Genomic DNA, 197,004 nt, shown 5'->3' with positions numbered 1-197,004 from the left:
CAGCAGGACGGGGAGCTGGCCCTGAAGTACTACCGGAAGTCAGCCGATCTGGGGAGTCCGGAGGGGCAATACAAGGTGGGGGAAATGCTGGCCCCGATAGATGTGGCGCCGGACATTGCCGTGCAGATGTGGCGTTGCGCAGCTGAACAGGGGCATGGGGAGGCTGGGCTTATGCTGGGGGTGTATCTGAAGGATAGTGTTCGGCTTGGCGATCATTCGGCGAATGCGAGTCATGATGCCGCTCTGCAAGCCCTGCAGCTAGGAGCCAAAGCAGGCCATTTTAGTGCGGCAGGTTGGCTGAAAAAGGGTTTTGACGGCCCCCCTGCATCGGATGAAATGTTTTACCTGGGGCAGGCCAAAGATCCGGAGCGGGTGCGTCGTTATGCGGCCATCGACGGTTTCCTGTTCCGCTACGATTACCTCGGCCCGAAGGTTCCGGAGATAGACGAGATTGTTCCGTTGCCGCCGGCACGGCTGCCGAAATGGGATGGGAGCTTCCAGTGGCTGAAGGCCCATGAAGCGAATGTTCCGCCGCCCCTGCCGAGTGAGGCGCGGATGGAGGCAATGGCGAGGGCCAAGGGGCTGGACCCGGAAACTGGGCGCCCGCTCCAGCAGGGGGCGGCCGCTGGGGATGGTGCCCGGCCTCAGGGCCCTGCACTGCCCCTGGGCAGCAAGGCCCTGTCCCTGCAACGCTGCCTACAGGTAGGGGGCAAGGTTTGCAAGGAGCCGGCCTCGGGCTGGAAGCAAGTCACCGCTCCGGCAACGGAAACACCCAGGGGCCGCCGGCGGACTGGTTGGCGGCTTCCAGGGCCTGGCGGCCGGCGGGGCTCAGCAGGTAGTCGGCCAGTTGCCGGGCGCGTTGCCGTTGTTCCGGGCTGGCCGGATGGCGGGGGCCGGGTTGCACCAGGACGTAGACCCGGCGCATGGCCGGGTCGCCCTGGAACAGGAGGGCTAGGCCAGCCCGGGGCATCTTGCCGAAGGCCACGGGGATGTGGCCGGCGATCACGTAGGCGCCCTGGGCAGCGGCACTTTCCAGTACCTGTTGCTGGGTGGCGCCGGTATCGGGCAGTTGCTGGCGGATGCCGGGCCGCAGGCCCCGGGCCCGGAACAGGGCGTGCATGACCGCCAGGCTGCCCGGGTCCCGGAAGCCGATCATGGGGGCGTCGGCCTCAATGATGCGGGCCAGGGCGGTGGCGGCGTCGGGAGCCTCGGCAACCCGGGCCGGGTCCTCCGGCGGCCCCAGGAGCACATGCTCATTCATGGCCCAGGCCTGCAGGGGCGCTGCCAGGCCGGCGGCCTGCAGGTGATAGGTTTCGTCGCTGCCGTGCATCAGCAGGAGCTCCGCCTCGCCCTGGCGAAAGGCCGGGACGATGCCCTCCTTGGGGGCGGCGGCGACGGTCTCGATCTCCAGCCCCGTGGCTGCCGCTGCCCGGCGGGACAGTTCGGGCCAGACGCCGCAGAGCACCAGCCCTCCCACCACGGCCACCCGGACCCGGGGCGGGGCTTCGGCCCGGGCTTCAGGAGCCGCCAGGGTCCAGCTCCAGAGCAGCAGGGCGGCCAGGGCCGGCCAGCGGACCGGCTGACGGCTTTGCCGGCGCACGTCCCCTTTGCCGGTCGGAGTCGCTCCGGGGGACTGAGCGATGCAAGGACAGCGCATGCCGTGCCTCAGGCCGTCAGGGGGGAGCGGAAGCGGGCACAGGCTGCGTCGTAGTTCAGGCGCAGGGGCTGGGCCTTGGTGGTGCGGCGGTTGATCATGCGTACCGAGAAAGCCTCCATCCAGGTCCAGTATTCCTGCCGCAGGCCCTGGGGGAAATCGGTGTCGCACATGGCCTGCAGCAGCTTCTCCAGCCATACCTCCCGGGCCTGTTCGTCGATGCTGAAAGGGAAGTGGCGGGTGCGCATGCAGGTATGGCCGTGGGCCAGGCTGAAATCCTCGGGGCCGCCGCAGGTTTCGACCACGTAGTCGGCGATGCGCTCCACCAGGGCGACGAACTGGGCCGGGTCAGGGGCGAACAGGTGACCGATGCTGCTGGCCCGGAGCAGGGCGTGGTGATGCCGTACCAGCCGGCGCAGCCCTTCGGCGCCCAGACCAGCCAGGATGGCGGGGCCGGGAAAGCGCACTTCCGGCATTTCCAGCTCGTGGCCGGCCGGGACCACCCGCCCCAGAGGCGGGCGCCCCTGCTGACCGCAGCCGCAGCTGGCGTGGGAAGGGGCCTGGACTTCAGGCTGGGAGGCGTGGGTGTGGTTCTGGCACATGGAAAGACTCCTTGGTGGGGGGCGAAAGGGAGGATGGGCCGGCCGGCTGCCAGCAGCTCATGGCCCGCTGCAGCAGTCCGGGGGGAATATCGTAGAGGGCCTGCAGATTGGCCGGGTTGAGCACCTGCTCCGGGGGGCCGGCGGCGCGGATGCGGCCGTTTTCCAGGAGCAGGACCCGGGTGGAGGCGAGCAGGGCGTGTTCCGGGTGGTGGGTGCTCATCAGCACCCCGTAACCGGCGGCGGCCAGCTGTCCCAGGCGTTCCAGCAGGCGCAGCTGGTGGCCGTAGTCCAGCCCGGTGGCCGGTTCATCCATGATCAGCAGGCGGGCGCCCTGGGCCAGGGCCCGGGCGATCAGGGCCAGCTGGCGTTCGCCGCCGGAGATTTCGGTGTAGGGACGCTCGGCCAGGTGCGGGATGCCCACCTGCTCCAGGGCCGTCGCCGCGATCTCCCGGTCTTCCCGGGAAGGGGAGCGGAACAGGCTGCCGGCGGGCAGGCGTCCCAACAGCACCACCTCCGTCACCGTGTAGGGAAAAGGGGTGCTGTGGATCTGGGGCACATAGGCCAGCTGCCGGGCCAGCTGGCGGCGGGGCCACTGCTCCAGGGGCTTGCCGTCCAGCAGCAGTTCGCCCCGGGCGGGCTGCAGCAGGCCCAGCAGGAGGCGCAGCAGGGTGCTCTTGCCGGCGCCGTTGCTGCCCAGGAGCGACACCACCTGGCCCGGCTTCAGGCTCAGGGAAATGCCGTCCAGGACCAGGCGCTGGCGATAGGCAAAGGCCAGGTGCCGGGCTTCGAGCTTCATACCCAGCCTTTCCGGGCCCGGTGCAGCACCAGCAGGAAGGCCGGGATGCCCAGCAGTTCGGTGACGATGCCGATGGGGATTTCCGTCTCGGCCAGGTTGCGGGCCAGGCCGTCGGCCAGCAGCAGGAAGATGGCGCCCAGCAGGGCGCTGGCAGGCAGCAGCAGACGGTTGCCGGGGCCGGTGATGAGCCGGGCGATGTGGGGCACCAGCAGGCCGACCCAGCCGATCACCCCGGCCAGGGAAACGGTCAGGGCCGAGATCAGGGTGGCCAGGGCAATGACTCCATAGCGTACGCTCCGGATCGGCAGGCCCAGGGTGGCCGCCTCGTCGTCGCCCATGGACAGGGCATCCAGGGCTCGGCCCAGGCTGGCCAGCAGGAGGATGCCCAGCCCCATGGGGATAGCGACCCGGGCCAGGTCGGGCAGGTCGGCGGTGGCCAGGCTCCCCATCAGCCAGTAGACGATGGCGGGCAGCTGGTTGTAGGGATCGGCCACGTACTTGACCAGGGACAGCAGGGCGGTGAACAGGGCGCCGCTGATGATGCCCCCCAGCACCAGCATCACCAGGGAGCCGCCGAACAGGCCGGCGATGCCGACGCCGATGGCCACGGCCAGGAAGCCGGTGGCGAAGGCGGCCACCTGCATGATCCACCAGCTGTCCGAGAACACCAGGCCCAGGGCGGCCCCGGCGGCGGCGCCCGGGAGCACCCCGAGCAGGCCGGGCGATACCAGAGGATTGCGGAACACGGCCTGGTAGGCGGCACCGGAAATGGACAGGGCGGCGCCCACCAGGACGGCGGTGAGCACCCGGGGCAGGCGGATGTCCACGATCAGGTTATGCAGCAGGGCCTGGCGTTGGGCCTCCAGCTCCCCCAGCCCCAGCTGGTGCAGCAGGAAGTCCAGCACCTCTCCCGGAGGCAGGGGATAGCGCCCCAGGGACAGGGAGGCCAGCATGGTGCCCAGCAGGGTCAGGAGCAGCAGGGGCAGCAGGGAGAGGCGGCGGCTCATGGCGGTGCAGCGACCGGGCTTACTGGAACAGGGCCTGGTACTGGGCCTCGCTCAGCTCCGTATCCAGCACCAGGCGGTAGAAGCGGCGGGTCTCGGCGGGCAGGTCGAAGGCAAAGCGTTGCGGGTGGAACAGGCTGGCCAGCCACTGGGCGCCCAGGGCCCGCATCATGGAAGGGGGACGGTCCATCCAGTTGTGGGGCCAGCGGGGCACCAGGTGGATGCGCCCCTCGCGCACGGCCTTCACCCCCTGCCAGCGGGGGTCCTGGCGCACGCTGGCGGCAAAGCCCCGCTCGTGGGTGATGATGATGTCGGGGGCGAAGGCCAGCACCTGTTCCAGGCTCACCTTCTCCATGCCCGTATGGTCCTTGGGGCTGCAGCGATGGACGTTATAGCCCCCGGCCAGCTCAATGGCTTCCGTGTGGAAGGAGAGGTGGCAATCGGTAGCCAGACCGTCGGGTCCTTCAGCGTAATAGACCCGGGGCCGCTGGGGTTCCGGCACCTCCTGGCGCAGCTTGTCCAGGCGCTGCAGGGCTTGCTCCACGTAGGCGGCCAGGGCTTCGCCTCTTGCCTCACGATCCAGCAGGCGCCCCGTGTAGCGCAGGGCGGCGGGCCAGTCGTGCAGGGTATCCAGCTTGATGAAGACCACCGGCAGGCCCATCTTGGCAAAGGCGGATTCAACCTTGCCGGCATCGATCTGGGGACTCTGCCAGGCCAGGGCGAAGTCCGGCTTCAGGGCCATGACCGCCTCGGCGTTCATGTGCTGGCCCATGCCGAACACGCCGCCCACCACCGGCAGCTGGCGCAGCCGGGGCGGGAAGTAGCCGGCCGCGGCCGGCGGGACGGGAAAGCTCAGGCCCACCATCAGCTCCGGCGCCAGGGCGTGCAGCAGCACGTTCAGGGGCGGGGCCGAGCCGAATATCCGCTGGCTTTGCGCGGGGAGCTGCACCCGGCGGCCGTTCATGTCGGTGATTTCCCTGGCTTCCAGGGGGGCAATGAGGGCCAGGATCAGGCCCAGGCAGAGCAGCAGTTTATGCATCGTCGATTCCTCAGAAGGTGAAGGCCAGTTTGGCGGCCAGGGTGCGGGGTGCGCCCGGGTAGTAGATGGAGCCATTGGCGGTGGTGTTCACTTCGCTGGTGCTGATCTGGCCGATGTACTTCCGGTCGAAGGCGTTGAGCAGGGCCAGGGAGGCGTCCCAGGTGCCCCAGGCGGTCTTCTGGCCATAGCCCAGATTCAGGTCCACGGTGACGTAGCTAGGGACCTTTTCCCGGTAATCCACGGTGCTCCAGCGGCTGCCCACGTACTGGAGCACCGGGGCGAGGGTGACCCCATGGGTTTTCCAGGCAGCCCCCAGGCTGGCCATGGTCCGGGGCACGTCGGGGAGCTGGTTGCCCTGCACCCCCAGGGCCTTGCCGCCGTTGCCGCGCACGTCCTCGGTGAACCAGGCGCGGGTGTAGGAGAAGCTGCCGAACACCCGCAGGGTTTCCGAGGGCGTCCAGGCGGCGGCCAGCAGCAGGCCCTTGCCGGCGGTGCGGCCCACGTTCTGGGACCAGACGCTCTTGCTGTCCTCGCTATAGACGTTGACCGTCTTGTTTCTGGAGCGGCTGTAGTAGAGGGTCGGGTCCAGGGTGAAGTCGCCGAGGCGCAGGCGGGTGCCCAGGTCCAGGCTGGTGCTCAGCTCGGGGCGGATGTCGTCCCAGTAGTCCTGGCTGGTCTTGTAGCTGCCTGCCGGAGCCTGGTTGAAGACCCCCAGGGAGGGGGCGCCGATGTTGCGGCCCAGGTTGGCAAACACGGACAGGGCCGGGGTGAATTCGTAGGCGGCGCCCAGCTGGGGCAGCCAGTGGCCGAAGCTGCGCGCACTGACGCTGCGGCTGTCATTGCGGCTGGCCTGCTCCAGGGCCTGGTCGGCGGAAACATCCCAGCTCGTGCCGGCGGTGGCGGTGCCCACGTTGTAGGCGTCGATGCCGGGCAGCTTTTCCCGGGCGTAACGCAGGCCGCCCTGGAGGGTCAGCCGGTCGAAACGGCGCTGGCCGGTCAGGTAGTAGTGTTCGAACTCATGCCGTTCGGTGACATCGGAGAGCATGGCCCACTGGGCAAACTGCAGGCCATTGCCGGTGATCTTGTACTGCTTGCGGTTGGTGGGGGGGCCGGGGGGCTCGGTGGAGGTCCAGGAGTAACCCAGCTTGATGCGGGTGTCGGCCAGCACCGTTTGCAGTTCGGTGCTGGCCCCGTAGGTTTCATGGTCGGTGATCCATTTCAGGACCTGGTTGGGCTGGCTGCCGGCAAACAGGTAGTAGCCTTCCTCCTGGGCCCAGAAGGGCTTCAACACCAGGCGGGTGGTCGGGGAAAAGTCATAGCTCAGCTCCGCCACCAGGGCCTGGTTGCGGAAGTCCTGGCGGTTGTAGCCGTAGTAGTCGTTGCTGCTCCGGTCACGGCTGTAGTCCTCGTCCCGGTACTGGTCCAGGTTGCGCGCCTGCTCGTAATTGAGGGTCTTGTAGTTGTGCTGGGCCTGGTCGTTGCGGGCGTAGATCATCTTCAGCTTGAAGGCGCCCAGGGCCTGGTTCAGGCCCACTTCCAGGTTGTCCCGGCCCTCCGGGGCGTCCCCGTAGCCCCGCCATTTGTCCGCCTGGGTCCTGGAGGCGGAGACGAACAGGGCGGTGCCGCTGCTCAGGGTGCCCGTGTCGATGCGGGCGAAATAGCGCTGGAAGCCGTCGCTGCCCACGCCCATGGAGATTTCCCGGCGGGCCTCGTCCCGGGCCCAGCGCAGCTGGGTGTTGAGGGCGCCGTAGCTGCTGAACAGGCCGCCGGAATCGGCACCGATGGCTCCCTGTTCCAGGGTCACGGCGGCCACGTTCTCCTTGTCGAACAGGAACAGGTAGCCGGGGCCCGGGCCGGGGCCGCCCAGGGCCAGGCCTTCCACGGTGCCGGAGACCCCGTGGCTGCTCACTTCACCCCGGACGCGGATGCCTTTCTGGCCCCCCTGGGTGTTGTTGAGCCCGTAGGCGTCCACGGTGGTGACCTTGACGCCGGGCAGCTCCGCCACGGCGGTGATGGGGTTGCTGCCGCCGGGGCTGTCGAACAGGGCCATGCCCTCCGGGCCGACCTGGAACAGGGTGCGCGGCACGCTCCGGTCCGGGCCCGGCCATTCGTCGGGGAGGGGCTGGGCTTCGACGTGTACCGTGTCCAGGGTGGTCTCCTGGGCGTGGAGGGGGGCGGCGAACAGGCCGGAGATGAGCAGGGCCAGGAGGGTGGAGGGGCTGGGGGCCGGAGCTAGGTCTTTCATGTAGGGCTTTCCGCGTGACGGGTTACAGGCTTGTTAGATAGTTATGTATATAACGGTGGTCGTATCCACGCCTGGGGGAATGGCAAGTTGTGTGCCAGGATATGGAGCCTTGCAGGCTCGGGGGCTGGGAAGGGATTTGTAGATCGTTATGTTTGTTTGTGCACAACGGTTGTCGGAAAGCTGCCAGGGCCGGGGGGCGGGAAAGGGGTCATGAACTGTGGGTAGAATGTCCGGGCTGCATGCAAAGGAGCTGATCCCATGGATCTCTGGATATTGATTGTTCTGATTCTTGCCAGCGGCGTGCTTTCCATGGCCGAAATGGCCGTGGGAGCCAGCCGCAACGGCCACCTGGGGGTGCTGGCCGAAGAAGGGCACGAGGGCGCGCGCACGGTGTTGCAGTTCCGGGAAAGCCCGAGCCGCCTGCTCGCCACCACCCAGCTGGGCATCACGGCCCTGGCCATGCTTTCGGGTATTTTCGGCGAGGCCCTGTGGGTGCCCCGGCTGGAGGCCTGGATCACCATCCACCTGCCGGCCCTGGGAAGTTTCGCCTACGCCCTGGCCCTGGCCCTGGTGGTGACGGTGGTGACCTTCTTCAGCCTGGTGTTCGGCGAGGTGGTGCCGAAGCGCCTGGCCCTGGCCCGGCCCGAGGCCGTGGCGGTGGCCATGTCTGGTCTCATGGGCTGGATGCTGCGGCTGGCGGGTCCCCTGATCTGGGTGGTGTCACGGACTTCCGACGCTGTGCTGCAGTTCTTTCCCGCCAAGGGCTCGGCGGAGGCTTCCGCCGCCGACGAGATCCGTATCCTGATCGAATCGGGGCGCAAGGACGGGGGGTTGGATGAAACCGAGGGGGAAATCCTGGGCAATGTGTTCCGCCTGGATAACCGCAAGGTGGGGGCGATCATGACCCCGGCGGCCAACATCGCCTACCTGGACCTGACCCTGCCCAAGGAGGCCAACATGGCGGTGCTGCAGGAACGGGGCGTGTCCCGCTTCCTGATGTGCAAGGGCGGGGTGGTCAATCCCCTGGGCTTCGTCGAGAGCCGGGATCTGCTGCGCCTGGTGCTGTCCGGCAGGGGGCTGGATTTCGGCGCCCTGTCACCGGTGACGCCCCATTACGTGCCTAACAGCCTGTCCCTGATCGGCTTGCTGGAGTTCTTCAAGGCCAACCGCACCCAGATTGCCCTGGTGGTCAATGAGTTCGGTGCCACCGAGGGTCTGGTGACCCTTTCGGACCTGATGGGCACGGTGGTGGGGGATGTGCTTTCCGGTGCCGTGGAATCTCCCCTGGCCCTGCCCCGGGAGGACGGCAGCTGGCTCCTGGACGGGCTGCTGCCCATCGACGAGCTGAAGGAGCTCCTGGGGTTGCCGGAGCTGCCCGAGGAGGAGCTGGGCAACTATCACACCCTGGGGGGCTTCGTGGTTTCCCAGCTGGGCAAGGTGCCCAAGAAGACCGAAGCCTTCGTCTGGGGCGGCTGGCGCTTCGAGGTGATGGACATGGAGAAGAACCGGGTGGACGAGGTGCTGGCCAAGCGGGTCGAAGCCTGAGGTTCAGGCTTCCCGGGGGGCTCCCAGCAGGCGGCAGAGTTCCGGGTGTGTGGCCGGCTTGGGCTGGCTGCAGTGGTAGCCCTGCCAGCGGGCACAGCCCAGTCTGGCCAGGAAGGCCCGGTCCGCCTCTTCTTCCACCCCCTCGGCCACCACGTGCAGGGAGAGGCTGGCCGCCATGCGGATGGCCGCTTCCACCAGGGCGCCGTTGCGCGGGTCCCCGTGACAGCCGCGCACGAAAGACTGGTCCAGTTTCAGCACCGAGATCGGCATCCGGCGCAGGTAGCCCAGGGAGGCATAGCCGGTGCCGAAATCGTCGATGGCAAAGCGTATGCCCTGCCGGTGCAGGGTCTCCAGCTGGCCCAGGACCTGGGGGTCCTCGCCCAGCAGCACGCTTTCGGTGATCTCCAGCTCCAGGCTTTGGGGCGGCAGGCCGTAGCGGGCCAGGCTGGCGCTGATGCGCTGATGCAGCTGAGGGTCCTGGAACTGGCGGGTGGAGACATTCACCGCCATGAACAGGTCCAGTCCCTGGCTGTGCCAGGTGGCCAGCTGCTGCAGGGCCATTTCCAGGACCCGGTGGCCCAGGGGGTGGATCAGGTCGCAGCTTTCTGCCAGTGGAATGAAGCGGTCCGGGGGCACCTGGCCCAGCTCGGGGTCATGCCAGCGGCACAGGGCTTCCAGGCCGAGGATGCGGCCGCTGGCGGTGTCCACGATGGGTTGGTAATGGAGGCTCAGGTCCGGGCTTGCATCCGTCAGGGCCTGGCGCAGGCGGCTTTCCAGGTGCAGGGCGGCTTCCAGCTGGCGCTGGGTGTCCGGGGAAAAATGCAGGATGCTGCCCGGGGCCAGTTTGCCGGCTTCGTGCAGGGCCTGTTCGGCGTGACGCAGCAGTTCCTGCCAGTGGCGGCCGTGTTCGGGAGCGCAGGCGATGCCGCCGTTCAGTTCCAGGCGCACGCTGTGCTCCTGCAGGACCAGGGGGGCCTGGAGCAGGGCCTGGGCCCGGCGGGCCAGGGCCTCGGCCCGCTGATCCGGCTGGGGCAGCAGGGCGAACTGGTGCCCGGTCATGGGAATCAGGGCCCGGCCCAGGTCCGGGTCGCCGCGCAGGCGCAGATACAGGTGTTCCCCCAGGCTGTCGGCGGTGTGCGGTGGCAGGCTGTCCTGGAGGCGTTCGAAGCGGTGCACTTCCAGGATCAGGAGCTCGGTGCGGGCCTGGCGGGCCAGGCGCCGTTCCAGCTCCTGGCCCAGTTGCGCCCGGGGCTGGTGGGGGTGCCAGGTGCCCGACTGGTCCAGCAGGATGGGCGGGCGCTCCCCAGGCTGGTGGGTGATGCCCAGGAGCAGGGCCCGGGCCATGGCCTGGGACAGGGAGATTGCCTTGAGCTTGCGGCGGGCCTGTTCCAGGTGCTGCAGCACCTGCTGTTCCGACAGGTGCAGCCGGGTGGCGATGGCCTCGGGATGCAGCCCGCCGCTCAGCCAGCACAGGCAGTCCCGCTCCAGGGGCGCCAGTTCCGGCAGCTCCCGGGGGTAGCTGCCCAGTTCCGGGTGGCGGGCCTGGAGCAGGCGGCCGTAGGCCTCGTGCACATAGCTGGTCAGGACCTGGATCGCCGGGACCTGGCTGCGGATCTGCGGGGCGCCCCGGTCCGCATCCAGATCCAGGGCGAAGCCGAACAGGCCGATCTGCCCGGCCAGGGCATTGTGCACCGACAGGGCCACCCCCGCCGAGATGCCGGCGGCCCGGGCATCCGCATACATGTCCCGCACGCCGGGGTCGGCGAACAGGGCATTGCTCCAGACCAGGGGCCGGGTGCTCTGCATGGCGTGCCGAACCACCGGGTCTATGGCCAGGTAGTTCTCCCGGGCGTAGAGGTCCAGGTAGTGCCGGGGGTAGGTGCCGAGCAGCAGGTCTACGCCCGGGTGGTCTTCCCGGGGCAGCAGTCGCAGGGCGTAGATGAAGTGTTCGAAGCCCAGGGACTGGGCAATGCGCTCGGTCCGCTCCAGCAGCTCCGCGTGGCTGCTCGCGTGGAGCAGGGCTTCCAGGGGTTCCAGGTTCATGATCGCTGTGGTCGCCTCCCCGACGGCCTGCAAGGTCCGCCCGCAACCATCCGGTTTGTTGTGCCGGAAGCATAACCCGGCACCCCCGTTCCCGGGGCGGGTTCAGCGGGCCAGTTGCTGCAGCAGGCAGTGCAGCCTGGCCTGGTCATCGTCGTTCAGGAGCGGCTCCGGATCGTCCGGGACGAAATGGAGCTTGAAGGCCGCCACGGCGGCTTCGGGACGGGCCGGGTCATAGCCCAGGGCGGTCAGGCCCAGGGCCGGGTCAAAACCTTCCGGGGCCGGCGCGAAGGGCGGTTCGCACCACAGGCCGAAGCCGGCGGCGGCCAGCTGGCGCCAGGGGAACAGGGCGCTGGGGTCCACCTTGCGGCCGGGGGCCACATCCGCGTGGCCCAGGAAGTTGGCCTGGGGAATCCGGTGCCGGGTCTGGATGTCCGCCAGCAGCACCAGCAGGGCGTCGATCTGCTCCCGGGGGAAGGGCTCCTCGCCGTTGTTGTCCAGTTCGATACCGATGGAGGCGGAATTCATGTCCGTCTGGCCGCCCCACCAGGAAAGTCCCGCGTGCCAGGCCCGTTGCCCTTCGTCCACCAGCTGCAGTACCCGGCCGTCCCGGCCGATCAGGTAATGGCTGCTCACCGCCCGTTCCGGGCTGGTGAGGGTGTGCAGGGCCCGCTCCAGGCTGTTGTTGCTGGTGTGGTGCAGGATCACGTAGTTGGCCCGGCGGGGCTCGAAATTGGGCGATGGGACCCACTCGGCACCAGCCAGTCCCTGGCGCGGGGCCACCGGAGCGCAGGCGCCCAGGAGCAGGCTCAGGAGCAGCAGGGGAGTGAGGGACAGGCGTGGCATCAGTAGGCGAAGCGCAGGGACAGCCAGTGCCGTTCGCTCACTACCCGGTCGGCGGGGTCGCTGCCGGAGGACTTGAACTCCCCGTGGTTCCAGAAGGCGTTCTGCACCGTGTAGGCCAGCTCTCCCCGGGTCGCTCCCAGGCGGAAGGGATAGGCGAGCCGCAGGTCCAGGCGCTGGTAGGGTTGCACCACGGTGTTGCGGCTCCACTTCATGGCGCCCACCCAGTACTGGGTGGCGGAGAACTCCAGGCCGTAGGGCAGCTTCTGCATCCACATCAGGGTGGTGGAGCGGGTCGGGGCGGACATGCGGGTGTGCATGTCGGTGTTGTAGAGGGTGCTGGGATTGCCGCCCGACGCATACCAGACGGCGGTGGTCTCCAGGTCATCCCGGAAACGGTTGTGAATCTTGTGAAAGGCCTGGTTGAGCAGCAGCCGGGTGCCTTCCAGGGGTTGCCAGCGCCACTGATATTCCAGCCCCTCCATGTCCACATGCTGGGCATTGACGGCGTATTCGGCGTTGCTGGGCTGCTGGCAGCTGGTGTCGGTATTGGGCGCCTGGCACAGGCCGGGGTTGTTGCGCGGCAGGATCAGGATGCGGTTGGGGATGGTCTCCCGGTACAGGCGCACGTCCAGGCTCATCCGGTAGTCCTTCCATTCTCCCAGGTAGCCCAGTTCCACGCTGGTGATCTGCTCGGGCTCCACGTCCCGGTCGGCGTAGAAGCGGCGCACGTAGATCAGGTCTTCCGGGATGGGAGTGCCATCCGCCGTGGAAAAGGGGGATTTCCAGCGGTCGCCGCGCAGATCCACCAGATTGGGGGAGCGGTAGGCCCGGGACCAGCCCAGGCGCAGGGTGTTTTCCGGATTCAGGTGGACATTCAGGTTGAGCCGGGGGGCGAAGGTGTTTTTCGAGAGGCTGTCCTTCTCGCCTGTGGCCCCCAGGTTCAGGGTGAACCGTTCCGAGGGGCGCCACTCCAGGTTGGCGAAGGCCCGGTAGATGTCCCGCCGGATGGTCGGGTCCCCGTGGAAATAGGTGGCCGAACGCATGCTCTGGTGCAGGGCGCCCAGGCCCCAGACCAGGCGGGTGCCGTCCAGGGGCGAGAAGGTGTGCTGCAGCTCCAGTTCGTCCTGGGTACTCTTGTCGCCCACCAGATCCACCTGGTAGAGCAGGTCTTTATTGTCGTAGTAGCGGGTGTTGGTGCAGCGCTCCACGTGGTTGCCGGAGCCCCGGTCTTCGGTATGGGCGTAGCGGAGCTGGAGCTCTCCGTCGTCCTCCAGGTGGCGCCGCCACAGGGCCTGCAGGTAGGAGCTGGCCTGCCAGACATTGAAGAAGGGATCGCAGGGCTCCTGCTCGGAGAGGACTTCCCGCTGGTTGGTGCCGGGAATCAGCTCCCCTTTGCGGTAACGGCCCGCCAGGTAGTTGCCTTCCACGTGGCCGGCGAACAGCTCCAGTTCATCGTTGCTGCCCAGGCGCAGGTTGGCCCGGGCATCGAACAGGCGTGACTTGAAGTAGTCGCGCCAGTCATAGCGGTCCCTCAGACCATCGTCGTCCTGCTGCTGGTAGGTGAAACGGAAATGGCCGGCCTCCCCCAGCTTGCCGCCGCTGCGCAGGGCGTAGTCGCGCACCCCCTGGTTGCCGTGGTTTACCGCAACGGAAAAGCCCTGGGCCAGGGAAGGGTCCACGGTGACGATGTTGATGACGCCCAGGAAGGCATTGGAGCCGTAGGCGGCGGAGTTGGAGCCCCGTACCACCTCGATGCGCTCGATGTCGTCGATGGCCACGGGAATCACCGACCAGTTCACCCCGCCCCGGAACAGGGGGGAATACTGGGAACGGCCATCCACCAGCACCTGGACCCGGGGCGAGAAATCCTCGTCACTGATGCCGTGGTAGGTGACCCGGGGCGGTGCGTCGGTATTGAAGACGTAGGTCTGGAAACCGGGGACCAGACGGAAGATGTCGTTCAGGTTGCGCATGCCCGAGGCGCGGATCATTTCCCGGTCGATGACGGTGACGGAGCCCGGCGCGTCGGCCAGGGGCTGGGGCAGGCGGGAAACGCTCTGCACCACGGGGAGCTCTTCGAAAAACAACTCCTCGTCGGCCTGGGCAGGCAGGATCTGGCTGGCCAGCAGGGTCGCTAGAAGCAGGTGCTGCGAACGACGCTGGGCGTGGCTTGATGGCATGGGCAGGCGTTTGGGGTGAACAACGGTGAGGGGATTGTAGCAAAGTGTTACGGCTATTACTTTGGTCTGAGTGGGCTCTTGCTTTCTGCTCCGGGAACACGTAGCCCCCGGCGCTGCGGGAACCGCAGGGCCGGGGGCTATGTGAGAGGAAGCGTGGCGTTGAGGAAGTCGTCCTGTTGAACGGGGCGTTCCGTTCAGGCCTTGCTTTCCAGCAACTCCTTCAGCCAGGCCAGCATCAGGTCGATTTCTGCCTCGGAAACGTTCAGGGCGGGCATGAAGCGCAGCAGGTGGGGACGGGGGGCGTTCAGCAGCAGGCCCTCGGGGCTGCGGCTGCGGGCGGCCTCCACCAGGGCCGGGCCCCGGTCATCGGCGAGGATCAGGGCCCGCAGCAGACCCTGGCCCCGTTCCCCCACCTGGCCGGTATCCCGGGCCAGGGCCTGGAGGCCCCGGGCCAGGTATTCGCCCCTGGCCTGTACCTGTTCCAGGAAGCCCGGGGCCGTCAGAGTGTCCAGCACGGCCACGCCCACTGCCGTCATCAGGGGGTTGCCGTTGTAGGTCCCGCCCTGGTCGCCAGCCTCGAAACAGCACACCGCCTCCCGGGCCAGCAGGGCCGAAAGGGGCACACCGCCGCCTATGCCCTTGCCCAGGGTCATGATGTCGGGGCGGATGCCGGCCTGCTCATGGGCGAACAGGGTGCCGGTGCGGCCCATGCCGGTCTGGACCTCGTCCAGAATCAGCAGCAGGCCCCGGTCTTCGGTGATCTGGCGCAGTAGTTGCAGGAATTCCCGCTCCGCCGGCAGGACCCCGCCTTCCCCCTGGATGGGTTCGAGCATGATGGCCACGGTGCGTTCGTTGATCAGGGCTGCCACCGAATCCAGATCGTTCAGCCTGGCCTTGGGAAAACCCGGGACCTGGGGGGCGAACAGCTTGTCCCAGCCCGGCTTGCCGGAGGCCGACATGGTGGCCAGGCTGCGGCCGTGGAAGCCGTTTTCGAAGGTGATGATTTCATGGGCGCCGTTCCGGTACTTGCGTCCCCATTTGCGCGCCAGCTTGATGGCTCCTTCGTTGGCCTCCGCCCCGGTATTGGCGAAGAACACCCGCTCCAGGCCGGCATGGCGGCTCAGGTTCGCCGCCAGCTGCAGGGACGGAGCGTTGTAGAAGGCCGGGCTGGGGTTGAGCAGCTGGCCTGCCTGCCGGGTCAGGGCCTCGACAATGGCCGGGTGGCCGTGGCCCAGGCAGTTGACGGCCCAGCCCTGGACGAAGTCCAGGTAGCGCTTGCCCTGGTGATCGGTGAGCCAGGAGCCGGCCCCCTGGGTGAACAGGAGGTCGGGCCGGGGGGTGATCCACATCAGGGCGTCGGCATGGGCGAGGGGCTGGTTCATGGAAGGGTTCTCCTTTTTTCCGGGGGTAAGAAAACAGAAAGGCCACGGGATCGCCGTGGCCTTGGAGGGGGGAAGTCCTGAGGAACCGGGGTTAGGACTGCACCTGGGGGACGCGCGACGACATTGGCGGAAAGCCACGGCGGCGTCGGGAGAAGGCGGTGCAGGCAAGGTTCATGGAGAAGGAGTTTGCCACAGGAAATAAGTTGCCGGCATGAATTTTCTGCGACAGGGCGGGAGAGTCCGGGCTCAGGGATTCCCGGGCAGCACGATACCCTGTTCCCGCAGCCAGTCCCGGTCCAGCTCCCAGCGCACGGCCTTGATGCCGGGCTGTTTCAGGATGATGCCCCTGGCCTCGTCCTGGACCTTGCCCAGCTGTTGCTGGGCGGCCACGAAGGCCGGGTCATTGTTGTCCCGGGTATTGAGTTCCGGGAATGCGGCCTGCAGGAACTTCGCCGCCGGCATCTCGAAACTGCGCGGCGTGCCCATCACCGCCGTGCCGTCGGGCTCCACCCGGAACACCTTGAAGGGATAGGGATACTGCTGCAGCTGCGGGCTGCCCTGGCTGTGGATCACGGCGGTGAGCTCCCGGGACTGGGCGTCGGGGGCGCGGATGTACCAGTCCAGCCAGACCAGAAAGATCAGGGCCAGCAGGGCCCAGTAACGTTTTTTCATCTGCTGTGCTCCAGAGTTGCGGGCCGCCTGTGCCGGCGGCTCCAGTCAGGGCCGGACGCTGTTGTCCGGCGGTACGCCATGGTACTCCGGCTGCCGTCCCTGGGGGTCAGTAGAGCAGGGCGTGGCCCAAGGTGCGGGCCCCGATGCCGACACAGGCGCCCAGGGCTGCCACCTTCCACACCCGGGCCACCCGGGGACCGGCGGAAATCAGCACCGCCACCCCGGGCACGTCGAAGGGATGGATCAGGAAGCCGGCGCTGGCATTGAGCAGGGCTGCGCTGGCCTGGCCGTTGCGCAGCATTTCATCCATCACCCCCATCATGGCCGTGCCGCCCGCCAGGTACTTGGTCAGGGTGGGCAGGATCAGGGCCGGGTCGATGCCGAGCAGGACGAGCAGGGGCGTCAGGCCCCGGGTGAGCAGGTCGATGGCGCCGAACTGGCGCAGGGCGGTGACCACCACCAGGGAGAGCACCAGCATGGGAATGGCTCCCACGGCGATCTTGAAGGCTTCAGCCCCCGCATGGTTGATCACGTCCAGCACCCCCTTGGGGTCCTTGGCCACCCGGTGCTGCAGGGTCTCGTCCATGGGCGCCTCGGTGGCCGACAGATGGCGGCCGAGCAGGTAATAGGTGGCCGCGGCGGCCGCCAGTCCCCCCAGCAGGGAAAAGAGCAGGGTGGGGCCCAGGTGCAGGCCCATGGTGACCATGGGAAAGGAGGTGTTGGCCTGGGTCATGGCGAACACCATGGCCAAGGTGGCAGCCAGATGCCGGTCGGAGGCACCCCGCTGTTCCATCATGGTGAGGGTGGCCAGGGGCGCGGCAAAGCTGACGAAGTTGATCTGCAGCGCCGCGAACACCCCCAGGCCCGTCAGTCCGAACGGGCGCAGCAGGGGGGCGAGCCAGGCCACCAGCCGGTCCACCACACCCCGGGCCTCGAGAATGCGCATCAGGGCCAGCATCACCACCATCACCGGCAGGAGCACGAACAGGGAAAGCTCCACCGCCGAGCGGCCGGCCTTGAGGATGATGTCGACGAGGATTTCCATGGGAGACGCGGCAGAAGGGCGGGCCGGCATCTTCCGGCAAAGCCGGGGCCTTGTCGATAGCGGCAGGGCTTGCCGCCCACCGGCAAAGCCGGCCGCGTTCCGGTCCTACTTGAAGGGCAGGGGCTGGGCCGCGTTGAAGGCCTGCAGTTGCGCGTAAATCTCGTCAGCCGGCGTTCCCCTTGCCTTTTCCCGCTCATAGAGGGCCACCCGGCGGTCCCGGACTTCTTCCAGCTGCCGGGCCAGGGGCGCCGGGTCCGGCGTGGCGCTTTCCCTTTCGACGGGCAGCGGCATCAGGGCGGGCAGGGGACTGGGGCCATAGGCCAGACTGCGGGCCCGGAGGGCGTCGGCATCCAGGGGGGCGGTAGTTCCCGTCGTCGGGCTGGCTGCCGCCAGGGTTGCCAGCTGGCGCCCGGCAGCGCTGATTCGGACCCGGGCCGAATCCTGGGCTGCCTCCGGCTCCTTGACCTGGGGCCGCACCGCGCCCATGGCCATCAGGGCCGTATAGGCCGAAGCGGAGGCATGGGGGGAGAGATGCAGGTCTACAGTGCTGGACACGGCCCGGACGAGGAAAAAAGGACCTCGCCATTACGCAAGGGGCATGCCAGGTGGGGTTCAACCAGACAGCCTTATTTGAATTCCCCGGAGACATGGGGCGCCAGAGGAAAACCAGTCCCAGTGTTGCCAAACGGCTTGGCCTGTTGGGGGGCAATCCCAGTGGATGAAGCCTCTTGTTTTCTCCGGGCGTGGTGTCGGAAATCCAGGCAAAAAAACGCCCCGGTTTCCCGGGGCGTTGTCTCTCTCCGCTTTTATCCTGGAACGGCTTATTCCATCGCCTCGTACAGGGGCAGGGTCAGGAATTCCGGGTATTCGGGGGTCAGGCTCATCTTGTCGAAGATGACCGCAGCCTGGTCGTAGGTGGCGGTGTCTTCGCCCTGGGCGCTGACGGTGGCCTTCACCTTGGCCAGTTCCTCGGCGATCATGGGGCGCACCATTTCCACGGTGACCTTGCGGCCGTCGTCGAGGATGCCCTTGGGAGAGACCACCCACTGCCACACCTGGGAGCGGGAGATTTCGGCGGTGGCCGCATCTTCCATCAGGTTGTGGATGGGCACGCAGCCGTTGCCGGCCAGCCAGGAGCCGAGGTAGTGGATGCCGACGTTGATGTTGTTCCGGAGGCCGGCTTCGGTGATGGGCTGGGAGGGCTGGAAGTCCAGCCACTGGGCCGGGCCGAAGTTGCCTTCCACCTGCTTGCCCCACTGGTTGGGCTTGTCACCCAGCACGGCCTTGAATTCTTCCATGGCGATATCCACCAGGCCCGGGTGGGCCACCCAGCCGCCGTCGTAGCCGTCGTTGGCGTCCCGGCGCTTGTCGTGGCGGATGCCGGCCAGGGCCTTTTCATTGGCCACCGGGTCGCTCTTGATGGGGATCAGGGCGCTCATGCCGCCCATGGCCGGGGCGCCGCGCTTGTGGCAGGCCTGCACCAGGGCCAGGGCGTAGGAGCGCATGAAGGGCACTTCCATGGTGATGGCGCCCCGGTTGGCCAGGCAGAAGTCGGCGTTCTTCTTGAACTTCTTGATGCAGGAGAAGATGTAGTCCCAGCGCCCGGCGTTCAGGCCGGCGGAGTGGTCCCGCAGTTCGTAGAGGATTTCTTCCATCTCGAAGGTGGCGAGGATGGTTTCCACCAGCACCGTGGCCTTGATGGTGCCCTTGGGCAGGCCCACGTATTCCTGGGCCATCAGGAAGATTTCGTTCCACAGGCGGGCTTCCAGATGGCTTTCCATCTTGGGCAGGTAATAGAAGGGGCCGGCACCGCGGGCGATCTGTTCCTTGGCGTTGTGGAAGAACACCAGGGCGAAGTCGAAGATGCCGCCGGAGACCCGCTGGCCGTCCACCAGCACGTGCTTTTCATCCAGGTGCCAGCCACGGGGGCGGATCTGCAGGGTGGCGATCTTGTCGTTGAGCTTGTATTCCTTGCCGTTTTCGTTCTTGAACGACAGTTCCCGGCGGATGGCCTTGTAGAGGTTCACCTGGCCCTGGATCTGGTTTTCCCACTTCGGGCTGTTGGAATCCTCGAAGTCGGTCATGTAGGAATCAGCGCCGGAGTTGAAGGCGTTGATGATCATCTTGGCTTCCACGGGGCCGGTGATTTCCACGCGGCGGCATTCCAGGGCCTTGGGCAGGGGGGCGACCTTCCAGTCTCCTGCGCGGATGTGGGCAGTTTCCGGCAGGAAGTCGGGCATTTCGCCGGCGTCGATGCGGGCCTGGCGGGCGATGCGGGCCTTGAGGAGTTCCTGGCGGCGGCCTTCGAAGGCCCGGTGCAGCTTGGCCACCAGTTCCAGGGCGGCGGGGGCGAAGATGAATTCCCACTCGGGCTGGATGGGGGCGGTGATCTGCATGCCTTGGGGCAGGTTGAGACTCATGGCATTCCTTTCTGATTAACTGGATTTATTGGGGTACTTGGGACGAATGCAGTCTATTGCACTGGGCGGGCAAAATAAATACGCTATTTTGGCAATTTATCTTTTACTTTAAGTACAAAATCGCCCATGGATCACCTCAAACAGATCGAAGCTTTCGTGGCCGTCGCGACCCGGGGCAGCCTTTCCGCCGCGGCCCGCATCGAGGGGGTGACCCCGGCCATCATCGGCCGCCGGCTGGATGCCCTGGAGTCCCGTCTGGGGGTGAAGCTGCTGGTGCGCAGCACCCGGCGCCTTTCCATCACCTTCGAGGGGGAGGCCTTTCTGGAGGACTGTCAGCGCATCCTGACCGACCTGGCCAACGCGGAGGCCAGCGTCTCCGCCGGGGGGGTGAAGGCCAGCGGCCATCTGAAAATTTCCGCCCCGGCCGGTTTCGGGCGCCAGCACGTGGCGCCCCTGGTCATGAACTTTCTCGAGCAGAACCCGGAGGTGACGGCCAATATCAACCTCTCGGACCGGCTCGTAGACCTGCTCAACGAGGGCATAGATTGCGCCGTGCGCATCGGCGAGATGCCCGATTCCAGCCTGGTCAGCGTGCGGCTCGGGGAGATGCAGCGCATGGTGGTGGCGAGCCCGGATTATCTGGCCCGCCACGGCCGGCCCGTCAGCCTGGAGGACCTGGCCCGGCACAACTGCCTGTCCCTGGGCCAGCAGCGGGGCTGGGTGTTCCGGGACCCGGAGGACCCGGCCAAAACCCTGATGCTCAAGGTCACAGGCAATCTGGAGTGCAACGACGGGGCCGTGCTGCACGAGTGGGCCCTGGCGGGGCGGGGCCTGTCCTGGCGTTCCCTCTGGGAGGTGGGGGAGGATTTGAGCCAGGGCCGCCTGGAGAGTGTGCTGGATCACCTGGCCGCGCCCCCCGTGGGGATTTTTGCCGTGTTTCCGGAGCGCCGCCACCTGCCCCTGCGGGTGCGGCTGTTCATCGACCTGCTCAAGAGCACCTATTCCAGTCCCGGCTATTGGGGCTGGAAACAGCCTCTGGCCGCGGGGGACAAGGGCATGCCTTTCCAGTCATAATCCTGGCTCTGCCCGACTGGAAAGCGCCCCATGAGTGGTCCCGCCACCGCCGCCTACTCCCTGGAATCCCTGGCCATCGTCCTGGTGGCCGAAGCCCTGCGCGAAGCCCATGCCATGGGGCTGGAATACGAAGCCGTCCTGGCCGAAACCCGGGCCCGGGAACAGCAGCGTCTGTCCCTGCGCCAGCAGGCCCGCGCCGCCGAGGGGGAGCGGCTGGCCGCCCTGCAGGGCCGGGTGGAAACCCTGGAGCGGCGGCTGGGGCGCCTGGCCGGTCTGCTGGAGCAGCGTCCCGAGCTGCCTCTGGCGCCTCGGGGAGCGGAACTTTCCGCCTGGGCCGCCCATGTGCGCGCCCTGGAGGCACTGCTGCAGGAACTGGAAACCCGGGTGGCGGCCCAGGCCGGCCAGGCAGTGCGCCAGGCCCTGGAGGCCGTGGCCGCAACCCCCGACCTGGACAACATCCTCGCCCTCTACTTGGCCCGGCGCCAGGCCCTGCGCGGCGAAGCCGACCAGGCGGCCTGGCGGGCCACCGTGGAACGGGTCCTGGCGCGCCTGGAACTGCCGGCCGGGATGCCAGTCCCGGCGGAGCTGGAAGTCCTGGCCCGGGAGGTGATCCTGGCCGAGACCCCGGCCCGGGCCGAACTGCTGGCCAACGAACTGCGCCTGCAGGTGCACCTGCAGCGCCAGGCCCAGGCCGAAGCCAGGGCGGAGGCGGAGCAGGCGGCAGCCTGGCTGGAGCAGCTGCCCGAGGCCGCCCTGCCGGAAAGCCTGCGGGCCCTGCTGGCCGAAGTGGCAGCGGGCCTGGGGCGCCTGGACCCGGAAACCCGGCAGCAGTTGCAGATCCTGTCCGGCGCCTGCGTGGCGGAGCAGGCCCGGCGCGAGGCCGAGGCCGCCGCCATCGTCCTGGAGCATTCCCTGCAGGACCTGGGGTACCAGGTGGAGGCGGTGAGCGAAACCCTGTTCGTGGAGGGCGGCATGCTGCACTTCCAGCGCCCGGGCTGGGAAGGCTACTATGTTCGCCTGCGCGCCAACGTCAAGGAAAAGACCTTCAATTTCAATGTGGTGCGGGCTCGCCAGGAAAGCGCTGCCGAAGAAGAGGGCGCTGTCCGGAAGCGTCTCGACTTCATGGCGGAGGAGCGCTGGTGCGCCGAATTCCCCCGCCTGCTGGACACCCTGGCGGCCCGGGGCTTGAAGCTGGACGTGACCCGCCGCCTGGAGGCGGGGGAGCTGCCCGTCCAGGCCGTGGCCCCGGAAAGCCTGCCCCGCTTTGAGGAAGGGGAGCGGGCCCGCCCCCGGACTGCCCCCAGAACCATGGACCTGCCCGGTAAATCATGAGCACTGATTCCACAACCGCCCTCACGCCCCGCTGGATCCGCGACCTGGAGCGGCTGCTGCCGATCCGCTCCCAGTTCATCGTGGCCGGCAACATCCGCGACCATTTCCTCGCTCCCTTGAGCAATGGCAGCCTGACCCCGGTGCCCCTGGTGCGCTGTCTGTGGTCGGCCCTGCAGCGCCAGGACTGCCGCTTCCTGCTGATCTACGACCCGGTGGGCGGGCTGCGCCCCTATCCCAACGAGCCGGAGGCGGTGGAGTTGGCCACCCGGCTCTTCGACCTGAAGCTCCAGGACGGGGCCATGCCCATGAGCCTGGATAGCCTCTCCGGCCTGATGCAGCGCCTGACCCGGATGCGCGAGGCCCGCTGCGCCCTGCTGGTGGATTTCGCCTCCCGGCTGGTGCGCCACCCGGACCAGCTCGATGCCAACGAGCACCGCTTCTTCCTTGCTGCGGAGCGATTGGCGGTGCAGGCGGTCCCGGTCATGGCCAAGGAGCCTGGGCCTCTGGCCGACAACAAGCCCCGCTTCAATCCGGTCCTGTGGCTCCTGAACCGGCCCCAGGATCTACCCTCCTGGTTCGCCCTGGACAATGCCCGGGTGGAGAGCCTGAACGTGGGCCTGCCGGATTTCGAAACCCGGGAGGCGGCGGCCCGGAGCTACTTCACCCTGTTCCACAAGATGGACGAGGCCGGCCCCGACGAGCGGGAAAAATTCGCTCGGGACTTTGCCTCCGCCACCGAGGGCCTGCCTCTGGTGGCCCTTTCCGACACGGCCCAGCTGGCCGACCGCCAGGGCATCGCCTACCGGGACGTGGATGATGCGGTGCAGTGCTACAAGGTGGGGGCCCTGGAAAATCCCTGGAAGAAGCCCTACCTGCGCCAGCGTATCGCCGGAGCGGCGGAGTTCATCGAGACCCGGGTCAAGGGCCAGGAACAGGCGGTCACCAAGAGCGTGGACATCCTCATGCGCTCGGTGATGGGCCTCACCGGCGCCCAGGCCCGGAGCGGCGGCAACCGGCCCCGGGGGGTGTTGTTCTTCGCCGGCCCCACCGGGGTGGGCAAGACCGAACTGGCCAAGACCCTGACCCAGCTGGTGTTCGGCGACGAGCGGGCCTACATCCGCTTCGACATGAGCGAATTCGCCGAGGAGCACACGGGGGCGCGGCTGCTGGGGGCGCCCCCGGGCTACGTGGGCTTCGAGGCCGGCGGCGAGCTCACCAACGCGGTGCGCGACAAGCCCTTCTCGGTGGTGCTCTTCGACGAGGTGGAAAAGGCCCACCCGCGCATCCTCGACAAATTCCTGCAGATACTCGAAGACGGGCGCCTCACGGATGGCCGGGGCGATACCGCCTATTTCTCCGAAACCATCCTGGTCTTCACCTCCAACCTGGGCATTTACGTGGAGGACGAGCAGGGCCGGCGCATCCAGAACGTGCAGCCGGGGGACAGCTATGAAACCGTGGAAAGCCGGGTCAAGGGCGCCATCGCCGACTACTTCAAGTACCGCCTGTCCCGGCCGGAAATCCTCAACCGTATCGGCGACAACATCGTGGTGTTCAACTTCATCACCCCACCCGTGGCCGAGCGCATCTTCGCCGGCATGTTGAACAACGTGGTGAACCGGGTGCGGGAGGAGCACAAGCTGGAGCTGGAACTGGAACCCGCCGTGCGCCAGGACCTGATGGCCCGCTGCATCCACGATCTTTCCAACGGCGGCCGGGGCATCGGCAATCAGCTGGAATCCGTGTTCATCAATCCCCTGGCCCGGGCCCTGTTCGCCCAGGATTTGGAGGGGCGGCAACAGATTCGGGTGGTGGAGCTCCGGGAGAGCGAGGAGAAGATCGTCACCCTGCGGCTGGAGTGAGGATTGGCCCGGCATCCCCGCACTCCCCTGCTGCTGCGCCTCAACAAGGCCCATTACCCGGTCACGGTGCTGGGGCACGGGCGGCGTATCGGCATCTGGTTCCAGGGCTGCAGCATCGGCTGCAAAGGCTGCGTTTCCCAGGACACCTGGGACCCGGCCGGGGGCGGCAGCCTGAGCGTGCCGGAGCTGCTGGCCTGGTGCCGGGATAAGGCGAAAGGGGGCGTGGACGGCGTCACCTTGAGCGGCGGCGAGCCCTTCGATCAGCCCCTGGCCCTGGGGGCGCTCCTGGATGGCCTGGGGCGCTGGCGCCAGCAGGCGGGGCTGGAACTGGATCTGCTCTGCTACAGCGGTTATCCCCTGAAGACCCTGGAAGCCCGCCACGGGGCCCTGCTGAAGAAGCTCGATGCCCTGATCCCCGAGCCCTATGCCGAAGCTCTGCCTGAAGGCGGGCTCTGGCGCGGTTCCGCCAACCAGACCCTGGTGCCCCTGTCGCCCCTGGGCGAGGCCCGCTACGGCCACCGGCGCGAAGCAAGCGTCCAGGGCAAGACCCTGCAGGTGAGCGTTGAAGGCGGGCGCATCTGGATGATCGGCATCCCGGCCCGGGGCGACATGGCCGCCCTGGAAACCCTGTGCGCCGAGCGGGGCCTGGGCCTGAATCAGGTATCCTGGCGGCGATGAACCGCTACATCCGCATCTGCCCCGTCTGCGACACCGAAAACCCCCCTGACCGGGTTCATTGCAGCGTCTGCGCCACCCTGCTGGCCGGGGTGGATTTTTCGCTGCCGCGGCAGACGCCTGAAGCGGGAGAGGCGGCCGCTCCCCTGGAGCCTGGGGCTGTCGTATCGGCGGACGCAAAGCCGGCCCCCGCCCCTGCGCGCGATGCAGCTGCCGCCGAAGCCGCCGCCGAAGCCGCTCATGCAGGCGCTGCAGCCGCCCCCGATGCCACCGGCCTGCGCTGGCCGGAACTGTCGCTGTCTGAATCCCCGGGGTTGGCCGTGCCTGCGGCAGTGCCACCTGCCCCGGTGGTGCCGTCTCCGGCGGCCGGTCCGCTGCTCTGCCCCGACCCGGACTGCGGCCAGCCCAACCCGCCGGGTACGGTCCGCTGTCTGTACTGCAACACCCCCTTGCCGCAGTTGCCGGCCCCTGTCCTGGTCGAGCCGCTTGCTGCCGGGGCGGCTTCCCCGCCCGGCTTCGAACTGGCGCCCGCAGCCCTGGAACCGGTGCCCGGCCCCAGTCTGGCGCCCCCTGTTTCCCGTCCCGTCCTGCGCACCAACCTGCCCGGGGAGCTGGCGGCCCGCTACCGGGTGGTGGATGAACTCCAGGCGGCGGGCAGCGAGGCGGACCTGCTCATCGTCGAACCCCTGGCCGGAGGCGAGGCCCTGGTGGCCAAGCTCTACCGGCGCGGCATCCAGCCCGACAGCGCCCTCCTGGCCCGGGTCTCTGCCGCCGGTCCCCACGTGGTGAACTTCCTCGGGTACGGGGTGGCCGACGGGGTGGCCTGGGAACTCATGGAGTATTGCCGGGCCGGCAACCTGCGGGATGTGATCCGGCGCGGCCTCCTGAGCCGGGACACCCTGCAGCGCCTGGTGCGGGAGCTGGCGGCGGGGCTCATGGAAATCCACGCCCAGCGCATCCTGCACCGGGATCTGAAGCCGGAAAACGTGCTGGTGCGGTGCCGGGAGCCCCTCTCCCTGGCCCTTACGGATTTCGGCATTGCCTCCCTTTCCGAGGGCACCCGCCACTTCACCGACGGGGCCCGCACCGTCAAGTACGCGGCTCCCGAGGCCCTGACCGGCATCATCGACGCCAAGGCGGACTGGTGGTCCGTGGGCATGATCCTGCTGGAGGCCGCTTCCGGCCGCCATCCCTTCGACGGCCTGTCGGAGCAGGTGATCAACCATCACCTGGCCACCCGGCCCGTGGACATCACCGGCGTTGCCGATGAAGACCTGGCCCGGCTCTGCCGCGGCCTGCTGCTGCGGGACCCCTCCCGGCGCTGGGGCGGGGCCGAGGTGGAGCGCTGGCTGGCGGGGGATCCCGGCCTTACGGCGCCGGTGGAATCCGGCGCTGCCGGCGTGCGGCCTTACCACGTGGGCGAGCACGAGGCCAGGAGCGGCGAGGAACTGGCCCTGGCCCTGGCGGCCCACTGGCCCGAAGGGGTGCAGGACCTGAAGCGGGGTCTGCTGAGGGACTGGCTCAAGGAAGAGCTGCACGACTTCAACCTGACCCGGCGTCTGGCAGACATCATGGAGGCCCGGGGCGAGAGCGATGACCGGCGCCTGCTGCGCTTCCTGCTGGCGGCGGCGCCCCAGCTGCCCCCGGTCTGGCAGGGGCGGCCCGCCCATCGGGAGGCCCTGCTGGCCGCTGCCCGTGAGACTCAGGCCGGGGGGGAGGCGGCTGGTGCCGCAAAACGCTGGCTGGACAGCCTGTTCGAGGACGGCGTCCTGGCCCTGTTCGCCCGCCAGGGGGAGGATGGCCTGGAGCCCCTGGACAGTGCCTGGCGTCAGGGGCTGGAACAGGTGCGCCGGGCCTGGGATGTGGCCAGGGAGGCCTACCGGAGCTGGAGCAACCGGCCCCGGGCGGTGGCAGGTAATGACAAGGCCCGGGTGGTGAATTTCGATGCCGTGGTCTACGGCCGGGAAGACGGCTTCCAGTTTCCGCCTCGCCTGGACTGGCACGGGCCCCTGCTGCTGGCCCTGGGGCAGGCCGATTATCTGGCGGCTCTGGAGCAGGAAGTGGCCCGGGCTGTCCCGGAGCTGGAGGAGGATTGCCCCTGGTTCGCCCGCCTGGCCGGGGAGCTGGCGCAGCTGGAAGGGGAGGGCCGGGTGGCCCGGGGGCTGGTGGCCTATCGTCTGCTGGCCACGGCTCGGCAGGCAGCCGAGGCCGAGCGTCAGCAGCGGCTGGCCAGTCTGGGGGCCCGGGAGGCGGTGATCCGGGATCTGCGCCAGGACCTGGTGCGTATCCTGATGCCCCTGACCCTGACGGGGAACCTGCCCGATGCGGCCGGGCGCCGGGAGATGCGTCTGGCCCTGGAACAGTTTCAGACCATGGCGGCGCGTCTGTCGGGGATGGATTACCCGGAAGAAAGCTTTGAGACCCTATTGCGTCAGACCTTGGCCCTGCAGCGGCTGAGCTTCAATCTCGGGCAGGCCCTCGATGAGATGGATCAGGTGGATGCCACCCACGAAATTCTGCTGCAGCAGAACCGCCTGGGGCTGTTGGGGGGCATCCTGATGGTGATGTTCGTGATCTCGGCCACCCGGGGCCTGGGCTGGCTGCCCTTCGTGGCCCTGGCCGGGCTGGCCGGATTTGCCGCCTGGCGTTTGCAGCTGAGACGCAATGCTCGCCGGGCCCTGGCTTTGCAACTGCAACTGTTTCAGCGCCAGTGCCAGCATGTGATGCGTCAGGGGCCAGCGGAACCGGAGGCGCCACGCCGTACCCGGCTGGCGGGGGAGCGTGCCCAGGGGCGTGAGTCCGGGGCGTGAGTCCGGTGGAAAGAGGGATGCCGCTGGACAGGCGCCGGGGCTGACCTGTCGGCAGCGGGAAGGGGCGGGGCTGGGGTTAGCGCCCGGATCCTGGGGCAGGGCACAACTCCCGCCCCCTGGGTGCGGCGGCAACCGTCAACAAAAAACCGGCCCCTGGTGGGGGCCGGCTGCATGCTGCCCGGGGTGGGCGGCCCAGAGGCTGGCTCTGCTTAGTGGAACTGTTCTTCTTCGGTGGAACCGGTCAGGGCGGTGACGGAGGACTTGCCGCCTTGGATCACGGTGGTCACTTCGTCGAAGTAACCGGTGCCCACTTCCTGCTGGTGCGAGACGAAGGTGTAGCCACGGTCGCGGGCAGCGAATTCGGGCTCCTGGACCTTTTCCACGTAGGCGGACATGCCGCGCTTGGCGTAGTCCTGGGCCAGATCGAACATGTTGTACCACATGGAGTGGATGCCGGCCAGGGTGATGAACTGGTACTTGTAGCCCATGGCGCCCAGTTCCTTCTGGAACTTGGCGATGGTGGCGTCGTCCAGGTTCTTCTTCCAGTTGAAGGAAGGAGAGCAGTTGTAGGCCAGCATCTTGCCGGGGTGGACCTTATGCACGGCTTCGGCGAACTTGCGGGCAAACTCCAGGTCGGGGGTGCCGGTTTCGCACCACACCAGGTCGGCGTAGTGGGCGTAGGCAATGGCGCGGGAGATGGCTTGGTCCAGACCCTTCTTGGTCTTGTAGAAGCCTTCGGGAGTGCGCTCGCCGGTCAGGAAGGGCTTGTCGTTCTCGTCGTAGTCGGAAGTCAGCAGGTCAGCGGCTTCGGCGTCGGTACGGGCGATCACCAGGGTGGGCACGCCATAGACGTCGGCAGCCATACGGGCGGCGATCAGCTTCTGCACGGCTTCGGTGGTGGGCACCAGCACCTTGCCGCCCATGTGGCCGCACTTCTTCACGGAAGCCAGTTGGTCTTCCCAATGCACGCCGGCAGCGCCGGAGCGGATCATGGCCTTCATCAGTTCGTAGGCATTGAGCACGCCGCCGAAACCGGCTTCAGCGTCGGCCACGATGGGCAGGTGGTAGTCGATGTAGCCGGCGTCGCCCGGGTTCATGCCCTTGGACCACTGGATTTCATCGGCGCGGTTGAAGGCGTTGTTGATGCGCTCCACGACCTTGGGCACGGAATCCACGGGGTACAGGGACTGGTCCGGGTACATGGCGGCGTATTCGTTGTTGTCGGCAGCAACTTGCCAGCCGGACAGGTAGATGGCCTTGATGCCGGCCTTGGCTTGCTGCACGGCTTGGCCGCCGGTGAGGGCGCCCAGGCAGTTCACGTAGGGTTCGTTGTTGACCAGGTTCCACAGCTTTTCGGCACCGCGACGGGCCAGGGTGTGTTCAACCTGGAAAGAACCGCGCAGACGCACCACGTCGGCAGCGGAGTAGCCGCGCTTGATGCCCTTCCAGCGGGGGTTTTCGGCCCAATCTTTTTCCAGTTGTTGAATTTGCTGTTCGCGAGAAGACATGAGAGTTCCTTTTCGTCGTGGTTGATCCGTGGAGGGTGGTGATGCTGCTGTTCCTTGCCACCCTTTTGCTGTGTTCGGTGCGGTTTGCCGTACCGATGTGGAGCGAAGTATAGATATCGTTTTGCGGGGCAGCAATAGTTTTACGGGTTTTGGTGCTGTTTTTTTTATATATAAAAAACAATGCACTACAGATCATTTTTCGTAATACAAAACGCATTTTGCGACTATGAAAGCTCTGTTTTTGTGCGCTGCACACAAGTCTTCTATAAGACAACTGATATTAAACACAAATTTTGTTTGTGCGGTGCAGCATAGGGGCTTGGTCAAGCCGGACTCTGCCTGCAATGGATCAAAGGGAGGGTGGGGTGGTGGGGAAGCTGAGGGTGAAGGTGCTGCCCTGCCCGGGGGCAGACTGGAGCTGGATACTGCCGCCCAGGTGCTGTACGGCCTTGCGCACGATGGCCAGGCCAATGCCGGTGCCCGGGTAGGTTTCGTCCGGATGCAGGCGCTGGAATACGGCGAACACCTTGTCCTGGTGTTCGGGGGCGATGCCTATGCCCTGATCGCTGATTTGCAGCTGCCAGCCCTCAGGCGTGATCCAGGCACGGATGTCCAGTACCGGGGGCTGTTCGGGCGCATGGTAAGTCAGGGCGTTGTCGATCAGGTTGGCGAGAATCTGTTCCAGCAGGGTGGCGTCGCTTTCCACGTCCGGCAGATGGGTCGAGTGAATCTGGGCCTGGCTCTCCTGAATCCGGGCCTGGCGGGTGGACAGGATGTGCTGGAGCAGGCTGTCCAGCTGTACCGGCACGATCTTCACGCCCCTGCGCCCCAGCCTGGAGTAGCGCAGCAGGTCGTCGATCAGGTGGTTCATGTGTTCGCTGGCCTGGGCGATCCGGCTGACGTAGTGCTGCCCTTCTTCATCCAGGCGCTCCCCGTGGTCCAGCTGCAGCAGCCGGGAATATCCGGACAGGGCGCGCAGGGGGGCGCGCAGATCGTGGGATACCGAGTAGGAGAAGGCCTCCAGGTCCTGGTTGGCGGCCAGCAGTTCGGCGGTGCGTTGTTCCACCCGCAACTCCAGTTCCTCGTTCAGGCGGGCCAGACGGGCTTCGGCAACCTGCCGGGCGGCCTCGGTATCGAGGCGGTCCAGGGCATAGGAAATGTCCCCTCCCACTTCCTCCAGCAGGTGTAGTTCGGCACTGTCGAACACCCCGGGCTGGGGCGCATACAGCACCAGGACGCCGACGACCTGGCCCCGCTGGCTCAGGGGAACTCCCACGGCCGCCCGGAAACCGCTGCTCAGGGCCCGGTCGCGCCAGGTGGAGGGCGGGTTGTTGTGGATGTCGTCCACCACGGCCAGGCGGCCGCTGTGATAGGCGGTGGCGGCAGGGGAGGGGCCTTCGGGACGTTCGCCCTGACGCAGGAAGTCGGTTTGTCCGGCCTGCATCACCGGGGTGAGCTCCTGGTTGTCCCCATCCACGAAACCGATCCAGGCCAGGCTGAATCCCCCTTTTTCCAGGGCGATCAGGCAGACCTCGCGCAGTAGCTCCCGGCGGGATTTGGCGCTGACGATGCACTGATTGACGGCGCTCAGAAGGGAATAGAGCCGATTCAGTTCGGCGATGTGCTGGGCATCTTCCCTCTCTTTCTGCTGCCGTGCCGCCAGATTGGCCGCCATCTGGTTGAAACCCCGTTCCAGCTCGGCCAGTTCGGTGATGCCCTGGGCTTCCTGGATTCTGGCATCCAGTTCCCCCTGGCCCACCCGCCGGGCCATGTGCCCCAGCTTCCGGGTCCAGGCCAGGATGTTCCGGTCCGTGACCCAGAAACCCAGGGCGCCCGCGCCCAGGGCGACCAGCAGGAAAATCAGGAGTTGCAGCCGGAAGGTCCGTTCCACGGGGTCCAGAACCTCAGCCTTGGGCGCGCTGATGTAGAACCAGATGCCGCCCCGGGTGGAGTCCAGGGGGGCCAGCAGGGTGAGGCGTTCGGTCTGGTCGGGGCCTGTGATGTGCCGCAGCTGTTCCGGGGCCCCTCCCTGTATCAGTTGCTGCCAGTGTGCCTGGGTGCTGACCCGGGATATCCCGCTGCTGCTGCCGGGGTTGCTGACGATCAGGTTGGCCTCCTCGTCCAGAATCCCCGCCTCCCAGCCGGGAGGCAGGTTCAGGCCGCTGAGCAGCCGTTCGAACCAGGCGAGGCTGACGTTGGCGAACACCGCACCCCGCAGTTCGCCCCGGGGGGTCAGGATAGGCAGGCCGAACACCACCCCGGTCTTGCCGGAAATCTTGCCCACCACCTTGCTGCCCTGGGTGAAGCGCCGGTTGCCCATGGCCTCCACGAACCAGGTGCGTTCGCTGACATCCACGGGTGCTTCACCCATGGGGCGGCCGCTGCAGACGATGCGGCCCGAGGGCAGGGCAGCGCCAAAGTTGTTGAACAGGGGCTGGGTGCCGAGCAATCGCCGGGCCAGACCATCGCAATCCGGGGAGTCCAGGCGTTCCAGATCGTTGGCATTGGCCATGATCTGCAGGATCTGGTGGGTGTAGCCCACCACCTGCTGCTCTTCGGCATTCACCGTGTGGGCCATGCGCCGGATCTGGCCTTCAGCCTGCTCCAGGGCCTGTTTCCTGGCTTCCAGATTCACCTGCAGGGACAGGATGAACAGGGGCAGGATGGCCAGGGCCAGGATGGCCGCCATTCTTGCCCGCAGGGAAGCCAGGAGTCTCATCTTCTCAGCTCAGCAGATTCCGGGCCGAGACCAGGATGCCGTCCTCGTCCGCATAGAGCCACTCGCCCGGATTGAAGGTGACACCGCCGAAGGTCACCGCCAGTTCCTTTTCCCCGACGCCCCGCTTGATGCTTTTCTGGGGGTGGGTGTTCAGGGCCCGTACGCCGATGTCGGTCTGGTTGATGTCGGCGGAATCCCGGATGCAGCCATACACGACAATACCGGCCCAGCTGTTTTTCTGGGCCAGGATGGCGAGCTGGTCACCCACCAGGGCGCAACGCAGGCTGCCTCCCCCGTCCACCACCAGCACCCGGCCCTGGCCAGCCTCGCCCAGCACCTCGCGTACCAGGGAGTTGTCCTCGAACAGCTTCAAGGTGGCAATCTGGCCGGTGAAGGCCTTGCGGCCGCCATAGCTCTGGAACATGGGGGTCACCACGCGCAGGCTCTGGCCGAGTTCGCTCTCGAAGGTGTCGCACAGGTCGGGGGTCTTGAAGCTCATGGAAAGTCTCCTTTCGGGTTTGATGCAAAAAAAAGCCATGCGTTCAGCATGGCTTGGATTATAGGCGGGCCGAAGGGCTCAGACGGCGATTTCCTCTTCTTCCTCGAAATCCAGGCGCACCTGGCCGTCCTGGTCCAGGTCCACCGTCACCTTGCCGCCTCCTGCCAGGCGCCCGAACAGCAATTCGTCCGCCAGGGCGGCGCGGATGGTGTCCTGGATCAGGCGGGCCATGGGACGGGCACCCATCAGCGGGTCGAAGCCCTTGGCGGCCAGCATTTCCTTCAGGGCCGGGGTGAAGTGGGCTTCCACCTTCTTCTCGTGCAACTGCTCTTCCAGCTGCATCAGGAACTTGTCCACCACCCGCAGGATGATTTCGTGGTCCAGGGCCTTGAAGGAGACGATGGCATCCAGGCGGTTGCGGAACTCGGGGGTGAACAGCCGTTTGATCTCCACCATCTCGTCGCCCAGCTGCCGGGCCGAGGTGAAGCCCATGCTGCTCTTCTGTAGTTCGGCAGCGCCCGCATTGGTGGTCATGATGATGATCACGTTGCGGAAATCAGCCTTGCGGCCGTTGTTGTCCGTCAGGGTGCCGTGGTCCATCACCTGCAGCAGGATGTTGAAGATGTCCGGGTGGGCCTTCTCGATTTCATCGAGCAACAGGACGCAGTAGGGCTTCTTGGTGATGGCTTCGGTGAGCAGGCCGCCCTGCTCGAAGCCTACGTAGCCCGGGGGGGCGCCAATCAGCCGGGAGACGGCGTGGCGTTCCATGTACTCGCTCATGTCGAAGCGCACCAGCTCGATGCCCAGGCTGTAGGCCAGCTGCTTGGCCACCTCGGTCTTGCCCACTCCGGTGGGGCCCGAAAACAGGTAGGCACCGATGGGTTTGCCCGGACTGCCCAGGCCGGAGCGGGCCATCTTGATGGCCTTGGCCAGCACTTCGATGGAGGGGTCCTGGCCGAACACCACGGCCTTCAGGTCCCGCTCCAGATTCTTCAAGGCGCCCTTGTCGTCGGCGCTCACGTGCTGGGACGGAATGCGGGCAATCTTGGCCACGATTTCCTCGATGTCCTGCTTGCCGATCAGTTTCTTCTGCCGGGACTTGGGCAGGATGCGCTGGGCGGCGCCGGCCTCGTCGATGACGTCGATGGCCTTGTCCGGCAGGTGCCGGTCGGTGATGTAACGGGCCGAGAGCTCCACCGCAGAGGACAGGGCAGCCGCCGAGTACTTGATGCCGTGGTGGGCTTCGAAACGGGTTTTCAGGCCCTTGAGGATTTCCAGGGCTTCGGCCTGGGAGGGCTCGTTTACGTCAATTTTCTGGAAGCGCCGGGAGAGGGCGTGATCCTTCTCGAAGATGCCCCGGTACTCGTTGTAGGTGGTGGCACCGATGCATTTCAGCTGGCCGCTGGAGAGGGCCGGCTTCAACAGGTTGGAGGCGTCCAGGGTGCCGCCGGAGGCCGCGCCGGCCCCGATCAGGGTATGAATTTCGTCAATGAAGAGGATGGCATCCGGGTTTTCCTTCAGCTGCTTCAGTACGCTCTTCAGGCGCTGCTCGAAGTCGCCCCGGTACTTGGTGCCGGCCAGCAGGGCGCCCATGTCCAGGGCGTATACCGTGGCCTTGGCGAGGATTTCCGGCACCTCGTTTTCCACCACCCGGCGGGCCAGGCCCTCGGCGATGGCGGTCTTGCCCACCCCGGCTTCACCTACCAGCAGGGGGTTGTTCTTCCGGCGCCGGCACAGGGTCTGGATCACCCGTTCCAGCTCCGGGTCACGGCCGATCAGGGGGTCGATCTTGCCTTGCAGCGCCAGGTTGTTGAGATTGATGGTGAAGTTTTCCAAGGGGCCGGCCTGGGCCTGCTCCTGTTCACCCTCATGTTCCCCTTCGGTGGTCGCCTTGGGCTGAGGCACCTTGCTGATGCCGTGGGAGATGAAATTCACCACGTCCAGGCGGGTGATGCCCTGTTTCTGCAGGTAATAGACCGCGTGGGAGTCCTTCTCGCCGAAGATGGCCACCAGCACGTTGGCCCCGTTCACTTCCTTCTTGCCGGAGGACTGGACATGCAGGATGGCCCGCTGGATGACGCGCTGGAACCCCAGGGTGGGCTGGGTGTCGATTTCGTTGTCGCCGGGAACCGTGGGGGTGTGCTCGGCAATGAACTGGGTCACGTCCTTGCGCAGCTGCTCCACATTGGCGCCACAGGCCCGCAGGGCCTCGGCAGCAGTGGGGTTGTCCAGCAGGGCCAGGAGCAGGTGCTCCACGGTGATGAACTCGTGACGCTTCTGCCGGGCTTCGACAAAGGCAATGTGCAGACTGACTTCCAATTCCTGGGCGATCATCAATTTTCCTCCATGACGCAGGCAAGGGGGTGCTGGTGTTGCTGGGCGAAGGCGCTGACCTGATCCACCTTGGTGGCGGCAATGTCGCGCGGATACACCCCGCACAATCCGCGTCCCTCGTTGTGGACTTTGAGCATGATTTGCGTGGCGCGTTCTGGGTCCATGGAAAAAAAACGCTGCAGCACCAGAATGACGAAGTCCATGGGGGTGTAATCGTCGTTCAGGAGCAGCACCTTGTAGAGCCGCGGAGGCTCCAGGCGGGTACGTTCCGCATCCAGTACGGCATGGTTCTGTTGCTGGGTAGGCATGCGACCGATTCTATACACTCCCGACCAGAGTGCAACAGGCCTGGAGCCCCCTGGCTGCGGCCTTCATGGACTTTTTCAGGGGGCTAATAAAAAATGTTGACGCCCGGATGCGGCTCGCGTAAAACTGTACGATGTTTGGATTCAAGACGTATCGCTACGCCACTGGCACCGGTCGCTGGAGTCAAAACAAGCAGTCGGGTTGACCCCGTTTTTATGTTTTTTTGTAGGAAGTAGCAATTATGGCAACTGGTACCGTCAAGTGGTTCAACGATTCCAAGGGTTTTGGTTTCATCACTCCCGATGATGGCAGCGAAGATCTGTTCGCCCACTTCTCCGCCATCACCATGAATGGTTTCAAGACGCTGAAGGAAGGCGAAAAGGTCTCCTTCGACGTGGTCCAGGGTCCCAAGGGCAAGCAGGCTGCCAACATCCAGCGCGCCTGATTCCCGGTTCCCGAGATCAAAAAACCCGCCTTTGGCGGGTTTTTTTACGACCTGGTTCTTTTGGCGGCGTCCGCCTCAGGTTTCGGAGGGGGCCGTCCAGTGCCCTGATTTGCCTCCCCGCTTTTCCAGCAGGCGGATGGATTCGATCACCATGCCCCGGTCCGCAGCCTTGCACATGTCGTAGATGGTGAGCAGGGCGGCGCTGGCGGCGGTGAGGGCTTCCATCTCCACACCGGTGCGGCCATGGCATTCCGCCGTGGTTTCACAGAGCACCCGGCTGCCGGCTGCGTCGAGGCGGAATTCCACGGCCACCCGGGTCAGGGCGATGGGGTGGCACAGGGGAATCAGGTCGGCGGTACGCTTGGCCCCCTGGATGCCGGCGATCCGGGCGATGCCCAGCACGTCGCCCTTGGCGGCGGAGCCCTGCTGGATCAGGGCGAAGGTGGCGGGGGCCATGCGGATGCTGCCGGCAGCCCTGGCCACCCGCGGGGTTTCTGCTTTTTCGCCCACATCGACCATATGGGCCTGGCCGGTGGCATCGAAATGGGTGAGGGGCGAAACTGGGGCGGGAGTGCTGGAGGACACGAACTTACTTTCCGTTACCGATTTGGGAGGAAGGCCCGGGACCGGGCTGGGCTATCATAGCACCCATGGGAAAAGCCAAGCGAATCGCGATCCTGGTCCTGGCCGCCTGTATGGCCGGATCTTCCTGGGCCCAGTCCGACCTGCCGGAGCTGGGCGATGCGGCGGGGGCGGGGCTCACCCTGCAGACCGAGAAGAAGATCGGTCAGGAGATCATGAACGAAATCCGCATGCGGGAGCCCAGCTATCTGGACGACCCGGAAGTGGAAGCCTACCTGAACCAGCTGGGCAATCGCCTGGTGGCGGCCAGTCCCGATCCTGCCCAGGGGTTCTACTTCTTCCCCCTGCAGGACCCCATGATCAACGCCTTTGCCATGTTCGGCGGCTACATCGGCGTCAATTCCGGCCTGATCCTGGCCGTTCAGAATGAATCCGAGCTGGCCGGGGTGATGGCCCACGAAATCGCCCACGTGACCCAGCGCCATCTGGCCCGCATCATCGAAAAGCAGAAGCAGATATCCACCGCCAGCCTGCTGGCCATGGCGGCAGCCCTGCTTGCGGCCCGCTCCAATGCGGACATGGCGGGAGCGGCTGTGGCCTCCGCCTCGGCTGGAGCGGCCCAGGCGCAGCTGGGGTTCTCCCGGGATTTCGAGCGGGAAGCGGACCGGATCGGCTTCCAGACCCTGGAAAAAGCCGGGTTCGACGTGCGCGGCATGGCAGCCTTTTTCGCCCGTCTGCAACGGGCCACCCGGGCTTACGAAAACAATGCCCCGGTCTATCTGCGTACCCACCCCCTCAACGTGGAGCGCATCTCCGACATGCAGAACCGGGAACTCGATGTTCCCTACCGGCAGGTGCCGGACAGCCAGGATTTCCACCTGGTACGGGCCCGCCTGCAAGCCCTGCGCGGCACCCCGGCCGAGGCCGTGGCCCATTTCCGTACCCTGTTGCAGGAGCAGAAAACCCTGCACGTGGCCGCCAGCCAGTACGGACTGGCCGTGGCCCTGGTGCGCCAGAAGGACTGGAAGGAGGCCGAGCAGGTGCTGGCGGGTTTGCGCGGCGGCCGTGGCGGCTCCCCGATGATTGAGCGCCTGTACGCGGAGGCCCGGGTGAACCGGGGGGATGTGGCCGGCGGTCTGACCGTGTTCAAGGAGGCCCTGGCGCGCTTCCCCAATGCCAGCGGCCTGGTGTACAGCCATGCGGAAGCCCTGCTGCAGCACGGGCGTCTGGAGGAGGCCCAGCGTTTCCTGGATGGCCAGGTGCAGAAAAATACCCAGGATGCCCGTCTGTACCAGTTCCAGGCCAAGGCCTATGCCGCTCGGGGCCGGGCCGGACAGCAGCACAAGGCCCTGGCCGAAGCCTACCTGTTGCAGGGGCAGTTGCCGGCGGCCATCGAGCAGCTGGAACTGGCCCAGAAGGCCAAGGATGGGGATTTTTACGAGCGTTCCGCCATCGATGCCCGGCTGCGTCAGCTGAAGCGGCGCCAGCAAGAAGAAATGAAGCCCAAATAAGGCGTAAAATGCCTCCCTTTCGTATTTGCTGAAGCCAATGACATCATGGATTTCGACCGCGAACTTGACGTGAAGGGCCTCAATTGCCCCCTGCCCATCCTGCGCACCAAGAAGGCCCTGGCGGAAATGACCAGTGGTCAGGTGCTCAAGGTTCTGGCGACCGATCCCGGTTCCGCCAAGGATTTCCAGGCCTTTGCCCGCCAGACCGGCAACGAGCTCCTCGCCCACGAGGAGAAGGACAAGGTCTTTGAATACCTGATCAAGCGCAAGTAAGCCGCTTGGGCTCCGGCGGGCACCGCCGGAGCCGTCCATTTGCATCCCCCCTTGCCTGCCTCCTTCGCCCTGTTTGAGGACCGCTTTGCCGTGCCCGGGCAGCCGGCGGCCTGGCTGTTCCAGGAACCTGCCGCCCGTTGGCCGGTGAGCGATGGGCAGACCCTGCAGCAGGCCCTGGCGGCCGTCGCCGCCCAGGGCCTGTGGTCCGTCTGGTGTCTGGATTACGAACTGGGGCCGGTGCTGGAACCTGCTGCAGCGGCAGGGGCAAAGCCGGCCGGTACCCGGGCCTGGGTGCAGACTTACCGGAATTGCCAGGTGCTGTCCCCCCCGGAGCTGGAGGCCTGGCTGGCCGCCCGGGGGGCGATGGCGCCAGCCGGGGTGGGGGCGCTGCGGGCCGGGCTGGAGGAGTCCGCTTACCGGGCCGCCCTGGGGCGGATCCAGGATTACATCCGGGCCGGCGACTGTTACCAGATCAATTTCACCTTTCCCCTGGAATTCCAGGCCTACGGCACCCCCCTGGACCTTTACCGGCGCCTGCGGACCCGCCAGCCAGTGCGTTACGGTGGTTTGGTGCAGGCGCCGGAAGGCAGCATCATTTCCCTCTCTCCGGAACTGTTCCTGCATCGCCAGGGGGAGCATCTGCTGACCCGGCCCATGAAAGGTACGGCGCCCCGTTCCCCGGATGCCGGCGCGGACCGGCTGGCGGCCCAGGCCCTGGCGGCATCCGCCAAGAACCGGGCGGAGAACCTGATGATCGTGGACCTGCTGCGCAATGACCTGGGGCGGCTGGCCCGGCCCGGCAGTGTGGCCGTGACCTCCCTGTTTGCCGTGGAAAGCTACCCCACCGTGCATCAGATGGTTTCCCAGGTGGAGGCGGAGGTGGACGGCGGGGACGACTTCGCCCTGCTGCAGGCCCTGTTTCCCTGTGGTTCCATCACCGGGGCTCCCAAGGTCCGGGCCATGCAGATCATCCGGGAGCTGGAACAGGGTCCCCGGGGCATTTACACCGGAGCCCTGGGCTGGCGCTCGCCGGCTGGGGAGCTGCGTCTCAACGTGGCCATCCGCAGTCTGGAGATCGATGCCCGGGGCCGGGGCCGCATGGGGGTGGGCAGCGGCATTGTGGCGGATTCCGAAGCCGGGGCCGAATGGCAGGAGTGCCTACTCAAGGGGCGTTTCCTCACGGACCTGGATCCGGGGCTGGAACTGATAGAAACCCTGCGCCTGGAAGTACTCTCGGGTCAGCCTCGTTATCCCCGGCTGGCCGGGCATCTGCAACGTATGGCCCGCTCGGCGGCCTGGCTGGGCTTTCCCTGGAGCGAGGCGGCGATGCGGGCGGCCTTGGACCTGGGCGATCTGGCCGACGGCCTGTGCCGGGTGCGCCTGAGCCTAAACAAGGCCGGGGCCTTCAGCGTCCGCTGTCAGCCTTTGGGGCCCGAGCCCGGGGGCGAGCGCCTGCTCCTCCTGGCAGAGCCCCGCATCGATGCCGACGACCCCTTGCGGCGCCACAAGACCACGGCGCGCAGCCTGTATGACCAGGCCCTGGCCCGGGTGGCGGAGCGCCCGGAGGTGTTCGACGTGCTGTTCCTGAACGAGCAGGGCCGGGTGGCCGAAGGGGCGCGCAGCAACGTCTTTGCCCGCATCGATGGCGAGTGGCTGACGCCGCCCCTGGAGTCGGGCGCCTTGCCCGGGGTATTCCGGGCGGAAATGCTGGCGGCGGGCCTGGCTCGGGAGGCAGAGCTCCGCCTGGCCGACCTGCGCCGGGCGGAGGAAATCCGCTGCGGCAATGCCTTGCGGGGCTGGGGCCAGGTGGCCTTGGTGGAAGCTGCGCCTTGAGAAGTTAGCGCCTGGAAGTAGTGGCAAAAGAAACGGGCCGCGCTCCCCATCGGGAGGCGGCCCGTTTGGTCGGGGCGGGAAAATCAGCCCAGCTTGGCGAGCTGGGGCTTGAGCTTGCCCAGGGTGGCCAGGGCGGCTTCCATGCGTTCCTTTTCCTGGGCCACCACGGCAGCGGGAGCCCGGGCCACGAAGCTTTCGTTGTCCAGCTTGCCCTTGGCCATGGCCACCTGTTTTTCCAGCTTCTCGATTTCCTTGGCCAGGCGTTCCTTTTCGGCGGCCACGTCGATCTCCACCACCAGCATCAGCCGGGTTTCGCCCACCACGGCTACGGGGGCCAGGGCGTCGGCGGGAATCTCGTCCACGAAGCTGATCTCGGAGAGCTTGGCCAGGGCCTGCAGGATGGGGGCGAATTCCTTCAGCTCCCCCGTGTCGCCAGCCACGATCATGGGCGTGCGCATGGAATCGGAAACTTTCATTTCGCCCCGCAGGTTGCGGCAGGCGGAAACGTAGGTCTTGAGGCGCTCCATCTTGGCTTCAGAGTCCTCGTCCACCTTCTTCAGGTCGGCAGCCGGGTAGGGCGCCAGCATGATGGAGTCGCCGGTTTTACGGCCGGCGATCGGGGCCACGGTCTGCCAGAGTTCTTCGGTGATGAAGGGGATCACCGGGTGAGCCAGGCGTAGCAGGGCTTCCAGGGTGCGCACCAGGGTGCGGCGGGCGCCCCGGGCGGCGGCTTCGTTGGCGCCGGCCATTTCCACCTTGGCCACTTCCAGGTACCAGTCGCAGAACTCGTCCCAGATGAAGTGGTAGAGGGCCTGGGACAGCAGGTCGAAGCGGTATTCGGTGAAGTGCTGGGCCACCTCGGCTTCCAGCTTCTGTAGGCGGCTGACGATCCAGCGGTCGGCGAAGCTGAACTTGAGGGGGGCGGCACCCGGGGTGGCGGGACAGGAGCCGTCGGCGGCCTGGGCGTGTTCCAGGGCCAGGTCGTGGCCTTCCACGTTCATCAGCACGAAGCGGGTGGCGTTCCACAGCTTGTTGCAGAAGTTGCGGTAGCCCTCGCAGCGATTCAGGTCGAACTTGATGTCGCGGCCCGGGGAGGCGAGTGAGGCGAAGGTGAAGCGCAGGGCGTCGGTGCCGAAGGAGGGGATGCCCTCGGGGAATTCCTTGCGGGTCTTCTTCTCGATCTGGGCCGCCTGCTTGGGATTCATCAGGCCGGTGGTGCGCTTTTGCACCAGCGCTTCGATGTCGATGCCGTCGATCAGGTCTATGGGGTCCAGCACGTTGCCCTTGGACTTGGACATTTTCTGGCCTTCGCCGTCCCGGATCAGGCCGTGCACATAGACGTGCTTGAAGGGAATCTTGCCGGTGATGTGCTTGGTCATCATGACCATGCGCGCCACCCAGAAGAAGATGATGTCGAAGCCCGTGACCAGCACGGAGGAGGGCAGGTACAGGTCCAGGGCCGGGTTGGACTTGGCCGGGTATTCCGGGGTCCAGTCCAGGGTGGAGAAGGGCCACAGGGCGGAGGAGTACCAGGTGTCGAGCACGTCCGCATCCCGGGTCAACTGACCGGCGTAACCGGCGGCATCGGCCTGGGACCGGGCTTCTTCCTCGTTGTGGGCAACGAAGACTTCGCCGTTCACGCCGTACCAGGCGGGAATCTGGTGGCCCCACCACAGCTGGCGGGAGATGCACCAGTCCTGGATGTTGTTGAGCCACTGGTTGTAGGTGTTCACCCAGTTTTCCGGGTAGAACTTGATCTCGCCGGATTGCACCACGTCCAGGGCCTTCTCGGTGATGGACTTGCCGTCCTCGCCGGGCTTGCTCATGGCGACGAACCACTGGTCGGTGAGCATGGGCTCGATGACCACGCCGGTACGGTCGCCGCGGGGCACCTTGAGCTTGTGCTTGTCGGTCTTTTCCAGGATGCCCAGGGCCTCCAGGTCGGCCACCACGGCTTTGCGCGCATCGAACCGGTCCAGGCCCCGGTACTTCTCGGGGGCGTGCTCGTTGATCTTGGCATCCAGGGTCAGGATGCTGATGATCGGCAGGTTGTGGCGCTGGCCCACAGCGTAGTCGTTGAAGTCGTGGGCCGGGGTGACTTTCACCACGCCGGTGCCGAATTCCATGTCCACATAGGCGTCGGCGATGACCGGGATTTCCCGGTCGGTCAGGGGCAGCTTCACCATCTTGCCGATGAGGTGCTTGTAGCGCTCATCTTCCGGGTGGACCATGACGGCGGTGTCGCCCAGCATGGTCTCGGGCCGGGTGGTGGCCACGGTCAGGGTGGTGCTGCCGTCCGCCAGGGGGTAGCGGATGTGCCACATGAAACCGTCTTCCTCCTCCTGCACCACTTCCAGGTCGGAGACGGCGGTGTGCAGCTTCGGGTCCCAGTTCACCAGGCGCTTGCCGCGGTAGATGAGACCTTCCTTGTAGAGGCGGACGAAGGATTCGGTGACGATCTTGTTGAGGCCGGCATCCATGGTGAAGCGTTCCCGCTTCCAGTCCGGGCTGGTGCCCATGCGGCGCATCTGGCGGGTGATGGTGCCGCCGGAGTATTCCTTCCACTCCCACACCTTTTCCAGGAACTTCTCCCGGCCCAGGTCGTGGCGGGAAATGCCCTGGGCGTCCAGCTGGCGCTCCACCACGATCTGGGTGGCGATGCCGGCGTGGTCGGTGCCCGGCTGCCACAGGGTGTTGTGGCCCTTCATCCGGTAGTAGCGGGTGAGGGCGTCCATGATGGTCTGGTTGAAACCGTGGCCCATGTGCAGGGTGCCGGTGACGTTGGGCGGCGGCAGCAGGATGCAGAAGGATTCGTCAGCGGGTTTGGAAGTGTCCAGGCCGGCGGCGAAATAATTGCGGGATTCCCACTCGGGGTACCAGCGGCGCTCGATGTCCGCAGGTTCAAAGCTCTTGGCGAGTTCCATGGATCTGATGATGGAAGGCAGAAAACCCGCGATTATACCGGCTCGGAGCCGGCGGCTGAGGCTGGACTGCTCGGTCTAGCGGGGCAGGCCCTGCATGTAGTCCCGGATGGCGCTCTGGGTGGTTTCCTCCAGGCCCAGGCGGATGTCCTGGCTGATCTGGGCCAGGGCCGCGTGCATGGCGGCTTCCACCAGGGTGGGAATCTCCGCCTGCAGCCGTTTCTGGATGGCGGCGGAGAGTTCCTGGCCCAGGGCTTCCAGGTCGGGCAGGGCTTGCTGCAGGTGGGGTTGGGGGGCCGGGCTATCCAGGTTGACCACGTCGGTGAGGACGGGCAGGTCGTCGTCTTCCAGGGGCGGTGGGGCCGGAGGTTGGGGGGCCGGGCGCTGGCGCTGCATGAAGGCGTCGGCCCGGGAGACCACGTCATCCAGGGGCGGGTAGGAGGGTGGAGTGATTTCCTGCATGGTCAGCGCCCCGCCATGTCGGTGGACTGAATCTCGCAGCCCATCTCCTTGTACTGCCGGAAGCGCTGGCGGGCCTGCTGGCGGTCTTCTTCCGACTGGCTGACCACTTCGATGAGGCTGGCAAAGCGGTCGAAGTCAGCGGGAATGTCGTCGGCCAGATTGAGCAGACGCTGATCCTGGGGCAGGGCGTCCAGCCGGCTGGCGATCAGGACCGGGGTTTCGGCGGCCAAGGGGGAGTCGGCCCGGCAGTGGGGCAGAAATCCCAGGGGGGGCTGGGTCCACAGCAGCCGGTCCAGCACCTGGGCCCGCTCCGGGTCCGGTGCATAGACGGTGAAGTCCTTGCCCTGGGCGTAGGCCTTGCTGACCAGGGCGCAGGCCGCCCCCAGCCGGTCCTGGACGTTGTGATAGAAGAAGACCTTGGTCACGGGGCGGGGGGACGGCTCAATGGAGTTTTTCCGTGCGCTTCAGCAGGTAGTGGGCCAGCAGGGACACGGGGCGGCCGGTGGCGCCCTTGTCCGAGCCGGATTTCCAGGCGGTGCCGGCGATGTCCAGGTGGGCCCATTCATACTTCTTGGCAAACCGGGACAGGAAGCAGGCGGCGGTAATGGCGCCGCCCCAGCGGCCGCCCACATTGCCCATGTCGGCGAAGGGGCTCTTGAGCAGGTCCTGGTAATCGTCCCAGAGGGGCATGTGCCAGGCCCGGTCATGGGCTTCTTCGCCGGCTGTCAGCAGTTCCCGGGCCAGACTGTCCTCGTTGGCGAACAGGCCGGTGGCCACATGGCCCAGGGCCACGACGCAGGCGCCGGTCAGGGTGGCCACGTCGATCACGGCCTCCGGTTCGAAGCGTTCCGCGTAGGTGAGGGCGTCACAGAGGATGAGCCGCCCTTCGGCATCGGTGTTGAGGATCTCGATGGTCTGGCCGGACATGGAGGTGACGATGTCCCCGGGGCGGGAGGCGTTGCCGCCCGGCATGTTCTCGCAGCTGGGCACCAAGGCGACGAGATTGACGGGCAGGGCCATGCGGGCTGCGGCCTGCATGGTGCCGAGCACGGCGGCGGCGCCGCACATGTCGTACTTCATCTCGTCCATGTCGGCGGCGGGCTTGAGAGAGATGCCGCCGGTGTCGAAGGTGATGCCTTTGCCGACCAGCACCAGGGGTTTGTCGCCGACCTTGCCGCCCTTATGCTCCAGAATGATGAACTTGGGCGCCTGACGGGAGCCCCTGGCCACGGAAAGCAGGGAGTGCATGCCCAGGGCTTCCATTTCCTCCCGTTCCAGCACCTGGCAGCTCATGCCGGTTTCCTGGGCCATCTGCTGGGCCTGTTCGGCCAGATGGCTGGGGGTGCATACGTTGCCGGGCTGGTTGCCAAGATTGCGTGCCAGGGCAATGCCCTCGGCGATGGCATTGCCCTGGGCCAGGGCTTCCTCGGCCGGAGGCAGCTCATTGCGCCTTTCCACGGCAAAGGTGAGTTTGCGCAGGGGGCGGCGGATTTCCGCCTTCTTGCTCTTGTACTGGTCGAAGCGGTACACGGCTTCCTGGGCGACCATGCTGGCCTGGCGGATGCGCCAGGCGACGCCGCGGCGTTTGGGGCCGGTTTCGGTGAGGAACAGGGTGCCGTCGAAGGCGCCGGTTTCGTTGAGGGTTTTCACCGCGGTGCGGATGGCGTCGCAGTATTCCTTTTCCCGGAACTCCTTTTCCTTGCCCAGGCCCACCAGCAGCACCCGGTCGCAGAGGGAGCCGGGTACGTTGTGGAGCAGCAGGGTGGTGCCGGATTTCCCTTCCATGTCGCCACGCCGGATGATGTCGGAGATATAGCCCTTGGCCGCCTTGTCCAGCAGCTCTGCCGGCAGGGTCAGCTTGCGGGGTTCGAACACGCCCACCACGACGCAGGCGCTGCGCTGTTTTTCCGGGCTTCCGCTTTTTATGCTAAATTCCACTCGCCGCTCCTTATCGCGTGATTTTCGACGACTGCGGCGATTATCCCTGCATTTTTTCACCGAAGTCAAAAGATGATCTTCGAGCGCGCCGCGCGGCGTGAATTCGCCCAGGCAGCAGCGGGTGTTTTTGTCGCACTTTTCGCCATTCTGGTATCCACCCAGCTGATCCGCCTGCTCAACGAGGCGGCCGGGGGGCGCCTGGCACCCGAGGCAGTGGTGGCCCTGCTGGGTTTTGCTGCCCTCAATTACCTGCCCATCCTGCTTTCCCTCACCCTGTTCATGGCCATCCTGCTGCCGCTGACCCGGGCGTATCGGGATTCCGAGATGGTGGTGTGGTTTTCCTCCGGTTTGCCCCTGACCGCCTGGTTACGCCCCGTTTTTCATTTTTCCCTGCCCATCGTGGTGGCGGTCGCGGCTCTTTCCCTGTTCCTGTCGCCCTGGGCCCTGTCCAAGAGCGCTGAATACCGGAGCAAGCTCGATGCCCGCAGTGATACCTCCCAGATTGCCCCTGGTGCCTTCCAGGAGGCCAGTTCCGGGGGGCGCATCGTGTTCGTGGAGCGGGTTGCCGAGGATGCCGGGTATGTGAAGAACGTTTTTGTCACCACGGTTCAGGAAGGACGCCTGGGGGTGGTGATGGCCGATTCGGGCCGCCAGGAAATCGTGGCCAACGGGGACCGTTTCCTTATGCTGAATCAGGGGCATCGCTACGAGGTGGAGCCCGGGTCGCCGGAGTTCCGGGTCATGGAGTTCGAGCGTTACGGGGTGCGCATCCATGATGCGGAGGTGCGCACGGCCGAGCGTACCCCTAAAACCATGCCCCTCTGGGATCTGTTGCAGGGGGACGGGGTGCGCGAGCAGGGCGAGGTCCTGTGGCGTTTTGGCCTGCCCCTGTCGGCCCTGCTGCTGGCCCTGCTGGCTATTCCCCTGTCTTTCGTCAATCCCCGGGCCGGCCGTTCCATGAACATGCTGCTGTCCATCGTGGTATTCACCCTTTACAACAATCTGCTGTCCATCAGCCAGGCCTGGGTGGCCCGGGAGCAGCTGCCTTTCGAAGTGGCGGTGTGGGCGCCCCATGTGTTCATGCTCCTGGTGTTGGCAGCCCTATTCCACCAAAGGCTGGCGGTGTTCGCCTTCTGGCGGCGTAAAACCCCATGAAAATCCACGAGAAATACATTGCCCGGGAGCTCCTGGCGGCCATCCTGCTGGTGCTGGCGGCTCTGGTGGCCCTGTATGGCTTCTTCGACCTGATCGAAAGTCTCAAGGACGTGGGCCGGGGCGAGTTCGGTGTCGGCCATGCCTTTGCCTACGTGGGGCTGCGCCTGCCGGGGCGGATCTACGAGTTGATGCCCATTGCCGCCCTGATCGGGGCCCTGTATGCCCTTTCCAGTCTGGCACGGCATTCGGAAATCACGGTGCTGCGGGCTTCGGGGATGACGACCCGGCAGCTGTTGCTGCTGCTTTTCAAGGTGGCGGGCCTGTTTGCCCTGGGGGCTCTGCTGCTGGGCGAGAGCGTGGTGCCGCCGGCGGAGCGCACGGCCCAGGAGATGCGGGTCAAGGCGATCCGCAATGTGGTGGCCAAGGAGTTCCGTTCCGGCCTCTGGGTCAAGGATGGACGCTCCTTCGTGAATATCCGTTCAGCCACCCCTGACGCCCGGCTGGAGCAGCTGCGCGTCTACCAGTTCGATGAGCAGAATCGCCTGCAATTCGTGATGGAAGCCCGGGAAGGGGTTTTTCTGGAGCCCGGGTTCTGGCAGCTGAACGAGGTGGTGCGCACGGTCCTGGAGGATGCCCGGGGGCAGGCCCAGCCCCGGGCCTGGGTGGAGCGGGAGGCGGAGTTGCGCTGGAGTTCGGCCCTGACGCCGGAGATCATCTCGGTGCTGATGGTGGCTCCGGAGCGCATGTCCCTGATCAGTCTGGTGACCTATTTGCGCCACCTGTGGACCAATAACCAGAAGACCGAGCGTTACGAGATCGCCCTCTGGAAGAAATTCTTCTATCCCATGGCGGCCCTGGTGATGGTGGCCCTGGCCCTACCCTTCGGTTACACCCACAGCCGCATGGGGGGCGTCAGCCTGCAGATTTTCGGGGGGGTCATGGTGGGGGTGTTGTTCCACATGCTCAATGGCCTCTTCTCCAGCCTCGGGGTGATTCATTCCTGGCCTCCCCTGGCCAGTGCCCTGGCGCCTTCGGCCCTGTTCCTGCTGGCAGCGCTGGGCATGCTGTGGTGGGTGGAGCGGCGCTGAGGGTTCTCTCAGGACTTGGCGGGTTTCTGCTCCGGGGCGATCAGGATGAGGCGGCTGCCGGCGATGCGGTCGTGAAGGAATTGCCTGTCCTTGTCGAACAGGGCCCAGAACACGCCGATACCGAAAAACAGCAGGCTGGGCCAGGCGGCCAGATAGCGCAGGACGGCCTGAAGCGGGCGCAGGGGGGCGCCGGACCGGTCCTGTACCTGGATTTTCCAGGTCTTCATGGCCAGGGTCTGGCCGCCGTTGAGCCAGAACCAGACGTAGTAGAGCATCAACAGCAGGATGAAGTGGGTGCGCACCACCCAGGAAGGGGCTACGACCTGGGCCAGGGTGCCGAGCAGGGCGTGGGGCAGGATGAAGCCGACGGCCACGAGGCCGAACAGCAGCAGGCTCTCGTACACCATGGAGGTCAGGCGGCGGGGGATGCTGGGATAGAGGGGGCTTCCGGTCATGGATTGGCGCGAATGTTTCGGTCGGAGGGACCGGATTTTGCCTCCGATTTCTGTTTCAGGCGCAATTTTTCTTCTTCCGGTAGCTGCTTGTAGGTTTCCCACTTGGCCTTGACCTCATCCCGCTTTTCGGGGGGCAGGCGCTTGAATTCCTGATACTGCTGGCGCACCCGGACCCGGTCTTCCGGGGGCATGGCGTGCCATTCCTGCATGCGCCGCTGCATCCGGGCCTGTTCTTCCGGCTTGAGCCGGGGGTAGCGCTTGGCGATGTCCAGCCATTTCTGGCGTCGGTAGTTTTCCATGTTGCCCCAGCTGTCCGCCAGGGGGGCGAGAATGCGCCGCTGCTCCTGGGTCAGCTGGGACCAGCCGGGCTGGGGCGGCACGACCTTGGGGCCCTGGGTAGTGCTCCAGGCGCTGCTGCTGGCCAGCAGGATGGCGAGGATCAGCCCTCGGAGGATTCTTCTAACCATGCGCGGAAGCCGGGGTCGGAGAAGGCCTTGGGAGGCAGGTCGTCGATCAGCAGGTCGCTGTCTACGGCGGCCATGTCGCTGATTTCGTTCTGGCCCTGCAGATAGGAGTCGGTCAGGCCCAGGGCGGCCACCAGGATGGCGGTGGCCAGGGCCGGGCGCAGCAGGCCGTGACCGAGCAGCCAGCCCTGACGGCGGCTTTCGCGGCGCTGTTGCAAGGCTTTCTGCCGGGCCATGGCCAGGCGGTCCTGCACCCGGTCGGGCAGGTCGGCCAGTCCTTCGTCCAGATGCTGGCGCAAGGTGGTGATCAATTGTTGGTCGTTCATGGCTGTATCCCCCGTTTTTCCAGTGCAGCGGCCAGTGCGTGTGTGGCTCTCGAGCAATGGGTCTTGACGCTCCCCTCGGAGCAGCCCATGGCTGCGGCTGTCTCCGCGACGTTCATGTCCTCCCAGTAACGCATGAGGAAGGCTTCCCGTTGACGTGCCGGAAGCCTGGATATTTCGGCTTCGATGATTTGCAGGGTTTGTCCCTGGCTCAATTGTTCTTCCGGCGTCCTGGCCAGATAGCCGGGGCGGTCGTCGGCGATGCTCTCCAGGGGGTCCCGGTCCTCATCGTCCTTGTTGCCGCCGAAGGCCGACAGCAGGGTTGTCCACATGTTGCGCACCTTGCTGCGCCGGAAATGGTCCCGGATGCAGTTCTGCAGGATGCGCTGGAACAGCAGGGGCAGTTCCTCCTCGGGGCGGTTCCCGTAACGGTCGGCCAGTTTCATCATGCTGTCCTGGACGATGTCCAGAGCGGCGTCCTCATCGCGGGTGGCGAACAGGGCCTGCTTGTAGGCACGTTTTTCAGTGCTGACGAGAAAGTCGGAAAGTTGCTTCGCTGTGGCCAGGGGAAAACCTCTTGAAAGCCTTGTTGTTATTGGGGTTTTGCGGTCACGCCTTGACCAATGGTCGGCGGTCGATTAACGTTGCGGGTTTTCAAGCAACCAGCTGAATGGGCGTAGCCATGATGATTACCGGCGCAGAAATTGTAATCAGGTGCCTGCAGGAAGAAAAGGTGGAACATGTTTTCGGGTATCCCGGCGGTTCCGTCCTGCACATCTATGACGAATTTTTCAAGCAGGATCAGGTAAAGCATATTCTGGTACGCCACGAGCAGGCTGCGGTGCACGCGGCTGACGCCTATTCCCGTTCTTCCCAGAAGGTGGGGGTGGCCCTGGTGACCTCCGGTCCGGGTGTCACCAATGCGGTGACCGGCATTGCCACGGCCTATTCGGATTCCGTGCCCCTGGTGGTGCTGTGCGGCCAGGTGCCCACCCACTACATCGGCCAGGATGCCTTTCAGGAATGCGACACCGTGGGCATCACCCGCCCCTGCGTCAAGCACAATTTCCTGGTCAAGGACGTCAAGGACCTGGCCGTCACCCTGAAGAAGGCTTTCCACATCGCCACCACCGGCCGCCCCGGCCCCGTGGTGGTGGACATCCCCAAGGACATCACCGCCAACAAGTGCGAGTTCGATTACCCCAAGGCTGTCCAGATGCGCTCCTACAACCCCGTGGTCAAGGGGCATCTGGGGCAGATCAAGAAGGCCGTGCAGCTCTTGCAGGAAGCCAAGCGCCCCATCATCTACACCGGCGGCGGGGTGATCCTCTCCGATGCGGCCGAGAAGCTGACCCAGCTGGCCCGCCGCCTGGGTTTCCCCGTCACCAACACCCTCATGGGCCTGGGGGGCTATCCCGCCACGGACCGTCAGAATGTGGGCATGCTGGGCATGCATGGCACCTACGAGGCCAACATGTCCATGCACTACGCGGACCTGATCCTGGCCATCGGTGCCCGTTTCGATGACCGGGTGATCGGCAATCCCGAGCATTTCGGCGAGGAACAGCGCAAGATCATCCACATCGATATCGATCCCTCTTCCATCTCCAAGCGGGTCAAGGTGGATGTGCCCATCGTCGGCAATGTGCCCGACGTGCTGGACGAGATGCTCAAGCTCCTGGATGAGGGCTTCAAGGCCGATGCCGGCCTGGCCGACTGGTGGAAGCAGATCGACGATTGGCGCGGCCGCGACAGCCTGCGTTACAAGCAGAGCGACCTGATCATGCCCCAGTTCGTGGTCGAAAAGCTCTACGAGGTGACCGGCGGCGAGGCCTTCATCACCTCCGACGTGGGTCAGCACCAGATGTTTGCCGCCCAGTACTACAAGTTCGACAAGCCCCGCCGCTGGATCAACTCCGGCGGTCTGGGCACCATGGGGGTGGGGCTGCCCTACGCCATGGGCGTGCGCTTTGCCAATCCCGAAGCCCCGGTGGCCTGCATCACCGGTGAAGGCTCGATCCAGATGTGCATCCAGGAAATGTCCACCTGCAAGCAGTTCGAGCTGCCGGTGAAAATCATCAACCTGAACAACGGCATGCTGGGCATGGTGCGCCAGTGGCAGGAGATGTTCTACTCCAAGCGCTATTCCCAGTCCTACGTCACTTCCCTGCCCGATTTCGTCAAGCTGGCCGAGTCCTACGGCCACGTGGGCATGAAGATCGAGAAGCCCGAGGACGTGGAGCCGGCCTTGAGGAAGGCCTTCACCGAATACAAGGACCGCCTGGTATTCATGGACTTCATCATCGACCCCACCGCCAACGTCTTCCCCATGGTGGCGGCCGGCAAGGGGCTGACCGAAATGATCCTGGCCGAAGATCTGTAAGGGGAGAGAGCGAACATGCGACACATTATTTCCATCCTGCTGGAAAACGAAGCCGGCGCCCTGTCCCGGGTGGCGGGCCTGTTCTCGGCCCGGGGTTACAACATCGAAACCCTGACCGTGGCCCCCACCGAGGATGCCTCCCTGTCCCGCATGACCATCGTCACCCGGGGTTCCGACGAGGTGCTGGAACAGATCACCAAGCAGTTGAACAAGCTGGTGGACGTGGTCAAGGTGGTGGATCTCTCCGAAGCCGCCCACGTGGAGCGGGAGCTGATGCTGATCAAGGTGCGCGCCACCGGCAAGGACCGGGAGGAGATGAAGCGCATGGCCGACATCTTCCGCGGCCGCATCATCGACGTGACCGAATCCACCTATGTGATCGAATTGACGGGAACCAGCGCCAAGCTGGATTCCTTCATCAACGCCCTGGATGCCGGGCTGATCCTGGAAACCGTACGTACCGGGGTTTCCGGCATCGGTCGCGGTGACCGTATTCTCAAAGTCTAACTATCTGCAAGGAAAGAGGATTTCATGAAAGTTTATTACGACAAGGACGCCGATCTCTCCCTGATCAAGGGCAAGAAGGTCACCATCGTCGGCTACGGCTCCCAGGGCCACGCCCACGCCCAGAACCTGAAGGATTCCGGCTGCAAGGTCACCGTGGGTCTGCGCAAGGATGGCGCTTCCTGGAAGAAGGCTGAAGCCGCCGGTCTGAAGGTGGAAGAGATCGCCAAGGCCGTCAAGGGCGCCGACGTGGTCATGATCCTCCTGCCGGACGAGAACATTCCCCAGGTCTACAACGAGGAAGTGGCCCCCAACCTGAAGAAGGGTGCCGCCCTGGCCTTCGCCCACGGCTTCAACGTCCATTACAACCAGGTCGTGCCCCGCGATGACGTGGATGTGATCATGGTCGCCCCCAAGGGCCCCGGCCACACCGTGCGCTCCGAGTACCTGAAGGGTGGCGGCGTGCCTTCCCTGATCGCCGTGTACCAGGACAAGACCGGCAAGGCCAAGGACATCGCTCTGTCCTACGCTGCTGCCAACGGCGGCACCAAGGGTGGCGTCATCGAAACCAACTTCCGTGAAGAGACCGAAACCGACCTCTTCGGCGAACAGGCCGTGCTCTGCGGCGGCGCCGTGGAACTGGTGAAGATGGGCTTCGAGACCCTGGTGGAAGCCGGCTACGCTCCCGAAATGGCCTACTTCGAGTGCCTGCACGAATTGAAGCTGATCGTGGACCTGATGTACGAAGGCGGCATCGCCAACATGAACTACTCCATCTCCAACAACGCGGAGTATGGCGAGTACGTGACCGGCCCCGAAGTCATCAACGCCGAATCCCGGGAAGCCATGCGCAACGCCCTGAAGCGCATCCAGACCGGCGAATACGCCAAGATGTTCATCCTGGAAGGCCGTACCGGCTACCCCAGCATGACCGCCCGCCGCCGCCTGAATGCCGTGCATCCCATCGAGACCGTCGGTGGCCAGCTGCGCGACATGATGCCCTGGATCAAGAAGAACAAGCTGGTGGACCAGTCCAAGAACTGAGCGCCACAACCAGCAGGGGCCATGGCGCTGGCCTGAATTTCCGCCTGCCCAGGGGCCTCTGGCCCCGGCCCCCCAGACTCGCCCGGATGCCCTCCGGGCGAGTCGTTTCTCCATAGGGAAACCATGAACAACTATCCCCACCCCATCATCGCCAAGGAAGGCTGGCCCTTCCTGATTCTCCTGCTCGTGGGCGCCGTCGGTGTCCAGGTCCTGCTTGGAACCTGGGTGGCCCTGCCCTGGTGGCTGGGGCTCCTGTTCGTCATCCAGTTTTTCCGGGATCCGGCCCGGCAGATTGCCGGCACCGGTCCCAAGAGCGTCGTTTCTCCCGCCGATGGCCGCATCGTGGCCGTGGAGGAGACCGAGGACGCTTACCTGAAGCGCCGCGCCATCAAGGTGAGCGTGTTCATGAACGTGTTCAACGTGCACTCCAACCGCTCCCCCGTGGATGGAGTGGTTCAGGAGGTCTGGTACAGCCCCGGCAAGTTCGTCAATGCGGACCTGGCCAAGGCCTCCACCGAGAACGAACGCTGCGCCATGCACCTGAAGACGCCCGAAGGCCAGGACGTGACCAGCGTCCAGGTGGCCGGCCTGATCGCCCGGCGCATCCTCAACTACATGGATGGCGGCATGCAGCTGGCCCGGGGCCAGCGTTACGGCTTCATCCGTTTCGGCTCCCGGGTGGACGTGTACCTGCCCCTGGATGCCAAGGTGAAGGTCGTGATCGGTGAAAAAGTGTATGCTTCGAGCACCCTGCTCGCCGAACTTGCCTGATATCGCCCATGCCGGAAATCAAACCCAGAAAAGCCCTGTTCAATCCTGAATTGCGTCGGCGGGGCATCTATGTGCTCCCCAACCTGTTCACCACCGCCGCCCTGTTCTTCGGCTTCTTCGCCATCGTGCAGGCCATGCAGGGCAGTTTCGAGAAGGCCGCCGTGGCCATCTTCATCGCCATGGTCCTGGACGGGCTGGATGGTCGGGTGGCCCGGCTCACCCGGACCCAGTCCGCCTTTGGCGCCGAGTACGACTCCCTCTCCGACATGGTCAGCTTCGGCGTTGCGCCGGCCCTGGTGATCTACGAGTGGGCCCTGACCGGCATGGGACGCCTGGGCTGGATCGCCGCCTTCGTCTACTGCGCTGGCGCCGCCCTGCGCCTGGCCCGTTTCAACACCACCCTGGAAGTGATCGACAAGCGCTATTTCCAGGGGCTGCCCAGCCCGGCGGCAGCGGCCCTGGTGGCCGGCTTCGTCTGGGTGATGATGGACTTCGGCGTCGGCGGCGAAGACATGCGTTGGTTTGCCCTGGTCATCACCATCTTTGCCGGGGTGACCATGGTCACCAACTTCCGTTTCTACAGTTTCAAGGACATCAATCTGCGCAAGAGTGTCCCCTTCATCGTGGTGGCCGCCCTGGTCCTGGCCTTCGTGCTGGTGTCCACCTATCCCCCCGGCGTGTTGTTCGGGCTGTTCTGCATCTACGCCCTGTCCGGTTACGTGCTTTCCCTGCTCCAGTTCCTGCGCAGGAAGCCGGCCGGCCACTAAGGGCCGGTCCGCCGCCGGTCCCCGTCTAGAACTCTGGAGCAAGACATGAAAGATCGTTTGGTCATTTTCGACACCACCCTGCGGGATGGGGAGCAGAGCCCTGGCGCCTCCATGACCAAGGAGGAGAAGATCCGCGTCGCCCGGCAGCTGGAAAAGATGCGGGTGGACGTGATCGAGGCCGGCTTCGCCGCCGCCTCCCCCGGCGACTTCGACGCCATCCGCGCCATCGCCGAGAGCATCCGGGAATCCACCGTCTGCTCCCTGGCCCGGGCCAACGAGAAGGACATCCAGCGGGCCGGTGAGGCCATCCAGCCGGCGGCGCAAAAGCGCATCCACACCTTCATTGCCACCAGCCCCATCCACATGGAAAAGAAGCTGCGCATGAGCCCGGACCAGGTGGTGGAGCAGGCGGTCAAGGCCATCGGCTGGGCCCGGCAATACACCGACGACGTGGAGTTCTCCGCCGAGGATGCGGGCCGTTCCGAGCTGGATTTCCTCTGCCGCATCTTCGAGGAAGTGATCAAGGCCGGCGCCACCACCATCAACGTGCCCGACACCGTGGGCTACAACTTCCCCAACCAGTTCGCCGAGACCCTGCGCCAGGTCATCGCCCGGGTGCCCAACTCGGACAAGGTAGTCTGGTCCGTGCACTGCCACAACGACCTGGGGCTGGCCGTGGCCAACTCCCTCTCGGCCGTGCTGGCCGGCGCCCGCCAGGTGGAATGCACGATCAACGGCCTGGGGGAACGGGCCGGCAACGCCTCCCTGGAAGAAGTGGTGATGGCGGTGCGCACCCGGCCCGACATCTTCCCGGTGGAAACCCGCATCGACACTACCCAGATCGTGCCCGCCTCCAAGCTGGTGTCCCAGATCACCGGCTACCCGGTGCAGCCCAACAAGGCCATCGTCGGCGCCAATGCCTTCGCCCACGAATCCGGCATCCACCAGGACGGCGTGCTCAAGCACCGGGAAACCTACGAGATCATGCGCGCCGAAGACGTGGGCTGGACCCAGAACAAGCTGGTGCTGGGCAAGCATTCAGGTCGCAACGCCTTCAAGAGCCGGCTGTCCGAGCTGGGCATCGTGCTCGAAGGCGACGAGGCCCTGAACGCGGCCTTCGCCCGCTTCAAGGAGCTGGCGGACAAGAAGCACGAAATCTTTGACGAGGACCTCCAGGCCCTGGTTTCCGACGAGACCGTCACCCCGGCCCAGGAGCACTACAAGCTGATCTACTCCCAGGTCTGTTCCGAGACCGGCGAGGTGCCCCATTCCCGGGTCACCCTGACCGTGGGAGGGCTGGAGCGCAAGGCCGAGTCCGATGGCTCCGGGCCCGTGGACGCCACCTTCAAGGCCATCGAGCAGATGGTGCAGAGCGGCGGCGAACTGCTGCTGTACTCGGTCAATGCCATCACCACCGGCACCGACGCCCAGGGCGAGGTCACCGTGCGTCTCTCCAAGGGCGGTCGAGTGGTCAATGGCCAGGGGGCGGATACCGACATCGTCGTGGCCTCCGCCAAGGCCTACCTGAACGCTTTGAACAAGCTGCACTCCTGCAGCGGCAAGGTGAATCCCCAGGGCGACGTGTAAGCCTGCTTGCGCGCCGATGAAAAACGCCGGGCGGGTCCCGGCGTTTTTTTGTGGTTTGCTCCCGCCTAGCTCAGGACCCGGAGGAGCTGGCGCTCTTGTTGCGGCTCGGGGCCGAGAGGCGGGCGTAGGCTACGACGCTGCAGAAGAACACCAGGGCCAGCAGGGTTTCCGCCAGGGCCAGCCACTGGCTGGGGCCCGTGTCGCTGGTGGCGCGCACGCTGCCTTCGAGCAGGTAGAGCAGGGCCAGCAGGGAGCTGACCTGGTAGCTGTAGCGCCGCCCGTTCAGGATGCCGAACAAAGGCAGCAGCAAGGGGAAGGCCTTGGCGGCCATCCAGGAGCCGCCGGGTTTCAGGGGGGCGAGCCACAGTTCCCAGAGCAGGCAGAGGAAGATCAGGGCAATCAGGCTGGCGCTGGCGGCCAGTTGCAGGCGTTTGAGCATGGAGGGTTCCGGTGGGGTTGGGGGGGCTTCAAGCCAGCTTCAGGGTGAGCTGGGCCAGGCGTTGGCCCTGGAGGAAGGCCAGCCGGGCCGCCTCGGGGCTGAGCACCGGGCTGCCCTGGGGGCCGGCCACGTGGCTGGCGCCGTAGGGGGTGCCGCCATCCCGGGTGGCGGCCAGCTCGGGCCAGCCATGGGGCAGGCCCATGAGCACCATGCCGTGGTGCAGCAGGGGCAGCATCATGGTCAGCAGGGTGGTCTCGTTGCCCCCGTGCAGGCTGCCGCTGGAGGTGAATACCGTGGCCGGCTTGCCGGCCAGGCTGCCGTTCTGCCAGGCGGTGATGGTGCCGTCCCAGAAGTACTTCATGGGGGCGGCCATGTTGCCAAAGCGGGTGGGGCTGCCCAGGGCCAGGCCGGCGCATTCCTCCAGGTCCTGGAGTTCCGCGTAGGGGGCGCCGCTGTCGGGTACCGGCGGGGCGCTGGCCTCGCACAGGGTGGAGACCTTGGGCACGGTGCGCAGCCGGGGCTGGGTGCCGGGCACGCTGTCTATGCCTCGGGCAATCTGCTCGGCCAGGGCCCGCACGGCGCCCCGGTGACTGTAGTAGAGAACCAGGATGTCTTTCATGGTGGGCTATTATAGCGGCCCATGTCCCGACCCCTTCACCGAGTCCTGCTCGATCTCCCCGCCGATCTGGTGCGCGTGTTCCGCCAGGAGCGCCTGACCCAGGTGGCTGCCTCCCTGGCCTTTTCCACCCTGCTGACCCTGGTGCCCCTGGTTTCCCTGGTCCTGGTGGTGGCTTCCTCCCTGCCCGGCTTCAACGTGCTGGTGGGGCAGCTGGACAGCCTGCTGATGCAGACCCTGCTGCCGGGCAAGTCGGGGGGCGCCGTGGCCGAGCAGGTCTATTTCATGGCCAGCAAGGCCAGGCAGCTCACCTGGCCCTGGGTGCTGGTGCTGGCGGGGATGGTGTTCCTGCTGCTGCATACCCTGGAGGTAGCCCTGAACCAGGTCTGGGGTATCAAGGAAGGGCGTCCCTGGCTGCGCCGTTTGCCCCTGTACCTGAGCGGGATGGTGGGGGTGCCTCTGCTGATGGGAGGGCTGACCAGTCTGCTGGGGTTCCTGATCAAGCTGGCCCTGGGCTGGAATGATGGGCTGGCGCCCCTGGAAACGGAGCTGCTGAAGGGGCTCAACCTGGCTCTCCTGGGAGGCTTCTTCGCCCTGTTCTACTATGCCATGCCCCATGTCCGGGTCAGTCCCTGGGCGGCCCTCTGGGGCGGGGTCCTGGTGAGCCTGGGGCTGGCTGGGATGAAGCTGGGGCTGCTCTGGTATCTGGCCCGGGTGTCCTTCTATTCCAAGGTCTATGGCACCCTCTCGGCCCTGCCCATCTTCCTGATCTGGCTTTATCTGGCCTGGATCCTGGTCCTGGTGGTGGCGGTCCTGGTGGCCAGCCTGGACGGGGCCCTCACGAAGCGTCGGCCTCGATCGTGAAGACTTCCACTCGGCCGGTCTGTTCGCTCACTTCCAGGGCCCGCACCTGACGGATCTCCAGGTTGGCCTTCTGGATCAGCAGCAGCAGCTTGCGGCTCTGGTCGGTGATGGCGCCGGCGGGCACCACCAGCACCGGTTCGTTCCGCAGGGGCGGCAGTTCCGGCAGGATCAGGGCCGAGGTGCGGCCCTGGTTGCCCGGGTCGCTGGGGATGGCGAGCAGGGCCGGGGTGGCTTCCGGGGCCAGGACCTGGAGGCCGATCTCGATGTGTTCGGGGTTTTCCGAGAGGGCCCAGCGCACCAGGCAGATCTGCCAGCGTTCGTTGCTGGCGAGCTCCGCATCGGTGCGCAGGGCGACGATGTCGCCCACCCGGATGCGCCCGGCCTTGCCGTGCAGGTGCATCAGGGCGTAGCCATCGGGACTCTCGTTGGTGATCATCCACTGGCTGAAATCCTCCTCGGCCATGGCCTCCGGGGTCTGCAACATGCGCCAGAGCCGCTCCAGGCCAGCCACCAGGGTGCCCCGGTGGGACTGCCGCCGGCGCGGGAAGCGGCGCTTGCCCGGGTTGCCCCAGAAGCTGGCGAGCCGGCGCAGGGTGCCCTTGCCGGCGGGCGTGTCTGCCAGGGCAGGGAGCTGCAGTTCCCTGGCCTTTTGCCCGGCGCTCAGGGCTGCCAGGTGGATGCCTGCCTGTTCGGCCATGGCGAGGCAGGAAAAGTAGTACACCTTGTAGTCCGGCGGCGGCGCCCGGCGGGCCAGGGCGAAGGCGGGAAAGTCCCGGCTGGGGTCGATCCAGAACAGGCCGCCGGTTTCGGCCGGCAGTCGGGCGCTGATGTTCAGGGTGCCGGCCCGCTGGCGCACGTATTCGGCCACGAAGGCCAGTTCCTGAGAGGAAAAGGAGGCGGGCTGGGCGCAGGCCAGCAGCAGGGCCTCGCCGTAGGCGGTGATGGGGCGCGGATGGCCAGGCTCGGGGGACATCTCCAGGCTGCGCAGGTAGGTGCCGTGCAGGCGCTGCCAGATGCCCAGGCCGGCGGGGGCGGCGACCAGGTAGCTGATGTACAGGTGCTTGTGCAGGCAGAAGGCGGTGCGCTCCAGGCTCAGTTCCAGCTCGCTGGCCTGGGCCTCCCCGGAGAGGGCGCTGAGCACCCCTTCGTAGCCCAGGGCGAAATCCTCCAGCACGTCCTGGAGGGTGTTGACCTGCTGGCGGATGCGCCGGGCCAGGGGAATGCCGGCGCCGGCAAACTGGGTGATCTGTTCTTCCAGGCGGGTGCTCAGGCAGGCAAACAGCATTTCCAGCAGCTTCAGGCTCTGGCGGGGGGGCAGGGGCGTCTCCCGCAGGGTGTCGAGCTGGGTGCCCAGTTCCTCCAGTTCCAGTTCCGTGGAGTCCCGGTGGGTGGCCAGCCAGGTCAGGATCAGGCGCACATTCCTGTCGGTGGGATCTGGTTTGGAATTCGGGGTGTCAGCCATGGGGTTCTCCAATCTCTCCGGAGCATAATCAAATTCGGCCTGCTTTTCATCCGTAAATGTTGCGTCGCCGCAAGGCGTGGGGCCGCTGCTCCATTCCGGTGTCGCGAACATGGCTTGTATTTCTCCGCTTTCCCTTTATAATTCAGCCCTTTTCGATTTCACTCAACCGGACAAAACAATGGTCGTTATTCGCCTTGCCCGCGGTGGTGCCAAGAAGCGCCCCTTCTACAATCTGGTCGTTACCGACTCCCGCAATCGCCGTGATGGCCGTTTCGTCGAGCGTATCGGCTTCTACAACCCCGTTGCCGCCGAGAGCGAAGAAGGCCTGCGCGTCGCCATGGACCGCCTGACCTACTGGCAACAGAACGGTGCCCAGCTGTCCCCCACCGTGGCCCGCCTGGTCAAGCAATACGCTGCCAAGCAAGCTGCCTGATTCATTCTGCCTTCAGGACTACCCTTGTCGGCTGCTGATATCGTCGTGCTCGGGCGCATCGTCGCCCCCTACGGCGTAAAAGGTTGGGTGAGGGTCCATCCTTTCGGGGATGATCCCCTGAGCTGGCGGGAAATGCCGGTCTGGTGGCTGGCTCCGGCAGAGACAGGGGCGTGGCAGGCGTATGAACTGCTCAGTTTCAAGGCCCACGGAGATGGCCTGGTGGCCGCTTTCGCAGGGGTGGAAGACCGTAATGGGGCCGAGGCCCTGAAGGGCTGGTGGATCGGGGCTCCCCGGGAAGCCTTGCCGCAACCCGAAGAGAACGAATTCTACTGGGCCGATCTGGTCGGCATGGTCGTGGTCAATGGCGCCGATGAGGTGCTGGGCACCGTACAGGGCCTGATCGAGACCGGCGCCAATGACGTGCTGCGGGTCGTCGATGCCGACGGAACGGAGCGCCTGCTGCCTTTCGTGGATGCGGTGGTCCGGGATGTGGATGCCGGCAACCGCCGGATTCGCGTGGAGTGGGGCCTGGACTGGTGAACGCCGGGGCGAATGCCGGAATGACGGATGCAGCAGGGTTGGGCGCGGTGTTTGACTGCGTCAGCATCTTTCCGGAGATGTTCGAGGCCCTGACCCGTTCAGGCATCACCCGCAAGGCCCTGGAAGAAGGCCGCTGGTCCTTCGCCGCCTGGAATCCCCGGGACTACGCCGAGAACGCCTGGCGTACCGTGGATGACCGGCCTTACGGCGGCGGTCCCGGCATGCTGATGCAGCCCGGCCCGCTGGAAAAGGCCATCCTGGCCGCCAAAGCGCGTCAGCAGGCAGCTGGCAAGGCGAGCAGCCGGGTGATTTATCTCTCGCCCCAGGGGCGGCCCCTGACCCACAGCCGGGTCATGGAGCTGGCTGGTGCGGAGGAAGGTTTGATCCTGCTCTGCGGGCGCTACGAAGGGGTGGATGAACGCCTGATCGAGCGCTGCGTGGATGAGGAAATCTCCATCGGGGATTTCGTCCTGTCCGGCGGCGAGCTGCCGGCCATGGTCCTGATGGATGCGGTGATCCGCCAGTTGCCCGGGGTGCTGGGCGATGCGGCCTCCGCTGTTGAAGATTCGTTCGTGGCGGGCCTGCTGGACTGCCCCCACTACACCCGTCCCGAGGTCTACGAGGGGCAGGGGGTGCCGGAAGTGCTGTTGTCCGGCAACCACGCAAGAATTCGCCGCTGGCGGCTCAAGGAGTCGTTGGCGCGGACCCGGAAGCGCAGGCCGGAACTCCTGACGCAACGCGCCATGAGCGCGGAAGAAACGCAACTCCTCGCCGAGATTCTTGCAGAAGAAGGGCGGCAGAAGAGCAATGCGGTGAGCAATGACACTTAACAAGGAACTCACATGAACCTGATCCAGCAACTGGAACAAGAAGAAATCGCCCGCCTGGGCAAGACCATTCCCGACTTCGCTCCCGGCGACACCGTCGTCGTGCAAGTGAAGGTCAAGGAAGGCAACCGGGAACGTCTGCAGGCTTACGAAGGCGTCGTCATCGCCAAGCGTAACCGTGGTCTGAACTCTGCCTTCATCGTGCGCAAGATCTCCTCCGGCGAGGGTGTGGAACGGACCTTCCAGACCTACTCCCCCCTGGTGGCCAGCATCGAAGTCAAGCGTCGCGGTGATGTGCGCCGTGCCAAGCTGTACTACCTCCGCGAACGTTCCGGCAAGTCCGCCCGGATCAAGGAAAAGCTGGTGCGCAAGAACGCCCCCACCGCCGCCTGATCGGCCCGGTGGTCAGCAGTACCTGGAACGGAGCGCCTCGGCGCTCCGTTTTTTCTTGGGGAAAACCATGGCGCCCGCCTGGCCTGAACGCCTGAAAGCCGCCCTCTTGCGCCGTGCCCGCATCCTGCTCGGGCTGCTGGCTGCCGCTGTCGGCCTGGGTTATGGGGGCGGCTGGCACTGGTTCGCCGAACTGTTCGCCCATTTCTTCATCCAGTACTGGCTGGCGGCCCTGGTCCTGGCGGCCATTTTCTTCTGGGCCCGCTCCCGGGGCTGGGCCCTGGCAGCCCTGGTCCTGCTGGCCTTGTGCAGCCTGGAGCTGGCCCCCTTCTTCCGGGCCGAGGAGGCGGCCCCGGCCGGGGACGAAGTGGTGGCGCTGCTGCAGTTCAATGCCGCCCAGTCCCCGGGGCGCCTGGAATCCTGGCTGGCAGCCACGACGCCGGGGCCGGACCTGATCCTGCTCCTGGAGGCGACGCCGGATTTTGTACCCCTGCTGGAGCGCCTGCGCCCCCGCTACCCCCATCAGTGGCAGCGCCTGCAGGAGGGACCCTTTGGCATCGCCCTCCTGAGCCGGCGTCCCTTCGCCCGGGCGGCGGCCATCGAACCCATAGGTCCGGAGCACCCGGGCTTGGACCTGCGCCTGGAATCCGGGGGGCGGCCGTTGCGCATCCTGGGCATCCACCCGCCGCCGCCCCTGGGGGAACTCCTGGCCGGACAGCGGGACCGCTACATGGATGAGCTGGCGGGTTTGCTGCGCCCGGAGGAGGCGACCCTGGTGCTGGGGGACCTGAACTCCACGGTCTGGTCCCCTCGCCTCAGGGCGTTCATGGCGCGTACGGGCATGGCCGATTGTCAGCGGGGGCTGGGCCTGGCGGCTAGCTGGCCGGCGGCGACGGCGGCCCTGCCCGGGGTGGGCGGGCTGCTTGGTCTACCCATAGACCTTTGCCTACAGGCGGGACCGGTGCGGCTGCTGGAACGCCGGGTGGAGGCGGATCTGGGCTCCGATCACCTGCCGGTACTGACCCGTTTCAGCTTCTGAGTCCGTCCCAGTCGATGCCGGCGAACAGGGCCATGAGCCTGGCGCCCCGGGGGGGATGTACCTGGGCAAACCAGGCGATGCGTCCTTGCAGGTGGGCTCGGAAATCCGGCCGGCCTTCCCGGTTCTGGCTGGCCGGTCCATGCCGGCGGCAGTTGGTGAGGATGGCCTTGAGCCGGTCGTACTCCTGGCGGGGCAGGTTGAGCTGCTGATTCACCACCAGGCCGGTGACTGACTGGCGGGTGCTGGCGGGCAGGATGCGGGTCTTGCGCCAGTGGGGGGTGAAGCCTTCTTCCAGGATGATCTCCTGGACCATGGTGAGGATGCGCCGGCCCCGGCCGGGGTCGTGGCTGGGGAGGGAAAACACCAGATCATCCACATAGCGGCTATAGACGGCCCCGGCTTCCCTGGCGGCGCCGGCCAGGCGCAGGTCCAGGCGGTAGGCGCAGAGATTGGCCAGGGCCGGGGAGGTGGGCGCTCCCTGGGGCAGGTGGCGTTCCATGAACTGGCGGGCCCAGGCCTGTCGTTGGCGGCGTTCTTCCGGGCTCGGGTATTCCTCCTGGGGAACCTGGCGCAGCACCCCTGGGGGCGTGCCGTGGGTGGTCAGCCCGGTCAGGTAGCGGGCGGTTTCCCGGGGGTAGCCCAGGGTGCGGAACAGGGCGTGCACCCGGGCTCCGGGTATGCTCACGAAAAAGTCGCGCAGGTCCAGCTTCAGGAGCAGGGGGGCGCCCGTGTGCAGCGCCCCGTTGCTCAGCACCGAGCGGCCCCGGACGCAGCCCTGGGCCGCCGGATGCACCGGCACCCGGTTGAGGATTTCCGCCAGGATGCGGCGCTGCAGGGCCCGGAGTCTGGCCTTGGGGGCTTCGATCAGGCGGGCGCCGCCCTGGCGTTTCTGCATCCAGCGGTAGTGGTAATGCCCGAGCTCCGGGGCCTGGGGCCGCCGGCCTCCGGGGTTGGCGAACCAGTCCAGCTGGGTGGGGGAGAGCTCCAGCCAGTCCGCCAGTTCCCCGGTGCTGGCCAGGGCAGGCAGGGCCACGCCGGCCAGGGCGCCGGGGCGTGGAGCCATGCGCGGCTGCAGGGGGAAGAAGCCCCGTACCCGGGGCGGCGTGGCACCCAGGAAGGGCGGGTAGGCCAGGATCAGGGCGAGGATTTCATCGTGTTGCTCGGGCTGCCAGGGACGCCCCTGGCCCAATTCGAAATGCAGGCGCAGGCACAGGTCGGTGAGCCAGGGCCAGGGGCTGCCCAGCAGTCTGGTGCCCCGCTCCCGCATGGGGCCGGGCCGGTCGTCGCCGTACAGGAAGGCGCGGGTCAGGGCCTCCGCCACCTGGCGGATGTGGGGGGTGATGGGCGGGGGAAACCAGGGCTCGTCCACGGCGGCGGGGCGGGAAGTGGGAGGGGGGTTGATGCGCCCTCCAGCCTGTCGTGTGGTGCCTGAGCAGATCACGCCGCAGGCGTGGGCCGCTCAGGCAGGGAAATACCGGACTACCAGAACATCCCTGGGGTAACCCCAGAGCCGCCGGACTCCGAGGAGGACGGCTTACGCCTGGAGGGGCGCATCACGGGGCAGCCTAATGCAAGGAGGATGGGCGGGTCAAATGGGGCGATCGCAGGGGGCGGATCGAAGGGGGCGGATCGAAGGGGCGCGGCCGGCCGGGCGCCTTGCCCCCTCCTGCGGTATCCGGCCGGGCTGAGCTGGTCTGGCTCAGGGGTGACGGGCCGGCGCCTTCTTGTCCCGTTCGATCAGGGCGTAGGCGGAGTGGTTGTGGATGGATTCGAAGTTCTCCGATTCCACCACGTAGTAATCGATCCGGGGTTCGGCGTTCAAGCGGGCGGCCACGTCGCGCACCATGTCCTCGACGAACTTGGGATTGTCGTAGGCCCGTTCGGTGACGTGCTTTTCATCCGGGCGCTTCAGGAGGCCGTACAGCTCGCAGGAGGCCTCGTCCTCCACCAGGCGCACGATCTCCTCGATCCACATGAAGTCGTTGGTGCGGGCGGTGATGGTGACGTGGGAGCGCTGGTTGTGGGCGCCCCGCTCGGAAATCTTCTTGGAGCAGGGGCAGAGGCTGGTGACCGGCACCACCACCTTGAGGCTGGTGGCGATTTCCCCGTGGCAGATGTCGCCAATGAAGGTCACGTCGTAGTCCATCAGGCTCTGCACGCCGGACACCGGGGCAGTCTTGTTGATGAAGTAGGGGAAGCTCATCTCGATGTGCCCGGTCTGGGCCTCCAGCCGTTCCACCATTTCCTGCAGCATGGTGGGGAAGTTCTCCACCGAGATTTCCTGGTCGTGGCCGTTCAGGATCTCCACGAAGCGGGACATGTGGGTGCCCTTGAAGTTGTGGGGCAGGCCCACGTACATGTTGAAGCTGGCGATGGTGTGCTGGATGCCGCGGCTCTTGTCGCTCACCTTGATGGGGTGGCGGATGGACTTGATGCCCACCTTGTTGATGGCCAGCTGGCGGGTGTCGGCAGAGTTCTGCACGTCGGGGATGATGGGGTTGGGGCTCATGCTGTTCCTGTTTTAAGAATGGTCTTGTTGGGCATTCCGGACCGACTTGACGATGCCTGCGGCGTCCAGACCCAGGTCGGCCAGCAGCTGGCCCTGTTCGCCATGATCGATGAAGTGGTCCGGCAGGCCCAGGCGCAGCAGGGGGGTATCCAGACCCCGCTGTGCCAGGATGCGGGCCACTTCCGAGCCGGCGCCGCCGATCAAAGCGTTTTCTTCGATGCTCACCAGGAGCGAATGGTTCCCGGCCAGTTCCGCGATCAGCGCCTCGTCCATGGGCTTCACGAAGCGCATGTTGGCGACGCTGGCATCCAGGGTTTCCCCGGCGGCCAGGGCCGGGGCCACCATGCTGCCGAAGGCCAGCAGGGCCACATCCCGGCCCTGGCGCAGCAGTTCCCCCCGGCCCACGGGCAGGGTGTCGAGCCCGGTGTCGGGCAGGCTGCCGTTGCCGCCGCCCCGGGGGTAGCGCACGGCGGTGGGGACGTCCAGGGCGTAGGCGGTGCTCAGCATGCGCCGGCATTCGGCCTCGTCGGCGGGGGTCATGATCACCAGGTTGGGGATGCAGCTCAGGTAAGAAAGGTCGAAGTGGCCGTGGTGGGTGGCCCCGTCGGCGCCCACCAGGCCGCCCCGGTCGATGGCGAACAGCACCGGCAGGTTCTGCAGGGCCACGTCGTGGATCAACTGGTCATAGGCCCGCTGCAGGAAGGTGGAGTAGATCGCCACCACCGGCTTCAGGCCCTCGCAGGCCAGGCCGGCGGCGAAGGTGACGGCGTGCTGCTCGGCGATGCCCACATCGTAATAGCGTTCCGGGAAGCGTTCGGCGAAGCGCACCAGGCCCGAGCCTTCACCCATGGCCGGGGTGATGCCCACCAGGCGCGGGTCGGCGGCGGCCACGTCGCACAGCCAGTCCCCGAACACCTGGGTGTAGGTGAGCTTGCCTCCCCCCTTGCCGGCCTGGATGCCCTGGCTGGCGTCGAACTTGCCCACCCCGTGGTAGAGGATGGGATTGGCCTCGGCCAGCTTGTAGCCCTGGCCCTTCTTGGTGATCACGTGCAGGAACTGGGGGCCCTTGAGCTTCTTGATGTTCTCCAGGGTGGGCAGCAGGGCATCCAGGTCGTGGCCGTCGATGGGGCCGTAGTAGTGGAAGCCGAATTCCTCGAACAGGGTGCCCGGGGAGATCATCCCCTTCACGTGTTCCTCGGCGCGCCGGGCCAGCTCCAGGAGCGGCGGGGCGAAGCCGAGCATGTGCCGGCCCGCTTCCCGGGCGGCGTTGTAGGTCTTGCCCGACATGAGCCGGGTGAGGATGCGGTTCAGGGCGCCCACCGGGGGCGAGATGGACATCTCGTTGTCGTTCAGGATCACCAGCATGTCCGCATCGGCGACCCCGGCATTGTTCAAGGCCTCGAAGGCCATGCCGGCGGACATGGCGCCGTCGCCGATGATCGCCACCACCTTGCGCTTCTCCCCCTTCTGCTTGGCGGCCAGGGCCATGCCCAGGGCGGCGGAGATGGAGGTGGAGGAGTGGCCGACGCCAAAGGTGTCGTAGGGGGACTCGCAGCGCTTGGGAAAGCCGGAGACGCCGCCCTGCATGCGCAGCCGGGCCATGCCGGCGCGCCGCCCGGTGAGCACCTTGTGGGCGTAGCACTGGTGGCCCACGTCCCAGACCAGGCGGTCTTCCGGGGTGTCGAACAGGTAGTGCAGGGCGATGGTGAGTTCCACCGTGCCCAGGTTGGAGGACAGGTGGCCGCCGGTGCGGGACACGGATTCCACCAGGAAGTCCCGCAGTTCCTCGGCCAGCAGGGGCAGCTGGCGCCGCTCCAGGCGGCGCAGGTCGGCGGGGGACTGGATGTGGTCCAGCAGGGAATAGGAGGGCAGGGGAGGCGTGGTCATCAGAATTGTCGATGGCAGATGAAATCCGCCAGTTCGGTGAGCCGCCGGGCCCGGGGACCGAAGGGGGCCAGGGCTTCCAGGGCCTCGTGGCGCAGTTCGGCGGCGTAGCGGCGGGCGCCTTCCAGTTCCAGAAGGCTCACGTAGGTGGGCTTGTCGGCGGCCTCGTCCTTGCCGGCGGTCTTGCCCAGGGTGGCGGTGCTGGCGGTGCAGTCGAGGATGTCGTCCACCACCTGGAACAGCAGGCCGGCGCGTTTGGCAAAACGGTCCAGCTGTTCCCGCTCCTCCGGCTGCAGGGGGTCGCCGCACAGGGCGCCGAGGAGTACGGCGGCCCGGATCAGGGCGCCGGTCTTGAGGGCGTGCATCAGTTCCAGCTCGGGCTGGTTCAGGGCCTTGCCCACGGCAGCCAGGTCTATGGCCTGACCGCCGCACATGCCCAGGGAGCCGCTGGCGTGGGCCAGCAGGGCCAGCATTTCCACCTGCCGGGCCGGGTCGGTCAGGCCGGGCTGGGCGAGGATTTCAAAGGCCCGGGTCTGCAGGGCGTCGCCCACCAGGAGGGCCGTGGCCTCGTCGTATTCCACGTGGCAGGTGGGCCGGCCCCGGCGCAGCACGTCGTCGTCCATGCAGGGCAGGTCGTCATGGACCAGGGAATAGGCGTGAATCAGCTCCACGGCGCAGGCCGCGGCGGCCAGCCGTGCCGGGGGGGCATTGCTGAGCTGGCCGGCGGCCCAGGTCAGCAGCGGCCGCACCCGTTTGCCGCCGCCCAGGGCCGCGTAACGCATGGCCTGGTGCAGCCGCTGGGGAATGGCGTCGGGGGAGGGCAGGCGCTCGGCCAGGGCGGTTTCCATTTCCGCCTGGACCTGGCCCATCCAGGTCTGGAAGTCGCAATCGGGACAGATGTTCATGGCCGTTCTCCCTCGGGGTTCCAGTCCTTCAGCTGGCCGGCCTCCATGATCTGGATCTTCTGTTCGGCGGCCGTCAGCTGTCCCTGGCAGTGCTGCAGCAGGGCCATGCCGCGCCGGTAGGCGGTGATGGAGTCTTCCAGCTCCAGCTTGCCGCCTTCCATGGTCTGCACCAGGGCTTCCAGTTCGGCGAGGGCGGCTTCGAATTTCAGGTCGGCGGGGAGGGCTGGGGGGGCTTCCGGGTTGGACATGGAGGTCAGTGCGAAGGAAACGGCCGAAAATACTGAATTAGAGGCTTTTGGTCAAATAGTTACCGGGGTACAATCGCCCCTCTTTTTTTGGCCAAGGCTTTGGCCCTAGCCCGTTGGAGGTGTGGAATGACCGACATTGCGACATTGTCCCGGTTGGCCCCCGCAGTTTCCCAACTGCCGGTGGACTGGTATTTCGACGAAAAGATCTTCGAACTGGAGAAGAAGCTTATCTTCGATGCCGGTCCCGGCTACGTCGGCCACCAGCTCATGGTGCCCGAATCGGGCGACTACCGTTCCATGGAATGGCTGGACCATGCCAAGCTGCTCCTCAACAACGAGGGCAACATCTGGCAGATGTCCAACGTCTGCCGCCATCGCCAGGCCATCATGCTGCAGGGCTCCGGCAAGCTGCAGGGCAGCATCGTCTGCCCCATCCACCGCTGGACCTACGACACCCAGGGTGAGCTGATCGGCGCCCCCCATTTTCCCCAGAATCCCTGCCTGAACCTGAACAAGGCCCAGCTGGAAAACTGGAACGGCCTGCTCTTCAAGGGCCCCCGCTCCGCCAACGCCGACCTGGCCGGCATGAACGTGGCCGGTGAATTCGACTTCTCCGGCTACAAGCTGGACAAGGTCGAGATGCACGAGTGCAACTACAACTGGAAGACCTTCATCGAGGTGTACCTGGAGGACTACCACGTGGTCCCCTTCCACCCGGGCCTGGGCAACTTCGTCACCTGCGACGATCTCTCCTGGCAGTTCGGCGAGTGGTACTCGGTGCAGAAGGTGGGCATCACCTCCCTGATGAAGGAATCCACCTCCGCCGTCTACAACCGTTGGCAGAAGGTGGTGCGCGAGTACTACGGCGACCGGGGCCAGACCCCGCCCCAGGGCGCGGTGTGGCTGACCTACTACCCCAACATCATGGTGGAGTGGTATCCCCACGTGCTGGTGGTGTCCACCCTGGTGCCCATGGGCGTGCACAAGACCATGAACGTGGTGGAGTTCTACTACCCCGAGGAAATCGTGGACTTCGAGCGGGAATTCATCGAGGCCGAGCAAGCCGCCTACATGGAAACCGCCATCGAGGACGACGACATCGGTGAACGCATGGACCGGGGCCGCATGGCCCTGGAGGCTGAAGGCATCAACGAAGTGGGCCCCTACCAGAGCCCCACCGAAGACGGCATGCAGCACTTCCACGAGTTCTACCGGCGCATCATGGAGTCCGCCATCCAGGAATCCCGCCGCTGAAACGGCCGGAAGCACCAGGGGCGCCGGGGTAAAATCCGGCGCCCCTGTTCTTTTCCCGGAGCCTTCCGCCCATGCAATCCCTGTGGATGATCGCCGCCAGCTTCCTGTTTGCCTGCATGGGCCTGTGCGTCAAGCTGGCCGCCGAGGCCGGCTTCTCCGCCGCCGAGATCGTCTTCTACCGCTGCGCCATCGCCCTGGTGCTGATGACGGTGATGGTGCGCCTGCGCGGGGTCTCCCTGCGCACCAGCCACTGGAGCTTCCAGCTGCAGCGGGGCGTCTCCGGCTTTCTCGCCCTGACCCTCTATTTCTGGGCCATCACCATGCTGCCCCTGGCCACGGCGGTGACCCTCAACTACACGGCGCCCATCTTCCTGGCCCTGCTGCTCATGGCCCTGAGCGGCGTACGGCTCACCAGCGGCATGACCCTGGCCCTGGGCATGGGGCTGGCCGGGGTGGGCTTCCTGCTCCAGCCCAGCTTTGCCGCCGAGCAGTGGTTCGGCGGCCTGGTGGGGCTCACTTCCGGGATGCTCGCGGCCCTGGCCTATTACAACGTGCGGGAGCTGGGGGCCCTGGGGGAACCCGAAACCCGCACCGTGTTCTATTTTTCCCTGCTGTCTACGGTGGGCAGCCTGGTCTGGCTGGCCTTCTCGGAGATGCACATGCCCACCGGGGACAACATCCTGATCCTGCTCGGGGTGGGCGGTTTCGCCACCCTGGCCCAGCTCGCCATGACCCGGGCCTACGCCCGGGGCAAGACCCTCTTGAGCGCCAACCTGGCCTACAGCACCGTGGTCTTCGCCAGCCTGTTCGGCGTGCTGTTCTGGGGCGAGCACCTGGGCTGGCCCGAAGCCCTGGGCATCCTGCTGGTGGTGCTCTCGGGCATTGCCGCCAGCCGCTTTTCCCGGGCCAGTCCGGCCGAGCAGGATTGACGCCGGGCGCAGCCACTGGAGCCGACCTGCCGGGGAATCCGGGTTAAACTGGCGACATCCACAACGATAACGACACACGAGTACAGGAGCCCATCATGATCGTCACCGACCACCAGCCCCGCCGCGTCAATGTGAGTGTCTACGGGGAGTTCACCCTGGCGGACTACAAGGAATTCGAGGAACTGGTGAACTACAAGATCCAGTTCGAAGGCCCGGTGGATCTTTATTTCGACCTGCGTGAAATGGGCGACGTGACCCTGGACGTGGCCTGGGAGGAACTGCGTTTTTCCCGCCAGCACCCCAAGGATTTCCGCCGCGTCGCCGTGGTCACCGACAGCCAGTGGGTGACCTGGAGCGCCTGGCTGTCCCAGGCCTTCGTGGAAGCCGACGTGGAGGTGTTCGACGCCCCCGAGGCCGCCCAGGCCTGGCTGGACGAAGAAGCGGCAGCCTGAGGGCGGCTTCATCCGGCAGGACGGGGAACGGGGCTCAGGCCCCGTTTTCCTTTCTGGCGCCGGCGGCCCCAGAGGCGGCCCCGGGCGCTCAGCGGGCGTTCAACCTTAAAACCTCAGTTAAACCACAGAGGCACAGAGACGCCGAGGAAAAACAAAGACTTGTCCTGGAAGGCCAGGTCACTTTCTAGGTGAGCGTGGAAGATAGTGCAAGCCATTGTTTTTTTGAACTTCTCTGTGTCTTTGTGTCTCTGTGGTGAGGTTTTTAGGTTCATTGGTCTGAACTCTGGTAGGTCACGGAGCCGGGCTTGGCTTCAACCCGGTTGTAGCGCACCACCTGGCCGGTGATCGGGTGGTAATAGGCTTCGACGATGCTGCCGTCCTTGTGGATGGCGTAGAACTCGTAGCAGTTGCCCCGGGAAACCTTGAGCTTCACCTGGGTGAAATCCTGCTCTCCGAACACCGCCCGGATCTTGGCTTCGCTCATCCAGCTGGCGCGCTCGCCCGGGTCGCTGCACACCACCTTTTCCCCGGGCGGGCTGGCGTGGGCCTGATGGAGGGCTGCCACGGCAAGCAGCAGGGAGAGACTGAGGCGAACAAGGTGGCGCATGACTGGGCTCCGGGGGTGAGGATCACTGGGGCCGCTGCCGGGTCTTCCCCGGCGCAGCGAACAGGGGCAATTCTAGGGGGGCGGCGCTTAACCGCAGGTGAACGCGCTGCCGGGGATTTCCCTTTGCCGGCAGCGGCGCCGGGGCTCAGGTTTTCTTGCCGCTGTCGGCAGGGGGCGTGATGGCCCGGCCATCCTCGTCGGCGGCCTGGAGCAGCCATACCAGGTCCTCGTCCTGGAGCGGGGTCGGGATCATCTGGTTCCAGCTCCAGCGCAGCACCGGGCCCATGAACACGTAGCGGGCCAGGACATCGCCGCGGCGGGTGACGGCGAAGAAAGGCCAGCTGGAACGGATGGCTTCCTTGATTTGCTGGTCGGTCATGGGGCACTCCCGGTTCAAAACAGGCTTCCAGTCTGGCCGTCCGGGGCCCATCAGGCAAGCCCGGGGGACCTTGGGGGTCAAGTTTTGCCCCAGTCGGCCGTCATGAAGAGGGTCCAGGGGGCCTTGCGTGGGGCCCCGGCATCAGGAGAGAAGCGTGAAGATCGACAACATGCAGTGGCGCGTCAACCTGCGTAACGCCTTGTACGAAGGGGCGCGCCAGGAAGAAACCCCCCAGCAGAAGCGGCTCAAGGAAATCCAGGAAAGCCTGCAGCGCCTGCAGGAAATGCCCAGCCCGAAAACCAGCCAGAAGCAGGCCGCCGCCGAGCGGGTGGGCTGGCTCAAGCAGCGTCTGGAAGCCCTCAAGATGATGTTGCTGCACGCCACCCCGGAGCAGGCCAAGGCCCTGGCCCGGGAGCTGAAGAGCATCGCCAAGGAGCTGGCCTCGGCGGCCAAGAGCCTGTCCTCGGGCTCCGGCTCCGGCACCACCCAGCCCACCGTGCAGGGCAGCGCCGGCGCTGAGGCCGGTGCAGCCGCCGGCACCGATGAAGCCGGGCAGCAGGCGGAAGGCGGGGCGGCGGAAGCGGCCGTGCGCCAGGCCGAGGCGGAGGCGGCCCAGGCGGCGGCAGGGGAATCCGCCGGCGCAGCTGCCGGGACGGCCGGGGCCGGCAGTGAAGCCGCGGCGGCCGAGGCCGGGCAGGAGGCCAGCGAGGCCAGCCAGGAACCCGGAGAAAGCCAGCGGGACGATGGCGCCATGGAGGCGGCCGCCGACAAGAGCCTGCGGCAGCTGCTGGCCGAGGCGCGCAAGCTGCTCAAGGAGGCCCTGGACCTGCTCAAGGCCAAGCTCAGGCAGGGGGACGAGGAAGCCCGCCGGGATGCCCAGGCGGCGGAAAAAAGCCTGGGGGATCTGGACGATGCCCTGGCCCAAGGGGGCGACAGCGGCTTCTACACGGCCCAGGGGGACCTGGGGGGCGGCGAAGCCGTGGCCGGAGCCGGGGGCGCCGAGGTGGGCGCCAACATCAGCGTCAGCGTCTGAGCCCGGTTCAGCTGCCGGCCAGGGCCCGGGCGATGCGGTTCCTGCCCACCGTGGGTTTGGGCACCCGGGTATCGAACCAGGCGCGCACGTCCTCGTCCAGGCCGATGCCGTGCATGTAGTTGTAGAGGGCCTTGTTGAGGCCCTGGCCCAGGAGGTCGTGATCCACCCCGGTGGGGTCGTTGAACTGCACGTCGTTCTTGGCAAATTTCCCCGGCGGCAGGGGGCGCAGGGTGATGCCGTATTCGGCGGGATTCATGCCCACCGGGGAATGCACGGTGCAGGCGAAGCGGTGAAAGAAGCCGGACTGGATGCAGCCTTCCTGGAACAGTTGGCGCACGTATTCCAGGGCATCCACGGTGTCCTGCACGGTCTGGGTGGGGAAGCCGTACATCAGGTAGGCATGCACCAGGATGCCCTGGTCGGAGAAGGCCCGGGTGACCCGGGCCACCTGTTCCACCGACACGCCCTTCTTCATCAGTTGCAGGAGCCGATCCGAGGCCACTTCCAGGCCGCCGGAGATGGCGATGCAGCCGCTTTCCGCCAGGAGTTCGCAGAGTTCCGGACTGAAGGATTTCTCGAAGCGGATGTTGCCCCACCAGGAGACGGCCAGGTTGCGTCGCAGGATTTCCTCGGCCAGGGCCCGGAGGGCCTTGGGGGGCGCCGCCTCGTCCACGAAGTGGAAGCCGGTCTGGCCGGTCTCGGCGATGATGGCCTCCATGCGGTCCGCCAGGAGGGCGGCGCCGGCCGTGTCGTAGCGGCCGATGTAGTCGAGGCTCACGTCGCAGAAGCTGCACTTCTTCCAGTAGCAGCCGTGGGCCACGGTGAGCTTGTTCCAGCGCCCGTCGGACCAGAGCCGGTGCATGGGGTTGAGCATGTCCAGCACCGAGAGGTAGCGGTCCAGGGGCAGGCCGTCCCAGGTGGGGGTGCCCACCTCGGCGAAAGGGATGTCCGGCTCGCCACTGTTGAAGTAGCGCACCTGGCCCTCGACCCGGGTGAAGGTGCGCACCAGATTGAGCCGGGGCCGCTTACCCTGCAGGTGTTCCAGCAGGGCCAGCAGGGGCCGCTCCCCGTCGTCCAGGCAGACGTAGTCGAAGTAGTCGAAGACCCGGGGTTCCGCCAGCTCCCGCAATTCGGTATTGACGTAGCCGCCCCCCAGCACCAGGGTCAGGTCCGGGTAGCGGGCCCGGATCGCCTGGGCCATGCGGAAGGCCCCATAGACCGAGCCGGGAAAGGGGGTGGAAAGCAGCACCAGGCTGGGCTGGTGACGCTCGATGGCGGCCAGGGTCAGGCGTTCCAGGGTCTCGTCCACCAGGGTGGGCGGCGCCGCCAGGGCCCGGGCCAGGGGGTCGAAGCTGGCCTGGCTCAGGGCCAGGGACTCGGCATAGCGGACGAATTCGAAGCGGGGGTCGGCCACCTCCCGCAGCAGGTCGGCCAGGTCGTTCAAGAACAGGGTGGCCAGGTGCCGGGCCCGGTCCTGGGTGCCCAGGGCGCCGAAGGCCCAGGCCAGGGGGTCCTCGCCCTCCTCGGCCAGGTAGGCGTCCAGGCTGTCGAAGCGAGGTCCCTCGGGCAGGAAGCTGCGGCTGGCGATGCGTAGCGCCATGGAGGGGTCGCGCCCCTGGAGGAAGGCTACCGCCGGATCGATGCGGCTGCGGTACAGGGGGAAATGCTGGAGAAAGCCCGCCGCCAGGGGCGAGCGTTCCTTCCTCGGCAGGGTTTCGATGCGGGCTTTGAGGGCGTCCAGCCCGGCGGGGGAGAAGAGTGCCAGCACCAGTTCCAGGGCGATGTCCGCCTGCATCGCCGCCACCCCCCGGGAACGCAGGAAGCCCGTCAGGTAGGCCGTGGACGGGTAGGGGGTGTTCAACTGCGTCATGGGCGGGATCAGCGCCAGGACGCGGGGAGAGCTGTGCATGGAAGCGGACATGGCAGGGGAGCTGGAGCGGGCCGGGGGGCGAGTTTACCAGCCCCGGCCCGGCCGGGTACTGCGGTTAGCCCTGCTGGCGTCTCCAGTCATCCGTGAGCAGGCCGGCGTAACCCCAGTCCTCCTCCTCGATTTCCTGGATCACCACGTGGGTGTGTTCGGGCCGCTTGCCCAGCACCCGGACCAGGGATGCGGTGACCTCCCGCACCAGTTCGGCTTTCTGGGCCCGGGTGGCGCCTTTGGTGATCTGGATGTTGACGTAGGGCATGGAAACTCCTTCATGGACGAGGGGGGCGGCGCGGCACCCGGCGCCAGACCCGGTAGGCGACCCAGGCCGGCAGCAGCAGCACCGCCAGCCAGCCCAGGGCCAGGACAGGCCCTTCCAGGCTGCGGGGCAGCAGCCCCCCGTGGGGGCCGGCCAGAATCTGCACGGCGAAGAAGGCCAGGGGACCGGTGACGGCCAGGGCGAACAGGTAGGCGAAAGCGACGGGCAGGTATCTCATGGGGATATCAGGCTCAACTCTCGTGCAGCATCAGATCCACCCGGGCCGCCCGCTGGCGCAGGGGCACCAGGGCCTGGTAGGCGGGCGAGTCGTGCCAGGCCCGGGCCTGTTCCGGATCGGCAAAACGGATGCAGACGATGTCCGTGTGGGGATGGCTGCCGGCCAGGGCCTGACCGAGCTGGCCGCGCAGCATCAGCTCGGCTGCGAAGGGGGCCAGGGTGTCCGGCACCCGGGCTTTGTATTCGGCCCATAACAGCGGGTCGAGGATGGTGATGTGGCCGACCACATAGGCAGCTTGAGACATGGCGGGATGCTCCGGGGCAGGTTTTCCGGGCCTGGACGGGCTCGTTGGGGTTTGCAGGAGGCGGGGGCCTGACGCGGTGTGCAACCATACCAGAGCACCGGAGTGAAGGTTTACCCGACAGGGCTAGCGGCTGGTGGGGAGGGCGCGCCTGGGCGGTCGAGACGCCAGGCTAGCAGCGCCAGCCAGCTGAGGAGCGCCAGGGCGGCCAGGCGCTGGGCCGTGCCGGCCGGGAGCAGGATGTCGCTCAGGGCGGTGCTGCCCAGCATGAGCAGGGCCGGGCCCCAGCAGCACAGGCGGGAGAGGGTATCCCCCAGGGTCGGGCAAAGCCGGGGCAGCAGGTACATGCCCAGAGCGGCAAGCACGAAGGCGGCAGCGATCCAGGCGATGTGCCAGTCGGCAGCGGTGGCGAGCGTGTGCCAGCCCGCGCCGCAGAAGCAGATGCCCGCCAGACCTGGCAAGGCCGCCAGGAACCAGGGAATGCGCCGCCGGTACAGATGCAGGGCATTGCCGATGCAGGCGAGGCCCAGGCTGACGAAGGCCGGCAGCATCCATTGGCCTCCAGGGCCCAGGGCCTGTTCGCTCATGTACTGCTGGCTGGGCTGGTAGCCGGCTTGAACTTCCTGCAAGCGGATCACGATGAGCGGAAAAGGCAGGAGGCAGCCCCAGGTGAGCCAGCCCAGCGCCCCCATGGGGCTCATCTCAGTGGCCCGCTCCGCAGCGGGGACAGCCAGGGGCGAGCAGCAGAGGCGGGCAATGGAGGAAACGTCGGAGGAAAAGCTGGGGGCGCATGGCAGCTCCCGGGAAGTCGAATTGTTCGGCAGTGTAGCCCGCCGCCGCCCGGCGGGCGAGCCAGGGGCGGCAGGGCAGCTCCTGGCGCGCTAGCCCGGCAGGTGATCCGCCTGGGCCAGGGGCGTGCCCCGGCGCAGGGCCTGGCGGGCCAGTTGGCGGGCGGTGCCGGGGGAGAGTTCGTCGAACCAGGCGGGCAGGTCGCCGAAGCGGCGCACGTAACCCTGCAGGGGGTCGGGTTGGACGAAGGGTAGTTCGAGGGTGATGACCATGGTGAGGCTCCTTGTTCCCCGGGGTGGAATCCGGCGTGGCCGGCTCCCGGGGGTGGAGCGAGCGACGCTTTAGCCAGTATTTGTGGGCCGCCCCGGCAAGTTATCGATTAAATCCGGCGGATGGCGGCATTCTCCCGACCCGGCGGCCCGGAGGGAAATGCTCTTTTGTTATTTCCTTATGTGTGGAAATCGCGGCCTGCTCCGGGCTGTCCATGCCATTTGATTGACATGCCGGGGCGCTTGCCTACAATCCCCGCCAGCCATCCGGCATCCCGGCGCGGCCCGGCATGGCCTGTCCCCGGTCTCTTTCATCCCCGGCAGGGCCGGGCCCCATGGGCGGGAGTTTGTCTTGAACCACACCCGAACCACCACCACGCCGGCCGAAGCTGCCTGGATCGTGATCCTCTGCTTTGGCTGGTTCATCCTGGCCTCCAGCCAGTCGGTGGCCGCCGGCTTCCAGAGCGGCGATTTTTCCGACAGCGCCATGCTGCCCACCCTCGCCATGGAAGTGCTCTGCGCCAGCATCGCCCTGCTCGTCCTGTACCGGCGCGGCTATGCCGTGACCAGCCTGTACCCGGCCCCCACCCCGGCCGGCATCGCCCTGGGCATCGGGCTCTACGGCGTCAGTCTGTATGCCTCCTGGCTGGCCGTCATGCCCTTTGTCAGCGGCTCCCCCCAACCCATAGACGAACTCATGGCCCGGGCCTCCATATCCTTGCCCACCATCGTCCTCTTTGCCCTGATCAACGGGGCCTACGAGGAAATCTTCCTGCTCGGCTTCCTGCTCCGGGGCCTGCGCGGCCATGGCCTGTCCATGGCCCTGGGCATTTCGCTCCTGGTGCGGGTTCTCTACCACCTCTATCAGGGGCCCCTGGGCGCGGTATCCGTCCTGGCCTTCGGCCTCGTCCTCAGCCTCTACTACATCCGCAGCGGCGCCCTCTTCCCCGCCGTCTTCGCCCATGTGCTTGCCGACATCGTTCCCTTCATGTGAAGCGCGGGGAGAAGCGAACCTGACCGGGGAAATGCTGGACAGACGGAGCAAGGAGAATATTGGGTGCAGCTGTTCAGTATCGCCAAATTGGAAAACCAGGCGAATCTTGTTTCTGGAGCTTCTGAATAAATGCGCCGCATGATGATGTGCTCGGCGGGGTGGAATTGGGGTTATTTTTGGTTTGGGTTTTTAGCGAATAGTTTGGTTGTTGGTGTCAATGTATTGTCAGTTTGTTCAACAAAGCTGGGTGATCGAAAAGGAGACTGTTGGTTATGGCTTACAAAAATAATTGTCTTTCGCTAGAAGATTATGAACGCAATTTTCGTGGGTATGGAATTAGAGATGCCGTAGTTCGTGACCGGAATATATTCTCTTTCATTCTGCTTCAGGATTGGGATTGTGATACTCCTCGTCCTTTTGAGGAGGAACTGAAAACCCGTTATGTCGCCTATTTTTCTGATGAAGGGCCATTGGGGCGCTGGGGAAGTGACGGTCTGTATGGTTTTGCAGGAATGATGGCGGGTGCGTCGCAGAAGCCGCTCTGGCAAAACATAAATATAGACCGGCTAGGCCAGGTCTATGTGAAAGGAAGTGGCGTTACTGAAATAGAAAATAAAATTCCTGGAGGAGGTGGCAAGGGCCCCATGCGGGGAGGTGTCCGGAGTTTGAAGCAGATCAATGGCTGGTTGTACGCTTCCGGGGGTGCCCGCAGTCTGTGCAAACGCTTGGGGCGCAATGACTGGGAAGAGATCGGCGTATTACCTCCCGAACGCAGGGGGGGCGGATTTGACGATTTTGATGGCTTCTCGGAAGCAGATATTTATGCAGCTGGAGGGCGGGGGGATGTCTGGCATTACGACGGAAGCGCTTGGCGGCAGCTGCCGTTTCCCTCGAAGATGTGGATAGAGTCAGTTTGCTGCGGGGCGGACGGCTACGTCTATATCGGCGCACAAAACGGCCATGTATTCCGCGGGCGCGGCAATCGGTGGGAGCACATTTATGAAGGTGATCTCAGCCTTCCCTTCAAGGATATGGTGTGGTTTGGTGATCGAATTTACGCAACTAATGATTACGGCTTGTGGGAAATAAAGGATGGCATCGTCGGCCGCAGCAGCGAACCGGCGGATATCACTATTTGTTCGGGAAACCTTTCGGTGGGGGATGGCGTGATGTTGCTGGCGGGACATTATGGCGCTGCCCTGCATGATGGAAATTCCTGGGTGCAGCTGTTCAGTATCGCCAAATTGGAAAATCAGGTGAGTCTTGCTTCTGGAGCAGAGGCTTCTGAATGACGGTGCCACATGGTGATTTGCTCATGGGTTTTAGCTCATTTTTTCCGTGCTTGTCGCTGGCGGCCACGGCGCGTCCACCTACGATGGTCAGCGCTGGGAAGTGTTGTTTGATGGCGGCGACTTTTGATATGCGGGGCCCATCACTTGAAGGCCGATGAACCTGGTTTGCTGCACTGGCTACGCCACGCCGGTGTCCCGGTGGCTCGCCCAGGCTTGCTGCTGGTGGCGTTGGCAGGGCTGCTGCTGACGACGCTGGCCTATCTGGGCCTGATGCTGACCGACGACACCTTCCTGGGGATCATGGAGAAGCACGGGGCGGATTCCAGCCTGACGCCCGAGGGCATGGCCCTGGTGCGTCGGGGTTTTATCGCCCAGTCCCTGTTTCTGAACGGCTTGCTGCTGGTCGGGTGGCTCGGGTTGGCCAGGGGCTGGCGCTTTGCCCGGCTTGTCTGGCTTCTGCTGCTCGGCTTGGTGGCCCTGGCTGATCTGTGGCGGCTCCTGCTGCCGGCCATTCCCTTGCTGGTGAGCCTGCTGCTTGGCACCCAACTCGGCGAGATTCCCCGGGAGCAATGGCTGCCGGTGTTGGCGCATCTGTCCGTGGCGGCCGCCTTTATCGTCCTTTCCTTCTTGCTGTTCCTGCCCCCCGCTGGCTGCTGGTACCGCGCCTTGCGCCAGGCGGCGGCACCAAAGTCCTGATCGGGCATGGGGCGTCTCGCGATGCTGCTACCAACCACTACGCCGACTTTCCAGGGAGCCAAAACGATGTTGATTGCACTCGAAGAATACAAGCGCCTTTTCAGGCGCGCATTTTTTCGCGATTGTGCTGTGCGAAGCAGAAATGCATTCATGTTCATCCGTGAAACAAGCCTTACAGATGCAGAGCTTGCAGAAGAGGAGGAGGGGGGCTACAACCCCGATCTGCGCCCAAAGGGAATTATTACGTACATTCGGGGCGTGCCGGAATTCCAGCCTGGAAACCAGTGGTTTATCAGTCCGCAATATGGCTGGGAAACCATCGTTCTGGGTTCTGCCTTGAAACCGCTGGATCAATCAGTCAGCGTTGAGCGGACCGCTGTTTTCCCTTCGATGGATCACCGGGTGTATGTCACGGGTAGCGGGCCTGCCTATCAGGATGAGTCTTTGGCCAGTATGTCCGACAAAACGGCCAAAGCCGGTATTGCGGTAACCCGTGGTGCGGTGACTCGCCTGAAGCAACTGGATGGCTGGCTTTATGGCTGCGGAAGCGGGCGTACGCTGTTCAAACGCCTGGACAAGGGCACCTGGGAGTCTTTCAGCCAGGATATTCCCCGGGTTCCCGACGAGCGGCACGTGGGGTCTTCCGAGGAAGGTTTCGAGGACTTTGATGGCTGGAGCGAAAGCGACATCTACGCGGTCGGCGGTTACGGGGATGTCTGGCACTTTGACGGCAAGGGCTGGCGCCAGATTCCGTTTCCCACCAAGGAGCCCCTGAAGTCGGTGTGTTGCGGCGGCGACGGCCAGGTCTATATCTCGGGCTATGAAGGCGTGACCTTTGTCGGCCGGGGCGATCGCTGGAAGAAGATTTTTGACGGGGGTATCTCCCTGGGCTTTCGTGACATGGTCTGGTACGAGGACCGGGTGTGGTGCACTTCCGACTACGGACTGTGGACCATTCATGAGGAACGGGTCGGCGTGGCAGATGTGCCGCCCACGGTTGCCGCCTGTGCGGGCCATCTTTCGGTGGGCGATGGAGTCCTGCTGCTGGCCGGCTACAGTGGTGCCGCCTTCCGGGAACGTGGCGCCTGGCAGCAGATCGTTTCCTTCCACACCATGGAAACCCTGCTCGATGCAGAGGCCCATGGGAGGGGCTGAGGCTTTGCGGGCTGTGGGTGTTGCCCTCTTCTGCAAATGCCGGCATGGGCTTTTCGTGACCATGGGGCAAGCCGACCTGCTCGCCATGCTCCTGTTTGCCGGGCCGGCGTCGGCCTGCGATTGGGAGCCCGGTTTCGAGCGTTCTCTCATGCCCATGTTCGTCGCCGCTTTTATTGCTGTCCTGCTGGCGGTATTGGTGCTTGCGGCGCTGCTTCGGGGCGGCTTGCATTTCCTGGCAGGTAAGGGCGCCGGGCTGTCGTTTCTTGCCCTGGCCGGGGTGGTGCTGGCGGCCGGCTTGTGCCTGCTGGGGATTCTGGTGCTGCCTCATTTTCAAGCCGTTTTTGCTGACATGGGAGTGGATCTGCCTGCCCATACCGCCCTGCTCATGTCGTTCCGCTATCTGCTGGTGCTTCCCCTGGCCTGGCTTGCCCTGCGCATGGTCCAGGGGAGTTTTGCCGCGGCTGATCGCCGGCAGCACGGGCGCTTTCTGCTGTTCGAACTGGTGCTCCTGGCCCTGGTGCTCTGGTCCGCCTATGCGCCGATCTTCAAGCTCTGTTGAAGGTTTCCGTCGCGCTGCTGCCTGATTCATCGTCCTCCAGCTCTGCGCCCACGGCCTGGTTCAGGGCTTCCGGGTCGTCCAGCAGGTCTGCCAGGGTGTAGCCGTCCAGGACCAGGAACAGGGCGGCCAGGGCTTCGTGCAGGATGCCTTTCAGGCGGCAGGGGGCCTGGATGCGGCAGGTGCAGCCATCGCCCAGGCACTCGGCCAGGGCAAAGTCGGTTTCGCTCTGGCGTATCACTTCCCCCAGCCCGATGGCCCCGGGCTCCCGGGCCAGGCGGATGCCGCCGCCCTTGCCGCGCAGGCTTTCCACGTAGCCGGCCCGGGCCAGCTGCTGCACCACCTTCATCAGGTGGTTTTCGGAGATGGCGTGGGCCCGGGCGATTTCGGCGATGGTGGCGAGCCGGTCGCTTTCCAGGCCCAGGTACATGAGGACCCGCAGGCTGTAGTCGGAGAAGGTGCTGAGGCGCATGGGTGTAAAAGGGGTATTTGTTTTATTGATTATGGCCCCGGAGCTCGCTAGAATAAACATGCATTTTTTGTGCATCTTTAAACCGGCGCCCAGGCGCTGCCAGTTACCTGCGAGCGCCCATGTCCCAGCGGCCCCCGAAAGTCATCCCCATTCAGCCCGAGGCCAGCCAGGCCCTGTTCAAGAGTGAGCCCAAGGTGCATCCCCGTTCGGTGACGGGGATTTTCAACAACTGGCGCTGGATCATGGTCTGGGTCACCCAGATCATCTTCTACGGGCTCTGCTGGCTGCCCTGGAACGGGCGCCAGGCGGTGCTCTTCGATCTGGAGGCCCGGCGCTTCTACCTGTTCGACCTGGTGCTCTGGCCCCAGGACACCATCTACCTGGCGATTCTGCTGGTGCTCTCGGCCTTGGCCCTGTTCCTGTTCACCGCCGTGGCGGGGCGGCTGTGGTGCGGCTACACCTGCCCCCAGACCGTGTATACGGAAATCTTCCTGTGGGTGGAAAAGCTGCTGGAGGGGGAGCGGCCCCAGCGCATCAAGCTGGATGCGGCCCCCTGGAGCGCCGACAAGCTGCGCCGCAAGGTGGCCAAGCACGGCATCTGGATCGCCTTTTCCCTGTGGACCGGCTTCACCTTCGTGGGCTATTTCACCCCCATCCGCAACCTGCTGGCGGCCACCTCCAGCTTTACCCTGGGCCCCTGGGAGATTTTCTGGGTGCTGTTCTACGGGGGTTTCACCTACGGTTTTGCCGGTTTCCTGCGCGAGCAGATGTGCAAGTACATCTGCCCCTATGCCCGCTTCCAGTTCGTGATGTTCGATGCGGACACCCTGATCATCACCTATGACGAGGCCCGGGGCGAGCCCCGGGGCAGCCGCTCCAGAAAGGCGGAACCGGCCAGCCTGGGCTTGGGGAGCTGCATAGACTGCGGCATCTGCGTCCAGGTCTGCCCCACGGGCATCGACATCAGGAACGGCATCCAGGCCGAGTGCATCGGTTGCGCCGCCTGCATCGACGCCTGCGATCAGGTGATGGACCAGATGCACTACCCCCGTGGCCTGATCCGCTATTCCACCGAAAACGCCCTGCAGCAGCGCCTGGGCCGGGCCGAGATCATCCGCCGCGCCTTCCGGCCCCGCACCCTGATCTATGGGGCCGTGTTCTTCTGCCTCACCCTGGCCACGGCCTGGTCCCTGGCCACCCGGGTGCCCCTCAAGGTGGAGGTGGAGCGGGACCGCTCGGTGCTGGCCCGGGAGGTGGAAGGCGGCATGGTGGAAAACGTGTTCCGGCTCCAGCTCAGCAATGCCAGCGAGGCGCCGCGCCGCTTCCAGGTCCGGGTCGAAGGGCTGCCGGGCATGCAGCTGGCCGAGCCCCTGGAACTCCAGGTGGCGGCGGCGGGCAATGCCGAGGCCACTGTACGGGTGCGGGTTCCCCCCGAGGCCGCCCCGGCCGGGGGGCAGCCCATGCGCTTCCTGATCACCGATCTGGACGACCCCGGGGTGGCGGTGGCCGAAAAAGCCAGTTTCTGGATGCCCTGAGTTTCTGCCTGCCGGGCTTTTGCGCGGCCGGCCTGTTGCGAGGAATTGACCATGTCCCATCCTGACTTCTTTGACAGCGTGCCGCGTCTGGCGCTGTTCGATCCCCTGGCGGCCCTGCTGGGCGCCAGCAGCGACGGGCGGCTGGAATACGGTTACCTGGACGCGGTGCGGCTGGCCGGCCATTCCTGCCCCACGGTGGCTTCGGCCTACTGGCTCACCTGCCGCGCCCTGGGGCTGTTGTACGGGGAGCAGCTGCCCGAGCGGGGCGCCATCCGGGTCTCGTTCCGGGGGCGGCGGGAGGAAGGGGTGACCGGGGTCATGGGGGCCGTGGTTTCCCTGCTGACCGGGGCGGCGGGGGAGGAGGGCTTCAAAGGCTTGGGCGGGCTGGGCGTGCGCCGGGGGCTGCTCAGCTTCGGGGCGGACATTCCCCTGGCCCTGCGGTTCGAGCGGCTCGACGGGGGCGGCCGGGTGGAGGCGGAGGCCCATCCCCAGCAGGTGCCGGCGGACCCGGCCATGGGGGAGCTGCTCCAGGCGGTCCTGGCGGATGCGGCCGGCCCCGCCGAGCGCCAGCGTTTTGCCCGGCTCTGGCAGGAGCGGGTGGGATTGCTCCTGGGGGCCTACCGGGACGATCCCCGGGTGTTCGTGCTGCAGCCGGGCTGAGGTGGGGCCTCAGCTGCGGCGCTGCAGCAGCAGGCCGGTTTCCAGGTGATGGGTGTAGGGGAACTGGTCGAACACGGCGGCGGCGGCGATCCGGTGGCTGTCCGCCAGGGCCCGGGCGTTGTCGAGCAGGGTCTGGGGATTGCAGGAGATGTAGAGGATGTACGGGAAGCCCCGGGCCAGCTCCAGGGTGGCCGGGTCCAGGCCGCTCCGGGGCGGGTCCACGAACAGGGTGCTGAAACGGTGGGCGGCCAGGTCGATCTGGCGCAGCCGTTCAAAGCTTTCCCGGCCGGCCAGGGCAGCGCTGATCTCCTCGCTGGCCATGCGCACCAGGGCCACGTTGCCGGCCCCGTTCAGCTCCCGGTTGTACTGGGCGGCGTGGATCGAGGTCTTGCTCACCTCGGTGGCCAGGACCCGCTCGAACAGGGGCGCCAGGGCCAGGGTGAAATTGCCGTTGCCGCAGTAGAGTTCGAGCAGGTCGCCTCCCAGAGGGCGGGCCTGGCTCCTGGCCCAGCCCAGCATCTGCAGGTTCACCCCGCCGTTGGGTTGGCTGAAGCCACCTTCGAACTGCCGGTAGCGCAGCTGGCGGCCTTCCAGCTCGAATGCTTCCTGCACCCAGTCCCGCTCCAGCACCAGCTTCTGGCCCCGGCTGCGGCCGATCACCGCGATCCCCAATTGCGCCGCCAGGGTCCGGGCCGCTTCCTCCCAGGCCGCATCCAGGCTGCGCTTGTAGATCAGGGTGACCAGCATGTCGCCGCTCAGGGTGGTGAGGAACTCCACCGCGTAGAAATTCCGGTTCAGTCGCTCGCTGGCCAGGATGCCCTCCCGCAGGCGCGGCATCAGGGCGCAGATGGCGGCGCTGGCGGCGGGGAAATCGCGCATCAGGATGGGCCGCCGGGGAGCGTCGGGATCGAACATGGCGTATTCCCAGCTGCCCCCCTGGTGCCAGATGCGGAACTCGGCCCGCAGGCGGTAATGCAGCGGTGCCGAGGCGAACACCTGGGGTTCGGGCAGCCCCAGGGGAGCGAAATCCTCCCGGAAGCGGGCCACCTTGGCAGCCAGTTGCGACGGGTAGAGGGCGGGATCGATGCAGGGCAGGGGCATGGCAGGCAGGAACGGCAAAGACGGGAGACGGGGAACGGGAACGACAAAACCAGGGCGGATTATCCCGAAAACCCGCCACGGAGGCACAAGGAGATGGAAAGCACCGTGAACACAGACCTCAGCCAGGGCCGCGGGGTCTCCGGCAAGTTCTTGTTTTTCCTCTGTGTCTCCGTGCTGCAGTGGTCAAACCAGGGCTTTGACATCAGCCCGGAACATCAGCCCCAAAGCCCCGGCCCAGGAACACCGGGACCGGGGATGGAGCGGGCAGCTCCGGTAGGGGCGGCGCTTCAGGCCAGCTGCGGATGGACCTTGACGTACTGGGCCAGCAGGCTCTGGTGCAGGGCGCAGCCGGCCAGCTCCAGGCCCGGGGAGGGCAGGCCGAAGAAGCGCAGTTCCCCGTCGATCAGGTCGGCGGCCAGGTCCAGGGTTTCGTCCCCGTACAGGCTCACCAGGGCCGTCTCGCAGCTGTCCGGGTCCTCCAGCTCCAGCAGGGTGGCGATGCAGCGGTACACCCGGCGGCGGCCCTCGTCCAGCTGTTCGAACTGGCGTATCCACTCGCAGCCTTCCAGCACCGCCTCCTCGTCGCCGATGGCCAGGGCCAGCAGGGTCTTCAGCTCACCGACGCGCAGGTCGGCCCAGAGGCTGTCCGGGTCCGGGGCCAGGCCGATCAGGGCAGCCACCGGGCGCTCGTCGGCGATGTTCATGGCGTTCAGGGTGTCGAGCACCTGGGCGCATTGTTCATCGTCCAGTTCCGCCAGGTGCAGGATGGCCGGGCGCAGGGCGGCGCCGTTGCTGTTGTTCTCCCACTCCAGGTCGTCCACCGGGTAAATCTCGGACATGCCCGGCACCAGGATGCGGCAGGCGTACACCCCCAGGTGCTCGAAGTCGGCCACGTAGATGTCGAAGCCGTCCTCCTGGATGGCGGCGCACAGCCAGGCGTAGTCCTCCCCGGTGCTGCCCTGTTCCAGGTCGTTGAAATTCCACTCGGTGAATTCGAAGTCGGGCCGGTCGGTGAAGAAGTTCCAATGGACGATGCCGCTGGAGTCCACGAAATGGATTTCCAGGTTGGGGCCGCTGGCCACCTCGTCCAGCTCCAGGCCCGGGGGCGGGAAGCCGTCCAGGGCCTCCAGGGCGCGGCCCTGGAGCAGTTCCGTGAGAGCCCGTTCCAGGGCCACCTCGAAGCGGGGATGGGCGCCGAAGCTGGCGAACACCCCCTGGTCCCGGGGATTGAGCAGGGTGACGCACATGACCGGGTAGCGTCCTCCCAGGGAGGCGTCCTTGACCAGGATGCCGAAACCCGCCTGGCGCAGGCTGTCGATGCCGGCGGCGATGCCCGGGTGACGCGCCAGCACCGCTTCCGGCACGTCGGGGAGGCAGAGCCCCTCGGCAATCACCTTGAACTTCACGTGGCGTTCGAGGATTTCCGACAGGGCCTGGGCCCGGGCTTCGTTCTGGCTGTTGCCCGCCGCCATGCCGTTGGAGACATAGAGGTTGCTGATGATGTTCACCGGGAACAGGACCTGGGCCCCGTCCCCCAGGCGCTCATAGGGGATGGCGCAGATGCCGCGCCCGTAGTGGCCGGTGTTGAGGTCCACCAGGGCTTCCGCCGGGATGTTGCCTTCCGGGTTGTAGAAGGCCTGCAGCTTGGGGGTGAGCAGCTCGGCGGGCCAGGCGGTGCCGGTCACGGGCAGCCAGCGTTCCCGGGGATAGTGGGCGAATTCCTGGTTGGCGATGCCCTCGCCCAGGTAGTAGTGGTTCCAGAAATAGTTGCAGGACAGGCGTTCGAAGAACTCCCCCAGGGCGCTGGCCAGGGCTGCGGGCCGGCTGGCGCCCTTGCCGTTGGTGTACATCAGGGGGCAGTCCCGGTTGCGCAGGTGCACCGACCAGACCCCGGGCACCGGGTTGAGCCAGGAGCATTCCTCCACCTGGATGTTCAGGGCCGCCAGCCGGGCCTGCAGGGTGGCGATGCTGTGTTCCAGGGAGGCGTCCTTGCCGGGGATGAAATGTTCGTTCTGCATGGGGAAATCCTGTCGGGGCCCGGTCCGGCGGCGGGCCGGCGGGCGTGTGGCGAGGCCGGCAGTGTAAGGCCCCTCGGGGCCCGGCGGGGATTTATCCTTAAAACCTCAGTTAAACCACAGAGGCACAGAGACGCCGAGGAAAAACAAAGACTTGTCCTGGAAGGCCAGGTCACTTTCCAGGTGAGCGCAGAAGATAATGCAAGCCATTGTTTTTTTGAACTTCTCTGTGTCTTTGTGTCTCTGTGGTGAGGTTTTTAGGTTTATTGTGCCGCCCCGTCGTCCGGGGTCAGGGCTTCCACGGCCGGGAACAGCTGGCGCTCCTCGAAGCGCACGTGGGCTTCCAGGCGCTCGGCCAGGGCCGCCAGGGTGGCCGGCTGGGGCGGTGCGGCCAGGAGGGCGCGCAGCTCCCGGTGTTCGGCCAGGAGCCGGCTGGCCAGCGCCTGGTGCGTCGGACCGGCGGCGTTGAGGCGCGGCAGGAGCAGGGCTTCTTCGGCGGCAAAGTGGCGCTGCAGCTCCCGGGCCTGGTCCGCCAGTTCTTCCAGCAGGCTGGCCGGCGGGGCGGCCGTGCCCAGGGCGCGCAGGTGGCGCACCAGCTTCAGGCTGGCGTGATGTTCCCGGGAAAAGTCGAGCAGCAGGGCGGTGCGGCGCATGGTTCAGGCTCCCGGGGTCCAGCCGTGGGCGCCGGCCACGGCGGCAGCGGTGGTGAGCAGGCTGAGCCCCAGCAGCAGCCAGTGCAGGCGCGCCAGCAGGGTCATGGGCAGGGCCGGGTGCCGGGCGGCCAGCCGGCGCAGCAGCTTGTGGAAGAACAGGGGTTCCACCACGAACAGCAGCAGGGAGAACAGCAGGTAGATGGCCAGCATGGCGTGCATCCAGCCGTAACCGGGGCTCTGGAAGCGGAACCAGAGCTCCAGCTTCCAGGTCAGGTAGAGGCCGCTCAGGCCCACCAGCTGGGTGGTCCAGCGGGCCTGGCGGCCGAAGCTGCGCTCGTAACGTTCGAATTCGGCCAGCTGCGCCGCCACGGGAAAGTCCCGGCGGATGGCCGGCAGCAGGGTGGTGGTGACAAAGGCGACGCCGCCGATCCAGAGCACCACGCCCAGCACGTGCAGGGCCCGGGCGAGCCAGAGGGTGTCCAGGGTATCCATCTCGACCTCTTCCATGAGCGGTCCCCAGTATCGGCGGGGCGGCGCTTGCCCGGCCTTGATCCGGCTCAAATTTTGCCGATGCCCCGGAATCAGCCGCGCCGGCTGCTGCGGCGCCGGCGTTCGCCGTCGGCGGGCTTGCGCGGCGGCGGGTTGCGGCCGGCATCTAGCTGGTCCAGGTGGAGGAGGGTTTCGGCGTAGGGGATGAAGTGGCGCAGGTAGGCCGGGGTCTGGTCGCGCATCCAGCGCAGGGCCTGGACCAGCAGGTACTGGGAGTTGAAGGGGCCGGCGTTTTCCGGCAGGGACTGGATGGCCCGGGTGAGCTGCTGCTCCAGGCTCAGGGCCGACCAGTTGCCCTGGAAATGCTGGAGGGACTTGAGTTCCGGCTGGGGCGCCGGGCCCGCATCCGGGAGCGCCGGGCCGGCCTGGGGCCGCGTATCCGGCAGGCCGTTGAGCCGGGCCAGCAGCTCTGCCAGGGGGCTGGGGGAGGCTGCCGACGCGGCCAGCTGCTGTTCCAGGGCGCGGAACTCCCCGGCCTGGAGCAGGGCTTCCAGGGCCGGGGCCGCCTGGGGCCGGGCCGCCAGGCGCTGGCGGGCGGCTTCACGGTCCCGGGCGAAGGCGGCCTGGGTGCTGTCTACGGCTTGCGTCAGGCGAGCCAGGCCGCGCTGCCGGGCCGGGCCGGAGAGGGCGCCGCAGCGGCGCTCCAGGGCGTTCAGGAAGGCCAGCCGCACCGGGTTCCAGCCCTGGCCCCCGGCTGCCGCCAGAGCCTCGATGCGGGCTTTGCTGCGGGCCTGGAGCTCGTCCAGGGCGGCTGCCTCAGTCATGGGGCTGGGCCGGGGCCGAGCGGGGCACCGGCGCCATTTCCACCCGCCGGTTGCGGGCCCGGCCCTGGGGATCGTCGTTGGAAGCCACCGGCTGCTGGGCGCCGAAGGCCGCCGCGAAGATGGCGTCGGCGGGGACGCCGGTCTCGATCAGGGCCCGGGTCACCGTCAGGGCGCGCTGGGCCGAGAGCTCCCAGTTGTCGGCGAACTGGTGGTTGCTGCCCCGCACCGGCATGTCGTCGGTGAAGCCGCTCACCATCAGCATCTCGTTGCGGGTGCCCAGGTAGGCGGCCAGGGGACCGGCCAGGGTCTGCAGCAGCTGCCGGCCTTCGGGTTGCAGCTGGTCGGAGTTGAGGGCGAACAGCACGCTGCCGCTGATGCCGATCTTGCCGTTGTCCAGGGTCACCCGCCCCGAGGCCAGAGGGCCGGCCAGGGCCTTTTCCAGGGCCTGGCGCCGCTGTTCCTCCTGCTGGCGCTTGTGGATTTCCGCCTCCAGGCTGGAGACCAGTTCCAGCTGCACGCCCAGGACGCCCACCAGGATCAGCACGAAGGCGCCCAGCAGGCCGGACATCAGGTCCCCGAACACGGCCCAGACCGGGGCCGCGTGGTCGATGCCGGCGTCGATCTCGTTCATCAGCTGTCCTTCCCGGCCGGCTGGCCCTGGAGCTCGGCCACGATGCGCTGCTGGGACATCAGGCTCAGGTCGATGATCTCCCGGGCCTGGGCCACGTAGTAGGCCAGCTGTTCGTCGCTGCGGGCCACGGATTTGCCCAGGGCGGCCTGCATCTGCTCCAGGCTGCCCAGCAGTTTCTGGCTGGATTCATGGAAGAGCTGCACCGCCAGGCCGAAGGCTTCGCCCAGGCTGGCCACTTCCACGGCGCCGCCGCGCAGCTCGGCGGCCGCCTCCTGGAGGCTGTCGGCTTCGGCCGCCAGCTGGGCCCCGAAGCGGCTGCCCGCCTGTTCCAGGGTGCTGGCGGCGGCGCTCACCAGGGCGTCGATGGCGCCCCGCTGTTCCCGGGAGGCGTGGTTGATGGCGTCCAGCAGGGTGCCCAGGGTGGCCATGATGCGGCTGCGCTCCTCCAGCAGCTGCTGGTCCCGCACCAGGCTGGCGGACAGTTCCTGGCGCAGCTCGCCGATCACTTCGGCGGCGGCCTGGGGCGCGGCGGACGCCGTGGCCATCAGTTCTTCCACCCGGGCGATCAGGGCCTCGGCCTGGGTCCGGCTTTGCTGCTGCATGGCCGTGGCCGTCTGTTCCAGGGTCCGGCAGATCTGCTCCTGGCGGGCCAGGGTCTGTTCCCCGGCTTCCCGCCAGGTGTGCTGCAGGGCGGCGGCCATGCTTTCCAGGGTCTGGCTCAGGGTGCTCTGGCGCGCTTCGTCCCCGGCTGCCAGCCGGGCCTGCCAGCCGGCCTGGCTGTCCTGCAGGCGCTGGAGCAGTTCCTCCGTGCCCCGGGCGAAGCTGCCGGCCAGCTGTTCCCGTTCGCTGGCCAGGGCCGCGGCCAGTTCGGCCTGCTGGTGCGCCTGGCCGGCCAGGGCTTCGGTCCAGGTCCGGGCCACCTGGGTGACGCTGGCGTCGAAACGGCTGGAAAGGCCGTCCAGCTGGCTGGCCACTGCCGCCGTCAGGTCCTGGTGCAGCTGGCTCGTGGCGCCGTGCAGCTGGCGCTGCTGCTCGGCCTGCTCGGTCCGCAGGGCGGCGTGGGTTTCCGCCACCGTGGTGAGCAGGGTCGCCGCTTGCCGGGCAAAGCCCTCGGCGTGGCCGGCCAGGGTGCGGCCCAGTTCCTCATTGAGGCGCGCCGCGTGGTTTTCCTGCAGGGCCAGGGCAGCGGCCCAGCTGTCGCTGGCGCGCTGGACGCTCTCCCCGAAGCGGCTGGAGATGCCTTCCACCTGCTGTTCCACGGCCTGGCCCAGCCGCTCGTGCAGGCGGCTGCCTTCCCGGGCCAGGCCTTCCAGGGTCCGGGTCACCAGGGGTTCCAGGGTGGCGCCGGCGATGCGGGTGCTGTCTTCCAGGGTGCTGCGGATGGCGGCCTGGACCGAGCCGGCCAGGTCGGTGTACAGGGCCTGGGTGTCCTGCTGGAAGCGGGCCTGGCCCGCCAGCAGCTGTTCGCTCCACTGCTGGTTCTGCGCCTGCAACTGCTGCATCAGGGCCTGGAGCTGGGCCGCCACTCCGGGCAGGGCCTGGCTCTGCTGCTGCAGGGCCTTGAAGCTTTCCTCCCGCTGGTAGGCCAGGGAGTAGGGACGCAGCACCGTGGCCGTGGCCGTGTCCAGACGCTGGGCGGTCTGCAGCCGGGCCCGCCGGCAGAGGGTGGACATCAGGCCGAGCATGGCCGAGGCGGCGACACCGGCCACCGAGGTGCCGAAGGCGAAGCCCAGGCCCTTGACCGGGGCGGCCAGGGAGGCGCGGATGGTCTGCAGGTCGGTGGTGTTTTCCAGGGCCAGGACGGCGCCGTTCAGGGTGACCACCATGCCCAGGAAGGTGCCGAGCATGCCCAGCAGCACCAGGAGGCCCACCAGATAGGGGGTCAGGGTGGGGCCGGGCAGCCCCGTCCGTTCCCCTTCGATGCGCTGGCGCACCGGGTTCTGCAGGGCCGGGGGGACCCGGGCCAGCCAGGGCTCCAGGCTTTCCAGGGCGGCGGGGATCGCCGCCAGGGCCTGGTCCAGGGCGGTGGTGGCCTGCTGATAGCGCCGCAGTTCCAGGGCGCCGATGCAGTACACGGCGCCGATCACCAGGGTCATGAGCAGGGCCAGGGGGCTGCTGCCCAGATATCCGGCCCCTATCCAGGCCACGGGGAGCAGGCCCAGCACGAAGGCGGCCACACAGAGATTCCGGTTCATGGGGAGTCGTTTTCCTCTTCTGCTATTGCTTCGATCAGGCCGGTCACCGGCAGCAGGCGGAATTCCAGTTCCGCCTGCAGTACCGCCTGCAGTTCCGCGCTGCTGCGCCGCAGCCAGCCGCCCGGCTGCATCCCGTCCAGGGCCGTGCCGGCGGCTTCCCGGGCCTGGGCAAAACGCCGGGCGAGCAGCAGGGGCAGGGTGCCCAGCAGCTGCCGCTCCCGGGGGGCCAGGATCTGTTCCAGGCTGGCATCCAGGGCCGCCAGGCGCTGCAGGACCGGGCCGCCCCGGGCCGCCTGGGCCCGGGCCCGGGCCCGCAGGGGCGGGATGCTGTTTTCCATTTCCCGCTGCCAGGCCAGGTAGTAGCGGTGGTAGGGGGTGAAATCGGCAGCCTGCTCCGGGCTCTCCTGGGGGCCGGGCTGGGGCAGGCGGATTCGCCACGGGTTGGGCTCCTGGGCCTCGCTGCCCAGGGCCGCCCCCATGCTACTGCGCAGCTGTTCCAGCTCCTGCTGCAGGGGATGGCGCTGGGGGCCTTGCCCGGCGGCGGGGCCGGCCTGGGCGTGCAGGACCGTATAGAGGCTGGTGGCATCGGCCAGGTCCAGCCACTGGCCCAGCTGTTCGGCCAGGGAGGCGGCCCTGTCCGGGGCCTCGGCCAGGGCCAGGCGGGACAGGATGCGTACCAGTCCGGAGCTGGAAAAACCGATGCCAGGCTGTTGCCGCGCCATGTCCGTGATCGAAGCTCGACTTGAAAAAGGGCGCAAGGCTACTACAAAGCCCGGGCTTGGTGACAGGCCCGCGCCAGCCGGGGCCTGGCGGGGTGGTTCAGATGCCGCCGTGCTGGCGCAGCCACTCGGCCCGCTGGCGGTGGCGGGCCGCCTTGTCCGGCGCCAGCCCCGGGGCGGCGGCGATGCGGGCCAGCTGTTCCGGGTCCGGCCGATGGGCCTGGGTGAGGCGCCAGTAGCGGGCCAGGTCCAGCTCGGGATTGGGGCGCTCCTCCAGGATGATGGCGTCTCCGGCCGCCAGCAGGCCGGGCTCCAGGACCCGGTAATACCAACCGGTGATGCCCTGTTCCGCCACGAACAGGGAGGCCCCTTCCACGTCCAGGCGGTGGTTGATCTTCCAGCAGGGGGTGCGGGGCTGGCTGACCTGGAGCAGGGCGGTGCCGATCCGGTAGATGTCGCCGATATGCACCGTGCTTTCGTCCAGTCCGGTGCTGGAGAGGTTCTCCCCCAGGGTGCCCGGACCGGCCCAGTCCAGCTGGGGCCAGCGTTCGGCCAGGGTGGCATAGTGCCCGGCCGGATAGTGATGCACGGCCTTCTCCGGTCCCCCGTGGTAGCGGGGGTCTCCCTGGCGGTCTCCTGCCAGGCCCTGCAGGCCCAGGGCCACCGGGGCCCGGGTGGCTTCCTTGAAAATGCCCGAGAGCTGGCCTTCCGGGGGCAGGGGGCGCAGGCCGCCGATGAACAGGGCGTCGAGGATGGTGCTCATGCCGGGTTCCTCCATCAAAGGAGGGGGAGCATAGGGCCTGGCCGCCCTTTGCGCCACCCGGGCCTGGCCTCGTACTGTGCAGCCCAGGCCCGGCAAGCGCCCACCAGAAAAAGCGGGGCGCTGATTTCCGTCTGCATGGCAGAGCGGTCTGGGGCTGGCCACGGAGGCTGCCAGGATTGCGCACCGCAACACCACCAAGGAATGCAGCGGCGGGCCGGGGCTATAGCCGGAAGCGCGCTACGCTGCTGCGCAGATCGCTCGACACCCTGGCCAGATCGCTGGCCGTCGCGGCCACCTGGCCGACCGCCGTGGCGTTTTCCTCGGACATCTGCGCGATGTTTTCGACGCTGCGCGCCAGTTCGGTGGAGGCCGAGCGTTGTTCGTGCAAGGCGCTGGAAATGTCGCTGATCGTGCTGCGCACCCCCTCCGTTGCCTGACAGATGCCGTGCATCGAGGCCACGGCCGTTTCCGCCGTGCTCACCACTTCGCTGACGATGCTGCGGCTCTTTTGCATGCCAAGCACCGCTGCTTCGGCGCCGATGCGGATGGCGTCGGTGGTGGCGGTGATTTCCCTGACCGAACTGCTGGTGCGTTCGGCCAGCTTGCGCACCTCGTCGGCGACCACGGCAAAACCCCGTCCCTGCTCGCCGGCCCGGGCCGCCTCGATGGCGGCGTTGAGGGCCAGCAGATTGGTTTGATCGGCCACCTCCCGGATGACGATGGCGATGCCGCCGATGCGCTGGACCTGCTCCGACAGGTTCTGGATGTCCAGAGCCGTGCTGTCCACGCTGCTGGCCACGTCGCTCATGTGCTGCGTCGCCGCCTGCACCTCGCCGCCGCCCCGCGCCGCGATCTGGCCGGCGTCGATGGCGCGGCGGCTGGCATCGTCGGCGCTGCTGCCGACATGGTCGATGCCGACCGTCAGTTGCTCCACTGCCGCAGCCGCCGTGGCGGTCGACTGCGACTGGCTGTCGGAACCCGCGGCCACCTGCTGCGCCGTGGCGGACAACTGGCAGGCAACCTCGTTCAGATGGCGGGCGTCGTCAATGATCACGCGGATCGTCCCGGCCAGTTCATCGCGCATGGAACACAAGGCGCGCAGCAAGTTGCCCAGCTCGTCGCCCCCTGCCTGGTCCGCACTTTCCCGCGCCGTCAGATCGCCGCTGGCAACCCGCTTGGCAACGCCCAAAGCGAGGTCGAGGGGATGAACGATGTCGTGTGTCACCTTCAGCGCAATGAGGCTGGCCAGGACGACGATGAACAGGGAAACGGAGGCGAGCCAGGCCGATGCCGAGGCCACATGCTGGTCGATCTCCGCCGAGGCTTGACGGGTATTCTCGGCGTTGATGCTGCGCAATTGCCGAAAGGCGGCGTTGAGGGCTTGGTCGGCGCCCTTGATGGCCCGGTCTATGTCGCTGCTGCCTTGCCCGGCCTCGTGCAACTGGACGGCCTGAAGCATGGCCGCGCGGTAGGTTTGAATGCCGCGCTCGACCTCGCCGAGCAGCTTTTCTTCCGCGCTGCTGATGCTGCCGGCCTGCCGGTAGGCCGCTACACCCGCGCCGATGGCGTTCATGTCCCCGGAAAATTTTTCGGCGTAGTCGCCGGCCCGCAGCACGTAGTTCTTGAAGTGCTGTATGCCTTCCTGCAAGCCGATCTGGGCATCGCTGACGGCATTCTGCTTGGTCAGCGTGACCGATTCAAAATCTGTCCAGTGCGCATTGATGTCCTGGATCTTGCTCCAGCTGATCAATCCCAGAAAAACAGCCAGCACCACGACCACACCGAACCCGAATCCGAGTTTTTTCCCTATGCCCAGACTTGCCCACATACTTGCTGCTCTCCCGATTGATGGAACGACAACGTGTAGCCCGCTTCAGGAGTAGCCTATGTTCTATCTGTTGGGAGAATGTGACAGCGTCCGTTTCCGGGTTTTTTGACTACGTCGCAACATGAGCCGACGGCGCTTTTGAGCCGGGTAATCCGGCCAAAAGCGGGACCCATGGCGCTTTGCCGCTCGCAGGCGCCGACCGTTGCACGAAGTGACCGGCATGGCCCTGGATCGTGTACAGCGATTGCGGCTTAAGCGAGGAAATTATATTGTTTTGGTGGTGATTGCCTGTTTATTTATTAAAATAAATCAACCTATAGCGAAATAGCACACTATGTCCGATACCTTGCTGGGCTTCCACTGGCTCCTTGAGATGCATGGCATCCAGCTGGTACAGCCGCTTCATACCCGCAGCCGACTGGGAGCGATGCGCCAACGTGAGATCGCCGATGGTCAGGAAACACTCACTTGGCCCCAGCAGTATCGACCCGCCGACAACTTTCGTGGGCACTTCGAATTTGGCTTGAAATATGAACGGCTCAGCTTCGAGTTTTTCTCGCGCCTGTTTGCTCGCATGGATCCGGAGATGCTTGCCTCATGGGTAAAGGATGAGCCAACCGGCAGGTACGCCAGGCGAACGGCCTTCTTTTATGAATGGTTCACCGGCCGGCAACTTGATGTGCCAGACACGGCGCCCAACGTCGGCTATGTGGACGCAATCGACGCAAGCCAGTACCTGGCGGCCCCAGTGGCGGAAAATAACCGGCGCTGGCGTGTCAGAAACAATCTGCCCGGACGGCGCGAATTTTGCCCGATGCTCTATCTCGGTACCCCGGAGCAACGCCAATGGCTCTACGATGTGGCGGCAGGTGTGCAGTCGCTGGATGACACCTACGGACCGGAACTGCTGTTGCGCAGCGCGGCCTGGCTTACTTTCAAGGAATCACGGGCCAGTTTTGCCATTGAGCACGAGGCCGACAAACAGGATCGGGTAAAACGTTTCGCGGCAGCCATTGCTGCGTACAGCGGACGCATGAACGACCCGATGGCGCCCGAGCAGCTTCTCAAGCTACAGCAAACCGTCCTCGGCGAAGCCGCACTCAGGGTCGGGCTCCGGCAATCTCCCGTGTTTGTCGGGGAGCGCAGCTTCGGCAACGAAATCGTGCATTACATCGCACCATCCGAAGCCCTGGTGGGCGAGATGCTCGACGCTCTGCGCGGCTTCGAAACCCGAACACGGGGCGCCTCCCCTGTGGCACGTGCTGCTGCTGTCTCGTTCGCCTTCGTCTACCTGCACCCACTCGCCGATGGCAATGGTCGAATCCACCGTTTCTTGATCAACCACCTGCTCGCCGCAGACGGCGTAGTGCCGCCCAACATCATTGTTCCGGTATCGGCAACGATCGCCGGGTCTGCCAAAGGGCGTGCCGATTACGATCGGGCCCTGGAGGTTTTTTCACGGCCGTTCATGCAGGCCTACGCTGACGCCTATCGCTTCGGGCCAAAGCGGACATGCCCCGATTTGGTCGAAACCAATTTCGAGTTTCTGCGCGCTGAGGATGCCGAGCATGCCTGGCGCTATCCCGATTTGACGGAACAGGCGCACTACTTGAGCGGGGTGTTGCGTCAGACGGTCGAGCAGGAAATGGCGCAGGAAGCCTTGGCTTTGCGTCGGTACGACCATGCCCGTGAGTCGATCAAGAACCTGGTGGAAATGCCCGACCCGGATGCGGACCATATCATTCGGTCGCTCAAGGAAAACGGCTGGCAGGTGAGCAACAGCCTGCGCAAGGCCCTACCTCAGATCTTCACCGAGGAGGGCGCTTTCTACGGCAGGCATGAGCAAATCATCAGCGCAGTGCGGGCGGTGTTCGAAGACGAATAGATCCGGCCGGCACGGCCCTGCCTTCCCGCCATCCTTTTGCAGCCCGTCGCTTGATGGGAGGGCCTGCCGGGCTAAACCCGAGCTGGTGGGATAATGAGTGCCCGCCTAGCGAACCCGGTCCGAGCAATGAGCCGCTTCCATCCTGCTGGCCGCCAGACCGGCCACCTTCTTCCGCCATCCAGGGAACAGCGGGTGTCGATGCTGAAGCGCTTGGCCGCATTGCACATGCAGTAGCAAGAAAGCGAGGAAATCGTGCGTCTTCGGACAAAAATCAGCAGATTTCGGGCTGCACCGCCCTGTTTCATCGGCTTGCCCGGCTCAAGTCAGGCAGGCTGCCGGTGGAGTGGAAGACAGTGTTGAAGCAGGGGATGAGGGGGCGCCAGAGATGGTGGCTGCTGGTCCTGGCGCTGCTACTGGCCGGGTTGGGAATCTGGCTGGGTTGGGTGCGGACTCCGGCGGAGCTGCCGTCCCCGGCGCCCCGGCAGGGGGCGGCCCTGGCTGCCTACAGCCCCCTGCATTTCCGGCCGGCGATCCTGCAGGCCAGCGACGCCCAGTGTCTGGCCTGCCATCAATCCGTCCTGGAGGAGCGGCCCCGGGAGCGTTCTCCCGCCGGGTTGCCGGCCGAGGCCCGCAAGGCGCCCTATCAGGAAGTGAGCACCTACCAGGGGCCCCAGGACAGCTTTCATCGCCGCCATCTGGTCACCCCCTTGGCCCGCGAGCTCATGGACCTGCGCTGCACCAGCTGCCACCAGGGCCACGATCCCCGGGACGAGACCCCAGGCAGCTCGGCCACCGGCACGCCTCCAGAGGCCCCGGGCTTCACCCTGCGCCGCACGGTGGATACCCGCGCGGCCTGCCTGCCCTGCCACGGCCGCTTTCCCGCCGAGCGCATGGGGCTGCCGGGCCCCTGGCCCGAGCACCGGGATGAGCACGGCAATTCCTGTCTCAGCTGCCACCGGGAGATCCGCAGTGTGCGCCACCAGGTGCCTCACCTGAAGGCGGCAGCCATCGAGGCCGCCGGGGCCCGGGACAGCGAAGTCTGTTACGGCTGCCACGGGGGCAGGGCCTGGTACCGGATCAGCTATCCCTATCGCCGCACCCCCTGGCCCGGCATGCCGGCGGAAGCGCCGGCCCGGGCTCCCTGAGGGCGCTCAGCGTTCAGCCAGCTGGCGCAGCTGGGCCAGCTGGCCTATGGCCTCGTCCATGGCCTGGAGTCCGTCCGAGAGCCCGGCCAGGTTGCTCAGGTTGGCGGCCACGGCCGCCCGTTCCTGGTCGGCATTGCTGCTCATCCGGGTGATCTGGTCGGCGGCGGCGCTGCTCTTGCTGGTCATCTCCTCCATGGTGGTCACGGTTTCCGTGGCCACGGTGCGGATACGGGAAATGGTCTGCACCGCCTCGCGGATGCTGCCGGCAGTGGCATCGGCCTGGCCCTTGGCGGACTGGGCCAGCTTCCTCACCTCGTCGGCCACCACGGCGAAGCCCCGGCCCGCTTCCCCGGCCCGGGCCGCTTCGATGGCGGCGTTCAGGGCGAGCAGGTTGGTCTGGTCGGCGATGCTGCTGATGCCGCCGGTGATCTGGCCGATGGCCTGGGAAATCCGCTCCAGGTCGTTGAGCCCGTCTTCCAGCCGCTTCTGGGCGGCGCAGGTGTGTTCCACCGCGTCGCCGATGGAAAGGATGCTCTGCTGGGCCAGCTCCAGGGTGCCGCTCTGGTGCCCGGCGGCCTGCTCCAGCTGGGGCAGGGTGGTGAGCAGGGGACCTACGGCGCGCTGGTAATCGACGACCCGCTCCACCACGGCGGCCTGCAGGGTGTTGAGGGCCTCCCAGCGGTGCAGGGCCCGCTGGGCGTAATGGCTGGCGTAGGCGGCGTAGGCGGTGGGGAACTGGCGCATGGGGCTGTCGCCGTTGTCCTGGAAGAACACCAGGGCCGAGAGGGTCTGGTTGATGGGGACGCCGAGGATTTCCCCGAAGGTGGAAAAGCCGGCGGCGGGCAGGTCGTCGAAGAAGCGGGCCTGGGGCAGCTGGCCGGTGTTGCCTACCCGGCGCAGGACGCAGTCATTGAGCAGCACGGCCAGGGGCTTGCCCTTGCCGCGCAGGAAACGCTCCCAGTCCTGCTGGGTGGTCTGCAGGAAGTCGGTGGCCTTGAGCAGGTGCAGGTGGTCGCCGAATTCCAGGTCGCAGAAGAAGTTGATCCGGTCGGCCTGGATACCGGCCACGGAACGGATGAAATACTCCTGCCCCACCTGCACTCCGAAGGTCTTGCCCTCCAGCTGGGCCTGGACCTGGCCCGGGGCACAGCGCAGATGCTCGGCCAGGGCCTCCAGGATGGGACGGGGCCGGCCGTCGGCGCCGAATACCGAGCTGACGCTGCGGGCCACGGGATCGGCCTCGGCCACCAGCCACTGCTGGCCGGTGGGCTGGAAGTTCTGGCTCTTGAAGGGGGCGAAGCACTTTCCCGGCGCCATCTGGCAGAACACCAGCAGGGCCTTGCCGGTGAGCACCTGGCCGCCGGCGCGCATGTAGGTGCCGCTGAAATCCAGCTTGCCGCCGGCGGAGCCGCCGATGGCCAGGCAGGGGAAGCGGCCGGATTCGTACCAGGCCTGCATCAGGAAGCCTTCGGAGGCCGACAGGCCGTCGCACAGGACCAGGGCGAAGCTGCGCTCCGCCGACAGGGGCAGGTCGATCTTCAGCTGTTCCAGTTCGGCGCGGATGCGGGCCACCCGTTCCCGGGCCGTGGCCGTGCCCCCGGCGTGCAGGTCCACCTGGTGGATTTCGTGCCGGGCCACCAGGCCCTCGGGCAGCCACAGCCAGCTGGCCTGGCTGCCGTTCATGTCGCAATAGGGCGAGGCGCCCTTCTGGCTGCACAGGGCGCCCGTGGAGGAAATGCTGAGGACGCTGCGGCCCGGGGCGGCCAGACGCTGCCAGTCGCTGCTGGCTCGGGGGAAATCCGCGTTGGGAGGAATGAAACTGAGCAGCAGCCCGCCGCCCTCGGCCAGGCCCAGGCCGCTCAGGCGCTCCGGCACCGCGTTGCAGGCCGTCAGGCCGCTGGCAGGCAGGCCGGCCGGGGTGGCCGGGGTCCGGGGTTCATCCCGGGCCGGGGAGGTGAAGGAAAAAAAGCCCATGGTCGTCTCTCCTCTCGCTGCTGTTGCTTTGTAAGTTTTTGTGAATATCCGGCATTTCAGGCCTTTGCAGGGCCCCGGTCAAGGGGCCGGGGCCGTAATCAAGTTCCGTACCCGCAGGGTCCTGGCCGCCGCCCCGGGCTGGAGCGGGGATTTTTGTGTCGGAGCCTGTGCCGGAACGGGACAGCTGTGCTGGATTGGAGCGGCTGTTGTTCCGGGGGGGGGGCGGGCCTGGGGCCGTACATTTCGGCCGTTCATTTGGCCGTACAATCGGAGGCCCCGCTTCCTGCCTGTCCTGCCCATGGATGCCTGTTCTGCCCCGCCCCGGTTCCGGGTGTTCTGTCTCTGTGCCGAGTGGTGCGCCACCTGTCGGGAGTTTCAGCCCCTGTTCGAACGGGTGGCGGCCCGCCATGGCCAGGTGGATTTCCACTGGGTCGATGTGGAGACCCACGGGGACTGGGCCGACGCCCTGGACATCGAGACCTTTCCCACCCTGGCCGTGTTCCAGGATGAGCTGGTGCTCCATTACGGCCCCACCTATCCCAAGGAGCTGGTCTATGTGCGCACCCTCGAAACCCTGCTGGCCCTGGATGCGGAGGCGGCCCGGGCCTACGTGGACCAGGACCCCCAGCGCCTGGCCTGGCAGCAGGCGGCGGATGTGGAAGCCCTGCGCGGCTATGGCCGGCAGCTGGCGGCCGGCTGAGATGCGGCGGCCTGCGGCATGAGCGCCGGCTTCGACTGGGGCAGCCGCCTCAACCCGGAGCGGCGCAGCTTCCTCAAGCTCCTGGGCGCCGGGGCCGCCGTGGCCGCCGGGGGCGGGCTGGTGGAACTGGGGAGCGGCGGCCAGCAGGCCGGGGCCTTCCCCTACGAGCCCTATCTCCGGGATGACCAGCTCAGCACCGTGGTGACTTCCTGCGCCCACAACTGCGGTTCCCGGCACATGCTGGTGGCCCACAAGCAGGGCGACGTGATCGTGCGGCTGTCCACCGACGACGGTCGTTATCAGGCGGACGGGGCCTACGGCCTGGACACGGAAGCCGAACCCCAGCTGCGGGCCTGCCTGCGGGGCCGTTCCTACCGAGCCCGCATCTATTCCCCCGAGCGCCTGCTCTACCCCATGCTGCGGGTGGGGGAGCGGGGTGAGGGGCGTTTCAAGCGGGTGAGCTGGGATGAGGCCCTGGATTTCGTGGCCCGCAAGATGCTGTCCATCAAGGAACAGTACGGGCCCACGGCCATCCTCGACCAGGCTTATGCGGGGGCCTCCTGGGGTGTGCTGCACAAGTCCGACCAGATCGAGGGGCTGCAGGCCCGCTTTCTCGGCATGTTCGGCTGTCGCACCAGTTCCTGGTCGGTGCCCAGCTACCAGGGCACCGCCTTTTCCAGCCGCATGACCTTCGGCACCACCCAGGACGGCAACGAGGACGACGCCTTTGCCCACAGCAAGCTGGTGATCCTCTGGGGCTGGAATCCCGCCTACACCTTCCACGGCGGCAACACCTTCTACTACCTGCGCTTGGCCAAGCAGCGGGGCTGCAAGTTCGTGGTGGTGGACCCCCAATACACGGACTCGGCCGCCGCCTACGATGCCTGGTGGATTCCCATCCGCCCCAACACCGACGCCGCCATGCTGGCGGGCATGGCGCATCACATCTTCACCGAAAACCTCCAGGACCAGGCTTTCATCGACCGCTTCTGCCAGGGCATGGACCCGGGCACCATGCCCGACTGGGCCCGGGGCGAGGAGAGCTTCAAGGATTACATCCTGGGGACCCGGGACGGGGTGCCCAAGACCCCCGAGTGGGCCGAGGCCATCTGCGGTGTGGCGGCGGCGGACATCAGGAAGCTGGCCGACCTCTACGCCCGCACCCGGCCTGCGGCCCTGAAGGCCAGCTGGGCCCCGGGCCGGGCGGATCACGGGGAACAGTACAGCCGCATGGCCGCGGCGCTGCAGGCCATGACCGGCAACGTGGGGGTGCTGGGGGGCTGCGCCGAAGGGGTGGGCAAGGCCTGGCAGCCGGAGTCCATCGCCTATCCCCACGATGAGTTTGCCAATGTCTGGTACGCCTCCATCAAGTCGGACCGCTGGGCCCACTGCGTGCTCAACTACCCGGAGGTGAAGCGGGAGGAAATCGGCCTCTGGCCCCGGCAGGACAGCCTGGACGGGCGCATTCCCGACATCCGCGCCATCTTCTGGCAGGGCTCCGACTGGTTGAACCAGCTTACCCACATCAACAAGCAGCTGGAGGCCATCAAGAAGCTGGAACTGGTGGTCTGCCTGGATTCCACCATCACCCCCTCGGGCCTCTGGGCCGACGTGCTCTTGCCCATCGCCACCCACTTCGAGCGCCACGACGTGGGTCTGCCCTGGTACAAGGGCCACTACTACATCCACCGGCCCCAGGTCATCGCGCCCCTGGGGGAGTCCAAGACCGATTTCCAGGTATTCACCGAACTGGCCTACCGGCTCGGCTTCGGCGAGCGCTACAACCCCCGGGCTGGGCGGGATTATTTCGAACATAACGCGGCGGTGGACGAGGCCTATCTGCGCGCCTGGTGGGAAGGCAAGGTGCAGAAGAAGCAGGGCGTGACCATGTCCTGGGAGGAATTCAAGGCCCGGGGCGTCTACAAGTTCAAGCTGGAGCAGCCCCACGTGGCCTTCCGGGAGCAGGTGGAGGAGGGCAAGCCCTTTGCCACCCCCTCGGGCAAGATCGAGATTTTCTCCAGCCGCCTGGCCCAGATAAAGGACTGGAAGCGTACCCAGTACGGGGCGCCGATTCCGGCCATCCCCAAGTGGATTCCCCCCTTCGAGTCCCTCAATCACCCGAAGGCGAAGGACTATCCCTTCCACATGGTGACCCCCCACCCCCGTTGGCGCACCCACTCCATCTTCCACAACATTCCCTGGCTCCAGGAGGCCTTCTCCCAGGAGGTCACCCTGGCGGCTCGGGATGCGGCCCGGCTCGGCATCGTCACCGGCGACCTGGTGGAGGTGTGGAACGAGCGGGGCCGGGTGGTGGTGCCCGCCTACGTCACCGAGCGCTGCCTGCCCGGGGTGGTGGTGCTGCACGAGGGAGCCTGGATGGACCTGGACAAACAGGGCACCGACCGGGCCGGTAACCCGGACTTCCTCACCCTGGACGCGCCTTCTCCGGCCGGGGCCTTTGCCTACAACACCCTGCTGGTGAATGTGCGCAAGACGCTGTTGCAGCACCGGCCCGCCTGGCAGGTGGAGGCCACGCCCCGCTCCCTGGTGTTCCGGCGGGACGACTAGGACATGGCGAAGAAGATCGACAAGGCCGAGCTGGAGCAGGCCATCCGCCGCAAGGTGGCCCAGGTGGACAGCCCCGTGCGCCCGGCGGTGCAGCTGGGCTTCATCCACCACAACGTGGATTGCATCGGCTGCCGGGCCTGCGAAATCGCCTGCAAGGACAAGAACGGCCTGGAACAGGGCCCCCGCTTCCGGCGGGTGATGTATGTGGAGGGGGGTACCTTCCCCGAGGTCTACGCCTACAAGGTGAACATGTCCTGCAACCACTGCGCCGAGCCCGCCTGCCTGCCCACCTGTCCCACCGGGGCCATCTGGAAGCGCAGCGACAACGGGGTGGTGGATATCGACTCCACCCTCTGCATCGGCTGCCGCAAGTGCGAGGCCGCCTGTCCCTACGGGGCGCCCCAGTGGGACCCGGGGGAAAAGATCATCAAGAAATGCAATTTCTGCATCGACGAGCTGGAGGCGGGGCGCAAGCCCTACTGCGTCTCCGCCTGCATGATGCGGGTACTGGACATGGGGGACATCGCCGCGATCCGGGCCGGCACCCTGAAGACCCCGGCCATGGCACCCCACGAGACCCCGGTGCAGCAGGTCAGGAACATGGCCGATCCAGCCCTGACCGGACCTTCCATTGCCTTCATTCCCCATTCCCGGGGCAAGGTGGATGGCAATGAATGAGCTGCCGGAACCCGTGGCCCGGGCCCTGAGCGAGGACCTGGCCCAGCTGCTGCGCCTGCACCGGGCCGAACTGGATGGGCCTACCCTGGCCGCCCTGGCCGATGCCGGCTTCCCCGCCGGTCTGGCCCTGCAGCCGCCGGGTGCCGACCGGGCGATGGCGGAAATCCGGGCGGCCCTGGAGGCCGGCCCGGGGCTGGATGCCCTGGCCGCCGATTACGCCGCCCTCTACCTGACCGGCGCCTGGGGCGCCTGCCCGGAGGAATCCGTGTGGCTGGGGGAGGACCGCCTGCGGGCCGGGCAGCCCCTGTTCGACTGGCTGGAAATCCTGGGGCAAGCGGGGCTGGCGCCGCCTCCCGGCTGGCATGGGGATCACCTGGTCTGCCAGCTGGGCTGGCTCGCCGCCCGGCTGAGCCGGCCGGGAACGGACCTGGCCCTGCTGGCCCGGGTGCTCGACCAGCACCTGCTGCGGTGGCTGCCGGCCTGGAACGGGCGGCTTCAGGCCCGGGAGCGTTCCGCCTGTTTCTATACCGGCCTGGCGGGGCTGACCCTGGCCTGGCTGGAAGCCCTGCGGCAGATCCTGGCGGACGGCTATGCCCTGCCCCGGCAGGGGGCGGCGGCCCCGGTCAGGGTGTGTGAGCAGGGAGCCGCCAGCCCGCCGCGCTTCGTACCTGGGACGGGCGAGGGGTGGTGAGCGGCGCTTGTGAGCGTGGCGGGCAAAAAAGGGCGTGCTGGGCTTTTCCATAGGTCTGGACGGACCATTGCTTTCCCCTATTCAGCCCCTTGGGGCTGGAGTATGCTGCCGAGGTATGCCGTTTGGTGTAGTACCCGGCCAGCAAAAACAACAAGGTCCGTACAACAAGGGGGAAGACATGTTGTCCCGTTATCGCCATCTATCCATATCCCAGCAGATCATCCTGGCTGCCGTGGCCTTCCTGCTGCTGATCTTTGCCGTCGTCACCTACGTCAGCAACCGGATGAACGAGCAGACCGCCATCGCCGAGACCGAGGTGGAACTGCGTGAGCAGGCCCGGGTCCTGTCCGGCATCCTGGATGCCTATTTCGAGAACGTGAAGGTCCGGGGCGAGCGCCAGTCCTCCTTCCTGCGTCAGTGGTTGGGAGGCGAGATCCGCCTGGGCGAGGGCCGGGTCAAGACCGGGGAAGTGGAGCTGCCGGTGCTGCGCCTGGGCAACGACATCCTCAACAGCCAGCACAAGCGCCTGGAGGATTTCCGCAGCCTGACCGGGGATGACGTGGCCTTCCTGGTGGTGGACGACGGCAAGGTTTACCGGGCCGCCACCCTCCTGAAGAAGGATGGCGTGTTCATGGACGGGACTTTCCTGAGCCCCAAGGACCCGGTGCCACAGGCCCTGCTCAAGGGGGAGAATTACGCCGGCCTGGTGGTGCGGGGCGGGGAGTTCTTCTTCAGTACCGTGACCGCCCTGAAGGGGCCGGACGGCAAGGTGTTCGGCGGCATTTCCGTGCGTATCAGCCTGGCGGCGGAGCTGCAGCAGATCCGCGACGTGATGGGCCGGATCAAGGCCGGAGACACGGGTTATGTCTGGATCGTGCGGCCCACGGAGGACGAGAGCAAGATCGCCGAGTTCATCCTGCATCCGGAACTGCAGGGCAAGAGCGTGGCCGAGACCATGCCGGCAGCGGCCCAGGACATGGTGCGTCAGGTCATGGCCCGCAAGGATGGCTCCTTCCGCTATGAGCTGGCCGATGCCCAGGGCCGGATGGAGGAGAAGATCGTCGGTTTCAGCCACTCGGCGGGCTGGAACATGGCCGTGGTGACCGGCAGCTGGCTGCATGAATACCTGGAAGCCAGCCGCCAGATGCGCAACATGCTGCTCCTGGTGGGCGTACTCGGGGCCCTGGCTTCGGGCATTTTGATCTTCTTCCTGGTGCGTTCCTGTCTGGCCCCCCTGGCCGGGGTCACCCAGGCCCTGTCGCAGCTGGGGCAGGGGGACCTGCGGGTCAGCGTGCCCCTGGCCGATGCCTCCTCGGCCAATGAAATGCTGTGCCTGGGGCATGCCCTGAACGTGACGGCGGCAAGCATCCGGCACCTGGTGGATGAGGCCCGTTCCGCTTCCGAGTCCATCGGGGCCTCTGCCGAGGAACTGGGGCGGGCTTCGGACAGCGTGCGGGACAGTTCCGGCCAGCAGTCCCAGGCGGCTTCAGGCATGGCGGCCTCGGTGGAGGAAATGTCGGTGAGCATCACCCACGTGGCGGAAAACGCCGGGGAAGCCGCCGACGTGAGCTCTGCCGCCCGGGAATCGACGCTCCAGGGGCATGGGATCGTAACCCGCACCGTGACCCAGATGGAAGAAATCGCCCGGGAAATCGGCGAATCCGCCGACGACATCGTGGCCCTGGGGGAGCAGTCCAAACAGATTTCCTCCGTCGTCGGGGTGATCCGGGAAATCGCCGACCAGACCAACCTGCTGGCCCTGAATGCGGCCATCGAGGCGGCCCGGGCCGGGGAACAGGGGCGCGGTTTCGCGGTGGTCGCCGACGAGGTCAGGAAGCTGGCCGAGCGCACCACCCACTCCACCCAGGAGATCGCCGCCACCATCGATGCCATCGTGCGCGAAACCCAGTCCGCCGTGAGCCGCATGGCCCAGGTGCGGCAGTGCATGGATGCGGGGGTGAACCTGGCCCGGGAGGCCGGCGAGGCCCTTTCGGACATCGACCAGAAGGCCGAGCGGGTGGTCCAGGTGGTCCATGACATCGCCGGCAGCACCCGGGAACAGAGCGCCGCCAGCCAGGACATCGCCCGGGCCGTGGAGAACATCGCCCAGATGGCCGAGGCCAACACCGACGTGGCCGACCGCAACGCCCAATCCACCGAGCGCCTGCAGGAGCTCTCCCGGCGCCTGCAGAGCGCCCTGGCCCGGTTCCGGGCCTGAGCGGCTCCCGGCCTGCCGGCCCGGGTGTTTCAGGGCGTCAGGCGGGGGGAGGGCGCCGCTCCGGTGTCTTGGTTCCCGCCCAGGGACCAGCTCAGGCGCAGCTCCCCCGGCTCCCCGGCCCTGCCGGGGGCGGGAGTGGCACTCAGCAGCCGGTTGATCTGCTGGATGTCTTCCAGGTCCAGGGCGGCGGCGGCGGCCTTGAGGCGCAGGATGGCCGTTAATACTTCGTGGCGGCGGCGTATCCATTCGCTTTCATTGGTCGACAGGGCTTCCATGGCGCGCAGCACGTCCACGCTGCTGCGGCTGCCGAAGCGGTAGCCCATGCGGGTGCTGTCCAGGGCGGTGCGGGTGCTCTGGCGCAGCTCCTGGAGCAGTTGCAGCTGGCGCAAGCCGGAGCTGATCTTCAGGTATTCCTCCCGGGCCTGCCGGGTCAGCAGCTGTTCCGCTGCCCGGGCCTCTTCCCCGGCCTTCCATTCCATGGCCTGGCTTTCCCTGCTCCTGGCCTGGATGCCGCCCCCGGTGAAAAGGGGCAGGCTCACCTGCAGCATGGCCACCGAGGTGGTGCTGGGCCGGGTGTAGCCTTCCGCGGCGCCCGCCGGGCTGTGGCTGGCCGAGAGGCTGACGACCGGGTAGTTTTCCGCGCGGATGCGGGCCGTGTCCGCCGCGGCGATTTCCTTTCCCAGGCGGCGGATCTGGACCGGATAGCTCTGGTTGCGGGCCTGCTCGATCCAGGCGTCTTCCCGGGCGGGCTGTAGCCGGGGCAGGCTGGCCTCCCCGTCGAGCCGGGCCAGGGTGGCGACGGGCATGCCTGACATCTGTTCCAGCTGTAACTGGCCCAGGCGCACCTGGGCCCGGGCCTGCTCCAGCTGCAGGCCGATCTGCTCCAGGTCCACCTGGGTATCCTGCAGATCGATCAGGGTGGCTTCGCCCGCCTGTTTCCGGTGGGCCAGCAGTTCGGCGTGGGATTCCAGCATCTCCCGGTGACGTTGCAGCCGCTGCAGTTCTTCTTCTGCCGCCAGGGTCTGGAAATAGCTGGCGGCGACCAGCAGCACCAGGTCCTGGCGGGCCTGGGCATAGGCGAGGCCGGCCTGGGCGTGGACCAGTTCCGCCTGCTGGTAGCCGATCCAGCTGCTCCAGTCGAAGATGGGCTGGGACAGCACCACCTTCCAGCCGTCCTGGCGGTATCTGGCTTCCGGCTGTCCTTCGGTCTTGTAGCGGTTCCAGGTCTGGCCCCAGCCGGCATCCAGGCGGGGCAGCAGGGCCGCCCTGGCCTTGGGACCGGCCTGTTCGGCGGCTTCCAGGGTGGCCCGGGCGGCGGCGAGCCCGGCGTCATGCTGCAGGGCCTGGCTCACCAGGGTGAACAGGTCGGCGGCCCGGGCCGGGCTCCAGGGGCTGCTGAGCAGAAGGATCAGGAGCAGGAGGATCAGGAGCAGGAGGGTCCGGCGCATCTCAGATCCTGACCAGGCAGCCGTCTTGCATCTGGTAGCGGACGGGAAAGCTGGCCGCCAGATTCATGTCGTGGGTGATGGCGACGATGGTGCGCGGCAGTTCCTGCAGCAGCCGGGCGATGCGCTGGACGGAATCCGGGTCCAGGTTGGAGGTGGGTTCATCGAGGAGGCAGAGCTCCCGTTCCTGGTACAGCACCCTGGCCAGCAGCAGCCGCTGACGCTGGCCGGCAGAGATGTTGGCGATGCTGTCGCTGATGATGGTCCGGGTGCGCATGGGCAGACGCAGCACGTCCTCCAGGAGGCCCACCTGCTCCAGGCAGCGGTGCACCCGCTGATCGTCGGTGTGGGCCGCGAACAGGGAGACGTTATCGGCGATGGAGCCGTGCAGGATGATGTCGCCCTGACGCATGTGGATCGCATGGCGGCGGATTTCGTCTACGGTCAGGTTGGGCCAGTCTATGCCGTTCAGGGTGATCCGCCCCTGTTGCAGGGGTTCGGCGGCGGCGAGCAGCTTGAACAGGGTGGATTTGCCGCTGCCCGAGGGGCCGAGGATGGCGATCTTGTCGCCCCGGCGGATGTCCAGGTCCACTTCGTGGAGGACGGGCTGGTCCGAGACCCCGTAGCGGAAGCTCAGCTGGCGTACCCCGATGTGCTCGAAGGTGCTGACTTCCACGGCCCGGAGACTGTCCGCCAGGGGGGTGTAGCGCTCTTCCGGCGCTTCGATGATGTCGTCCACCCGGGCGGCCGGCACATTCAGCATGTAGTACTGGAAGCCCGCGTTGATGGTGCGGGAGAAGCGTTCCGAGAGGAGCGACTTGTAGATCAGGAAGGAGTAGAAAGTCCCCACGGAGATCTTGCCGCCTATCATCAGGGTGGCGGCGATCCAGGTGATGGCCACCGTATCGGCGTACTCGATCAGCTTCAGCAGGGCGGCCCGCAGGCTGTGCAGGCGGCTCGACTGCAGGGCGGCGGCGGCGAGAATCTTGAAGCGGACCATGTACAGGGCGGTGCGCCGGTTCTCGCCCTGGGCCAGCTTGACCAGGGGGGCGGCACGTATGGTCTCGATCAGGGCGTCGTCGCAGCGGGCGGATTCCTCCACCACCCGGCGGTGCATGTCCAGCATGGCCGGGAACAGCAGGAAGGAAACGCCGATATAGAGGCAGAAGATCAGCAGGGCGATGCCGGTGAGCAGGGGACTCTGGACCAGCATCAGGGCCAGGGCCAGGCAGCCCACCACCAGGTCTATCCACAAGGTGGCGTAGGTGCTGGTGGTGTAGCTGTTGATTTCGCTCTGGGCCTTGATGCGGGCGAACAGGTCGCCCACGTGGCGTTTTTCGAAGTAGGAGATGGGGTTGCGCAGGAGTCGGGCAAAGAGGCTCTCGGTCACCTTGACCTCCGTGCTCTGGTGCACCAGTTCCGTCAGGTAGCGCTCCACGTAGTGGCTGAAGGCGCCGATCAGGAAGATGCTGGAGAAGGTCAGGGCTAGCAGGTTCAGGAGGCTCTGGTTGTCGCTGGCCACCACCTGGTCCAGGACCAGGTTGCCCAGGTAGGGCAGGGCGAGAATGGCGAACTGGCTGCCCACGGCGACGAACAGGATTTTCGCGATCTGGGGGCGCAGCTCCGGGTTCAGCTTGAAGATCCGGGCCACGGCGGCCGGAACCCGGGATCTGGCCTTGATCCGGGGCATGGCCGGGGTGGCCTGGCATTCGAGCAGGTAGCCCGAGACGCTCGCCAGGAAGGTATCCATGGCTATGGTCCGCCGGCCGCTGGCCGGGTCGATGATGCGCACATGGCCCCGGCCGCATTTTTCGAAGACCACGAAGTGGGCTCCGCCAAAGTGCAGGATAGAGCCTTTCTTGATGTTGGAAACGTCATCCGCACCGAAACGGTAGGCTTCCACCGCCAGCCCGAATTCGGTGGCCACGTCGTAGAGGTCGGTCAGGGACAGGCCGTTGGCGGAGACCGGGCGGTAGGCCGAGAGCTCCCGGATTTCCGTGGCGCGGCCCAAATGGCTGAGGGTCATGGCCAGGCAGGCGTAGCCGCACTCTGCCACCTCGTTCTGGTAGATCACCTGCATGGTTTCAGTTCCGGAACATGCGATAGATGGGCGCCAGGATCCATTCGGCGATGGTCCGCTCCTCGACGACGATGCTGGCGGTGGCGCTCATGCCCGGCAGGATTTCGTACTGCCGGCCTTCCGCCGTGAAGCTGTTGCCCGGCAGGATGGCCCAGGCCACGTATTCCCCCTCGCTGCTGCCGGGGGAGGGGATCTCGCCGGCAGCGGCACCCGGCGCGCTGGGTGGAGCCACGGTGGTGGTGGAAATGTGCGAGATCCTGGCCGGGTAGGAGCCGAAGCGGGTGTAGGGAAAGGCATCCAGCTTCAGGCGTACCAGCTGCCCTTCCTTGATGAAGCCCCGTTTGCGCGAGGGAATCCGCAGGGCGGCCATCAGGGGCTGGGCCTCTCCCGTGCTGAGCACCATGGCGATGTCCTCCTCCCGCAGCATCTGCCCGGGCAGCAGGTTGGCAAAGGCGACGATGCCGGTCCGGGGGGCGGAAATCACCTGGCTCTGGCGCTCCCGTTCGAAGCGGGCATTGATTTCATGGATGTTCTTTTGCCGTGCGATGTCCTGGCCGGGGAGCTGGGTCTGCAATTCCCGGCGGCTGGCCTGGAGCCGGTTCAGTTCGCTGATCGACTGTTTTTCCTGGGCCTGGCTGCGGCTCAGGGCGATGCGTTGCTGCAGCACTTCCGCCCGGGCGGTGTCGATGCGTTCCTGCAGCACATATTCCCGGGCGGTTTCCAGCCGCTCCAGGCGGCCCTCGGCGGCGGCCAGCAGTTCCTGGTGCTGGAGCACTTCCTGGCGGGCGTTTTCCCTGATCTGCTGCTGGGTTCCTATGCTCTGGTCCATGCCGTCCAGGCGGGAGCGGATTTCCTGCTGGCGCTGGGAATACTCGAGCTCCGCCGTGGCCAGCTGCCTGGCCCGGGTGTTTTCCTCGAAGGCCGCTTGCTGCTGGCCCGTCATGCTCAGGGAGATGTCTTTTTCGATCCGGAACAGGGGGGTGCCGGCCTCCACCTGCTGGCCGGGCTGGACGTAAATCTCCCGCACCAGCCCCTGGAGGTTCTGGATCTTGATTTCCGACTGGCTGACGATGGCCCCGGGCACATCCTGCTTCAGCTCGATTTCATGCCAGAAGGCAAAGCCCGTGGCGGCGAGGATGAGGGTGGTGGCAGCGTAGGCTAGGTGCCGCCAGGAGATGTCCCGGAATTCGGGGAGTTGGGTGTATTCCATGGGGAATGTTTCTTTCGGAGTCGCGCCTGCGGGCCCTAGCGGGCGCTGGCGAACCAGTACATGGCTGGGTGTCCCGCCTGGAGCCACTGGGGGTAATTGCTGCGGATGCTGTGCTCGATGCAGGCGGCCAGCTGCCGGGGGGCCTCCGGGTCTGCCAGGGACAGGGCGGGGTGGATCTGGGCGCTGCAACGGCCGTCGCGGACTTGCAGGGCAAAGGGCAGGAGGATGGCCTGCAGCGGCGCGCCCAGCCGGAAAACCCCGTTCTGGATACGGGCCGGCTTGCCGAACAAGCTGACGCCCGTGGTTTCCATGGGGGCGCGGGCCAGGGTCCAGGGGGTGATGTCGGCAAACAGCACCGCCACCCCCTCCTTCTTCAGGGCGCGCACGAAACTGATGCCCAGGCTGTTCCTGGCCTGGTCGGCATAGGTGTAGAGAATCCTCAGGTGGGGGATCAGGCTGTGGTCATCCCAGTGCACCCCGTAGGGGACGGCTGATACCACCGACAGTTTTTCCAGGCCCAGGTATTGCCGGACCAGGTCGCAGACCTGGATGTTGGTGTACTGGGAGACGTAGTGGAAAGGGGAGAGGATGACCGGGGAGGCCGGATGCAGCTGCCGGAGCTTTTGTATCTCCTGGCTCAGCCGCCGGGCCGTTTCCTCCAGGCCGGGCCAGTTGCGTTCCGCAGGGCGGGCCGTGGCCATCTTCCAGTCCAGCAGCTTTTCCAGGTGGTATCCGATTTCCGCGCCGGCGCATTGCCCGGGGCTCAGGCCCAGGCTCTGCCGGCCGATTTCCTGGCGGCTCAGGCCCAGCCAGTAGGCGGATGGCTGCAGCAGCCAGCTGCAGTGCCAGAGCATGCGGGCCAGGAAGGGGAACAGCCGGATCGGCGTGAAGCGCAGGATGGCCGCGAGCAGGCGTATGGCGGGGCGCTTCAATGAGAACTTGGACACTTCCGGGAGCGATCAGAGGGCTGGGAAAAACCCCGGCTGCCGGATGGCCGCCGGGGCATGGTGCAGCAGAGCCCCGGCTCAGGAGCCGGGGCAGCAACCTGGGATTTACACAGGTGCGGGGGTGGGGGCGCCGTTGGTGTTGGTGACGTTCACCGTGACGTTGACGGTGGTGCTGGGGGGCTGCTGCTTGCCCTTGTGGCTGCAGCCGCCGCTGATGTTGGCCTTGACCAGTTCGGTACGATCGATCTTTTGCATGTTGCTCTATCCCTATTTCAGGTTGTCGAAAGTCGCCATCCGCCATGGATGGGGATGGCGCGAGTACCGGAGGCCGTGCAGAGACAGGCCGCCGACCCCCGGAGGCGGGATTGTAATGCACTTGGAATAAATGACAAACGAGTTTGTTGGCTCAGGGGCGCAGCTGCAGGAGGGCCCAGGCCACGTGTTCCCGCACCAGCGCTGAAGGATGCTCTGCTCTTTGCCCCAGGGCGTGCAGGGCTTCCGGGCTGGCGGGGCCGTTGCCCAGGGCCACGGCGATGTTGCGCAGCCAGCGTTCGTGACCGATGCGGCGGATGGGGCTGCCCGCCAGGCGCTCGTTGAAATCACCTTCTTCCCAGGCCAGCAGCTGCACCAGGCTGGCCCGGTCCAGTCCCTGGCGGGGCGCGAATTCAGGATCGCCGAGCTGGCCGAAGCGGTTCCAGGGGCAGCACAGCTGGCAGTCGTCGCAGCCGTAGATGCGGTTGCCGATCAGGGGCCGCAGCGCCTCGGGAATGGGGCCCGCCAGTTCGATGGTCAGGTAGGAGATGCAAAGCCGGGCATCCACCTGGTAGGGGGCGGTGATGGCCCGGGTGGGGCAGGCCGCGATGCAGGAGCTGCAGCTGCCGCAGTGAGGCTTTTCCGGCGCGGTCTCGGGCAGGGGCAGGTCGGTGTAGATTTCCCCGAGGAAGCGCCAGGAACCTTCCCGGGTCAGCAGCAGGGTGTGTTTGCCGCGCCAGCCCAGGCCGCTGCGGCTGGCGAACTCCACTTCCATGACCGGGGCCGAATCGGAAAAGACCCGGTAGCCGAAGGGACCGATGGCGGCTTCCATGCGGGTGGCCAGCTTCTGCAGCCGGCCGCGCATCACCTTGTGGTAGTCCCGGCCCAGGGCATAGCGGGAGATGTAGGCCCGTTGCGGCTGGGCCAGGGCCGAGATGGCTGGCAAAAGACCTGTTTCGGGCCAGTAGTCCAGGCTGGCGGAAATCACCGTCAGGGTGCCGGGCACCAGGGCCTCGGGCCGGGCGCGCAGTTCCTCGTGCCGGGCCATATAATCCATCTCCCCGTGCCGGCCCTCGGCCAGCCAGGCCTGGAGCCGGCCAGCGGCATCTCCCACCTGGGCCCGGGCGATGCCGACCCGGGCGAAACCCAGGTCCCGGGCCCAGCCTTCCAGCTGGCGGGCCAGTGTTATCAAGGAGTCAGGATCATGCATGCGAAGCAGTGTACCCGTGAATTGCCGCTCGCCGACGCGGCGGCCACCGAGCGCCTGGGGGGGCTGCTGGCCGGGTGCATCCGGCCGGGGCTGGTGATCTATCTGGAAGGGGACCTGGGGGCGGGTAAAACTACCCTGGTGCGGGCCCTGTTGCGGGCCCTGGGCCACCAGGGTCCGGTGAAGAGTCCGACCTATGCGCTGGTTGAAGTTTACGTAATTTCGAGCTTATACTTGTATCACTTTGATTTTTATCGCTTCGGTTCGCCGGAGGAATTTGTTGATGCAGGTTTGGGCGAATACTTTCGCGAAGATTCGGTCTGTCTGGTGGAGTGGCCGGAAAAAGCGGCGGGATATGTCCCGCCGGCGGATCTGCGCCTGGCTATCCGGCACCGGGCCGATGCCCGGGACCTGGTGCCCGTCGCCTGCAGCGAGGAGGGCCAGCAATGTCTGACGAGACTCTACGCAGCCTGGGGCGCCGCCGACTCCTGCACTTCGCCGGCGCAACCCTAGCCCTTTCCGTTTCCCCCCTGGGGCGGGCCGCGCCCCGCAATCCCTCCATCCTCGCCGTGCGGGTCTGGCCGGCGGCCGACTACACCCGGGTGACCCTGGAGCATGATTCCCCGATCAAGTTCTCCCACTTCACCATCGAGAATCCCGACCGGCTGGTGGTGGATATCGAGGGGGTTGAATTCAACAAGGTGCTGGAAAGCCTGTCCGGCAAGGTGGCCGAGAGCGACCCTTACATCAAGTTGCTCCGGGCCGGCCGTTTCAAGCCCGGGGTGGTGCGCCTGGTGATGGAGCTCAAGACCCGGGTGGCGCCCCAGGTGTTCACCCTGGCGCCGGTGGGGGAGTACGGCCACCGGCTGGTGCTGGACGTTTATCCGGAAAAACCGGTGGACCCCCTGCTGGCCCTGCTCCAGGAGCAGAGCCGTAGCGACCGCCCGCTGCAGTCGGCCGAAGAGCTGAAGCTGGAAGAGCCGGCCCGGCCTGAGCCGGGCAAGAGCGACAAGAAACATCCCGAGCCCGGCAAGGCCAAGGTGAACCGGCTGATCACCATCACCCTGGATGCCGGTCACGGAGGCGAAGACCCCGGCGCCGTGGGTCGGGGCGGCACCCATGAGAAGACCGTGACCCTGGCCATTGCCCGGCGCCTCAAGGCGAAGCTGGAGCGCCAGTCCAATGTGCGCGTCGCTCTGACCCGGGACGGGGATTTCTTCGTGCCCCTGGGTACCAGGGTACAGAAGGCCCGCCGGGTCCAGTCCGACCTGTTCGTTTCCATCCACGCGGATGCCTGGATCAAGCCCGAGGCCCGGGGGTCGTCGGTGTTCATCCTGTCCGAGAAGGGGGCGTCGAGCACGGCGGCCCGCTGGCTGGCCCAGAAGGAAAACGACGCGGACCTGATCGGCGGTGTGAACATCAACGTCAAGGACCCCTTCCTGGCCCGCACCCTGCTGGATCTTTCCCAGACTGCCACCAGCGCCGACAGCATGCGTCTGGCCAAGGCCGTGCTGGGAGAACTGGGGGGCATCAACCGTCTGCACAAAGCCAGTGTCGAGCAGGCCGGTTTTGCCGTGCTCAAGGCGCCGGACATCCCCTCCATCCTGGTGGAGACCGCCTTCATCTCCAACCCGGAGGAGGAGCGCAAGCTGGCGGACGAGGGCTATCAGGACCAGATGGCCGAGGCCCTGGCCCGGGGCATCCTGCGCTATCTGGAGCAGAATCCGCCGCCGCCCAAGTCGCCCATGGCCAAGCTGGGCTGATCCGTGTTCTGTCAGGGATGCAGGGCCAGGCCTCCCAAAGCGCTATAATTGCCGCTTTTTTCGGCAGCCCTCCTCCCCGATGCTCGTCTTTCGCGGTTTCCACCGGCCCGTTTCCTCTGCCACGGTGCTCACCCTCGGTAATTTCGACGGGGTGCATCGGGGCCACCTGGCCCTGCTGGAGCGCCTGACGGACAAGGCCCGGGAGCTGGGTCTGCCGGCGGTGGCCGTGACCTTCGAGCCCCATCCCCGGGAATTCTTTTCCCCCGCTTCGGCGCCGGCCCGGCTCACCACCCTGCGGGAAAAGCTGGAGCGTTTTGCCGCCGCCGGCGTGGAGCAGGTGCACGTGGCCCGCTTCAACCCTGCCTTTGCCGCCTTGAGCGCCGATGCCTTCGTGGAGGAAATCCTGGTCCGGGGGCTCTGCGCCCGGCACCTGATCATCGGTGACGATTTCCGCTTCGGGGCGGGACGGCTGGGGGATTTTGCCTATCTCCAGGCCGCCGGCCGGGCCCGGGGCTTCCAGGTGGAAGCCATGTCCAGCATCCAGCTGGCGGGTGAGCGGGTTTCCAGTTCCGCCGTGCGTCAGGCCCTGGAGGCCGGTGACATGGACAAGGCCGCCCTGTTCCTGGGGCGCCCCTATGCCATCGACGGGCGGGTGGTCCATGGCCGCAAGCTGGGCCGGCAACTGGGGTTTGCCACGGCCAACATCTACATTCGGCACAATCCCCTGCCCATGACCGGCGTGTTCGCCGTGCGGGTCCTGGGGCCCAGTGGCCGGGTGCGGCAGGGGGTGGCCAATCTGGGCATTCGTCCCACCCTGGGAGGAACCCGGCCCCTGCTGGAAGTGCATGTTTTCGATTTCCAGGGCGACATTTATGGCGCCCACCTGTCCGTTGAGTTCGTGCACAAACTGCGCGACGAAATGAAATTTTCCGACCTTTCCGCCTTGCAGGCCCGGATTGCCGCCGATGCGGCTGCGGCCCGGGCCTTTTTCAGTGCTGAGTGAAACCATGGCCGACTACAAGACCACCCTGAATCTTCCCGACACTCCCTTCCCCATGCGCGGCGACCTGCCCAAGCGGGAGCCCCAGTGGGTGCAGCAATGGCAGGAAAAGAAGCTGTACCAGAAGATTCGCGAGATTTGCGCCGGCCGGCCCAAGTTCATCCTGCACGACGGCCCTCCCTACGCCAACGGCAACCTGCACCTGGGCCACGCCCTGAACAAGATCCTCAAGGACATCATCGTCCGCTCCAAGACCCTGGCCGGTTTTGATGCGCCCTACGTGCCGGGCTGGGACTGCCACGGCCTGCCCATCGAGCACAAGATCGAAGTCACCCACGGCAAGAACCTGCCCGCCGACAAGGTGCGGGAACTGTGCCGCAGCTACGCCGCCGAGCAGGTGGAAGTGCAGAAGAAGGAATTCATCCGCCTCGGCGTGCTGGGCGACTGGGACAACCCCTACCTGACCATGAACTTCGCCAACGAGGCCGGCGAGATCCGCGCCCTGGCCGAGATGGTCAAGCAGGGCTACGTCTTCAAGGGCCTGAAGCCCGTCAATTGGTGTTTCGACTGCGGCTCCGCCCTGGCAGAGGCCGAGGTGGAATACGCCGACAAGAAGTCCCCCACCATCGACGTGGCCTTCCCCGTCAGCGAAGCCGATGCTCCCAAGCTGGCCGCGGCCTTCGGCCTCAACGCCCTGCCCAAGCCCGCCTATGCCGTGATCTGGACCACCACCCCGTGGACCATTCCCGCCAACCAGGCCCTTAATATCCACCCCGAACACGAATACGCCCTGGTGGACGCGGGTGACCGCCTGCTGGTGCTGGCCAAGGAGCTGGTGGCCGACTGCCTGAAGCGCTACGGCTGCGAAGGCACGGTGCTGGCGACCGTCAAGGGCAAGGCCCTGGAGCGCCTGGAATTCCGCCATCCTTTCTACGACCGGGTTTCCGTCGTCTACCTGGCCGACTACGTGGGCCTGGATGCAGGCACCGGCATCGTCCATTGCGCCCCCGCCCACGGCGTGGACGACTTCAACGCCTGGCGCCATTACGGCCGCGGCAACGACGAGATCATTTCCATCGTCAAGGGCGACGGCGTCTATGTGGACGAGCTGCCCTTCTTCGGCGGCCTCTCCATCTGGAAGGCCAATCAGGCCATCTGCGACAAGCTGTCCGAAGTGGGCTGCCTGCTTTCCCACGGCAATGTCAGCCACAGCTACATGCACTGCTGGCGCCACAAGACTCCGGTGATCTATCGGGCCACCGCCCAGTGGTTCGTCGGCATGGACAGGGTGGCTGGCCGCCCTGTCCATGCTGGACATCCCGAGGGCCATCCCCCCGCCCCCCTTCCCTGGGAAGGGGGAGAGGCCGCACTTCCCGGCAAGACCTTGCGGGAAAAAGCCCTGGCCGGGGTCGAGGCCACCGCCTTCTATCCGGCCTGGGGCAAGCCCCGCCTGCAATCCATGATCGCCAACCGGCCCGACTGGTGCATCTCCCGCCAGCGCAACTGGGGCGTGCCCATTCCCTTCTTCCTGCACAAGGAAACGGGGGAACTGCATCCGCGCACCGTGGAGCTGATGGAGGAAGTGGCCCAGCGCGTGCAGAAGGAAGGCATCGAAGCCTGGTTCAAGCTGGATGCGGCCGAACTGCTGGGGGCCGAAGCCGCCCAGTACGACAAGATCAGCGACACCCTGGATGTCTGGTTCGACTCCGGCACCACCCACTGGCACGTGCTGCGGGGCTCCCATAACGACGGCCATGCCACCGGCCCCCGGGCCGACCTCTACCTGGAAGGCTCGGACCAGCACCGGGGCTGGTTCCACTCCTCCCTGCTCACCGGCGCCGCCATCGACGGCCACCCGCCCTACAAGGCCCTGCTCACCCACGGTTTCACGGTGGACCAGCAGGGGCGCAAGATGAGCAAGTCCCTGGGCAACACCATCCTGCCCCAGGAAGTCTCGGACAAGATGGGCGCCGACATCCTGCGCCTGTGGGTGGCCGCCACGGACTACTCCGGCGAGCTGGCCATGTCCAAGGAAATCCTGGCCCGGGTGGTGGAAGCCTACCGCCGCATCCGCAACACCCTGCGTTTCCTGCTGGCCAACATCGCCGACTTCGATGCGGCCAAGGACATGCTGCCGGTGGCCGAGTGGTTCGAGATCGACCGCTACGCCCTGGCCCTGACCCGCCAGCTGCAGACCCAGGCCCAGGCCGATTACGACCGCTACGAGTTCCACCGCGTGGTGCAGGCTCTGCAGACCTTCTGCTCCGAGGACCTGGGCGGCTTCTGGCTGGATATCCTGAAGGACCGCCTGTACACCACGGCACCGGCCTCCAAGGCCCGCCGCTCGGCCCAGAGCGCCCTGTGGCACGTGACCCAGAGCTTCATCCGCCTGATGGCGCCGATCCTCTCCTTCACCGCCGAGGAAGTGTGGCAGATCCTCTCCGGCGATGCGGACCAGTCCATCATGTTCCACACCTGGCACGACCTGCCGGCCCAGGCCGGCGAAGGCGAGCTGCTGGCCAAGTGGACCCTGATCCGGGAGGCGCGCGGCGAAGTGACCAAGGCCCTGGAAGCCCTGCGCGAGGAAGGCAAGATCGGCTCCTCCCTCCAGGCCGAAGTGCGGATCAGCGCCGAGGGCGACAAGTATGCGGCCCTGTCCAGCCTGGGCGACGACCTGCGCTTCGTCCTCATCTGCTCCAAGGTGAGCGTGGCCCAGGGCGCCGATGCCATCGCCGCCGAGGCCTCCACCCAGAAGAAGTGCGAGCGCTGCTGGCACTACCGGGAGGACGTGGGCAGCAACCCGGAACACCCCGAACTGTGCGGCCGTTGCGACAGCAACCTGCACGGCGAGGGCGAGGTGCGCAGCCATGCCTAAGCCGGGCCGGGGCTTCTGGGGCTGGCTGGGCCTGGCGGCGGGGCTGGTCCTGGTCGACCAGCTCAGCAAGCTGGCGGTCCTGGCCCGCTTCCAGCTGGGCGAGAGTCTGGAAATCACCTCCTTTTTCAATCTGGTCCTGGTCTACAACCCCGGGGCCGCCTTCAGCTTCCTGGCGGCGGCCGGCGGCTGGCAGAAGTGGTTCTTCGTGGCTCTGGCCCTGGGGATTTCCGCCTGGATCATCCACATGTTGCTGGCCCATCCGGAACAAAAGCGCCAGAACCTGGCTCTTACCCTGATCCTGGGCGGGGCCCTGGGCAACGTGATCGACCGGGTCGCCTACGGCGCGGTGGTGGATTTTCTGGATTTCCACCTGGCCGGCTGGCACTGGCCAGCCTTTAATGTGGCGGATTCGGGCATCACCGTCGGCGCCGTGCTGCTGGTGCTGGATCAGTTGCTCCAGTCCCGGACCAGGGCTTCCTGACTTCCGAAAGGCCACACCATGCACGCGCGCATTCCACCCGGCCAGCGCCTGGCCGAAGGCTTTCCCGTACTGGATCTGGGCATCCTGCCGGATGTGCCCCATGGGGACTGGCGCCTGCTCCTCCTGGGCCAGGTGCGGCAGGAGGTGGAACTGGACTGGGCCCAGCTGCTGGCCCTGCCGCAATGCACCGATGTCTCGGATTTTCATTGCGTCACCCACTGGAGCCGCCTGGATGTGGCCTGGGAGGGGGTGCGGGCCCGGGACCTGATCGCCCTGGCCCAGCCCCTGCCGGAAGCCCGGTTCGTCACCCTGCACGGCTACGATGGCTATACCACCAACCTGCCCCTGACGGCCTTGCTGGACCCGGAGGTGCTCGTCGCCCACGGGGTGGATGGCGGCCCCCTGGCTCCCGAGCACGGGGGGCCGGTGCGCCTGGTGGTGCCCCGGCGTTACGCCTGGAAGAGCGCCAAATGGCTCAAGGCCATGGAATTTCACGCCGAAGACCGCCCCGGTTACTGGGAGGTCCGCGGCTACCACAACGACGCCGACCCCTGGCAAGAAGAGAGATACGCCTGATGAGCAGTGCGCCCACCGTCCGTTCCGACAGTTTCCTGACCCTGCATTACCGGGTGGCCTCCCAGGACGGGGAGGAATTCCTGTCCACCTTCGACATGTCCCCTTCCACCCTGCAGATGGGCAGCGGCCAGCTGGCCGAGTTCCTGGAAAGCTGCCTGATCGGCCTGCCGGAAGGGGAGCGTTTCGTCTTCGATCTGCCCCCGGAGGAAGCCTTCGGGGTGCCCAACCCGCGCCTGGTGGAGCGTATCGCCCTGTCCGCCTTGCCGCCGGGCATGGAGTTGAAGGAAAACTCGGTGGTGGAATTCACCGCGCCGGACGGTCACTCCTTCTCCGGCTTCCTGCGCGAGCTGGATGCTACTCACGGCCTGTTCGACTTCAACCATCCCCTGGCGGGCAAGGCCATCCGCTTCGAAGTGGAAATCATCGGCATCCTCTGATCATGGAAATCCTGCTTGCCAATCCCCGCGGTTTCTGCGCCGGCGTGGAACGCGCCATCGCCATCGTCGAAAAGGCCCTGGAAAAATACGGGGCACCCATCTACGTGCGCCACGAGGTAGTGCACAACAAGTTCGTCTGTGACGACCTGCGTGCCAAGGGCGCGGTGTTTGTCGAGGAGATCGACGAGGTGCCCCAGGGCAGCACCGTGATTTTCAGCGCCCACGGGGTGTCCCAGGCCGTGCGCCAGGAAGCCGAAGCCCGGGGCCTGAAGGTGTTCGATGCCACCTGTCCCCTGGTCACCAAGGTCCACGTGGAAGTGGGCAAGATGCGCGGTCAGGAACGGGAAGTGGTGATGATCGGCCACAAAGGGCATCCGGAAGTGGAAGGCACCATGGGCCAGAGCCAGGGCGGCATGTACCTGGTGGAAACGGAGGCGGACGTGGCCAGCCTCCAGGTGCGGGACCCGGAACATCTTTCTTACGTCACCCAGACCACGCTCTCGGTGGATGACGCAGCCGTGGTCATCGCTGCCCTGCGGCAGCGTTTTCCGCAAATCCAGGGGCCGAAGAAGGACGACATCTGCTACGCCACCCAGAACCGCCAGGACGCGGTCAAGGGCCTGGCCGAACAGTGCGATCTGGTGCTTGTGGTGGGCAGCCAGAACAGCTCCAACTCCCGGCGCCTGAAGGAAGTGGCCGCCGGCATGGGGGTGGAAGCCTACCTGGTGGACTCCGCCGAAGAACTGCAAGCCGCCTGGCTGGAAGGCAAACGCCGGGTCGGCGTATCAGCCGGCGCCTCGGCCCCGGAAAACCTGGTGGGCCAGGTCGTCGAACGGCTGCGGGAACTGGGGCGGGGGCAGGTCATTGAATTGGCCGGGGTGGATGAGGACGTCAGCTTTCCCCTGCCCAGAGGTCTGGGGGCCGGTCCCCGCTAGGGAATTCATCCTTTTGTCCTGACAAACTGACCGCATGTCAGTTTGCATAAGCACTCCGATCCGGGGCATCGCATAATTCACTCGCGTATTAGGAGTCGAGTGATGAAACTTAACAGAGGCTTTACCCTGGTGGAGATGATGGTCACCCTGGTGATCATGGCTATCATCGCGTCGATGGCTCTTCCCAGTTTTCGCAACATGATTCTGCAGAACCGTGTGGACTCCATTGCTGAAAACCTGAAGGCTGATCTGGAGCTGGCCAAAGCCGCTGCAGCCCACCGAGGGCTGGGAGTGCAGGTCGGCGTTGTGGCGTCGACCTGTGGCGGTTCATTGGATGGTGGCTGGGATGTGCGGGTTTCCCAGGAAGCTCTGGCCGACTGTGGATATGAGCCGAGTACAAGCGATGAGCCTACCGCCTTGATTCTCAAGCGCGAGGCCTTGAAGCAGGTGGAGTTCTGCGGTTCCACCTGTGCAAGTGCCACTGATCCCATTCCGGACAAGGTTCGCTTTAGCCGGGGCGGCTTGGTGGATTATCCCAACGGGCTGGTCCTGGTGCTCAAGCCGGTTGATTGTCCGTCGGGTCTGGAAGTGGCCCGGCAGATAGCGATCAATGGTTCCGGTGTGTCCGTTGTTTCCCGAGTTGCCTGCCCCTGAGGACAAGGTGCTGATATGTTGATGAATAAAGTGCGTTCACGCCAATCGGGCTCTTCTATGCTGGAGGTCCTGATTTCCATAGTGATTTTTTCTCTGGGCATACTGGGGATGATCGGGCTGCAGGTGACGGCCATGAAATCCAATCAAAGTGCCCTTTCCCGTTCGGTGGCGGTGGAAAAGGCTTATGAAATTCTTGACCGCATGCGTGCCAATGCCTCCAAGGCCAAGGACGGAGAATACGACCTCGCGCTGGGGGATGCGCCGAGTGGTGATGAAAAGCTGCAGTCCACGGCGGACAAGGTGGAGTGGATTCGGGAGTTGGCGGCCAGTTTGCCGGCAGGGGATGGCGGTATCTGCCGTAGGGCGACCCCTGACAGCGATGCATGCACTGCCGAAGGCGATTATTTCGTGATTCAGGTCCAATGGACCCAATCGGGTACCGGGAGTGGGGCCAAAGACTTCATTACCCAGGATGCACAAAGAGTCGTGGTGGTGGGGGCCCTATGAAAATCGCTTTTGAATCCCGTTTGGGAAAGCAGCAGGGGATGACTGTGGTGGAACTGATGGTTTCCTTGATCATCGGCTTGGTGATTCTGTCTGCCGTCCTCTACACCTACATGGGCAACAAGGAATCCTCCGCGTTCAACCGGCAGATGGCCCGGTTGCAGGAGAGTGGGCGTCTCGCCATCGATACTCTGGGTAACGATCTGCGTAACGCCTCCTTTACGGGTTGTGCCAATGCCCGGGATACACGCGTTATTGACGTGGATGACCTGACCCAGTTGAATCTGCTCAAGGGGATTGGAGTTCTGGTTTATCCTGATGCTGGGGGCGACATCGTCGAAAGTGCTTCATTTGTCGGGCCTGATGATGGAGCTTTCTTGGGAGAATCCCATGTGCTCCGGATTTTTGGGGCCATGCCCCTGAGCAGTGCCAGTGTGAAGGAATTCCCCAATTCAGAAAATGCTGACTTGAAGGTAACCGGGAGTAGTGCTTTCATCGCCGAGTTGGCGAACTTGCCCATCAATGTGGTCGTGTCTGACTGCGAATTGGCTGATATCTACAAGTTGACGGCAAAAACGGAGAGTGGGAGTGACATTATCCTGACTGCTCCCACCAAGCCCTTCAGCAAGGTCTATGGGCCCAACGCTAGTGTCTTTGTCTATGGGAAACAGCTGAGTACCAATTATTACCTGCGTGAAGCCGCCAATGAGGATGGTTCCAAGCGCACGGATTCCAAGGGCAACAATATCATTTCCCTGTTCAGGGATGACCCGACACTGGCTGATACGCACCAGGAACTGGCCGAAGGGGTAGAGGCTTTCCGGGTTTGCCTGGGGCTGGATGAGGCTCTGGATGGAACGGTGGATGAGTACAAGCTTCCCACTGATGTCACCACCGATGCTGACTGGAAAAAGGTTACTGCTGTCAAGGTGGATCTGGTGATGGCGTCTACCGAACCCAATGTCCTGGATGAGGACACCGAGCAGAAGTACCGGTTGTGCATGGATGACCCCGCCGGGGATCCTTCTTTCCAGAAGACCGACCGGAGGTTGAGGAAACTCTTTTCCACAACGGTCAGTCTGCGCAACAAGTTGAAATAAAGGTGGAACCCATGAACTCCTTGTCAATGAGACGTGCAGACCAGAGAGGTTCTGTGCTGATTGTCGGTCTGATCATGCTGATCATCATCACCGTGCTTGGTATGGCGGCCATCCGGACTTCAACCCAGCAGGAGCGTATGGCGGGGTTCCTGCGGGACAAGAACGATGCCTTCCAGACTTCGGAAATTGGCTTGCGGGGTGGTGAATCCTACGTGGAAAAGCGTCAGGATGAATCCGGGAATGGCTGGATAGATATCTCCCTGGGCGGGAGCGCGGTTCCCCCGGATGAACTGAGCCTCAGGGGCAATAGCTACTGGGATGCACCTGAAAATTATCTGGAGTTGAATAAGGTGGGAGATACATCGTTTTCCCAGGTTTTTGGCGGCATCGATCTGCCCAGGTTCATTCGCGAAAAGCATCCCAATATATCCAACAGCCTTGAGGCAGGTATTGTCAAGGAAATCGAGGTGTTCCGGGTAAGTTCCCGGGGGGTTGGGCGCGGCGATGAGTCCGTTACGGCGGCAGTCATTCAGTCATCTTACAAGCGATAATTTAAGGCGAGAGGTATTCAAATGAAAGCCATTGATTCTCAAAGCATACAGAAGCCTGGTGCTCGTCTGCGGCCTCTGGCGCTTCTGGCTGGTTTCCTGCTGATCGGCCAGGCGCACACCGCCCCCTTCGATGTTTCTCAGGTTCCCCTCAATGTGGGGAGTGCGATTCCCCCTAACCTGATGTATATCCATGATGATTCGGGGTCTATGGGTTTTGGCTTTCTCCCAGAAAGCGTCGGTGACCTAGGTAATGATCAAAAACGGAAATATTCTCCGGATTTTAACAAAATTTACTATGATCCCGCAGTGAATTATGCGCCTCCGGTGGATCATAATGGTCAAAGTCTTGGTGATTCTAGTTTCACGGATGCATGGGAAAATGGTTACCAGAAGGATGCCGGAAAAAGAAATCTTTCCACTGATTTTAAGCATTCTGTTTACTATCGCTGGGGGTGGAATGATCTTCCTGGATATACGGCTACAGGTACAACTACTTGGGTAAGACTAGATAATAACCACAAAGCGGCATATTATTATCGTTTTGATTCTTCGTTGGCTGGTTGTGGTGTGGCGAATGCTATTGATTTAGAAAAATGCTACAAAAAGGTAGTCGTTAGCGCTACCTCTGGTCCAGGGGGAGTTGATGAAAGAAAGAATTTTGCTAATTGGTTTTCCTATTATAGGGTAAGAAACTTCGCTGCAAAGGCCGGGATTAGTCGGGCATTTTCAGGGCTGGGTTCAGGGATTCGTGTTGGCTATGGAAGTATAAATGGTGGTACGGGTGAAGGCGGTATTGGTGACGTTATTAAGAAAGGGGTTAGAACATTCGAAGGTAGTGATAGGGAAGCGTTCTTTAATTGGCTTTTCAAAGTCCCAAGCGACGGAGGAACTCCTCTGCCACAGGGATTGAGGGCTGCAGGTGAATATTTCTATAGTGATGATTCCACTGGCCCTTGGAGTACGACTCCTGGAGCGGTTGGAGGAGAAGTTCTGTCGTGCCGTAAAACCTTTACAATTTTGATGACGGATGGCTATTGGAATAATGAGAATGGCTTGTTTTCCGTTAATCATGATGGCGCTAATGGTCCCGATACCATAACTGGTCCGGGGGGTAAAAGTTATACCTACTCTGCGGCGTCTCCGTTTTCGGATTCCTATACCAAGACATTGGCGGATGTGGCCATGTATTACTGGAAAACAGATTTGAATAGTGCGGAGAACAGAGTTCCTACTACGACGCTGAATCCAGCATTCTGGCAGCATATGGTGACCTACGGGGTTGGTCTTGGTGTGGCTCCTGAGTCTATCAACCCGGACGATGCATTCAATGCCATCATCAACGGTACGCCGACGATTACCTGGCCTCAGGCTACTAAGAGTGATCATCAAATTGACGACCTGCTGCACGCCAGTGTGAATGGCCGGGGGGGGTTCTATTCTGCCGCCAATCCCCAGGAGTTTTCTGCCGTTCTGCAATCGGCCCTGGCCAAGATTTTGGACGAAACTTCCACGGCTTCGGCTCCGGCTGCCAGTTCCACTTCCATTACGGAAGGCACGCTGATCTATCAGGCCAAGTTTGATACCTCCAACTGGTCCGGACAGTTGCTGGCCCGGGAGTTGTGCCCCCTGCCGGAGGCCTTGGGTGGGCCTGCTACCGTGACCGGGTGTGAGAACCGGGAAGAAGGCGAACCCAAGGAGCCGCCCGTCTGGGATGCTGCAACGCAGATTCCGAGTCATAGCAGCCGCAAGATTTACACCTGGAAGCCCGTCGCCGGCAGCCCTACCGGGGTTGAATTTGCCTGGGCCAATCTGACCACTGGACAGCAGGCTTACCTCGATAACCAGTCGGCCATGGTCAATTTCCTGCGGGGCGATACCTCCGGGGAAAAACAGAATGGTGGAAACTACCGTAACCGGGCGGGGAAAAAGCTGGGGGATATCATCAATTCCGATCCCTTCTTTGTCGGGACCGGTGATTTCGGCTATGCCACGGCTGCTGCCCTGACTGATGCTGAGAGGACGAGTTATCGGGAGAGGAAGTTGTCCGATACCTACAAGGATCGCACCACCATGTTGTATGTGGGGGCCAACGACGGCATGTTGCATGCGTTTGACGCCTCGACCGGTGGCGAAAAATTTGCCTATATCCCGAATGCGGTGTTTCCCAACCTGAAGAAGCTGGCCGATCCGGCCTATACCCACAGCTATTACGTGGATGGTTCTCCCAAGGCTGGCGATGCGCTGATTAATGGTGAATGGCGCACTGTGCTGGTGGGTTCCACCGGGGCGGGAGGCAGGGCCTATTTTGCACTGGATGTGGAACAGCCGGATAGCTTCGCTGCCTCCAGGGTGCTGTGGGAGTTCACTCATGACGATCTGGGTACGGCCTTGGGGCAAGCCTCCGTGGTGCGTACCGAGAGCGGTGACTGGGTTGCCATTTTTGGTAACGGCTATAACAGCACCAACCATACGGCCCAGTTGTTCGTCGTGAATATCAAGACCGGCGAGTTGATTGCGAAGATCGATACCAAAGTCGGGACTTCTGACAAACCGAATGGCCTTGCCACGCCCCTGACGGTTGATGCCAACGGCAACGGAGCGGCGGACCTGGTCTACGCGGGGGACATGCACGGGAATCTCTGGAAGTTCGACCTGAGTGGCAGCAAGAGTGAGTGGAAAATTCCCTTTTCCACCACGAATCCGGGCGGAGAATCCGTGCCAGCCCCGTTGTTTACAGCCAAGGATGGGACCGGAGGCACTGCCAAGGAGCAACCCATCACCGCCAAGCCTCAGGCCAAACGCCATCCCGAGACGGGCGGGGTCATGGTTTATTTTGGCACCGGTCAATACTTTGAAACAGGTGACCAGGCCAATGAGGATCTGCAGACTTTCTATGGTGTCCTGGATACCTGCGGAAAGAACCCCAGCACGGATGATAATCCTTGTAAAGGCAAGATGACGCGCAGTGACCTGGTGCAACAGACCATCCTGAACGAATATACGGAGACTTTCACCAAAGAGGTGGGGGGGAGTACGGTAACGAATACCGAGGATATCCGGATCCTTTCCGAGAATGAGGTGGACTACAAGACAAAATATGGTTTCTATCTGGACCTTGCTTTCGGTAGTATCAAGAAGGGGGAGCGGGTCGTGGGTGAGCCGGTGGTGTGGTCGGATCGGATCATCTTTACTTCCATCATTCCCGATGATGACCCCTGTAATTCTGGTGGTGATAGCTGGATCATGGAGCTTGATCCATCCAGTGGTGGACGTACCCTGTTCAGCGTCTTCGATTTGAACAAGGATCGTGCTTATGACAAGGGCGACTATGGGCAAAATACCCCAGTGAATGGAAGGAAGATTCCGGGGGGGTTGGTGAAAAAGGTGGCCGTGGTCGGGGATAATAAGTATGCGTCCCTGCCAACGGGGCTGGAACTGATCAAGCAAAAGCAGAATGCGGCCAAGGGGCGTCAGTCCTGGCGGCAGATTCGTTAAGTTGAATAAGTGAATAGGGGTTGCTAAAAATGCAATTCATGATGGAATCAGCAAGGGGGGCCAACTGTCCTGACCGATGGTTGGCTCGGAGGGGCGGAGTGCAGTGTGGCTTCACCCTGATCGAGCTCATGGTGGTCGTGGTCATCATCTCGATAATCGTATCGGTGGCTTACCCTTCCTATCGGGAATATGTAATGAAGTCGCGCCGCGCCGAATGTGCTGGTGTAATGGCAAAGGCAGAAAACAAGCTGCAGGCTCGATACGCTAGTGCTAGTGGTGCCAGCACTTATCTGGATTCCGGGGGGGGGCAGTCCCTTCCGACTGGAGTGCCGACTACCTGCCCTGCGGACGGGGGGAAAACGTTCTATACCTTGAATCTCGTGGCTACGGCCACTACCTTCCTTCTCTCGGCGGTTCCTGAGGGGGCCCAGGCTGACGACAAGTGTGGCACCTTGACCCTTTCCAATACCGGGGAGAAGGGGCAGGCTGCTGGCATGACTACCGCAGAGTGCTGGTGATGTTTTTCTTGCGATTTAACTCATTGGCAGATAGAATGCTGCCTTTGGTTTTTTTAACATTCAGGATTTCTCATGGCCAATAGCGCACAAGCCCGTAAGCGTGCCCGTCAAGCTGTCAAGCAGCGTGCCCACAACGCCAGCCTGCGTTCCACGCTGCGCACCGCCATCAAGCGTGTGCGCCAAGCGATCGCAAGCGGCGACAAAGCTGCTGCTCAAGGTATGTTCAACCAGTCCATGGCGGTGGTTGACCGTATTGCTGACAAGAAGATCATTCACAAGAACAAGGCTGCTCGTCACAAGAGCCGCCTGTCTGCCCAGATCAAGGCTCTGGCTGCTGCCTGAGTTCTGGTTTGGTGGCACAAAGAAACGGCACCTTCGGGTGCCGTTTTTGTTTGTCTTTACTCCTTGCGGATATGTAGGCCGCACTCCTTGGTTTCCGGGTTTTCCCACCACCAGCGGCCGGCACGGATGTCTTCGCCCAGGCTGATGGGGCGGGTGCAGGGGGCGCAGCCGATGCTGGGGTAGAACTGATCGTGCAGGGCGTTGTAGGGGACCTGGTGGATGCGGATGTAGGCCCAGACCTCCTTCTCGCTCCAGTCTGCCAGGGGGTTGAACTTTTCCAGGCCGTTGCCTGCATCGAAGCTCCGGATGGCCAGGGCTTCACGGGTGGTGGATTGCTGGGCCCGCATGCCGGTGATCCAGGCCTTCTTGCCGGCCAGGGCGCGCTGCAGCGGTTCGACCTTGCGAATCTGGCAGCAGGCCTTGCGTAGCTCGGTGGATTGATAGAAGGCGTTGATGCCGTGGATGCGTACATAGGCCTCGGCATTTTCATGGCGGGGGTAATACACCGTAAGGCGGGTGCCGTAGTGCTTTTCCGTCTGGGCCATCAGATCGTAGGTTTCGGGGGGTAGGCGGCCCGTGTCCAGGCTGAAGATTTCGATGGGGAGCCGGTTCCGGAGGATCAGGTCGGTAAGCACCATGTCTTCGGCGCCCAGGCTGTTGGCAAAGACAGCCGGGCTGAAATCGGTGGCGACTGTCTGCAGCAAGGCGAGAGCCTCGCCGCTCTTGTGGCTGACCGCCTGGTGCAGGGCTTCGCTCAGCTCTGGGTGGGTGGCGGGGTTGCCTGGTGCTGGGGCGCGCAAGGGGGAAATGGTGCTCATGGGGTTCTCCGGCGAAACAGGGGGAGGGGCTCGTCTACTGCACCCTGGTAGGGTGTCTTGAAGGTGGCAAAGGCTTCCAGGGCCTGCGCTGCATCCTTGCCGTCCTTCAGGGCCCAGGCATCAAAGCCGACTCGCTGCATCAGGAACAGCTGATCATGCAGCACATCCCCCGTGGCGCGGATTTCTCCCTCGTAATGGTAACGTTCCCGCAGCAGGCGGGCGAGGGAGTAGCCCCTGCCGTCGGCGAATTTGGGGAAGTTGATGGCAATCACCACGAAATACTGAAGATCCGCTTCCAGGGGTGCCAGGTCGGTGTCCGGTTCCAGCCACAGGCCGATGCGTTTGTGGCTGGAGATGATTTCGTTGCGCCGGAGTTGCCAGACGGAGAGGGGAAACAGAATGTCGCCCTCCGGCAGGGGGGCTGCCGCGGGGGATTCTTCCGGGCTCAGGGTTTGCCACGGGTCGGCGACGATGCGCTTGTTCTTGATCAGGGTGCTCATGGGGTCACTTCCTCATTCCTGGATTTTGCCTTGCCGTGGGCCCGGTCTTCGTAAACCTTGTTCTTGAAGGGCTCTGGGCCGATGCGGTCAAAGGTGTCCAGGAAGGTTTCCTCCTGGTGCCGGTGGGCCAGATAAACATTGATGATCTTTTCCACGGCGTCCGGGACTTCAGCGGCGGAAAAGGAGGGGCCGATCACCTTGCCGGTCCTGGCATCGCTCCCCTGGCGGCCGCCTAGGGTGATCTGATAGAACTCGGCGTCGTTCTTGTCCACCCCCAGGATGCCGATATGGCCCACGTGGTGGTGGCCACAGGCGTTCATGCAGCCGGAGATGTTCAGATCCAGGTCGCCCAGGTCGAACAGGTAGTCCAGGTCGCTGAAGCGTGCCTGGATGGCGTTGGCGATGGGGATGGACTTGGCGTTGGCCAGATCGCAGAAGTCACCTCCCGGGCAGCAGATCATGTCGGTAAGCAGGCCGACGCTGGGGGTGGCCAGGTTGAGGGCTTTGGCGGCCAGCCACAGCTCGTGCAGGCGACCTTGTTCCACGTCGGCCAGGATCAGGTTCTGTTCATGGGAGGAGCGGGCTTCGCCGAAGCTGAAGGCATCGGCCAGCCGGGCCGCCGCCTCCATCTGCTCGGCGGTGATGTCGCCGGGAGCTTGTCCGGGGGCCTTGAGGGACAGGGTCACGGCGGCGTAGCCCTGGACCCGGTGGGGATGTACGCAACGGGATACCCAGCGGGCGAAGGCCTTGTCCTCGGCCTTGTGGCGCAGGAAGTCCGGATCTTCGGCCGGGAGTGTTCTGTAGGCGGGGGCGCCGAAGTGTGCCTGGACCCGGTCGTACTCCGCCTGGGTCAGGGTGCCGGGGCCGTCCTTCAGGTGGGCCCATTCGGCTTCCACCTGGCGGGAAAACTCCTCGATGCCCAGGGCCTGGACCAGTATCTTGATGCGGGCCTTGTAGAGGTTGTCCCGTCGTCCGTGCAGGTTGTATACCCGCAAAATGGCTTCCAGATAAGTAAGGATGTGTTCCCAGGGCAGGGATTCCCGCACCACCTCGCCCCGGATCGGCGTACGTCCCAGGCCGCCGCCCACGATCACCCTGAAGCAGGGCTTTCCTTGGGCATCCAGGTTCAGGTGCAGGCCCACGTCGTGGAACCAGGTCAGGGCCCGGTCTTCCCGGGTGCCGGAAATGGCGATCTTGAACTTGCGGGGGAGGAAGGCAAACTCCGGGTGGAAGGTGCTCCACTGGCGCAGAATTTCGGCCAGGGGGCGGGGGTCGATGAGCTCATCAGGGGCGATGCCGGCGAACTGGTCGGTGGTGACGTTGCGGATGCAGTTGCCGGAAGTCTGGATGGCGTGCATCTCGAACTGGCTCAGGTAGTCCAGAATGTCCGGGCAGTCTTCGATCCTGGGCCAGTTGAACTGCATGTTGTGGCGCGTGGTGAAATGTCCGTAACCCCGGTCCCAGGTCCTGGCCACGTGGGCGAGGGCGCGCAGCTGGGCGCTGGAGAGCATGGCGTAGGGGACGGCGATGCGCAGCATGGGTGCGTGGCGCTGCACATAGAGGCCGTTCTGCAGGCGCAGGGGGCGGAACTCATCGTCGCTCAGGGCGCCGGACTGCCAGCGGGCAAGCTGGTCCCGGAACTGGGCGACCCGTTCCCGGACCAGGGCGAAATCGTAATTGTCGTAGCGGTACATGCGGCAAACCTCAGCTGGGGATGGGGCCGGATCCGGAGAATTCGCGGATGCTGGCGCCGATCGTGAACGGCCGGTATGGTAGCAGGGGGCTAATTGAACGAAAAAGAATATCGGGTTACATTGTTATAACTTCAAGATATTTGTTGTCGCCATGAAACTCCAGCAGCTCCGTTACATCGTAGAGGTGGCCCGCAGGGGCATGAACGTCTCGGAAGCGGCGGAGGCCCTGTACACCTCCCAGCCGGGGGTTTCCAAGCAGATCAAGCTCCTGGAGGATGAACTTGGGGTGATGATCTTCGAGCGCAGCGGCAAGCGTTTCACTGGGGTGACCGAGCCTGGGCGTTCCATCATTGAAAGCGCGGAACGCATCCTGCGGGAGGCCGAGAATCTGAAACGGTTGGGGCGTGATTACTCCGGGGGGGATACCGGGACGTTGATCGTGGCCGCCACCCATACCCAGGCCCGCTATGCGCTGCCTCCGGCGGTCAAGGATTTCGTGACCATGCATCCCAAGGTACAGCTGACCCTGCATCAGGGGACGCCGGCCCAGATCGCCGACTGGGTTGAAAAAGGGGATGCTGATATCGGGATCGCCACGGAATCCCTGGAGTCCCATCCCGGCCTGGTGACCCTGCCGGTGCGGCAATGGAGCCACTGCGTCATTGCACCCGCCGGGCATCCCGTGCTGCACAGCCAGCCCCTGTCCTTGGCGGAGCTGGCCCGCTGGCCGCTGATTACCTACGACTCTGCCTTTACCGGTCGTTCCGGCATCAACCGGGCCTTTCAGCGTCAGGGGCTGGAGCCCCAGGTGGTACTGACCGCCCTGGACGCAGACGTGATCAAGACCTACGTGACCCTGGGCCTGGGGCTGGGCATCATTGCCGCCCTGGCTTTCGACAAGGAGCGGGATGCTGGCCTGGAAGCCCTGGAGGCCGGGCACCTGTTCGAATCCAACACCACCCGCCTGGCTCTGCGCCGCGGCGTGTTCCTGCGGCGTTTCGAATACGATTTCATCACCCTCTTTGCCCCGCACCTGGACCGGCGGGCGGTGGAGCGGGTGCTGCAGGGGGGCGGCGACGCCTATCAACTCTGAGCGCAGCACGCCCTGGCATGGAAGTGGCGGATTTCCTTGTGCTTTTTTCTCCGGGTGCTCTATAATTGCCGGCTTTTCAACCTTGCCCTACCGAATCGCATGGCGGAGGGCTTTTGCCAAAAGGAGTGTTCATGCGTCATTATGAAATCGTCTTTATCGTCCATCCGGACCAGAGCGAACAAGTGCCCGCCATGGTGGAGCGCTATCGCAGCCTGGTGACCAGCAAGGGTGGTCAGATCCATCGTCTGGAAGACTGGGGGCGTCGTCAACTCGCCTACCCCATCCAGAAGATCCACAAGGCTCACTACGTGCTGATGAACATCGAGTGCGACGGCGAGACCCTGACCGAACTGGAACATGGCTTCAAGTTCAACGATGCCGTGCTGCGCAACCTGACCGTCAAGATGAAGCATGCAGTGACGACTCCTTCCCCCATGATGAAGGAAGAGAAGTCCAAGTCCCTGCTGAGCGGTGAAGCTGCAGCGGCCGAAGCTCCCGCTGCTGCCTGATAAGTTTCGGGCGTTCCTCTGAATCAGGTCCGGATTGCAGGACGGCTCAGCGAAAAAAAGCCCTTGCGCTACACCCCTGCCGGGGTGCCGATCTCGGAAGCCCGTCTAGGGCACGAATCGGAGCAGGAAGAAGCTGGGTTGTCGCGACAGGTGATATGCGAAATACCTTTGCTGGGCATGGGGCCCGTGTCCACCTGGCTGGATGCAGCTCCCCTGGGTGTCATGCTCGAGGTGACCGGATTCCTGGCGGCAAGAAGCCGTAACAGCAGGACGCTCGTATTGCACGTGCAAGAAATCGAATTTTTGGAAGGAAATCAAAATGGCTAGGTTCTTCAAGAAGAAGGATGACGACAAGAAAAAGCGTCGTGGCGGCGGTCTGTTCAAGCGCCGCAAGTTCTGCCGCTTCACCGCCGAGAAGGTGGAACAGATTGATTACAAGGATGTGGAAGTCCTGAAGGAATACATCCAGGAAAACGCCAAGATCATGCCGGCCCGTCTGACCGGTACCAAGGCTGGTTATCAGCGTCAGCTGTCCACCGCCATCAAGCGTGCCCGTTTCCTGGCCCTGTTGCCCTACACCGACAACCACCAGTAAGAGGAAGCGCGAATCATGCAAATCATTCTGCTCGAAAAAGTCGTCAACCTCGGCAACCTGGGTGACGTGGTCAAGGTCAAGGACGGCTATGCCCGTAACTTCCTGATTCCCCAGAAGAAGGCCAAGCGTGCCACGCCCGCCGCCCTGGCTGAGTTTGAAGCCCGTCGCGCCGAACTGGAAAAGATCCAGGCCGAGAAGCTGGCTGCCGCCCAGGCTGTGGCTGACAAGCTGAACGGCGTTGCCGTGACCGTTACCCGCAAGTCCGCCATGGACGGCCGCCTGTTTGGTTCCGTGACCAACCACGATGTGGCTGATGCCCTGAAGGCTGCTGGTTTTGCAGTGGATAAGGCCGATGTGCGCATGCCTGAAGGCCCCCTGAAGACGACCGGTGAGTTCCCCCTGGAAATCGCCCTGCACACCGATGTGCTGGCTACCGTGACGGTGACCGTGGCAGGCGAATAACAGCTGGATTCTTTCAGGCTTGTGCAAAGGGCTCCGCGTGAAATACGCGGGGCCCTTTGCTTTTATGGAGTCCGCTGTGGCGGCACTTTTGCTGGTGTGGGTTGTGTCGTAAGTTGCCGGCGGCGAATGTGGGGTGTTGTAGCAGTCAGGGCCGTCGGGCCCTAGGTGCGGGTGTGGCGGTGTATGGAGGGGGCGCTAGCGACAGGCGTTCCAGGTGGCGGGGGTGTGCGCGACAATTGCTGGGGGTGCTTGCCGGAAGAGCGAATGGGCTGTGAGCCCTGAGTTGCTTGCGATCTCGGGGGGTGGGGTGCTTGGGCTCGATGCTTGTATCGCGCTTGATGGGTTTTCGGTGGTGGGTAATAAAAAACCCGCCGGATGGGCGGGTCTTTTTTGCAAGGCAAGCTCTTTTGTTACTTGAGCTTGATTTCCTTGTAGAGCACGTGCTTGCGAGCCTTGGGGTCGTACTTCATGAACTCCAGTTTTTCAGGCGTGGTGCGCTTGTTCTTGGAGGTCGTGTAGAAGTGCCCGGTACCTGCGGTGGATTCCAGCTTGATCTTTTCGCGTCCGCCTTTGGCCATTTCCGTATTCCTTTAATCAGATTTCGCCGCGGCTGCGCAGGTCGGCCAGAACTTCATCGATACCCTTCTTGTCGATGAGGCGCAGACCGGCGTTGGAAACGCGCAGGCGTACGAAACGGTTTTCACTTTCAACCCAGAAGCGGCGATACTGCAGGTTCGGCAGGAAGCGACGCTTCGTTTTGTTATTGGCGTGGGACACATTGTTCCCCACCATCGGGGCTTTGCCCGTCACTTGGCAGACTCGCGCCATAGCAGATGCTCCAGAAAATCCAGTTCAGGAAAGACTTCGATTATATCTTGTGAATCTCTGCAAGATCAAGTCTGGATTGTGTTTTTTTAGTTCAGCGCCTGGCGCCGGGGACCTGGGGGATGCGCTTGTCTATGGCTTCCTGCAGTAACTGCTTGCCTTCTCCCTTGAAACTGATGAACTCGATACCGCACCGGAAGCGGTCTTCGCCAGCAGCCAGCAGGGTGTAGCACATGCGTACCCGCATTTCCAGGACCTGGCGTCGGCCCAGGGGATTGTCGGCAGGGAGGGAGATGAGCAGGGTCAGGGGCTGGCTGGAATAGATGTTGTAGTCCGTGAGCAGGGAACAGCCACCCATGGAAAGTTCCCGGGTCGTGCCGTGGAATGTGGCCCGCCGTTCGCCATGATCGAAGACCAGGGCCACAGGCCAGCGGAAGGGATAGCGTTTGTAGACGCGTTTGTCGAACATGATGGCGGGCTCAGGGGATGGTCCGCCATTCTAATACCACGGCTCTTCGTCAGATCAGTCCCCGTTCGGCGAGGGACAAGGGGGGCTGGTTGCCGGCGACGATGAAATGGTCCAGGAGGCGTACATCCACCAGGGTCAGGGCTTCTTGTAATTGCCGGGTAAGGAGCTGATCCGCCTGGGAGGGTTCGCTGACGCCGGAGGGATGGTTGTGGGCGAAAATCACTGCTGCGGCGTTGTGGCTCAGGGCGGATTTCACCACTTCCCGGGGGTAAACGCTGGTCTGGGTCAGGGTGCCCCGGAACAGGTCTTCGTGGGCGATGAGGCGGTTCTGGGCATCCAGCCAGAGGGCCATGAACACTTCGTGGGGCAACTGGCCCAGGTGCAGGCGCAGCCAGTCTCGCACGCTGTCGGGTGAGCCCATCAGGTTGCGCTGGTGGATCTCCTCGCGCAGGGCCCGGCGGCTGAGCTCGAAGCTGGCCTGTAGTTGGGCCGCCTTGGCCAGACCTATGCCTGGCGTTCTGGCCAGTTCGGTCATGCTGGCGGCTGCGAGGCGGCAGAGGCTCCCGCCGTGGCGTTCGAGCAGCTCCCTGGCCAGGTCCACGGCGCTCTTGCCCTTGATGCCGACGCGCAAGTAGATGGCCAGCAGCTCGGCATCGGAGAGGGCCTGGGGCCCCTGGCGCAGCAAGCGTTCCCGGGGGCGTTCCCCCTGGGGCCAGTCGGAGATGGACATGGGTTTTCCAGTAGAATGGCCGGCAGACCTCAAGGATTTTAAGACAATGGAATTGCAAGGCAAGCATATCGTGCTGGGGGTGACCGGGGGCGTGGCGGCCTATAAGGCGGCAGCGTTATTGCGGCTGCTGACGGGGGCCGGGGCCGGGGTGCAGGTGGTGATGACTGAGGCGGCCACCCGCTTCGTCACCCCGGTGACCTTCCAGGCCCTGTCGGGCCGGCCGGTGTTCGTGGATCAGTGGGACCCGCGCATGGCCAACAACATGGCGCATATTGATCTGAGTCGGGAGGCGGATGCGATTCTGGTGGCTCCCGCATCGGCCAATTTCCTGGCCCGGGTGGCCCAGGGGCTGGCCGATGACCTGTTGACCACCCTGGTCCTGGCCCGGGAATGTCCCCTGTTGGTGGCTCCGGCCATGAATCGCCAGATGTGGGAAAACCCCGCGACCCGGCGCAACATGGCCCTCCTGCAGGAGGATGGTGTTTCCTGCCTGGGGCCGGCATCCGGTGTCCAGGCCTGTGGCGAACAGGGTGAAGGGCGCATGCTGGAACCCGAGGCTATCCTGGAATCCCTTGCAGCCTTTTTCACGCCCAAGTGTCTGGCCGGACGGCGGGTGCTGATGACGGCCGGTCCCACCTTCGAAGCCATTGATCCGGTGCGCGGCATCACCAACCTTTCCTCCGGCCGCATGGGTTATGCCATTGCCCGGGCAGCGGCCCGGGCGGGAGCACGGGTCACGTTGGTTTCTGGTCCGGTTTCCCTGGCGCTGCCCCTGGGGGTGGAGCGCATTCCGGTGCGCAGCGCCCTGGAGATGCATGGGGAGGTGCTGGCGCGAGCCGGGGAGGCGGATGTCTTCATCGGTGTCGCGGCGGTGGCGGATTACCGGGTGGAGCAGGTGGCGGCCCAGAAGCTGAAGAAGGAAGCCGGCGGACCGCCGGAGATTCGCCTGGTGCCCAATCCCGACATCCTGGCCGAGGTGGCAGCCTTGCCGCGACCCCCTTTCTGCGTCGGTTTTGCGGCCGAAAGCGAGAATCTGGAGGAGTACGCCCAGCGCAAGCGCCAGCGCAAGGGCATTCCCCTCCTGGTCGGCAACCTGATCCAGGATGGTTTCGGCGGTGAGGATAACCGGGTCATCCTGTTCGATGACCGGGGCAGCCACCCCCTGCCCGCAGCCAGCAAGGATCTGCTGGCCCGACAATTGATTGCCCACGTGGCCCAGTTACTGGAGAAAGACTGATGCATCGTATCGACGTGAAAATCCTGGATGGCCGGCTCAAGGAGCAGCCGCCCCAGTACGCTTCCCATGGGGCCGCCGGCCTGGATCTGCGGGCCTGCATCGATGTGCCCAGCAAGCTCAATCCCGGTGACACCATCCTGGTCCCGACCGGCATCGCCATTCATCTGGCTGATCCGGGGCTGGCGGCCCTGATCCTGCCCCGCTCGGGCCTGGGGCACAAGCACGGCATCGTTCTGGGCAACCTGGTGGGACTGATCGATTCCGACTACCAGGGGGAGATCATGGTTTCGGTCTGGAACCGGGGGCGGGAGACCTTCATCGTCAATCCCCTGGAGCGTCTGGCCCAGCTGGTGGTGGTTCCAGTGCTGCAGGTGGCCATGAATGTGGTGGACGAGTTTCCCCCGTCGGTCCGGGGCGAGGGGGGATTTGGCAGCACCGGGCGCCACTGAGGGCGACGGGCCGGTTTACCTGTTTCACATGATCAAATTACTATTTGCTGATCAACACCTATAAAAATGGAGTGAGACATGTGGAACAAGAAACGCGGACTGGCCCTGGCCGTCCTGTTGGGCTCTACCCTGGGCGCGGCTTACGGGGCGGATCAGAAGAAGCCGGATCTGCAGCGTGCCGAGGAAATCGTCTCCGGGCGCTGTTTTCTCTGTCACGGCCTGGAAGGTGAATCCTCCAGTCCCCTGTTTCCCCGCCTGGCGGGGCAGCACGCCGCCTACATGGCCCGGCAGCTGGAGGATTTCAAATCCGGCAAACGCCGCAGCGACACCATGAAGCCCCAGGCGGCGGAGTTGAGCTCCGAGGAAATGCTGGCCCTGGGGGCCTTTTTCGAAGCCAAGAAACCCCAGCCCCATGCTCCGGCAGACCGGGAGCTGGCCGGAGTAGGGCGCTACATCTTCCAGAAGGGCAATGCCTTCACCGGCGTGGCCGCCTGTGCCAGCTGCCATGGCCTCAAGGGCTATGGGACCCCCCAGCTGCCGCGCCTGGCGGGGCAGAACCCGGAATACATCACGGCCCAGCTGCAGCAGTTCAACAAGCGGGAGCGGACCAACGACAACGCGGTGATGCACGCCATTGCTTCCAAGCTGACGGAGCTGGAAGTGAAGGCGGTGGCGGAATACATCGGCTCCCTGGAATAGGGCCGGCCTGCAGGCCGGGAAAGCAGAAGGGCCACCCGGGAGGTGGCCCTTCTGGTCTGCGGCTCCGGTGGGCGCCGGATCAGGTCAGCATGTCGGCCCAGATGTTCTGGGCCCAGGCCATGGCGATCTTGCCTTCCAGCTCATTGCGGGCGGCCGAGACTCCCCCCGCGCCCTTGACCGGTTGCACGGTCTTGGTGGCGGCATCGTACTGGTGTACCGAGGCCACATGGATGACATTCTTGCTGTCTACGAAGCTGTAGCAGGTATTCATCAGCACCGGGGCGGGGTTGGGCTCCTGGCCCGCCAGCAGGTTGAGGATGGCGGCGGCGGCCAGCTTGCCGTGCTGGTTGGCCATGTGGCCCGACTTGGGCATGGTGGGGGCGGGGAACAGGGCGTCACCCAGCACATGCACCCCGGGCGTGCTGGTGGATTCCATGGACAGCCAGTTCACATCCACCCAGCGGTTGTTGATCAGCTTCAACCCCGTGCTGGCGGCGATCTGTCCGGCCCGCTGGGGCGGGATCACGTTGAGCACATCGGCCTTGACCTGGTCGAATTCCAGCACGGCGGCCTTGCCGGCCACATCCACGTCCTTCAGTTCGCTGTTGGGGCGGTATTCGATGATGTCCTTGTACAGGTCGCTCCAGGCCTTGGTGAACAGGGCTTTCTTGGACTGCACGTCCTCGTTGGCGTCGAGGATCAGCACCTTGGAACGGGGCTTGGCGGTCTTGAAATAATTGGCCACCAGGCAGGCCCGCTCATAGGGGCCGGGGGGGCAGCGGTAGGGAGCCTTGGGGATGGTGATGGCGTAGACGCCGCCATCCTTCATGTCCTCCAGCTGCTTTCTCAGGGCCACGGTCTGGGGGCCGGCCTTCCAGGCGTGCAGGATCTGCTGCTGGGCCTCGGCGGACTTCAGGGCCGGGACCTGATCCCACATGAAGTCGATGCCGGGGGACAGCACCAGCCGGTCGTAGGACAGCTCACCCCCCTGGGCCAGCTTCACTTTGCGGGCTCCGGCGTCGATGCCCACGGCTTCATCCCGGATGACCCGCACGCCCCACTTGTGCTGCAGGTTGGCATAGCTGATGGTGATGTCGGCCAGGGTCTTGCTGCCGCCGATGACCAGATTGGAGATGGGGCAGGAAACGAAATCCGTGTTTCTTTCCACCAGGGTGACCTGCACCTGGCCCTCGCTCCACATGCGCAGGTACTTGGCCACCGTGGCGCCGCCGTAGCCGCCGCCCACCACCACCACGTGGCCGGAGGCCCGGGTGCCGCTGGTGCAGCCATAGAGTCCGGCCATGGCTGCGGCGCCGGCCCCCAGCTTGAGAAAATCGCGACGATTGATGTTCTTCATGGTGTCCCCCTTATTTCTGGGCCGCGTAGTAGGCGGCGATCAGGTCCATCTGCTCGTCGGTATAGCCCTTGGAGATCTGATGCATGATCGTGGCGGGCTTGACGCCGGACTTGAAGTCCTTGAGTTTCTGGAGGAGTTTTTCCTTTTCCATCCCGGCCAGGGCATCCATGCCGGAGCCCGGCACGGCCTTGCCGTTGGTGCCATGGCAATTGGCGCAGGTGGCGGCCAGGTTGCGGCCCAGGTGGGGGTCCGCGGCGGCGGCCGAGGCCGCCATGCCCGCGAGGCAGAACGCGGCAGCGATATGCGACAGCTTCATTATCGAGTCTCCTGTTGTTTTAGGGACGCGCCGGCTGTTCTGGAAGGCGCATCGAGCGGTTTCAGACAGGATCCGGCTGTAGTTATGAAATCTGCGCCGGGACCTAGGGCCGAAGAGTAAGACTTGCATGGCGGATGGGCAACTACTTCCGGGGCGCTGCCGGCTCAGGGCCGGGGCCGGTCGGTCACCAGCACATCGCAGGCGGATTGGGACAGCACATGCTTGGAGACGCTGCCCAGCAGCCACTCTTCCAGCAGGCTCTGGCCATGCTTGCCCATGACGATCAGGTCGCAATCCTGTTCCTGCTCCTGGACGAGGATGTTCTCGCTGGCATTGCCGTGCAGGACCAGGCGGCGGATGCGGTTTTCCGGCACCCCCGAAGCGGCGGCCAGCTCGTCGAGTTGCTGGCTGGCTTCCCGCCGGGCGACGCTGCGGTAACCGAGGATGGTGTCCTCGCTCAGATCGGCCCGGCGCAGCTGGGATTCGTAGGGCACTTCGAAGGCATGCAGCAGGATCAGGTCGGCCTGGGGGGCCACGGCGTGGGCCAGGCGCAGGGCGTGCACCGAATGGGCGGAAAAATCCACGGGGACCAGGACCCGCCGGTAGGTCTCGTGGGGCGTCTGCTTGACCACCAGCACCGGGCGGCTCAGGCGGCGCAGCAGTCGTTCGGCGGTGGAGCCCAGGGGCAGCTCGCGCAGGAAGCCGCTGCCCCGGTTGCCCAGCACCAGCAGGCTGGCATCCTGGGCGTCCACCTCGCGGCTGATCTCATCGATGGGGTTGCCGACCCGGACCAGGATTTCGGCGCTGATGCCCAGGGGCTGGCCCACTTCCGTGCCCAGTTGCAGGCAATCCTGGTGGGCTTCGTGCATCAGGGACTCCTCCATCCTGGGGGTGCCCTGGCCCAGCAGGTGGCGCAGGGTCTGCAGGGCCCCCTGGCTGATGACGTGGGTCAGGGCCAGACGGGCATGGTGTTCCCGGGCCAGTCGGGCGGCCCGGGCGGCGGCGTGACGGGCCGGGCCGGAAAGGTCGGTGGCGCTGAGCAGGCTATGCAGGCGGGGCATCGTGGAATTCTCCTCGGAGGTGGCCTGTGGATCTGATCATGGGATGGGCTGATCGGGATCCCCGGTTCCGGGGGTACAAATGTTTATGGAAACATGGATTCCGGGTAATGGCAAACCGGAAAGGCTTATTCCCATGGATTTTCTTATGCCCGGGAATGGTGCACCGCGGAAATATTAGAACTTGACGATATATTCAAGTTGATAATAAGTTGACGGAAATCAAAAACAAATCACGCCGGATGAGGAGGAGACGCCTGATCGCCGGGGCCGTGTATTTGCTTGTTGCCAACGAGAGCTGCATCAAACGACGGGGGAGTAGTTGCAATGACGGAGCCAGGACAAAAACCGGGGCGGCTCAGGCCTGCACCGGAAAATTTCCTCAGCGAGGCGGAGGTCAAGGAGGTCGCCCGCCAGGGGGCCAGCAGCCGCCGCAATTTTCTGAGAAACAGTTTCATCGCCGCAGCGGGTGCCATGGCGGCACCGGCGCTGGCCCGGGCCGCCGAAGGGGATCCCAACATTCTCGGCAACCCGCCGTGGACCACCTCCCTGGGCATGCCGGTGGCCGCCAACCCTTACGGTCTGCCCTCCAAGTACGAACGCAATCTGGTGCGGCGGGAATCCCCGGGGTTGACCCGGGTTTCCGGTTCCTCCGTGGCGTTTACGCCGCTGCAGGGGTTGTTCGGCATCATCACCCCCTCCGGCCTCCATTTCGAGCGGCACCACCAGGGCTGGCATGACGTGGATCCCTCCAAGCACCGCCTGATGATCAATGGTTCCGAGCCGGGCTTCCTGAAGACGGCCAAGGTCTACACCATGGACGACATCATGCGGCTGCCTTCCGTGTCCCGCATCCATTTCATCGAGTGCGGTGCCAATACCGGCATGGAGTGGGGCAATGTGGCGGTGCCCACGGTGCAGTACTCCCACGGCATGCTGTCCTGCTCCGAATTCACCGGGGTGCCCCTGCGCCTCCTGCTGGAAGATTGCGGCGTGGATTTCCGGAAGTGCCGCTATGTGCTGGCGGAAGGGGCGGATGGCTCCTCCATGACCCGCACCATTCCCATGGAAATGGTGGAGTCCGGCGAGGTGTTCGTGGCCTACGGCATGAACGGCGAGATGCTGCGTCCCGAAAATGGCTATCCCCTGCGCCTGGTGGTGCCTGGGGTCCAGGGTGTGTCCTGGGTCAAATGGCTGCGCCGCATCGAGGTGGGGGACCAGCCCTGGGCCACCAAGGATGAGGCCGTCCATTACATCGATCTGCTGCCGGACGGTCAGCATCGGCAATACACCTCGGTGCAGGAGTGCAAGTCCGTGATCACCAGTCCTTCCGGCGGCCAGATGCTGCTGGATACGGGGTTCTACAACGTCACCGGCATCGCCTGGTCCGGGCGCGGCAAGGTTACCCGGGTGGATGTTTCCTTCGATGGCGGCATCAACTGGCAGGTGGCCCGGCTCGAAGGGCCGATCCAGTCCAAGGCCCTGACCCGCTTCAACGTCAATTGGGTCTGGGACGGCAAGCCGGCCATCCTCCAGTCCCGGGCCGTGGATGAAACCGGCTATGTCCAGCCCTCCTACGGACAGCTGCGGGCCGTGCGGGGTACCAAGTCCATCTACCACAACAACGCCATCCAGTCCTGGAAGGTCTCTGAAACCGGGGAGGTGAGCAATGTCCAGGTTCTCTGAATCCCTGCTGGTCCTGGCTCTGGCGGGCCTGAGCCTGTCTGCCCAGGCCTTCGACACCTACAAGGGGCTGGGCCGCCCCGCCACAGCGGCGGAGCTCAAGGCCTGGGACATCGACGTGCGCCCCGATTTCAAGGGGCTGCCCAAGGGCTCAGGCTCCGTGGACCTGGGCAGCGAGGTGTTCGAAGCCAGGTGCGCCAGCTGCCATGGTTCCTTCGGCGAGTCCAACGAGGTGTTCACCCCCCTGGTGGGCGGTACCACCCGGGAGGACATCAAGACCGGCCACGTGAAATCCCTGGTGGATGGTTCCGCACCCCAGCGCTCCACCCTGATGAAGGTGGCCACCATCTCCACCCTGTTCGACTACATCCAGCGGGCCATGCCCTGGACCGAGCCCAAGTCCCTGAAGCCGGACGAGGTGTACGGCATCCTGGCCTACCTGCTCAATCTGGCGGAAGTGGTGCCGGCTGATTTCGTGCTCTCCGACCAGAACATGGCCGAGGTCCAGAAGCTCATGCCTAACCGTAACGGCATGACCACCGAGCACGGCATGTGGCCGGGCAAGGGCATGGGTAACGGCGGCAAGCCCGACGTGAAGGGCGTGGCCTGCATGCGCAACTGCAAGACCCAGGTGCAGCTGGTGTCCAGCCTGCCCGACTATGCGGCCGATGCGCACGGCAACCTGGCCGAGCAGAATCGGGAAGTCGGTCCTGCCCGTGGTAAGGTTACCGGCAACCGGGAAGCCGGCAAGGCGGCGGAGTCCATTTCTGAAAACGCCCGTGTCCAGCAACTGGCCCAGAGTACCGGCTGCATGGCCTGCCATGGGGTGAACGCCAGGATCGTCGGTCCCGGCTACAACGAGGTGCTGGCCAGGTACAAGGGCCAGGCCGATGCTGAAACTAAATTGGCCCAAAAGGTCAAAGCAGGCGGAGCAGGCGTGTGGGGATCCGTGCCCATGCCTCCCCACCCGCAACTTTCTGACGCAGATGCAACCGCGCTCGTCAAATGGATTTTGTCGGGCGCTCCGGCAAAATAAGCAACCTTCAACAAGGAGACAATGCATGATCAAGCAACGTCGTGAAGTCCTCAAGACCGGTGGCGGTCTGGGTGTGCTCGGTCTGCTGGCAGCTGCCGGCGTGATCAAGCCCGAACTGGCCCTGGCCGCCTGGAACGAAGGCGCTTTCAAGGCCGGTACCCTGGAAAAGAGCCTGGCCGCCCTGGGGGCCGGCAAACCCGCCACCTCCGGTGACATCAGCATCAACGCCCCGGACATCGCCGAAAACGGCGCCGTGGTGCCTATTGGTGTATCCACCACGCTGCCCAAGGTGGAATCCATCTCCATCCTGATCGAGAAGAATCCGGATGCCCTGGCCGCCACTTTCAAGCTGCCCGAGGGGACAGAAGCCAATGTCCAGACTCGCTGCAAGATGGGCCAGACTTCCAATGTCTATGCCCTGGTCAAGGCCGATGGCAAGTTCCTGATGGCCATGAAGGAAGTCAAGGTCACCCTCGGCGGCTGCGGCGGCTAACCCAACAGATCAAGGAGATAGATACATGGCAAATCCCATGAAAATCCGCGCCGCCGCCAAGGATGGCGTCACCGAGGTCAAGGTGCTGATGAGCCACGAGATGGAAACCGGCCAGCGCAAGGATTCTTCCGGCAATCTGGTGCCGGCCCATTTCATCACTGAACTGACCGCCACCTGGAATGGCAAGACCGTGCTGGATGCCCAGTTCGGCCCCGCCGTCTCCAAGAACCCCTACCTGGCCTTCAAGTTCAAGGGCGGCGCCAAGGGGGACAAGGTGGTCGTGACCTGGAAGGACAACAAGGGCGACTCCCGTACCGACGAAGCCGCCATCGCCTGATCATCAGGACGGCCGGAACAGGCCGGGGCGGGCAGCAGGAAAACCTGAGGCCCGCCTGTCATAATAATTCGCCACCACAACGGAGGGGACATGAACTACCGAATGCTGAGTCAGGGCCTGGCGGGCGCCTGTCTGGTGCTGGGAACCCTGGGGGCCGGTTCCGCCCAGGCTGATGCCACCACCGATGAAATCGCCCGCTACCGGGAAATGATTGCCGACGGCAATCCGTCCGAATTGTTTGCCCTCCAGGGGGAGGAGCTCTGGAAGCAGAAGCGGGGTCCCAGGAATGCCTCCCTGGAGCAGTGCGACCTGGGTTTGGGGCCCGGCGTGGTGAAGGGGGCCAGCGCCCGCCTGCCCCGCTACTTCAAGGATACCGGCCGGGTTCAGGATCTGGAGACCCGGCTGATGACCTGCATGGAGACCCTCCAGGGCATAGATCCCAAGACCATCATCAACGCCGCCTGGGGCAAGGGCGAACGGGAGAAGATGCAGGCCATCGTGGCCTACGTGGTCACCGAATCCCATGGCGAGAAGATCGATATTGACATGAAGCCGCCCCAGATGAAGAAGATGTATGAACTGGGGAAGATGACCTTCTACTACCGGGGCGGGCCCATGGACTTCTCCTGTGCCACCTGCCACGGGGACAAGGACAAACGCATCCGCCTGCAGGACCTGCCCGATCTGCGTACCCAGGCGGGGGCGGCGGCCGGCTGGGGCTCCTGGCCGGCCTATCGGGTGTCCAACGGCCAGTTCTGGACCATGCAGCACCGGCTCAACGACTGTTTCCGCCAGCAGCGCTTTCCCGAGCCCATCTATGGCTCGGATGTGACCATCGCCCTGTCGGTCTACATGGCCGCCACGGGCAACGGGGGCACCGTGATGACCCCCGGGATCAAGCGCTGAGGAGACGGACATGAAGACCTACGCCCACACTGTTGCTCTCGCCTCCTTGCTGCTGGCCTGCCAGGGAGCCGGGGCTGCCGATGCCGAGCTGCATGCCGAATTCAAGGCCATGCTGGACAGCTCCTTCAAGACCACCGGGATTGCCGCCAAGCACCGCATCTACCAGCTCGACTTCCAGGCCGCCTGTTCCCAGGCCCAAGCGCCTGCCATGCCGGTGCAGAAGGCCATTGAGGCGGAGCAGCTGAAGACCATCCGCTACCCCGCCGACGGCAACTACTTCGGCAACTGGAAGGAGGGGGAGAAGATCGCCATCAGCGGCCGGGGCCTCACCTGGACCGACAAGACCCCCACCGACAATGGCGGCGGTTGCTACAACTGCCACCAGATGAGTCACCATGAAATCGCCTACGGCACCATAGGCACCAGCCTGCTGGAGTATGGCAAGACCCGGGGGCGTAGCGACGAGGTGCTCCGCTACACCTGGGGCAAGATCTGGAATGCCAAGGCCTTCAACGCCTGCAGCAACATGCCCAGAAACGGGGATGCGGACATCCTCACCGAGCAGCAGATCAAGCATCTGATGGCTTACCTGTTCGACCCGGAATCCCCGGTCAACAAGAAATAGGGGCCTCGGGCCCGGCTGGACCGCCGGGCCCTGTTTCGCTTTGGTATGTTAGTAAATTCTAATGTTGCTCTTTACGGGAGGAGACACCCATGAGCATGAATCGTCGCGAATTCCTGCAGGTGCTGGCCGTGGCCGCTGGAGGCGGCATGGCCTTGCATACGGACTGGGCCCAGGCCGGCAAGGCGGCTGATACCCTGTACCGCTTTCCCCGCTCCGGCAACGTGAGCCTGCTGCACATCACCGATTGCCACGCCCAGTTGCTGCCCATCCATTTCCGCGAGCCCAATGTGAATCTGGGCATCGGCAGCATGCAAGGCCAGGTGCCGCACCTGGTCGGCGAGCATCTGCTCAAGGCCTTCAGGATCAAGGCTGGCAGCGCCGAAGCCCACGCCTTCACCTATCTGGATTTCGAACAGGCGGCCCGGACCTACGGCAAGGTGGGGGGCTTCGCCCACCTGGCCACCCTGGTCAAGCAGATCAAGGCCAGCCGGCCCGGGGCCCTGCTGCTGGACGGGGGCGACACTTGGCAGGGCTCCGGCACTGCCCTGTGGACCAAGGCCCAGGACATGGTGGAGGCCTGCAAGCTCCTGGGCGTCGATGTGATGACCCTGCACTGGGAGGCCACCTATGGCGAAGAGCGGGTCAAGGAAATCGAGGAAAAGGATTTTGCCGGGAAGATCGACATCGTCGCCCAGAACGTCAAGACCACCGACTTCGGCGACCCGGTGTTCAAGCCCTACGTGATCAAACCGATCAACGGCATCCCCGTGGCCATCGTCGGCCAGGCCTTTCCCTACACCCCGATCGCCAATCCCCGCTGGCAGGTGCCTAACTGGAGCTTCGGCATCCAGGACGAGAACATGCAGGCGGTGGTGGACGAAGCCCGGGGCAAGGGCGCCCAGGTGGTGGTGGTGCTCTCCCACAATGGTATGGACGTGGACCTGAAGATGGCCTCCCGGGTCCGGGGCATAGACGCCATCTTCGGCGGCCACACCCATGACGGGGTGCCCCAGCCCGTGGTGGTGAAGAACCCCGGCGGCCAGACCCTGGTCACCAACGCCGGTTCCAACGGCAAGTATCTGGGGGTCATGGATTTCGAGGTCAAGAACGGCAAGGTGGCCGGCTATCGCTACAAGCTCCTGCCCGTGTTCGCCAACCTGCTGCCCGCCGACCCGGAGATGCAGGCCCTGATCGACAGGGTGCGGGTTCCCTACCTGGACAAGCTCTCGGAAAAACTGGCCGTGACCGAAGGCCTCCTGTACCGGCGCGGCAACTTCAACGGCACCTTCGATCAGGTGATCTGCGATGCCCTGCTCCAGGTGAAGGGGGCCGACATCGCCTTCTCTCCCGGTTTCCGCTGGGGCACCTCGCTCCTGCCCGGCGACACCATCACCATGGAGCACCTGCTCGACCAGACCGCCATCACCTACCCCTGGACCACCCTCACGGAGATGAAGGGGGAGATGCTCAAGACCATCCTCGAGGACGTCTGCGACAACCTCTTCAACCCGGACCCCTATTACCAGCAGGGGGGCGACATGGTCCGCGTCGGCGGCCTGCAATACAGCTGCGACCCGGCGGCCGGCATGGGCCAGCGCATCCAGAACATGATGCTGAAGGGGCGGCCCATCGACCCCGACAAAGTCTACAAGGTGGCCGGCTGGGCCCCAGTGTCGGAGGAGGCCAGGGGCGCCGGCGCACCAATCTGGGAGGTGGTGGCCGAGTACCTGCGCGGCATCGGCACCGTCAGGCCCGTACAACTGAACATGCCCGCCTTGAAGGGGGTGGCCGGCAACCCCGGCATCGTCATCTGATCTCTCTGGGAGAAAACCATGCAGAAAACCATCCGTACCCTCACCGCCGTCCTGCTGCTGGCCTGCAGCCCCCTGGCATTCGCCCAGTGGGCACCGGAAAGCACCGACTGGAGCAAGCTGCCTGACATCAAGGTGAGCAAGCTGGGGCTTTATCTCACCCCGCAGCAGGCTTTCGCAATGAAGCAGAAGGAAGGCAACAAGGTGGCCCTGTTCGACATCCGCACCCGCTATGAGGCCATGTACGTGGGCATGGCCACGGCGGCGGACGCCCTGATTCCCTTCGTGGAGCACCAGGAGCTGATGCAGGAATGGGACGACAAGCGTCACATGTACAAGGTGGAGCCCTTCCAGGACTTCGTGCCCGAGCTGGAGCGCCGCCTGGCCGAACTAGGGCTGCAGGGCAAGGACGTGCCCATCCTCCTCATCTGCCGCTCCGGGGACCGCAGTTCCAAGGCGGCCGACCGGCTCATGGCGGCCGGCTACACCCGGGTGTACAGCGTCGCCGAAGGTTTCGAGGGCGATACGGCCAAGGAAGGCCCCCAGGCCGGGCAGCGGGTGGTGAACGGTTGGAAGAACGCCGGCCTGCCCTGGACCTACAAGCTCGACAAGGCGAAGATGTATTTCCCCCGCTGATCCGGCGCCCTGAGGCAATAACCTAAAAACCTCACCACAGAGACACAAAGACACAGAGAAGTTCAAAAAAACAATGGCTTGCATTATCTTCTGCGCTCACCTAGAAAGTGACCTGGCCTTCCAGGACAAGTCTTTGTTTTTCCTCGGCGTCTCTGTGCCTCTGTGGTTTAACTGAGGTTTTAAGGTTAAAGGCAAGCAGGAGGAAGCAGAACGGCCACCCGCGGGTGGCCGTTTGCATGGGCGGTGCAGCGCCTCAGGCCCCCTGGCGGGAGAGCTGCAGGGCGGCGTTGAGGCGTTTCAGGCAGTGCTTGTTCAGCTCCCGGGTATGGGCGTTCCACTTCTTCTGCTGCCGCTCGATCTCGGCCTGGAGGCGCAGGTAGGTTTCCCGGTCCCCGGTGGCCAGGGTCCAGATGGCGTACTCGGCCAGGGATTCAAAAGTACCGAAACGGGCCTGGGCCGATTCGAATTCCTGGCGAGCTTCGGCGTGGCGGGAACTGCCTGCGTAGGCCCGGGCCAGCAGCAGGGTGATGGCTTCGGGGCGGAAATCGGGCTTGCTGGCGCGGACGGCTTCCAGGTGGCCCAGGGCCTCCCCGTAGCGGCCGCATTCCACGAAGGCCCGGGCGGCGCCATAGCGGATTTCCGGATCGGTGGCGAACGGCCCCTGCAGGCAGGCCTCGTAGTTGCGGGCGGCTTCCTCGCCGGCCCCGGTTTCCAGCAGGGCCGAGGCCAGGCGCATCTGGTTCTGGGCCGTGGGGGTGTCCTCGAAGGCCAAGCGGGCCTCCCGCAGTTCCCGCTGGGGGTCCAGGGCCTTGGCCGCCGCACTGACCGCCCGGCGGGCGCCCCGCTCCAGGCGGGAGTTGGGCAGGTAGATCACCAGAAAGTAGGCGATGCTGCCCAGCAGGGGGAAGGAAAACAGGATGAACAGCCAGTACAGGGGCTGGCCGGAACGCAGGGCATGGACGGCGCAGAGCAGGGCGATGAAGACGTGCAGGCCGATACCGACGATGGGCATGGGGGGCTCCCGGAAAAAAATATGCCGGGATTATAGACCGGGGGAATGCCCTTGTACTGGATGCTCAGCTGAGTACGAAATCGGCATCCGGCTGGGGGGCGGGGGCCGGGGTTTCTCCCAGCATTTCCCGGAGGCTGGCTTCCACACCCGCGGCCAGGGCGTCCAGGGGCAGGTCGTTGGGCTGGCGGCCGAAGGGGTCTTCCAGCTGGTCGCTCAGGGCTTCCAGGGCGAAAAAGGTGTAGGAGACGAAGGTCACCACCAGGGGCGTCATCAGGCCGATGGAATCCACCAGCCCGAAGGGCAGCAGCATGCAGTAGAGGTAGGCGCTGCGGTGCAGGATCACCGTGTAGGTGAAGGGCAGGGGGGTGCTGGCGATCCGCTCGCAGCCCCCCAGGGCGGAGGAGAGCCGGCTCAGGGCCTGTTCCATGGATTGGGACAGGAAGGGGTCCAGCTGTCCCCGGCGGCGCCATTCGCCCAGCCGCTCCCCCAGCCAGAGCAGCACCAGGGCCGGGGCGAAGCGGGCGGTGGCCACCCGGGCCTGCAGTTCCTCGGGCAGCAGTTCTGCCGTGCTCTTGTCCCGGGGCTCGCCCCGCAGCTGGTTGCGCAGCACATGGGCAAAGGCGGCGGTGCCCAGCACGAAGGGGCGCGCTTCGGTGCCGGCGACGGGCAGGGTCAGGGCCTGGCGGGCCAGGTTGCGGGCTTCGATGAGCAGGGTGCCCCAGAGCTTGCGGGCTTCCCAGTAGCGTTCGTAACTGACGTTGATGCGAAAGCCCAGGAAAATGGCCAGGGCCACCCCCATCAGGGAAAAGGGGCTGGAATTGAGGGTCACCTTCCAGTGGAACAATTGGCCGTGCAGCAACACCACGGCGCAGCAGAGCAGGAAGATGAACAGCTGCTGGGTGAAGATTTCGCGCACGATGGAGCCGCGGCGCACGAACAGCAGGTGTATCCAGTGGGGGCGGGGACGGACGATCACGGGGGGGGCAGATTCAGGGCAGCGCCAGGCGCCGGGGGCTCATTGTGGCGGGTTTGCCCCGGTGCGGCAAGGCGGCCCGGGCCGCCCCGGTGCCAGGCTTCAGGGATTCCTGCCCTGTTTGTCCACCAGCCAGTCGGTCAGGCCCGCGCCCAGCCACATGCCGATCAGGGTGAGCCAGGCGGTGAGGGCGAAGATGGCGGCGCCCGAAACTCCGGCGCCCACGGCGCAGCCGCCGGCCAGCATGCCGCCAAAACCCATGGCCATGGCCCCGAAGATGTAGCGGCGCATGCTGTGCCCGTCCTTGAAGCCCTCCAGTTTCAGCTCCTTGCCGCGCCAGGCGGCGGTGAAGGAGCCCAGGGCTACGCCGGGCACCAGGCCCAGGTCGAAATCCAGGGGCTGGCCTGGGGGGGAGAGGAAGAGCATCAGGGTGCTGGCGGAAGGGCCGGTGAAGCTCAGGGCTTCCACCGGGATGGGCTCGAAGGCCTGGAGGGAGACCTGGTAGGTGAGCAGCCAGGCCAGGGCGACCATCAAACCCACCCCGATGCCGCCCCAGAGGCCCCAGGCAAAAAGCCGGGCCCGGCGGGCGAAGAACAGGGCGGCGGCGGCCCAGAGCAGGCCGAACAGCAGGCCACCCCCATGGCCCAGGCCCAGGAGGCCGAGCAGGTTGCGGGTCTCGGGAGCCACGGTCCACCAACTGGCGATCCACAGGCGGGCGGGAGCGAGGATGCCGGCCAGGGCGGCCTGGGCGGTGACGGCAAAGATCAGCCCGGCAAGCAGGGCGCGCAGGTTGCCGTTGGCGGCCAGCACCAGCATGCGGCTGGAACAGCCCCGGGCCAGGACCATGCCGATGCCGAACAGCAGGCCGCCCACCAGGGCCCCGGAAAGGCTGCCGCGGCTGGAGAGCTGGCGGGAGGTCGAGGCATCGAACCAGCCGAGTAGGCTGAAGAGCTGGGTGGCGAGCACGGCGGTGGAGAAGGCGAACAGCCAGACGGCCAGCTTTTCGGTGCCGCTCCGGCGCCAGAATTCCAGGGTGGCGGAGCGCAGGCAGAAACGGGAGCGCTGGGCAAAGAAGCCGAACAGGGTTCCGGTCAGAAGGCCGATCAGGGCAATGCTGGACCGGTCTCCCAGGGCTTCGAGCATGAAGTCCAGATTCATGCCGGGCTCCAAGAATCAGAATTTCCTGATTTTCGGATGTGCTGTTTCTTTGCCCTTGATCTTGCGCAAAAAAACCGGGGAATGACACTGGCCTGGGCGGGGTTCCTGGCCGGTTTTCCGGGCAATTCAGGAGGCTATCGGGCGGTCCCTGCCGGGCCTGTTTCCGGGCTGTCTGGCGGATGGGAAAAGCGCAGGCACTGGGGGTAGGGGAAGAAATCTTCCACGTGGCCGGCCCGCAGCCGGGCCTGGGTTTCCTGCCAGAAGCCGGGGCTGAGCAGATCCTGGTGGTGCTGGAGGAAGATGCGGCGGATGTTGGGCGAGGCCAGCAGGAAGGTGGCGAATTCCTCGGGAAACACGTCGTGGGGCCCCACCGGGTACCAGACTTCGCCGGACATCTCGGTTTCGAAATCGGGCGCCGGGGGAATGGCGCGGAAATGGGTGTCGGTCATGTACTCGATTTCGTCGTAGTCGTAGAACACGACCCGGCCGTAGCGGGTGATACCGAAGTTCTTCCACAGCATGTCGCCCGGGAAGATGTTGGCCTGGGCCAGTTCCCGGATGGCGTTGCCGTACTCGCGGATCGCATGGACCAGGCCTTCCTGGTCCCCGGTCCGCTCGGCCTTGTCCAGGTACAGGTTGAGGGGCTCCATGCGCCGCTCGATGTAGAGGTGCCGGATGATCAGCTGCTCCCCGTCCATTTCCAGGCTGGAGGGGGCGAGGCGCTGGATTTCCTCCAGCAGTTCGGGCGCGAAGCGGTCCCGGGGCAGGGCCACGTTGGAGAACTCCAGGGTATCGGCCAGGCGGCCCACCCGGTCCACCTGCTTCACCAGCATGTATTTCTGCTTGACCGTGGCCCGGTCCATGTTCTTGGAGCTGCCGAACTGGTCCTTGATCAGCTTGAACACGTAGGGGAAGGAGGGCAGGGTGAATACCAGCATCACCAGGCCGGGAATGCCGGGGGCGACGATGAAGTTGTCCTCGGAATGATGCAGGTGGTAGATCAGGTCCCGGAAGAACATGGTCTTGCCCTGCTTGCCCAGGCCCAGCATGGTGTACAGCTCCGAGCGGGGTTTGCCGGGCATGATGGAGCGCAGGAACTGGACATAGCCCGAGGGAACTTCCATATCCACCATGAAATAGGCCCGGGACAGGGAAAACAGGATGGAGATGCGCCAGGCGTCCAGGAGGATGGTGTCCAGGTACAGGCGGCCCTGGGCATCGTGCAGCACAGGGATGGCGAACGGGTATTCCTGCTGGCCGTTGATGGCCTTGCCGATGATGTAGGCCCCCTTGTTACGGTAGAAGGCGGAGGCCAGCACCTGGATCTGGAAATTCACCTCCCGCTGGGGGATCCCGGCCAGGTGGGCGGCCACCGCCAGGTACACGGCGTTCACATCCCGCTCCAGGTCGGCGAATTCCCGCTCCCAGCCGAAATCCTGGACGATCTGGCGAATGACGCCCCGCAGTCCCTCCGGATGGGCGTAGTAGCTCCGGTAGCAGGGACTGTCCTCCGCCTCGATGTACTCGGTGGAAATGGCCGGGCGGACGAAGATGAAATCGTTGTGGAAGTAGCGGCGGTCCAGGATGCGGGTAGTGACCGAGTTGAAGAAGGTTTCCGCCAGTTCCGGTTGCTTGTGGTTCAGGAGCAGGCCGATGTAGAGGAGCTTCACCTGCTGCCAGCCCGGGTCGTCCAGCTGGGCCACGTCGAACTCGTGGCAGAGGCGCGCCACGGTCTCGCCCACCCGCTCCTCGTAGAAACGGATCCGCTCCCGCACGGCCTGATGCACCCCCTGCCAGTCCCCCTGTTCGAAACGGGCCTTGGCGCCCCGGTTGGTCTCCCGGAACAGGGTGTAGTGCTTGTTGAAACCCTGGATCAGGGCCAGGGCAATCTGGTGCGCCTGGGTTCCGTACAGGCCGATGGAAATCTTCATGGTGTCGGCGGAAGAAGGAAGGCTGGGGATCTTATCACCGGGCCGGGGCCCGGCTGCCTCAGCCCGGGGGTTCCGCCAGGGCTTGGCGCAGGCAGGCCAGGGCCCGGGGGTAGTCATAACTTTCCACCAGGGATTCCAGCTGCCGGGCCGGCTCCTCTCCCAGGCGCTGGCGCAGGGCCGGGAAGTGGCGCCGCAACAGCAGGTTGGCGGCAGCGTCGTCAGCCGCCAGCCGTTGCTCCAGCTCCTCCAGCAGGGACGGGTCGGCGGGCGCCGGGGGCGGTGGCGGGGGCGTGCCCACCTGGGGCAGGCCGGCTTCCAGGGCCTGGATCAGGGCGCCATGGGCCTGGCCCAGGACTTCTGCCTGGGCCAGCAGCTGGGCTCTGGAGGTTTCCGGGTCCCGCAGGCTGGCTTCCAGCTGGGCGGCCAGACGCGACAGGGTGAGCATGCCCAGCAGGCCGGTGGTGCCTTTCATGGCGTGGGCTACGGACTGGGCGGTGGCCAGGTCGGCTTCGGCCAGGGCCCGGTTCAGGGTGTCCATGTCCCGGGCGTGGCTGTCCCGGTACTTGCCGAGCAGGCGCAGGTAGAGGGTTTCGTTGCCGCGCAGGTTGTGCAGGGCGGCTTCCGTTTCCAGGCCGGGAATGGCAGCCAGGATGCCGGACCCGGGCGCTGCGGCCGGTGCGGGCGGAGATGAATCGGGACTCGACGCCGGGAAGGAGGCGGCATCCTGGCGCCAGGGCAGCCAGTGCAGCAGGCTGAGGAACAGGGCGTCGGGTTCCACCGGCTTGGCCACGTGATCGTCCATGCCGGCCTGGAGGCAGAGGTTGCGGTCCTCGGTGAAGGCGCTGGCGGTCATGGCCAGGATGGGCAGCCGCTCCCGGCCCGGCAGGCGGCGGATGGCCCGGGTGGCTTCCAGACCATCCATGTGGGGCATCTGCACATCCATGAGCACCAGGTCGTAATCGTGCTCCCGGGCCAGTTCCACCGCCTTGGCCCCGTCACTGGCCACATCCACCTCCAGACCCACGGCCCGCAGCAGTTCCCGGGCCACGTCCTGGTTGATGGGGTTGTCTTCGGCGAGCAGGATGCGGCAGCCGCTGCAGGCGGCCCGGAGGGCCTGTTCCGGATTTTCCGGGGTGGCCAGGGGCGGGCTGCCGGCGGGGGTACGGGCTCCGCTCAGGCGGGCGGTGAACCAGAAGGTGCTGCCCTTGCCCGGAGTGCTTTTTGCCCCCACCTCTCCCCCCATCAGGCGCGCCAGGCGCTGGTTGATGGTGAGTCCCAGGCCGGTGCCGCCGTATTTGCGGCTGGTGGTGCTGTCGGCCTGTTCAAAGGGGGTGAATAGACGGGCCAGGTCGGCGGGGGTGATGCCGATGCCCGTGTCTTCCACTTCGAAGCGCAGCAGCCAGCTGTCCTGCTGGGCTTCGGCCACCCGGACGCGCAGGGTGATTCTGCCCTGTTCGGTGAACTTGACCGCGTTGCTCAGGTAGTTGAGCAGGGCCTGGCCCAGGCGGGTGGGGTCGCCGTGCAGGCGCTCCGGCAGGGGCGGGATGTCAAGCTCCAGGCTCAGGCCCTTTTCGCGGATCTTGTCGGCCACCAGGGCCGTGCTCTTCCGGATCACACCCTGCAGGTCGAAGTCGCTGTTCTCGATCAGGAGCTTGCCGGCCTCGATCTTGGAGATGTCCAGGATGTCGTTGATGACGGTGAGCAGGTGGCCGGCGGCCTCGCTGATCCGGTTCAGCTTCTGCAACTGCTCCGGCTGGCTGACTTCCCGCTGCAGCAGGTGGGTGAGGCCGACGATGGCGTTCATGGGAGTGCGGATCTCGTGGCTCATGTTGGCCAGGAAGGTGCTCTTGGCCTGGTTGGCCGAATCCGCCTCCAGGGCCCGGCGCTTCAGTTCCTGGTTCAGGCTGTCGATCTGGCGGGTGCGCTCGGTCACCAGCTCCTCCAGGTGCAGGCGGTAGCGTTCCAGCTCCTCGCCGATGCGCTTTCTCTCGGTAATGTCTTCCTTGATGGCCAGGTAGTGGCTGATCCTGCCGTCGGTCTGGTGGATCGGGGAGATGTGGGCCAGTTCCACGAACAGCTCGCCATTCTTGCGCTGGTTGATGAACTCGCCCCGCCAGGATTCGCCGGCCTTGAGCTTTTGCCACAGTTCCTTGTAGGTGCTGGCAGGCGTCCTGCCGGAGGCCAGCACCCGGGGGTTCTCGCCGATCAGCTCCTCGCGGCTGTAGCCGGTGTGCTCGATCAGGGCCTGGTTCACGTATTCCAGTCGTCCCTGGGTATCGGTGATGGCAATGGCGTTGGGGCTTTGTTCCACGGCTAGGGAAAGCTTGCGCAGCATTTCTTCGGCGGCCCGACGTTCGCTGATGTCGGTGGTGGTGCCCACAAAGCCCTGGATGCGGCCATCTTCCCCGCGCTCCTCCTGGGCCTGACCCATGACCCAGGTCACCTGGCCATCCGGGCGCTGCAGGCGGAACTCCAGGTTGAAGGGCCGGCCCTCCAGGACGGCGCTGCGGCGGGCTGCCTGCACCGCCTCCCGGTCGGCGGGATGTACGGCCTGGAGCCAGCCGGAACCCCGGGCGGCGCTGGCATCCATGCCCGCCATGGCGCACCAGTGTTCATTCACGTAGGTGACGTTGCCCTCCGGGTCGGTGCGGAAGATGCCGACCGGAGAGACGGCGGTCAGGGTGTGGAACAGGGCTTCGCTCTCCTGCAGGGAGACCTGGGTGGCCCGATGCCGCCGGGCGGCTTCGGCCACTTCCAGGGCAAAGGCCATGTCGCTGGCCAGTTCCGCCAGCAGGGCCAGTTCCTCCGCGTCGAAAAAGTGGGCTTCCCCGGCGTACAGACCGAAGACACCGTACAGCCTGCCGCCCACCCGCAGGGGAAAGCTGGCCCCCGAGCGGTAGCCCAGGGCCAGGGCGCTGTCCCGCTTGTAGGCCACGGCCGGGTCGTTGGCCATGTCGTTACAGAGGCCGTAACGCCCCTGGTGCAGAGCCACGGCGGTGGGACCCTGGCTGTGGGGCCCGTCGGGGTGGGCGTCCAGGTCCTCCAGATAGTTGCCCACCTGGCCGGCCCAGGCCAGGGGTTCCAGTTCCGTGCCCTGCAGCCGGCCCACCCAGGCCATGCGGAAGCCCCCTTCGCGCACGGTAATGGCGCACAACTGCTGCAGCATTTCCTGCTCGGGCAGGCCGTGGATGATGGTCTGGTTGCAGCTGGAAAGCATCCGGTACAGGCGGTTCAGTTTGCCCAGCTGCTTTTCCTTGGCTTCCAGCTGCCCGGCCATATGCTGGAAGGACTGATCGATGTTGGCCAGTTCGGCGATGTGGGTGCTGGATTCCAGCACGACACCCCGTTCTCCCTGGCCCAGGCGGCGGGTGGCGGTTTCCAGCCGGCGTGCCCAGTGCAGGAAGGAACGGTCTATGGCCAGGTGGCCTATGGTCAGGGTGACCAGGGTGATGATCACCAGGATGGCGATGCTGTTGTGGAAGTCCTGGCGGGTCTGGGCCAGGACCAGCTCCTTGGGGGCGCCGATGACCAGGTACAGCTGGCTGCCGGTGGAGAGCAGGGGCGAAATGCCGTACAGCCGTACCTGGCCGTCGTTGCCGGTCAGCTCGTGGATGCCTTCGCCCGGGCTTTCCTGCAGCACGGCCGCGAGGCTGCCATTGGGCAGGCTGCGGTCGGGGCCCTGGCTGCGCTGGGGATAGTGGGCCACCAGGTCCAGGTCCTGGGTGACGATGCTGGCGTTCCAGCCCCGGGGCAGTTTGTTGCCGAACGCCAGGCGGCTCAGCCATTCGGTGCTGGTGGTGGCAAACAGCACGGCCCGGGGGCTGCCGTCACTGTGCTTGAGGGGCTGGCTGAACACCACCCCCGGTTTGCCGGTGCTGCGGCTGATCAGGTAATGGCCATTGGGCTGTTCCCGGCCGTCCATGGCTTCCATGAACCAGTGGCGGTCAGCGTAGTTGATGTCGTAACGCTGGGGCACTCCGGTACAGAACAGGTGGCCACTGGGCAGCACGCCTCCGAAATTCAGGTAGTCCCCCTGGGTCTGGAGCAGGCGCCGGGCCAGGCCGGAGCAATCTTCGGAGGAGAGCTTCTTCAGATCGTCGGCGTTGGCCATGATGCGCAGCACTTCCCGGGTGTGCTGCAACATGCGGGACTCTTCCACCAGGGCGGTGTGGATGAAGTGGCGGATATTGTCCTGTTCCCGCTCGATGGCCTGCTGCTGCTGCCGTTCGAAGACGAACAGGGCGTGCAGGAAGGTGGGAATGACGATCAGGGCCAGCAGCAGCCAGACCCGGGTGCGCAGGCGGGAGAGGAGGCGGGGGCGGGAACTCATGGGCTCAGCCTCCCGGCGACAGGTAGGGGTTCAAGCAGCACGGCCCTCCGGGACGATGGGGTCAGTTTCTTCCGCGTCACTATACTGGCGGGCGATGGACTGGAAGCAGGCAAACACTTCCAGGAAGGCGTCCACCACGTCCGGATCGAAGTGGCTGGCGCGGCCGGCAACGATGATGTCCCGGGCCTCCGTGAATTCCATGGGTTCCTTGTAAACCCGGCGGGAGATCAGGGCGTCGAAGACATCGGCCAGGGCCATCAGCCGGGCGGAAACGGGAATGTCGTCCCCCGCCAGCCGGTCCGGGTAACCGCTGCCGTCCCAGCGTTCGTGGTGGTGCCGGGCAATCTCCTTGGCCAGGGCGAGGAACTCCACTTCCCGGGCCGCATCCCGTTCGGCCTGGGCAATGGCCTCGGCACCCAGGCGGGCATGGGTCTTCATGATTTCCCATTCGGCTGGTTCCAGCTTGCCCGGTTTCAAAAGGATGTAGTCGGGTATGCCCACCTTGCCGATGTCGTGCAGGGGAGCCGACTTGGCCAGATTGGTGATCATCCGGGGATTCAGGTGCTCCCGGAAGCGGGGGTGTTCCAGGAGCTGTTCGGCCAGGGTGCGTACGTATTCCTGGGTGCGGCGCAGGTGGTTGCCGGTTTCCGGGTCCCGGGTTTCCGCCAGTCGGGCCAGGGCGTGGATGCTCACATCCTGGATCAGCTGGTTTTCCCCCATGCGCCGGGCGATTTCCGCCTCCAGGAAGGTGTTCTGGTCCTGGAGCTGGCGCCGGGCCCGGGCCAGTTCCAGCTGGGTGTGCACCCGGGCCAGGACGATGGGGGCCCGCAGGGGTTTGGTGATGTAGTCCACCGCGCCCATTTCCAGTCCATGCTCCTCGTCCCGGGTGGCATCCATGGCGGTGACGAAAATGACGGGAATGTCCCGGGTACGGAGGTTCTCCTTGAGACGCGCGAAGACCTGGTAGCCATCCATCCCCGGCATCATCACGTCGAGCAGGATCAGGTCGGGCACGGGGCCCGAGGCGATGATCTCCAGGGCCCGGGGGCCGTTGGTGGCGGCCTTGACCTGGTAGTCGGGGAGCAGCAATTCACTCAGTACGGCCAGGTTCTCGGGGGCGTCATCCACGATCAGGATGCTGGTGGGGTCTGGTGTGGCGATGCTCATGGGGGCTCCTTTGCTTTTGCTGCGCTGGAGTTGGATTGCGATTTATGCCTTTGTGTTCCGATTGTAGTTCAATAAACCTGTTTACCGGTGCGCGGCTGTGAGTGGCAGGACAGCTTCGCCGTTGACCGGGATGCCACGGGCAGAGATACTCGCAAGGTTTTGCCGTTCCGGGACGGGACGGCTGGTGCGGGACGGTGTCCACCCGGCCCAGGTCAATCAATCCACTTTCAGGGGTTAGCATGGCTACAGGAAAGTCAAAGATCATTTACACACTCACGGACGAAGCGCCGCTGCTGGCGACTTGTGCGTTCTTGCCGGTTGTCCGTACCTTCACCGGGCCGGCCGGCATCGAGATCGAAAAGGCCGACATCTCCGTGTCCGCCCGGGTCATCGCCGAGTTCCCGGAGTTCCTGAGCGAAGCACAACGTCTGCCCAACACCCTGGCCGAGCTGGGCAAGAAGTGCCTGCTGCCCGACACCAACATCATCAAGCTGCCCAACATTTCCGCTTCCGTGGCCCAGTTGAAGGCCTGCATCAAGGAGCTGCAGGAAAAGGGCTATGCCATTCCCGACTACCCGGAAAATCCGACCACCGATGAGGAAAAGGCCCTCAAAGCCCGCTTCGGCAAGTGCCTGGGTTCTGCCGTGAACCCGGTGCTGCGCGAAGGCAACTCCGACCGTCGCGCTCCCATGGCCGTGAAGAACTACGCCAAGAAGCATCCCCACTCCATGGGCGAATGGAAGCAGTGGTCCCAGACCCACGTTTCCCACATGCATGGCGGCGACTTCTACCACGGTGAAAAGTCCATGACCCTGGACAAGGCCCGCCGGGTGCGCATGGAACTGATCGCCAAGGGCGGCAAGACCACCGTGCTGAAGCCGGAAGTGAAGCTCCTGGAAGGCGAGATCATCGACTCCATGTTCATGAGCAAGAAGGCCCTGTGCGAGTTCTACGAGCAGGAGCTGGAAGACTGCCGCCAGGCGGGCATCCTGTTCTCCCTGCACGTGAAGGCCACCATGATGAAGGTGTCCCACCCCATCGTGTTCGGCCACTGCGTCAAGATCTACTACAAGGACGCCTTCGAGAAGCACGCCAAGACCTTTGCCGAGCTGGGCATCAACGTCAATAACGGCATGGTGGATCTGTACGAGAAGATCAAGCAGCTGCCCGAATCCCAGCGCGACGAGATCATCCGCGACCTGCACGCCTGCCAGGAGCACCGTCCGGCGCTGGCCATGGTGGATTCCGCCAAGGGCATCACCAATTTCCACTCCCCCAACGACATCATCGTCGATGCCTCCATGCCGGCCATGATGCGCCAGGGCGGCAAGATGTGGGGTGCGGACGGCAAGCAGTACGACAGCAAGTGCGTCATGCCGGAATCCACCTTCGCCCGCATCTATCAGGAAATGATCAATTTCATGAAGTGGCACGGCAATTTCGACCCCCGCACCATGGGCACCGTGCCCAACGTGGGTCTGATGGCCCAGCAGGCGGAAGAATACGGCTCCCACGACAAGACCTTTGAAATCGCCGAAGACGGCATCGCCAACATCGTCGATATCGACAGCGGCGAAGTGCTGCTGACCCAGAACGTGGAAGCCGGCGACATCTGGCGCATGTGCCAGGTCAAGGACGCGCCGATCCGCGACTGGGTCAAGCTGGCCGTCACCCGGGCCCGCAACTCCGGCATGCCCGCCGTGTTCTGGCTCGATCCCTACCGTCCCCACGAAGCCGAGCTGATCAAGAAGGTCGAAAAGTACCTCAAGGATCACGACACCAGCGGCCTGGAAATCCACATCATGAGCCAGGTGCGCGCCATGCGTTACACCCTGGAGCGCGTCGCCCGGGGTCTGGACACCATCTCCGTCACCGGCAACATCCTGCGCGACTACCTCACCGACCTGTTCCCGATCATGGAACTGGGCACCTCGGCCAAGATGCTCTCCATCGTGCCGCTGATGAACGGTGGCGGCATGTACGAAACCGGTGCCGGCGGCTCCGCGCCCAAGCACGTGCAGCAGCTGACCCAGGAAAACCACCTGCGCTGGGATTCCCTGGGCGAGTTCCTGGCCCTGGCCGTCTCCCTGGAAGAGCTGGGCATCAAGGAAGGCAACGCCCGCGCCAAGCTGCTGGCCAAGACCCTGGATGCCGCCACCGGCAAGCTGCTGGACAACAACAAGTCCCCGTCTCCCAAGACCGGTGAGCTGGACAACCGGGGTTCCCAGTTCTACCTGGCCATGTACTGGGCCCAGGAACTGGCCAACCAGACCGAGGACAAGGAGCTGGCAGCCCACTTTGCTCCGCTGGCCAAGACCCTGACCGACAACGAAGCCCAGATCGTGGCCGAGATGAAGATGGTGCAGGGCAAGCCGGCCGACATCGGCGGCTACTACAAGGCCGATGCCGCCAAGACCAAGGCGGTGATGCGTCCCAGCCCCACCTTCAACGCCGCCCTGAAGGCCATGCAGGCCTGAACCTCGGCGCCGCAGCACTAAAGCAAGACGGAGGTCCCCGGACCTCCGTTTTTTTATCCTTGATCACCCGCACGCTGGGATGGCCGTCATGCTTCCGGGCAATGACATTTGAATGATATCGTCCGGTTCTTTGCCACCGGGTTCTCTGCAACCCTTTACGGGCTGCGGTTCGGCCCGGCTTTCACGACAGGATGATCATGAACAGGAAACTCGCCATTCTCTTTTGCAGCGCCGCGCTGATGACGGCCTCCACGTTCACCCAGGCCCAGCCCCGTTGGGAGCAACTGGTGGAACAGTCCAACGATGTCTATCGCAGTGGCGATCCGCAAGGGGGGCTGGCCCTGGCGCAACAGGCCCTGAAGAGTGCCAGAAGCAGTGACGGGGAAAAAAGCCCGGCCGTGGCCAACTGTCTGAGAAATCTGGGCGAGACCTACGCGGGCATGGGAGACCCGGGAAAAGCACGAGATTACTACCAGCAGTCCATGGCCTTGTACGAACAGACCCTGGGCAAGGATGATCCGGAAATTGCCAATACCCTGGAGCGCCTGGTGCTGCTCAACGCCATGGGCCAGGCTTCCGAAAACGGCCCGCTGCTCGAACGCATCCTGAGCATCCGCGAGCGAGCCCTGGGGGCCGACAGCCTGGAGCTGACGCCTACCCTGTCCGAGTTGTCCCAGTTCTACCAGCGCCAGGCACCGAATCTGCCCCGGGCGGAACAGCTGCAGGTGCGCAACCTGAGCATTTGGGAAAAGCACTCTGGTCCCCATAGCCAGGACATCGTCGATGCCCTGGTCGAGCTGGCCGATGTTTATACGGCGGAAGGGCAGCATGACAAGGCCGTTCCACTCTACAAGCGGGCCGTGGACATCAACACCAAGTCCAGGGGCGCTACCCACTGGTCCACCCTGGGCCAGATGAAAAAGCTGGCCGCAGCCTACCGCCAGGTGGGGCGCACCGATGCCGCCAAGAAACTGGAAAAGCGTATTGCCGCCGCCCCGGCCCAGTAAGCTTGCCGGGGCCCTGGGGCCAGAGGCCCCGGTCGCTCGCTGTACCGTGGCCGGAAATGCCCTGGTTCCAGGCGGGAAATAGTGGGTTTTTCTTTGCTTTCCAGGGCGCTTTTGGCATTCCCTCCCTGGCCGGGTTTGCCCCATAATCGGCCGGGCCACCCGGGGCGGGACCCGGGTGTGCGGCTGGGGCGGGGGACCGTCCTGTTACCGGATAACAAGTACAGGAGTTGCCAATGAGTTCTCACATCAAGGTGCCCCAGGGCGGCGCGAAGATCGTTCCGGGCCAGGCTACGCCGGACAACCCCATCATTCCCTTCATCGAAGGGGACGGCATCGGCGTCGATATCACCCCGGTGATGATCAAGGTGATTGATGCGGCGGTGGCCAAGGCCTATGGCGGGGCCCGCCGGATTCACTGGATGGAGGTCTATGCGGGGGAGAAATCCACCCGCCTCTACGGTGCCGACCAGTGGCTGCCCAAGGAAACCTTCGATGCCCTGAAGGAATACTCGGTGTCCATCAAGGGCCCCATGACCACGCCGGTGGGGGGCGGCATCCGTTCCCTGAACGTGGCCCTGCGCCAGGAGCTGGACCTGTACCAGTGTGTGCGGCCGGTGCGCTATTTCAAGGGGGTCCCTTCGCCCCTGAAGCATCCGGAGCTGACCAACATGGTGATCTTCCGGGAGAACACCGAGGACATCTACGCCGGCATCGAGTGGGCGGCCGGGTCGGAAGGCGTGCAGAAGGTCATCAAGTTCCTGCAGGACGAAATGGGGGTCAGGAAGATCCGTTTCCCGGAAACCTCCGGCATCGGCATCAAGCCCGTTTCCATCGAGGGCAGCCAGCGCCTGGTGCGGGCCGCGATCCGCTACGCGATTGCCAACGACCGCAAGTCGGTGACCATCGTGCACAAGGGCAACATCATGAAGTTCACCGAAGGCCTGTTCCGGGATGCCGCCTACCAGCTGGCCCGGGACGAGTTCGGCGCCGAGCCCATCGACGGCGGCCCCTGGTGCAAGGTCAGGAACCCCCACAGCGGCCGCGAGATCATCATCAAGGATTCCATTGCCGACGCCTTCCTGCAGCAGATCCTGCTGCGTCCGGCCGAGTATGACGTGATCGCCACCACCAATCTCAATGGCGACTACATCTCCGACGCCCTGGCGGCCCAGGTGGGCGGCATCGGCATCGCGCCGGGGGCCAACATTTCGGACCTGTACGCCTGTTTTGAAGCCACCCATGGCACGGCACCCAAGTATGCCGGCCTGGACAAGGTGAATCCCGGCTCCCTGATCCTGTCCGCCGAGATGATGCTGCGTCACCTGGGCTGGAAGGAAGCCGCCGATCTGGTGATCAAGGCCATGGAGGCCGCCATTGGCGACAAGCAGGTGACCTACGACTTCGCCCGGTTGCTGGAAGGGGCCAACGAGGTGTCCTGCTCCGGCTTTGGCGAGGCCATGATCGCCCGCATGTAGTTGCCACGGCCCCGGACCAGCTGTCCCCTGTGGGACAGGCTGGCCGGGGCCTTGTCGTAGTACCGGGTTGCTACCCGGTGGGCGGTCAACGGGTTCAAGATAGGCGCTCCTATACCCACAATGGAGACAAACATGGCCATCAAGAAAATCCTGATGCTGACCGGCGATTTCACCGAAGACTACGAGACCATGGTGCCCTTCCAGGCGCTGCTGATGGTCGGGCATGTCGTGCATGCCGCCTGTCCGGGCAAGAAGGCCGGTGAGCAGGTACGCACGGCGATTCACGACTTCGAGGGCGATCAGACCTATTCCGAGAAGCCGGGTCACTATTTCACGCTGAACGCCAGTTTCGATGAACTCGACGTCGCCAGCTACGACGCCCTGGTCATCCCCGGCGGCCGTGCTCCGGAGTACCTGCGCCTCAATCCCCGGGTGATTGCGGCCGTCCAGCATTTTGCCGGCGCCAACAAGCCGATTGCCGCGATCTGCCACGGGGCCCAGTTGCTTAGCGCTGCCGGCGTGCTGCAGGGGCGCTCGTGCAGCGCCTATCCGGCCTGTGCGCCGGAAGTCACCGCCAGTGGCGGCAGCTATGCCGAAATTCCGGTCGATCAGGCCCATGTGGACGGTAACCTGGTCACGGCGCCCGCCTGGCCGGCACATCCCGACTGGCTGGCCAAGTTCCTGCAGGTGCTGGGAACGCGTATCGAAGCCTGATGTCCGAGCAGGGCGGCCACCCATGGCCGCCCATCACTGCGGGGAGCGTTGCATGTGCGAGCTTTACGTCAAGGCCGATCCCATCCTCTACGAGTCGCGTTCGCGCTCCTTGCGCATTCACGGTTGCGTCACCAAGATCCGCCTGGAAAACCTGTTCTGGGAAATTCTTGCGGAACTGGCAGCCAGCGACGGTTTCACGACCAACCAGCTGATCGCCAAGCTGTACGACGAGCTGCTGGAATATCGAGGTGAGATCGACAACTTCGCCTCGTTTCTGCGGGTTTCCTGCCTGCGCTACCTGACCCTGAAAAAAGGAGCCGGCGAGCGGCCCGTGCTTGCCGTGCTCAACCGGGCCGCCTGAGCAGAGGCGCAAGGCAAGCTTGCGCGCCAGAAATGGCATAATGCCGGTCGATACTTGGTGGCCCTATCCCCGCTGCGTCTTGTTTGCCGCTGCCAGGGCCTGGCCCCCAGGTGTTGACGACTTTTCAGCCAGCCAGTACCAGCCTAGCGCGCCCATACGGATTTCCCTTGACTCAGCCCATTGCCGTCTTTGATTCCGGTCTCGGCGGTTTGACCGTGCTGCGCGCCTTGCGTAGCCGTCTGCCGCAGGAGGACTTTGTCTATTTTGCCGACACCCGCTACCTGCCCTATGGGGATCGTCCCGAATCCTTCATCCAGGCCCGGGGCCAGGCCATCACCGCTGCCCTGGTGGCCCGGGGCGCCAAGGCCATCGTGGTGGCCTGCAATACCGCCACGGCGGCGGCCGCCGAGCTGATCCGGGCCTCCACCCTCCGGCCCGTGGTGGCCCTGGAGCCCGCCGTGAAACCGGCCGCCAGCCTGACCCGCAGCGGCGTGGTGGGGGTGCTGGCCACCACCCGTACCCTGGCCAGCGCCCGTTTCCAGCGTCTGGTGCAGACCCACGCCGGCACGGTGCGGGTGATTCCCCAGGCCTGCCCGGGGCTGGCCGACGCCATCGAAACCCAGGGGCCGGACAGCCCCCGGGTGGCCGCCCTGCTGGATGAATACGTCACCCCCCTGGCCCAGGCCGGGGCCGACGTGGTGGTGCTGGGCTGCACCCACTATCCCTGGGTGCGGGCCGGCATCGCCGCCCGCCTGGCTCCCGGGGTCACCATTGTCGATACCGGCGAAGCCGTGGCCCGCCAGGTGGAACGCCGCCTCCAGGGCGAAAGCCACCTGGGCGGCCATGGTCAGCTGCAGCTGGCCACCAGCGGCAATCCCCTGCAGGTGCGGGAGACCGTGGCCCGGCTCTGGGGGGCGCCCCTCCCGGTTGAATCCTGGAGTATCTGAGACATGAGCAAACCCCTGGATGGCGTGCGGGTCCTGGAGCTGGGCTCCCTGATCGCCGGCCCTTTCTGCACCCGCATCCTGGCCGAATTCGGGGCCCGGGTGATCAAGGTGGAATCCCCGGACGGGGGCGACCCCCTGCGCAAGTGGCGCAAGCTCTACCAGGGCACTTCCCTGTGGTGGTTCATCCAGTCCCGCAACAAGGAATCCCTGACCCTCAACCTGAAACATCCGGAAGGCAAGGCAATCCTGCAGCGGCTCCTGGCCGAAACCGACATCCTGGTGGAGAACTTCCGTCCCGGGGTGCTGGAAAAGCTGGGCTTCGGCTGGGACGCAATCCATGCTGTGAACCCGGCCCTGGTGATGGTGCGCCTCTCCGGCTTCGGCCAGACCGGCCCCATGCAGGATCAGCCCGGCTTCGGCGCCGTGGGCGAGAGCATGGGCGGGCTGCGCTACATCACCGGCTTCGCCGACCGGCCGCCGGTGCGCACCGGCATCTCCATCGGCGACTCCATCGCCGCCCTCTGGGCCGCCATCGGCGCCCTGATGGCCCTCCGCCACCGGGAAGTGCAGGGGGGCCAGGGGCAGGTGGTGGACGTGGCCCTCTACGAAGCCGTGTTCGCCATGATGGAATCCATGCTGCCCGAGTTCGACGTGTTCGGTTTCGTGCGCGAACGCACTGGCAACATCATGCCCGGCATCACCCCCTCCAACACCCACACCGCCCGGGACGGCCGCCACATCACCATCGGCGCCAACGGGGACGCCATCTTCAAGCGCCTGATGCAAGCCATCGGCCGCCCGGACCTGGCCGATGATCCCGGCCTGGCCGACAACGCCGGCCGGGACGCCCGCCGGGACGAAATCTACGGGGTCATCGACACCTGGGTGGCCGAGCACGACGGCGCCCAGGTGCTGGCGGTGCTGGAAGCTGCCGAGGTGCCAGCTTCCAGCGTCTATTCCATCGCCGACATGGTCACCGACCCCCAGTTTCTGGCCCGGGAGATGATCCGCAGCGCCACCCTGCCGGACGGCCGGGAATTCAAGATGCCGGGCATCGTCCCCAAGCTCTCCGCCACACCCGGCGGCACCGACTGGCTGGGGCCGGAACTGGGGGAGCATACGGACAAGGTGTTGGGGGAGCTGGGCTATACCCCTGAAGCCGTGGCAGCCCTGCGGCGTGCGGGAGCCGTCTGAAGCCAGCGTCAGCCGCCGCGAGTGCTCGTCGGACTGACAAGGCTGGCCGCAGGACAGGCGGGGAAAGGCGCCGCGACATGACAATGGCCAGCGCTGCTGGCACAATCCTCACGTCGTTGGCATGGCGCGGCCCATGGCACCATGCATTTTCTGGAGAGCGGCTTCGGTGCGCTGGAAGCCGTCATTGCGGCAAACCCTGGAATAAAACTTCATGGATCATCAGGCTGAGAAAACCATGCATGTGACCTCGTTTGCTATGGAAGGATTTGCACTTGTCCAGAATCTTTTGCCGCAGGACGAGTGTTCTGCCCTGGCGGCTCGATTTTCCCTTGAAGCGCATGGTTCAGCGGGTTCCCGTTGTTTGCTGGAGGAGCCCTGGTGCAGGGAAATTGCCAAGCGTATCGGCAACTCTGCGTCCCTGACCGGAATCATTGCTCCGCATGCAGTGGCGGTCCAGTGCACTTATTTCGAGAAATCAGTCCAGAGAAACTGGATCGTGCCGACCCACCAGGATTTGAGCATCGCGGTCCGGGAGAAAATAGCGCACCCTGGATTGCGGGGTTGGTCAGAAAAGGAGGGGGAGCTTTTTGTCCAGTCACCTCCGGAAATACTGGAGCAACTGGTAGCCGTCCGGGTTCATCTTGACCCCTGTGACGAGCATGATGGGCCGGTGCGCGTCTATAGCGGTTCCCATCGCCTGGGACTTATTGATCCGGCGTCGGCGGCGGTGGAAAAACACAAGTTCAAGGAAGTTGAGTGCGTCGCGGAGATTGGCAGTGCCTTGGTGATGAGCCCCTTGCTGCTCCACGCATCCTCCAAAGCCAGCGGCACCAGCCTCCGGCGTGTCCTGCATTTCCTGTTTGGCCCCCCGGTCCTGCCCCTGGGTTTGCAGTGGCGCTATGCGGTGCCTTTAGCCGATGGAGGGCGGCGGGAAGAAGCTGTTCCCGCCATGAACGCTGCGCTTCTCCCCTGAGGGCGCGCCCCATGTCCCGCCCCTTCCGGTTTCGACGATAGCCGGCACCATGGTCATGCCGCGCGTACTCGATGGGGATCTGCTGGACCAGGACGTGGAGGTCATCGTCAACGCCTGGAACAGAAACATCATTCCCTGGTGGCTGCTCGTGCCCCAGGGAGTTTCCGGCGCCATCAAACGTCGGGGCGGGTATGGACCTTTCCTGGAACTGGGCCGTCTCGGGCCCATTCCCCTCGGCGGCGCCGTGCTGACTTCGGCGGGCCGGCTTCCCTACCAGGCGATCATCCATGTGGCCGGCATCAGCATGCTCTGGCGCGCCTCCCGGAAATCGATCAAGGGGGCGGTGGCTTCAGCCATGTCCCTGGTTCACGGCCACCAGTTCCGGTCCGTTGCGTTTCCGGTCATCGGCGCGGGAACCGGGGGGTTTGGCGAGGATGGGGCCTTGCAACTGATGCTGGATGCCTTCGCCACCCTGGATTCGGCTGCCGAGGTCACGGTTGTTCGCTATCGCAGGGGGCGGCGTGGCTGATATTTCGTTCCTTGGCGCCCGGCCCTTCCGATTGCGGTTTTTCGGGACCTCAAAATAGGTGATTGCTCACATGCTCTCTGCTGCCGATATCAAGCCCAGTCATGGTGTTTTCTGGCCGGAGTGGGGTGAGTTGAAGATTTTTCTTGAGCCATTTCTCTATCAGGGCGAAAGGGTGGAGACCTCCATTCGCTACGATTTGATCGGGGTGCCCGATTTACGTCAGCTGCAGGGAATGACCGTCCTGGCGGACAATCCGGAGGGGGCATCAATTTACTTCCATGGTTGCCATCACCCGGTGGATATCGAAGAGATAAGCTTCGGTTCGGGCACGGAAAAATCCATTCCGCTAGCCTTTTCCGGAACCGTGGTGGCCAATGCTCTGTCCAGCTTTGAGAGCTTCAGGATTTCGATAGAAGCCCCGGTGCTCCTGCCCCTGTCAAAGGAGCAGATCGATCAACGGGTTCATGAGGCAATCCAGTTTGTCCAGGCCAGTGGCGCACGGGATGTGGGCCGGGTTATGGCTCGGATCAGGAGCGTGGGTATTCCTTATGGTGAGCAGCTTGCCGAGATATCCCGGGCCGTTGCTGTTGTGCTGGGAGCCGTTGTGCAGTGAATTCCCGGTCAAAAACAAAAAAGCCCCGGACCGTGTGAGTCGGGGGCTTTCTGTAGTGTTTCTGCAGATCACTGGTGCCCAGGAGAGGACTCGAACCTCCACGGAGTTACCCGCTAGTACCTGAAACTAGTGCGTCTACCAATTCCGCCACCTGGGCATGAATCTGCAGGAACAACTTGAACAACAACTGCTTTGCTTTACAGCCTTTAGCGACTACCATCGCGGCTTTGCTGTGGTGCCCAGGAGAGGACTCGAACCTCCACGGAGTTACCCGCTAGTACCTGAAACTAGTGCGTCTACCAATTCCGCCACCTGGGCACAGGAGCGAAGAGCCGCGTATTCTAAAGAAAGATTAATTGATGTCAACAAAAAAAATATCCAGGGTCCGCCGGGCGGATCCTTTCTTCGAACGGGAAAGCAAGCGCTACGATTTTCCCCTTCCTTCCCGGGAGTACATCTCCCAGACCCTGGAAGAGCAGGGTCAGCCCCTGAGCTTTGAGCAACTGACTGATCTGCTGGATATTTCTGCCGCCGAAGGGGAAATGTTCCGGCGCCGCCTGGGCGCCATGGAGCGCGAAGGCCAGTTGCTCCGGAACCGCAAGAATGCCTACATCCTGCCCGAGAAGGCCAGCCTCACCGCCGGCCGGGTGCAGGGCCATCCGGACGGCTTCGGCTTCCTGATTCCCGACGACGGCAGCCCGGACATTTTCCTGGAGCAGCGCCAGATGGAAAAGGTGCTGCACGGGGACCGGGCTCTGGTGCGCATCGTCGGCAAGGACAAGAAGGGCCGCCCCGAGGGTTCCATCGTCGAGGTCACCGACCGGGCCAACAGCCGGGTGGTGGGCCGGGTGTTCGTGGAGCACGGGGTGGTGTTCGTGGTGCCGGAAAACCGGCGCATCACCCAGGACATCCTGATTCCTCCCGAGAAGAAGCCCAAGTTCAAGCCGGTGGCCGGCCAGGTGGTGATGGTGGACATCATCGAGCAGCCCTCCAAGTATTCCCAGCCCATGGGCAGGATCAGCGAGGTGCTGGGCAACTATGCCGATCCGGGCATGGAGATCGAGATCGCCCTCAGAAAGCACGACCTGCCCTTCGAGTTTTCCAAGGAGTGCCTGGCCGAGAACGCCAAGGTGCCGGATCAGGTGAAGAAGGCCGACCACAAGGGCAGGGAGGATCTGCGCGCCCTGCCCCTGGTGACCATAGACGGTGAAACCGCCCGGGACTTCGATGATGCGGTGTTCTGCGAGAAGCAGGGCCGGGGCTGGCGTCTGGTGGTGGCCATTGCCGACGTCTCCCATTACGTGAAGCCGGGCATGGCCCTGGATGGGGAGGCCTACGAGCGGGGCAATTCCGTGTACTTCCCGCGCCGGGTGATTCCCATGCTGCCGGAGAAGCTCTCCAACGGCATCTGCTCCCTGAATCCGGACGTGGAGCGGCTGGCCATGGTCTGCGATGCCAGCATCAGCGCCACGGGGGAGATCAAGCAGTACCGCTTCTATCCGGCCGTGTTCCGCTCCCATGCCCGGCTCACTTACAACCAGGTGTGGGACTGGCTCTCCGGCGCTGCCGAGCCAGAAACCGAGATCCACAAGGCCCTGCAGCCCCAGCTGCAAAGCCTCTACAAGCTGTTCCAGATCCTGGCCAAGGCCCGGGTCAAGCGGGGCGCCATCGATTTCGAGACCATCGAAACCCAGATGCTCTTCAACGAGGAAGGCAAGATCGAGAACATCGTGCCGGTGGTGCGCAACGATGCCCACCGGATCATCGAGGAGTGCATGCTGGCGGCCAACGTCTGCGCCTCCGACTTCCTCGCCACCCACGAGCAGGCCTGTCTGTACCGCATCCATGAAGGGCCCAACGAGGAAAAGCTGAAGAATCTCCGGAGCTTCCTCTCCGAATTCGGCCTGGCCCTGACCGGGGGCGACGACCCCAAGGCCAAGGATTACGCCCAGCTGCTGGAAAAGGTGAAGGAGCGCCCCGACGCCCAGCTGCTGCAGACGGTGATGCTGCGCTCCCTGAAGCAGGCCATGTACAGCCCGGACAACCTGGGCCACTTCGGTCTGGCTTACGAGCACTACACCCACTTCACCTCGCCCATCCGCCGCTACCCGGATCTGCTGGTGCACCGGGCCATCAAGGCGGTGCTGGCCGGTGAGCGCTACAAGCCCGGGGACTGGGAGCAGATCGGTCTGCACTGTTCCCAGACCGAGCGGCGCGCCGACGAGGCCACCCGGGACGTGCAGAACTGGCTCAAGTGCTACTACATGAAGGAGCGCATCGGCGAGGTCTTCGACGGCACCATCTCCGCCGTCACCGCCTTCGGCATCTTCGTGGCCCTGGACCAGGTGCATGTGGAAGGCCTGGTGCATGTCTCCGACCTGGGGGCCGATTACTTCCAGTTCGACCCCATCAAGCATCAGATGCTGGGCGAGCGCACCGGCCAGCGTTTCCGCCTCGGGGACCGGGTGCGGGTGAAGCTGATCAAGGCTGACCTGGAAAGCAACCGCATCGACTTCGTCCTGGCCGCCCCGGGGGCGGAAAAGGGCGATGCCAGCCGCGGCAAGCGGCGCGGCACGGCAGCCCCGGCGCCGGCCGTGCCGGTGGCGCCGGTGGTGGCCCCGGCCCGCAAGAGCGCCACCCAGCGCATGGCGGGTGCCGCCAGCGACTTCATGGGTAAGGTGGGCAAGGCGGTGAAGAAGGTGGCCAAGAAGGCCGCCGACGGCGCCAAGGCCAAGGCCGGAAAGGGCAAGAAGAAGTAGGGCCGGGGTAGAATGCCGCCCTTTCGTCCCTTGTGAGCCGCCCATGTCCTCAGCCCGCCTGATCTTTGGTTTTCATGCCGTGACCGCCAAGCTGCGCCACGATCCCGATGCGGTGAAGGAAGTGCTGCTGGACGGCGGGCGTCATGACAAGCGGGCCCAGGACCTGTTGAAGCACGTGGAACTGCAGGGGGTGAAGCTCACCCTGGCCGACGGCAAGCGTCTCGATGCCATGCTGCCCGGCGCCCGCCACCAGGGCGTGGTGGCCCGGGTGGAGGGCGGGCGCAAGGCCCTGCATCTGGACGACGTGCTCGACACCCTGGAGGAGCCGCCCCTGCTGCTGATCCTGGACGGCATCACCGATCCTCGCAACCTGGGCGCCTGCCTGCGGGTGGCCGACGGGGCCGGGGCGCACGCGGTGATCGCCCCCAAGGACCGGGCCGTGGGGCTCACCGACGTGGCGGCCAAGACCGCCAGCGGCGCTGCCGAGACCGTGCCCTACATCATGGTCACCAACCTGGCCCGCACCCTGCGGGAACTCCAGGAGCGGGACATCCAGGTGATCGGCACCGCCGGCGAGGCGGAGCAGGACATCTACCAGGCCAGCTGGCCGGTGGCCACCGCCTGGGTGCTGGGGGCCGAAGGGGAGGGCATGCGCCGCCTGACTCGGGAAACCTGCGACCAGCTGGTGAAGATTCCCATGTTCGGCTCGGTGGAAAGCCTCAATGTCTCCGTCGCCGCCGGGGTCTGCCTGTTCGAAGCCCGGCGCCGCCTGATCCGCGCCTGATTCCCTTGAGTGTTTGTGAGAGGCTCGCCTGGCCATGGGTGCAGGCGGGCCCTTGCAGCGTTTGCGGCCAGGGCTAAACTGGCAGCCTGTGCCTTTCTTTCTGCCTTCATGGACGCCAGCCCTTCCTCCTTCCGTACTTTCCTGACCCGCCTGCAGGCCCGGTCGGCCGACCTGGGCCGTTCCCGCCGGTTACGCTGGGCCGGCGCTGTCCTGGGCGTTCTGGTCCTGCTGTTCGGCCTGCTCGGCTACTTCTGGTTGCCCGGCTACCTGCACGGACGCCTGGAGCAGGCCCTGGGCGAAGCCCTGGAGCGGCCGGTCAGCCTGGGCCAGGTGGACATCCAGCCCTACATCCTGGAGGCCACCTTCCGGGACCTGCGCATCGGCGAACGGGAAGGGGAGGAGGCCCTGGCCGGTTTCACCCGGCTCACCGTCAATCTCAGCGCCGCTTCCCTCTGGCGCCGGGCCCTGGTCCTGGACGCCCTGCGCCTGGAGGCCCCCTATGGCCGGCTGGTGCGGCAGGCGGACGGGCGCACCAATGTGAGTGACCTGGTGGAGAAATTCGCCAGCGACGAAGACAGCGCCACAGGCGTTCCCCCCTTCGCCATCAACAACCTGGAAATCCTCGGCGGCAGTTTCAAGCTGGACGACCGGAGCGGCGGCGGGCAGCATGAAATCACCGCCCTGGACCTGGTCCTGCCGCGTCTGGCCTCCTTTCCCGGCGAGGTGGAGCGCCAGGTCCAGCCCCGTTTCTCGGCCACCCTGGACGGGGCCCCCCTGAACATCGCCGGGGAGCTGCGCCCCTTCGCCGATACCCCGGACGGCCGTCTCGACCTGAAATTCCAGGGCCTGGACCTGGCCCGTCTGGCCGCCTTTTCCCCGGTCCCCCTGCCGGTCAAGCTGGAGTCCGCCCTGCTGGACGCGGACCTGGTGCTGGATTTTCACGGCGGCGAGGCCCGCCGCCTGGCCCTGGAAGGGCGGCTCGGCCTGAGCCAGCTGCAGGTCCGGCGCGGCGACCTGGGCCTGGGCCTCAAATCCCTGAGCCTGGGGCTGCGGGGCGAGGACCTGGAGCACGGGCCCATCCAGCTGGAACAACTGCAGCTCCAGGCGCTGGCGGCCCGGCGTTCCGGGGAAAATGAGTCCTTCCTGGAACTGGACAAGCTGGAACTGGAGCGCCTCAACCTGGACCCGGGCCGGCGCCAGCTAGCCCTGGGGCCCCTGGGCCTCACCGGGCTGAATCTGGCTCTGGCCCGTACCGGCGAGACCCAGGTGGATCTGCTCGACACCCTGGCCGCCCTGCAGGGCCCGGCCCCGGGCGGCGGCAGTGCCGGAGCGGCGAAGGGTGCCGCCAGCCCTGCCTGGCGCTGGAGCCTGGAGCGCTTCAGCCTGCGGGAGGGGGAGTTGGGCTTCGTAGACCGCACGGTGCAGAAGGCCGTGCCCCTCCGGATCCAGGCCCTGAGCCTGGATCTGGGGCGGCTGGATTCCGCCGCGCCGGCCCCCGTGAGCCTGGGGCTGGAGGGGCGCATCAATGACAAGGGCCAGGTGCAGCTTAAAGGCCAGGTGGATCCCCTGGCTCTGGCCGGGGACCTGGAACTGGACCTGGAGGCCATGGACCTGGTGCCCCTGCAGGGCTGGATTCCCCACCGGCTCAACCTGGTGCTGACCAAGGGGGAGCTGAGCAGCAAGGGCCGGCTGCAGTTCGGCGGCCAGCCCCTGGCCCTGCGCTACCAGGGGGGCGGGCAGCTGGCGGAACTTTCCCTGATGGACGGCAGCGCCGACCGTTCCTTGCTGCGCTGGCAGAAGCTGGAGCTGGGGGGCCTGGACCTGCAGACCGCCCCCTTCAGCCTGAAGCTGGACGATCTGGTGTTGAACCGTTTCTTCGCCCGCCTGCTGGTGACCCCGGAGGGGGAACTGCAGCTGGACCGGCTGCTGCGGGGTGAGCGCAAGGCCACCCGGGCCGCCGCTGCCGGTTCCGCTCCCGCCGGGACTGCTGCAGCCGCGCCGGCCCTGCCTGGCGAGGCCCAGGTCCCGGCGGCAGCGTCCAAACCCGCTCTGGAGCAGGTGGCCAGTGTCGCTGCCAAGGCCGCCCCGGTGCCGGTGCAGCTGGGGCGCATCCGCCTGGACGGGGGCTCGGTGATCTTCAACGACCAGTTCATCAAGCCCAACTACAGCGCCACCCTGACCCAGCTGAGCGGCCAGATAGGTCCCCTGGCCGAGGGACAGCGGGGCAAGCTGCTGATCCAGGGCAAGGTGGACCGCACCGCGCCCCTGGTGATCAGCGGCGAGCTGGAGCCCTTCAGCCGGGAGCTGTTCCTGGATATCAAGGCCCAGGCCCGAGGCATAGACATGCCCGGTTTCAGCCCCTATTCGGGCCGTTACCTGGGTTACCGCATCCAGAAGGGCAAGCTCTCGGTGGATGTGCGCTACAAGGTGGAGAAAGGTCAGCTGGAAGCCAGCAACCGCATCTTCCTGGACCAGCTCACCCTGGGGGAGAAGGTGGACAGCCCCGATGCCCTGTCCCTGCCGATTTCCCTGGCCCTGGCGCTGCTGAAGAACGCCAAGGGGGAAATCGACATCGAGCTGCCCATCAGCGGCTCCATCAACGATCCCCAGTTCAGCATCGGCGGCATCGTCTTCAAGGCCATCATGAATCTGCTGGTGAAGGCGGTGACCTCGCCCTTCACCCTGCTCGGCTCCCTGTTCGGGGGCGGTGAAGAGCTGTCCCAGGTGGACTTCCCCGCCGGCCAGAGCAGCATCACCCCGGACATGGAAACCCGGCTGCAACAGCTCGCCAAGGCCCTGGCCGAACGTCCGGCCCTGAGCCTGGAAGTCACCGGTCAGGCCGATCCCGTGGCCGACTCGGAAGGCTATCGCCGCTACCTGCTGGAGCGCCAGGTGAAGGCGAAGAAGGTGGCTGCCGACGTGGCTCAGGGCAAGTCTGCCACCCGCCTGGGAGAGGTGAGCCTGAGCAGTGCCGAGTACGAGAAATTCCTGCTCCAGGTGTACAAGGAGGCCCGTTTCGAGAAACCCCGGAACATGATCGGCCTTACCAAGAGCCTGCCCGTGAGCGAGATGGAAAACCTGCTGGTGACCCATATGCAGGTGGAGCCCGAGGCCTACCGGGAACTGGCTGGACGGCGGGCCCAGGCGGTGCGCAGCTGGCTGGTGGAGCAGGGGGGCGTGGCGCCGGAGCGGGTGTTCGCCCTCGAACCCCAGGTGGGTCAGCAGGATGCCGGAGCCAGCGCCAACCGGGTGGTGTTCAGCCTGCGTTGAGGGCGCCTCCCCCGAGCCGGGGCAGGGCTTTCAGGGCTGCCAGCAGCGTTGTCTGGCCAGGGCCACGGTGGCGGCGTGGATGGCCACCGTGTCCTCGATGCGGCGGGCGTAGCCCCCGGCCATGGCCAGGGCCACCGGCACCCGCCGGGCCCGGCATTCCTCCAGGACCAGCCGGTCCCGCTGCAGCAGGCCGGCGGCGCTGAGGCCCAGGCGGCCCAGGCGGTCGCCCTGGTAGGGATCGGCGCCCGCCAGGTAGAGCACCAGCTGGGGGCGGGCCAGATCGAAGGCCAGGGTCAGGTTTTCCTCCAGCCGGGCCAGGTAGGTGGCATCGTCGCAGCCGTCCGGCAGGGCCACGTCCAGGTCGCCCTGTTCCTTGACGAAGGGGTAGTTGCCGGCTCCGTGCATGGAAAAGGTGAATACCCGGCCCTCGTGGCGCAGGATGCTGGCCGTGCCGTTGCCCTGGTGTACATCCAGATCCACGATCAGGGCCCGGCCTATGGCCCCTTCGGCCAGCAGCTTGAGGCAGGTCACGGCGGCGTCGTTGAAGATGCAGAAGCCCTCGCCCCGGTCGGCGAAAGCGTGGTGGGTGCCGCCGGCAAGGTTCGCCGCGCAGCCCTGCTCCAGGGCAGTCCGGGCTGCGGCCAGGGTGGCGCCGGTGGAGCGGCGCGAACGTTCCACCATGGCGGCACTCCAGGGAAAACCGATGACTTTTTGTTCCGCCGGGCTCAGTTCGCCCCGACTTACCCGGGCGATGTAATCCGGGTGGTGCGCCAGGGCCAGGGTGGCGTCGTCGGCGGCGGGGGGCAGCAGGAAATCCCGGGGGGCGAAGTCCCCTGAGGCCAGCAGGGTCTGGCGCAGCAGGGCGTACTTTTCCATGGGGAAGCGGTGCCCCGGCGGCAGGGGCAGGACGAACACGTCCGAGTAGAAGAGCTGCATGGGTGCGGAGCTTCAGGGCCGGCTGGCCCCTGTTCCCCGCCCCTGGCGGGCGGGGAAATGGCGGTGCGGGGGGATGTGCAGAACCATGGGGCGCCGGGCCGGCCTCAGGCGTCCTTGGCGCCCAGGCCCCGGAGATAGGTGTTGACGATGGGCATGCCGCATTCTTCCAGGGAGAACAGTCCCTGGTTCTTGGTCCAGTTGAAGGCCAGGCCATCGACCACGGCCACCAGGCCGATGCAGGCCTGATGGGGGCTCAGGGTCCGGTCGAGCAGGCCCTGTTCCTGGGCCTGGGCCAGGGCCTGTTCGATGATGTCCATGTGGGTTTCCCCTTCCTCCAGATGCTCGTGGCGGATGGCGGCCATGTCGCCCACGTATTCGCACTTGTGCCAGAAGATCTCGAACACCCGGCGGAAGTTGGGGTCGTGGGCCAGCTTGCCGAGATACTCCGAGGTGGCGGCGCGCAGGAAGCCCAGGGGGTCCCGGGCCATCAGCACCTGACGCTCCTCGCTCTTGAGCAGCAGCGGGCAGACCAGCCGTTCGATCATGGCGGTGAACATGGCCACCTTGTTCTCGAAATGCCAGTAGATGGCGCCCCGGGTCACGCCGGCTTCCCGGGCCACGTCGTTGAGGGAGGTCTGGGAGACGCCCTGGCGGCCGAATACCTCCACCGCCGCATCGAGGATGCGGTTGCGGGTGACCTGGGCGTCTTCCTTGGTTTTCCTGACCATGCCTTACTCCGCGGCCGGGGCTTGGGCGGCTTCTTCCTGCCAGCCGCCGCCCAGGGCCTTGAACAGGTCCACGGCTGCCGACAGGCGGTTCTTGCGCAGTTCCAGGTACAGGAGCTGGGCGCTGTTGTAGGTGCGCTGGCTGTCCAGTACCGACAGGAAGCCCACGTAGCCGGCTTCGTAGCGGGCCTTGGCGATGTTCAGGGCCTGGCGGGAAGCGTCCATCTGGGCGGCCAGGGCGATCTCTTCCTCGCTGTACTCCTTCAGGGTCACCAGGGCGTCCTTCACTTCCCGGAAGGAGGTCTGTACCGTCTTCAGGTAGTTGGCCAGGGCTTCCTTCTGCCCGGCCGTGGCCTGGTCCACCTGGGCCGCGGTCTTGCCGGCATTGAAGATGGGCATGGCCAGGGCGGCGCCATAGGACCAGATGGAGGAGTTGTGGATGAACAGGTTGGAGAGGGAGGCGCTTTCGCTACCCAGGAGGCCGGTCAGGCTGATGCTGGGGAAGTAGGCGGCCTTGGCCACGCCGATGCGGGCATTGGCGGCCACCAGAGTTTCTTCCGCCTGGCGGACGTCGGGCCGGGCCTCCAGCAGGGAGGAGGGCAGGCCCACCGGGGGCAGGGGCGGCAGGGGCAGCTTGCGGAAGTCTCCGGCCGGGACCTTGAGACTGGGTTGTCCGGCGAGCAGGCCCAACTGGTGTTCGCTCAGGGCCCGCTGGCGCTGCAGCTGATTGAGCTGGGCCTGGGCGCTGGCATAGGAGGCCTGGGCCTGGGAAAGTTCCAGGGCCGAGTCGGCCCCGGCATCCACCCGGGCGCGGACGATCTTCAGGGTTTCCGCCTGACTGTCCAGGGTTTCCCGGGTGACCTGGAGTTCCGCATCCAGGGCGCGCAGGTTCAGGTACTCGTCGGCCACCTGCCCGGCCAGGGACAGCCGCAGGGCGTCCCGGGCGAAGGTGCTGGACAGGGCCTGGGCCCGGGCCGCTTCATTGCTGCGGCGGATGCGGCCCCAGATATCCAGTTCATAGCTCACGCCCAGGGCGACCCGCCGGTTGGTGCTGGTGGTGCTGCCCATGTTCTTGCCGCTGGCGGTTTCACCGCTGGTGCGGCTGCGCACGGAACTGGCATCCAGGTTCACCCCCGGGTAGTAGTCGGCCCCGGCTTCCCGGGCGGCGGCCTGGGCAGCCTCCATGCGGGCGGCGGCGGCGAGCAGGTCCTGGTTGTTCTCCAGGGCCTGGGTCATCAGGGTGTTCAGGTAGGCGTCATCGAACAGGGTCCACCACTGGGCATGGACGGGGGCCGCCGGGGTGGCGGCCGCCGCTTCCCCGCTGCCTTCGGCGCTGGCTTCATAGCGCTCCGGCAGGGGGCTGTCAGGACGCAGGAAGTCCGGGCCGATGGCGCATCCGGAAATCAGCAGGGCAGTGCCCAGGGCAGCGGCCAGGGGGGATTTCGGCAGGGGCTTACGCATGGGAGTCATCCTTCTGGTCTTGGTCTTTGCCATGGCCCGTCAGCTGGGGCTGCTTGTCCCGTTCCAGCCACTTGAAGAAGAGGGGCACGAAGATGGTGGCGATGAAGGTGGCGGCGATCATCCCGCCGAACACGCCGGTCCCCATGGACTGGCGCGCGGCGGCCCCGGCCCCGGTGGCCTTCACCAGGGGGAACACGCCGAGCACGAAGGCCAGGGAGGTCATCACGATGGGGCGGAAGCGCAGGCGGGCGGCCTCCACGGCGGCATCCATCGCACTCATGCCCTCGGCGTACTTCTGAGCCGCGAACTCCACGATCAGGATGGCGTTTTTCGAGGCCAGCCCGATCAGCACCACGAGGCCGATCTGGAAGTAGATGTCGTTGGGCATGCCACGCAGCCAGACGGCGGTGAGGGCGCCCATCAGGGCGAAGGGCACGGCCATGATCACCGCCACCGGCAGGGACCACTTCTCGTACTGGGCCGCCAGGATCAGGAACACCATGATGATGGCGAAGCCGAAGGCCTGGAGGGAGGAGCCGGAACTGCGCTTTTCCTGGAAGGCCTGGCCGGTCCAGGCGATGGTGTAGCCGTCCGGCAGGCTGGCGGCAGCCACTTCCTCGACGATGCGGATGGCGTCGCCGGAGCTGACGCCGGGGCGGGAGTCGCCCAGTATCTTGGCGGCCAGGAAGCCGTTGAAGCGTTCCACCTGCTCCGGACCGATCACCCGCTTCACGGTACTGATGGCGGAGATGGGGATCATGGCGCCGCTGGTGCTGCTGCGCACATAGACCTTGCCCAGGTCCTCGGGCTTCATCCGGTAGTTGGCCTCGGCCTGCAGCTGCACCCGGTAGACCTTGCTGCCCCGGTTGAAGTCGTTCACGTACAGGGCACCCATGGTGCTCTGCAAGGTGGCGTAGATGTCCGAGAGGGGAATGCCCAGGGAGATGGCCTTGGGTTCATCCACTTCCACGAACAGCTGCGGCACCGTGGGGCGGTAGAAGGTGGAGATGCGGGTGAATTCCGGATGCTTCTGCAGCTCCGCCATGAACTGCTGGGTCACCTCGTGGAGGCTCTTGGCGGTGCCGTCGGCCCGGTTCTGCACATACACCTCGAAACCGCCGGCGGTACCCAGGCCCTGGATGGGGGGCGGGTTGAACACCAGGCCCAGGCCGTCGGGCTGCATCATGCCGATGCCCATGAACTTGCCGGCCAGGTCCTGGGCCTTGCCTTCCCGTTCGCTCCAGTCCTTCAGGGGGATGAACATGGTGCCGGCGTTGGGCTTGTTGCCGCCGCCGATCAGGTCGAAGCCGGAAACGATGAAGGTGTAGGCCACCGCCTCGTCCTTGGCGATGCCCTGACGCATGCCTTCGCCCATGGCGTTGGTCCGCTTCAGGGTGGCGCCGTCAGGCAGCATCAGGGCGGAGATCAGGTAGCCCTGGTCCTCGGGGGGCACGAAGCTGCCCGGCGTGACGCGGAACAGCAGCACCACCACCCCGATCACGGCGGCAAAGATCACGGTACCGATGATGCCGTGCTTCAGGGTCAGGCTGACGGTGCTGATGTAGGACTGGGTGAAGCGCTCGAAGGCCCGGTTGAAGGGCATGAACAGCTTGTGCTCCTCATGCTTGGACTTCAGGAGCAGGGCGCACAGGGCCGGGGTCAGGGTCAGGGCCACCACGCCGGAGAGCACCACGGCCACGGCCACGGTCACGGCGAACTGCTTGTAAAGCTGACCGGCGATACCGCCCAGGAAGGCCACCGGGATGAACACGGCGCAGAGCACCAGCACGATGGCCACCAGGGCGCCGCTCACCTCGCGCATGGCTTCAACGGCGGCATCCTTGGGGGACATCTTCTCTTCCCACATCAGCCGTTCCACGTTCTCCAGCACCACGATGGCGTCGTCCACCACGATCCCGATGGCCAGCACCATGGCGAACAGGGTCAGGGTGTTGATGGAGAAACCGAACAGCCACAGGCCGGCGAAGGTACCGATCAGGGAGATGGGCACGGCCACCATGGGAATCAGGGTGGCGCGCCAGCTCTGCAGGAACAGGTACACCACGGCAATCACCAGCAGGGCGGCTTCGATCAGGGTATGCACCACCTCGTTGATGGAGGCCGAGACGAAGCGGGTAGTGTCGAAGGGAATGACGTAGTCCATCCCTTCGGGGAACTTCTGCTTCAGCTCGTCCATCTTGCTCTTGACCAGGTCAGCCACCTCCAGGGCGTTGGCCCCGGTCTGCAGGAACACGCCCATGGCGATGGTGGGTTCCCCGTTCAGGGTGACGCTCTGCTCATAGCTGTAGGCGCCCAGTTCGATGCGGGCCACGTCCTTGAGGCGCAGGGCGCCGCCGGGGCCGCTGGCGCGGATGATGATGTTGCCGAACTCCTCGGGGGTCAGCAGGCGGCCCTTGGCGGTCACCGTGTAGACCAGCTGCTGGCTGCTGGGCGCCGGTTCCTGGCCGATCTTGCCGGCGGCGTTCTGGGCGTTCTGGGCCTGGATGGCGCTGGCGATGTCGCTGGTGGTGATGCCCAGCTGGGCCATCCGGTCCGGCTTCAGCCAGACCCGCATGGAGTAGTCCTGGGCGCCGAAGATGGTCACGTCGCCCACACCCTTCAGCCGCTTCAGCTCATCCACCAGGTTGATGGCGGCGTAGTTGGACAGGAACAGGGTGTTGTAGCGCCCCTGCTCCGATTGCAGGGCCACCACCTGGAGAATATCGTTGGAGCGCTTCTGCACGATCACCCCGTTGCGGCGCACCTCCTCCGGCAGGCGGGGTTCGGCCGCCTTGACCCGGTTATTGACGTTCACCGAGGCGATATCCACGTTCGTGCCCACCTCGAAAGTGGCGGTGATCGTGATCGCCCCGTTGGCCGAAGCCGACGAAGTGAAGTAGGAGAGGCCTTCCACCCCGTTCAGCTGCTCCTCGATGGGGGCAGCCACGGTCTTGGCCAGGGTTTCGGCGGAGGCGCCGGGATAGGTGGCGGTGATCAGCACCGTGGGCGGGGCGATCTGGGGGTACTGGGCGATGGGCAGCACCCGGGAAGCCACCAGCCCGGCGATGATGATGATGATGGAGATGACCGACGCAAAAATGGGCCGGTTGATGAAGAATTTTGACATGGCGACTCCTTAGCCCTGCTTGGCCGGTGCAGCTTCGCTCTTGGCCGGGGCCGCCTCCTTGGCGGCCGGCGCAGCGGCGGGGGCGGCCCCCGGCGCGCCCGGAGCGGCACCCGGAGCATGCGGCGCCACCGGGGCGCCGGGCTTGAGCTTCATCAGGTTGTCGATGATCACCTTGTCGCCGGGGTTGAGGCCGCCCAGCACCACCCAGTCCTTGCCCAGCCACTCGCCGGTCTTGATGGGACGGGGCGCCACCTTGTTCTCGGGATCGGCCACCATCACCAGGCTGCCCTTTTCGGTCTGCAGCACGGCGCTCTGGGGCACCAGATACACCCCGTCCTGGTCTCCGGCCAGCAGACGCACGCGCACGAACTGCCCGGGCAGGAGCTGGCCTTCCTTGTTGGAGAATTCAGCCCGCAGCTGCTGGGTGCCCAGGGTGGTGTCGATGCTGGAAGCGAGGAAGTTCAGCTTGCCCTGGTGGGGATAGACGGAGCCATCCGCCAGCACCAGCTCCACGCCGGTGACCGTGTTCGGGGTCAGGCGGCCGCCGGGCAGCTTGGCGGCCTCGCTCTCGGCCAGGCTGAAGCGTACCCACATGGGGTCGTTCTGATAGACGGTGGTGAGCAGGCTGTCGGTGCCGGTGGTGATCAGGTTGCCCACGGATTTCTCGGCCCGGCCGGTGACCCCATCCACCGGGGCAGTGACCGTGGTCCAGGACAGGTTCAGCTGGGCCTGGCGCAGGGCGGCCTGGGCCACGTCATTGGCGCTCACCCCGTCGTCGTATTCCTTGCGGCTCACCCCTTGCACTTCCAGCAGCTTCTTCAGCCGGGCCAGTTCCCGCTCGGTCTGGTCTGCCCGGGCCTTGGCCTCGGCGTGGGCGATCTCATAGCTGGCCCGGTCGATCTGGAACAGGGGCTGCCCGGCCTTGACGCTCTGGCCTTCCTGGTAGAGCTGCTTCATGAGAATGCCGCCCACCCGGGCCCGCACCTCGGTTTCCTTGGCGCCCTCGGTCTGGGCCATGATTTCCACCGCATTGGGTACCCGCTGGGGCTGCATCTCCATCACCGTCACCGGCAGGGGACCCATGGCCGGACCCTGGGGCGCTTCGGAGCCGGAACAGGCCGCCAGGGCCAGGGCGCTGCTCAGGGCCAGGGGCAGGAGCCGCAGCAGCGGCCGGGTGGGAACGGGCGAAACCTTGTTGTTGTGCTGGGGCATGGCAGATTCTCCGTGGGGATGGGGGGGAATGGCAGCGAGTATATATACATTCATGGATGTATGTAAGTACGGGAAAGCCGTAATTCCCCGCAATCAGCCTCTGATACCCCCTGGTGTCGGATGGTTCATCTGCGCTGCTGGCGGGGTGGCTCCGGCCCTCTGGCTGCGCCCTCGGGAAGCGAAATCCCGGTGCAGGCCGGGCCGGGGGTGCTGGGCCCTGTAGACCTATGTTATACATAAGCCCATTCCTTTACTCAGAGACAAGTCCAGCCATGACTGCCCAGGAAAAAGAAGCCGTATACGGCACCGAAGAAATCCTCATCAGCCTCTGCAACTCCGTCACCAAAGTGCTCAGCGTCGCCACCCAGAGCCAGCTGCACTATTCGGGCATGGTGCAGCGCATCACCAAGACCTGCCTGAAGCCGGACATCGGCTGCTTCGTGCTCTTCGACGGGGGCTTTTCCGGTCTGGTGGTGATCAATTTTTCGGCGCCGGCGGCCATGGAGCTCTACGAGAACTACATGCTCAACATGGGCATGTCCCGGGACGGGCTGGCCAGCACCCACACCTCCGACGAGGTCAGCAACGTGATGGGGGAATTGATGAACCAGATCGTCGGGGACTTCACCGGCAAGGTGGCCCGGGAGCTGCAGACCCACATCACCCAGAACCAGCCCAAGATGCTGGTGCTGAACAAGCAGGTGATGCTCAGCGTCGATACCAACCTGGACAAGCCCGAAGCGCGCCGGGTCACCTTCTTCACCGGGCGCAACAACATCTTCTACCTGGAACTGGCCATAGACCGGACCGAGTTCATCAAGCTCTACGATTTCGAACCCCAGGATGCCCCGAATCCCGACGAGCTGTTCGACCAGGCCGGGAGTGCTTCGGCGGCGGCCCCGGCGCTGGCCGGCAGCAGCGATAGCAGCGACAACGAGGACCTGCTCAAATCCCTGGGCATGTAGCCCGGTTAGTAGCGGCGCAGCTCCGGGTTGGCGGGCAGGCCCGGGGCGACGCTGAAATCCAGGCTGGTGATGGTCTGCCCCTCCTGGGTGGCCACCACCAGGCGCCATTCCCCGGGGGCCGGATCATTCACGTAGGAATAGCCCCGGAACCCCTCCTTGCGTCCCCCCTGAACGGTGAAGCGGATTTCCCGCACCGTGCTCCAGCTCCCGCCCGGGGGCTGGTACAGCCAGCGGTGCTCCAGGGGGGCGGACACGCCCTTCGGGGCGAACACGGCGGAAATGCCGTACAGCCGGCCCTTGGGCGGCAGGTGCAGGGTTTCCGCCTGGGTGCGCCAGAACTGCCAGGCCGGCGCCGGCTCCACCAGCAGCTGGTATTCCCCCTTTTCCTGCACGAAATCCTGACCCACGGCGCTGGCCTTGTTCACCAGGGGCACCGGCGCCACCATGTCCAGATGCCAGGCCAGCAGCAGGCAGAAGGCCACGCCCCAGGCTGGGCGGATGCGCCCCGGGCTGCCCGGGGCCAGCCAGTAGAGCAGCTGGGCCAGGCCCAGCCCCAGGGCCGTGGATACGTGGAACCAGCGGGTATCCAGAGTGCCCAGGGCGTGCGGCAGGGCAAAGTTCATGAACAGGATGGCGCACAGGGCGAACAGGCACCAGTTGAGGGTGAAGCGGCGGCCGTAGCGGTCCCGCCAGAATTCGTTGGCCACCAGCAGCAAGGCCAGGAAGCCCGCAGCCAGCCAGGCCGGCAGGTGGCCGGCGCTCTTCACGTAGAGGATGAACAGGGCCGAGAACAGGCCGCCGAAGAAGAACTGCAGCAGCAGGTAAGGGGCAATCCAGCGGATCTGCTGCCAGCGGCCCCGGTAGGTGGGGCTGGGTTCGGGGGGATGGATGAAGCGGTCCCGGCGCCAGGCCAGCCAGTAGAGCAGCAGGGCGGCGCCCGCCAGGTAGGCGCCCAGGCGCCAGAAATCCAGGGGCTTCACCCGCTGGCCCAGGGTCAGGGCATCCCAGAGGAAGCCGCCGACGAAGGCGGCCACGGGATACAGACGTCTGGGCGTAAACGGCCGGTGGGCGGACATGGAAAGCGCTGGCGCAGCGGGGAACAGGGGCGCCATGGTAACGCAGGGGCGGGCCCCCGGCCCAGCACAAGTTGGCCCCCGGGGCCAGGCCGGCCTTGCCTTGTGTGGCGTCAATGCCTAAGGTGATGCCATTGTCCTGGCTACGGATGGCCCGGGACGGGAAAACGGGAGAGATCACCATGGGAATGTCGATCAAGTTGCGGATGCTGGGCGGGCTGCTGGCCGGCCTCCTGGCCTGGGGGCCGCTTCAGGCCAGGGAGCCCCTGCCGGCCCTGAACCTGGACCTGGAGCAGACCACGGTGTCGGGGATTTCCTCCGGCGCCTTCATGGCGGTGCAGTTCGGGGTGGCCCATTCTGCCGCGGTGCGGGGCGTGGCGGCCACGGCCGGCGGCCCCTATTTCTGCTCCGGGCGCGACGCCTGGGCCGGGGCCGGGGTGAGCCGGGCCATGGCCCGCTGCATGCAGGGGGACCCGGCCTATCCGGCCCGGCCCATCGGCCCCGAGGAGCAGGATGCCATGGTGGCCGCCACCCGGGCCTGGGCCGCCAACGGCCTGATCGACGCCAGCAGCGGGCTGGCCCGGCAGCGCCTGTGGATCTTCCATGGCTACAACGACGGCATCGTCAAGGCCCCGGTCAGCACCGCCCTGGCCGATTACTACCGCCACTTCCTGGCGCCCGGCCAGCTCTTCGCTAAGGAGGAACTGCCTGCGGCCCACGCCCAGATTTCCGCCAGCTGCCCGGCCCATCCGGGCGGCACCGCCTGCAACACCTGCAGCAGCACCGGGGGCAACTACATCAACAGCTGTCCGGCGGCGCCGGGCAGCGAGCAGGCCTACGATGCCGCCGGCTCCGCCCTGCAGTTCTTCTACGGCCCCCTGGAACGCAGGCCCACCCCGGCCCTGGGGGGCCAGGTACTGGCCTTCGACCAGGCGCCCTATGTGCGCAAGGGCGGTAGCCCGGTGGACCCCATCAAGGTCTCCCTGGCCGGGACCGGCTATTTGTATCTGCCCGCCGACTGCCGCGCCGGGCTGCCCTGCCGCCTGCACGTGGCCTTCCACGGCTGCCAGCAGCAGGCGGAAAAGATCGGCATGGACTTCGTCCAGGGCGCCGGCTTCAACGAATGGGCCGACGCCAACCGCATCGTGGTGCTCTATCCCCAGACCGCCGCCACCAGCGCCGTGCCCATCACCCCCTTCAATCCCCAGGGCTGCTGGGACTGGTGGGGCTACAACGACTTTGCCTTCGACATGACCGGCCGCTATGCCACCAAGGAAGGGCTGCAGATCGCCGCCGTCTGGCGCATGGTCCAGGCCCTGGCGGCGGGGCAGGGCGGGGCACCGGCTCCCGCGCCAGCAAAGACTGCCCTGACCCTGGTGGATGCCGGGGCCACCCAGGTGCTGCTGGCCTGGGGCCGGGCGGCGGCGGGAGAGCGCTACCGCCTCTACCGGCAGGGGGCGGACGGCGCGGCGGAGCAGCGCCTCACCCCGGAAGACTTTTCGGATACCGCCTTCGTGGATGGAAACCTGGCCCCTGCCGGAAGCTACCGTTACCGGCTACAGATTCTCGGGGCCGATGCTCAGCTCCGCCCCGGGGGTGAGCTGGAAGCCCGCACGGCGGCGGCGCCTCCGGCCTGCGACCCCTATTTCTCCTTCAGCCAGGGGCGCCCGGTGACCCGGAACAACCGGCCCACCACCCAGGTCTGCCCATGAGGGCTTGCCGGGCCGGCGGCGCAACTATTTTTCGCCGCCCCCTTGGCAGGGGTCGGGGGGCGGGACCATAATGGCCCCTCTTTTTGCTGCCGCCTCGATGTCGATGATCCTTGACGCCGCCTTCCGCCGTACTGCCGCCGCCTTCGTGCCGGCCGGCCTGCGCGCGGCGTCCGTGGCCGTCATTACCGTAACCGTAGTCGTACCTGTAATCGTACAGGGCGCACCGGCACGGGCAGGCTAGCAGAAACAGATAGCCAGAATCCAAAACCCCCGCCGGTGCAAACCGGGCGGGGGTTTCTCTTTTGGGGCCCTCCTCCCGGCGAAGCCGGTAACTGAAAGGAGAGCACCCATGACCAACCTTGCCGAACTGGCCCAGCCCCATGCCCGGGAGGCCGCCCCCCACACGGAAACCCTGAGCGGCGCCGAGATCATCGTGCGCCTGCTGGAACGCCAGGGCATCCGTACCGTGGCCGGCATCCCGGGCGGCCCCATCCTGCCCTTTTACGACGCCCTGTCCCGCTCCACCCGCATCCACCACGTGCTGGCCCGGCACGAGCAGGGCGCCGGCTTCATGGCCCAGGGCATGGCCCGGGTCACGGGACAGCCGGCCGTGTGCATCGCCTCTTCGGGGCCCGGCGCCACCAACCTGCTCACGGCCATCGCCGATGCCAAGCTGGATTCCATCCCCCTGGTGGCCATCACCGGCCAGGTGCCCCAGGCCCTGATCGGCACCGACGCTTTTCAGGAGGTGGATACCTACGGCCTGTCCCTGCCCATCACCAAGCACAACTTCCTGGTCAGCTCCGCCGCCGAGCTCCTGGAAGTGCTGCCCCGGGCCTTTGAAATCGCCGCTTCCGGCCGCCCCGGGCCGGTGCTGGTGGATGTGCCCAAGGATGTCCAGACCGAACGCATCAGCATCACCGACTGGCCCGCACCCGGGACCCGGCAGGCCCCGTCGCCGGCCCCCCAGGCGCTGCTGCAGGCCGCTGCTGACCTGATCAACGGGGCCGAGAAGCCCATCCTCTACCTGGGCGGCGGGGTAGTGGCCGGGGGCGCCGCGTCCCTGGCCGTGCAGTTGGCGGAGCAGGCCGAGCTGCCCACGGTGATGACCCTCATGGCCCTGGGCGCCATGCCCGTGGATCACCGGCTTTCCCTGCGCATGCTGGGCATGCACGGGGCCCGCTCCACCAACCTGGCCCTGGACGAGTGCGACCTGCTGATCGCCGTGGGGGCCCGCTTCGACGACCGGGCCACGGGCCAGGTGGCCCAGTTCTGCCCGGGGGCGCGCATCGTCCACATCGACATCGACCCGGCCGAGCTGCACAAGATCAAGACTGCCCACGTGGGTATCACCGGCGACACGGCCCAGGTGCTGCAAGCCCTGCTGCCCCTGGTGGAGGCGCGGCAGCGGCCGGCATGGCTGGCCCGCATCGACCAGCTGGAAAGCGAGCATCCCTTCCCCCTGCCCGAGGACAGCCACGATCCCCGCAGCCACTTCGGCCTGATCCGCACCGTGGCCGCCTGCCTGGACGACGAGGCCATCATCGCCACCGACGTGGGCCAGCACCAGATGTGGGTGGCCCAGGCCTACCCCCTGCGCCGGCCGCGCCAGTGGCTCACGTCCGGCGGTCTGGGCACCATGGGCTTCGGCCTGCCCGCCGCCATCGGCGCCGCCCTGGCCGAACCCCGGCGCACCGTGGTCTGCTTCACCGGCGACGGCTCCATCCTGATGAACATCCAGGAACTGGTGACCGCCGCCCAGGAGGATGCGAACGTCAAGATCATCGTCATGGACAACGCCTCCCTGGGCCTGGTGCACCAGCAGCAGACCCTGTTCTACAAGGAGCGGGTCTATGCCTCCCGCTTCCAGGCGGTGCCCGACTTCGTCCAGGTGGCCCGGGGCTGCGGCATCAAGGCCGTGGATCTGGACAAGAGCGCCAATCCCTGCGCCGACCTGCTCCAGGCCCTGTCCAGCCACGGCCCCTGCCTGATCCACGTGAGCATAGACCTGGCCCACAAGGTCTGGCCCATGGTGCCCCCGGGCGCTGCCAACCGGGACATGATCGGGTGAGCCGGCATGTCTTGCCACAGCGCTTGCCACAGCGGCACAGGGACCCGGAGAAGGACAGGAACGCCAGGGCCCGTCCCCTTGCTTTGCCCCGCCGGGGGGCAGGGGCGGCATGGTCTTTTCTCTGTGTGCTCCGTGTCGCTGTGGGGCAAATGAGGTTTCGAGATTGACTGCCAAGGAGAACATGATGACGACACAAACCCGCGCCAGCGCCGTGCTGGAAATCGACGTGAACAACCATGCCGGAGTGATGGCCCATGTGGTGGGCCTGTTTTCCCGCCGCGCCTACAACCTGGAAGGCATAGCCTGCCTGCCCGTGGGGGACGGCCGGCACAGCCGCATCTGGCTCAAGGTGATGGAAGACGAACGCATGCCCCAGGTGCTGCGCCAGGTGGAAAAGCTGGAGGACGTGCAGGGCGTGCGCCTGCACGGGGGCGACCACCCGGTATTCACCGGTCTGGCCGCCCATTTCCGCCAGGACGGATAGAATGCCGGCCCATGGAACTCAGACCCTATGACCGCCTGACCTGCCCCCTGGATGGCCTGCCCCTGGAACGGCAGGGGGGCAGCTGGCGCTGCGCCCGGGGGCACGCCTTCGATCAGGCAGCCCAGGGCTATGTGAATCTGCTCCCCGTGCAGCAGAAACGTTCCCGGGACCCGGGGGACAGCAAGGAGATGGTGGCCGCCCGGCGCAGCTTTCTCAATGCCGGCCATTACCAGCCCATTGCCGCTGCCGTCAGCCGCCTGACCCTGGCGGAGCGCCCCGCTGGCAGCACCCTGAACTGTCTGGACGCCGGCTGCGGCGAAGGCTATTACCTGCGCCGCCTGGCCGAGGCCGGGCAGGCGGCCGGGCCCGGCAGGCTCGCCATCCTGGGGCTGGACATTTCCAAGTGGGCGGTTCTGGCCGCCGCCAGGCAGGATCGCTTTGCCAGCCAGGGGCAGGGCCTGGCCTGGGTGGTGGGTAGCAATGCCCACCTGCCGGTGCCCGACGGGGAGATGGACCGGCTCCTCTGCCTGTTCGGTTTTCCCGTGTATGAAGAATTCGCCCGGGTGCTCAAACCCGGCGGGCTGCTGCTCCAGGTGGATGCGGGTCCCGGGCATCTGTTGCAGCTGCGGGAGGTCATCTACCCCAGCCTCAAGCCGGAAAAACCCGTCAGCCTGCAGCCGCCCCCCGGCTTCACTCCGGCAGGGGAGGAAACCCTGGCCTATCCCCTGGCACTGGAAAACCAGGAAGCCATCGCCAGCCTGCTGGCCATGACCCCCCACCAGCATCTGGCAGGCGCCGAAGGCCGGGCTAGGGCGGCCCGGCTCAACCGGCTGGAAGTGGACGTGCAGGTGCGCCTGAAACTGTGGCGGCGGGCGCCGCTGGCCGGCTGAGCCGGGGGTGGCCAGAGGGGGGCGGGCCGTTTCCGCCCTGCCGGTTTCTTTCCTGAGGCACCCGGCGGCCGGGCAGGTTTTCAGCCGGCGGGCTGGCCCAGCAGCCGGGACAGCCCGTTCCGGTCCAGGAGCTGGATGCGGCCCCGCCGGGTCTGCAGCAGCCGGGCCGCAACCATGCCCCGCAGCAGCCGGGCAATCACCTCCCGGGTGCTGCCCAGGTGATGGGCGATTTGTTCCTGGGTCATGGCGATCTCTCCCTGGGTGTTGGCGCGCAACAGCAGCAGGTTGGCCAGCCGCTGCTCCAGCTTGTAGGCATGCACATCCTCCAGCTCCCGCATCAGGCGGAACACCAGGGTGGACAGGGCGCGCACGGTCATGTCCTGGATCCCGGGTTCCTGCTGGAACAGGCGCCGGAACAGGGGGCCGGGCACCAGGGCCAGGGTGGTATCGCTCTCCGCCTCCACCCAGGCCGGGTAGCTCAGGTCGTTGAACAGGCTGTTGAGGGCGAAGATGCAGGTTTCCCCGGGGTCGATGAAATACAGGCTGGCCTCGCTGCCTTCCGGCGACAGGGAGAACACCCGCAGCCGGCCGCTGAGCACGAAATAGGCGCCGGAAATGGCCTGCCCCTTGTAGAGGGCCTGGGTGTGCCGGGGCAGGTGCAGGCGCTGCACGCCCGCGTGGAGCAGTTGCAGACCCGGCCCCGAGAGCCGGCGGAAGACTTCCAGGGATTCCAGGGCAGGGCTTTCCATGGGCTTGGGCGGTGGCGGAAAGCGCCAGTCTAGCAATTCCGCCCGCATGGGTCAGGCTCCGCTCCGGCCGCTCAGGGCCGTCTTCAGCCGGGCGCTGCTCAAGGCGTCCAGGAAGGCCGCCAGGTCGTCGATGTCCGCCTCGCTGAGGCTGCGCTGGGCGACGGACTGCAGCTGCCCGTCGGCCCCGAACAGGAAGCGCTGGCGCGGCGTGACGCCGGGCACCGCCACGTCCAGCTGGGACACCGCCATGATGCGGATCGCCTCCTTCAACTCCCGCACCCGGCCATTGTGGAAGTAGGGCCCGGTGAGGGCCACGTTGCGCAGGGACGGCACCCGCCAGGCCCGGGGCCCCGGGGGTTGGCCGGCCTCCTGGTCCAGCCCGTAACGGCGGGCCAGGGGATTGGGAAAGGCGGGGAAGATGCGCAGGGGCGCGCCCTTTTCCAGCAGGCTGGCATCGCTGAAGGCCGGGCCCCGGTGGCAGTTGATGCAGCCGGTTTCCTGGAACAGGCGCATGCCCCGCAGCTGAGCCGGGTCCAGGGCGTTTTGGTCGCCCTGCACGTAGCGGTCGTAGGGGCTGTCGGCGGTGACCAGGGTGCGCTCGTAGGCGGCCAGGGCCCGGGCCACCCGGGTGAAGCTGATGTCCGGGTCCCCGAAGGCCTGCCGGAACGCCGGGCCGTAAGCAGGCAGGGCCTGCAGGCGCCGCTCCGCCTCGGCCCCGGAACTCAGGCCCATTTCCACCGGATTCAGGATGGGGCCGGTGGCCTGGGCCTCCAGGGAAGGAGCGCGGCCATCCCAGAACAGCACCGACTGGAAGCCCGAATTCCACACCGTGGGGGAATTGCGCGGCCCCACCTGGGCCCCTATGCCCACGGCCTGGGGCTGGCCGTCGGCCCCCGCCGCTGCCAGCAGGTCATGGCAGGAGGCACAGGTCAGACGGCCATCGGCGGACAGGGCGGTTTCGTTGAAGAGCTGCCGCCCCAGCTCCACCAGGGCCGGATCAGTGGCCGCCCCCGGCGCTCGGGCCGGCAGGGCCTGCCACTGGTAGGGCTGGTACTGCAGCACCGCCGCTGGTCCCGGCAGGGCGGCGGCCCGGCGGCTGAAATCCGGATGGGGCAGCACCAGCAGCCGGTCCGGCTTGGGGTTCAGGTACAGGGCCACGCTCATCTTGAAGATGAAGGCCAGCACCCCGGCCCCCAGGGCGGCGGTGAGCAGCCACTTGCCCGGGGTTTCCAGGTGAGTGAAGGGGCCCAGCTCCAGGTGCACCATGGACACCAGCACCACCAGGGCCAGCAGCAGGGCAGGCCCGGCCACGCCCAGCACATCGAACAGACCTGTTTCCATGGGAATCTCCTCGCGAAGAAAGGCCGGGGCGCGGCCCCGGCCGGTTGCTCAGGGGGCGCGGCGGAAGAAGGTATCCCCGGGGGTGGCGGTGCTGACCTCGGTGATGCCGTCGAAGGGCAGCCCCACCCGGGCATGGGCCCGGCGCACCGCCTCCGCATCCGCCGCCATGTTCAGGCAGAAGGCCTTGCCCGCGTCGTAACTCAGGTGGATGCGGATGGGCACCACCTCCTCCGCGTAACAGGCCTGCTCGTAGAGGCGGTAGAAACTCTCGAAATCGTCGCGGCTGAGCTCCTGGGGAAAGGTGCCGGACTGGCGGTCATGGGTGTCGATGAAAAAACGCATGGCTTGCATGGCGGTCTCCGTGAATGAAGTCACAACCAGCCCGAAGGCCGGCGCCTGCGGGGCAGGACGGAGACAAGCTTGCCCGGGGGAGCGCGGGCCTTCCGTAGCTTTTGTTACAGAAGGGCCTGGGTGTCGGACCGCCAGCTTCCTTGGAGGTAGGGGCTGCATCTATTGCCAGAAATGCTGGCTTGCTGGTGACGATATGCGGTGCCACTTCGCAACCCCTGTTCATTCAAATAACATGATGTCCTTTCCAGGGATATTCCGGGCGAACGGGTATCCGGCTGGAATGTCGAGGCTTGCCGAGGCGTTTGCATCCCGAAGGCGTGGTAAAGGCCCTCGCCGTTGTCGAAGCCAGGCATGAACATGAATGAAAGGGCGTCGCTATGCACTCCAGTTCGATTCAATTACTCAAGAACCGATTCGATGCGCTAGGCCAGCAAACGCCAGAAGAAGGCATCGAATTCTGGTTTGCCCGCGACCTGATGGAACCGCTTGGCTACGTGCGCTGGGAGAATTTCCAGACCGCCATCAAGCGCGCCATCGAATCCTGCGAAACCACGGGCTACGCGGTCAGCGATCATTTTCGTGGCGTCACGAAAATGATCGAGATCGGCAAGGGCGGCCAGCGCCAGGTCGACGACTACATGCTCACCCGCTACGCCTGCTACCTGATCGCCCAGAACGGCGATCCGCGCAAGGAAGCGATTGCCTTCGCCCAAAGCTACTTCGCCATCCAGACTCGCAAACAGGAGCTGATCGAGGACCGCATGCGCCTGCAAGCCAGGCTCGATGCCCGTGAACGCCTGCGCGAATCGGAAAAGACACTGTCCCAGAACATCTACGAACGCGGCGTTGACGACGCCGGCTTCGGCCGCATCCGCTCACAAGGCGATGCAGCCCTCTTCGGCGGCCACACCACCCAGGCCATGAAAGACCGTTTCGGCATCACCAAGGCCCGCCCGCTGGCCGACTTTCTGCCTACCCTGACTATCGCTGCCAAGAACCTGGCGACCGAAATCACCAATCACAACGTCAACCAGGACAACCTGCAAGGCGAACGCGCCATCACCCGCGAGCATGTGCAAAACAACGAAAGCGTGCGCGAGATGCTCGGCCAGCGCGGTATCAAGCCGGAGCAACTGCCGCCGGAAGAGGACATCAAGAAGCTGGAGCGGCGGGTCAAGGCGGAAGAGAAGAAACTGGTTCAACAGTCGGGGACGTTGCCGGGGCCAAAAGAGTAAATTCGCCACACGTCTATGAAAACGCGAAGCTGCCCCGGATATTTGCCATGACCGAAAAAGTCCAAGTTGATGCCAGAACAGCCGGGTTGCTCTTAATAATTGGGATCTGACCCCTATTTTCCCCGGACTGGCGGTCATGGGTGTCGATGAAAAAACGCATGGCTTGCATGGCGGTCTCCGTGAATGAAGTCACAACCAGCCCGAAGGTCGGCGCCTGCGGGGCAGGACGAGACAAGCTTGCCCGGGGAGCGCGGGCCTTCCGTAGCTTTTGTTACGGAAGAGGCGGATTTTGGTTGAATCGACTGGTGAGTTGGCATGCTGGCAACGCCTGCACTCGGCCAAGAGCTGCCAGGAGGCTGAATCGCCCGAAAGCTGGCGTACAATTCCATTGGCAACTTTTGGCGATTTTCAGAAAATCTTGGAGCTGTTTTCAATTATTCAGCATTCGTTACCATTAAATCACCAGCGGAGTGTCAATGCCCCTGCACGAGAAAACAGACGAGATTCGCCGTTTAATCAGTTCGTTTGAGACAGAGTCTGGGAAATTTTATCCTCTAAAACTCTCGCTTCTATTTGTTACACAGGATGGCACCAGCTTCAATCGCCCATTTATGAAGCCAAACCACGCCATAATGTTGTGGCAGTACTATGGCACACTGGGTGGTGATGGCGCACTACTAAAGTTTCAAAACGATCTTGTCTCCAGCGACCTCAAATGGGGAATAAGGGGTGCTGCTTTGTCATGTTACGGCTTGCTCGAAGGCGAAGGGCTGGATTTGTTTTTACGAATGGCACAACGAGCCGGATCTTTATTCGATGAGGATGAAGCCACTCTGCTTCAAATTAGAGCAACTTCAGAAATCATTGAAAACGAAAAGAAAAGGTTGGATTTAGCCAAACCAACGGTCACGTCGAACAATAATCCGTTAGCTGTTTGGTTGAACTATCTAATTTTTCATCTTTCGATGACAAATCCGGGAAGGGAGCGTTCTCAGCAGATTGAGCCTGACCCGTTCTCGCTTTCTCTTATTGCCCTGGAGCGACTCTACGTGGAGCGGCGAATTACTAAGTCAGATCGATCAACGATGTCGGCAGATAACCTAAATTTTAAAGTTGCAGTCTCATTTCCTGGAGATAGGCGTAGTTTCGTTTCAACAGTTGTAGACAAGCTTCGGCCTGCACTACCAGCAGACTCGATATTCTATGACTATGACTATCAGGCGCAACTGTCCAGGCCAAATCTAGATATTTTTCTTCAAGATATTTACAGAAATCGCTCCGACCTGATCGTCATTTTTCTGTGTGAATCTTACACAGAGAAACAATGGTGCGGCCTTGAGTGGCGAGCTATTCGTGACCTGATTAAATCAAAGAGAGATGACCAACTAATGTTCGTTCGCTTTGATGATGCTCCGGTTGAAGGCCTTTTTTCGCTCGATGGTTATATTGACGCCAGGGTGCATACACCAGAAAAAGTGGCTGACTTTATACTTGAGCGCGTACGGCTCAATGAAACCTCTGGCGTCACCTAACCTGGGCGTTAGGTGCATATGTCCCACGACGCACTCTTTGAATCTTTGCTGGCTGTGAAAGACGAATCGTCCTTTCTCTTCTTTGTGGGTTTATTGGCGGAGGATCGTGCTGCATCAGAGATGGTCGCACTTAGCCCAGATGGCTTCCAAGGTGAATGGGCAAATCAAACGATTCAAGAATTTCTGCTTGCTGCAAAGTCTTGGGCTGATGATTCCGATTTTGGCGTCCGTCCCGGGCCAAAACCTGCAAACCCTTGGGCGATTATGGCTATGTTTCTCTGGGCTGGGCGTGGTTATGAGTAAAGCATCTAACCCTGCGTATATGGACTCCCCCGGAAATCAAGGAAACTGAACGATAGGTTTGGCAGCTGGAAAGCGCATGCAGTCGTATATCCGGCATCTGGTGTGGGTTCTCTATGACCCGTGCCGACATGGAATCTGCTCACGGTGCGCCAATCGGTACAAGCGGCAGGCAAGCTGCCGGAAGAGTTATCGGCGTCAATCCGTGTCGGTGCGATCCGTTTAGCCATGATGGGCGATCAGTCTCAAAGCAAACGCGGGAGGGGAAACAACAGGAACATGGGGTTTCCTTTCAGCCGGCAATGGCAAAGGCGGTACGACTCAGTTTCTTTTC

At 65.4% G+C, this 197,004-nt stretch carries 184 protein-coding genes, 2 tRNA genes and 1 pseudogene; 96 read left to right on the top strand and 91 right to left on the bottom strand.

Annotated features, from left to right (window positions below):
• Positions 1–84: 84 nt before the first annotated feature.
• A pseudogene (locus G474_RS24575) lies at positions 85–597 on the top strand (DUF6396 domain-containing protein); the annotation flags it as partial.
• Positions 598–748: 151 nt separating this feature from the next.
• Here G474_RS24575 and G474_RS0109290 read toward each other — a convergent pair.
• The 6 genes from G474_RS0109290 to G474_RS0109265 form a co-directional block, all read right to left on the bottom strand.
• Positions 749–1,600 carry a substrate-binding domain-containing protein gene (locus tag G474_RS0109290; RefSeq protein ID WP_026686723.1) on the bottom strand — a complete coding sequence of 284 codons (852 nt, stop codon included), beginning with the start codon at positions 1,598–1,600 and terminating at the stop codon, positions 749–751.
• Between the two features lie 65 nt (positions 1,601–1,665).
• Entirely contained in the window at positions 1,666–2,256 is a 591-nt protein-coding gene (locus G474_RS20310) for a globin domain-containing protein (RefSeq protein ID WP_051282186.1), read from the bottom strand.
• The gene (locus G474_RS20305; protein ID WP_084513684.1) at positions 2,222–3,052 is read right to left on the bottom strand and encodes an ABC transporter ATP-binding protein; all 831 of its coding nucleotides are present in this window, start codon (positions 3,050–3,052) and stop codon (positions 2,222–2,224) included. The genes G474_RS20310 and G474_RS20305 overlap by 35 nt, the downstream gene beginning before the upstream one ends.
• Positions 3,049–4,059 carry a FecCD family ABC transporter permease gene (locus G474_RS0109275; RefSeq protein WP_026686722.1) on the bottom strand — a complete coding sequence of 337 codons (1,011 nt, stop codon included), beginning with the start codon at positions 4,057–4,059 and terminating at the stop codon, positions 3,049–3,051. The genes G474_RS20305 and G474_RS0109275 overlap by 4 nt, the downstream gene beginning before the upstream one ends.
• A 19-nt stretch (positions 4,060–4,078) precedes the next feature.
• Positions 4,079–5,095 (bottom strand): ABC transporter substrate-binding protein, encoded by a 1,017-nt coding sequence (locus G474_RS0109270; RefSeq protein WP_026686721.1) that lies wholly within the window; start codon positions 5,093–5,095, stop codon positions 4,079–4,081.
• 10 nt (positions 5,096–5,105) lie between these two features.
• Positions 5,106–7,340 carry a TonB-dependent receptor gene (locus tag G474_RS0109265; protein WP_026686720.1) on the bottom strand — a complete coding sequence of 745 codons (2,235 nt, stop codon included), beginning with the start codon at positions 7,338–7,340 and terminating at the stop codon, positions 5,106–5,108.
• A gap of 258 nt (positions 7,341–7,598) precedes the next feature.
• On the opposite strand from G474_RS0109265, the gene G474_RS0109260 reads away from it, so the two are divergent.
• Positions 7,599–8,885: a hemolysin family protein gene (locus G474_RS0109260; protein WP_026686719.1), complete on the top strand. Its 1,287-nt coding sequence runs from the start codon at positions 7,599–7,601 to the stop codon at positions 8,883–8,885.
• A 3-nt stretch (positions 8,886–8,888) separates the two neighbouring features.
• On the opposite strand, the gene G474_RS22060 is transcribed toward G474_RS0109260, so the two are convergent.
• The 8 genes from G474_RS22060 to aceB form a co-directional block, all read right to left on the bottom strand.
• Positions 8,889–10,928 (bottom strand): EAL domain-containing protein, encoded by a 2,040-nt coding sequence (locus tag G474_RS22060; protein WP_051282185.1) that lies wholly within the window; start codon positions 10,926–10,928, stop codon positions 8,889–8,891.
• 102 nt (positions 10,929–11,030) lie between these two features.
• Positions 11,031–11,771: an N-acetylmuramoyl-L-alanine amidase gene (locus G474_RS0109250; protein WP_043463821.1), complete on the bottom strand. Its 741-nt coding sequence runs from the start codon at positions 11,769–11,771 to the stop codon at positions 11,031–11,033.
• Complete coding sequence (locus tag G474_RS20295) at positions 11,771–13,951, bottom strand: TonB-dependent receptor plug domain-containing protein (protein WP_043463820.1); 2,181 nt, start codon at positions 13,949–13,951, stop codon at positions 11,771–11,773. The genes G474_RS0109250 and G474_RS20295 overlap by 1 nt, the downstream gene beginning before the upstream one ends.
• Before the next feature lie 194 nt (positions 13,952–14,145).
• Entirely contained in the window at positions 14,146–15,333 is a 1,188-nt protein-coding gene (locus tag G474_RS0109240; protein ID WP_026686717.1) for an acetylornithine transaminase, read from the bottom strand.
• Between the two features lie 246 nt (positions 15,334–15,579).
• Entirely contained in the window at positions 15,580–16,005 is a 426-nt protein-coding gene (locus G474_RS20290; RefSeq protein ID WP_026686716.1) for a hypothetical protein, read from the bottom strand.
• Positions 16,006–16,111: 106 nt separating this feature from the next.
• Positions 16,112–17,050, bottom strand: a complete 939-nt coding sequence (locus G474_RS0109230) for a nucleoside recognition domain-containing protein (RefSeq protein ID WP_026686715.1) — start codon at positions 17,048–17,050, stop codon at positions 16,112–16,114.
• Between the two features lie 105 nt (positions 17,051–17,155).
• Positions 17,156–17,605, bottom strand: a complete 450-nt coding sequence (locus tag G474_RS0109225; RefSeq protein WP_026686714.1) for a hypothetical protein — start codon at positions 17,603–17,605, stop codon at positions 17,156–17,158.
• 266 nt (positions 17,606–17,871) lie between these two features.
• Positions 17,872–19,470 carry a malate synthase A gene (gene aceB / locus G474_RS0109220; RefSeq protein ID WP_026686713.1) on the bottom strand — a complete coding sequence of 533 codons (1,599 nt, stop codon included), beginning with the start codon at positions 19,468–19,470 and terminating at the stop codon, positions 17,872–17,874.
• A gap of 126 nt (positions 19,471–19,596) precedes the next feature.
• On the opposite strand from aceB, the gene G474_RS0109215 reads away from it, so the two are divergent.
• Genes G474_RS0109215 through G474_RS22055 form a run of 5 tightly spaced genes read left to right on the top strand, consistent with a single transcriptional unit; the run spans position 19,597 to position 27,223 of the window.
• Complete coding sequence (locus G474_RS0109215; protein WP_026686712.1) at positions 19,597–20,544, top strand: LysR family transcriptional regulator; 948 nt, start codon at positions 19,597–19,599, stop codon at positions 20,542–20,544.
• A gap of 30 nt (positions 20,545–20,574) precedes the next feature.
• A complete protein-coding gene (locus tag G474_RS0109210; protein ID WP_026686711.1) occupies positions 20,575–21,876 on the top strand; it encodes a coiled-coil domain-containing protein in 1,302 nt (433 codons plus the stop codon).
• A complete protein-coding gene (locus G474_RS0109205) occupies positions 21,873–23,738 on the top strand; it encodes an AAA family ATPase (protein ID WP_026686710.1) in 1,866 nt (621 codons plus the stop codon). The genes G474_RS0109210 and G474_RS0109205 overlap by 4 nt, the downstream gene beginning before the upstream one ends.
• A 3-nt stretch (positions 23,739–23,741) precedes the next feature.
• Complete coding sequence (locus tag G474_RS0109200; RefSeq protein ID WP_026686709.1) at positions 23,742–24,416, top strand: 4Fe-4S cluster-binding domain-containing protein; 675 nt, start codon at positions 23,742–23,744, stop codon at positions 24,414–24,416.
• Positions 24,413–27,223, top strand: coding sequence for a serine/threonine-protein kinase (locus G474_RS22055; RefSeq protein WP_051282184.1), 2,811 nt, complete (start codon positions 24,413–24,415; stop codon positions 27,221–27,223). The genes G474_RS0109200 and G474_RS22055 overlap by 4 nt, the downstream gene beginning before the upstream one ends.
• 209 nt (positions 27,224–27,432) lie before the next feature.
• Here the strand turns inward: G474_RS22055 and aceA are convergent, their stop codons facing one another.
• The 5 genes from aceA to clpS form a co-directional block, all read right to left on the bottom strand.
• Positions 27,433–28,731, bottom strand: coding sequence for an isocitrate lyase (gene aceA, locus G474_RS0109185; protein WP_026686708.1), 1,299 nt, complete (start codon positions 28,729–28,731; stop codon positions 27,433–27,435).
• A 349-nt stretch (positions 28,732–29,080) separates the two neighbouring features.
• Positions 29,081–31,450 carry a sensor histidine kinase gene (locus tag G474_RS22050; RefSeq protein WP_084513683.1) on the bottom strand — a complete coding sequence of 790 codons (2,370 nt, stop codon included), beginning with the start codon at positions 31,448–31,450 and terminating at the stop codon, positions 29,081–29,083.
• A 4-nt stretch (positions 31,451–31,454) separates the two neighbouring features.
• The gene (rraA, locus tag G474_RS20275; RefSeq protein WP_043463818.1) at positions 31,455–31,949 is read right to left on the bottom strand and encodes a ribonuclease E activity regulator RraA; all 495 of its coding nucleotides are present in this window, start codon (positions 31,947–31,949) and stop codon (positions 31,455–31,457) included.
• Positions 31,950–32,027: 78 nt separating this feature from the next.
• The gene (gene clpA, locus G474_RS0109165) at positions 32,028–34,283 is read right to left on the bottom strand and encodes an ATP-dependent Clp protease ATP-binding subunit ClpA (protein WP_026686707.1); all 2,256 of its coding nucleotides are present in this window, start codon (positions 34,281–34,283) and stop codon (positions 32,028–32,030) included.
• Complete coding sequence (gene clpS, locus G474_RS0109160; protein ID WP_026686706.1) at positions 34,283–34,591, bottom strand: ATP-dependent Clp protease adapter ClpS; 309 nt, start codon at positions 34,589–34,591, stop codon at positions 34,283–34,285. Before clpS ends, clpA begins: the two co-directional genes overlap by 1 nt.
• A 239-nt stretch (positions 34,592–34,830) precedes the next feature.
• On the opposite strand from clpS, the gene G474_RS0109155 reads away from it, so the two are divergent.
• Complete coding sequence (locus tag G474_RS0109155) at positions 34,831–35,034, top strand: cold-shock protein (RefSeq protein ID WP_026686705.1); 204 nt, start codon at positions 34,831–34,833, stop codon at positions 35,032–35,034.
• A 75-nt stretch (positions 35,035–35,109) separates the two neighbouring features.
• Here G474_RS0109155 and moaC read toward each other — a convergent pair whose 3' ends face one another.
• Positions 35,110–35,619: a cyclic pyranopterin monophosphate synthase MoaC gene (gene moaC / locus G474_RS0109150; protein WP_026686704.1), complete on the bottom strand. Its 510-nt coding sequence runs from the start codon at positions 35,617–35,619 to the stop codon at positions 35,110–35,112.
• A 65-nt stretch (positions 35,620–35,684) separates the two neighbouring features.
• Here moaC and G474_RS0109145 point away from each other — a divergent pair, with 65 nt between their 5' ends.
• The 3 genes from G474_RS0109145 to pabB are packed head-to-tail and all read left to right on the top strand — an operon-like array spanning position 35,685 to position 39,233.
• Positions 35,685–37,127: a M48 family metalloprotease gene (locus G474_RS0109145; protein WP_043463816.1), complete on the top strand. Its 1,443-nt coding sequence runs from the start codon at positions 35,685–35,687 to the stop codon at positions 37,125–37,127.
• A gap of 45 nt (positions 37,128–37,172) precedes the next feature.
• The gene (locus tag G474_RS0109140; protein WP_026686702.1) at positions 37,173–37,400 is read left to right on the top strand and encodes a sulfurtransferase TusA family protein; all 228 of its coding nucleotides are present in this window, start codon (positions 37,173–37,175) and stop codon (positions 37,398–37,400) included.
• Between the two features lie 39 nt (positions 37,401–37,439).
• Entirely contained in the window at positions 37,440–39,233 is a 1,794-nt protein-coding gene (gene pabB / locus G474_RS20270; protein WP_051282182.1) for an aminodeoxychorismate synthase component I, read from the top strand.
• Positions 39,234–39,316: 83 nt separating this feature from the next.
• Here the strand turns inward: pabB and G474_RS0109130 are convergent, their stop codons facing one another.
• From G474_RS0109130 to G474_RS0109115, 4 genes are all read right to left on the bottom strand, one after another.
• Complete coding sequence (locus G474_RS0109130) at positions 39,317–42,157, bottom strand: valine--tRNA ligase (protein ID WP_026686701.1); 2,841 nt, start codon at positions 42,155–42,157, stop codon at positions 39,317–39,319.
• A 75-nt stretch (positions 42,158–42,232) separates the two neighbouring features.
• Complete coding sequence (locus tag G474_RS0109125) at positions 42,233–42,616, bottom strand: hypothetical protein (RefSeq protein WP_026686700.1); 384 nt, start codon at positions 42,614–42,616, stop codon at positions 42,233–42,235.
• Between the two features lie 2 nt (positions 42,617–42,618).
• The gene (locus G474_RS0109120) at positions 42,619–43,041 is read right to left on the bottom strand and encodes a DNA polymerase III subunit chi (protein WP_026686699.1); all 423 of its coding nucleotides are present in this window, start codon (positions 43,039–43,041) and stop codon (positions 42,619–42,621) included.
• Positions 43,042–43,057: 16 nt separating this feature from the next.
• On the bottom strand, positions 43,058–44,554 hold the full coding sequence (locus G474_RS0109115; protein ID WP_026686698.1) for a leucyl aminopeptidase: 1,497 nt from the start codon (positions 44,552–44,554) through the stop codon (positions 43,058–43,060).
• Positions 44,555–44,626: 72 nt separating this feature from the next.
• Between G474_RS0109115 and lptF the strand changes: the two genes are divergently transcribed.
• Both lptF and lptG read left to right on the top strand, forming a co-directional pair.
• Positions 44,627–45,709 carry an LPS export ABC transporter permease LptF gene (gene lptF / locus G474_RS0109110; RefSeq protein ID WP_026686697.1) on the top strand — a complete coding sequence of 361 codons (1,083 nt, stop codon included), beginning with the start codon at positions 44,627–44,629 and terminating at the stop codon, positions 45,707–45,709.
• Positions 45,706–46,797: an LPS export ABC transporter permease LptG gene (lptG, locus tag G474_RS0109105; protein ID WP_026686696.1), complete on the top strand. Its 1,092-nt coding sequence runs from the start codon at positions 45,706–45,708 to the stop codon at positions 46,795–46,797. Before lptF ends, lptG begins: the two co-directional genes overlap by 4 nt.
• A gap of 8 nt (positions 46,798–46,805) precedes the next feature.
• On the opposite strand, the gene G474_RS0109100 is transcribed toward lptG, so the two are convergent.
• The 5 genes from G474_RS0109100 to G474_RS24145 are packed head-to-tail and all read right to left on the bottom strand — an operon-like array spanning position 46,806 to position 48,886.
• Positions 46,806–47,252: an RDD family protein gene (locus tag G474_RS0109100; protein WP_026686695.1), complete on the bottom strand. Its 447-nt coding sequence runs from the start codon at positions 47,250–47,252 to the stop codon at positions 46,806–46,808.
• Positions 47,249–47,719 carry a DUF3106 domain-containing protein gene (locus G474_RS20265; RefSeq protein ID WP_084513682.1) on the bottom strand — a complete coding sequence of 157 codons (471 nt, stop codon included), beginning with the start codon at positions 47,717–47,719 and terminating at the stop codon, positions 47,249–47,251. The genes G474_RS0109100 and G474_RS20265 overlap by 4 nt, the downstream gene beginning before the upstream one ends.
• Positions 47,692–48,042: a DUF3619 family protein gene (locus G474_RS20260; protein ID WP_043463814.1), complete on the bottom strand. Its 351-nt coding sequence runs from the start codon at positions 48,040–48,042 to the stop codon at positions 47,692–47,694. Before G474_RS20260 ends, G474_RS20265 begins: the two co-directional genes overlap by 28 nt.
• Positions 48,039–48,605: an RNA polymerase sigma factor gene (locus G474_RS0109085; RefSeq protein ID WP_026686694.1), complete on the bottom strand. Its 567-nt coding sequence runs from the start codon at positions 48,603–48,605 to the stop codon at positions 48,039–48,041. The genes G474_RS20260 and G474_RS0109085 overlap by 4 nt, the downstream gene beginning before the upstream one ends.
• A gap of 26 nt (positions 48,606–48,631) precedes the next feature.
• On the bottom strand, positions 48,632–48,886 hold the full coding sequence (locus G474_RS24145; RefSeq protein WP_245589337.1) for a hypothetical protein: 255 nt from the start codon (positions 48,884–48,886) through the stop codon (positions 48,632–48,634).
• Between G474_RS24145 and ilvB (G474_RS0109080) the strand changes: the two genes are divergently transcribed.
• The 6 genes from ilvB (G474_RS0109080) to G474_RS0109055 all read left to right on the top strand — a co-directional run bounded on the left by ilvB (G474_RS0109080) (position 48,773) and on the right by G474_RS0109055 (position 55,095).
• On the top strand, positions 48,773–50,422 hold the full coding sequence (gene ilvB, locus G474_RS0109080) for a biosynthetic-type acetolactate synthase large subunit (RefSeq protein WP_245589333.1): 1,650 nt from the start codon (positions 48,773–48,775) through the stop codon (positions 50,420–50,422). The genes G474_RS24145 and ilvB (G474_RS0109080) overlap by 114 nt on opposite strands.
• Positions 50,423–50,437: 15 nt before the next feature.
• Complete coding sequence (gene ilvN, locus G474_RS0109075; RefSeq protein WP_026686692.1) at positions 50,438–50,929, top strand: acetolactate synthase small subunit; 492 nt, start codon at positions 50,438–50,440, stop codon at positions 50,927–50,929.
• Between the two features lie 24 nt (positions 50,930–50,953).
• The gene (gene ilvC / locus G474_RS0109070; RefSeq protein ID WP_026686691.1) at positions 50,954–51,970 is read left to right on the top strand and encodes a ketol-acid reductoisomerase; all 1,017 of its coding nucleotides are present in this window, start codon (positions 50,954–50,956) and stop codon (positions 51,968–51,970) included.
• Between the two features lie 123 nt (positions 51,971–52,093).
• Complete coding sequence (locus tag G474_RS0109065) at positions 52,094–52,741, top strand: phosphatidylserine decarboxylase (RefSeq protein WP_026686690.1); 648 nt, start codon at positions 52,094–52,096, stop codon at positions 52,739–52,741.
• Positions 52,742–52,749: 8 nt separating this feature from the next.
• Positions 52,750–53,508 (top strand): CDP-diacylglycerol--serine O-phosphatidyltransferase, encoded by a 759-nt coding sequence (pssA, locus tag G474_RS0109060; RefSeq protein WP_026686689.1) that lies wholly within the window; start codon positions 52,750–52,752, stop codon positions 53,506–53,508.
• 45 nt (positions 53,509–53,553) lie between these two features.
• Positions 53,554–55,095, top strand: coding sequence for a 2-isopropylmalate synthase (locus tag G474_RS0109055; RefSeq protein WP_026686688.1), 1,542 nt, complete (start codon positions 53,554–53,556; stop codon positions 55,093–55,095).
• Positions 55,096–55,165: 70 nt separating this feature from the next.
• Here G474_RS0109055 and G474_RS0109050 read toward each other — a convergent pair whose 3' ends face one another.
• Entirely contained in the window at positions 55,166–55,534 is a 369-nt protein-coding gene (locus G474_RS0109050) for a DUF2069 domain-containing protein (RefSeq protein WP_026686687.1), read from the bottom strand.
• 28 nt (positions 55,535–55,562) lie between these two features.
• The gene (wrbA, locus tag G474_RS0109045; protein WP_026686686.1) at positions 55,563–56,153 is read right to left on the bottom strand and encodes an NAD(P)H:quinone oxidoreductase; all 591 of its coding nucleotides are present in this window, start codon (positions 56,151–56,153) and stop codon (positions 55,563–55,565) included.
• Between the two features lie 21 nt (positions 56,154–56,174).
• Here wrbA and G474_RS0109040 point away from each other — a divergent pair, with 21 nt between their 5' ends.
• A complete protein-coding gene (locus G474_RS0109040; protein ID WP_026686685.1) occupies positions 56,175–57,014 on the top strand; it encodes a YihY/virulence factor BrkB family protein in 840 nt (279 codons plus the stop codon).
• Here the strand turns inward: G474_RS0109040 and G474_RS0109035 are convergent.
• On the bottom strand, positions 56,989–58,476 hold the full coding sequence (locus G474_RS0109035) for a hypothetical protein (RefSeq protein WP_026686684.1): 1,488 nt from the start codon (positions 58,474–58,476) through the stop codon (positions 56,989–56,991). The two genes, G474_RS0109040 and G474_RS0109035, sit on opposite strands and share 26 nt — an antisense overlap.
• Positions 58,477–58,654: 178 nt before the next feature.
• Here G474_RS0109035 and rpsP point away from each other — a divergent pair, with 178 nt between their 5' ends.
• From rpsP to G474_RS0109010, 5 genes are all read left to right on the top strand, one after another.
• Complete coding sequence (gene rpsP / locus G474_RS0109030) at positions 58,655–58,909, top strand: 30S ribosomal protein S16 (protein ID WP_026686683.1); 255 nt, start codon at positions 58,655–58,657, stop codon at positions 58,907–58,909.
• A gap of 39 nt (positions 58,910–58,948) precedes the next feature.
• The gene (gene rimM / locus G474_RS0109025) at positions 58,949–59,449 is read left to right on the top strand and encodes a ribosome maturation factor RimM (protein WP_026686682.1); all 501 of its coding nucleotides are present in this window, start codon (positions 58,949–58,951) and stop codon (positions 59,447–59,449) included.
• Between the two features lie 20 nt (positions 59,450–59,469).
• The gene (trmD, locus tag G474_RS0109020) at positions 59,470–60,279 is read left to right on the top strand and encodes a tRNA (guanosine(37)-N1)-methyltransferase TrmD (RefSeq protein ID WP_026686681.1); all 810 of its coding nucleotides are present in this window, start codon (positions 59,470–59,472) and stop codon (positions 60,277–60,279) included.
• Positions 60,280–60,291: 12 nt separating this feature from the next.
• Complete coding sequence (rplS, locus tag G474_RS0109015; RefSeq protein ID WP_026686680.1) at positions 60,292–60,669, top strand: 50S ribosomal protein L19; 378 nt, start codon at positions 60,292–60,294, stop codon at positions 60,667–60,669.
• 67 nt (positions 60,670–60,736) lie between these two features.
• Entirely contained in the window at positions 60,737–61,705 is a 969-nt protein-coding gene (locus G474_RS0109010; protein ID WP_026686679.1) for an endonuclease/exonuclease/phosphatase family protein, read from the top strand.
• Here the strand turns inward: G474_RS0109010 and G474_RS0109005 are convergent.
• The 5 genes from G474_RS0109005 to xseB form a co-directional block, all read right to left on the bottom strand.
• Positions 61,695–63,074: a reverse transcriptase family protein gene (locus tag G474_RS0109005; RefSeq protein ID WP_051282181.1), complete on the bottom strand. Its 1,380-nt coding sequence runs from the start codon at positions 63,072–63,074 to the stop codon at positions 61,695–61,697. The two genes, G474_RS0109010 and G474_RS0109005, sit on opposite strands and share 11 nt — an antisense overlap.
• Before the next feature lie 330 nt (positions 63,075–63,404).
• Entirely contained in the window at positions 63,405–64,214 is an 810-nt protein-coding gene (gene folE2 / locus G474_RS0109000; protein ID WP_026686677.1) for a GTP cyclohydrolase FolE2, read from the bottom strand.
• A gap of 12 nt (positions 64,215–64,226) precedes the next feature.
• Complete coding sequence (dxs, locus tag G474_RS0108995; RefSeq protein ID WP_043463812.1) at positions 64,227–66,101, bottom strand: 1-deoxy-D-xylulose-5-phosphate synthase; 1,875 nt, start codon at positions 66,099–66,101, stop codon at positions 64,227–64,229.
• Entirely contained in the window at positions 66,101–67,003 is a 903-nt protein-coding gene (locus G474_RS0108990) for a polyprenyl synthetase family protein (RefSeq protein WP_026686675.1), read from the bottom strand. Before G474_RS0108990 ends, dxs begins: the two co-directional genes overlap by 1 nt.
• Positions 67,000–67,251, bottom strand: coding sequence for an exodeoxyribonuclease VII small subunit (gene xseB / locus G474_RS0108985; RefSeq protein WP_026686674.1), 252 nt, complete (start codon positions 67,249–67,251; stop codon positions 67,000–67,002). Before xseB ends, G474_RS0108990 begins: the two co-directional genes overlap by 4 nt.
• Positions 67,252–67,377: 126 nt before the next feature.
• Here xseB and G474_RS0108980 point away from each other — a divergent pair, with 126 nt between their 5' ends.
• The 3 genes from G474_RS0108980 to G474_RS0108970 all read left to right on the top strand — a co-directional run bounded on the left by G474_RS0108980 (position 67,378) and on the right by G474_RS0108970 (position 69,886).
• Positions 67,378–68,505: an aromatic ring-hydroxylating oxygenase subunit alpha gene (locus G474_RS0108980; RefSeq protein WP_026686673.1), complete on the top strand. Its 1,128-nt coding sequence runs from the start codon at positions 67,378–67,380 to the stop codon at positions 68,503–68,505.
• Positions 68,506–68,576: 71 nt separating this feature from the next.
• The gene (locus G474_RS0108975; protein WP_026686672.1) at positions 68,577–69,434 is read left to right on the top strand and encodes a DMT family transporter; all 858 of its coding nucleotides are present in this window, start codon (positions 68,577–68,579) and stop codon (positions 69,432–69,434) included.
• Between the two features lie 95 nt (positions 69,435–69,529).
• Complete coding sequence (locus G474_RS0108970) at positions 69,530–69,886, top strand: SpoIIAA family protein (protein ID WP_026686671.1); 357 nt, start codon at positions 69,530–69,532, stop codon at positions 69,884–69,886.
• A 268-nt stretch (positions 69,887–70,154) separates the two neighbouring features.
• Here the strand turns inward: G474_RS0108970 and G474_RS22045 are convergent, their stop codons facing one another.
• A complete protein-coding gene (locus G474_RS22045; protein WP_051282180.1) occupies positions 70,155–70,493 on the bottom strand; it encodes a PepSY domain-containing protein in 339 nt (112 codons plus the stop codon).
• 145 nt (positions 70,494–70,638) lie between these two features.
• Positions 70,639–70,872, bottom strand: coding sequence for a hypothetical protein (locus tag G474_RS0108960; RefSeq protein WP_026686670.1), 234 nt, complete (start codon positions 70,870–70,872; stop codon positions 70,639–70,641).
• Positions 70,873–71,026: 154 nt separating this feature from the next.
• Between G474_RS0108960 and G474_RS20250 the strand changes: the two genes are divergently transcribed.
• Positions 71,027–71,905, top strand: coding sequence for a hypothetical protein (locus G474_RS20250; protein ID WP_051282179.1), 879 nt, complete (start codon positions 71,027–71,029; stop codon positions 71,903–71,905).
• 7 nt (positions 71,906–71,912) lie between these two features.
• On the opposite strand, the gene G474_RS0108950 is transcribed toward G474_RS20250, so the two are convergent.
• The 6 genes from G474_RS0108950 to G474_RS0108920 all read right to left on the bottom strand — a co-directional run bounded on the left by G474_RS0108950 (position 71,913) and on the right by G474_RS0108920 (position 75,688).
• Positions 71,913–73,814: a B12-binding domain-containing radical SAM protein gene (locus G474_RS0108950; RefSeq protein ID WP_425386876.1), complete on the bottom strand. Its 1,902-nt coding sequence runs from the start codon at positions 73,812–73,814 to the stop codon at positions 71,913–71,915.
• A gap of 76 nt (positions 73,815–73,890) precedes the next feature.
• Positions 73,891–74,091, bottom strand: coding sequence for a tautomerase family protein (locus tag G474_RS0108945; protein WP_026686668.1), 201 nt, complete (start codon positions 74,089–74,091; stop codon positions 73,891–73,893).
• A 10-nt stretch (positions 74,092–74,101) separates the two neighbouring features.
• The gene (locus G474_RS0108940) at positions 74,102–74,326 is read right to left on the bottom strand and encodes a hypothetical protein (protein WP_026686667.1); all 225 of its coding nucleotides are present in this window, start codon (positions 74,324–74,326) and stop codon (positions 74,102–74,104) included.
• 13 nt (positions 74,327–74,339) lie between these two features.
• Complete coding sequence (locus G474_RS0108935; RefSeq protein ID WP_026686666.1) at positions 74,340–74,630, bottom strand: DUF1330 domain-containing protein; 291 nt, start codon at positions 74,628–74,630, stop codon at positions 74,340–74,342.
• A gap of 110 nt (positions 74,631–74,740) precedes the next feature.
• Positions 74,741–75,328: a DUF998 domain-containing protein gene (locus G474_RS0108930; protein ID WP_084513681.1), complete on the bottom strand. Its 588-nt coding sequence runs from the start codon at positions 75,326–75,328 to the stop codon at positions 74,741–74,743.
• A 180-nt stretch (positions 75,329–75,508) separates the two neighbouring features.
• Positions 75,509–75,688, bottom strand: coding sequence for a hypothetical protein (locus G474_RS0108920; RefSeq protein WP_026686663.1), 180 nt, complete (start codon positions 75,686–75,688; stop codon positions 75,509–75,511).
• A gap of 349 nt (positions 75,689–76,037) precedes the next feature.
• Between G474_RS0108920 and G474_RS0108915 the strand changes: the two genes are divergently transcribed.
• From G474_RS0108915 to G474_RS0108895, 5 genes are all read left to right on the top strand, one after another.
• Positions 76,038–76,679, top strand: a complete 642-nt coding sequence (locus G474_RS0108915) for a CPBP family intramembrane glutamic endopeptidase (protein ID WP_026686662.1) — start codon at positions 76,038–76,040, stop codon at positions 76,677–76,679.
• A gap of 272 nt (positions 76,680–76,951) precedes the next feature.
• Positions 76,952–77,971: a WD40/YVTN/BNR-like repeat-containing protein gene (locus G474_RS23910; protein ID WP_211228087.1), complete on the top strand. Its 1,020-nt coding sequence runs from the start codon at positions 76,952–76,954 to the stop codon at positions 77,969–77,971.
• A 144-nt stretch (positions 77,972–78,115) separates the two neighbouring features.
• Positions 78,116–78,667 (top strand): hypothetical protein, encoded by a 552-nt coding sequence (locus tag G474_RS0108905; RefSeq protein WP_156919212.1) that lies wholly within the window; start codon positions 78,116–78,118, stop codon positions 78,665–78,667.
• A gap of 66 nt (positions 78,668–78,733) precedes the next feature.
• Positions 78,734–79,822 carry a hypothetical protein gene (locus G474_RS23335; protein WP_156919211.1) on the top strand — a complete coding sequence of 363 codons (1,089 nt, stop codon included), beginning with the start codon at positions 78,734–78,736 and terminating at the stop codon, positions 79,820–79,822.
• A gap of 55 nt (positions 79,823–79,877) precedes the next feature.
• Positions 79,878–80,381 carry a hypothetical protein gene (locus G474_RS0108895; protein ID WP_156919210.1) on the top strand — a complete coding sequence of 168 codons (504 nt, stop codon included), beginning with the start codon at positions 79,878–79,880 and terminating at the stop codon, positions 80,379–80,381.
• Here the strand turns inward: G474_RS0108895 and G474_RS20240 are convergent.
• A complete protein-coding gene (locus tag G474_RS20240; protein WP_051282177.1) occupies positions 80,368–80,850 on the bottom strand; it encodes an RrF2 family transcriptional regulator in 483 nt (160 codons plus the stop codon). The genes G474_RS0108895 and G474_RS20240 overlap by 14 nt on opposite strands.
• A gap of 119 nt (positions 80,851–80,969) precedes the next feature.
• Here G474_RS20240 and ccoG point away from each other — a divergent pair, with 119 nt between their 5' ends.
• Both ccoG and G474_RS0108880 read left to right on the top strand, forming a co-directional pair.
• Positions 80,970–82,385, top strand: coding sequence for a cytochrome c oxidase accessory protein CcoG (ccoG, locus tag G474_RS0108885; protein ID WP_026686658.1), 1,416 nt, complete (start codon positions 80,970–80,972; stop codon positions 82,383–82,385).
• Positions 82,386–82,436: 51 nt separating this feature from the next.
• On the top strand, positions 82,437–83,045 hold the full coding sequence (locus G474_RS0108880) for a hypothetical protein (protein WP_026686657.1): 609 nt from the start codon (positions 82,437–82,439) through the stop codon (positions 83,043–83,045).
• Between the two features lie 9 nt (positions 83,046–83,054).
• Here the strand turns inward: G474_RS0108880 and trmA are convergent, their stop codons facing one another.
• From trmA to G474_RS20230, 10 genes are all read right to left on the bottom strand, one after another.
• Positions 83,055–84,146, bottom strand: coding sequence for a tRNA (uridine(54)-C5)-methyltransferase TrmA (gene trmA / locus G474_RS0108875; protein ID WP_026686656.1), 1,092 nt, complete (start codon positions 84,144–84,146; stop codon positions 83,055–83,057).
• A 287-nt stretch (positions 84,147–84,433) separates the two neighbouring features.
• Positions 84,434–86,164 carry a 30S ribosomal protein S12 methylthiotransferase accessory factor YcaO gene (gene ycaO / locus G474_RS0108870; protein WP_026686655.1) on the bottom strand — a complete coding sequence of 577 codons (1,731 nt, stop codon included), beginning with the start codon at positions 86,162–86,164 and terminating at the stop codon, positions 84,434–84,436.
• 260 nt (positions 86,165–86,424) lie between these two features.
• Positions 86,425–86,814 (bottom strand): hemerythrin domain-containing protein, encoded by a 390-nt coding sequence (locus G474_RS0108860; RefSeq protein ID WP_026686654.1) that lies wholly within the window; start codon positions 86,812–86,814, stop codon positions 86,425–86,427.
• A gap of 3 nt (positions 86,815–86,817) precedes the next feature.
• Positions 86,818–87,321 carry a hypothetical protein gene (locus G474_RS0108855; protein WP_211228086.1) on the bottom strand — a complete coding sequence of 168 codons (504 nt, stop codon included), beginning with the start codon at positions 87,319–87,321 and terminating at the stop codon, positions 86,818–86,820.
• Between the two features lie 74 nt (positions 87,322–87,395).
• Positions 87,396–88,127 (bottom strand): DUF2894 domain-containing protein, encoded by a 732-nt coding sequence (locus tag G474_RS20235; protein ID WP_051282176.1) that lies wholly within the window; start codon positions 88,125–88,127, stop codon positions 87,396–87,398.
• Positions 88,120–88,758, bottom strand: coding sequence for an OmpA family protein (locus G474_RS0108845; RefSeq protein WP_026686652.1), 639 nt, complete (start codon positions 88,756–88,758; stop codon positions 88,120–88,122). Before G474_RS0108845 ends, G474_RS20235 begins: the two co-directional genes overlap by 8 nt.
• The gene (locus G474_RS0108840) at positions 88,758–90,953 is read right to left on the bottom strand and encodes a DUF802 domain-containing protein (RefSeq protein ID WP_026686651.1); all 2,196 of its coding nucleotides are present in this window, start codon (positions 90,951–90,953) and stop codon (positions 88,758–88,760) included. Before G474_RS0108840 ends, G474_RS0108845 begins: the two co-directional genes overlap by 1 nt.
• A complete protein-coding gene (locus tag G474_RS0108835) occupies positions 90,950–91,675 on the bottom strand; it encodes a DUF3348 family protein (protein WP_026686650.1) in 726 nt (241 codons plus the stop codon). Before G474_RS0108835 ends, G474_RS0108840 begins: the two co-directional genes overlap by 4 nt.
• Before the next feature lie 97 nt (positions 91,676–91,772).
• Positions 91,773–92,435, bottom strand: a complete 663-nt coding sequence (locus tag G474_RS0108830) for an MOSC domain-containing protein (RefSeq protein WP_026686649.1) — start codon at positions 92,433–92,435, stop codon at positions 91,773–91,775.
• 220 nt (positions 92,436–92,655) lie between these two features.
• Positions 92,656–94,263, bottom strand: a complete 1,608-nt coding sequence (locus G474_RS20230; protein WP_084513680.1) for a methyl-accepting chemotaxis protein — start codon at positions 94,261–94,263, stop codon at positions 92,656–92,658.
• Positions 94,264–94,597: 334 nt separating this feature from the next.
• Between G474_RS20230 and G474_RS0108820 the strand changes: the two genes are divergently transcribed.
• Positions 94,598–96,148: a Fic family protein gene (locus G474_RS0108820; protein ID WP_026686648.1), complete on the top strand. Its 1,551-nt coding sequence runs from the start codon at positions 94,598–94,600 to the stop codon at positions 96,146–96,148.
• A 356-nt stretch (positions 96,149–96,504) separates the two neighbouring features.
• The gene (locus G474_RS20225) at positions 96,505–97,293 is read left to right on the top strand and encodes a hypothetical protein (protein WP_156919209.1); all 789 of its coding nucleotides are present in this window, start codon (positions 96,505–96,507) and stop codon (positions 97,291–97,293) included.
• Between the two features lie 6 nt (positions 97,294–97,299).
• On the opposite strand, the gene G474_RS24535 is transcribed toward G474_RS20225, so the two are convergent.
• A complete protein-coding gene (locus G474_RS24535) occupies positions 97,300–99,267 on the bottom strand; it encodes a methyl-accepting chemotaxis protein (RefSeq protein ID WP_084513679.1) in 1,968 nt (655 codons plus the stop codon).
• A 298-nt stretch (positions 99,268–99,565) separates the two neighbouring features.
• Between G474_RS24535 and G474_RS23330 the strand changes: the two genes are divergently transcribed.
• The 5 genes from G474_RS23330 to G474_RS20215 all read left to right on the top strand — a co-directional run bounded on the left by G474_RS23330 (position 99,566) and on the right by G474_RS20215 (position 106,122).
• Positions 99,566–99,967: a thioredoxin family protein gene (locus G474_RS23330; protein WP_026686646.1), complete on the top strand. Its 402-nt coding sequence runs from the start codon at positions 99,566–99,568 to the stop codon at positions 99,965–99,967.
• 18 nt (positions 99,968–99,985) lie between these two features.
• The gene (locus tag G474_RS0108800) at positions 99,986–102,535 is read left to right on the top strand and encodes a molybdopterin-dependent oxidoreductase (protein WP_026686645.1); all 2,550 of its coding nucleotides are present in this window, start codon (positions 99,986–99,988) and stop codon (positions 102,533–102,535) included.
• 3 nt (positions 102,536–102,538) lie between these two features.
• A complete protein-coding gene (locus tag G474_RS0108795; RefSeq protein ID WP_084513678.1) occupies positions 102,539–103,213 on the top strand; it encodes a 4Fe-4S dicluster domain-containing protein in 675 nt (224 codons plus the stop codon).
• Complete coding sequence (locus tag G474_RS22040) at positions 103,200–103,904, top strand: TorD/DmsD family molecular chaperone (RefSeq protein ID WP_084513677.1); 705 nt, start codon at positions 103,200–103,202, stop codon at positions 103,902–103,904. The genes G474_RS0108795 and G474_RS22040 overlap by 14 nt, the downstream gene beginning before the upstream one ends.
• Positions 103,905–104,082: 178 nt before the next feature.
• Positions 104,083–106,122, top strand: coding sequence for a methyl-accepting chemotaxis protein (locus G474_RS20215; protein ID WP_043463809.1), 2,040 nt, complete (start codon positions 104,083–104,085; stop codon positions 106,120–106,122).
• Positions 106,123–106,151: 29 nt separating this feature from the next.
• Here G474_RS20215 and G474_RS20210 read toward each other — a convergent pair whose 3' ends face one another.
• The 6 genes from G474_RS20210 to queG form a co-directional block, all read right to left on the bottom strand.
• Positions 106,152–107,570, bottom strand: coding sequence for a TolC family protein (locus G474_RS20210; RefSeq protein ID WP_051282172.1), 1,419 nt, complete (start codon positions 107,568–107,570; stop codon positions 106,152–106,154).
• 1 nt (position 107,571) lies between these two features.
• Positions 107,572–109,647, bottom strand: coding sequence for a peptidase domain-containing ABC transporter (locus G474_RS0108775; protein ID WP_026686642.1), 2,076 nt, complete (start codon positions 109,645–109,647; stop codon positions 107,572–107,574).
• A gap of 4 nt (positions 109,648–109,651) precedes the next feature.
• Positions 109,652–110,857, bottom strand: coding sequence for an HlyD family secretion protein (locus tag G474_RS0108770; RefSeq protein WP_026686641.1), 1,206 nt, complete (start codon positions 110,855–110,857; stop codon positions 109,652–109,654).
• A 35-nt stretch (positions 110,858–110,892) separates the two neighbouring features.
• Complete coding sequence (locus G474_RS0108765) at positions 110,893–111,789, bottom strand: lysophospholipid acyltransferase family protein (protein WP_026686640.1); 897 nt, start codon at positions 111,787–111,789, stop codon at positions 110,893–110,895.
• 120 nt (positions 111,790–111,909) lie between these two features.
• Positions 111,910–112,059, bottom strand: coding sequence for a hypothetical protein (locus tag G474_RS23325; RefSeq protein WP_156919208.1), 150 nt, complete (start codon positions 112,057–112,059; stop codon positions 111,910–111,912).
• A gap of 151 nt (positions 112,060–112,210) precedes the next feature.
• A complete protein-coding gene (gene queG / locus G474_RS0108755) occupies positions 112,211–113,266 on the bottom strand; it encodes a tRNA epoxyqueuosine(34) reductase QueG (RefSeq protein WP_026686639.1) in 1,056 nt (351 codons plus the stop codon).
• Between queG and tsaE the strand changes: the two genes are divergently transcribed.
• The 15 genes from tsaE to rpsT all read left to right on the top strand — a co-directional run bounded on the left by tsaE (position 113,261) and on the right by rpsT (position 128,494).
• Positions 113,261–113,776: a tRNA (adenosine(37)-N6)-threonylcarbamoyltransferase complex ATPase subunit type 1 TsaE gene (gene tsaE / locus G474_RS20205; RefSeq protein ID WP_051282170.1), complete on the top strand. Its 516-nt coding sequence runs from the start codon at positions 113,261–113,263 to the stop codon at positions 113,774–113,776. The genes queG and tsaE overlap by 6 nt on opposite strands.
• A complete protein-coding gene (locus G474_RS0108745) occupies positions 113,710–115,026 on the top strand; it encodes an N-acetylmuramoyl-L-alanine amidase (protein ID WP_026686637.1) in 1,317 nt (438 codons plus the stop codon). Before tsaE ends, G474_RS0108745 begins: the two co-directional genes overlap by 67 nt.
• A 79-nt stretch (positions 115,027–115,105) precedes the next feature.
• Positions 115,106–116,029 (top strand): bifunctional riboflavin kinase/FAD synthetase, encoded by a 924-nt coding sequence (locus G474_RS0108740; RefSeq protein ID WP_026686636.1) that lies wholly within the window; start codon positions 115,106–115,108, stop codon positions 116,027–116,029.
• A gap of 4 nt (positions 116,030–116,033) precedes the next feature.
• Entirely contained in the window at positions 116,034–118,901 is a 2,868-nt protein-coding gene (gene ileS / locus G474_RS0108735) for an isoleucine--tRNA ligase (protein WP_026686635.1), read from the top strand.
• Entirely contained in the window at positions 118,894–119,382 is a 489-nt protein-coding gene (gene lspA / locus G474_RS23320; RefSeq protein WP_026686634.1) for a signal peptidase II, read from the top strand. Before ileS ends, lspA begins: the two co-directional genes overlap by 8 nt.
• Positions 119,383–119,400: 18 nt before the next feature.
• A complete protein-coding gene (locus tag G474_RS23315) occupies positions 119,401–119,958 on the top strand; it encodes a sulfite oxidase-like oxidoreductase (protein ID WP_051282168.1) in 558 nt (185 codons plus the stop codon).
• Positions 119,958–120,395, top strand: a complete 438-nt coding sequence (locus G474_RS0108720; RefSeq protein WP_026686633.1) for an FKBP-type peptidyl-prolyl cis-trans isomerase — start codon at positions 119,958–119,960, stop codon at positions 120,393–120,395. The genes G474_RS23315 and G474_RS0108720 overlap by 1 nt, the downstream gene beginning before the upstream one ends.
• A 2-nt stretch (positions 120,396–120,397) precedes the next feature.
• Positions 120,398–121,330, top strand: a complete 933-nt coding sequence (gene ispH, locus G474_RS0108715; RefSeq protein WP_026686632.1) for a 4-hydroxy-3-methylbut-2-enyl diphosphate reductase — start codon at positions 120,398–120,400, stop codon at positions 121,328–121,330.
• 102 nt (positions 121,331–121,432) lie between these two features.
• Positions 121,433–121,984, top strand: a complete 552-nt coding sequence (locus G474_RS22035) for a GspH/FimT family pseudopilin (protein WP_051282166.1) — start codon at positions 121,433–121,435, stop codon at positions 121,982–121,984.
• Positions 121,985–122,005: 21 nt separating this feature from the next.
• Complete coding sequence (gene pilV / locus G474_RS22030) at positions 122,006–122,491, top strand: type IV pilus modification protein PilV (protein WP_169729512.1); 486 nt, start codon at positions 122,006–122,008, stop codon at positions 122,489–122,491.
• Positions 122,488–123,588: a PilW family protein gene (locus G474_RS0108700; protein ID WP_026686631.1), complete on the top strand. Its 1,101-nt coding sequence runs from the start codon at positions 122,488–122,490 to the stop codon at positions 123,586–123,588. The genes pilV and G474_RS0108700 overlap by 4 nt, the downstream gene beginning before the upstream one ends.
• An 11-nt stretch (positions 123,589–123,599) precedes the next feature.
• A complete protein-coding gene (locus G474_RS22025) occupies positions 123,600–124,139 on the top strand; it encodes a PilX N-terminal domain-containing pilus assembly protein (RefSeq protein WP_084513673.1) in 540 nt (179 codons plus the stop codon).
• Positions 124,140–124,160: 21 nt separating this feature from the next.
• Positions 124,161–127,634: a pilus assembly protein gene (locus G474_RS22725; protein WP_084513672.1), complete on the top strand. Its 3,474-nt coding sequence runs from the start codon at positions 124,161–124,163 to the stop codon at positions 127,632–127,634.
• A gap of 29 nt (positions 127,635–127,663) precedes the next feature.
• The gene (locus tag G474_RS24570; RefSeq protein WP_369684480.1) at positions 127,664–128,152 is read left to right on the top strand and encodes a type IV pilin protein; all 489 of its coding nucleotides are present in this window, start codon (positions 127,664–127,666) and stop codon (positions 128,150–128,152) included.
• A 72-nt stretch (positions 128,153–128,224) separates the two neighbouring features.
• Positions 128,225–128,494, top strand: coding sequence for a 30S ribosomal protein S20 (gene rpsT / locus G474_RS0108675; RefSeq protein WP_026686627.1), 270 nt, complete (start codon positions 128,225–128,227; stop codon positions 128,492–128,494).
• Between the two features lie 56 nt (positions 128,495–128,550).
• On the opposite strand, the gene G474_RS0108670 is transcribed toward rpsT, so the two are convergent.
• Genes G474_RS0108670 through G474_RS0108660 form a run of 3 tightly spaced genes read right to left on the bottom strand, consistent with a single transcriptional unit; the run spans position 128,551 to position 131,506 of the window.
• On the bottom strand, positions 128,551–129,312 hold the full coding sequence (locus G474_RS0108670) for a phosphoadenylyl-sulfate reductase (protein ID WP_026686626.1): 762 nt from the start codon (positions 129,310–129,312) through the stop codon (positions 128,551–128,553).
• On the bottom strand, positions 129,309–129,812 hold the full coding sequence (locus G474_RS0108665) for a DUF934 domain-containing protein (protein WP_026686625.1): 504 nt from the start codon (positions 129,810–129,812) through the stop codon (positions 129,309–129,311). Before G474_RS0108665 ends, G474_RS0108670 begins: the two co-directional genes overlap by 4 nt.
• Positions 129,809–131,506 (bottom strand): nitrite/sulfite reductase, encoded by a 1,698-nt coding sequence (locus G474_RS0108660; RefSeq protein WP_026686624.1) that lies wholly within the window; start codon positions 131,504–131,506, stop codon positions 129,809–129,811. Before G474_RS0108660 ends, G474_RS0108665 begins: the two co-directional genes overlap by 4 nt.
• Positions 131,507–131,657: 151 nt before the next feature.
• On the opposite strand from G474_RS0108660, the gene G474_RS0108655 reads away from it, so the two are divergent.
• From G474_RS0108655 to rplI, 5 genes are all read left to right on the top strand, one after another.
• Positions 131,658–132,599, top strand: coding sequence for a CysB family HTH-type transcriptional regulator (locus G474_RS0108655; RefSeq protein ID WP_026686623.1), 942 nt, complete (start codon positions 131,658–131,660; stop codon positions 132,597–132,599).
• A 131-nt stretch (positions 132,600–132,730) separates the two neighbouring features.
• The gene (rpsF, locus tag G474_RS0108650; RefSeq protein ID WP_026686622.1) at positions 132,731–133,108 is read left to right on the top strand and encodes a 30S ribosomal protein S6; all 378 of its coding nucleotides are present in this window, start codon (positions 132,731–132,733) and stop codon (positions 133,106–133,108) included.
• 63 nt (positions 133,109–133,171) lie between these two features.
• Positions 133,172–133,435 carry a primosomal replication protein N gene (priB, locus tag G474_RS22720; RefSeq protein ID WP_245589332.1) on the top strand — a complete coding sequence of 88 codons (264 nt, stop codon included), beginning with the start codon at positions 133,172–133,174 and terminating at the stop codon, positions 133,433–133,435.
• On the top strand, positions 133,428–133,703 hold the full coding sequence (gene rpsR / locus G474_RS0108645; protein WP_026686621.1) for a 30S ribosomal protein S18: 276 nt from the start codon (positions 133,428–133,430) through the stop codon (positions 133,701–133,703). Before priB ends, rpsR begins: the two co-directional genes overlap by 8 nt.
• A gap of 15 nt (positions 133,704–133,718) precedes the next feature.
• Positions 133,719–134,165, top strand: a complete 447-nt coding sequence (gene rplI / locus G474_RS0108640) for a 50S ribosomal protein L9 (protein WP_026686620.1) — start codon at positions 133,719–133,721, stop codon at positions 134,163–134,165.
• A gap of 410 nt (positions 134,166–134,575) precedes the next feature.
• Here the strand turns inward: rplI and rpmG are convergent, their stop codons facing one another.
• The 4 genes from rpmG to radC form a co-directional block, all read right to left on the bottom strand.
• Positions 134,576–134,743: a 50S ribosomal protein L33 gene (gene rpmG / locus G474_RS0108635; protein WP_026686619.1), complete on the bottom strand. Its 168-nt coding sequence runs from the start codon at positions 134,741–134,743 to the stop codon at positions 134,576–134,578.
• 16 nt (positions 134,744–134,759) lie between these two features.
• The gene (rpmB, locus tag G474_RS0108630) at positions 134,760–134,993 is read right to left on the bottom strand and encodes a 50S ribosomal protein L28 (RefSeq protein ID WP_026686618.1); all 234 of its coding nucleotides are present in this window, start codon (positions 134,991–134,993) and stop codon (positions 134,760–134,762) included.
• 91 nt (positions 134,994–135,084) lie between these two features.
• Positions 135,085–135,459 carry a PilZ domain-containing protein gene (locus G474_RS0108625; RefSeq protein WP_026686617.1) on the bottom strand — a complete coding sequence of 125 codons (375 nt, stop codon included), beginning with the start codon at positions 135,457–135,459 and terminating at the stop codon, positions 135,085–135,087.
• 49 nt (positions 135,460–135,508) lie between these two features.
• Positions 135,509–136,189, bottom strand: coding sequence for a RadC family protein (gene radC, locus G474_RS0108620; protein WP_026686616.1), 681 nt, complete (start codon positions 136,187–136,189; stop codon positions 135,509–135,511).
• Positions 136,190–136,235: 46 nt separating this feature from the next.
• On the opposite strand from radC, the gene coaBC reads away from it, so the two are divergent.
• The 3 genes from coaBC to G474_RS0108605 all read left to right on the top strand — a co-directional run bounded on the left by coaBC (position 136,236) and on the right by G474_RS0108605 (position 138,574).
• Complete coding sequence (gene coaBC, locus G474_RS0108615) at positions 136,236–137,426, top strand: bifunctional phosphopantothenoylcysteine decarboxylase/phosphopantothenate--cysteine ligase CoaBC (RefSeq protein WP_026686615.1); 1,191 nt, start codon at positions 136,236–136,238, stop codon at positions 137,424–137,426.
• Positions 137,426–137,875, top strand: coding sequence for a dUTP diphosphatase (dut, locus tag G474_RS0108610; RefSeq protein WP_026686614.1), 450 nt, complete (start codon positions 137,426–137,428; stop codon positions 137,873–137,875). The genes coaBC and dut overlap by 1 nt, the downstream gene beginning before the upstream one ends.
• A 78-nt stretch (positions 137,876–137,953) precedes the next feature.
• The gene (locus tag G474_RS0108605; RefSeq protein ID WP_026686613.1) at positions 137,954–138,574 is read left to right on the top strand and encodes a c-type cytochrome; all 621 of its coding nucleotides are present in this window, start codon (positions 137,954–137,956) and stop codon (positions 138,572–138,574) included.
• Between the two features lie 79 nt (positions 138,575–138,653).
• Here G474_RS0108605 and G474_RS0108600 read toward each other — a convergent pair whose 3' ends face one another.
• From G474_RS0108600 to G474_RS0108590, 3 genes are all read right to left on the bottom strand, one after another.
• Positions 138,654–139,931, bottom strand: coding sequence for an NAD(P)/FAD-dependent oxidoreductase (locus G474_RS0108600; RefSeq protein ID WP_026686612.1), 1,278 nt, complete (start codon positions 139,929–139,931; stop codon positions 138,654–138,656).
• Positions 139,932–139,941: 10 nt separating this feature from the next.
• Positions 139,942–140,247 (bottom strand): c-type cytochrome, encoded by a 306-nt coding sequence (locus tag G474_RS0108595; RefSeq protein WP_026686611.1) that lies wholly within the window; start codon positions 140,245–140,247, stop codon positions 139,942–139,944.
• A 164-nt stretch (positions 140,248–140,411) separates the two neighbouring features.
• On the bottom strand, positions 140,412–141,308 hold the full coding sequence (locus tag G474_RS0108590) for a universal stress protein (protein ID WP_026686610.1): 897 nt from the start codon (positions 141,306–141,308) through the stop codon (positions 140,412–140,414).
• 324 nt (positions 141,309–141,632) lie between these two features.
• Between G474_RS0108590 and soxC the strand changes: the two genes are divergently transcribed.
• From soxC to G474_RS0108550, 8 genes are all read left to right on the top strand, one after another.
• Complete coding sequence (gene soxC, locus G474_RS0108585) at positions 141,633–142,991, top strand: sulfite dehydrogenase (RefSeq protein WP_026686609.1); 1,359 nt, start codon at positions 141,633–141,635, stop codon at positions 142,989–142,991.
• On the top strand, positions 142,975–144,024 hold the full coding sequence (locus G474_RS0108580; protein ID WP_026686608.1) for a c-type cytochrome: 1,050 nt from the start codon (positions 142,975–142,977) through the stop codon (positions 144,022–144,024). The genes soxC and G474_RS0108580 overlap by 17 nt, the downstream gene beginning before the upstream one ends.
• A 25-nt stretch (positions 144,025–144,049) precedes the next feature.
• Positions 144,050–144,517 carry a thiosulfate oxidation carrier protein SoxY gene (gene soxY / locus G474_RS0108575; RefSeq protein WP_026686607.1) on the top strand — a complete coding sequence of 156 codons (468 nt, stop codon included), beginning with the start codon at positions 144,050–144,052 and terminating at the stop codon, positions 144,515–144,517.
• Positions 144,518–144,542: 25 nt separating this feature from the next.
• Positions 144,543–144,854, top strand: coding sequence for a thiosulfate oxidation carrier complex protein SoxZ (gene soxZ / locus G474_RS0108570; RefSeq protein WP_026686606.1), 312 nt, complete (start codon positions 144,543–144,545; stop codon positions 144,852–144,854).
• 90 nt (positions 144,855–144,944) lie between these two features.
• Entirely contained in the window at positions 144,945–145,760 is an 816-nt protein-coding gene (soxA, locus tag G474_RS0108565) for a sulfur oxidation c-type cytochrome SoxA (protein ID WP_026686605.1), read from the top strand.
• Between the two features lie 10 nt (positions 145,761–145,770).
• Positions 145,771–146,385: a sulfur oxidation c-type cytochrome SoxX gene (soxX, locus tag G474_RS0108560; protein WP_026686604.1), complete on the top strand. Its 615-nt coding sequence runs from the start codon at positions 145,771–145,773 to the stop codon at positions 146,383–146,385.
• An 89-nt stretch (positions 146,386–146,474) separates the two neighbouring features.
• Positions 146,475–148,199, top strand: coding sequence for a thiosulfohydrolase SoxB (gene soxB, locus G474_RS0108555; RefSeq protein ID WP_026686603.1), 1,725 nt, complete (start codon positions 146,475–146,477; stop codon positions 148,197–148,199).
• 18 nt (positions 148,200–148,217) lie between these two features.
• Positions 148,218–148,832: a rhodanese-like domain-containing protein gene (locus G474_RS0108550; protein WP_043463802.1), complete on the top strand. Its 615-nt coding sequence runs from the start codon at positions 148,218–148,220 to the stop codon at positions 148,830–148,832.
• A 253-nt stretch (positions 148,833–149,085) separates the two neighbouring features.
• Here the strand turns inward: G474_RS0108550 and G474_RS0108545 are convergent, their stop codons facing one another.
• The 6 genes from G474_RS0108545 to G474_RS0108520 all read right to left on the bottom strand — a co-directional run bounded on the left by G474_RS0108545 (position 149,086) and on the right by G474_RS0108520 (position 159,403).
• A complete protein-coding gene (locus tag G474_RS0108545) occupies positions 149,086–149,844 on the bottom strand; it encodes a tetratricopeptide repeat protein (protein ID WP_026686601.1) in 759 nt (252 codons plus the stop codon).
• Between the two features lie 64 nt (positions 149,845–149,908).
• Complete coding sequence (locus G474_RS0108540) at positions 149,909–150,820, bottom strand: bestrophin family protein (protein WP_026686600.1); 912 nt, start codon at positions 150,818–150,820, stop codon at positions 149,909–149,911.
• Between the two features lie 99 nt (positions 150,821–150,919).
• The gene (locus tag G474_RS0108535; RefSeq protein ID WP_043463799.1) at positions 150,920–151,975 is read right to left on the bottom strand and encodes a YeeE/YedE family protein; all 1,056 of its coding nucleotides are present in this window, start codon (positions 151,973–151,975) and stop codon (positions 150,920–150,922) included.
• 134 nt (positions 151,976–152,109) lie between these two features.
• Complete coding sequence (gene aceK, locus G474_RS0108530) at positions 152,110–153,906, bottom strand: bifunctional isocitrate dehydrogenase kinase/phosphatase (protein ID WP_026686598.1); 1,797 nt, start codon at positions 153,904–153,906, stop codon at positions 152,110–152,112.
• A 58-nt stretch (positions 153,907–153,964) separates the two neighbouring features.
• A complete protein-coding gene (locus tag G474_RS22020; protein WP_051282160.1) occupies positions 153,965–158,236 on the bottom strand; it encodes a PAS domain S-box protein in 4,272 nt (1,423 codons plus the stop codon).
• 30 nt (positions 158,237–158,266) lie between these two features.
• Positions 158,267–159,403 (bottom strand): response regulator, encoded by a 1,137-nt coding sequence (locus G474_RS0108520; protein ID WP_026686597.1) that lies wholly within the window; start codon positions 159,401–159,403, stop codon positions 158,267–158,269.
• Between the two features lie 239 nt (positions 159,404–159,642).
• Between G474_RS0108520 and G474_RS0108515 the strand changes: the two genes are divergently transcribed.
• From G474_RS0108515 to G474_RS22015, 10 genes are all read left to right on the top strand, one after another.
• On the top strand, positions 159,643–161,880 hold the full coding sequence (locus tag G474_RS0108515) for an NADP-dependent isocitrate dehydrogenase (protein WP_026686596.1): 2,238 nt from the start codon (positions 159,643–159,645) through the stop codon (positions 161,878–161,880).
• A 197-nt stretch (positions 161,881–162,077) separates the two neighbouring features.
• Positions 162,078–162,887, top strand: coding sequence for a tetratricopeptide repeat protein (locus G474_RS0108510; RefSeq protein ID WP_169729510.1), 810 nt, complete (start codon positions 162,078–162,080; stop codon positions 162,885–162,887).
• A gap of 233 nt (positions 162,888–163,120) precedes the next feature.
• Complete coding sequence (gene icd, locus G474_RS0108505; RefSeq protein WP_026686594.1) at positions 163,121–164,362, top strand: NADP-dependent isocitrate dehydrogenase; 1,242 nt, start codon at positions 163,121–163,123, stop codon at positions 164,360–164,362.
• A gap of 132 nt (positions 164,363–164,494) precedes the next feature.
• Positions 164,495–165,076 carry a DJ-1/PfpI family protein gene (locus G474_RS0108500; protein WP_026686593.1) on the top strand — a complete coding sequence of 194 codons (582 nt, stop codon included), beginning with the start codon at positions 164,495–164,497 and terminating at the stop codon, positions 165,074–165,076.
• Positions 165,077–165,128: 52 nt separating this feature from the next.
• The gene (locus tag G474_RS0108495; RefSeq protein WP_026686592.1) at positions 165,129–165,437 is read left to right on the top strand and encodes a ribbon-helix-helix domain-containing protein; all 309 of its coding nucleotides are present in this window, start codon (positions 165,129–165,131) and stop codon (positions 165,435–165,437) included.
• Between the two features lie 167 nt (positions 165,438–165,604).
• The gene (gene murI / locus G474_RS0108490) at positions 165,605–166,384 is read left to right on the top strand and encodes a glutamate racemase (protein WP_026686591.1); all 780 of its coding nucleotides are present in this window, start codon (positions 165,605–165,607) and stop codon (positions 166,382–166,384) included.
• Between the two features lie 3 nt (positions 166,385–166,387).
• Complete coding sequence (locus G474_RS0108485; RefSeq protein WP_026686590.1) at positions 166,388–167,578, top strand: CaiB/BaiF CoA transferase family protein; 1,191 nt, start codon at positions 166,388–166,390, stop codon at positions 167,576–167,578.
• Between the two features lie 211 nt (positions 167,579–167,789).
• Positions 167,790–168,551 (top strand): phytanoyl-CoA dioxygenase family protein, encoded by a 762-nt coding sequence (locus tag G474_RS20175; protein ID WP_211228085.1) that lies wholly within the window; start codon positions 167,790–167,792, stop codon positions 168,549–168,551.
• 55 nt (positions 168,552–168,606) lie between these two features.
• A complete protein-coding gene (locus G474_RS0108475) occupies positions 168,607–169,080 on the top strand; it encodes a macro domain-containing protein (protein ID WP_026686589.1) in 474 nt (157 codons plus the stop codon).
• Between the two features lie 70 nt (positions 169,081–169,150).
• A complete protein-coding gene (locus G474_RS22015) occupies positions 169,151–169,693 on the top strand; it encodes a GatB/YqeY domain-containing protein (protein ID WP_051282158.1) in 543 nt (180 codons plus the stop codon).
• A 72-nt stretch (positions 169,694–169,765) separates the two neighbouring features.
• Here the strand turns inward: G474_RS22015 and G474_RS0108465 are convergent.
• Together G474_RS0108465 and G474_RS0108460 are read right to left on the bottom strand one after the other, a co-directional pair.
• A tRNA-Leu gene (locus G474_RS0108465) sits at positions 169,766–169,850 on the bottom strand.
• Between the two features lie 76 nt (positions 169,851–169,926).
• A tRNA-Leu gene (locus G474_RS0108460) sits at positions 169,927–170,011 on the bottom strand.
• Positions 170,012–170,052: 41 nt separating this feature from the next.
• Between G474_RS0108460 and rnr the strand changes: the two genes are divergently transcribed.
• The 3 genes from rnr to G474_RS0108445 all read left to right on the top strand — a co-directional run bounded on the left by rnr (position 170,053) and on the right by G474_RS0108445 (position 176,506).
• A complete protein-coding gene (rnr, locus tag G474_RS20165; protein WP_084513669.1) occupies positions 170,053–172,452 on the top strand; it encodes a ribonuclease R in 2,400 nt (799 codons plus the stop codon).
• Between the two features lie 43 nt (positions 172,453–172,495).
• The gene (rlmB, locus tag G474_RS0108450) at positions 172,496–173,236 is read left to right on the top strand and encodes a 23S rRNA (guanosine(2251)-2'-O)-methyltransferase RlmB (protein ID WP_026686588.1); all 741 of its coding nucleotides are present in this window, start codon (positions 172,496–172,498) and stop codon (positions 173,234–173,236) included.
• A 108-nt stretch (positions 173,237–173,344) separates the two neighbouring features.
• The gene (locus G474_RS0108445; RefSeq protein ID WP_051282157.1) at positions 173,345–176,506 is read left to right on the top strand and encodes a DUF748 domain-containing protein; all 3,162 of its coding nucleotides are present in this window, start codon (positions 173,345–173,347) and stop codon (positions 176,504–176,506) included.
• A gap of 30 nt (positions 176,507–176,536) precedes the next feature.
• Here the strand turns inward: G474_RS0108445 and G474_RS0108440 are convergent, their stop codons facing one another.
• The 5 genes from G474_RS0108440 to G474_RS20160 form a co-directional block, all read right to left on the bottom strand.
• Complete coding sequence (locus G474_RS0108440; protein ID WP_026686586.1) at positions 176,537–177,442, bottom strand: histone deacetylase family protein; 906 nt, start codon at positions 177,440–177,442, stop codon at positions 176,537–176,539.
• Between the two features lie 104 nt (positions 177,443–177,546).
• Complete coding sequence (locus tag G474_RS0108435) at positions 177,547–178,170, bottom strand: TetR family transcriptional regulator (RefSeq protein WP_026686585.1); 624 nt, start codon at positions 178,168–178,170, stop codon at positions 177,547–177,549.
• A gap of 3 nt (positions 178,171–178,173) precedes the next feature.
• Entirely contained in the window at positions 178,174–179,628 is a 1,455-nt protein-coding gene (locus G474_RS0108430; RefSeq protein WP_043463796.1) for an efflux transporter outer membrane subunit, read from the bottom strand.
• Complete coding sequence (locus G474_RS0108425; RefSeq protein WP_026686583.1) at positions 179,621–182,755, bottom strand: efflux RND transporter permease subunit; 3,135 nt, start codon at positions 182,753–182,755, stop codon at positions 179,621–179,623. The genes G474_RS0108430 and G474_RS0108425 overlap by 8 nt, the downstream gene beginning before the upstream one ends.
• 9 nt (positions 182,756–182,764) lie before the next feature.
• Positions 182,765–183,967 (bottom strand): efflux RND transporter periplasmic adaptor subunit, encoded by a 1,203-nt coding sequence (locus G474_RS20160; RefSeq protein WP_051282155.1) that lies wholly within the window; start codon positions 183,965–183,967, stop codon positions 182,765–182,767.
• Positions 183,968–184,239: 272 nt separating this feature from the next.
• Here G474_RS20160 and G474_RS0108415 point away from each other — a divergent pair, with 272 nt between their 5' ends.
• Complete coding sequence (locus G474_RS0108415; RefSeq protein WP_026686582.1) at positions 184,240–184,932, top strand: DUF3334 family protein; 693 nt, start codon at positions 184,240–184,242, stop codon at positions 184,930–184,932.
• Positions 184,933–184,937: 5 nt separating this feature from the next.
• Here the strand turns inward: G474_RS0108415 and G474_RS0108410 are convergent, their stop codons facing one another.
• Positions 184,938–186,044 (bottom strand): DUF2914 domain-containing protein, encoded by a 1,107-nt coding sequence (locus tag G474_RS0108410; RefSeq protein WP_156919207.1) that lies wholly within the window; start codon positions 186,042–186,044, stop codon positions 184,938–184,940.
• Between the two features lie 149 nt (positions 186,045–186,193).
• Between G474_RS0108410 and G474_RS20155 the strand changes: the two genes are divergently transcribed.
• The 4 genes from G474_RS20155 to G474_RS0108390 all read left to right on the top strand — a co-directional run bounded on the left by G474_RS20155 (position 186,194) and on the right by G474_RS0108390 (position 191,162).
• Positions 186,194–187,717: an extracellular catalytic domain type 2 short-chain-length polyhydroxyalkanoate depolymerase gene (locus G474_RS20155; protein WP_156919206.1), complete on the top strand. Its 1,524-nt coding sequence runs from the start codon at positions 186,194–186,196 to the stop codon at positions 187,715–187,717.
• Positions 187,718–188,066: 349 nt separating this feature from the next.
• The gene (ilvB, locus tag G474_RS0108400) at positions 188,067–189,788 is read left to right on the top strand and encodes an acetolactate synthase large subunit (RefSeq protein ID WP_084513668.1); all 1,722 of its coding nucleotides are present in this window, start codon (positions 188,067–188,069) and stop codon (positions 189,786–189,788) included.
• A gap of 181 nt (positions 189,789–189,969) precedes the next feature.
• The gene (gene ilvN / locus G474_RS0108395; protein WP_026686579.1) at positions 189,970–190,272 is read left to right on the top strand and encodes an acetolactate synthase small subunit; all 303 of its coding nucleotides are present in this window, start codon (positions 189,970–189,972) and stop codon (positions 190,270–190,272) included.
• A gap of 11 nt (positions 190,273–190,283) precedes the next feature.
• Entirely contained in the window at positions 190,284–191,162 is an 879-nt protein-coding gene (locus G474_RS0108390) for a putative RNA methyltransferase (RefSeq protein ID WP_026686578.1), read from the top strand.
• An 80-nt stretch (positions 191,163–191,242) separates the two neighbouring features.
• On the opposite strand, the gene G474_RS0108385 is transcribed toward G474_RS0108390, so the two are convergent.
• Genes G474_RS0108385 through G474_RS0108375 form a run of 3 tightly spaced genes read right to left on the bottom strand, consistent with a single transcriptional unit; the run spans position 191,243 to position 193,603 of the window.
• On the bottom strand, positions 191,243–191,959 hold the full coding sequence (locus G474_RS0108385) for a Crp/Fnr family transcriptional regulator (protein ID WP_245589331.1): 717 nt from the start codon (positions 191,957–191,959) through the stop codon (positions 191,243–191,245).
• A gap of 3 nt (positions 191,960–191,962) precedes the next feature.
• The gene (locus G474_RS20150; protein WP_051282149.1) at positions 191,963–193,252 is read right to left on the bottom strand and encodes a cytochrome-c peroxidase; all 1,290 of its coding nucleotides are present in this window, start codon (positions 193,250–193,252) and stop codon (positions 191,963–191,965) included.
• Positions 193,253–193,300: 48 nt separating this feature from the next.
• On the bottom strand, positions 193,301–193,603 hold the full coding sequence (locus G474_RS0108375) for a DUF4242 domain-containing protein (RefSeq protein WP_026686576.1): 303 nt from the start codon (positions 193,601–193,603) through the stop codon (positions 193,301–193,303).
• Positions 193,604–193,980: 377 nt separating this feature from the next.
• Here G474_RS0108375 and dinD point away from each other — a divergent pair, with 377 nt between their 5' ends.
• Positions 193,981–194,838, top strand: coding sequence for a DNA damage-inducible protein D (gene dinD / locus G474_RS0108370; RefSeq protein ID WP_026686575.1), 858 nt, complete (start codon positions 193,981–193,983; stop codon positions 194,836–194,838).
• A gap of 13 nt (positions 194,839–194,851) precedes the next feature.
• On the opposite strand, the gene G474_RS23310 is transcribed toward dinD, so the two are convergent.
• Positions 194,852–195,007 (bottom strand): hypothetical protein, encoded by a 156-nt coding sequence (locus G474_RS23310; RefSeq protein ID WP_156919205.1) that lies wholly within the window; start codon positions 195,005–195,007, stop codon positions 194,852–194,854.
• A 307-nt stretch (positions 195,008–195,314) separates the two neighbouring features.
• Between G474_RS23310 and G474_RS22715 the strand changes: the two genes are divergently transcribed.
• From G474_RS22715 to G474_RS23905, 3 genes are all read left to right on the top strand, one after another.
• Positions 195,315–196,370 (top strand): TIR domain-containing protein, encoded by a 1,056-nt coding sequence (locus tag G474_RS22715; protein ID WP_084513667.1) that lies wholly within the window; start codon positions 195,315–195,317, stop codon positions 196,368–196,370.
• Between the two features lie 18 nt (positions 196,371–196,388).
• Positions 196,389–196,673, top strand: a complete 285-nt coding sequence (locus G474_RS23305) for a hypothetical protein (RefSeq protein ID WP_156919204.1) — start codon at positions 196,389–196,391, stop codon at positions 196,671–196,673.
• Positions 196,674–196,817: 144 nt separating this feature from the next.
• Positions 196,818–197,004: hypothetical protein (locus G474_RS23905; protein WP_211228084.1), on the top strand; the 187-nt coding region annotated here is incomplete at its 3' end.

Source organism: Azovibrio restrictus DSM 23866, from assembly GCF_000429665.1.
Lineage (GTDB): Bacteria > Pseudomonadota > Gammaproteobacteria > Burkholderiales > Rhodocyclaceae > Azovibrio > Azovibrio restrictus.
The sequence above is the reverse complement of the archived record's forward strand: the minus strand, read 5'-3'. Positions and strand labels throughout refer to the sequence as shown.

Excerpts from the sequence above, each read along its gene's own strand:
- G474_RS20310 (WP_051282186.1), bottom strand. The coding sequence starts at position 2,256 with ATGTGCCAGAACCACACCCACGCCTCCCAGCCTGAAGTCCAGGCCCCT.
- G474_RS20305 (WP_084513684.1), bottom strand. The coding sequence starts at position 3,052 with ATGAAGCTCGAAGCCCGGCACCTGGCCTTTGCCTATCGCCAGCGCCTG.
- G474_RS0109275 (WP_026686722.1), bottom strand. The coding sequence starts at position 4,059 with ATGAGCCGCCGCCTCTCCCTGCTGCCCCTGCTGCTCCTGACCCTGCTG.
- G474_RS0109270 (WP_026686721.1), bottom strand. The coding sequence starts at position 5,095 with ATGCATAAACTGCTGCTCTGCCTGGGCCTGATCCTGGCCCTCATTGCC.
- G474_RS0109265 (WP_026686720.1), bottom strand. The coding sequence starts at position 7,340 with ATGAAAGACCTAGCTCCGGCCCCCAGCCCCTCCACCCTCCTGGCCCTG.
- G474_RS0109260 (WP_026686719.1), top strand. The coding sequence starts at position 7,599 with ATGGATCTCTGGATATTGATTGTTCTGATTCTTGCCAGCGGCGTGCTT.
- G474_RS22060 (WP_051282185.1), bottom strand. The coding sequence starts at position 10,928 with ATGAACCTGGAACCCCTGGAAGCCCTGCTCCACGCGAGCAGCCACGCG.
- G474_RS0109250 (WP_043463821.1), bottom strand. The coding sequence starts at position 11,771 with ATGCCACGCCTGTCCCTCACTCCCCTGCTGCTCCTGAGCCTGCTCCTG.
- G474_RS20295 (WP_043463820.1), bottom strand. The coding sequence starts at position 13,951 with ATGCCATCAAGCCACGCCCAGCGTCGTTCGCAGCACCTGCTTCTAGCG.
- G474_RS0109240 (WP_026686717.1), bottom strand. The coding sequence starts at position 15,333 with ATGAACCAGCCCCTCGCCCATGCCGACGCCCTGATGTGGATCACCCCC.
- G474_RS20290 (WP_026686716.1), bottom strand. The coding sequence starts at position 16,005 with ATGAAAAAACGTTACTGGGCCCTGCTGGCCCTGATCTTTCTGGTCTGG.
- G474_RS0109230 (WP_026686715.1), bottom strand. The coding sequence starts at position 17,050 with ATGGAAATCCTCGTCGACATCATCCTCAAGGCCGGCCGCTCGGCGGTG.
- aceB (WP_026686713.1), bottom strand. The coding sequence starts at position 19,470 with ATGAGTCTCAACCTGCCCCAAGGCATGCAGATCACCGCCCCCATCCAG.
- G474_RS0109215 (WP_026686712.1), top strand. The coding sequence starts at position 19,597 with ATGGATCACCTCAAACAGATCGAAGCTTTCGTGGCCGTCGCGACCCGG.
- G474_RS0109210 (WP_026686711.1), top strand. The coding sequence starts at position 20,575 with ATGAGTGGTCCCGCCACCGCCGCCTACTCCCTGGAATCCCTGGCCATC.
- G474_RS0109205 (WP_026686710.1), top strand. The coding sequence starts at position 21,873 with ATGAGCACTGATTCCACAACCGCCCTCACGCCCCGCTGGATCCGCGAC.
- G474_RS22055 (WP_051282184.1), top strand. The coding sequence starts at position 24,413 with ATGAACCGCTACATCCGCATCTGCCCCGTCTGCGACACCGAAAACCCC.
- aceA (WP_026686708.1), bottom strand. The coding sequence starts at position 28,731 with ATGTCTTCTCGCGAACAGCAAATTCAACAACTGGAAAAAGATTGGGCC.
- G474_RS22050 (WP_084513683.1), bottom strand. The coding sequence starts at position 31,450 with ATGAGACTCCTGGCTTCCCTGCGGGCAAGAATGGCGGCCATCCTGGCC.
- rraA (WP_043463818.1), bottom strand. The coding sequence starts at position 31,949 with ATGAGCTTCAAGACCCCCGACCTGTGCGACACCTTCGAGAGCGAACTC.
- clpA (WP_026686707.1), bottom strand. The coding sequence starts at position 34,283 with ATGATCGCCCAGGAATTGGAAGTCAGTCTGCACATTGCCTTTGTCGAA.
- clpS (WP_026686706.1), bottom strand. The coding sequence starts at position 34,591 with ATGCCTACCCAGCAACAGAACCATGCCGTACTGGATGCGGAACGTACC.
- G474_RS0109155 (WP_026686705.1), top strand. The coding sequence starts at position 34,831 with ATGGCAACTGGTACCGTCAAGTGGTTCAACGATTCCAAGGGTTTTGGT.
- G474_RS0109145 (WP_043463816.1), top strand. The coding sequence starts at position 35,685 with ATGGGAAAAGCCAAGCGAATCGCGATCCTGGTCCTGGCCGCCTGTATG.
- G474_RS0109140 (WP_026686702.1), top strand. The coding sequence starts at position 37,173 with ATGGATTTCGACCGCGAACTTGACGTGAAGGGCCTCAATTGCCCCCTG.
- G474_RS0109130 (WP_026686701.1), bottom strand. The coding sequence starts at position 42,157 with ATGGAACTCGCCAAGAGCTTTGAACCTGCGGACATCGAGCGCCGCTGG.
- G474_RS0109125 (WP_026686700.1), bottom strand. The coding sequence starts at position 42,616 with ATGCAGGAAATCACTCCACCCTCCTACCCGCCCCTGGATGACGTGGTC.
- lptF (WP_026686697.1), top strand. The coding sequence starts at position 44,627 with ATGATCTTCGAGCGCGCCGCGCGGCGTGAATTCGCCCAGGCAGCAGCG.
- lptG (WP_026686696.1), top strand. The coding sequence starts at position 45,706 with ATGAAAATCCACGAGAAATACATTGCCCGGGAGCTCCTGGCGGCCATC.
- G474_RS0109100 (WP_026686695.1), bottom strand. The coding sequence starts at position 47,252 with ATGACCGGAAGCCCCCTCTATCCCAGCATCCCCCGCCGCCTGACCTCC.
- G474_RS20265 (WP_084513682.1), bottom strand. The coding sequence starts at position 47,719 with ATGGTTAGAAGAATCCTCCGAGGGCTGATCCTCGCCATCCTGCTGGCC.
- G474_RS20260 (WP_043463814.1), bottom strand. The coding sequence starts at position 48,042 with ATGAACGACCAACAATTGATCACCACCTTGCGCCAGCATCTGGACGAA.
- ilvN (WP_026686692.1), top strand. The coding sequence starts at position 50,438 with ATGCGACACATTATTTCCATCCTGCTGGAAAACGAAGCCGGCGCCCTG.
- ilvC (WP_026686691.1), top strand. The coding sequence starts at position 50,954 with ATGAAAGTTTATTACGACAAGGACGCCGATCTCTCCCTGATCAAGGGC.
- G474_RS0109065 (WP_026686690.1), top strand. The coding sequence starts at position 52,094 with ATGAACAACTATCCCCACCCCATCATCGCCAAGGAAGGCTGGCCCTTC.
- pssA (WP_026686689.1), top strand. The coding sequence starts at position 52,750 with ATGCCGGAAATCAAACCCAGAAAAGCCCTGTTCAATCCTGAATTGCGT.
- G474_RS0109055 (WP_026686688.1), top strand. The coding sequence starts at position 53,554 with ATGAAAGATCGTTTGGTCATTTTCGACACCACCCTGCGGGATGGGGAG.
- G474_RS0109050 (WP_026686687.1), bottom strand. The coding sequence starts at position 55,534 with ATGCTCAAACGCCTGCAACTGGCCGCCAGCGCCAGCCTGATTGCCCTG.
- wrbA (WP_026686686.1), bottom strand. The coding sequence starts at position 56,153 with ATGAAAGACATCCTGGTTCTCTACTACAGTCACCGGGGCGCCGTGCGG.
- G474_RS0109040 (WP_026686685.1), top strand. The coding sequence starts at position 56,175 with ATGTCCCGACCCCTTCACCGAGTCCTGCTCGATCTCCCCGCCGATCTG.
- G474_RS0109035 (WP_026686684.1), bottom strand. The coding sequence starts at position 58,476 with ATGGCTGACACCCCGAATTCCAAACCAGATCCCACCGACAGGAATGTG.
- rpsP (WP_026686683.1), top strand. The coding sequence starts at position 58,655 with ATGGTCGTTATTCGCCTTGCCCGCGGTGGTGCCAAGAAGCGCCCCTTC.
- trmD (WP_026686681.1), top strand. The coding sequence starts at position 59,470 with ATGACGGATGCAGCAGGGTTGGGCGCGGTGTTTGACTGCGTCAGCATC.
- rplS (WP_026686680.1), top strand. The coding sequence starts at position 60,292 with ATGAACCTGATCCAGCAACTGGAACAAGAAGAAATCGCCCGCCTGGGC.
- G474_RS0109010 (WP_026686679.1), top strand. The coding sequence starts at position 60,737 with ATGGCGCCCGCCTGGCCTGAACGCCTGAAAGCCGCCCTCTTGCGCCGT.
- folE2 (WP_026686677.1), bottom strand. The coding sequence starts at position 64,214 with ATGAGCCCCAACCCCATCATCCCCGACGTGCAGAACTCTGCCGACACC.
- dxs (WP_043463812.1), bottom strand. The coding sequence starts at position 66,101 with ATGACCACGCCTCCCCTGCCCTCCTATTCCCTGCTGGACCACATCCAG.
- G474_RS0108990 (WP_026686675.1), bottom strand. The coding sequence starts at position 67,003 with ATGAACATCTGTCCCGATTGCGACTTCCAGACCTGGATGGGCCAGGTC.
- xseB (WP_026686674.1), bottom strand. The coding sequence starts at position 67,251 with ATGTCCAACCCGGAAGCCCCCCCAGCCCTCCCCGCCGACCTGAAATTC.
- G474_RS0108980 (WP_026686673.1), top strand. The coding sequence starts at position 67,378 with ATGACCGACATTGCGACATTGTCCCGGTTGGCCCCCGCAGTTTCCCAA.
- G474_RS0108975 (WP_026686672.1), top strand. The coding sequence starts at position 68,577 with ATGCAATCCCTGTGGATGATCGCCGCCAGCTTCCTGTTTGCCTGCATG.
- G474_RS0108970 (WP_026686671.1), top strand. The coding sequence starts at position 69,530 with ATGATCGTCACCGACCACCAGCCCCGCCGCGTCAATGTGAGTGTCTAC.
- G474_RS22045 (WP_051282180.1), bottom strand. The coding sequence starts at position 70,493 with ATGCGCCACCTTGTTCGCCTCAGTCTCTCCCTGCTGCTTGCCGTGGCA.
- G474_RS0108960 (WP_026686670.1), bottom strand. The coding sequence starts at position 70,872 with ATGACCGACCAGCAAATCAAGGAAGCCATCCGTTCCAGCTGGCCTTTC.
- G474_RS0108950 (WP_425386876.1), bottom strand. The coding sequence starts at position 73,814 with ATGCACAGCTCTCCCCGCGTCCTGGCGCTGATCCCGCCCATGACGCAG.
- G474_RS0108945 (WP_026686668.1), bottom strand. The coding sequence starts at position 74,091 with ATGCCCTACGTCAACATCCAGATCACCAAAGGCGCCACCCGGGCCCAG.
- G474_RS0108940 (WP_026686667.1), bottom strand. The coding sequence starts at position 74,326 with ATGAGATACCTGCCCGTCGCTTTCGCCTACCTGTTCGCCCTGGCCGTC.
- G474_RS0108935 (WP_026686666.1), bottom strand. The coding sequence starts at position 74,630 with ATGTCTCAAGCTGCCTATGTGGTCGGCCACATCACCATCCTCGACCCG.
- G474_RS0108930 (WP_084513681.1), bottom strand. The coding sequence starts at position 75,328 with ATGAGCCCCATGGGGGCGCTGGGCTGGCTCACCTGGGGCTGCCTCCTG.
- G474_RS0108920 (WP_026686663.1), bottom strand. The coding sequence starts at position 75,688 with ATGGTCATCACCCTCGAACTACCCTTCGTCCAACCCGACCCCCTGCAG.
- G474_RS23910 (WP_211228087.1), top strand. The coding sequence starts at position 76,952 with ATGGCTTACAAAAATAATTGTCTTTCGCTAGAAGATTATGAACGCAAT.
- G474_RS23335 (WP_156919211.1), top strand. The coding sequence starts at position 78,734 with ATGTTGATTGCACTCGAAGAATACAAGCGCCTTTTCAGGCGCGCATTT.
- G474_RS20240 (WP_051282177.1), bottom strand. The coding sequence starts at position 80,850 with ATGCGCCTCAGCACCTTCTCCGACTACAGCCTGCGGGTCCTCATGTAC.
- ccoG (WP_026686658.1), top strand. The coding sequence starts at position 80,970 with ATGTCCCAGCGGCCCCCGAAAGTCATCCCCATTCAGCCCGAGGCCAGC.
- G474_RS0108880 (WP_026686657.1), top strand. The coding sequence starts at position 82,437 with ATGTCCCATCCTGACTTCTTTGACAGCGTGCCGCGTCTGGCGCTGTTC.
- trmA (WP_026686656.1), bottom strand. The coding sequence starts at position 84,146 with ATGCCCCTGCCCTGCATCGATCCCGCCCTCTACCCGTCGCAACTGGCT.
- ycaO (WP_026686655.1), bottom strand. The coding sequence starts at position 86,164 with ATGCAGAACGAACATTTCATCCCCGGCAAGGACGCCTCCCTGGAACAC.
- G474_RS0108860 (WP_026686654.1), bottom strand. The coding sequence starts at position 86,814 with ATGCGCCGCACCGCCCTGCTGCTCGACTTTTCCCGGGAACATCACGCC.
- G474_RS0108855 (WP_211228086.1), bottom strand. The coding sequence starts at position 87,321 with ATGGAAGAGGTCGAGATGGATACCCTGGACACCCTCTGGCTCGCCCGG.
- G474_RS20235 (WP_051282176.1), bottom strand. The coding sequence starts at position 88,127 with ATGACTGAGGCAGCCGCCCTGGACGAGCTCCAGGCCCGCAGCAAAGCC.
- G474_RS0108845 (WP_026686652.1), bottom strand. The coding sequence starts at position 88,758 with ATGAACGAGATCGACGCCGGCATCGACCACGCGGCCCCGGTCTGGGCC.
- G474_RS0108840 (WP_026686651.1), bottom strand. The coding sequence starts at position 90,953 with ATGAACCGGAATCTCTGTGTGGCCGCCTTCGTGCTGGGCCTGCTCCCC.
- G474_RS0108835 (WP_026686650.1), bottom strand. The coding sequence starts at position 91,675 with ATGGCGCGGCAACAGCCTGGCATCGGTTTTTCCAGCTCCGGACTGGTA.
- G474_RS0108830 (WP_026686649.1), bottom strand. The coding sequence starts at position 92,435 with ATGAGCACCATCCTCGACGCCCTGTTCATCGGCGGCCTGCGCCCCCTG.
- G474_RS20230 (WP_084513680.1), bottom strand. The coding sequence starts at position 94,263 with ATGTGGGCAAGTCTGGGCATAGGGAAAAAACTCGGATTCGGGTTCGGT.
- G474_RS0108820 (WP_026686648.1), top strand. The coding sequence starts at position 94,598 with ATGTCCGATACCTTGCTGGGCTTCCACTGGCTCCTTGAGATGCATGGC.
- G474_RS24535 (WP_084513679.1), bottom strand. The coding sequence starts at position 99,267 with ATGGGCTTTTTTTCCTTCACCTCCCCGGCCCGGGATGAACCCCGGACC.
- G474_RS23330 (WP_026686646.1), top strand. The coding sequence starts at position 99,566 with ATGGATGCCTGTTCTGCCCCGCCCCGGTTCCGGGTGTTCTGTCTCTGT.
- G474_RS0108800 (WP_026686645.1), top strand. The coding sequence starts at position 99,986 with ATGAGCGCCGGCTTCGACTGGGGCAGCCGCCTCAACCCGGAGCGGCGC.
- G474_RS0108795 (WP_084513678.1), top strand. The coding sequence starts at position 102,539 with ATGGCGAAGAAGATCGACAAGGCCGAGCTGGAGCAGGCCATCCGCCGC.
- G474_RS22040 (WP_084513677.1), top strand. The coding sequence starts at position 103,200 with ATGGCAATGAATGAGCTGCCGGAACCCGTGGCCCGGGCCCTGAGCGAG.
- G474_RS20215 (WP_043463809.1), top strand. The coding sequence starts at position 104,083 with ATGTTGTCCCGTTATCGCCATCTATCCATATCCCAGCAGATCATCCTG.
- G474_RS20210 (WP_051282172.1), bottom strand. The coding sequence starts at position 107,570 with ATGCGCCGGACCCTCCTGCTCCTGATCCTCCTGCTCCTGATCCTTCTG.
- G474_RS0108775 (WP_026686642.1), bottom strand. The coding sequence starts at position 109,647 with ATGCAGGTGATCTACCAGAACGAGGTGGCAGAGTGCGGCTACGCCTGC.
- G474_RS0108770 (WP_026686641.1), bottom strand. The coding sequence starts at position 110,857 with ATGGAATACACCCAACTCCCCGAATTCCGGGACATCTCCTGGCGGCAC.
- G474_RS23325 (WP_156919208.1), bottom strand. The coding sequence starts at position 112,059 with ATGCAAAAGATCGATCGTACCGAACTGGTCAAGGCCAACATCAGCGGC.
- tsaE (WP_051282170.1), top strand. The coding sequence starts at position 113,261 with ATGCATGCGAAGCAGTGTACCCGTGAATTGCCGCTCGCCGACGCGGCG.
- queG (WP_026686639.1), bottom strand. The coding sequence starts at position 113,266 with ATGCATGATCCTGACTCCTTGATAACACTGGCCCGCCAGCTGGAAGGC.
- G474_RS0108745 (WP_026686637.1), top strand. The coding sequence starts at position 113,710 with ATGTCTGACGAGACTCTACGCAGCCTGGGGCGCCGCCGACTCCTGCAC.
- G474_RS0108740 (WP_026686636.1), top strand. The coding sequence starts at position 115,106 with ATGCTCGTCTTTCGCGGTTTCCACCGGCCCGTTTCCTCTGCCACGGTG.
- ileS (WP_026686635.1), top strand. The coding sequence starts at position 116,034 with ATGGCCGACTACAAGACCACCCTGAATCTTCCCGACACTCCCTTCCCC.
- lspA (WP_026686634.1), top strand. The coding sequence starts at position 118,894 with ATGCCTAAGCCGGGCCGGGGCTTCTGGGGCTGGCTGGGCCTGGCGGCG.
- G474_RS23315 (WP_051282168.1), top strand. The coding sequence starts at position 119,401 with ATGCACGCGCGCATTCCACCCGGCCAGCGCCTGGCCGAAGGCTTTCCC.
- G474_RS0108720 (WP_026686633.1), top strand. The coding sequence starts at position 119,958 with ATGAGCAGTGCGCCCACCGTCCGTTCCGACAGTTTCCTGACCCTGCAT.
- ispH (WP_026686632.1), top strand. The coding sequence starts at position 120,398 with ATGGAAATCCTGCTTGCCAATCCCCGCGGTTTCTGCGCCGGCGTGGAA.
- G474_RS22035 (WP_051282166.1), top strand. The coding sequence starts at position 121,433 with ATGAAACTTAACAGAGGCTTTACCCTGGTGGAGATGATGGTCACCCTG.
- pilV (WP_169729512.1), top strand. The coding sequence starts at position 122,006 with ATGAATAAAGTGCGTTCACGCCAATCGGGCTCTTCTATGCTGGAGGTC.
- G474_RS0108700 (WP_026686631.1), top strand. The coding sequence starts at position 122,488 with ATGAAAATCGCTTTTGAATCCCGTTTGGGAAAGCAGCAGGGGATGACT.
- G474_RS22025 (WP_084513673.1), top strand. The coding sequence starts at position 123,600 with ATGAACTCCTTGTCAATGAGACGTGCAGACCAGAGAGGTTCTGTGCTG.
- G474_RS22725 (WP_084513672.1), top strand. The coding sequence starts at position 124,161 with ATGAAAGCCATTGATTCTCAAAGCATACAGAAGCCTGGTGCTCGTCTG.
- G474_RS24570 (WP_369684480.1), top strand. The coding sequence starts at position 127,664 with ATGCAATTCATGATGGAATCAGCAAGGGGGGCCAACTGTCCTGACCGA.
- rpsT (WP_026686627.1), top strand. The coding sequence starts at position 128,225 with ATGGCCAATAGCGCACAAGCCCGTAAGCGTGCCCGTCAAGCTGTCAAG.
- G474_RS0108670 (WP_026686626.1), bottom strand. The coding sequence starts at position 129,312 with ATGAGCACCATTTCCCCCTTGCGCGCCCCAGCACCAGGCAACCCCGCC.
- G474_RS0108665 (WP_026686625.1), bottom strand. The coding sequence starts at position 129,812 with ATGAGCACCCTGATCAAGAACAAGCGCATCGTCGCCGACCCGTGGCAA.
- G474_RS0108660 (WP_026686624.1), bottom strand. The coding sequence starts at position 131,506 with ATGTACCGCTACGACAATTACGATTTCGCCCTGGTCCGGGAACGGGTC.
- G474_RS0108655 (WP_026686623.1), top strand. The coding sequence starts at position 131,658 with ATGAAACTCCAGCAGCTCCGTTACATCGTAGAGGTGGCCCGCAGGGGC.
- rpsF (WP_026686622.1), top strand. The coding sequence starts at position 132,731 with ATGCGTCATTATGAAATCGTCTTTATCGTCCATCCGGACCAGAGCGAA.
- rpsR (WP_026686621.1), top strand. The coding sequence starts at position 133,428 with ATGGCTAGGTTCTTCAAGAAGAAGGATGACGACAAGAAAAAGCGTCGT.
- rplI (WP_026686620.1), top strand. The coding sequence starts at position 133,719 with ATGCAAATCATTCTGCTCGAAAAAGTCGTCAACCTCGGCAACCTGGGT.
- rpmG (WP_026686619.1), bottom strand. The coding sequence starts at position 134,743 with ATGGCCAAAGGCGGACGCGAAAAGATCAAGCTGGAATCCACCGCAGGT.
- rpmB (WP_026686618.1), bottom strand. The coding sequence starts at position 134,993 with ATGGCGCGAGTCTGCCAAGTGACGGGCAAAGCCCCGATGGTGGGGAAC.
- G474_RS0108625 (WP_026686617.1), bottom strand. The coding sequence starts at position 135,459 with ATGTTCGACAAACGCGTCTACAAACGCTATCCCTTCCGCTGGCCTGTG.
- radC (WP_026686616.1), bottom strand. The coding sequence starts at position 136,189 with ATGTCCATCTCCGACTGGCCCCAGGGGGAACGCCCCCGGGAACGCTTG.
- coaBC (WP_026686615.1), top strand. The coding sequence starts at position 136,236 with ATGGAATTGCAAGGCAAGCATATCGTGCTGGGGGTGACCGGGGGCGTG.
- dut (WP_026686614.1), top strand. The coding sequence starts at position 137,426 with ATGCATCGTATCGACGTGAAAATCCTGGATGGCCGGCTCAAGGAGCAG.
- G474_RS0108605 (WP_026686613.1), top strand. The coding sequence starts at position 137,954 with ATGTGGAACAAGAAACGCGGACTGGCCCTGGCCGTCCTGTTGGGCTCT.
- G474_RS0108600 (WP_026686612.1), bottom strand. The coding sequence starts at position 139,931 with ATGAAGAACATCAATCGTCGCGATTTTCTCAAGCTGGGGGCCGGCGCC.
- G474_RS0108595 (WP_026686611.1), bottom strand. The coding sequence starts at position 140,247 with ATGAAGCTGTCGCATATCGCTGCCGCGTTCTGCCTCGCGGGCATGGCG.
- G474_RS0108590 (WP_026686610.1), bottom strand. The coding sequence starts at position 141,308 with ATGCCCCGCCTGCATAGCCTGCTCAGCGCCACCGACCTTTCCGGCCCG.
- soxC (WP_026686609.1), top strand. The coding sequence starts at position 141,633 with ATGACGGAGCCAGGACAAAAACCGGGGCGGCTCAGGCCTGCACCGGAA.
- G474_RS0108580 (WP_026686608.1), top strand. The coding sequence starts at position 142,975 with ATGTCCAGGTTCTCTGAATCCCTGCTGGTCCTGGCTCTGGCGGGCCTG.
- soxY (WP_026686607.1), top strand. The coding sequence starts at position 144,050 with ATGATCAAGCAACGTCGTGAAGTCCTCAAGACCGGTGGCGGTCTGGGT.
- soxZ (WP_026686606.1), top strand. The coding sequence starts at position 144,543 with ATGGCAAATCCCATGAAAATCCGCGCCGCCGCCAAGGATGGCGTCACC.
- soxA (WP_026686605.1), top strand. The coding sequence starts at position 144,945 with ATGAACTACCGAATGCTGAGTCAGGGCCTGGCGGGCGCCTGTCTGGTG.
- soxX (WP_026686604.1), top strand. The coding sequence starts at position 145,771 with ATGAAGACCTACGCCCACACTGTTGCTCTCGCCTCCTTGCTGCTGGCC.
- soxB (WP_026686603.1), top strand. The coding sequence starts at position 146,475 with ATGAGCATGAATCGTCGCGAATTCCTGCAGGTGCTGGCCGTGGCCGCT.
- G474_RS0108550 (WP_043463802.1), top strand. The coding sequence starts at position 148,218 with ATGCAGAAAACCATCCGTACCCTCACCGCCGTCCTGCTGCTGGCCTGC.
- G474_RS0108545 (WP_026686601.1), bottom strand. The coding sequence starts at position 149,844 with ATGCCCATCGTCGGTATCGGCCTGCACGTCTTCATCGCCCTGCTCTGC.
- G474_RS0108535 (WP_043463799.1), bottom strand. The coding sequence starts at position 151,975 with ATGAATCTGGACTTCATGCTCGAAGCCCTGGGAGACCGGTCCAGCATT.
- aceK (WP_026686598.1), bottom strand. The coding sequence starts at position 153,906 with ATGAAGATTTCCATCGGCCTGTACGGAACCCAGGCGCACCAGATTGCC.
- G474_RS22020 (WP_051282160.1), bottom strand. The coding sequence starts at position 158,236 with ATGAGTTCCCGCCCCCGCCTCCTCTCCCGCCTGCGCACCCGGGTCTGG.
- G474_RS0108520 (WP_026686597.1), bottom strand. The coding sequence starts at position 159,403 with ATGAGCATCGCCACACCAGACCCCACCAGCATCCTGATCGTGGATGAC.
- G474_RS0108515 (WP_026686596.1), top strand. The coding sequence starts at position 159,643 with ATGGCTACAGGAAAGTCAAAGATCATTTACACACTCACGGACGAAGCG.
- G474_RS0108510 (WP_169729510.1), top strand. The coding sequence starts at position 162,078 with ATGAACAGGAAACTCGCCATTCTCTTTTGCAGCGCCGCGCTGATGACG.
- icd (WP_026686594.1), top strand. The coding sequence starts at position 163,121 with ATGAGTTCTCACATCAAGGTGCCCCAGGGCGGCGCGAAGATCGTTCCG.
- G474_RS0108500 (WP_026686593.1), top strand. The coding sequence starts at position 164,495 with ATGGCCATCAAGAAAATCCTGATGCTGACCGGCGATTTCACCGAAGAC.
- G474_RS0108495 (WP_026686592.1), top strand. The coding sequence starts at position 165,129 with ATGTGCGAGCTTTACGTCAAGGCCGATCCCATCCTCTACGAGTCGCGT.
- G474_RS0108485 (WP_026686590.1), top strand. The coding sequence starts at position 166,388 with ATGAGCAAACCCCTGGATGGCGTGCGGGTCCTGGAGCTGGGCTCCCTG.
- G474_RS20175 (WP_211228085.1), top strand. The coding sequence starts at position 167,790 with ATGGATCATCAGGCTGAGAAAACCATGCATGTGACCTCGTTTGCTATG.
- G474_RS0108475 (WP_026686589.1), top strand. The coding sequence starts at position 168,607 with ATGCCGCGCGTACTCGATGGGGATCTGCTGGACCAGGACGTGGAGGTC.
- G474_RS22015 (WP_051282158.1), top strand. The coding sequence starts at position 169,151 with ATGCTCTCTGCTGCCGATATCAAGCCCAGTCATGGTGTTTTCTGGCCG.
- rnr (WP_084513669.1), top strand. The coding sequence starts at position 170,053 with ATGTCAACAAAAAAAATATCCAGGGTCCGCCGGGCGGATCCTTTCTTC.
- rlmB (WP_026686588.1), top strand. The coding sequence starts at position 172,496 with ATGTCCTCAGCCCGCCTGATCTTTGGTTTTCATGCCGTGACCGCCAAG.
- G474_RS0108445 (WP_051282157.1), top strand. The coding sequence starts at position 173,345 with ATGGACGCCAGCCCTTCCTCCTTCCGTACTTTCCTGACCCGCCTGCAG.
- G474_RS0108440 (WP_026686586.1), bottom strand. The coding sequence starts at position 177,442 with ATGCAGCTCTTCTACTCGGACGTGTTCGTCCTGCCCCTGCCGCCGGGG.
- G474_RS0108435 (WP_026686585.1), bottom strand. The coding sequence starts at position 178,170 with ATGGTCAGGAAAACCAAGGAAGACGCCCAGGTCACCCGCAACCGCATC.
- G474_RS0108430 (WP_043463796.1), bottom strand. The coding sequence starts at position 179,628 with ATGCGTAAGCCCCTGCCGAAATCCCCCCTGGCCGCTGCCCTGGGCACT.
- G474_RS0108425 (WP_026686583.1), bottom strand. The coding sequence starts at position 182,755 with ATGTCAAAATTCTTCATCAACCGGCCCATTTTTGCGTCGGTCATCTCC.
- G474_RS20160 (WP_051282155.1), bottom strand. The coding sequence starts at position 183,967 with ATGCCCCAGCACAACAACAAGGTTTCGCCCGTTCCCACCCGGCCGCTG.
- G474_RS0108415 (WP_026686582.1), top strand. The coding sequence starts at position 184,240 with ATGACTGCCCAGGAAAAAGAAGCCGTATACGGCACCGAAGAAATCCTC.
- G474_RS0108410 (WP_156919207.1), bottom strand. The coding sequence starts at position 186,044 with ATGGCGCCCCTGTTCCCCGCTGCGCCAGCGCTTTCCATGTCCGCCCAC.
- G474_RS20155 (WP_156919206.1), top strand. The coding sequence starts at position 186,194 with ATGTCGATCAAGTTGCGGATGCTGGGCGGGCTGCTGGCCGGCCTCCTG.
- ilvB (WP_084513668.1), top strand. The coding sequence starts at position 188,067 with ATGACCAACCTTGCCGAACTGGCCCAGCCCCATGCCCGGGAGGCCGCC.
- ilvN (WP_026686579.1), top strand. The coding sequence starts at position 189,970 with ATGATGACGACACAAACCCGCGCCAGCGCCGTGCTGGAAATCGACGTG.
- G474_RS0108390 (WP_026686578.1), top strand. The coding sequence starts at position 190,284 with ATGGAACTCAGACCCTATGACCGCCTGACCTGCCCCCTGGATGGCCTG.
- G474_RS0108385 (WP_245589331.1), bottom strand. The coding sequence starts at position 191,959 with ATGCGGGCGGAATTGCTAGACTGGCGCTTTCCGCCACCGCCCAAGCCC.
- G474_RS20150 (WP_051282149.1), bottom strand. The coding sequence starts at position 193,252 with ATGGAAACAGGTCTGTTCGATGTGCTGGGCGTGGCCGGGCCTGCCCTG.
- G474_RS0108375 (WP_026686576.1), bottom strand. The coding sequence starts at position 193,603 with ATGCAAGCCATGCGTTTTTTCATCGACACCCATGACCGCCAGTCCGGC.
- dinD (WP_026686575.1), top strand. The coding sequence starts at position 193,981 with ATGCACTCCAGTTCGATTCAATTACTCAAGAACCGATTCGATGCGCTA.
- G474_RS23310 (WP_156919205.1), bottom strand. The coding sequence starts at position 195,007 with ATGCAAGCCATGCGTTTTTTCATCGACACCCATGACCGCCAGTCCGGG.
- G474_RS22715 (WP_084513667.1), top strand. The coding sequence starts at position 195,315 with ATGCCCCTGCACGAGAAAACAGACGAGATTCGCCGTTTAATCAGTTCG.
- G474_RS23305 (WP_156919204.1), top strand. The coding sequence starts at position 196,389 with ATGTCCCACGACGCACTCTTTGAATCTTTGCTGGCTGTGAAAGACGAA.